Genomic DNA, 224,533 nt, shown 5'->3' with positions numbered 1-224,533 from the left:
CTCCCCGCTGGCGGCCGATTCCGGTCTTCCTTGCGTGGAAGACAACCCCCTCGCGGGAGTTGCGGCAGCCGCGCTGGGCGTCAACGAGGCCTTCCTTCATGTGCGTGGCGACCTTCCGGACGCGGGCCATCGCGCCGTCGGCATCTCGCTCTGGGACCCGCTCGCGGTCGCTGACTGGCGAGCCGAGGCACATCGCGGGCCGACCTTGCGGTATCTGCCGAGTTCGCTCTGGCTTGTCGGCCTCGGGCATCTCGGCCAAGCGTATGGATGGGTGCTGGGGATGCTGCCCTACCCCGACGAGGGGCGGCCGCATCTGGTACTTCAAGACTTCGACAAGGCCGCGAGGTCCAACCTCAGTACTTGCATGCTGCTGATGGCGGACGACCTTGGAAAACGCAAGGTGCGGCTCGTTGCTCAACGCCTGGAGGCGGCGGGCTTTACCACGGACCTCGTCGAGCGTCGATTCGGTTCGAACCATCACCGCATGACCGGCGAGCCGACGACGGCACTGTTCGGCGTCGACAACGTCACCGCGCGCCGCGACCTGGATTCAGCGGGCTTTGCGATGGTCGTCGAAGCCGGCTTGGGCAGCGGCCATCGAGACTTCCGCAACATACGACTGCACACGTTCCCTGGGCCTCGCCGACCGTCCGAGATTTGGACGGCTGATGCTGCGGCCCAGGCTTCAGTAGAGCTGAACGACGTCTACAAGAAGCTCGCGCTGGAGCGCGACGACCAATGCGGCATGACGCTTCTTGCGTCGCGAGCGGTGGCCACGCCGTTTGTCGGGGCGCTTGCCGGCGCGCTAGTGCTGGCGGAGGTCGTCCGTCCGCTGCATGGCGGGGGCGTGCACTCGACGCTCGACCTTCCGATGAAAAACCTGCGTTACCGCACCGGCCCCGAAGCGGTCGAGTGCCGGGGTCTGCTGACACCATATGTTCAGGCGAAGTACTCGTGCTTGGTCGCTGCCAACACTAACGTCGTGAACGGCGCCGAGGAGTCATTGTCATGAGCAGTAGGAGATATCACCGTCGCAACCGCAACACTCTCGGGTCCGTCGTCGACGACTCGGTACACATTGCGGCTCGGTTCGGACCGGTGGGAGCATTGGTCACTGGCGCCGTGGGCTTTGCCGTCTTCTACGCGGCTCTTCCCATTACGTTAATGGCATGGACTGACGCGAACAAAGCGAAGATGACTGGTCCTACCGCCGCGGTATTCGCGAATCTTGTCGACCAAGTGATGTGGCAACGCTTCATCGGTCCTTGCCAGTGGGTTGGAGTCGCCATCCTTTTGGCATGTTGGGCTATCGCCGCCTGGAAGACGTTCTATGGCGACGGATTGACCGACGATGAACTTGCGGGTGCAACATGGATGGCAAAGATTGTTGCGCGACTGCTGCGGTGAACATGCAAGGCGCTAGACCGAGCGCTCAGGACCGGCGCGCCAATGGGTTCCGGCGAGCAGGAGGACTCTGCCGCTGTCTCGTTAGAGCGAACACTCAGTACTTTGACGGTTAGGTGCCTTTTGACGTTGTCTTACGTCTGCGCGATTCGGCTACAGCTCGCGTCAACTCTGCTTCAAGCTCGTGGAGGGCGGAACGCACCAGCAAGTACTGGTCACGCGTGGCCCCGAGCCGCAGCTCTTGTACGAGTTTCTTTGCCTTCAGTGACACGACACGTTTCGTGAGTGTCGGAGCACGGTCGGCCAATGCCTGTGCGTCCGCGAAGAATTTCGCGACTGGCGTCGTTACTTTCTTCCGAGGACCTGTGGTCACGCATCCCTCGCTGGAAAGCCGAACCACTCTGGACATGCTTGATGCGCTAGCTCTAGGTCATGGAGCGATGGAAAATGCCGAAGCAGAGCTAGTGCTTCACGGCGCACGCCATCGGGCACTCCTGGCAGCGCTTTGCAGTCTTGAAGCTGCTGGAGGAAGCGTCGTGTCTGCAAGACGGCTGTCGTCCTCTCCGTGGGTAGCGTCATAACTCAACTCCAACTCAGCCGCCGCGCGCGCGGGAACTCGTGTCGCGGCAACTCGTCTCGAAGGAAGCAATCAAGCCACCAGGGATATACCGCATCGGGAATGGCTGGCACAAATGGTCGGTCGAGGTGGGTCTGCAATTGCTCGAATGTCACCCTCGCTTCAACAGGCAGCTCGCTAGTTCGGCAGTACTTAACTCCTGCACACTCGTAAATCGTGGGCCTCACTGGCATAGGAGGTTCCGGGAGTCCTTGCCGTCCAAAAGCTTCTTGCGCGCAAATCCAACTCACTAGCTGCCAGCCGCTCGTCCCCCGAGAGCTTGCGGTTTGAGCTACACGAGTCGGGCGACGCAAGTCGCCAAACGAAACGAAGTCGACGACGCTCTGTGTACTCCAATCGGTGACGGTCAGCTCGCAGCAGTCCGTTGGAAACCATGCCGAGGCGTCACACGTTTGCAGCACAGCATCAATGCAGCGCGCTAAGAATGCCCTTGTTGGCTCGGCCCATCTTGGGTATCCATGCAAGAGCGCGCGGTTCATCGGTCGATGGCGTGTGTCAAACAGCGACACCCAGTAGTCAGACACCTCTCCGTGGTTGGCTGATGAGGCAATCAGACCTCGAAGCGCTCGTACGGTCCCATATCGTGTGTCGCGACACACCAATTTCAAGGTCAACATGCTGGGTCCCAGCGGTTAGATGGCGCGATTCGCGCGACGCCGTCTGAGGGCGGGCTGCAGAGTTCCATCTCTTGCATCCAAAGAGTCAGCACATCCGGTGTGAACGTGGAAACCTAGTTGTTCCTCCATGCTGTGCCGCGCCTTGATGCCGCTCTTGGTGCTCATGGACTTTTTCCTCTTCCGCAAACGCAAGTACCCGGAATCCCTGTCGAACGACGAGAGGGGAAGCGTACTGCCTGAGCCCAGATTGTGACTCAAACACGGCTGACTTAAAAGCAGCATGCATCGAGACTGGTGCGTGACTTCACCAGCGGCAACTAAAAAATACAAAGCGGAAAGCGCGCGCGCTCTCTTGGCCGTCAACGTACTCCGTATGCGGAACAACAAGGGTTGGAGCCAAGAGGCGTTGGCGTTTGAGGCCGGCCTGCATCGCACGTTTATCGCTCACGTCGAGCGCCAAGCACGCAACATTTCCATTGACAACGTCGAACGGATTGCCACCGCTCTGGGGGTGCCAATCGCGGACCTCCTAAGCCCACTCTGCGGAGACGCATGAGTGGCGAGGCACACCTCGCAAAGGGCGATTGATAGCCGGGTTGGCGTAATGCTTCGCCTACGAACCTGAATCGGCTCTACCCACGAAAACAGCCGAGACCGGTGCTGGCAGGGGCAAAAAAAGGGGGGTGGGGTGTCGCTACCAACAAAAAGTCACTCACTTGAATCCGTCACTCACTCACATTCAAGCCACTATCAACGGTTTCTGGTAGCCATAATCGTTCTGACCCGGCCCGCGCCGCCGCATCGTCACTTGACGCTGCGGTACTTCGCCACGTCGAGCGCCGACACCGGCGCACCGCGATTGCCCCAACTGGTGCGCACGTGGCTCAGCAGCTGAGCCACGTCGTCATTGCTCAACACGGTGGCGTAGGGCGGCATGCCGAACGGCCGCGGGTTGCCCGCGGTGCTCGGCGGAAACCCGCCCTCCAGCACCATGTGGACCAGGTTCGCCGGCGTGCGCAGCGTGACCGCGCGGCTGCCGGCCAGTGCCGGGTAGATGCCCGCCACGCCCTCGCCCTGCTCGCCATGGCATTGCACGCAGTGCTGGGCGTACAGCTTGGCGCCGGGCGTGCTCGAGTCGGCCGGTGCGGCGCCGGTGGCGCTCGTCCGGGACGTCGTCGACGCGGGGCGCTGCGGCAGTGCCTTCAGGTAGGCGGCCATCGCCTGCAGGTCCGCGTCGTTCAGGTGCTGAGTGCTCCCGGCCACGACCTCGCGCATCGGGCCCATCACCGCGCCACGTGCCGAGACGCCGGACTTGAGCAACTCGACGATGTGGGCCAGGTCCCAGTCGGCCACGCCGGCTTCGTCGGGCGAATCGAGCGCCGGCGCGTACCAGTTCTGCACCGGGATCAGGCCGCCGGCCAGGTCGAGCGTGCTGGTGGTCGCGCCGAGCGCGTTCCGGCTGGCGTGGCACGCGTTGCAGTGACCGAGGCCCTCGACGAGGTAGGCGCCACGCTGCACCGGTGTCGTGCCCGCCGCGTCGTTCGCGGACATCGGTTCGGCCGCGCGAAAGTAGAGCGCGCGCCAGACGGCGAGCGCCGCCTGCTGGTCGAACGGGAACGGCAGCTCGTGTGCCTTGTTCGCCTGCACGACCGGCGGCAGGCTCTTCAGGTACGCGTGGATCGCGTCCGAATCGGCGCGCGTCACGCGCGTGTAGTTCGGGTACGGGAACGCCGGGTAGAGGAGGCGCCCGTCGCGCGAGCGGCCGTTGTGCAGCGCGCGCCAGAACTCGTCCGGGGACCATCCGCCGATGCCGGTGGCTCCGTCGGGCGTCAGGTTGGGCGCATAGATGGTGCCGAACGGCGTCGGCACGCCGCGCCCGCCGGCATACGCGGCGCCGCCGGGTACGGTGTGGCAGCCCATGCAGTTGCCGGCTCGCGCCAGGTAGGCGCCGCGTGCGACGAGTTCGGCGCTGGCGGGAGCCGACACGGCGCTGCCCAGCGGCGACTCGCCGCGCACGTTCAGCCAGGCGACCAGCCCGGCGGCGAGCGCACCGAGCACGACTACCGCGAGCGCGGCGCGGATCAAGAGCCGGCTCACTTCGCGGGCCCGTCGGGGACGCCGCCGCACGGCATCGGCAGCGGCTCGGGCAATTGCGTCGCGGGCTTGGCGTTCGACGCCACGCGCTGCGCGCCCAGCCATTGCGACAACGCGCTGATGTCGGCCGGCGCCAGGCGCTGCGCGATCTGCGCCATGCAGTCCGGCGCGTTCGCGTGCCGGGTGCCGGTGCGCCACGCGCCGAGTTGCGCGTTCAGGTAGTCGCGCGGCATGCCGATCAGCGCCGGCACCGCAGGCGCGACGCCCATCAGCGCGCTGCCGTGGCACTGCACGCAGGCGGGGATCTTCAGCGCCGCGTCGCCGCGCAGCACCAGCGCCTCGCCGCGGCTCAGCGCATCGACGCTGCCGGTCGCCGCCTGCGCGGGCGGGTAGGGAATTTCCAGGTTCGCGAAGTGCTCGGCAATCTCGCGGAGGTAGGCGTCGGACAGCGGCGCGAGCAGGTTCGTCATCAGCGCGTACTGACGCCGGCCATCACGAAAGCTCACGAGCTGGTTGTACAGATAGCCCGCCGGCTTGCCGGCGATGCGCGGGTAGTAGCCGTCGCTCGCCGCGCGGCCCTGCGGCCCGTGGCAGCCGGTGCAGGCCTGCACGCGCTGCGCCATCGTGTCCTCGACCTTCGGTGCGGCGCAGGCCAGGGTGGCCGCGGCGCACATCGTCGCCGCGGCGCATCGTGCGCGCCAGCCGGCCCTCAGATTCAATTCCGCCATGGGGAGGTTGTATCAAAGTTCCGCGGCAGCCCCGGGCGATGCGTGGCGTGCCTCGTGCAAGCGCAGGTCGGGCAGGCGTGCGACGAACCACAGCGACAGCAGCGAGATCGCCGCGCTCAACCACATCACGCGCTGGAACGCCGTGTCGCTGGCGGGCGCGCCATGGCCGCCGCGCGAGGCGTCGATCAGCTGTCCCAGGCCTTCGGCATCGAGCCCCTGGACGCCGGCGGGCAGGTGTTCGCGCAGCAGCAGCAACGCCACCGAGCTCAGCACCGCGATGCCGATCGCGCCACCCAGCAGGCGGAAGAACGACGTCAGCGCCGTGACCGTGCCGAGCTGGTCGCGCGGCACCGACTGCTGCGCCGTGATCAGCGTGGTCGGCATCTGCAGCCCCATGCCGGCGCCCAGCAGCACCAGCGCCGCGGTCGCGGCCCATCCGCCGGCCGACGCGAAGCCCGAAGCCGCCAGTGCGACCGGCACCAGCATCACGCCGAGGCGCTGCATCGGCAGCACGCGCCCGGTGCGCGAGAGCCAGCGGCCGCTCGCGAACGCGGCGGCGGGAATCGCGAGCGTCAGCGGCAGCAGCCGCAGTGCCGCATCGGCTGCGCTGTAGCCGGCCACCAGCTGCAGGCGCAACGGCACCAGCACCGACATCGCGATGAAGTTGAAGAAGCAGATGAACAGCAGCGCGCAGCACGCCACCACCGTGCGGTTCGCGAACAGTGCCATCGGCACGATCGCCTGCGGGTGACGGCGCTGCTGCGCGACGAACACCACCAACAGCGCCACCGCGATCGCCCAGCCGATCAGGTTCCACGCGTCGGACCAGGCCGTGCCCTGGCCGACTCGGGTGATCGGGATCAGCATCGCGGTCAGGCCGGTCAGCAGCAGCAGCGCGCCGACGCCGTCGATGCGCGCCCGGCGCGGCGTGACCGGCAGGGCCTTCAGCGAGCGGTGCACCAGCACCAGCGCGACCAGCCCCACCGGCAGGTTGATCCAGAAGATCCAGGGCCACGACAGGTACTCGGTGAGCACGCCGCCGATGACCGGCCCCAGCATGCTCGCGACCGCCCAGACGATGCTGACGTAGCTCTGGTAGCGGCCGCGTTCGCGCAGCGGCACCACGTCCGCGATCACCGACTGCGCGGTGGCGATCAGCCCGCCGCCGCCGATGCCCTGCACCACGCGCGCGAGCACGAGCTGCGGCAGCGTCTGGGCGAGCGCGCAGGCGATCGAGGCGGTCAGGAAGATCAGGATCGCGATCGTCATCACGCGGCGCCGCCCGACCAGGTCGCTGAGCCGGCCGTACAGCGGCGTGACGACGGTGCATGCGATCAGGTAGCCCGAGATCACCCACGCCATCCACTCGAAACCGCCGAGCTGCCGCGCGATCGTCGGGACCGCGACGCTGACGATGGTCTGGTCGAGCGCCGCCAGCAGGATGGTCATCATCACCGCGGCGGTCGCGGCGCGGAACTGGCTCGGGGTCAGCGGGGTGTGGGCAGCACTCAATGCGGGCGGGTCGACGGCGGGGGGGTGCCGAGCATGCCTCAAAGCGCGCGGGCGTGCTGCCGCGCCGCCCGCGCGACCCTCAAGCCTCCGCGGGCGGGTAGCCGGCGAGTTCCGATGCCCGGGGAACGCCGGCCTCGCGCAGCCCGCGCGCCACGCCGTCGCGGTCGGCGGCGCTGCGGTTTTGGCTCACCTTCCACTTGCCGACCAGCGCGCCCAGTTCGATCTCGATGCCGACGATCGCGCGCAGCATCGACGTGACGTAGTCGTCGGGCGCGTCGGTGACCGCCCACGGTTGTTCGCGCGCGGCCTCGTGGCGATCGGTCAGGCGCGTCACGAAGGCGCGCAGCCACGGCGCGTCGTCGACCGCGCGCAGCCGGCCGCGCCCCTGCACGATCACGTAGTTCCAGGTCGGCACGACCTTGCCGTGCTCGGCCTTGCTCGGGTAGAAGCCCGGCGAGATGTAGGCCTGCGGACCCTGGAACACGACCAGCGAATCGCGATCGGTGCGCGCGTCGCGCCACACCGGGTTCGCGCGCGCGACGTGCGCGCGCAGGATGCCGGGGCCCCCGGCCGGGTCGGCATCGAGCACGAACGGCACCGTGTTCGCGGCCAGCTCGCCCGCCGCGTCCTGCGTCACCAGCAGGCCGAGCGGATGCTCGCGAAGCAGGGCGTGCAGCACCTCGGGGCGCTTCTCTTCGAAATGGGGGGGCAGGTACATGGCGGGTCGTATGAAGGGAACGCGAGGCCGGTCAGTCTCGCATCACGGACGCGCCTTTTCACGCGCGATCCAGTCGTCGATCTGCTGCTCGAGCGCGCCCAGCGGCATCGCGCCATTGTCGAGCACGGCCATGTGGAAGCGCCGGATGTCGAAGCGCGCGCCGAGCGTGGCGCGCGCGCGGTCGCGCAGCTCGACGATCTTCAGCTGCCCGATCATGTAGCTGAGCACCTGGGCCGGCCAGACGTAATAGCGGTCGACCTGCGGCTCGATGAACTCACGGGCCATGCCGGTGCGCTCGGTCATCCAGTCGATCGCCTGCGTGCGCTGCCAGCCGAACGCGTGGATGCCGGTGTCGATGACCAGCCGCGCCGCGCGCAGGCTTTGCCATTGCAGGTGGCCGAAGCGGGTGTACGGCGTCTTGTACAGGCCGAGTTCCGGGCCCAGCGTCTCGGCGTACAGCGCCCAGCCTTCGCCGTACGCGGTGTAGCCGCCGCCACGGCGGAACCGCGGCAGGTCCGTGAGCTCGCGCGCCCGAGCCGTCTGCAGGTGGTGGCCGGGCACAGCCTCGTGCGCGAACAGCGTCTCCATGTTCCAGATCGGCCGCTGCGCGATCGCGACGACGTTGGCGTTGAACCACCCGGCTCCGCTGCCGTCGCGCGGCGGGCCGGAGTAGTTCTCGGACTTGCCGATGCCCTCGTGCGCCGGGATCGCGCGCACGCCGTAGGGGGTGCGCGGCAGCTCGGCGAACAGCTTGGGCAGCTCGGGGTCGACGCGCTTGGCGATGTCGCGGTAGCCGGCCAGCAGCGCCTCGGGGTCGGTGTAGAAGAAGCGCGGATCGGTGTTGAGGAAGTGGACGAACTCCGCGAAGCTGCCCGCGAAGCCGGCGGCCCGCATCTGCGCCTCCATCTCCCCACGCAGTCGCGCGACTTCACGCAGCCCGATCGCATGCACCTGCGCTGCACCCAGGTCGGTAGTGGTGTGCTGGCGGACGAGGTAGTCATACGCGGCCGCGCCGTTCGGGCGCGTGCTCATCGCGCCGTTCTCGCGGGTGTGCGGCAGGTACTCGTCGACGATGAACGTGCGCAGGCGGCGCATCGCCGGGTACACGTGGGCGCGCAGCGCCGCGGCGCCGTCGGCGGCCAACGCGGTGCGCGTGTCGGGCGGGATGCCCATTCCCAGCCGCGTGAACGGCTCGTACAGCGGGCTGCGGGTCACGTCGTCCGGCAACTGGCCGTCGATCTGCGCCGGCACCTGCTGCATCGACGCCCGCGCCGCCACCCACCCCATCGCAATGCCGTCGCGCAGGCGGGCGATGACCTGGTCGACCCGGCTCGGGAACTGCGCCAGCCGGGCCAGCATGTTGCGCACGTCGGCCTCGGTGGCGACCGGGCTGACGCGCAGCAGGCTGGCGAGGTCGTTGTGCAGGCCGCCTTCTCCGTCGAGCACCACCGTGTTCAGGCCGGCGAATTTTTCGCCGTCGAGCCACTCTTGCGTGCCCTGGACCATGATGTCGCGCGAGACGCGGTCGGCCGGCGCGAGCTGCTCGCGGTCGATGCCGCGCAGCGTCGCGAGACGCTCGCGGGCATGGGCGTAGCGCTTCTCGTCGGCGGCGCGCGAGCGGTCGGTGAGCTGTGCGCCGTGGCGGTGGTCGCCGGTGTAGGTGGCGCGCTCGGGGTCGTCGCGCATCTCCCATTCCCACTCGGAGTCGAACAGCGCGTGCAGCCGCTGCGTCGCCTGCGGGTCGGTCCCGGCGTGGGCCGGGCCGGCGGCGCCGATGAGCAGGCACATCGCCAGCAGCAGGGAACGCATCACGGTCATCGTCGTTGCGCCTGTCGTTCAGGCCGAGCCGGAAATCACCCCGCCGCCGAGGCACACCTCGCCGTCGTACAGCACGGCCGACTGGCCCGGGGTGACGGCCCACTGCGGCTGATCGAAGCGCAGGTCGAACCCGCCGGGGCCGGCCGCGGTGAACGTGCACGCCGCGTCCTGCTGCCGGTAGCGGGTCTTCGCGGCGAGTGCGTCGGCGCGCGGTGCGTGGCCGGCGATCCAGCTGGTGTCGTCGGCGCTCAGGCGCTGGGCCAGCAGCCACGGGTGGTCGTGGCCCTGCACGATGTAGAGCGTGTTGGCGGCCATGTCCTTGCGGGCGACGAACCAGGGGTCGTGGTCTCCCCCGCCCCGCGGGGCACTTCGCTCCTTCAGCCCGCCGATGCCGATGCCCTTGCGCTGGCCGAGCGTGTAGAAGCTCAGTCCCACGTGCTCGCCGATCGTGCGGCCGCGGTCGTCCTTGATCGGGCCGGGCGTGTTCGCGAGATAGCGGTTCAGGAATTCGCGGAACGGCCGTTCGCCGATGAAGCAGATGCCGGTCGAGTCCTTCTTCTTCGCATTCGGCAGGCCGATCTCGGCGGCGATGCGGCGCACCTCGGTCTTCGGCAGTTCGCCGACCGGGAACAGCGTCTTCGCCAGCTGCGCCTGCGTGAGCCGGTGCAGGAAGTAGCTCTGGTCCTTCAGCGGATCCAGACCCTTGAGCAGTTGGAACTCGCCCGCTTTCTCGCGGACGCGGGCGTAATGCCCCGTCGCGATCTTCTCGGCGCCCAGGCGCATCGCGTGGTCGAGGAAGGCCTTGAACTTGATCTCGGCGTTGCACAGCACGTCGGGGTTCGGCGTGCGGCCGGCCTCGTACTCGCGCAGGAACTCGGCGAACACGCGGTCCTTGTAGTCGGCCGCGAAGTTGACGTGCTCGATCTCGATGCCGAGCACGTCGGCCACGGCGGCGGCGTCGACGAAGTCGATGTTCGACGAGCAGTATTCGCTGTCGTCATCGTCCTCCCAGTTCTTCATGAAGATGCCGATGACCTCGTGGCCCTGCTGCTTGAGCAGGTGCGCGGTGACGGCCGAATCGACGCCGCCCGACAGGCCGACGACGACACGCTGGGGTTTCATGGGCCGCGATTTTAGGTGTCGCTCCGGCGACGCGTGCCGCCGAGGGCTTGGTCGTAAGATTGACACGCCTGTCGAAAGACGGGCACACGTCTTCAGGGCGGGGTGAAATTCCCCACCGGCGGTATGCGGCGCAAGCCGCGAGCCCGCGAGCGCTCTTCACCTCTCCGGTGAAGAGGTCAGCAGATTCGGTGAGATGCCGAAGCCGACGGTCAGAGTCCGGATGAAAGAAGATGTGCTCATGCAGTGCGCCTGCGCCGTCCGCGACTCCGTCTGGAGCCGCGGTTTTTTGCCGAGCTTCGCTCGGCGAAAAGCCCCGGCGTGGGTGCACCGCGTTTGCGCGCCCTGGAATGTTTTTTGTGAGCGACACAAGGAGCGTTTCAACCATGTCTCAACTCTCTGCTTCCACTCGCCCCCTGCCGCCTCGACTGAGGATCGCGCTGGATGCCATCCGCCACGGCCGCGCCGTGGTCCTGCTCGACGACGACGACCGCGAGAACGAGGGCGACCTGATCGTCGCCGCCGAACGGATCACCGTGCCGATGATGGCCACGATGATCCGCGAGTGCTCGGGCATCGTCTGCCTGTGCATGGGCGATGCCGAACTGCAGCGCCTGGCCTTGCCGCCGATGGTCGCGAACAACGGCAGCCGCTACGGCACCGCGTTCACGGTCTCGATCGAGGCGCGCGACGGCGTGACGACCGGCGTCAGCGCCGCCGACCGCGTCACGACGATCCGCACCGCGATCGCCCCTGGCGCGCAAGCGTCCGATCTCGTCAGCCCCGGGCACGTGTTCCCGCTGCGCGCCGCGCCCGGCGGCGTGCTCGAACGCCGCGGTCACACCGAAGGCGCCGTCGAACTGGCGCGCCTGGCCGGGCTGCAACCGGCCGCGGTGCTGTGCGAACTGATGAACGAAGACGGCAGCATGATGCGCGGCGACGAACTCGTCGCGTTCTCGCGCCGGCATGGCTATCCGATGTTGACGATCGCGGAGCTGGTCGCGTACCGGCGCGAGATCGAGGACACGCCGGTCAGCGCTTGATCTCGGGGTCGTAGACCGTCCGGTCGGTGGTGATCGCGTCGAGCGGGAGCCGCCGGCCGGCCAGGTAGTCCTCGACGCAGCCCAGCACGTGAGGGCTGCGGTGGCGCGCGCGGCTCGCGCGCAATTGGTCGAGCGTCATCCAGACGGTGCGGACGATGCCGTCGTCGAGGCGGCGCGCGGGGTCGGGCGCGCCGACGCGGCCGCCGAAGGCGAAGCGGACGAAGGTCACGTCCTCGTCGCGCGCCGGGCGCTTGAAGCGCGACAGGTAGATGCCGATCAGGCGGTCGGGCGTGAACACGCAGCCCGTCTCCTCCAGCACCTCGCGGATCACGCCCTCCTGGGGCGACTCTTCGGGATCGAGGTGGCCGGCCGGATTGTTGAGCTTCAAACCCTCGGGCGTGTGCTCCTCGACCAACAGGAACTGCGGCGTGTCGCCGACGCGTCGCTCGATGATCGCAGCCACGGTGACACTCGGTTTCCAGCGGTCGGCCATGCGGCGATCTTAGCCACGCCGGAGACTTGTGTAAGCTCCGCCAAAATCCAGAAGTCCAAGCGCCTGAGGAGGCACCCATGTTGATAGGAGTTCCGCTGGAGACGGCGGTCGGTGAAACGCGCGTGGCCGTGACGCCCGAAACGGCGAAGAAGCTGGTCGCGCAGGGCCACACGATCCGGGTGCAGTCGGGCGCCGGCGTCGCCGCCAGCGTGACCGACGCCGCCTACGAGGCCGCCGGCGCCGAGATCACCGACGCCAGTGGCGCGTTCGGCTGCGATCTGGTGCTGAAGGTGCGTGCGCCGCTGCACAGCGAGCTGTCGCAGATGAAGACCGGCGCCAACCTGGTCGGCATGCTGAACCCGTTCGACAGCGACGGCCTGCACCGGCTGGCCGGCGCCGGCATCACCAGCTTCGCGCTCGAGGCCGCGCCGCGCACCACGCGGGCGCAGAGCATGGACGTGCTGTCGAGCCAGGCCAACATCGCCGGCTACAAGGCCGTGATGATCGCGGCCGACAAGTACCAGCGCTTCTTCCCGATGCTGATGACCGCGGCCGGCACCGTGAAGGCCGCGCGCGTCGTGATCCTGGGCGTCGGCGTGGCCGGGCTGCAGGCGATTGCGACCGCCAAGCGCCTGGGCGCCGTGATCGAGGCCAGCGACGTGCGCCCGTCGGTGAAGGAGCAGGTCGAGTCGCTCGGTGGCAAGTTTATCGAGGTGTCGTACGACACGCCGGAGGAGAAGGAAGCCGCCGAAGGCGTCGGCGGCTACGCCAAGCCGATGCCGCCGAGCTGGCTCGCGCGCCAGCAGGTGGAGGTCGCCAAGCGCGTGGCCGCGGCCGACATCGTGATCAGCACCGCGCTGATCCCGGGCCGCGCGGCGCCGACGCTGATCACCGAGGACATGGTCAAGTCGATGAAGCCGGGTTCGGTGATCGTCGACATCGCCGCTGGCAAGGGCCCCGACCTGGCCGGTGGCCTGACCGGCGGCAACTGCCCGCTCAGCGAGGCCGACAAGACGGTGGTCAAGCACGGCGTCACGATCGTCGGCGAGACCAACCTGCCCGCGCTGGTGGCGGCCGACGCGAGCGCGCTGTACGCGCGCAACGTGCTCGACTTCCTCAAGCTCGTGCTGCCCAAGGACGGCGGCTTCGTCGTGCCGATGGACGACGACATCGTCGCCGCCTGCCTGATGACCCAGGCCGGTGAAGTGAAGCGGAAATAGGAAAGCGGACCATGGAACACGAAATCGTTTCCCACACGATCACCAACCTGATCATCTTCGTGCTCGCGATCTACGTCGGCTACCACGTCGTCTGGACCGTCACGCCCGCGCTGCACACGCCGTTGATGGCGGTCACCAACGCGATCTCGGCGATCGTGATCGTCGGCGCGATGCTCGCCGCGGCGCTCACCGAAGGCGGCGTCGGCAAGGTCTTCGGCGTGCTCGCGGTCGCGCTCGCCGCGGTCAACGTGTTCGGCGGCTTCCTGGTGACGCGGCGAATGCTGGAGATGTTCAAGAAGAAGGACAAGAAGGTCGTCGTGAAGGAGGGCTCCAAGTGAGCATGAACCTCGTCACGCTGATGTATTTGATCGCCAGCGTCTGCTTCATCCAGGCCCTCAAAGGCCTGAGCCACCCGACCACCTCGATCCGCGGCAACGTCTTCGGCATGACCGGCATGGCGATCGCGGTCGTGACGACCGCGGCGCTGATCTTCAAGCTTGCCGGCGAGGCCGGGCACAGCGGTGTGGCCGGCCTGGCCTGGGTACTGGTCGGCCTGCTCGCCGGTGGCGCGCTCGGCGCCTACATGGCGCAGAAGGTCGAGATGACCAAGATGCCCGAGCTGGTCGCGTTCATGCACAGCATGATCGGCATGGCCGCGGTGTTCATCGCGATCTCGGCAGTGGCCGAGCCGCACGCGTTCGCGATCGTCGCCAAGGCGCTCGACCCGATCCCGGCCGGCAACCGCCTCGAGCTCGCGCTCGGCGCGGCGATCGGCGCGATCACCTTCAGCGGCTCGGTGATCGCCTTCGGCAAGCTCAGCGGCAAGTACAAGTTCCGCCTGTTCCAGGGCGCGCCGGTGCAGTTCCCGGGCCAGCACATCCTGAACCTGGTGCTGGGCCTGGCGCTGCTGTTCTTCATCTACGGCTTCGTCGACAGCCAGAGCTGGACCGACTTCATCGTGCTGCTGGCGATCGCGTTCGTGCTGGGCGTGCTGATCATCATCCCGATCGGCGGCGCCGACATGCCGGTGGTCGTCTCGATGCTCAACAGCTACTCCGGCTGGGCGGCGGCCGGCATCGGCTTCTCGCTGAACAACGCGATGCTGATCATCGCCGGCTCGCTGGTGGGCAGCTCGGGCGCGATCCTGAGCTACATCATGTGCAAGGCGATGAACCGCTCGTTCTTCAACGTGATCCTCGGCGGCTTCGGCGGCGAGGCGGCGACGGCCGGCGGCGGCAAGGCCGAGCAGCGCCCGGTCAAGAGCGGCAGCGCCGACGACGCGGCCTTCGTGCTCGGCAACGCCGAGACGGTGGTGATCGTGCCGGGTTACGGCCTGGCGGTCGCGCGCGCGCAGCATGCGGTGAAGGAACTCGCGGCCAAGCTGACCGAGAAGGGCATCACGGTGAAGTACGCGATCCACCCGGTCGCCGGCCGCATGCCGGGCCACATGAACGTGCTGCTGGCCGAGGCCGAGGTGCCGTACGACCAGGTCTTCGAGATGGAGGACATCAACGGCGAGTTCGGCCAGGCCGACGTGGCGATCATCCTCGGCGCCAACGACGTCGTGAACCCGGCCGCGCACACCAAGGGCAGCCCGATCTACGGCATGCCGATCCTGGAGGCCTACAAGGCCAAGACCATCATCGTCAACAAGCGCTCGATGGCCGCGGGCTACGCCGGCCTGGACAACGAGCTGTTCTACATGGACAAGACGATGATGGTGTTCGGCGACGCGAAGAAGGTCGTCGAGGACATGGTCAAGGCGATCGAGTAACGCCGGTTTAACCGGCCAGCACGGTGGCCACCTCGGCCGCCGAGCGCACGCCCAGCTTGGCGTAGACGCGGGCGCGGTGAACCTCCACCGTGCGCACCGAGACGTGTAGTTCGTCGGCGATCACCTTGTTGAGTTTGCCGGCGGCGACGCGGTGCATCACCTCGGCCTCGCGTTCGGTCAGGCTCGCCAGCCGCGCACTGCGCTCGGCGCTGCGGGCGTCGGTCGCGTGCATCGCGGTGTCGACCGCCAGGGCCTGTTCGATGCGGTCGGCCAGCGCGTTGTCGCTGTACGGCTTCTCGAGAAAATCGAAGGCGCCGTTCTTCAGCGCCTCGACTGCCATCGGGATGTCGCCGTGTCCGCTCAGGAACAGCACCGGGTTGCGCAGGCGCCGCGCGACCAGCTCGTCGAACACGCGCAGGCCCGACATCGGCTCCATCCGCACGTCGAGCACGAACACGCCGGCCAGCGGCCGCGGCGTCGCGTCGACGGCCGCGAGCAGTTCCGCACCGCCGGCGAAGCTGCGCACCGCGAGGCCGCGCGAGCCGAGCAGGAAGGCGAGCGCATCGCGCACCGCGGCCTCGTCGTCGACGAGGTAGACCTGGCCGCGCGACACCGCACTCATGCCAGGGCCTTTGCGCCCGGTGCGGGCTCGGTCATCGGCAGATCCACCGGCAGCGTCATCGAGAACCACGCGCCGCCGCCCGGCGCCTCGGTGGCGTCGAACGCGCCGTGGTGCGCCTCGACGATCGAGCGGCAGATCGCCAGGCCCATGCCCATGCCTTCGACCTTGGTCGAGTAGAAGGGCGCGCACAGCGCCTCGATGCGACGACCCTGCAGGCCGGGGCCGTTGTCGCGCACATCGATGCGCACGAATCGGCGATCCGGCGTCTGCAACGTGCAGGCCTCGATGCGGCGCGGGCGTTCCGGATCGACGGGCTGGGCCGCGAGCGCATCGACCGCATTGCGCACCAGGTTGATCACGACCTGCTCGATCAGCACCGCATCCGCGACGGCCGGCGCGAGCTCCGGCTGCAAGGTCAGCGTGATCTGCACCTGCTGGCGCGCGATCTCGCGCCGCAGCAGGTCGACCCCGCCCTGCACGATGGCGTTCAACGAGCAGGTCTCGAGCTGCGGCTCGCGCCGCGTCAGGAACTGGCGGATCCGCTGCACGATGCGCCCGGCGTGCGCGGCCTGTTCGCCCAGCCGCTGCAGGGCACGCAACACGGTGGGGTCGACGGGCGCTGCCTCGGGCGCGGCCCGCTGCAGCGAGTTCATCACGCCGGCGTTGTAGCTCGAGATCGCGCTGAGCGGCTGGTTCAGCTCGTGGGCGAGCGTCGAGGCGATCTCGCCCAGCATCGTCAGGCGCGCGTGGTGCGCCATCGTGTCGGTCTGGCGGCGCTCGCGCTCCTCGAGCCGCTTGCGTTCGGTGATCTCGAGCACCGAACCCATCCAGCCGATGTGCCGGCCGCTGGCGTCGACCAGCGGCGCCTCGAACAGGATGATGTCGATCGGGCGCCCGTCGCGGTGCCGCCAGCGCGCCTCGTAGCCGCCGCGCGGCGCGTCGCCGGCCATGTTGCGGCGGTGGCGCTGCATCGACTCGTCCAGCGCGTCGGGCGGCCAGTAGGGCATCGGCGGGCGCAGGCCGTTCAGCTCGTCGGCGCCGTAACCCACCATGTCGGCGAACGCGCGGTTGACGTACAGGATGCGCCCGTCGAGGTCGCGGGCGCGCAGGCCGACGGTCAGCGAATCCTCCATCGCGCCGCGCCACGCCGCCTCGGTGCGCCAGGCCGCTTCGGCGCGCGACACGTCGTGCACCTGGCGCCGCAGCAGCGCCGTGATCGCGCCGATCAGCACCAGGAAGCCGGCGACCATCGCCACCGGCAGGCTGCGGTACCACGGCGTGACGCGGTCGCGCGCGATCAGCTCGAGGTAGGCATCGCTCAGCGTCGGCTCCAGGCTGGTGCGGTGGAACTGCCGGTCGCCGAGGTCGCGGTTGTCGGTGGTCGAGGCGATCACGTCGCCGAAGCTGTCGACCAGGCGCACGTCGTACTTGCGGGCCAGCCACCACGGCACGTTCTGGCGCAGCATGTCGGTCGGCGAGTAGCGCGCCACCAGCGCGCCGCCGGAGGCCAGCGGCACCCGCAGGTGCGCGCTCAGGCCGGTCGCGACCAGGCTCGGCAGATCGGGCCGCGGCGCCAGATCCGGCACATGCGCGACGATGCGGTTGCCGGCGTCGAGCCAAGTCAGAGCGACCCAGAACCGGCGCAGGCCCTGCTGCACCTCGGGTGCGGCTGCGAAGGCGGCGGGCGAGAGTTGCCGCGCTTCCAGCGCCGCGGCGAACGCGGCCAGCAGCGCACTCTCGTGCTCGATGCGGGCGCTCACCTGCGCTTGCAGCGACAGTGCATCCGAGATCAGCTCGGTGCGCTGGCGCTCGAGCTCGGCGTGTTCGTCCGCGCGCAGCCACAGCAGCACCGCGGCGACGAACGCCAGCGAAATCAGCAGCGGCAGCGCCCACAGTCCGCGCCGCAGCGCCGGGCGCGGCGGCAGCGCCAGCAGCGGCCGCGGCGGCGCGGTGACGAGGCGGTGCGAGGACATGGCCGGAAGTCTAGGACGTGCCCTGCGCCAGGTGCCGCGCGCGCCGCCGAAATGTGGAACTCCACAATGTCGCGACCCCGGCTCCGGCTCGCAGAATCGCGGCGCAGATTTCCATTCCAAGACCGGAGACAAGCTGATGAGCCACCCTTCACGCCGCCTCGTGCTCGGCGCCGCCGCCGCGACCGCCGCCTCCCTCGCGCTGCCCGCCGTCGTGCGCGCGCAGGCGCCGATCGTCATCAAGTTCAGCCACGTCGTCGCGCCCGACACACCCAAGGGCAACGGCGCGCTGAAGTTCAAGGAGCTCGCCGAGTCGCGTACCGGCGGCAAGGTCAAGGTCGAGGTCTACCCGAACAGCCAGCTCTACAAGGACAAGGAGGAGATGGAGGCGCTGCAGCTCGGATCGGTGCAGATGCTCGCGCCCTCGCTCGCCAAGTTCGGCCCGCTCGGGGTGAAGGAATTCGAGGTGTTCGACCTGCCCTTCATCTTCAAGGACGAGGCCGCGTTCCGCGCCGTGACCGACGGGCCGGTCGGTGCCGGCCTGTTCAAGAAGCTCGAGCCCAAGGGCATCAAGGGCCTGGCGTACTGGGACAACGGCTTCCACATCATGTCGGCCAACAGGCCGCTGCACAAGGTCGCCGACTTCAAGGGCCTGAAGATGCGCATCCAGTCGAGCAAGGTGCTCGACGCCGAGATGCGCGCGCTCGGCGCGATCCCGCAGGTCATGGCGTTCAGCGAGCTGTACCAGGCGCTGCAGTCGGGCGTGGTCGACGGTTGCGAAGGCGTGCCGTCGAACTTCTACACCCAGAAGACCTACGAGGTGCAGAAGCACACGACGATCTCGAACCACGGCCACCTGGCCTATGCCGTGATCGTCAACAAGAAGTTCTGGGAGGGTCTGCCCGCCGACATCCGCACCACGCTCGAAGGCGCGCTCAAGGAGGCGACCGCGTTCGCCAACCAGATGGCGTCGAAGGAGAACGTCGAGGACCTCGAGAAGATGCGCGCCAGCGGCAAGACCACGATCTACACGCTGACGCCGGAAGAGAGCAACGAGTGGAAGAAGGCGCTGATGCCGGTCCACAAGGAGATGGAAGCGCGCCTGGGCAAGGCGACGATCGACGCCGTCTACGCGGCGTCGGGTTTCGTCGCGCCGAAGTGACCGCGTCGTGGTCCTGCGTGCCCTCGATCACCTGGAGGAATGGCTGATCACCTTCCTGATGGGTGCGGCCACCCTCGTGATCTTCCTCGCGGTGCTGCACCGCTTCGCCTCCGGCGTGCCGGTCATCCAGGACTACACCATCCGGATGAACGTCAGCTGGGCGCAGGAACTGTGCATCTACATGTTCGTCTGGATGGCCAAGTTCGGGGCGGCGTACGGCGTGCGGCACGGCACGCACGTCGGCGTCGACGTGGTGGTGCGGGCGCTGCCGAAGAGCAAGGCGCGCTACCTGATCATGTTCGGGCTGCTGGCGGGCGCGCTGTTCACCGGCATCGTCGGCACGCTGGGCGCGCGCTTCGTCTGGGAGAACGGCTTCCACTACGCGCTGCTGCACAACTGGCTGGGCATGGACGTGGGCGATCTGCCCGAGGGGCCGACCTCGCCGGACCTCGAAGTGCCGACCTGGATCCCGTACTCGTGCGTGCCGCTGGGCTCGTACCTGATGTGCTTCCGCTTCCTGCAGGTCGCCTGGGCGTTCTGGAAGACCGGTGAAGTGCCGCACGCCGACCACGGCGTGAAGGGCGTCGACGAGGCAGAGCTCGACGTGCTCGTCGCGACCGGCCCCACGTCGGCCGCCGCGCAAGGGAGCGACAAGCGATGAACACGCTCATCATCTTCGTGCTGCTGCTGGCGCTGATGCTGACCGGCATGCCGATCAGCATCTCGCTCGGCCTGACGGTGCTGACCTTCCTGTTCACGCTGACGCAGGTGCCGATCGAATCGGTCGCGCTGAAGCTGTTCACCGGGATCGAGAAGTTCGAGGTCATGGCGATCCCGTTCTTCATCCTCGCCGGCAACTTCCTGACGCATGGCGGGGTCGCCAAGCGGATGATCAACTTCTGCACCTCGATGATCGGCCACTGGTACGGCGGCATGGGGCTGGCGGGCGTGATGGCCTGCGCGCTGTTCGCGGCGATCTCGGGCTCGTCGGTCGCCACCGTCGTCGCGGTCGGCTCGATCATGCTGCCGGCGATGGTGAAGGCCGGCTACCCCAAGCGCTTCGGCGCCGGCGTGATCACGACCTCGGGGGCGTTGGGCATCCTGTTTCCGCCGTCGATCAACCTGGTGATGTACGCGATCGCCACCGCCGGCATGAATGCGACCGGGCCGAACGGCGAGCCGGTCAGCTCGGCCTCGGTCGGCCAGCTGTTCCTGGCCGGCGTGGTGCCCGGGCTGTGCCTGTCCTTCCTGCTCGGCGTCACGACCTGGTGGCGCGCCAAGAAGTTCGACTACCCGCGCATGCCGAAGGCGACCTGGGGCGAGCGCTGGCGCGCCTTCCGCGAGAGCATGTGGGGGCTGCTGCTGATCGTCGTCGTGATCGGCGGCATCTACAGCGGCATGTTCACGCCGACCGAGGCGGCGGCGATGGCGGCGGTCTACGCCTTCTTCATCTCGGTGTTCGTCTACAAGGACCTGAAGCTCAGCGAAGTGCCGAAGTCGCTGCTCGGCGCCGCGGCGATGAGCTCGATGCTGCTCTACATCATCACGAACGCGGTACTGTTCAGCTTCCTGATGACCAGCGAGCAGATCCCGCAGGCGATGGCGGCCTGGATGACGAGCCAGGGTTTCGGCCTCGTCGTGTTCCTGCTACTCGTCAACGTGATCCTGCTGGCCGCGGGCAATTTCATGGACCCGGCGGCGATCGTGCTGATCATGGCGCCGATCCTGTTCCCGGTGGCGGTCAAGCTCGGCGTCGACCCGGTGCACTTCGGCATCCTGATGGCGGTCAACATGGAGGTCGGTCTGTGCCACCCGCCGGTCGGGCTGAACCTGTACGTCGCCTCGGGCATCACCAAGATGGGCATCACCGAGCTGACGGTCGCGGTCGGGCCGTGGCTGCTGACGATGATTGCGTTCCTGGTGCTGGTGACCTACTGGCCGACGCTGTCCCTGTGGTTGCCGCACCTGATGATGAGGTGAGCGGCGCGGCCGCGGGCGCTACGGCTCCTCGTCGGCGGTGATCGACAGCGCCACCCGCTGGGCGCCGCCGCGCACCGCGCAGGTCGCGTTCAGGCGCAGCGGCCGGCCCACCGGCACGGTGCGCGCCAGGCGCAGGTCGAGCGAATCGGGGCCGTCGCCCGGGGTGCTCGCGCTGCGCTCCCACTCAAGTGCGCCGTCCACCAGCACGCGCAACGCGTGGGTCGCGCCGGGGCGCGCCGCCGGGTTCGCGGCCACCAGCCGCACGTAGATCTCGAAGCGGCGCTCGCGTGCGGCGTCGGCCGGGATGTCGAGCTTGACGACGTCTCGGTGGCCGGCGTCGGCCGACCAGTGCTCGGGCCGGCGCTCGGCGTCCGCCTTCGACGCGGACAGGGGCGGGCGGGCGCGGCTCAATGCATCTTGTCGCGCGGCGGCTTGCGGAACGACTTCGGGGTGTAGACGTTGCCGTCCCAGTTGCCGCGGTTGCGCGCGCGCTCGATCGCCTCGGCCGCGGCCTCGCGCGCGCGCTGCGCATCGCGCCGGGCCGCGCGCCAGTTCCAGACCCACAGCCCGAAGCGCCGAACCGGCAGCCAGGCCCGGCGCATTGCCATGTCGAAGCGGTAGCGCCGCGGCGCGCTGAGCACCAGGCGCAGCATCAGCACGGCGCAGACGGCCAGGACGATCGCGGCGAGGATTCCTTCGAACATGACGTGGGCGGCAGAACGGCAGGTCAGGCCATTATCGAACGGCGGGCGCGCGACCGGATGTCAAGGTTTTCGCGCGGCGAGGCCATCTTGTACTACGCTCGCCGAAGCTTTGCGTTGCCGGGGAGAAGCGACATGCCGACACCGACCCTCCTTCGCCATGTCATCGCGACCGCGCTGGCGATGTCCGCCTGCCTCGCCGCGACGGCACAGCCGATCGATGCGGACACGCTCAAGCGCTACGCCGGCAGCTACGCCGTCGACTGCGGCCGGCCGGGCACGCCGCGGCTGCAAGTGCAGGCCGGTGCGCTCGCCGTCGAACAGGGCAACCAGCGCATGACCGGTCGCAACGCCATGAGCGCGTACAGCTATTTCGGCAACAGCCCGCCGCCCAAGGATTTCCAGGTCGCGCTGATCAGCGAGGTCCGCGGTGGCCAGCAGCTGACTTTCATGGTCTATGCCGACCGTGCGGGCCCGTACATCCGGATCGAGGCGGATCCCAAGATCGCCGCCGCACTCGGCCGGGCGCTGACGTCGCCGAAGTACCGGCGTTGCGAAGCCGCGGCCCGGCCGCCCGCCCCGGCGCTGCCCGGACCCGCCGCGCTGCCGTCGCAGCGTGCCGCGCCGGCACCGGGCGCAGTGCCCGCACTCGGCAGCCTCGCCGCCGATCCGGCGTTCAAGCGCGCCTACCTGCGAGCGCTGGGGCCGCGCGCCGGTGAGCGCTGGCTGGCGCGTCTCGAGGGCCCGGCGCCGGAGACGCGGGAACTGCGCGTCGGGGGCGTTCCCTACGTCGTCATCGCGATCTGCAAGGCACACGACTGCTACGACCACAACGCGGTCTTCCTCTATTCCGCGGCGCAGCAGCAGGTGATCGGCCTCGTTCAGCAGAAGGGGGCGAAACGCTGGTCGGGTCGCCTGCCCCGACGCAGGCGGGGCAATTCGAGCGCCTCTGGCAATCGGAGTGGCGCCAGAAGTGAGGACGGGTCACCGGCCGCGTCGCGCCCGCCACGCGTCGAGGCGGGCCGGGCCGCGCCCCGGCGACAGGTAAGTGGGCGCCACGCTGTCCAGCGACGCCGGCGTGATGCCCAGCGCCGCCAGCCCCGGCAACTGGCCGGTGGCGACGTTCGGCACCTGCATCGACGCGAGGTTGTCGCGCGACATCAGCGGCTCGCCCGGCAGCAGTTCCATCGCCAGGGCCTGCAGCCGACCCAGTGCCGCCGGCAGGCCGATCACCGGGCGCGGATGGCCCGACCAACGGCCCGCCGCTTCGACGAGCTGCTGCAGCGTGTACACCTGCGGCCCTGCACACTCGTAAGTCGAGCCGATCGTCGCATCGTCGACCAGCGCCCGGGCGATCGCGCCGGCCACGTCGCCCACCCACACCGGCTGGAAGCGTGCCTGCGCGCCCGCCAGCGGCATCACCGGGAACACCGACTGCAGCCGCGCGAACAGGTTCAGGAAGTGGTCGTGCGCGCCGAAGATCACCGACGGGCGCAGCACGGTCAGATCGAGTCCGGCGGCGCGCAGCACCGCCTCGCCGGCGGTCTTCGAGCGCAGGTAGCGGCTCGGCGCGTTCGGCCCGACGCCGAGCGCGCTGACATGCACCACGCGCCGCACGCCCGCGGCGGCGCAGGCCCGCACGAGCTTGCGTGGCAGTTCCACATGGGTGCGTTCGAACGCCGCGTCGCTGCCGTGCAGGATCGCGACGAGGTTGACGACCGCGTCGCGGCCGCGCAGCAGCGCGGTCAGCTGCGCCTCGTCGTGCACGTCCGCCGCGCTGAGCCGCACGGTCGGCAGCGATTGCAGGTGCTTGGCGCGCTCCGGATGCCTGCTGGGCACGAGCAGGTCGGCGGCCGCACCGCCGCAGCGCTCGACCAGAGCGCTGCACAGCTGCCGGCCGACGAAACCGGTGCCGCCGAGCAGAAGGATTCGATCGTTCATCTCACGCCTTCGAAGTACCGTCGGATGATGCCTGCGGAAGCCGGCCCGATGTGCGGGACAATCACCCCTTCACTCACTCGAACTGTCCCATGACCGGAAACGATCAACCGAACCTGCCCCAAGGCTATGTGCAACTCACCGAAGGCCGCATCCGCACCACGGACCTGGTCTATGGCAAGTCCTCCAATGGCTGGAGCGAACCGCATGCGTTCGTCGTCGGCAGCGCCGTCGGCGCGGACGGCACCCGCGTGGCCCGTCGCGTGCCGGCGGAAAGCAAGACCCGCACGCGCAACTGACGCGCCGGCGGCGGTGCGCGGCGACCGGCGCGCACCCGGAACGCGGGGTTGACCAGGAACCCCGCGTTCGCGACCATCGGTTCACATTTGAACTCGTGGCGCGAACCGATGAACACCCCCATGCCCTCTCGACGCGCGTCGGCCGACGACCAGCGCATCCGCTCGTGGCTCGTGCTGCGCAATGAACTCGCCGAGATGCATGCGCGGCTGGAATATTTGAAGCTGCTGCTGCGCCTGCGCGCGAAGCGCTGAGCAGCCCTACATCACCGCCCCCAGCGCCCACGGCACGAACTCGTTCTGGCCGTAGCCGTGGACCTCGCTCTTGGTCTTTGCGCCGGACGCGGTGCGCAGCATCAGCTGGAAGATGCGTTCGCCCATCTCGTCGATGCTGGCGCTGCCGTCGATCACCTCGCCGCAGTTGATGTCGATGTCGTCTTCCTGCTTGACCCACAGCGCGGTGTTCGTGCTGAGCTTGAGCGACGGTGACGGTGCGCAGCCGTAGGCGGAGCCGCGGCCGGTGGTGAAGCAGATCAGGTTCGCGCCGCCCGCCACCTGGCCGGTCGCGCTCACCGGGTCGTAGCCGGGCGTGTCCATGAAGACCAGGCCCTTGGTCGTGACCGGCTGCGCGTACTCGAACACGTCGGTCAGGTTGGTGGTGCCGCTCTTCGCGATCGCGCCGAGGCTCTTCTCGAGGATGGTCGTCAGGCCGCCGGCCTTGTTGCCGGCCGACGGGTTGTTGTCCATCTCCTGGTCGTTGCGCGAGGTGTATTGCTCCCACCACTTGATGCGCGCGATCAGCTTGTCGGCGATGGCCGGGGTGACCGCGCGGCGCGTCAGCAGGTGCTCGCCGCCGTAGATCTCGGGCGTCTCCGACAGGATCGCGGTGCCGCCGTGCCGCACCAGCCGGTCCACCGCGGCGCCGAGCGCCGGGTTCGCGCTGATGCCCGAGTAGCCGTCGCTGCCACCGCACTGCAGCCCGACCGTGATGTGCGCGGCGCTGACCGGCTCGCGCTGCACGCGGTTGGCTTCTTCGAGCAGCCACTGCACCAGCTCGATGCCGTGCGCCACCGTCTTCGCGGTGCCGCCGGTCTCCTGGATGTTGAAGGTGTGGAACTGGGTGCCGGTCGCGAGGCTCTCCTGCTCCATCAGGCCCGAGATCTGGTTGGTCTCGCAGCCCAGGCCGACGACCAGGATCGCGGCGAAGTTCGCATGTTTCGCGTAGCCGCCGAGCGTGCGCCGCAGGATCTGCAGCGGTTCGCCGGCGCTGTCGGTCGCGCAGCCGGCGCCGTGGGTCAGCGCGATCACGCCGTCGACGTTCGGGTACTTGGCGAGCGCCTCGGGGTGGATGTCGCGCCGGAAGTGGTCGGCGATCGCGCGTGCGACCGTCGCCGAGCAGTTCACCGAGGTCAGCACGCCGATGTAGTTGCGCGTCGCGATGCGGCCGTCGGCGCGCCGGATGCCCATGAAGGTGGCCGGTGTGTCGACATACGCGGTCGAGTGCGTGCCGGTGCTGGCCGCGTAGTCGCGCGCGAAGCTGCTGAATTCGAGGTTGTGCGTGTGCACGTGCTGGCCGGCCGCGATCGGCTGCTTCGCGGTGCCGATGATCTGGTTGTAGCGCCGCACCGGCGCGCCGGCCGCGATCGCGCGCACCGCGATCTTGTGGCCCGGCGGCACCAGGCCGATCACGGTGACGCCCTCGCTCGCCAGCACCGTGCCGCCGACGAGCTGCTGCCGTGCGATCACGACGTCGTCGGCCGGGTGGATGCGGATGATCGAGGGGTCGCTCATGGCCGGTCCTAGTTGTCGATCAGCGCCGGGTCCCAGGCGTGGACGGTCTGGTCCTGCTGGCCCAGGCCCTCGATGCCGAGCTTCATCGTGTCGCCGGCCTTCAGGTACCACGGGCTGGGCTTCTGGCCCATGCCGACGCCTGGCGGCGTGCCGGTGCTGATCAGGTCGCCGGGCATCAGCGTCATGAAGCGGCTGATGTAGCTCACGAGATGCGCCACGCCGAAGACCATCGTCTTGGTGCTGCCGTTCTGCACCTTCTTGCCGTTGACTTCGAGCCACATCGACAGCGCCTGCGGATCGGGCACCTCGTCGGCCGTGACCATCCACGGGCCGACCGGGCCGAAGGTGTCGCAGCCCTTGCCCTTGTCCCAGGTGCCGCCGCGCTCGATCTGGTATTCGCGCTCGGAGATGTCGTTGACGACGCAATAGCCGGCCACGTACTTCAGCGCGTCGGCCTCGCTGACGTAGCGCGCCTTGGTGCCGATGACGACGCCGAGCTCCACCTCCCAGTCGGTCTTGACCGAGCCCTTCGGGATCACGACCGGGTCGTTCGGCCCCATCAGTGCGCTGATCTGCTTGGTGAACAGCACCGGCTCGGCCGGCACCGGCAGGTTCGATTCGGCAGCGTGGTCGGCATAGTTCAGGCCGACGCAGATGAACTTCTGCATGCCCGACCACGGCACCGCGATGCGGCCCGGGTTGCTCACCTCGGGCAGCGACGCGAGGTTGATCTCGCGCAGGCGCTGCAGGCCGTGCGGCGTCAGCGTGTGGGCGGTGATGTCCACGAGTTCGCTGGACAGGTCGCGCACCACGCCCTGGGCGTCGACCGCCGCGGGCTTCTCCGCGCCCTTGGCGCCGTATCGCATCAGTTTCATTTTCGCTTCCTTGTGAGTGATCAGTTGGACCAGCCGCCGTCGATGATCTGCGCGGTGCCGGTGGTGAAGCCGGATTCGTCCGACGCCAGGTACACCGCCAGCGCGGCGATCTCCGCGGTCGTGCCCACGCGCCCCATCGGCTGGCGCGCCACGAACCAGGCCTCGGCCTGTTCGAGCGTCTGGTTGGTCGATTTTGCAAGTGCGGCCATCCGCTCGCGCAGCGACGGCGATTCGACCGTGCCCGGGCAGATCGCGTTGCAGCGCACACCGCGGGTGATGAAGTCGGCGGCGATCGACTTCGTCATGCCGATGACGGCCGCCTTGGTCGCGCCATAGACGAACCGGTTCGGCGCGCCCTTGATGCTGCCGGCCACCGACGCCACGTTGATGATCGAGCCGTTGCCGTTGCCCGTGGCGGCGGATTCGAGCATCGCCGGCAGGAACGCGCGGGTCATGCGGTACATCGCCCGCACGTTCAGGTCGAACGAGAACTCGAAGGCCTTCTCGTCGCAGTCGAGGATCGTGCCGGCATGCACGTAGCCGGCACCGTTGAACAGGATCTGCACCGCGCCGGCGGCCTGCGCCGCCGCGGTCACCGCGTTGGCGTCGGTCACGTCGAGCAGGCGGGTCTGGCAGCCGGTCGCCCTCGCGAGGTCGGCGAGCAGCGCCTCGTTGATGTCGGTGGCGATCACGCGTGCACCTTCGCGCACGAAGGCCTCGGCAGTGGCACGGCCGATGCCCTGGCCGGCGGCGGTCACGAAGGCGGTCTTGCCCTGGAGTCGTTGGGTCATGTCTGCGAGCTTTCGGGTTGATTCATCGGGAAAGGATCAGGCCGCCCTGCGCACCGCGCGGCGGCGCGGCGCGGGCGGCTTGAGGCGCGCGCGGGCGTCGACCGGCTTGGCGCTGGCGATGCTGGCGGTGTAGCGGTCGTGCGAGTTCTGCAAGTGCGTGGCCATCGCGCTGCGCGCGGCCTCGGGCGAGCGGCTGGCGATCGCGTCGATCACCGCGAGGTGCTCGTCGATCGCGGCGCGCCAGCTGCGCTCGGTCTCGAAGTGGCTGATCAGCTGCTCGGCCAGCGGGTTGTGGCGCTCGTCGTGCAGCTCGCCGACGATGCGCACCAGCACCGAGTTCTCGGACGCCTCGGCAATGCGGGCGTGGAACAGCCGGTCGCCCTGCCAGGCGAGCAGGCCGCTGTCGAGCTCCTGCTGCATCAACGCGACGGCGTTGCGCAGCCCGGCGATCTGCGCCTTCTTCATGTGCTGCGCGGCGTGCGCGGCCAGGCCGCTCTCGATGACCTGGCGGGCGCGGATGGTCTCGAGCGGTCCCTCCGCGCCGACGTGATGGGTGCGCGGCGCGTCGTCCGGCGGCAGCACGTAGATGCCCGAGCCCATCCGCACCTCGACCAGCCCCTCGACCTCCAGCGCGATCAGCGCCTCGCGCACCGAGGGGCGCGACACACCGAGCTGCAGCGCCAGGTCGCGCTCGGGCGGCAGGCGCGAGCCGACCGCGTATTCGCCGCGCTCGAGCAGGCCGCGCAGCTGGTCGGCGATCTGGCGGTAGAGGCGGCGGGGTTCGATGGTCTGGATCGGCATGACGGCGACAGGTGAGGGCGTTCCGCGGTCAAGTGGCCTGACCAATTTCGGTAAAGAATAGTGGATGCTGCCGGATCGGGTCAACATCGGGTTTCCCCGGCCCTGTACCTGCGGTCCCCGGGGACCGAACAACGCTGCCGGCGCGCCAGCTCGCAGCCATCAGAATTCCACGCATGGAACAACCCGAGCCGCCACCGCATTCCTCCCCCTTGTCGAGCAGCGCCCCGCGCGCGCCCGTCACGCGCCGCAGTCGCTGGCTCGGCAGCCTCGTCGCGCTGCTCGCGCTCGGTGCGATCGGGTGGTGGGCCTGGCACCTGACGCACCCGGCGACGCCCGCTGGCGCGGCGGGCGCGTCGGCCCCCGGCGGCGGCGCTCCCGGCGCACGGGGCCCGGGTGGCGGCCGCGGCGGTCCCCCGAGCACGGTCGGCGTCGCGGTCGCGAAGCGCGCCGACATCCCCGTGATCATCGAGGCGCTGGGCACGGTGCTGCCGGTCGCCAGCGTCACGGTCCAGCCGCAGGTCTCCGGCGTGTTGACCCAGGTCCTGTTCAAGGAAGGTCAGATGGTGCGCAAGGGCGAGCTGCTCGCGACGATCGCGCCGGAGCCGTTCGAGATGGCGCTGCAACAGGCCACCGGCGCGCGCCTGCGCGACGAGGCGCAGCTGCAGGCCGCGCAGGTCACGCTGCAGCGCTACCAGACGCTGCTCGCGCAGGACTCGATCGCGCGCCAGGACGTCGACACCCAGGCCGCGCTGGTCAAGCAGCTGCAGGGCACCGTGACGATCGACCGGGCCAACGAGGGCACCGCCCGGCTCAACCTCGGCTACACCCGCATCGTCGCGCCGATCTCGGGCCGCGTCGGCCTGCGACCGGTCGATGCCGGCAATTCGATCAGCACCAATACCACCGGCGGCGTCGCGCTGATCACGCAGGTCGCGCCGATCGACGTCGAGTTCGCGATCCCGCAGGACCGCGTGCCCGAGATCCAGGCGCGGACCGGCGGCGGCGCGACGCTCGCGGTCGCCGCGTGGGACCGCTCGCGCACGCGCGCGCTCGACACCGGCGCGTTCTCGACGCTCGACAACCAGATCGACACCACCACCGGCACCGTGAAGGCCAAGGCGCGCTTCGCCAACGCGCAAGGCACGCTGTTCCCGAACCAGTTCGTCAACGCGCGGCTGCTGTTGCGCACGATCGAAGGCGCGATCGTCGTGCCGGTGACGGCGCTGCGCCACGGCCCGAGCGGCGACTTCGTCTACGTGATCAACGAGGACCGCACGGTCACGCTGCGCAACGTGACCCGCGGCGAGGCCGGCGTGGACAACGTCGCGATCACCGCCGGGCTCGCGCTCGGCGAGCAGGTCGTGACCGAAGGGGGCGACCGGCTGAAGGATGGTGCGCGCGTGCAGACGGCGGTCGACCGGCCGGCCGGCGCGGCATCGGGTGCAGCGTCCGGCGCGCGCGGGCGCCGCGGCGGCGCGGCCAGCGGTGCGTCGGGCGCGTACGGCGACGGCGCGTCGCCGTCGGCCTCGGGCGCCCGCCGGCGCGACCGCGCGGCGAGCGCCACGCAATGACGGGCGCCGGCGCGGCGGGGGCGCACGCATGAGCCCGTCCCGCCCGTTCATCGAGCGGCCGGTCGCGACCTCGCTGCTGATGCTGGCGATCGTGCTGGCCGGCCTGGTGGGGTTCCGCTTCCTGCCACTCTCGGCGCTGCCGCAGGTCGATTACCCGACGATCCAGGTCCAGACGATCTACCCCGGCGCCAGCCCGGAGGTGATGAGCAACACCGTCACCGCGCCGCTGGAGCGCCAGTTCGGGCAGATGTCGGGGCTGGACCGCATGGCCTCCACGAGCGCGGCCGGCGTCTCGATCGTCACGCTGCAATTCACGCTCGGCATGACGCTGGACGTGGCCGAGCAGGAGGTGCAGGCCGCGATCAACGCCGGCGGCTCGCTGCTGCCGGCCGACCTGCCGGCGCCGCCGGTCTATGCCAAGGTCAACCCGGCCGATGCGCCGGTGCTGACGCTCGCGATCACCTCCGACACGCTGCCGCTCACCGAGGTGCAGAACCTCGTCAACACGCGGCTCGCGCAGAAGGTCAGCCAGGTCAGCGGCGTGGGCCTGGTGTCGCTCAGCGGCGGGCAGCGGCCGGCGGTGCGCATCCAGGCGGACACGCAATCGCTGTCGTCGTACGGCATCGGCCTGGACACGCTGCGCACCGCCATCAGCGCCGCCAACTCCAACGCCGCGAAGGGCAGCTTCGACGGCCCGAAGCGCGCCTACACGATCAACGCGAACGACCAGCTGCTGACCGTCGACGACTACAAGAACCTGATCGTCAGCTACAAGAACGGCGCGCCGATCCGCCTGATCGACGTGGCGCGGGTCGTCGAGAGCGCCGAGAACAACCAGCTCGGCGCGTGGGCCGGGACGGCGACTCCCGACGGCCCGACGCTGACCCCCGCGATCATCATGAACGTGCAGCGCCAGCCCGGCGCGAACGTGATCGCCACCGTCGACGCGATCAAGAAGCAGCTGCCCGTGCTGCAGGCCGGGCTGCCGGCGGCGCTGAAGATCGAGGTGCTGTCGGACCGCACCACCGGCATCCGCGCGTCGGTAGAGCACGTGCAGATGGAGCTGATCCTCGCGGTGGTGCTGGTCGTGCTGGTGATCTTCGCGTTCCTCGGCAGCCTGCGCGCGACGGTGATCGCCAGCATCGCGGTGCCGATCTCGCTGGTCGGCAGCTTCGGAGTGATGTACCTGCTCGGCTACAGCCTGAACAACCTGAGCCTGATGTCGCTGACGATCGCGACCGGCTTCGTCGTCGACGACGCGATCGTGATGATCGAGAACATCGCCCGCTACATCGAGGATGGCGAGCACCCGATGGCCGCCGCGTTGAAGGGCGCGACGCAGATCGGCTTCACGATCATCTCGCTGACGGTCTCGCTGATCGCGGTGCTGATCCCGCTGCTGTTCATGGGCGACGTGGTGGGCCGCCTGTTCCGCGAGTTCGCGGTGACGCTGGCGATCACGATCCTGATCTCGGCCGTGGTCTCGCTCACGCTGGTGCCGATGATGTCGGCGCGCTGGTTGAAGCCGAAGGCCGAGCCCGAGAGCCCCAAACCGCCGTCGCGCACGCAGCGGTTCTTCGGCGACGTGATGCACCGCTACGACCGCTCGCTGGTGTGGGTGATCGACCACCAGGCGATCACGCTGCTGGTGGCGCTCGCCACCTTCGTGCTGACCGCGCTGCTGTACCTGTGGATCCCGAAGGGCCTGTTCCCGACCCAGGACACCGGCCAGCTGCAGGGCCGCATCCAGGCCGCGCAGGACGTGTCGTACGCGCGCATGGCGCAGCTGCAGCAAGACGCGGCCCGCGCGATCCTCGAGGACCCGGACGTCGAGAACCTGAGCTCGTTCGTCGGCGTCGACGCCGCCAACAACACGATGCTGCACGCCGGCAGCCTGCTGATCAACCTGAAGCCCGGCCACGGCGACCAGCAGGCCACGATGGACCGGCTGCGCGAGCGCGTCGCCAAGGTCGCCGGCGTGACGCTCGCGCTGCAGCCGACGCAAGACCTGACGATCGACGCCGAGACCGGCCCGACCCAGTACCGCGTCTCGCTCGAAGGCGTCGACAGCGCGACCATCACGCAGTGGATGAACAAGCTGGTCGCGCGCCTGCACGACGTGCCGCAGGTGCGCAACGTCAGCAGCGACGCCGGCGCGCAGGGCCTGGCCGCGTACATCGAGGTGAACCGCGACACCGCGTCGCGCCTGGGCGTGACCGCAAGCGCGGTCGACGACGCGCTGTACAGCGCGTTCGGCCAGCGCATCGTCTCGACGATCTTCACCGAGACCAACCAGTACCGCGTGATCCTCGAGGCGCGCCCGGGGCTGGTCGAGAACGTGCCCGACCTGGGCCGCCTGAACCTGATCACCGGCGGCGGCACGGCCACGCCGCTGTCGGCGTTCGCGACCGTCACCGAGCGCCAGGCGCCGCTGCAGATCACGCACGTCGCGCAGTATCCGGCGAGCACGTTGAACTTCGACACCGCGGGCGGCGTGGCGCTCGGTGCCGCGGTCGACGCGATCCGCCAGGCCGCGAAGGACATCGGCCTGCCGCCGAACGTGACGATGACCTTCCTCGGCGCCTCGGGCGCGTACGAGAAGTCGCTGTCGAACCAGCTGTGGCTGATCCTGGCCGCGGTGATCTGCGTCTACATCGTGCTCGGCGTGCTGTACGAGAGCTACGTGCATCCGCTGACGATCCTCTCGACGCTGCCATCGGCCGGCGTCGGTGCGCTGCTCGCGCTGATGCTGACCGGCAACGACCTCGGCGTGATCGGCATCATCGGCATCATCCTGCTGATCGGCATCGTCAAGAAGAACGCGATCATGATGATCGACTTCGCGATCGACGCCGAGCGCACCGAAGGCAAGAGCCCGCGTGACGCGATCCACCAGGCGGCGCTGTTGCGCCTGCGGCCGATCTTGATGACGACGCTGGCGGCGCTGTTCGCCGCGGTGCCGCTGATGCTGAGCTGGGGCGATGGGGCGGAGCTGCGTCGTCCCTTGGGGTTGGCGATCTTCGGCGGGTTGATCGTGAGCCAGTTGCTGACGCTGTTCACGACGCCGGTGATCTATCTCGGATTCGATCGGTTGGGTCGGCGGTTTCGCGGTTCGCGTCCCGGTGGCGATCCGGTGACGGAGACTGTGCAGTGAGTCGCGCGTCGCGGCGGGCGGCACCCGACAGGGGCTCATTCGGTGGCGGTCGCCACTGCGTGGCGACTGCGTTGCGGTGCTCGCTTCGGGGCCGTCCTCGCCAACTCACTGCGCTCACTCCGTTCGCTCCGTTCAGACAGGCGCTCGGAAGTCAGACAACGAGCGCGCTGCGCGCGCCGGCCCCGAAGCTGCGCTCCTCACCGCCACCCAAATCGCCCCTGCCGGGTGCCGCCTGCCGCGACCCTCACCACCTGAGCACTTTCGCCGAAGAGCTCCGACGCTTGCAGCAAAGGCGCAGCGCACCCGAACGCGCCTTTGCCGCTCAAACCACGACAGGCGGCAACGCATGAACCTGTCGGCCCCCTTCGTCCGCCGCCCCATCGGCACCGTCCTGCTGACGATCGGAATCGCGCTCGCCGGCATCGGCGCGTTCTTCGCGCTGCCGGTCTCGCCACTGCCGCAGGTCGACTTCCCGGTGATCTCGGTCAGCGCCAGCATCCCCGGCGCGAGTCCGGACACCATGGCGACGAGCGTGGCGACGCCGTTGGAACGCCACCTCGGCACGATTGCCGGCGTCAACGAGATCACTTCGTCGAGCGGTACCGGCTCGACCCGGGTGACGCTGCAGTTCGACCTGAGCCGCAACATCGACGGCGCCGCGCGCGAGGTGCAGGCTGCGATCAACGCGAGCCGGGTCGACCTGCCCGCCACGTTGCGCAGCAATCCGACCTACCGCAAGGTGAACCCGGCGGCGGCGCCGGTGATCATCCTGGCGCTCACGTCGAAGACCAAGACGCCGGGGCAGATCTACGAGTCGGTCTCCAACATCGTGAGCCAGCGGCTGTCGCAGGTCGACGGCGTGGGCGACGTGGAGATCGGCGGCGGCTCGCTGCCGGCGGTGCGGATCGAGTTGAACCCGTTCGCGCTGAACAAGGTCGGCATCAGCACCGAAGACGTGCGCGCCGCGATCCAGGCCAGCAACGCGAACCGGCCGAAGGGCATCGTCCAGGGTGACGACCGCCGGCTGCAGATCTACACCCAGACGCCGGCGCTGCGCGCGAGCGACTACGCGCCGATGGTGATCGCGTGGCGCAACGGTGCGGCGGTGCGGCTGCAGGATGTGGCGCAGGTCGTCGACGGCGTCGAGGACACCCGCACCCTCGGTCTGTTCAACGGCGAGCCGGCGATCATCGTCCTGGTCACGCGGCAGCCGTCGGCCAACGTGATCGAGACCGTCGACGCGGTGCGCGCGCTGCTGCCCGAACTGCAGGCCGACCTGCCGGCCGACGTGACGCTGCAGGTCGCCACCGACAGCACCAATTCGATCCGCGCCTCGTTGCACGAGGTCGAACTCACGCTGGTGATCTCGGTGCTGCTGGTCGTGCTCGTGGTCAGCCTGTTCCTGCGCAGCGTGCGCGCCACCATCGTGCCGGCGGTCGCGACGGTGGTCGCGCTGCTCGGCACCTTCGGGGTCATGTACCTGCTCGGCTTCTCGCTCAACAACCTGAGCCTGATGGCGCTGACGGTGGCGACCGGCTTCGTCGTCGACGACGCGATCGTCGTGCTCGAGAACACCAGCCGCCACATCGAGGCCGGCATGTCGCGCATGCAGGCCGCACTGCTCGGCGCCAAGGAGGTCGGCTTCACGGTGCTGTCGATCAGCGTGTCACTGGTGGCGGTGTTCATCCCGCTGCTGTTCATGGGCGGTCAGCAGGGGCGGCTGTTCAAGGAGTTCGCGGTCACGCTGTCGGCCGCGGTGCTGATCTCGCTGGTGATCTCGCTGACCACCACGCCGATGATGTGCGCGTGGCTGCTGAAGCCGGGCGGCGCGCAGGCCAAGCCACCGGGGCGCGTGGCACGCGTCGCGGAGCGCGGCTACCAGTGGGTGTGGCGGCGCTACGAGGCCAGCCTCGATTGGGCGCTGGCCAGCAAGGCGCTGGTGATGTTCATCCTGCTGGCGGTGATCGGCCTGAACGTCTACCTGTTCGCGGTCGCCCCCAAGGGCTTCTTCCCGCAGCAGGACACCGGCCAGCTCAACGGTGGCCTGCGCGCCGACCAGAGCATCTCGACCAAGGCGATGGGCGAGAAGCTGCGCCAGGTCGTCGACATCGTGCGCAAGGACCCGGCTGTCGCCACCGTCGTCGGCTTCACCGGCGGGGGCCGCGCCGGCGGCGGCTTCATGTTCGTCAACCTGAAGCCGCTCGGGCGCGGCGCGGGCCAGCGCACCGACACCGGCCTCGCGGTGATCGCGCGGCTGCGCCCGCAACTCGCGCGCGTCACCGGCCTGTCGATCTTCCTGAACCCGGTGCAGGACGTGCGTTCCGGCGGCCGTTCCAGCAATTCGACCTACCAGTACACGCTCAAGAGCGACAACAACCAGGCCCTGAAGACCTGGGCGGCGCGGCTCAACGACGAGATGAAGCTGCAGCCGGTGCTGACCGATGTCGACACCGACCAGCAGGAGAACGGCGTGCAGACGGTCGTGAAGGTCGACCGCGACGCCGCCAAGCGCCTGGGCGTCAGCTCGAACGCGATCGACTCGGCGCTCTACAACGCGTTCGGCCAGCGCCAGGTCGCGACGATCTACACCGAGCTGAACCAGTACCACGTGGTCATGGAATGGGCGCCCGGCTACACCACCAGCCCGAACGCGCTGGCCGACATCTACGTCCCCGCCACGCGCCTGGTCAGCAGCGGCGGGCAGACCGTCGCGGTCGAGAGCACGGCGGCGCCGAGCACCGCGACGAGCGGCACGTCCTCGTCGGCCGCCCCCGCGGTCTCGGCCAATCCGGGCGTCAAGGGCGCGTCGACCGGCAGCGTGCTGGCGAACAGCGTGACCAACCTCGTGCCGCTCGCGACCATCGCCTCGTTCGCCGAGGAGTCGACCGCGACCTCGGTCAACCACCAGGACACCGAACTCGCCACGACGATCTCGTTCAACCTCGCCCCCGGCGCGACGCTCGACCAGGCCCGCGACGCGATCAAGACCGCCGAGGCCAACATCGGCCTGCCGACCAGCGTGCGCGGCGACTTCGCCGGCAGCGCCGCGAGCGCGCAGCAGTCGAACAGCCAGCAGACGCTGCTGATCGTCGCCGCGATCGTCGTGATCTACCTCGTGCTCGGCATCCTGTACGAAAGCCTGGTGCACCCGGTCACGGTGCTCAGCACGTTGCCGTCGGCCGGCGTCGGCGCGGTGCTGGCATTGCTGATGTTCAGGATGGAGTTCTCGATCATGGCGTTGATCGGCGTGTTCCTGCTGATCGGCATCGTCAAGAAGAACGCGATCCTGATCATCGATTTCGCGCTCGAGGCCGAGCGCGCACGCGGTCTGAGCCCGCACGAGGCGGTGCGCGAGGCCTGCCTGCTGCGCTTCCGCCCGATCCTGATGACGACGTTGGCCGCGGCGCTCGGCGCATTGCCGCTCGCGATCGGCTTCGGCGAAGGCTCGGAGCTGCGCCAGCCGCTCGGCATCGCGATCATCGGCGGGCTGATCGCCAGCCAGGTGCTGACGCTGCTGACCACGCCGGTCGTCTACCTGCTGCTCGACAAGCTGCGCCGCCGCGGCGCCGACGAACGCCACCTCAGTCGCGGCATCGACCCGACGCCGACCCCTGCGAACGCCCCATGAAGACACCCCTGCTCGTGCTCACCGCGACGGCCGCCGCGCTGCTGGCGGCCTGCGCCTCCCCCCCGTACCGGGCGCCCGAGGTCACGACGCCCGCGGCCTTCAAGGAGGCGCCGGCCGCCGACGCCGGCTGGTTCCCGGCCGCGCCGGCCGACACGCTGGACCGCGGCCCGTGGTGGGAGCTGTTCGGCGACGCCGAGCTGAGCCGGCTGACCGCGCAGGTCGAGGTCTCGAATCAGAACGTCGCCGCCGCGGTGGCCGCGTACGCGCAGGCGCAGGCGCTGGTGGCGCAGGCGCGCGCGTCGCTGTTCCCGCAGATCACGCTCGACGGCAGCGCGCAGCGCAGCGGCGGGCGCGGCGCGAGCAGCACCGGCAATGACTTCCGGCTCGGTGTCGGCGCGAGCTGGGCGCCGGACGTGTGGGGGTCGCTGCGCCTGGCCGCGCAGGGCGCGCAGGCGAGCGTGCAGGCGAGCGCTGCCGACCTGGCCGCGGCGCGCCTGTCGGCGCAGGGCGAACTGGCGACCAACTACTTCTCGCTGCGCGACGCCGACACCGAGCTCGAGCTGCTGCGGCGCACGGTCACGGCCTACCAGCGCGCCGTGACGATCACGCAGAACCGCTACACCGCCGGCATCGCACCGCGCACCGACCTGCTGCAGGCCCAGACGCAACTCGCGAACGCGCAGGCCGATCTCGCCAGCCTGACCAGCACCCGCGCGCAACTCGAGCACGCGATCGCGGTGCTGATCGGCAAGGCGCCGGCCGAACTCTCGATCGCGCCGACGACCTGGAACATGACCGTGCCGGCGGTGCCGCTGGTCGTGCCGTCGGAGCTGCTGCAGCGCCGGCCCGACATCGCCTCGGCCGAGCGTGCCGTCGCGGTCGCCAACGCGAACATCGGCATCCAGCGGTCGGCCTACTTCCCGAGCTTCGGCCTGAGCGCGTCGCTCGGCAACTCGACCAGCCGCATCGGCGACCTGTTCAATGCCTCGACCACGCTGTGGTCGGTCGGCCTGTCGGTCGCGCAGACGCTGTTCGATGCCGGCGCGACTCGCGCGAAGGTCGAGGGTGCCGAGGCCGCCCGCGACGCGGCCGTGGCCCGCTACCGCCAGACCGTGCTGACGGCGTTCCAGGCGGTCGAGGACCAGCTCTCGGTCACGCGCGCGCTCGCCGAGCAGGCGGGCCTGCGCAAGGCCGCGTCCGAAGCCGCCGACCTGACCGAGCAACAACTCCTCAACCGCTACCAGGCCGGCCAGGTGAGCTACACCGAGGTCGTCACGGCGCAGGCGTCGGCGTTGAACGCGCGTCGCACGCTGGCGCAACTGGCGGCGAGCCGCCAGGCCTCGGCGATCGCACTGATCCAGGCGCTCGGTGGCGGCTGGCATGCGCCGGCCTTGAACTAGAGCCCCAGCGCGGCCTTCATCCGCTGCGCGGTCATGGGCAGGCGCTGCTGCGGCCAGGCGTTCACCGCGGCGATCATGCGCGCGTTGCGTGGCGCCGTGCGGCCGAGCGATTCGGCGAGCCGCACGACCTCGCCGCACAGCGCGTCGATCTCGGTGGCGCGGCCGGCCACCAGGTCGTCGGCCATGCTCGAACGGGCCTTCGGATCGATGCGCAGCATGCGCGCGGCGATCAGCTTGAACAGCGGCGTCGGCAGCTGCAGCAGCAGCGGGATGCGGTGTGCCGGCAGCGCACCGACCTGGGCCGGCGCGATGCCGGCCTGCTTCAGCAGGCCGAGCGCCTCGGTCTGCAACGCGGCCAGGCACAGGCGGTAGCCGCGGTCCATCAGCTGTGCGCGCAGCGGCAAGCCCGAGAGCGCGTTGACCGGGTTGTTCAAGTTCAGCAGCAGCTTGCCCCACTGCACCGCGCGCAAGTCGGCATGCAGTTGCAGCGGCAGGCCGGCACGGGCGAAGTCGGCCGCGACCGCGCGCAGCGCGGGGTCGTCCTGGGCCGCGAGCGTGCCGGTGGTGCCGCGGTGGTAGTGGCCCGGGCCGATCTCGGCGACGTTGTAGGGCACCATGCCCGCCAGCCAGCGCAGCGACGGCGCGGCGCCGCGGCCGACGAGCGCGTTCGACAACCCGTTCTGCATCGACACCACCGGCGTGCCGGCGGGCAGCGCAGCGGCCAGCGTGGCGGCGGCCTCCGCGGTCGCGCCGCTCTTCACCGCGAGCAGCACAAGCCGGGGCAGGATGCCGGTGGGCATGCGTTCATGCAATTGCAGCGCGGCCGCGTCGATGTGCCGGCTGCCGCCATCGAGATCGGAGACGGTCAGCCCGTGGGTGCGCAACGCGTCGAGCACCCGCGGCCGCCCGACGAGGATCACCGGCACGCCGGCCGCCTGCAGGCAGCCGCCCAGGTAGCAGCCGATCGTGCCGGCCCCCATCACGAGAACGGGTGCGGCGGCGTGGGGGTCGGTCATGGAGGCATGCTAACCAGCGCGTGCCCCGGGGCAAGACCCTAGGCCGGGTGCCACGGTGCTCGGTCAGAATTCCCCGCTGTTTCTCGGAGCCCTCGATGGAAAAGACCTGGTTGAAGCAGTACCCCGCCGGCGTGCCGGCCGAGATCGACGTCGAGCAGTACGGCTCGCTGGTCGCCCTGTTGGACGAGAGCTTCAAGAAGTACGCCGGCCGCATGGCGTACAAGTTCATGGGCAAGACGATCACCTTCGCGCAGGTCGACGACGCCTCGCGCGCGCTGGCCGCCTACCTGCAGGCGCAGGGACTGGCGAAGGGCGACCGCGTCGCGATCATGATGCCCAACGTGCCGCAGTACCCGGTCGCGGTCGCCGCGGTGCTGCGCGCCGGCTATGTCGTCGTCAACGTCAATCCGCTGTACACGCCGCGCGAGCTCGAGCACCAGCTGAAGGACTCCGGCGCGAAGCTGATCATCATGGTCGAGAACTTCGCCACCACGCTGCAGCAGGTGCTGGCCGCGGTGCCGACCCAGAAGATCGTGATCACCGCGCTCGGCGACATGCTCGGCTTCCCGAAGTCCGCCATCGTCAATTACGTGGTGCGCAAGGTGAAGAAGATGGTGCCGGCCTACAGCCTGCCCGGCGCGGTGCGCTTCAACGCCGCGATCTCGCAGGGTCGCGGCAAGTCCTTCAAGCCCGCCACCGTGGGCCCCGACGACATCGCGGTGCTGCAGTACACCGGCGGCACCACCGGCGTCAGCAAGGGCGCCGTGCTGCTGCATCGCAACCTGGTCGCCAACATCCTGCAGGCCGAGGCCTGGTACCAGCCGGCGCTGAAGAAGATCCCGGCCGGCCAGCAGATCGTGACGATCTGCGCGCTGCCGATCTATCACATCTTCGGTTTCAACACGAACATGATGCTGGCGATGCGCATGGGCGGCGCCAACATCCTGATCGCCAACCCGCGCGACCTGCCGAGCGTGTTCAAGGAGCTGAAGGGCGAGACCTTCCACAGCTTCCCGGCCGTCAACACGCTGTTCCAGGCGATGGCGCACCACCCCGAATTCAGCAGCGTCGACTGGAGCGGGCTGGTGATCTCGGTCGGCGGCGGCATGGCGGTGCAAAGCGCCACCGCGAAGCTCTGGCTCGAGAAGACCGGCTGCCCGATCGTCGAGGGCTATGGCCTGTCCGAGACCTCGCCGTCGGCCACCTGCAACCCGGTCGACAGCACCGCCTACAGCGGCAACATCGGCCTGCCGATGCCGAATACCGAACTGAAGCTGCTCGACGACGACGGCAACGAGGTGCCGCTGGGCACGCCGGGCGAGATCGCGATCAAGGGCCCGCAGGTGATGGCCGGCTACTGGCAGCGCCCCGACGAGACCGCCAAGGTGATGACGCCCGACGGCTTCTTCCGCAGCGGCGATATCGGCGTGGTCGACGAGCGCGGCTACTTCAAGATCGTCGACCGCAAGAAGGACATGATCCTGGTCAGCGGCTTCAACGTCTACCCGAACGAGGTCGAGGACGTGGTCACGCAGATGCCGGGCATCCTCGAATGCGCGGCGGTCGGCATCCCGGACGCCAAGGCCGGCGAGGCTGTCAAGCTGGTGATCGTGCGCAGCAATCCGGCGGTCACCGAGGCCGACGTGCGCGCCTACTGCGAGGCCAACCTCACCGGGTACAAGCGACCCAAGGTCGTCGAGTTCCGCAACGAGCTGCCGAAGACGAACGTCGGCAAGATCCTGCGCCGGGAGTTGCGCGACAAGGCGTGACAGTGACGCCTGTCACGCATCGTGCCGCCGTGGCAACGCGGCCCGGCACTGCGGCACGCCTTTGTAGCGATGGTGCTGATACATTCGCGCTGATCGCCCGGCCCCCGCAGGCCGGGCGCGCGGCGTCAATGGGACATCACAGGTGATCTGGGCCAAGACCGAAGCAGGGCGAACGGAAATCCAGGCGCGTGCGCTCGTGAAGGAGCGCGCGCAGCGCAACCTGCTGCTTGTCATCGATGGCGTCAAGACCGAGGAAATGCTGCTGGCCAACCTGGCCGGCATCAGCGCCGACGATTTTGCCGCGCTGCAGTCGCTCGGGTTGATCGTGCCGATCGCGCCGCCGGTGGGCCGCTCGGGCGCGGCGCCGGCCCATCGACCGGGCGCTGCCGCGGCGCCCGCCGCGCCGGCCGAACCGGTGGTGCTTGACTACGCGCAGTTCACTGCGGCGCTGACGCAGATGATCTCGAAAGAACTCGGCCTGCGCGGCTTCGTGCTGACGCTGGCGGTCGAGAAGGCCGGCACGATCGAGGAACTGCAGGCCGTCGCGCAGCGCACGTTGGCGCAGATCGCCGAGCGCAAGGGCGAAGCGGTCGCTGCCGCCGCGCGGCGCACGTTGTACGGCGGCTGAGCGGCACCCGACCTGCCGCCGATGTCGCGCCTGCCGATCGCCATCGTCAGCGCGATGCACGACGAACTGCGCGCATTGCTGCCGCTGTTGCGCGACCCCCAGCCGGTGCGGCTCGCCGGGCGCGACTTCCATCAAGGCACGGTCCACGGCCAGCCGGTCGTGCTGGTGCTGTCCGGCATCGGCAAGGTGGCCGCCACCACGACCGCGGCGCTGCTGCTGCACGAGTTCCAGGCCACCGAGCTGGTCTTCACCGGCGTGGCGGGCGGCTTGCGGCGCGGCGTGAAGGTCGGCGATGTCGTTGTCGCCGAGCAGCTGCTGCAGCACGATATGGACGCCTCGCCGCTGTTCCCGCGCTTCGAGGTGCCGCTGACCGGCCGCTCGCGCTTCGATGTCCACGCCGGGCTGGCCGATGCGCTGGCGGCAGCGTCGCAGCGCTGCATCGACGATGCCGCCGCGTTGATCGGCAGCGCGCACCTGTTGAGCTTCGCCATCGAGACGCCGCTGGTGCACCGGGGGCTGGTCGTCAGCGGCGATCGCTTCGTCCCCAGCGTCGCGGCGAGCGACGCGCTGCGCCAGGTGCTGCCGGACGCGCTCGCCGTCGAGATGGAAGGCGCGGCGGTCGCGCAGGTCTGCGCCGATTTCGGCCGGCCGTTCGCGGTGCTGCGCACGATCTCCGACCGCGCCGACGACAGCGCGCACGTCGACTTCACGCGCTTCATCGATGAGGTCGCGAGCGTCTACACGCGCGCGATCGTCGAGGACTGGCTCCAGCACCGCGTCCGCGCGTAAAGTCGGCGTGTGAATGCGATCCGACCGCTGTGGCGCGCACTGCGCGCGCTGCTGCTCGCGCTGGCGGCGCTGTGGTTCTTCCTCGAGGAATTCGGCTGGCACCCGCTGGCGACGTGGCTCGGCCGCTTCGCGCGCTGGGGCCCGTGGCAGCGCATGGAGAGGCGCATCGCCGCGTTGCCGCCGCGCCCGGCGCTGGTGCTGTTCCTCGTCCCGGTGCTGGCGCTGCTGCCGGTCAAGGTGCTGGCGCTGCAGCTGCTCGGCGCCGGCCAGCCACTGCTCGGCCTCGTCGTCATCCTGGCCGCCAAGCTGGTGGGCACGGCGATCGGCGGACGCCTGTTCGTGCTGCTGCGGCCCCAGCTGATGACGCTGCGCTGGTTCGCCCGCACCATGGCGCGATGGCGTTACCTGCGCCGTCGGGTGCGCCATGCGTTGCTCGCGTCGGCCGCATGGCAGGGACTGCGCCAGATGGCCGGGCGCTGGCGCAGTCGTTGGCGCTCGCTGCGGCGCCGTGCGGAGGCGGGCATGCGCGAGCGCTGAGGCACACTCGGCGCATGCCGCCTCGCCTGTTCATCGATCACCCGCTGCCGCCGATCGGCAGCACGTTCGCACTGCCTCCCGGTCCGGCGCGTCATGTGCAGGTGCTGCGGCTGCAGCCCGGCGCGGCGCTGACGTTGTTCGACGGCGCCGGCGGCGAGCACGCTGCCAGCGTCGTGCAGATGGGGCGCAGCGAGGTCACGGTCCAGCTCGGCGCGCATGCCGATGTCGATCGCGAGTTGACGCGGCCGATCACGCTCGCGCTCGGCATGCCGGCGAACGAGCGGATGGACACCGTGATCGAGAAGGCGACCGAACTCGGCGCAGTGTCAGTCCAGCCCCTGTTGTGCGAACGCTCGGTGCTGCGGCTTGCGGGCGAGCGCGCACAGAAGAAAGTCGCGCACTGGCAGGGCGTGGCGCTGGCCGCGAGCGAGCAGAGCGGGCGCACGCGCGTCCTGCAGGTCGCGCCGGTGCGGTCGCTCGGCGAGTGGTTGCGCGAGCTGCCGGCGCCGGACGAGCGGACGCGCTGGCTGCTGAGCTTCGACGGGGCCACGCCGTTGGCATCGATGCCGCTGCCGGCCGGCGGCGTGATCTCGTTGAGCGGGCCCGAAGGAGGCCTGTCGCCGGCCGAGGAAGCGCTGGCGCGCGCCGCCGGCTTCCTGCCGGTCTCGCTCGGCGCGCGCGTGCTGCGGGCCGACACCGCGCCGCTCGCACTGCTCGCCCACCTCTCGATCGGCGCCCCATGAACCCTCGACTGCTGCTGCTCACGTTCTGCCAGGGTCTCTTCCTCACCAACAACGTCACCTTCATCGCGATCAACGGCCTGGTCGGCCTCGCGCTCGCACCGACCGCGTGGATGGCGACCTTGCCGATCACCGGCTACGTCGCGGGCGGTGCGTTGTGTGCGGGGCTCGTGGCGCGCCACCAGCGTGCGTGGGGACGCCGGCGCGCATTCCAGGCCGGGCTCGTCGTGGCGATGCTGTCGAGCGCGCTGTGCGCGTACGCGGCGGTCTCGCACCAGTTCTGGCTGCTGGTCGCGGCGACGCTGATGGCCGGCTACTACAACGCCAATGCCGGGCTCTACCGCTTCGCGGCGACCGAGATCGTCGCGCCGGCATTCAAGGAGCGCGCGATCTCGTGGGTGCTCGCCGGCGGCATCCTCGGCGCCGTCGCGGGCCCGAACCTCGCGAGCGTGACGCGCGACGCGCTGCCGGTGCCCTTCGCCGGTGCGTATGCCGCGCTGGTGGTGGTCGCCCTGCTCGCGCTGCTGACCATCTCGTTCATCGAGTTCCCGCCCTTGCCGAAACCGAGTGCCGCGGCTCCCGGCCGGCCGCTGCGCGAGATCGCCCGCCAGCCGGTGTTCATCGTTGCCGTCACGGCGTGCGCACTGGGCTACGGCGTGATGAACCTGCTGATGGCCGCCACGCCGATCGCGATGGCCGCGTGCTCGCACCCTTTCGGCAACACCGCCCTGGTGCTCGAATGGCATGTGCTGGGCATGTTCGTGCCGAGCTTCTTCACCGGCTCGCTGATCAAACGTGTCGGTTGCCTGCCGGTGATGGCGGCGGGCGTCGCGCTGAACGTCCTGTGCATCGCGATCGCGCTGGCCGGCGTCGACCTGATGCACTTCACGGTCGCCTTGCTGACCTTGGGCGTCGGCTGGAACTTCCTGTTCATCGGTGGCACCACCTTGTTCACGCAAGCCTATCGGCCCGAAGAGAAGACGACCGCGCAGGCGGCGATGGACACGCTGATCTTCACGACGATGACGCTGACCTCGTTCAGCTCTGGCGCGCTGGTGACGACCAGCGGCTGGACGCTGCTCAACCTCGGCTCGATCGTGCCGGTCGCGATCGCCGGCTTGGCGATCGCCTGGCTTGCGCTGCAGCGCCGGGGTGCCCAGAATCAGGTGTCAACCTGAGGAGTGCTGCAATGAGCTTGCTTGATTCGGTGATCGGCGCCCTGGCGAACGCGCAACCCGGAGCCCAGCCCCTCTCGCCCGGCGCCACGCAGGGCACCGCGGGCTCGGTCCTGTTGAGCACGGTGATCGCGATGCTGGCCAACGGCCAGCAGTCGCAGGGCGCGGGCATCGGCGGGCTGGGCGACCTGATCGGCCGCTTCACGCAGGGCGGCATGGGCGACGTGATCGGCTCGTGGATCGGCCACGGCCAGAACGCGCCGATCTCGGGCGACCAGCTGTCGAACGTGCTCGGCGCCGACACGATCGGCCAGATCGCCGCGCAGCTGGGCCTGTCGCATGGCGAGGCCGCCAGCCAGTTGTCGCAGATGCTGCCCGAGGTCGTGAACCGGCTGACGCCGGAAGGTCAGGCGCCCGGCGAGGGCCTCGGCGACGACATGGGCGCGCTGCTCGGTCAGCTGACGGCGCGGCGCTAGACCTTGCTGCGGGCCGAACCCGCCACCAGGTCGAAGCGGAACAGCCGGCATTCGATCGGCCCGTTCCACATCGGCACGCGGCGCGATTCCTTCAGCCGCATCGCGCTCGGCAGCTTCATGTCCGGGCTGAGCACGTAGGCGGTCCAGCCGGCAGGGTGCTGCGTGTAGGCGCGCTTCCAGTGGGCCGAGAGGCGCGGGAAGAAGTCGCTCGGCGTGTCTCTGTCTTCCGCCGACGCGCGCGCGGCCTTGCCGCCGACCTCGATGCGCTCGCCGTACGGCGGGTTGATCACCAGCGTGCCCGGCAGCCCGGACGGCAGCTCGGGGGCAGGGCGCTCCAGCGCGTCGCCGCCGTTGAACGTGATCGCGTCCGCCACGCCCGCGCGCTCGGCGTTGCGCCGCGCGAAATCGACCATGCGGAACGACACGTCGCTCGCGAAGATCGGCACCGCGCTCGCATGGATGCGCGCCGTGGCAAAGCTGCGCAGGCGCTGCAGCTCGGCGCGTTGTTCGTCGCCGATGAACGGCAGCAGCCGCTCGAACGCGAAGCGCCGCTTCAGCCCGGGGGCGATCCCGCAGGCGATCTGCGCGGCCTCGATCGCGATCGTGCCCGAGCCGCAGCACGGGTCGTGCAGCGCACCGCCGGCTTCCTTTGTGCCGCGCCAGCCGGCGGCGGCGAGCATCGCGGCGGCCAGCGTCTCCTTCAGCGGCGCGTCGCCCTTGTCCTCGCGCCAGCCGCGCTTGAACAGGGACTCGCCCGAGCTGTCGACATAGATCGTCGCTTCGAGCTCGCCGAGGTGCAGCACGATCTGCAGATCGGGGTGGCGGGTGTCGACGCTCGGGCGTTCGCCGGTCGCATCGCGCAGCAGATCGCAGACGGCATCCTTCACCCGCAGCGCCGCGAAGTTCAGGCTCTTCAGCGGCGATCGGTGTGCGGTGGTGTCGACACGCAGCGTGTGCTGTGGCGTGATCCACTGCGTCCAATCGACGCTGTGCGCGAGTTCGTAAATGTCGTTCTCGACCCGGTACGAGCCGTGCGCCACCTCGATCAGCACGCGCTGCGCCAGCCGGCTTTCGAGGTTCAGCGTCATCACCTCCAGCGGGTCGCCTTCGAGCGCGACGCCGCCGCGCGCCTGATGCACGCGCGCCTTCGGCAGGATGCGTTCGATCTCTTCGGTGAGCAGCGCCTCGACGCCGGCAGCGCAGGGCAGGAACAGCGGCAACGGCATCACATCGCCTTGCGCAGTTGCGTCGGCGCGATCTTCAGCGCGTCGCGGTACTTCGCGACCGTGCGCCGCGCGACCTGGATGCCCTGCTCGTCGAGCATCTGCGAGATCTGGCTGTCGGACAGCGGTTTGGCCGGGTTCTCGGCCGCGACGATCTGCTTGATCAGCGCGCGCACCGCGGTGCTCGACGCATTGCCGCCGGCCTCGGTGTTCAGCGACGACCCGAAGAAGTATTTCAGCTCGAAGGTGCCGAACGGCGTGTTCATGTACTTCGCGGTCGTCACGCGCGAGATCGTCGATTCGTGCAGGCCGAGCTCGTCGGCGATCTCGCGCAGCACCAGCGGCTTCATCGCGATCGCGCCGTGGGTGAAGAAGTTCTTCTGCCGTTCGACGATCGCCTGCGAGACGCGCTGGATCGTGTCGAAGCGCTGCAGGATGTTCTTCATGAACCAGCGCGCTTCCTGCAGCCGCGAGTTCAACCCGGCGCCGGCGCCGTTCAGGGCGTCGGGCGCGCTGCGCGAGCCGGGGCCGCGCTGGGCGCGGATCGCGTTGGCGTAGAGGTCGTTGATGCGCAGCTTGGGCATCACGTCGGGGTTGAGCGTGACCTTCCAGCCGCGGCCGGCCTTCTGCACGATCACGTCCGGGATGATGATGTTCGCCTCGGCGCGCGCGAACTGGCGGCCGGGCTTGGGTTCGAGCGCGACGATCAGGCCCTGCGCCTCGCGCAGCATGTCCTCGTCGGCGCCGGTGACGGCGCAGAGCTTCTTCAGGTCGCGCCGCGCGAGCAACTCGAGGTGGGACTTGCAGACGATGATCGCGACCATCTGCGCCTCGCTGCGCGGCAGCAGGCGCAGTTGCAGCGTCAGGCATTCGGCCAGGTCACGCGCGCCGACGCCGGTCGGCTCCATGCTCTGCAGGTAGCGCAGCCCGCATTGCAGGCGTTCCAGCAGTTCCTCGCGCTGCTCGGCGTCGTCGCCGGCGAGCTGTGCGGCGATGTCTTCGAGCGGGTCGTCGAGGTAGCCGTCGTCGTTCAGCGACTCGATCAGCACCATCACCGCGGCGGCGTCGGTCGCCGACAGGCGCAGGCTGGAGAGCTGTTCGCGCAGGTGATCCTGCAGACTCGGGATCGCGGTGTCGCGGTCGGCACCGTCGAAGTCGTCGCCGTCGGGGCTGGCGCTGCTCTTGCCGGGGGTCTCGCGGATGCCGTCGAAGTCTTCACGCTCGGTGCCGTTCTCCCAGTCGTCGCGCTCGGTGGCGCCGAACTCGGCGGCGTCGAGCGGTGCGGCGGCTTCGTCGTTCGCGCCGACACCGTCGCCGCCGGTCTCGGCAGCGCGCTCGGTCTCGCGCTCGCCGACCCGCTCGGCCAGCGTCGTGCGCTCGACCAGCGGCTCGAACGCCGGCCCTTCATCGCCGTCGGTCTCGAGGAACGGGTTCTGCTCCAGCATCTGCTCGACTTCCTGGTGGAGTTCGAGCGTCGAGAGCTGCAGCAATCGGATCGATTGCTGGAGTTGTGGCGTCAGCGCGAGATGCTGCGACAGCCTAAATTGAAGGGTCGGCTTCACGCGCGGCGACCTCGCACAGGCGCGAGGGGGCCCGGCGCCGGGCCGCTCCCAAGCAGGCCCGCATCCCCTCGGGGGATCGGCCGGCGCACTCGACGGACGAGGGGCTCCATGTCACATTCGGAAGTGTTCGCCGAGGTAGACCTTGCGGACATCCGCGTTGTCGACGATCTCGGTCGGCGTGCCCTCGGCCAGCACACGTCCCTCGCTGATGATGTAGGCGCGGTCGCAGATGCCCAGCGTCTCGCGCACGTTGTGGTCGGTGATCAGCACGCCGATGCCGCGGCTCTTCAGGAAGCCGATGATCCGCTGGATCTCGATCACCGCGATCGGGTCGACGCCGGCGAACGGCTCGTCGAGCAGGATGAAGCGCGGCTGGGTCGCCAGCGCCCGCGCGATCTCGACGCGGCGGCGCTCGCCGCCCGACAACGCCGGCGCCGGCGAGGCGCGCAGCTTGTCGATCGACAGATCGTGCAGCAGCCCGTTGAGCAGTTCGTCGATCACGGCCGGCTTCAGTGCCTTGCCGGCCGCATCGACCTGCAGTTCGAGCACCGCGCGCACGTTCTCCTCGACGGTCAGCTTGCGGAAGATCGAGGCCTCCTGCGGCAGGTACGACAGGCCGAGCCGCGAGCGCCGGTGGATCGGCAGCCGCTCGACCCGCTCGCCCTCGATCGTGATCTCGCCGGCGTCGGCCCGGACCAGGCCGACGATCATGTAGAAGCTCGTCGTCTTGCCCGCGCCGTTCGGCCCGAGCAGCCCGACGACCTCGCCGCTGCGCACGGACAGGTGCACGTCCTTGACGACGGTGCGCGCGCCGTAGGACTTGCGCAGGCCGGAGGCTTCGAGCCGGTGCTCGCGCGTGGCGGTCGGGTCCAGGCCGGAGACAGTCAACGCTTGTCCTTCCCGGCCGATGCGGGTGCGGGCGCGGAGGCGCCGAGCGCGGGGCTCGTCTTCAGCGGCGCCGAAGCGGCCATCGCGGCGGCGGCTTCGATCTCGGCGGCGGCCTCGGTGCCCTGGCGCGGCGTGATCACCGAGGTGATGCGGCCGTTCGGGTTCGCGGCGGTCGGCTTGGCGCCGCCGGTGACCGTGGTCTTCTCGGTCGTCGCGTCGTAGGTGATCAGGTTGCCGGCGATCTCGCTGGCCGGCGTGGCGCCGCGCAGCTGGCGCAGTTGCGCGCCGTTGACGAAACGCACCACGTTGGTCCGGCCGTCGAACTCGAGGCGCTCGGCCTCGCCTTCCCAGTATTCGTCGACGCCGTCGCGTTTCTGGCGGAACGTGGCCGGCTTGCTCGAGCTGCCCAGCGCCACCGCGGTGTAGTAGCCGCTCGGCAGCTCGCGCACCTCGACGCGGCCGGCGCGAATCACCATCGTCCCCTGGCTGATCACGACGTTGCCGTCGTAGGTGACGACCTGCTGGCGGGTGTCGATCAGGCCCTCGCGGTCGGCGGCGATGTTGATCTTCTGCAGCCGGTCACTCCGCTCGGCCTGCGCCACCGGCGCCCCCAGCAGCAACGCGGCCAGGCACGACAGGCCAGCTGCGGATCGGCGGATCGAAGGGGGGAGGCGGGAGTGGGTCATAAAAGGCATGAAACTTGCAGGCCATTCTAGCCGACGTGGTTTCATACCCGGCGCGCCGAGCGCCCGGGTCGATCCGACGGATCGGGGGCGGGGCGCGAGAAATGTCGCACTTGAAGCCCTGGCTGGCGCCAGGGCTCAACAGCGTATCAGCTGCTCAGGCATTCCTTCATGAACGCCTTGCGCTCGTCGCCCTTCGCGGCCTTGGCCTTCGGGTCGGCATTGCAGGCCTTCATCTTTTCCTGCTGGGTCGCCTTCTTGGCCGACAGGCAGGTCTTCATGAATGCCTTGCGCTCGTCGCCTTTCTTGTCGCCGGCGTCCTTGTTGCACTCGGCCATCTTGGTCTGCTGCTTGCCCATCGGCGCGCTGGCACCCTTGGCCATGTCGGGCGCTTCCTTGTGGGTGGTCGCGAAGGCCGAGGTCGAGAGGCAGGCCACGGACAGGGCCAGAACGGTCATCAGGTGTTTCATCGGGGCTCCTCAGGAGTCTGTTGAAGTGGGGCAGGGTGCCGGCGGACATTGAAGCATGGGGCCGATGTGCCAGCAAGGGCACAACGCCGCCGGCTGTCTCGCGGTGGACACGAGCGCGTGCCGCTGCGCTCGCTTACAGGATGCGCCGCGGATGGGCGAGCGCTTCGTGCGCGACGTGCAGGCGTCGGACCAGCACGCGGATGAACGCCTCGTCGAACAGGTGCTTGCAGCCCGGGCTCACCTGCACCAGCGTGTCGGGGGTGAACGAGATCGTCGTCGCCGGCTCGCTGACCAGCACGTCGGTGCTGTGCCGCTTGAGTTCGGGGTTCGGCGCGAGGTAGGCCATCTCGCCCACCGAGGTGCCCGGCCCCAGCTTCGCGACCCGCTTGCCGTCGCGAAACACCTCGACCTCGCCTTGCGCGAGGATGTGAAAGCTGTTGCCTTCCTCGCCCTTGCGGTACAGCGCGTGGCCGAAATGGAAGCGCTGCCACTTCGCGCGATGCACCACCTCCCACAGCTCCACGTCGCCGAAGCTCGAGAAGAAGTCGAGCGTGCGCAGCAGGTTGAAGCGCTCGGAATCGAGCACGCCCTGCAGCTGCCCGCGCGGCACCTGCTGGTTGGTGATCAGCGCCGACAGCGCCTGCGCGAACTCCTCCCAGTTGGCATAGCGCTGCTCCGGCTGCTTCGCCAGCGCGCGCTGGATCGTCGCATCCAGCGCCGGGCTCACGCCGTCGCGCAGCGAGGCCAGCGAGGCCGGCTTGACGTGGTAGATCTGGTGCATCATGGCCGACTGCACCTGCGCATCGAACGGCGGCCGCCCGGCGATCAGCTGGTAGAGCACGGCGCCAAGCGAGTACATGTCGGCACGGCAGTCCAGCGCGCTGCCGTCGAGCTGCTCGGGCGACATGTAGGCCAGCGAGCCGACGCGGTAGATCTGGGTCGTGTCGGCCGACAGGTTCAACACGCTGCCGAAGTCGCTGATCTTCACGTCCGTGACGGCGCCGTTGGTCAGCACCGCCAGCAGGTTGGCCGGCTTCACGTCGCGGTGGATCAGGCCCTGGCGGTACACGTAGCCGAGCGCCATCGCGCACTTGAAGCCGATCTCGACGACCAGCTCCAGCGCGATCAGGTTGTCGGGCCGGCCGAACGGCCGCAGCGTGCTGCCGGGCACGTACTCCATCACCAGGTAGGGCGCGACCGGGTCGGGCACGGCGTCGAAGATCTGCACCACGTTCGGGTGGTTCAGGCGCCCGACCAGGGCCGCCTCGGCTGCGAAGAAGCGCTCGGAATAGCGCTCGGCCGTGGCGTCGCCGCTGGCATTCGGGCGCACCCGCTTGATCGCCACGTCGATGCCCTTGAACGCGTCGTGGCACAGGAACACCTCCGCGGTCGCGCCTTCGCCCAGGCGCCGCAGCACCCGGTACTTGCCGATGTGGCTGGGCAGCGCGGGTTCGTCCGTCGGGCTGGCGGAGAAAGGCGTCGGAACGGTTTTCATGAGGCGGTCGGCAGGGCGCATCTTCGCATCGGCGCGGGGTCCGCGCTCGGCCGAACTGGCGGGCAATGTGCAACCAATCCCGCCACGTCGCCCCCCGTAGAATCGTTGGATGATCCAAGCCAAGCAGGACCTCCTCGACGCGCTCGGCGCCGCGATGGCCGAGGTCGCGCCCGGCGGCACGCTCGCCCCGGCCTTCGAATCCCCCAAGCAGGCCGCGCACGGCGACCTTGCCTGCACCGCGGCGATGCCGCTCGCCAAGGCGCTGAAGAAGAACCCGCGCGAGGTCGCGGCCGCACTCGTCGACGCGCTGAAACGCCAGCCGGCCGTGCAGCGCTGGGTCGATGCGCTCGAGATCGCCGGTCCCGGCTTCATCAACCTGCGCCTGAAGGCCGCGGCCAAGCAGGCGATCGTCGCCGAGATCACCGCCGCCGGCGATGGGTTCGGCCGCCAGCCGGCGAAGGCCGACAAGGTGCTGGTCGAGTTCGTCTCGGCCAACCCGACCGGCCCGCTGCACCTCGGCCACGCGCGCCAGGCGGCGCTCGGCGACGCGATCTGCAACCTGTTCGAGACCCAGGGCTGGCAGGTCAGCCGCGAGTTCTACTACAACGACGCCGGCGTGCAGATCGCGACGCTCGCGAACTCGGTGCAAGCGCGCCTGCGCGGCTTCAAGCCGGGCGACCCGCAGTGGCCCGAGTCGGCCTACAACGGCGAGTACATCGCCGACATCGCCGCCGATTTCCTCGCGAAGAAGACCGTGACCGCCGACGACCGCGCGTACACCGCCTCGGGAGACGTCGACGACCTCGACGGCATCCGCCAGTTCGCCGTCGCCTACCTGCGCCACGAACAGGACCTGGACCTGCAGGCCTTCGGCGTGCGCTTCGACCATTACTTCCTCGAGTCCAGCCTGTATTCGAGCGGCCGGGTCGACGACGCAGTGCAGCGCCTGATCGCCGCCGGCAAGACCTTCGAGGAAGGCGGCGCGCTCTGGCTGCGCACCACCGAGTACGGCGACGACAAGGACCGCGTGATGCGCAAGTCCGACCAGACCTACACCTACTTCGTGCCCGACGTCGCCTACCACCTGCACAAGCACGAGCGCGGCTACACGAAGGCGATCAACATCCAGGGCGGCGACCACCACGGCACCGTCGCCCGGGTGCGCGCCGGCGTGCAGGCTGCGGACCGCGGCGTGCCGGCCGGCTACCCCGAGTACGTGCTGCACAAGATGGTCACGGTGATGAAGGGCGGCGAGGAGGTCAAGATCTCCAAGCGCGCCGGCAGCTACGTGACGCTGCGCGACCTGATCGACTGGACCAGCCGCGACGCGGTGCGCTTCTTCCTGCTCAGCCGCAAGGCGGACAGCGAGTTCACGTTCGACGTCGACCTGGCTTTGAAGCAGAACGACGAGAACCCGGTGTTCTACGTGCAGTACGCGCATGCGCGGATCTGCTCGGTGATCCGCAACTACGTCGAGCAACGTGGCGCGCTCGACGCGACGCCCGACCTGTCGCTCCTCTCGGCCCCGACCGAGGCAGCGCTGATGCTCAAGCTCGCCGAGTTCCCGGCGATGCTGGCGAACGCCGCCGCCGGCCTCGCGCCGCACGACCTGACCTTCTACCTGCGCGACGTGGCCGGCGCGTTCCACAGCTACTACGCCGCCGAACGCGTGCTGGTCGACGACGCGGCGCTGGCGCGGGCACGCATCGCGTTGCTGATCGCGACGCGCCAGGTCATCCGCAATGCGCTCGCGGTGCTCGGGGTCGACGCGCCCGAGCGCATGGACCGCGACGCCGAATCCCGAGACAAGCTGGAAACCGCATGAGCAGCAAGCATCCTTCCCGCCCACTTGGCGGCTTCGACAGGCAACGTGGCGGCTTCGCCGTGGGGTTGATCATCGGCCTGCTGATCGGCCTGGCGCTGGCACTCGGCGTGGCGCTGTACGTCACCAAGGTGCCGATCCCGTTCGTCAACAAGGTGCCGCAGCGCACCGCCGACCAGGACGCGGCCGAGACCCAGAAGAACAAGAACTGGGACCCGAACAGCCCGCTCTACGGCAAGAACCCGGCCAAGCCGAACAACGCGGCCAGCGGCACCGTGGCGCCGCTGCCGTCGGTGGCCACGCCGCAGCCGGGTGCGCTGCCCGCGCCGGCGGTCACCGGCAGCGTCACGCCGCCGCCTGCTGCCCGTGCGTCCGCGCCCGCCGGCCGAGCCTCGGCGCCGGCCAGCACCCGCGACCCGGCCGCGATCCTGGCCGACAAGGCGCCGCCGCCCGCGCCGAAGATCACGACCACGGCCCCGGCGGCGTCCGGTGCGTCCGGCGGCGCCGACCCGTTCACCTACTACGTCCAGGCCGGTGCGTATGGCCGGCCGGAAGATGCCGAACAGCAACGCGCCAAGCTGGCGATGCTCGGCATGGAGGGTCGCCTGACCGAGCGCGAGCAGGCCGGCCGCACCGTCTATCGCGTGCGCGTCGGCCCTTTCGAGCGCAAGGGCGACGCCGAGGCCACGAAGGCCAAGCTGGGCGATGCGGGCGTCGAGGCGGCGCTGGTGCGGGTCCAGCGTTGAACATGCTCGGTCCCGGGCCTGAACTTTGCTGATCCCTCCGGGTCCGTCGTCCACTCTTCCACCATCGGCACCTCCCATGAAACGTCGCGTCTTCTCGACCTCCCTGCTCGGCGCCGGCGCCGCAGCGCTGGCCTGGCCCGCGCTCGCGCCCGCCCAGGGCGGCCCGGTGGAGGGCCAGCACTACGTGCGGCTCAGCCAGCCCGTGGCCGTGTTCGCCGAGGCCGGCAAGATCGAGGTGATCGACTTCTTCCGCTACGGCTGCCCGCACTGCTACGCCTTCGAGCCCACGCTCGACGCCTGGTCCAAGCAACTGCCGGCCGACGTGGCGTTCCGGCGCGTGCCGGCGGCGTTCGGCATCGCCGGCTTCGTGCCGCACCAGCGCATCTTCTATGCGCTGGACAGTCTCGGACTGCTCGCCACCATGCACCGCCGCGTGTTCTATGCGATCCACGCCGACCGGATGCGGCTCGACCAGCCCGCGGAGATCTCCGCGTTCATGACCAAGAGCGGCGTCGACGCGGCCAGGTTCATGGAGGCCTACGATTCGTTCGCGATCCAGGCCAAGCTGCGCCAGGCCGACCAGCTGGTGAGCGGCTACAAGATCGACGGCGTGCCGGCGCTCGGCATCCAGGGCCGGTTCTTCACCTCGGGCACGCTCGCCGGCGACAACCCACGGGCGCTCACGGTCACCGATTTCCTGGTGCAGCGGCTGCGCAAGACGAGCTGATCGCCGTCGCGCGCGCGGCCGCGCCGGTCAGTTCAAGCGGGCGAGCGCTTCCAGTACGCTGCATCGCCGTAGCTGTGCTTCAGGAAATCGATCCACAGCCGCACCCGCAGCGCCAGGTGCTTGGCGTGCGGGAACACCGCGTAGATGCCGTTCGGCGGCGCGGCGAACGCGTCGAGCACGCTGACGAGTTCGCCGCTCGCGACCTCCTGCGCCACCTCCCAGGCCGAGCGCCAGGCCAACCCGAGCCCGGCCGAGCACCAGGCGTGCAGCACCTGGCCGTCGGTGCAGTCGAGGCGCCCGGTCGGGCGCAGGTGGATGACTTCGCCGTCGACCTGGAACGCCCAGCCACGCGTCTGGCTGGCGTCGCTGCTGAGCGCCAGGCACTCGTGGCGCGCCAGGTCGCCGGGGTGCATCGGCGTGCCGGCGCGCTTCAGGTAGGCGGGCGTGGCGACGCACAGCCGCCGGTTGTCGGCGAGCCGCACGCTGACCAGGCTGCTGTCGGGCAGATCGCCGACGCGCACCGCGCAGTCGAAGCTCTCGTTGACGATGTCGACGACGCGGTCCGACAGGTTCAGCGACAGGCTGACCTCCGGGTGCAGCGCCAGGAAGCGCGGCACCAGCGGCGCGACATGGCGCCGCCCGAAGCCAGCCGGCGAGGTGATCCGCAGGTGCCCGCTGGCCTTCACGCCGCCGGCGCTGACGCTGGCCTCGGCGTTCGCCCAGTCGGCGAGCAGGCGCTGGCAGTCCTCGAGGAAGGCACTGCCTTCGTGCGTCAGGCTGATCCGCCGCGTCGTGCGCACCAGCAACTTGACCCCGAGCCGCGCTTCCAGCGCGTCGATGCGGCGCCCGATCACTGCGGGCGCGACGCCTTCGGCGGCGGCGGCGGCGGTCAGGCTGCCTCGGGTCGCGACGGCGGCGAACGACTCGATCTGCTTCAGCTTGTCCACGATTCAGTGCAATTTAGTCATCAATCCAGCGATCGCATCGTACTTAATGCCGGTTGGGTTATCGAATAAATTTCCTGGATGGACAAAGCTGCCCCCGTCATCCGTCCCCGCGCGGTGCTCTTCGACGCCTACGGCACGCTGTTCGATGTCTACAGCGTCTCGCTGCTGGCCGAGCAGCTGTTCCCTGGCTTCGGTGAACGCCTGTCCGTGCTGTGGCGCGACAAGCAGATCGACTACACCCGCCTGACCTCGATGAGCGGCCAATACAAGCCGTTCTGGGAGCTGACCCGCGCCGGCCTGCGCTTCGCGGCGCTGCGCCTGGGCCTGGCGTTGACGCCGGTCGCCGAGGACCGGCTGATGAACCAGTACCGCCACCTCAGCAGCTTCCCCGAGAACCGCGAGGTGCTGGCCGAGCTGAAGGCGCGCGGTATCCCGGCCGGCATCCTGAGCAACGGCGACCCCGAGATGCTCGGTGTCGCGGTCAAGAGTGCCGGTTTCTCCGGCCTGCTCGCGCACGTGATCAGCGTCCACGCGCTGAAGAAGTTCAAGACCGACCCGGCCACGTATGCCCTCGGCACGCAGGCGCTGAACCTGCCCGCGCGGGAGATCCTGTTCGTGTCGAGCAACGGCTGGGACGCGATCGGCGCGACCTGGGCCGGGTACACGACACTCTGGGTCAACCGCTTCGACCTGCCGCTGGAGCAGCTCGACACGAACCCCACGCGCATCGGCACCAGCCTGCGCGACGTCCTTTCCTTTTTCGATCCACCAACCGCTGCATGACCATGACTGATCGCACCACGCTTCACGGCCTCCAAGTCGCCACCACGCTGCACCGCTTCGTCGAGGAGCAGGTGCTGCCCGGCACCGGCATCGACGCCGCCGCCTTCTGGCAGGGCTTCGACGCGATCGTCAGCGACCTCGCGCCGAAGAACGCCGCGCTGCTCGTCGAGCGCGACCGGCTGCAGACCGAGCTCGACCACTGGCACAAGAAGCACCCCGGGCCGATCAAGAACCCGGCCAAATACCAGGCCTTCCTGACCAAGATCGGCTACCTGGTGCCGGTGCCGCCGGTCGTCAAGGCGACGACGAAGAACGTCGACGCCGAACTGGCGCTGCAGGCCGGCCCGCAACTCGTCGTGCCGATCACCAATGCCCGCTACGCGCTCAACGCCGCCAACGCGCGCTGGGGCTCGCTGTACGACGCGCTGTACGGCACCGACGCGATCGCCGAGGCCGATGGCGCCGAGAAGGGCACGGGCTACAACCCGGTGCGTGGCGCGAAGGTGATCAATTACGCACGCCATGTGCTCGACCGCACCGCACCGCTCAAGAAGGGCTCGCACGTCGACTCGACCGGCTACAAGGTCGAAGGCGGCGCGCTCGTCGTCACGCTCGCGAACGGCACGACGACGGGACTCGCCAAGCCCGTGCAATTCATCGGCCACCAGGGCGATGCGGCCGCGCCGTCCGGCGTGCTGCTGCAGCACAACGGCCTGCACCTGGACCTGCGCATCGACCGCTCGACCGCGATCGGCAAGAGCGACCCGGCCGGCGTGGCCGACCTGGTGCTCGAATCGGCGCTCTCGACCATCCTCGACCTGGAGGACTCGGTGGCGGTCGTGGATGCCGACGACAAGGTCCAGGCCTACGGCAACTGGCTCGGCATCCTGAAGGGCACGCTGACCGAAAAGGTGAGCAAGGGCGGCAGGACCTTCACGCGCGGCCTGAATGCCGACCGCGTCTATGTCGGCGCCAACGGTGAACCCGTCCGCTTGCACGGCCGCTCGCTGCTGTTCCTGCGCAATGTCGGCCACCTGATGACGAACCCGGCGATCCTGTGGGGCGCGGACGGCCGGGAAATTCCCGAAGGCATCATGGACGCCGTCATCACGACGACGATCGCGCTGCACGACCTGCAGCGCCACGGCAAGGACGGCATCGTCAACTCGCGCAAGGGCTCGGTCTACATCGTCAAGCCCAAGATGCACGGCCCGGCCGAGGTGGCATTCGCGAGCGAACTTTTCGGCCGCGTCGAGCGACTCCTCGGGCTGCCGAAGGCGACCGTCAAGCTCGGCATCATGGACGAGGAGCGCCGCACCAGCGTCAACCTGAAGGCCTGCATCGCCGCCGCGGCCGACCGCGTCGCGTTCATCAACACCGGCTTCCTCGACCGCACCGGCGACGAGATGCACACCGCCATGCAGGCCGGCCCGATGCTGCGCAAGGGCGACATGAAGGGCAGCGCCTGGATCGCCGCGTACGAGCGCAACAACGTGCTGGTCGGCCTGCAATGCGGCCTGCGCGGCAAGGCGCAGATCGGCAAGGGCATGTGGGCGATGCCCGACCTGATGGCCGCGATGCTCGAGCAGAAGATCGCGCACCCGCGCTCGGGCGCCAACACCGCCTGGGTGCCGAGCCCGACCGCCGCGACGCTGCACGCGCTGCACTACCACCAGGTCGACGTGGCCGCGGTGCAGAAGTCGCTCGAGAAGACCGATGCGGCTGCCGTGGCGCCCGCGATCCTCGAAGGCCTGCTGACCGTGCCGGTCGTCAAGAAGGCCAAGTGGACCGACGCCGAGCGCCAGCAGGAGCTCGACAACAACGCGCAGGGCATCCTCGGCTACGTGGTGCGCTGGATCGACCAGGGCGTGGGCTGCTCCAAGGTGCCCGACATCCACAACATCGGCTTGATGGAAGACCGCGCGACGCTGCGCATCAGCAGCCAGCACATGGCGAACTGGCTGCTGCACGGCGTGGTGAGCAAGAAGGAGGTCAACGCCACGCTCAAGCGCATGGCCAAGATCGTCGACCGGCAGAACGCCGGCGACCCGCTCTACCAGCCGATGGCCGGCCGCTTCAAGGAATCGGCCGCCTACCAGGCCGCGCACGATCTGGTGTTCAAGGGCCTGGTGCAGCCGAGCGGCTACACCGAGCCACTTCTGCACGCCTGGCGGCTGAAGGTCAAGGCGTTGTGAGCCGGCGCGGGCGCTGCGGCGCCCGCGAGGGGTAGAGTCGCGCGCTGCGCCCACCGGCGCGTCGACACGACCCGCGGTTGACCGACCGCTGCAGGAGCCCCGCTTGAGATTGCCCGCCTTCACCCTGAGCCTCGCAGCCGCCGCGCTGCTCGTCGCGTGCGCCGGCACGCCCTCGGCCTTCCGCCCGGCCGCGCCCACCAGCGGCGTCGACCTGGCGGCGATCGATCCCGGCGTCCGCCCGCAGGACGACTTCTACGCCCATGCGAACGGCCGCTGGCTCAAGGCCACGACCTTCCCGCCCGACAAGGCCTACATCGGCGCCGCCGAGCAGATCCACGACACCACGCAGCAGCACCTGCGCACCTTGGTCGAGGAGGCCCAGCGCCGCCCCGCCGATGCCGACGCACGCAAGATCGGCGAGCTCTACGCCAGCTTCATGGACGAGGCGACGGTCGAGCAACGCGGCCTCGCGCCGCTGCGCGGGGAGCTCGCGGCCATCGATGCCGTCACCGATGGCCGCGGGCTCGCGGCACTGATGGCGCGGCTCGGCGCGATCGGCGTCGGCATGCCGATCGGCATGTACGTCGGCCAGGACGACCGCGACGCGACGCGCTACGTGCCCTCGCTGGTGCAGGCCGGCCTCGGCCTGCCCAACCGCGACTACTACCTGAACCTGGACGACGCGAAGTTCGCCGCGGTGCGCGGCAAGTACGTCGAGTACCTCACGACCCTGCTGACCCTCGGCGGGCAGGACGCGGCCGGCGCCGCCGCCGGCGCCAGGGCGATCCTCGCGCTCGAGACCGAACTGGCCCGCGCGCAATGGAGCGCGGTCGAGAACCGCGACCCGGTCAAGGCCTACAACCGCGTCGCGCTGGCCGACCTGGCCGCGCTCGCGCCGGGCCTGGACGCGCCGGCCTACCTGGCTGCCGCCGGCCTCGCCGGCCGCACGCCCGATGTGCTGGTGCGCCAGCCCAGCTACCTGACCGGCCTGGGCCGGCTGGTCGCGGCGACGCCGCTGCCGACCTGGAAGGTCTACGCGCGGGCCAAGCTGCTCGGCGCCTATTCGCCGTACCTGGCCCGCGCGTTCGTCGACAACCGCTTTGCCTTCGCCGGCACCGTGCTGAGCGGCACGACCGAGAACCGTCCGCGCTGGAAGCGCGGCATCGCGCTGGTCGACGAGTCGATCGGCGAGGGCCTGGGCCGCGCCTACGTGGCCCGCTACTTCCCGCCGGCCAGCAAGGCGCGCATGGACGCGATGGTCGACAACCTGCGCGCCGCCTACCGCGAGAGCATCGTCACGCTCGACTGGATGGGCCCGGCCACGCGCGCACAGGCGCTGGCCAAGCTGGCCAAGTTCAACACCAAGATCGGTTATCCGGCGCGCTGGATCGACTACGCGACGCTCGAGATCCGCCGCGACGACCTGGTCGGCAACGTGATGCGCGCGCGCCGCTTCGAGGACACGCGCCAGCTCGCCAAGCTCGGCCAGCCGATCGACCGCGGCGAGTGGCAGATGAACCCGCAGACGGTGAACGCCTACTACGACGCCTCGATGAACGAGATCGTCTTTCCCGCGGCGTACCTGCAGAAGCCCAACTTCGATCCCGACGCCGACGACGCCGCCAACTACGGCGCGATCGGCAGCGTGATCGGTCACGAGATCAGCCACGGCTTCGACGACGAGGGCGCGCAGTACGACGGCGACGGCAACCTGCGAGACTGGTGGACCGACGCCGACAAGACCCGCTTCGCCGCGAAGACCAAGGCGCTGGTCGCGCAGTACGACGCGTTCGTCGCGGTGCCGCCGGCCTACCACGTGAACGGCGAGCTGACGCTCGGCGAGAACATCGCCGACAACTCCGGCCTCGCGATCGCGTGGAAGGCGTGGCAGCGTTCGCTGAACGGCAAACCGGCGCCGGTGATCGACGGGCTGACCGGCGCGCAGCGCTTCTTCTACGGCTTCGCGCAGGCCTGGCGCGGCAAGGCGCGCGACGACGCGCTGCTCGCGCTGATCAAGTCCGACCCGCACTCGCCCGACGAGTTTCGCGTGCTCGGCACGCTGCGCAACCACCCGGCCTTCGACGCCACGTTCGGCCTGAGCCCGGGCGACGGCATGTACCTGCCGCCCACCGAGCGGGTCTCCATCTGGTGACCGACACCGACCCGCATCCGCACTCGCGCGCCGGCCTCGAACGGCGCTTCGGCCCGCGCTACCGCTGGCGCGTGCTGCTGACGGTGATGATCGGCACGATGGCGTCGATCATGGCGTCGACCATCGTCAACGTCGCGGTGCCCGACATGAGCCGCGTGTTCCACCTCGGGCAGGAGCGCGCACAGTGGCTGTCCGCCGGTTTCATGGCGGCGATGACGCTGTCGATGCTGACCACGCCGTGGCTGCTGCAGCGCTTCGGCTATCGCCACACCTACTACGGCGTCGTGTCGCTGCTGCTGGCCGGCGGCGTGATCGGGGGCCTGAGCCCGTGGTTCGAGCTGGTGCTGGCGATGCGCGTGGCCGAGGGCCTGGCGGCGGGCGTGCTGCAGCCGATCCCGGCGATCGTCGTGATGCACGCCTTCGGCCGCGCCGAACAGGGCAAGGCGATGGGCATCTTCGGCTTCGGCGTCGTGCTCGCGCCGGCGATCGGGCCGAGCGTCGGCGGCGTGCTGGTGGAGTGGTTCGGCTGGCGCTCGATCTTCTTCGTCGTCGCACCGTTCTGCCTGGTCGCACTGCCGCTCGCGCGCCGCTACCTGCCGATCAGCGCGCCCGGCGGCGCGCCGGTGGACCGGGGTGGTGCGCGGCTCGACGTGGTCGGCCTCGGGCTGATGGCGATCGCCGTGCTCGCCCTGCTCAACGGCATGGTGCAGCTGCATGGCGCCGGCACCGCCACCGGCTGGGCACTGCTCGCGTGCAGCGCCACCGCGCTGATCGGCTTCATCGCGCACCAGCGCCGCGGCGCGCAGCCGCTGATGGCGCTCGGGCTGTTCGCGCACCGCAACTTCGCGTTGGGTGGTGTCGTCGCGTTCATCTACGGCATGGCGCTGTTCGGCTCGACCTACCTCGTGCCGGTGTTCATGCAGATCGCGCTGCAACTGCCGCCGAGCCAGGCCGGCGCCGCGCTGCTGCCGGCCGGGATCGTGCTCGCGCTGACGATCCCGTTCGCCGGCCGGCTCACCGACCGCTTGCCGTTCGGCCGCATCGTCGCCTTCGGCCTGTCGCTGCTCGCGGCCTCGTTCCTGCTGATGGTCACCGTCGGCCCGGCGAGCTCGCTGTGGTGGATCGTCGCGTGGGCGGTGGTCGGGCGCATCGGCCTGGGCTTCGTGCTGCCCTCGCTCAACGTCGGCGCGATGCGCGGCCTGCCGGACACGCTGATCTCGCAGGGCGCGAGCACGATCAACTTCATGCGCCAGCTCGGCGGCGCGGTCGGCATCAGCCTGGTCGGCATCGTGCTCGAATGGCGGCTGCAGGCCCAGCCCGGCGCCGCGGTGCGGGCCTTCCACGAGACCTTCGTGCTGGTCGGCTTCATCACCGCGTGCGCGGTGATCGCGGCCTTGCGCATGGGCGTGCCGGAACCGGCCGCGACGCCGCCCGCCTCCTAGAATCCCACCGCTTTACCCGGTCCTTCTCGCGCGCCCATGAATCTCGGCATCGACTCCCTTCCCGCCGCGTGCGACGTGCTCGTCATCGGTGCCGGCCCTGCGGGCGGCAGCGCGGCACTGGTGCTGGCCCGCGCCGGGCTCGACGTGATGCTGGTCGACCAGCACGCGTTCCCGCGCGACAAGGTCTGCGGCGACGGCCTGATCCCGGACGCCCACCACGCGCTGCACAAGCTGGGCCTGCTCGACGAGGTGATGGCGCAGGCGCAGGCCAGCGGCTTCGTCGGCTGCATCGGGCCGCGCGGCGGCCGCATCGACGTGCCGGGCGTGCTGGCGGTGCTGCCGCGCAAGCAGCTCGACCTGATCGTCTGCCGCGCCGCCGCGGCGGCCGGCGCGCGCATGTTCGCGCCGGTGCGCTTCACCGCGCCGATCGAGGAGAACGGCGTCGTCGTCGGTGCGCAGCTCCACCACGGCGACGTCACGCGCGATGTGCGCGCCCGCTGGGTGCTGCTGGCCACCGGCGCGGTGCCGCAGGCGTTGATCGCCGCGGGCATGTCGAGCCGGCACACGCCGAGCGGTGTCGCACTGCGCGGCTACGTGAAGAACGACGCGATGGTCGGTCGCATCACTGCACTCGAGGTCGTCTGGCACCGCGCGCTGACGCCGGGCTACGGCTGGATCTTCCCGTGCCGCGACGGGGTGTTCAACATCGGCGTGGGCATCGCCGACAGCCACAGCGAGCACAAGGGCGGCAAGCTGACCAAGCAGGAGGTCAATCTGCGCCAGGTCATGAGCGATTTCCAGTCCGCCTACGAACCGGCGCGCGCGCTGATGCGGGGCGGCACGCTGCTCGGGCCGATGAAGGGCGCCCCGCTGCGCTGCACGCTCGAAGGCGCGCGCTACACGCGGCCCGGCCTGCTGGTCGTCGGCGAGGCGGCCGGCAGCACCTACTCGTTCACCGGCGAGGGCATCGGCAAGGCCTTCGAAACCGGCATCCACGCGGCCGAGGCGGTGCTGGCGGGCGGCATGCGGCGCGAGGCCGCGGTGCGCGCCGACTACGAGGCCCGCCTGCTGGCGCTGAAGCCGCGCTTCGACCTGTACCAGCGCGCCAACGTCGTCAACCGCCACCCCTGGCTCGCCGACCTGCTGATCTGGCGCGCGAAGCGCAGCCCGCGCATCGTCCGGCGCATGAGCGGCGTGCTGAACGAGACCAGCAACCCCGGCAACCTGGTCAGCGTGAAAGGTATCGCGCGGCTGTTCCTCGATCGACGCTGAGCGACCCGACACCATGTGCCAGCTCCTCGGCATGAACGCCAACACGCCGACCGACGTGATGTTCAGCTTCACCGGATTCGCCACGCGCGCCGAGGAGTACAAGGACGGCTTCGGGATCGCGTTCTTCGAGGGTGCGGGCGTGCGGCTGATGGTCGACGCGCAGAGCGCGCGCGAATCGCCGGTGGCCGAGATGGTGCGGCGCTTCCCGATCCGCAGCGAGAACATCATCGCCCACATCCGCAAGGCGACGCAGGGGCAGGTGACGCTGGCGAACACGCATCCGTTCGTGCGCGAGCTGTGGGGCCGCTACTGGGTGTTCGCACACAACGGCGACCTGAAGGGCTTCGCGCCGCGGCTGCACGGCGCGTTCCGGCCGGTCGGCGAGACCGACAGCGAGCGCGCGTTCTGCTGGCTCATGCAGGAGCTGGCGAAGGCGCATGCCACCGTGCCGCCGATCGCCGAGCTCACCGCGACGCTGCGCGAACTCGCGCCGATCCCGGCCGCGCACGGCACCTTCAACTTCATGCTGAGCAACGGCCAAGCCCTGTGGGCGCACTGCTCGACGCACCTGCACCACCTGGTGCGCCAGCACCCGTTCACGCGCGCCTCGCTGCAGGACGACGACGTGACGGTCGACTTCGCCGAGCACACGTCGGCGCGCGACCGGGTCGCGGTGATCGTGACCGAGCCGTTGACGCGCGACGAAGCCTGGACCGCGTTCGCGCCGGGTGAACTGCGCGTGTTCGTCGACGGCACACCGCAGCCGGTGTGAGGCGCGGGAAACCGGTTCCGGAGGACGCAGCGGGGGTGAATTGGGGCAAACTGTACGGTTACCGAAAGCCGTGCCCCCGCGTTCTGCCGCATGCCCACCGCCTTGATCGCCGATGACGAAGAGGCGCCGCGCGCCCAGTTGGTCGCGGCGTTGGGCAGCGCCTGGCCGGCGTTGCAGGTGGTCGCGGAATGCGTCAACGGTGTCGACGCGTGGGACGCCTACCTCGAGCACGAGCCGGCGGTGTGCTTTCTCGATGTGCGCATGCCCGGCCTGACCGGCATCGAGGTCGCGCAGCGCATCGGCCCGCACGCCCGCGTGGTGTTCGTGACCGCCCGCGGCGACCATGCGCTGGCCGCCTTCGAAGCCGGCGATGTCGACCATGTCGTCAAGCCGATCGACCCGCGTCGACTGGCCCTGACGATCGAGCGCGTGCAAACGCATCTGGCCGCGCCCGACCGTGCCGCCGACGATCGGCAGCACTTGCTGGCGCAGCTCGTCGGCCAGGTCCGCAAGCCGGCCCCGCTGGATGCGATCCAGGCCGGCTCCGGCAAGGAGACGCAGTGGGTGCCGGTCGAGCGGGTGGCCTACTTCGAGGCCGACAGCCGCTACACGCGCGTCGTCTGCAGCGGGCCCGACGGCGACGCCGAATGGGCGATCCGCACGCCGCTGAAGGAATTGAGCGCGGAGCTCGATCCCGCGGTGTTCTGGCAGATCCACCGATCCGTCATCGTTCAGCACCGGCTGGTCGCGGGCGTCGAGCGCGGTCCCGGCAGCATGCTGCTGAGCTTGCGCGGTCGCAGCGAGAAACTGCCGGTCGCGCGACACTTCCAGTCCCTGTTCCGCGACCGGTGAGCCGGCCGCGGCCCGAACCAACCCCCCGAGCCGAGACCCCAACCGACCCATGACGACCCCCGCCACGCCGGTGCCGCGCTTCGACACCTTCTACCGCCACGACGAACTCACCCGCCTGCTGTTCGACTATGCCGATGCCCACCCCGGGCTGGTCTCGGTCGCATCGATCGGCAAGAGCTACGAAGGCCGCGACATCTGGGTCGCGACCGTCACCAACACCGCCACCGGCCCCGACACCGACAAGCCGGCGTTCTGGGCCGACGGCAACATTCACGCCGCCGAGCTGACCGCCAGCACCGCGGTGCTGTACTACCTGCACCAGCTCGTCACCGGCTTCGGCAGCGACGACCAGGTCACGCACCTGCTCGACACCCGCGTCGTCTACCTGTGCCCGCGGCTGAACCCGGACGGCGCCGAACTCGCGCTCGGCGACAAGCCGCGCCACATCCGCTCGAGCACGCGCCGCTACCCGTACGACGAGGACCATGTCGAGGGCCTGACGGTCGAGGACATCGACGGCGACGGCCGGGTGCTGTTCATGCGCATCCCCGACCCGCACGGCGGCTACAAGAAGTGCGATCGCGACGCGCGCCTGATGGTGCCGCGCCGGCCCGGCGAGTTCGGCGGCGAGTACTACCGGCTGATGCCCGAGGGCTCGCTGACCAACTACGACGGCCTGACGATCCAGGTCAACAAGGACCCGGAAGGCCTGGACCTGAACCGCAACTTCCCGGCCTTCTGGCGCCAGGAGTTCGAGCAGGCCGGCGCCGGCGACTACCCGACCAGCGAGCCCGAGGTCAAGGCGATGGTCGACTTCGTGCTCGCGCACCCGAACATCGGCGCGGCGATCAGTTATCACACGCACAGCGGCGTGATCCTGCGGCCGATGGGCACACAGAGCGACGACGACATGATCCCGGAGGACCTGTGGTCGATCAAGCGCTTCAGTGCGCTCGGCACCGAGCTGACCGGCTACCCGGCGGTGAGCATCTGGCACGACTTCAAGTACCACCCGAAGGAGACGATCGGCGGCACCCAGGACTGGCTGTACGAGCACCTCGGCGCGCTGTTCTGGGTGGTCGAGCTGTGGGGCCCGAACAAGGCCGCCGGCATCACCGACTACAAGTGGATCGACTGGTACCGCGACCATCCGGTCGAGGACGACCTGAAGCTGCTGAAGTGGAGCGACGAGCAGTGCCGCGGCGATGCCCACCCCGACTGGCGCCCGTTCATGCACCCGCAGCTCGGCGCGGTCGAGATCGGCGGCTGGGACAAGATGAACTACTGGCGCAACCCGCCACCCCAGCTGCGCGAGCGCGAGGTCGCGCGCTTCCCGGCGTGGATGAACCAGATCGCGCTGAGCCTGCCCAAGCTCGAATTGCTGCGCACCGAAGTGCGTGCGCTCGGGCCGGATACCTGGCGCATCCGCTTCGCGGTCGGCAACGCTGGCTGGCTGCCCGCCGCGGTGACGAAGCGGGCGCTGGCGCGCAAGGTCGTGCGCGGTGTGATCTTCGAGATCCACCTGCCGACCCACCACCCGGAGGTCGCGCTGATCGGCGGCAAGCCGCGCGTCGAGGGGCCGCACCTGGAGGGCCACGCCCCGAAGGCATCGCTGCAGGCCTTCCTGCCGAACCGCGAGGTCACCGGCGACCGGGCCGTGGTTGAGTGGGTCGTGCGGGCACCGAAGGGCACGCGCCTCGCGTTGACGGCGCAGGCCGAGCGTGCCGGCGTCGTGCGCACCGAGGTTCGCCTGGACTGAGGCGGCGGGCCACCCGTCGCCGCGCTGTGCTTCAATCGCGCATCGAGTCAGGAGCATCCACGCATGAATCCCATCAAGTTGGTCGCGATCGTGCTGATCGTCGCCGGTGTCCTGGGGCTGGCCTACGGCAGCTTCAGCTACACCAAGGACACCACGGTCGTGAAGCTCGGGCCGCTCGAGGTCTCGGCCAAGCAGAAGGAGACCGTCAACGTGCCGATCTGGGCCGGTGTCGGCGCGATCGTCGTCGGCGGGCTGCTGCTGGTGCTGGGCGGCAAGCGCGGCTGAAGGCGGCGTCGTGCGATGAAGGCCCGCCTGCTTCCTGCGCTCGTCGCCGCGGCCATCGGCCTGCCTGCGGCCCACGCGGCCGACATCTACCGCTGGGTCGACGACGCCGGCAAGACCCACCTGTCGGACACCGTGCCCGAGAGGTATCGGAGTCGCGCGACCCGGGTCGACTCGGACGCGTACGAATTGAGCCCGGCGCAGCGGGCGATCGCCGAGGCGCGCGCCCGCCAGGCGGGCCGTGCGGCGGCGGCCTCCGCCGCCTCGTCGCCGGCGCCCGCGATCAGCCTCGGCGGTGCGCCCGCTGCCTCGATCGGCGCGGCGTCGCGCGCGGCCGCGAACGATGCACGCGACTGCGCAGGCTGGCAGAGGCGCTACATCGAGAGCCAGGAATGCTTCGCCCCCTACAAGCTCGTCAACGGCGGCATCAAGCCGGAGGCGTTCCAGCGCTGCACCGAAGTGCCCGATCCGGCCACCGCGTGCGGCGCGCCGCGCACGCCTTGAGCGCCGCGCCGACGCGCTAAGCTCGCACCCCGTTTTCTTCACGCGCAGGAGCTGTCGGCATGGACCCCCAGAATCTTCGGATCGTTCCGGTCTTCTCGATGGACGATCAGGCCTGGATGCGGCGCTCGTCGGTCGCGATGCCGAAGTTCTGGCAGGGCCATAGCGTCGCACCGCTGGTCGGCGACGTGCTGCGCATCGGCGGCCGGCAGTTCGCCGTGCAGGGCCGCGTCTGGGAGCACGACGGCACCGCGCCGGTGCTGCGGCTGTTCCTGAGCAGCGGCCACGCCGAGAGCGACACCGTCTTCGGCTGATCGGCCGGTCGGCGCCCGCCATGACCCCGGTGCCTGCGCAGGAGCTGGTGCTGCGCGATGCGGTCACGTCCGATGTCCCGTGCCTCAGCGTGCTGGCGTCGCAGGTGTTCCTCGACACCTATGCGACCGAGGGCATCACACCGTGGTTCGCCCGCGAGCTCGAGGAGCACCTCGGCGTCGCGGCGGTCGCCGCCTGGCTCGCAGCCGCCGACGCGTGGGTCGTGCTGGCCGAGCGCGACGGCCGCCTGATCGGGTTCGCGCAATCGACGCGGCGCGTGACGCACGCGCTGCTGACGACGCCGGCGGCCCGCGCGTTCGAACTCGTCCGCCTCTACGTGCAGCGGCCCTTCCTGGGGCGCGGGATCGGCACCGCGCTGCTGCGCCGCTGCGAGGCGGAGGCCAAGTCCGACGGGGCATCGACGCTGTGGCTGACCGCCTGGGTCGGCAATGAGCGTGCGCGACGCTTCTACGCGGCCCGCGGCTACGTCGACCGAGGGGCCACGACCTACACCTTCGACGGCGAATCGTTCGAGAACCGGCTGTACGCGCGCCAGTGGCGCTGAGCCCGCCCGTCAGTCGTCGAGCTCGCTGCTCGACGCGCTGCGCGGCAGCACCGGCGCCTCGCTGAGCGCCTGGCGCCAGACCTTCTTCGGCAGGAAGGTGCGCAGCTGCTCGATCGCCTTGTCGATCAGCGCGGGATGCAGTTCGTGGCCGATGCCGGGGAGCACGTCGGCGGTCACGTCGGCGCCGAGCTCGACCAGCGTCTGCGCCGAGTCGACGGCGGCCGCCGCCGGGATGACCGGGTCGGCCAGGCCGTGCAGCAGGTGCACCGTGGTGTCCAGCGGGGCGTGCGCCGGCGCGCTGGCGTGGCGGCCGGCGAAGGCCAGCACGCGGCCGGCCAGCAGCGGCTCGGCCTGGACGGCCTCGAGCGCCATGATCGCGCCCTGCGAGAAGCCGGCCAGCGCGGTGCGCTCCCAGGCCATGCCGAAGCGCCCCTGCAGCGCCCGCACGGTCGCGACGAAGGCCGGCAACGCGGCCGCCACGCGCCCGGGTCGGTTCCGCTCGTCGACGCCGCGGACCGAGAACCACTGGTGGCCCGCGCCGCCGCCGGGCACCGCGTCGAACGGGTCGGGCGCGTTCAGGCACAGCACCGCGGCCTGCGGGTACTCCTGCACCAGGCGGCGCGCCAGCGGCACCATCGCGTCGGCGCTTGCGCCGACGCCGTGGAACAGCAGGTACAGCAGCTCGGGGTCGCCCGACTCGGGCAGGTGGGCGAGGGCGGAGGTGGTCATGGCACGCGGCGGTCGTGATGTCGTTGACGCCAGTGGAACACGACTGGGCGGGGCGCTCCGGCGGCCTGGCGAAATGCCGCAGAATCGGGCCGCCCCGAACGACCCTGGAGACCGCGTGGAGCTTTCGATCAACGGCCAGACCCGCACGCTCCCGGACGCCGCGGTCGATCCGGCCATGCCGCTGCTGTGGGCGCTGCGCGATGTGCTCGGCCTGACCGGCACCAAGTTCGGCTGCGGCGTGTCCGCCTGCGGGGCCTGCACCGTGCAGGTCGACGGCCAGGCGGTGCGCAGCTGCGTCACGCCGCTGTCCGGCGTGGCCGGCAAGCGCATCGTGACGATCGAGGCGCTCGGCAGCGCAGCGGCGCCGCACCCGCTCCAGACGGCCTGGATCGAACACCAGGTGCCGCAGTGCGGCTACTGCCAGAGCGGCATGCTGATGGCGGCCGCGGCGCTGCTGGCGTCCAAGCCGAACCCGAGCGACGCCGAGATCGACGCCGCGATCACCAACATCTGCCGCTGCGGCACCTACCCGCGCATCCGCGCCGCGATCCGCAGCGCCGCGGCCGCGCTGCGCCCGCCCATCGCGACGAAGCTCGCGCGCGCCAAGCCATGAAGCGCCGCACGCTGCTGCTGAGCGGCCTGGGCGCGGCCGGCGCACTGGTGGTCGGCTGGGGTGTGCTGCCGCCGCGCGGCCGCCTCGGCAGCGCGGATTCCTTGCCGGTCGTGCCGGGCGAGGTCGGCCTGAACGGCTGGATCAAGGTCGCCGAAGACGGCACGGTCGTGCTGGCGATGCACCGCAGCGAGATGGGTCAGGGCGTGCACACCGCGCTGGCGATGCTGGTCGCCGAGGAGCTCGACATCTCGCTGGCGAAATTGCGCCTGCAGCAGGCCGGGCCGGACGCGCTGTACGGCAACGTCGCCGGGTTCGTCGCGTCGCTGCCGTTCCACCCGGCCGACACGGAGGCGGGCCACGAGACGACGATGGTGAAGTCCGGCCAGTGGATCGTCGCGAAGCTCGCCCGCGAGCTCGGCATCAACATGACCGGCGGCTCGTCGACCGTCGCCGACGCGTGGGACGTGCTGCGCCTGGCGGCCGCGACCGCGCGCGCGCAGCTGCTCGGCGCCGCATCGCTGGCGTGGAAGCTGCCGGTCGCGGAACTCGGCGTGAAGAACGGCGTGGTCAGCCACGCGTCGGGGCCGCAGGGCCACTACGGGCTGTTCGCGAAGGCCGCGGCCGCGACGCCGCCGGGCGACGTGGTGCTGAAGGCGCCGAAGGACTGGACGCTGATCGGCACCGCGGCGCCGCGCATCGACCTTGCCGCCAAGGTCGACGGCAGCGCGCAGTTCGGCATCGACGTGCGCCTGCCGGGGCAGCTCTACGCCGTCGTGCGCCACAGCCCGATGCTGGGTGGCGCGCCCGGCGCGGTGCGGGTCGAGGCGTCGATGGCGCTGCCCGGCGTGGAGCGGGTCGTGCGCCTCGGCCCGGTCGCCGGCTCGACCGCGGCGCTCGCGGTCGTCGGTCGCACCTACTGGCACGCGCAGCGCGGTGCGCAGGCCTTGCAAGTCGAGTGGCAGGCGCCGCCGGCCGGCACGGTGTCGAGTGCGGCGATCGCCGAGTCGCTGGCGCGCACCGCGCGCAGCGCGGCGGCCACCGGCGGCGGCACGACGTTCCACAGCCGCGGCGACGTGACGGTCGCGGCGGGCGCCGCGGCGCGGCAGGTCGAGCAGCTCTACAGCGCGCCGTACCTCGCCCATGCGCCGATGGAGCCGATCAATTGCACCGCGCGCGTCGCCGACGGGAAGGTCGAGGTCTGGGTGCCGACCCAGGTGCCGGGCGCGGCGCGGGCGCTGGCGGCCCGCGTGGCCGGCGTCGCGCCGGACGCGGTCACCGTGCACGTGACCTACCTCGGCGGCGGCTTCGGCCGGCGGCTCGATGTCGATGTCGTCGGCCAGGCCGTGCGCGTCGCGATGGAGACCGGCGGGCGCCCGGTGCAGCTCGTCTGGCCGCGCGAAGAGGACTTGACCCACGATTTCTACCGCCCCGCCGGCGTCGCGCTGCTGCAGGCCAGCCTCGACGCCACCGGCATGCCCACCGCGCTGCGCATCACCAGCGCCGGCGACGCGATCACGCCGCGCTGGATGGAACGCAGCCTGCCCGCGCTCGCTGGCCCGATCGACATGCCGGACAAGACCGCGGCCGAGGGCCTGATCGACCTCCCGTACGGCATCCCGAACCAGCGCATGGCGCACGTCGCCACGCACAGCGGCGTGCCGGTCGGCTTCTGGCGTTCGGTCGGCCATTCGCACAACGCGTTCTTCTCCGAGGGCTTCATCGACGAGCTCGCGCACGAGGCCAGGCAGGACCCGGTCGCGTTCCGCCTCGCGTTGCTCGCGGCGGCGCCGCGCCATGCCGCGGTGCTGCGGCTGGCGGCCGAGAAGGCCGGCTGGGGGCAGCCGCTGCCGGCGGGCGTGGCGCGGGGCGTGGCGCTGCACGACAGCTTCAACAGCATCGTCGCGCAGGTGGTCGAGGTGTCGATGGACGGCGGCCGGCCGCGCGTGCGGCGGGTCGTCTGCGCCGCCGATGTCGGCACGGTGGTGAACCCGGGCATCGTCGCGCAGCAGATGGAGAGCGGCATCCTGTTCGGGCTGAGCGCGGCGCTGTACGGCCGCATCGACATCGACGCCAGCGTCGTGCGCCAGACCAACTTCCCGACCTACCCGGTCGTGCGGCTGGCCGAGACGCCGCGCATCGAGACCCACCTGGTGCCGAGCACGCGGTCGCCGGGCGGGGTCGGCGAGCCGGGCACGCCGCCGATCGCGCCGGCGGTCGCGAACGCGATGTTCGTGCTGACCGGCCGGCGCGTGCGCTCGCTGCCGCTGGTGGCGTGAGCGCGGCGGCGCGCTCAGAATGACGCCTCGTTCCCCTGTCGATCGCTCCCGAGACCTCCATGACGCCCGAAGCCCCCCTCCTGACCAGCCAGGTCATCGTGCAGGTCTGCCTGTTCCTGATCGCCGCGATCGCGATGGCCGGCGGCGCACTGCAGTTCGTGCTGGGCCAGCCCGACACCTCGCCGCGGCTGGACAACGTCCACCGCTTCATGGCGGGCGTGTACTTCTCGACCGGCCTGATCAGTCTGTGGGCCGCGCTGACCGTGCGCCAGCAGGGCACGCTGGTCTACCTCCTCGCCCTGGGCGTGCTGCTGGCGGGGGTCGGCCGGCTGGTCTCGATCGCGAAGGTCGGGCTGCCGAAGCCGGCGCCGGTCTGGCTCGGCTACCTGATCCCCGAACTGGTGCTGCCGTTCGTGCTGGCCATCGCCCACCATCGCACCGGCTGAAGCGCCGCACGACCGCATGCACCCCTTCGACACCGCCACGCTGCTCGAACCGCTGTCGGACGGCCATTTCCGCGGCCACACCAGCCCGGCCTACGCGAACATGGTCGGCCCGTTCGGCGGCGTGACCGCGGCCTGCGTGCTGCAGGCCGCCCTGCAGCACCCGGCGCGCCAGGGCGATCCGGTCGCGCTGACGGTCAACTTCGCGGCGGCGCTGGCCGATGGCGACTTCGAGCTCGTCGCGCGGCCGCTGCGCACCAACCGCTCGACCCAGCACTGGTCGGTCGAGCTGTCGCAGGGCGGCGAGATCGCGGCCAGCGGCAGCGCGGTGTTCGCGCTGCGCCGCGAGACCTGGTCGGCCCCCGAGGCGGCGCCGCCGGCCGACATCCCGCCGCCCGACGCGCTGGTGCGCTCGCCCGTGTTCGGCCGGCCCGCCTGGACGCGCCACTACGACATGCGCTTCGTGCGCGGCCCGATGCCCGAGGTGTTCGACGCCGCGCACCAGGCCGACTCGCACAGCGAGGTCTGGACGCGCGACGAGCCGCCGCGTCCGCTCGACTTCGTCTCGCTCGCGGCGCTGTGCGACAGCTTCTTCCCGCGCATCTTCGTGCGCCGGCGCGAGCTCGCGCCGATCGGCACGGTGTCGCTGACGACTTACTTCCACGCCGACGCGGCGCTGCTCGCCGCGCAGGGCGCGCGGCACGTGCTCGGCACCGCCCGCGCGCTGAACTTCCGCAACGGCTACTTCGATCAGAGCGCCGAGGTCTGGGGCGACGATCGCCAGCTGCTCGCGAGCAGCCACCAGATCGTCTACTACCGGGCCTGAACGCGGCGCGCCGGCACCAGCGCGGCCAGCGTGCGGCGCAGCTTGTTGGCGTCGATCGGCTTGGTCAGGAAATCGTTCATGCCGGCGTCGAGCGCCTCGGCGCGCTCGGACACCAGCGCGGCCGCCGTCAGCGCGACGATCGGCAGCGCCTCCGGCGCGTAGTGGCGGCGCAGTTCGCGCGCCGCCTCGTGTCCGCCCATCACCGGCATCTGCACGTCCATCAGGACCACGTCGAACGGCCGGCCCTGGCCTGCCGCCGCGTGCACCGCGGCGATCGCGGCGCGGCCGTCGTGGGCCTGCTCGACGTGCACGCCCCAGTGCTCGAGCATCGCGACCGCGATCATCATGTTGACGGGGTTGTCCTCGGCCATCAGCACGCGCGCGTCGGCGAGGTCGGCGATCTCGCTCGCCTCGGTGCTCGCCGAGCGCTGCACCGGCGCGCTGCTCGGCAGCGGCAGGTCGGCCCAGAAGGTGCTGCCGTGCCCGGGCGTGCTCTCCATGCCGACCGCCCCGCCCATCAGCTGCGCCAGCTCGCGGCAGATCGACAGGCCCAGGCCGGTGCCGCCGTAGCGCCGCGTGGTCGACGAATCGCCCTGCGAGAACGGCGTGAACAGCCGCGCCTGCGTTTCGTCGGGCACGCCCGGCCCGGTGTCGGAGACCGCCAGCCGCACCGCGCCGTCCGGGCGCAGCGTCGCCGCGATGCGCACGTGGCCACGCTCGGTGAACTTGAGCGCATTGGTGATGAAGTTCGACAGGATCTGCCGCACCCGCAGCGGGTCGCCGCGCACGGTGGCGGGGAGCCGTTCGTCGATGTCGAGCAGCAGCGCCAGTCCCTTGACCGCGGCCAGCGCGTCGTAGGCGTGGTGCACGGCCTTCAGCGCATCGCGCAGGTCGAACGGCGTGTCCTCGAGCGCGAACTTGCCGGCCTCGATCTTCGAGACATCGAGGATGTCGGACATGATCCCGCCCAGGCTCTCGGCGCTGTCGACGATCTGCGCCAGGTACTGCTGGCGCCGGGCCTCCGGCAGGTCGGGCTGCATCGCCAGGCGGGCGAGCCCGAGCAGCCCGTTCAGCGGCGTGCGGATCTCGTGGCTGGTGTTGGCGAGGAACGCGCTCTTGGCGCGGCTCGCGGCCTCGGCCGCGTCGCGCGCTGCGGCGAGCGCGGCATCGAGGCGGCGCCGCTCGGTCACGTCCTCGGCGATCCAGATCGTGCCGCCGTTGACCGGGTCGTTGCGGTCGACCACCTGAGCCAGCAGGCGGCACCAGAAGCGGCTGCCGTCGCGCCGGCTGACGCGGCGCTCGATCTCGAACGGCTTGCCGGTCGAAAGCAGCGGCCCGGCCAGCTCGCTGATCTCGCGGTGGTCGCGGTCGGTGGACCAGACCACCGAGCCGGGCTCGCCCGGCAGCGTGCCGGCGGGCCAGCCGAACATGCGCTCGAAGTACGGATTGGCCTGCACGAAGCGGCCGGCGCGCGTGAACGCGATGCCGATCGAGGCGCGTTCGAGGATCGCGGCGTGCTGCAGCCGGGTGCGCTCGCTGTCGGTCACGTCGCGCGCGTTGACGACCAGGTAGTCGCGCCGGTCCATCTCGAAACGCCCGGCGCCGAGCAGCATCGACACGTGCGCGCCCGACTTGGCGACGAACACCGCCGGCAGGTCGAGCACGGTGCCGTCACGCTCCACTCGCGCGAGCAGGTTCGCGGCCTGCGCCGGATCGGCCCACAGGCCGAGCTCGGCGCCGGTGCGTCCGACCACCTCGTCGGCGGCGAAGCCGGTGACGCGGCAGAACGCCGGGTTGACCAGCGTGTAGCGACCGGTCTCCATCTCGGCCAGCGCGATGCAGTCGGGACTGGTCGCGAACAGCTGCGACAGCATCGCCTCGCTGCGCCGCAGCGCGCCCTCGGCGGCCTTGCGCGCGGTGATGTCGAAGAAGATCGACAGGTTGGCCGGCCCGCTGACGGTGTCGACCCGGACCGCGGTCGCCTGCACGCTAAGCGGCCGTCCGTCGACGGCGCGCAGCTGGAAGTCCGCCACCGCCAGGCCGTCGCCGAGCGGCATCGACTCCAGCTGTGCGAGCCGTTCGAGCACACGCTCCCGTTGCGTGCCCGGCGGGAAGAGCGTCACGATGCCGATGCCGTTCATCGCCGCGGCGTTCGCAAAGCCGAACAGCCGCGCCGCCGCTTCGTTGGCATCGAAGATCGTGCCGCGCCGATGCAGGAACAGCGGCGACGGCGAGCGCGTGAACAGCTCGCGATAGCGGGTCTCGCTCGCCGCGACGGCGCGCTGCGCGAGCACTTCTTCGGTCACGTCGCGGGCGACGCCCCAGTAGCCGCTGAACGCGCCGGCGGCGTCGAACTTGGGCTCGCCGCTGATGCTCACCGTGCGCCATTGGCCGTTCGGCTCGCGGCAGCGCGCGAGCACCGCACTGAACGCGCGGTGTGCTTCCAGGTCGGCGCGGTGTGCGTCGAGCTGCTCGTCGGTCAGGCCCATGCGCTGCGGATCCCACGGCGGCTGGAGGCTGGCGCCGGTCTCGACGGCGTCGGCCGCCACCTTGGCGACCCGCGTGAACTGGAACTGCCGGTCCTGCTCCCAGTACCAGTCGGCGGCGACGCGCAGCAGCCCGCGGAAACGCTGCTCGCGTTCATGGGCCGCGCGCAGGTAGTGGTCGAGGACGCGGGCGATCAGCACCCCGCCGATGGAGCTGCTCACCACCATCAGGCTCTGGTACAGCAGCGCCGCCGGCAGCGGCGTGGGCGTGCCCGCCGCGTCGGGCGTCAACCCGTTCATCTCGAGCCAGGCGAGCAGCAGCACCTGGGCCAGCGCGAACGCACCGAGCGCCGGGCCCGACCAGGCGCCGAGCACCGCGCCGGTCGCCAACACCACCAGCAGGCAGAAACTCATCACCGGGCTGCGCAGGCCTTCGCCGAGCGAGAAGCTGACCGCACTGCTCAGCGCGATCGCCAGCAGCGCGACCGCCCACATCGCGGTGCGGATCGGGAAGTTCCGCTGCGCGCTCAGGCGCGCCAGCACGGCACAGAACAGCGCGAAGCAGGCCAGTGAGGCGACCACGCCGAGCTGCCGCGACGGCGTCAGCGCCGAGGGCAGCAGGCCGAGGATGGCGGCGCTCACCGTCGTCGCCGCCGCCGTCGAGCCGAAGTAGAACCGACCGATGATCCGCGCGGCGGAGTCGGGCAGTTGAACGTCGGCCGCGAGGAAAGTCATCGTGCGTGGGACATCGAAACTCGGCGCATGGTACGAGTTCAAGCTGTCTTGCGTCGTGCGAAGTGACCGCAATGAGTCAATTTGGCTCATGCAGACGGCCGCCGCATGCGGCAGCGCAGTCTCAGGACGGCGCCGGTCGCGCGGCGTTCAGCTCGGCGCGCGCCGCCTGCGCGGCCACCCGAGCCGCCTCCGCAAAGTTGTCGCCCCGGCTCGCGTACAGCACGGCCCGCGACGAGCTGACGATGATCGGTGCGCCGGGGCGCCAGCCGGCGCGCACCGTCGCGGCCGCGTCGCCGCCCTGCGCGCCGATGCCCGGAATCAGCAGCGGCAGCGTCGGGGCGAGCTCGCGCACCCGTTCGATCTCGGCCGGGAAGGTCGCACCGACCACCAGGGCCAGCTGACCCGAGCGGTTCCAGGGTCCGGCCGCCAGACGCGCGATGTGTTCGAACAGCTTGTCGCCGTTCGGCAGCGTCTGCGCCTGCAGGTCCGAGCCGCCGGCGTTCGAGGTGCGGCACAGCAGGATCGCGCCCTTGCCGTCGTAGGCCAGGTAGGGTTCGATCGAGTCGAAACCCATGAACGGCGACAGCGTGACGGCGTCGGCCTGGTAGCGCTCGAACACCTCGCAGGCGTACTGCTCGGCGGTGCTGCCGATGTCGCCGCGCTTGGCGTCGAGGATCACCGGCACCTCGGGCGCCACCTGGTGGATGTGCGCGATCAGCCGCTCGAGCTGCTCTTCGGCGCGGTGGGCGGCGAAGTAGGCGATCTGCGGCTTGAACGCGATCACCAGGTCGCGGGTCGCGTCGACGATGGTCGCGCAGAAGTCGAAGATGCGGCTCGGGTCGTCCTTCCACGACCCGGGGAACTTCGCGGGGTCGGGGTCCAGGCCGACGCAGAGCATCGAGTCGTTGGCGGCTTCGGCGCGGGCGAGCTGGGCAGTGAAGTTCATCACGCTCACCCGATCCGCTTGGCCAGTTCGACCGCTCGGCCGGTGTAGCTGCCCGGTGTCATCGCGAGCAGGCGCTCGCGTTCGGCGGGCGGGATCTCGAGCGTCGCGATGAACGCGGCGATCGCCTCGCGGGTGATGGCCTTGCCGCGCGTCAGCTCCTTGAGCCGCTCGTACGGGTTCGGCAGGTTGTAGCGCCGCATCACGGTCTGCACCGGCTCGGCCAGCACCTCCCAGGCGTGATCGAGGTCGTCGGCGAGCGCGGCTTCGTTGATCTCCAGCTTGTCCAGCCCGCGCAGCAGCGAGTCCAGGCCCAGCAACGAATAGCCGAGCGCCACGCCCATGTTGCGCAGCACCGTGCTGTCGGTCAGGTCGCGCTGCCAGCGGCTGACCGGCAGCTTCTGGCTCAGGTGGGTGAGCAGCGCGTTGGCCAGGCCGAAGTTGCCCTCCGCGTTCTCGAAGTCGATCGGGTTGACCTTGTGCGGCATCGTCGACGAGCCGATCTCGCCGGCCTTGGTGCGCTGCTTGAAGTAGCCCAGGCTGACGTAGCCCCAGACGTCGCGCGACCAGTCGATCAGGATCGTGTCGGTGCGCGTGACCGCGTCGAAAAGCTCGGCCATGCAGTCGTGCGGCTCGATCTGGATCGTGTACGGGTTGAACGTGAGGCCGAGCTGCTGCTCGATCACGCGGCGCGCGAACGCCTCCCAGTCGAAATCGGGATAGGCCGCGAGGTGGGCGTTGTAGTTGCCGACCGCGCCGTTCATCTTCGCGAGCAGCTTCACGTCGGCGATCCGGGTGCGGGCGTGCGCCAGCCGCGCGACCACGTTCGCGATCTCCTTGCCGACGGTGGTCGGGCTCGCGGTCTGGCCGTGGGTGCGGCTGAGCATCGGCACCGCGGCGAGGTTGTGCGCCATTGTCGTCAGCTTCGCGATCACCTTGTCGAGCGCCGGCAGCAGCACCTCGTCGCGGGCGGCGCGCAGCATCAGGCCGTGGCTGGTGTTGTTGATGTCCTCGCTGGTGCAGGCGAAGTGCACGAACTCGCCGGCAGCGCGCAGCTCGGCCATCGATTCGAAGCGTGCCTTCAGCCAGTATTCGACCGCCTTCACATCGTGGTTGGTGGTGCGCTCGATGTCCTTGATCGCCTGCGCGTCGCCTTCGGAGAAGCGCAGCACCAGTCCGCGCAGCAGGCCGCGCGCGGCCTCCGAAAGCGGCTTGAACTCGGCGAAGCCGGCGTCCGACAAGGCGATGAACCACTCGACCTCGACTTGCACGCGCCGGTGCATCAGCCCGAATTCGGACAGCAGCGGGCGCAGCGCGGCCACCTTGGCGGCATAACGGCCGTCGAGCGGCGACAGGGCGGAGAGGGCGGACAGGTTCATGGCGGTTGGCGCGGGTCGCGCGCGGGTCGGCGGCGTATCGGTGCCAGATTGTAGAAGTGCACACATTCGGCACGTCGCGGCCGTGTCCTCTGGCTCCAGCGGCGGCGCTGGGTACCGATAACCGGGTTGAATCCGTCCGCACTCCATCCATGACCCCGACCGTCCAGCACGAACTCATCGCCTCGATGCAGCACAGTACGGCGGGCTGGTTGCTGTTCGACCCGCGCGACCGGCTCGCCGCGGCCAACGAGTGTGGCCGCGCGGCGCTCGGCATCGGGCCGGACGAGCACCCGACCTGGGAGCAGATGATGCGCAACTGCCACCAGCGCCGGCGCGGCCTGATGATCAACACCGACGACATCGATCGGTGGCTCGTCCGCGTCCGCCGGGCGTACCGCCGCCTGCCGGTGCGCAGCTTCGAGTCCGACCTGACCGATGGACGCTGGATGTGGGTGACCGAGACGACCCGCCCCGACGGCTGGGTGTTCGTGGTGCTGGTCGACATCACGCCGCTGAAGCTCAACGAGGCGACGCTGCGCCGCGCCCGCGACGACGCGCTGATCGCGGCGATGACCGACCCGCTGACCAGCCTCTACAACCGCCGCTACATCTTCCGCCGGCTCGACGACCTGCTGTGTACGACGCAGAAGATGCGCATCCCGCTCGCGGTCGCGATGCTCGACCTCGATCACTTCAAGCGCGTCAACGACGTGCACGGCCACGCGGTCGGCGACGGCGTGCTGCAGCACTTCGCGCAGCAGATGCGCAAGCACCTGCGCCCGCTCGACGCCGTCGGCCGAATCGGGGGCGAGGAGTTCCTGATGCTGCTGCCGAACGCCGACGTGACCAGTGCGTTGCCGGTTCTGGAGCGCCTGCGCGCGCGCCTCGACGACATGCAGGCGCCGCCGCCGCTGCCCTACACGTTCTCGGCCGGTGTCGCCGCCGCGTTGCCGGGCGATGGCGTCGCCGATGTGGTGCGGCGCGCCGACGATGCGCTCTACGCGGCCAAGACCGGCGGGCGCAACCAGCTCGTCGTCGCGGCCTGCCCGGCCTGAGTGCCGGCCATGCGCTTCAGCGCGCCGCGGCCTCGCGGAACCGCGCGATGCGTTCGGCGTCGGCCGGGTGGCTGGCGAGCGCGATGCCCAGGTCGACGCCTTGGCGCCCGCGCGCCGCGCCACGCTGCGCCGCCAGCCGTTCGAACAGCTCGACCATCACCGCCGGTGAAACCCCGGCGGCGCGCAGCAGCGCGATCGCGTCGCGATCGGCCTCGCGCTCGAAATCGCGCGAGTACCCGGACTGCCCGAGCAGCGCCGGAGCCGCGGCCAGCACGCTGCTGAAGTCGCCGATCGCGATCCCGGTGGCCGTGCCGATCAGCGTCGCCTGCACCAGCAGGCGCATGCCGTGGCGACGCTGCACATGGCCGAACTCGTGGCCGAGCACGCCGATCAGCACGTCGTCGCGCCCTTCCAGCAGCGCCAGCATCTCGTCGGTGACGACGATCGTGCCGCCCGGCAGCGCGAACGCGTTCGGGCCGAGCGGCGAGGGTGCATCGGGCCCGCTCGAGCGGCCGGCGCGAAACAGCAGTTCGTGCCGCGCGCCAGGGCCTGCACCCGGCGGATGGGCGCGCGCGAGCGCCTGCGCGAACGCAACGCGCAACGCGAGCTGGCGGGCTTCGGGCACCCGGCTCGGCGCCAGCAAGGTGCCGTCGATCGAGCGCAGCGCGGCGTCGCCGATCGTGCGGTCGATCGACACCGGCAGCAGCACGAGCACCGAGCGCGCGAGCGACGGCACGCCCCACAGGTAGCCTGCTGCGGCCAGCGCGAGCAGCAGCACGACCGCCACACCGGTCGCACGCCAGCTCTGCTGCGCCCGGACCACTGCCGATTCGCCGAGGCCGCTGGCGCGCGCCCAGGCGTCCCACGCGCCGGCGTCCAGCGCGTGGACCGCGCCGCCGTCGTCGAAGTGGGCGACGCGTGCGCCATGCCGGGTGCGCTCCGGCCAGCGCACGGCGGCCAGCGGCACGCGCCGCGCGGCGCCGTCGTCGCCGTCGATCTGCAGTGCCGCGCCGTCGATGCGCAGCGTGACGCGCCGCGCCCGCGCGGAGCTGCCGTCGAACAGGTCGGCGGCCAGCGCCGGCAGGGGCGCGCCGGCGTTCACAGGCCGATGTCGATCCCGAACAGGTCGCCGGCGGCATCGCCCGCCGCGTCGTCCGCGCGCCGGCGCAGCCGGTCGGCGAGTTCGTCCGGCGGCAGCAAGGTCTGCACGCTCATCGCCTCGAGCCGCAGGCGCGTCATCGCGACCTTGGCGAACGGCAGGTAGAGCCCGAGCGTTACCAGCACCAGCAGCCAGTTCTTCAGCGTCAGCCGCAACAGCGGCCAGAACAGCAGCCGGCTGTCGAACTCGACCAGCGGCCCGCGCGTGCGGCCCCAGACGAGGTTTTGCAGCCGCGAGGTCAGGTACGGGGAGATGACCAGGATCATCGCGGCGTACGCGCTGATGAACAGCAGCGTCATCGCGATGATCGCCGCCACCGACGCGCGGTTGCCGTTGCCGCCGAACACCAGCGCCAGCGCGCCGAACCCGCCGACGACCGCGGCGACCGCGCCGGCCAGCAGCGAGACGACCAGCACGACGCCGATCGTCTTCAGCGCGAGCCCGTAGAACGAGCCGGCGCCGGTGTCCAGGGTGGTGCGGGCCTGGCCGAGCGCGTAGTGGTCGTGCTGGTACTTCTTCAGGCGCCAGAAGAACAGCGGGAACAGGGCGAGCGCCGCCAGGAACGCCAGCCCCGCGACGCGATCGCCGGTGCGCGCGGACCGGCCGTCGAGGATCACGCCGATCAGCGAGATCGCGCCCGGCACGAACAGCGGCAGCATCGCGAGGTAGGCGCCGCGCAGGTCGCCGTCGAAGCGGAAGCGCAGGCCGCGCCAACTGGTGTTGGCCAGCCGGAACTGCATCGACGCGCGGAACAGCGCCGGCCACAGCGCCGCGACGATCAGGAACGCGATCAGTCCGGCCGTCGGCGAGACCCGGCCCGCCACCGAATACAGCAGCACCATCGCGCCGACCAGCAAGAAGCCGCGCAGCATGCGTTTCGGGTCGCCGTGGAAGTCGAGCGCGTGACCGCCGACCGAGGTGTTGCCGTAGAAGTAGCGCAGCCGCCGCACCTTGGCCCACGGGTAGTAGAGGCCGAGCGTCACCAGCGTGAGCAGCAGGTTGACGATCCAGATCCGGAAGTATTCGCTGCCCGAGCCGCTGAACGCGATCTCGAGCGGGTGCCGCGGCCCGGTGAGCGGCAGCGGTGCCGAGGCGGCGGCAGGGGAACCGAACCGCATCGACTCGAGCGGCATCGGAATGGTGTCTTCCATCGTGAACCTCCCTCCCCGTGCCTGTCTGGGTGCAGTTGGGGTGCCGCAAATCTAGCATCCGGCGCCGTCATCGGGCCAACCCCGTTGCGTCCGCGGAACGGCTCTTGCTTAATCGCGATCGCGGCGCGCGCCGCATCAACCCACGAGGAGATCCGTCCATGCAGCCTTCCCGTCGTCTCGCCCTGGCCCTTGCCGCGGCCACTCTGGCCGCGCTTTCCAGCGCCGGTGCGTTCGCGCAAGCCAAGATCAAGGTCGCCGCGATCTACACCGTGCCGGTCGAGCAACAGTGGGTCAGCCGCATCGACAAGGCGCTGAAGGCCGCGGTCGCGCGTGGCGAGATCGAGTACGTGTTCAGCGAGAACGTCACGAACGCCGACTACGAGCGTGTGATGCGCGGCTACGCCGAGGGCGGCAACACGCTGATCGTCGGCGAGGCGTTCGCGGTCGAGGCGGCGGCGCGCAAGGTCGCGAAGGACTACCCGAAGGTCAGCTTCCTGCTCGGCTCCAGCGGCAAGCCGCAGGCGCCCAACTTCGGCGTGTTCGACAACTTCATCCAGGAGCCGGCATACCTGAGCGGCATGATCGCCGGCGGCATGACCAAGAGCGGCAAGATCGGCATGGTCGGCGGCTACCCGATCCCCGAGGTCAACCGCCTGATGAACGCGTTCATGGCCGGCGCGAAGGAGACCAATCCGAAGGTCGAGTTCATGGTCAGCTTCATCAACAGCTGGTTCGACCCGCCGAAGGCCAAGGAAGCCGCGTTCGCGATGATCGACAAGGGCGCGGACGTGATGTATGCCGAGCGCTTCGGCGTCAGCGATGCCGCGAAGGAGAAGGGCAAGCTCGCGATCGGCAACGTCATCAACACGCAGGACAAGTACCCCGACACCGTGGTCGCCTCGGCGCTGTGGAACATGGAGCCGACGATCGACCTGGCGATCAAGTCCGTCAAGGCCGGCAAGTTCGAGGCCAGGGAGTACGGCGAGTACTCGATGATGAAGCACAAGGGCAGCGAGCTCAGCGCCCTCGGCACGTTCGCGAAGAAGGTGCCGGCCGACGTGGTCGCGAAGATGGAGGCGAAGCAGAAGGCGATCCTGGCCGGCAGCTTCACGGTGCCGGTCGACGACAGCCAGCCGAAGCCGACCGCGAAGTGACCGCGCCGGCCGGCTCAGGTCACCGCGGCCCAGACGAGGATGGCGAGCATCGCCAGCCCCATCGCGACTGGGTAGGCCGCGCCCAGCACCGCCAGCCGCAGCAGGCGCGGCCAGCGGCGGCCGCCGTAGATGCGGCCGAGCGCGAACCAGGTGTGCAGCGGCACCGCGACCAGGGCCACCGCTTTCAGCAGGCCGATCCCTGGCAGCGCAAGCACCATCGCGAGGAACCAGAACGCCTGCAGGTGCAGGGCGGCCACCAGGTGCTCGGTGTAGCGGCGCTGCCGGTTCGGATACAGCACGGCCAGACACAGCGCGAGCAGCGGCAGCACCGCGAACATCGCGACGCCGAGGTTCGAGACGAAGCGGTCGCCGAAGCGGTCGAGCTCGCGCTGGAAGCCGGCCGCGTCGAGGTTCACGCGCTGCTCGATGCGCCGGCACAGCCCGGCCGGCAGGCGCTCGCAAATGAACCGGCCGTCCTTCATCTCGAGGCGGCCGGGCCCGATGTCGAGCGCGAAGGCACCGGCGCGCGGGTCGAAGCCGTCGCCCTTGGCGATCGCCACCGCGTCCGGGTCGAGGCTCGACGCGACGCGCAGCATCAGCAGCACGGCGACGCTGATCGTCAGGTACAGCCGCAGCGGCAGTACGTAGTGCTTGCGCCGGCCGGCGAGGTACTGGCGCGTCAGCTCGCCGGGCCGCAGCACCAGCAGCTTGAGGCTGCGCCACAGCGCGCCTTCGGTCGACAGGTACGCGCCGCCGAACTGCTGCGCGAACTCGAGCAGCGTCGGCGGCTTGATGGCCGTGCCCTGGCCGCACGCCGGGCAGAACCGCGGCCGGTCCGCACCGAACGCTTCGCCGCAGTTCAGGCAGGCGGCCGTTGGCGGGGCGTCGGTAGCGGGGGAATCACGCATGGCGCCGCAGTCTAGAGCCTCCACGCCCGCCGCCGCGCCGGTCGAGGTGCTGCGCCTCGAGGCGATCACCAAGCGCTTCGGCAGCCTCGTCGCCAACGACGCGATCTCGCTGACGCTGGCGCGCGGCGAGGTGCTGGCGCTGCTCGGCGAGAACGGCGCCGGCAAGAGCACGCTGGTGTCGATCCTGTTCGGCCATTACGTCGCCGACGCGGGCCGGATCGAGGCCTTCGGCCAGCCGCTGCCGCCGGGCAACCCCAGGGCGGCGCTGGCGGCCGGCATCGGCATGGTGCACCAGCACTTCACGCTGGCCGACAACCTCAGCGTGCTCGACAACGTGATGCTCGGCACCGAGCCGCTGTGGCAGCCGTTCTCGCGGCGCGCGGCGGCGCGGGCCGCGCTGCTCGAGACGGCGCAGCGCTTCGGGTTGCAGGTCGAGCCGGACGCGCGGGTCGTCGACCTGTCGGTCGGCGAGCGCCAGCGGGTGGAGATTCTCAAGGCGCTGGTGTCCTTTGGAACGAGAAGGGGCGCGAAGATCCTGATCCTCGACGAACCGACCGCGGTGCTGACGCCGCCCGAGGTCGTCACGCTGTTCGCGACGCTGGAGCAACTCGTCGCGCAGGGCCTGGGCGTGATCTTCATCAGCCACAAGCTCGACGAGGTGCTGCGCGTGTCGCACCGGGTCGCGGTGCTGCGCGGCGGCAAGCTGGTGGCGACCGTGGCGGCGAAGGACGCGAGCAAGGCCTCGCTGGCGGCGCTGATGGTCGGACGCGAGGTGGCGCCGGCGACGCGCACGCCGCGCGCGGCCGGCGCCGTGGTGTGTGCGCTGCGCGGCGTCGGCGTGGCCGGCGCGGGCCACGGCGCGCGGCTCGAAGGCGTCGACCTCGACTTGCGCGCCGGCGAGATCGTCGCGATCGCCGGTGTCGCGGGCAACGGCCAGCAGGCGCTCGCCGAACTGCTGTTCGGCATGCTCGCGGCCAGCGCCGGCACGTTGACTTTCGACGGCCAGCCACTGCCGGCCCAACCGCAGGCCCGGGTGCGGGCCGGCGTTGCGCGTATCCCGGAAGACCGCCACGCGGTTGGTGTCGTCGGCGACCTGCCGATCTGGGAGAACGCGGTGCTCGAGCGCTATGCGACGCCGAGCTTCGCGCGCTTCGGCGTGACCAAGCGCGCCGCGGCGCAGGCGCATGCGCGCAAGGTGATCGAGCGCTTCGATGTGCGCGGCACCGAGTCGGCCGGCCTGGGGACGCCGACGCGGTCGCTGTCGGGCGGGAACATGCAGAAGCTGATTCTCGGGCGCGCGCTGCTCGGCGATCCGGGCGCTGCGATCGGCCCGCGCCTGATCGTCGCCGACCAGCCGACCTGGGGGCTGGACATCGGCGCGGTCGCCTTCGTGCACCAGCAGCTGCTCGACGCCTGCGCGCGGGGCGCCGCGGTGCTGCTGATTTCGGAAGATCTCGATGAGATCCTCGCCATCGCCGACCGCGTGGCGGTGATCCATGCCGGCCGCCTGACGGCCGCGAAGCCGGTCGCCGAGTGGACGCTCGAATCGATCGGTCTCGCGATGGCGGGCGCGCAGGCGAACGACCAGGCGAACGACCAGGCGCACGCCCATGCGCCTTGAACGCCGCGTCCGCCCGTCGCGTGCGCTGCAGGCCGGCGCGCCCTTCATCGCGGTCGCCTTCACGTTGCTGGTCACGTCGGCGCTGGTCGCGTGGGCCGGCGCGCCGGTCGGCCGCGCGTACGCGCTGCTGCTCGACGGCGGCTTCGGCTCGCGCTTCGCGTGGAGCGAGACGCTGACGCGCGCGACGCCGCTGATCCTGACCGGCCTGGCGGCCGCGGTTGCGTTCAGGGCGCGCCTGTTCAACATCGGCGCCGAGGGCCAGCTGTATGCCGGCGCGCTCGCTGCGGTCGCGGTCGGCGGCCTGCACGGCGGCACCGGGTACGCATGGAGCCCGTGGTTGCTGTTCCCGCTGATGATGCTGGCCGCGGCCGTCGCCGGCGCACTGCTGCTGCTCGGCCCGGCGCTGCTGAAGAGCCGGCTCGGCGTCGACGAGGTCGTGACGACGCTGCTGCTGAACTTCATCGTGCTGCTGTTCGTCTCGATGATGCTCGACGGCCCGATGAAGGACCCGACCGCGATGGGCTGGCCGCAGAGCGTCGCGCTGCAGGAGTCGATGCAGCTCGGCAAGCTGATCGAGCGCACCCGCGTGCACACCGGGCTGCTCTGGGCGCTGGTGCTGGCAGTCGCGCTGTGGGCGCTGCTGCGCTTCACGACCACCGGGTTCGAGATCCGGGCCGTCGGCTTCAATGCGCGCGCCGCGGCGTTCGCGGGCATGCCGGTGGCGTGGGTCAACGTGAAGGTCGCGCTGCTGTCCGGTGCGCTGGCCGGGCTGGCCGGCGCGATCGAGGTCGCGGGCCGCACCGGCTACGTCACGCTCGACATGTCGCCGGGCTACGGTTACAGCGGCATCGTGATCGCGATGCTGGCGGGGCTGAGCCCGCTCGGCGTCATCGCGGCGTCGGTGTTCGTCGCCGGCATCCTGGTGGGGGCCGACAGCATGAGCCGCGCCGTCAACGTGCCGACCTACATCGCCGACGTGATCGTCTCGGTCTCGCTGCTGAGCATGCTGGTCGCCACGCTCGCGGCCCAATACCGCGTCGTGCGCGCAAGGAGCGCCCATGCTCGCTGAGATCGCCGAACTGCTTCTGAGCGCGCCGTTCTGGGTCGCAGTGCTGCGCATCGCGACGCCGCTGATCCTCGGCACGCTCGGCGTGCTGCTGTGCGAGCGTGCCGGCGTGCTGAACCTGGGCATCGAAGGGATCATGGTCGCCGGCGCGTTCGCCGGCTGGCTCACGGTCTACCAGGGCGGCGGCCTGTGGGTGGGCGTGGCCGTGGCTGCGTTGGTCGGTGCATTGTTCGGGCTGCTGCACGGGTTCCTGACGGTGACGCTGTCGCTGTCGCAGCATGTCTCGGGGCTGGGCATCACGCTGTTCGCGACTAGCCTGGCGAGCTACGCCTACCGCGTCAGCTTCCCGAAGGTCGAGAGCCCGCCGACGATCCAGCCGTTCGCGGCGATGGAGGGGCTGCCGGTCCCGGTGCTGAGCGGCCAGACGCCGCTGACGCTGCTCGCGCTCGTGCTGGTGCCGGCGATCGGGTGGCTGCTGTACCGCACGCCGCTCGGCCTGGCGCTGCGCACCGTCGGCGAGAACCCGGCGGCCGCCGAAGGACAGGGGCTGAACGTCGCGGCGCTGCGCCTCGGCGCGCTGGCCGCGGGCTCGGCGCTGATGGGCGTGGCCGGTGCGTTCCTGACGCTGGCGGCGTTCAACGCCTTCTACTTCAACATGGTCAACGGGCGCGGCTGGGTCTGCGTCGCGCTGGTCGTGTTCGCGTCGTGGCGGCCCGGCAAGGCGCTGCTCGGCGCGCTGCTATTCGCGGTGTTCGACGCGCTGCAGCTGCGCCTGCAGCAGTCCGGTACCGGTCTGTTCGGCTGGGCGGTGCCGTACCAGGTCTACCTGATGCTGCCGTACCTGCTGTCGATCGCCGCGCTGGTGCTGGTGGCGCGCCGCGCGGCGTATCCGCAGGCGTTGATGAAGCCCTATCGCAAGGGCGAACGCTGACGAATCACTTGAAGGGGTTCGCGGTCGCGAACCACAGGCCGATGCCGGTCGCGATGATGAACGCGCCGTCGAGCACGCCGACCAGCAGGAACACCTTGTTCTGCAGCGTCTCCATGAGTTCCGGCTGGCGCGCCGAGGCCTCGAGGTACTTGCTGCCGAGCAGGCCGACGCCGAGGCACGAGCCGATCGCGCCGAGACCGATCATGTGGCTGACGCCGAGCGGGAGGAGGTTGATGCCGTCCATGTGAACTCCGGGGGTTGAGAAGGTGCGTTGAGGGCATCTTCCCGCCGGGCGATCATTGGGGCCATGACCTCTCAGGTCATGGCCGCGCGCGGCTCAGATCCGCAGTGCGGTCGCGAGCCGGTCGATGCGGCGCTTGAGCACGTCGATCCAGCCGGGCTCGGCGTTGGTGCGGTCCTGCGCGGCGATCACCAGCACCGCCATCACGGCGACCAGGGTCGTGCCGAACAGCCACAGCGCAGTGCCGAGCACGAAGTCGATCGACACCGTGCGGCTCCACGGCCGGGCGATGCCGAGGAAGGCGCAGTACAGCCACAGGCAGTTGGACAGCGCGACCGGCACCGCGACCCGCAGGAAGTCACGCGGCTTCCAGCGCGCGACGCGCCGGCCGCGGGCCAAACCGGGGAAGGTGTAGCGGTGCAGCACGAAGGCGTTGATCGTCAGCACCACCACCAGCACCAGCTTGCCCTGCAGCTTGGGATTGCCGCTCAGGTAGGTCGGATCGGCTCCCAGGCCGAGCAGGATCATGGCGCCGCCGGTGACGTACAGCACCATCAGCGCGATCGTGATCAGGCGCATGACGTAGGGATTGGGCGGCGCGATGCGCACGCGGTCATCGGCCAAGCGGCGCAGCAGCCGGATGTCGGTGGCGACGATCGCCCCGAGTGCCAGGCTGGTGCCAAGCAGGTGGGCGAACAGGAGAAGCAGCTTGAACACGGGGGCGGGGCGGGTGCCTGGGGCCTAGACTCGGAGTCGATTCTCCATTTTCGACCTCCTGGCCGGTTGCTTGAGGTGGCGTGTGTTTCCGGACGTTTGTGGAAAGATTGGCAGATGCAAGAACACCAGCCCCTTCTATTCCGCGGTGCGTCGCTCGTCGATGGCCGGGTCGACCAGGACGTGCTGGTGCGGGCCGGTCGCATCGCGGCGATCGGCACCGCCCTTGCCGCGCCGGCCGACGCGCGGGTGATCGAGGCCGGCGGCGGGTTGCTCGCGCCGCCGTTCGTCGACCCGCACTTCCACATGGATGCGACGCTCAGCTACGGCCTGCCGCGCGTCAACGCCAGCGGCACCCTGCTCGAAGGCATCGCGCTGTGGGGCGAACTGAAGCCCGAGCTGACGCAACAGGCGCTGGTCGACCGCGCGCTGCAGTACTGCGACTGGGCAGTGGCCAAGGGGCTGCTGGCGATCCGCACCCATGTCGACGTCTGCGACGATCGGCTGCTCGCGGTGGAGGCGCTGCTGCAGGTCAGGAAGACGGTGGCGCCGTACCTCGACCTGCAGCTCGTCGCGTTCCCGCAGGATGGCGTGCTGCGCTCGCCGACCGCGCTCGCCAACCTGAAGCGCGCGCTCGACCTCGGCGTCGACGTGGTGGGCGGCATCCCGCATTTCGAGCGCACGATGGCCGATGGCGCCGAAAGCGTGCGCCTGCTGTGCGAGCTGGCCGCCGAGCGTGGCCTGCGGGTCGACATGCATTGCGACGAGAGCGACGATCCGCTGTCGCGCCATGTCGAGACGCTCGCGTTCCACACCCATCGCCTGGGGTTGCACGGCCGGGTCACCGGCTCGCACCTGACCTCGATGCACTCGATGGACAACTACTATGTGAGCAAACTGCTGCCGCTGATGCGCGAGGCGCAGTTGCATGCCATCGCGAACCCGCTGATCAACATCACGCTGCAGGGCCGGCACGACACCTACCCCAAGCGCCGCGGCATGACGCGCGTCCCGGAACTCATGGCGGCCGGCATCAACGTCGCGTTCGGCCACGATTGCGTGATGGACCCGTGGTATTCGCTCGGTTCGGGGGACATGCTCGAGGTCGCGCAGATGGGGCTGCACGTGGCGCAGATGACCTCGCAAGCCGGCATGCGCGCGTGCTTCGACGCGGTGACGGTCAACGCCGCGCGCGTGCTCGGGCTCGAGGGCTACGGCCTCGACGTCGGCTGCCACGCCGACTTCGTGCTGCTGCAGGCGCGCGACCCGGTCGAGGCGATCCGCCTGCGCGCGCAACGCCTGCAGGTGGTGCGGCGCGGTCGGGTGGTCGCGCAGACGCCGGCGGCCACCGCGGCGCTGCACTTGCCGGGACGGCCGCAAAGTGTGGACTGGACGCTACGTCGCTGAGGCGGTGCGCACGAGGGGCGCCGCTAAAATGGGCCAGAGCCACCAGTGTGGCCACAGGGACGGCTCTCCATGAAACTCATTGGTTCTCTCACCAGTCCGTACGTGCGCAAGGTGCGCATCGTGATGGCCGAGAAAAAACTCGACTACCAGCACGAGCTCGAGGACGTGTGGGCCAATGACAAGATCATGAAGTCCAACCCGCTGGGCAAGGTGCCCTGCCTGGTGCTGCCGGGCGGCGAGGCGATCTTCGATTCGCGCGTGATCGTCGAGTACCTGGACACCCGCTCGCCGGTCAGCCGGCTGATCCCCGAGGGCAGCCGCGAGCGGATCGAGGTGCGCACCTGGGAGGCGCTGGCCGACGGCATCCTCGATGCCGCGATCCTGGCCCGGCTGGAACAGACCTGGGCCGGCCGCACCGACGCGCAGCGCAGCCCGGCCTGGATCGAGCGGCAGATGCACAAGATCGATGTGTCGCTGGACGCGGTCAGCACCGGCCTGGCGGACAAGCCGTGGTGCACGGGCATCCACCTGTCGCTGGCCGACATCGCGGTCGGGTGCGCGCTCGACTACATGAGCTTTCGCTTCCCGCAGGTCGCCTGGCGCGAGAAGCACGCCAACCTCGCGAAGCTCGCCGACAAGCTCGCCACGCGCGCCAGCTTCGCCGACACCCGGCCGCCGGGCACCTGAGCGTTCAGTCCGGTCCGCTGGCGGCCGGACGCGGACGAAGGTCCAGGTGCAGCTTGCGGTAGATCGCACGCAGCGTCAGGCCGATCTGTTGCGGCGTCATCTGCGCGCTGCGTGCGACCTCGGCCATCGAGGCGCCGGCGCCGATGGCGTGCAGCAGCTTCAATTCGGGCTCGAGCAGCGGGTGTGCACCAGTGCGCAACTGCATCGTCAGCAGCTGCGCGACGCGTGCATCCATCGACGACTCGCCGGCGAGCATCCGCTGCATCCGCAGCAACAGGTCGGGCCCGACATGGCCGGAGAGCGCATAGCCGTCGGCGCCGTGCCGCAGCGTGTGCATCAGGTGCGGATCGCGCAGCGATGGCGTCAGCGCCAGCACGTGCGAGCGACGGGGCCGCAGCTCGTCGAGCAGGTTGACCAGCGGGCCGTCGGGCAGGCGCACGTCGGCGACGATCAGGTCGGGCAGGCGCCGGGCGAGCGCCGTGCGGGCCGCGGCGAGCGAGTCGACCGCGTCGCTGACCGCCATCGTGGCGTCGCTGTCGGCGAGGCGGCTGATCTCGGCGCGCGCCGTCGCGTCGAGGACGATGAGAAGAATGTTGGACATGAACGCTCGTCGCGTGAATCGAGGAGCGAATTGTTCCGAACCGGCCCGTATTGCGCATCCCGCGGGTCGTGTGCGTGCGCAGCCGACGCCGCGTGTCGGAAGGGCGCTGACACGCTGTGAACTGCGGACACATTCGTGCGCCGGCGGCGCGGCGGCCCCCGGGCGCGTCAGCGCGCGGCCGCGACTCCGAAGCTCGAGGCCTGCGCCTGCGGCCAGTAGATCCTGAACACCTGCTGCGACATCTCGCCGCGCAGCAGTTCGCCGGGCTGCACGAACGGCATCAGCGTCGCGAGCAGCTTCACGCTCTGCTCGGCGGTGCGGCGCACGATGTGCGAAGCGGTGATCTGGCTCGGGTCCGCGAGGCCGGCGGCCTGCACCAGTTCCTTCAACGCCATCAACGTGTTCTGGTGGAAGTGATAGACCCGCTCGGCCTTGGTCGGCACCACGAGGGCCCGCGCGCGCTGCTCGTCCTGCGTCGCGACGCCGGTCGGGCAATGGCCGGTGTGGCAGCTCTGCGCCTGGATGCAGCCGAGCGAGAACATGAAGCCGCGCGCCGAGTTGCACCAGTCGGCTCCGAGCGCGAGCATGCGCGCGATGTCGAACGCGCTGACGACCTTGCCGGCGCAACCGATCTTGATCTTGCTGCGCAGGTTCAACCCGACCAGCGTGTTGTGCACCAGCAGCAGGCCCTCCTGCAGCGGCGCGCCGACATGGTCCGTGAACTCCAGCGGTGCCGCACCGGTGCCGCCTTCGGCGCCGTCGACGACGATGAAGTCCGGCGTGATGCCGGTCTCGAGCATCGCCTTGGCGATCGCGAACCACTCCCACGGGTGGCCGATGCACAGCTTGAAGCCGGTCGGCTTGCCGCCCGACAGGGTGCGCAGCTTGTCGATGAACTGCATCATCTCGATCGGCGTCGAGAACGCCGCGTGGCTGGCCGGCGAGACGCAATCGATCCAAGCCGGCACGCCGCGCGCCGCGGCGATCTCGGGCGTGACCTTCGGCCCCGGCAGCACGCCGCCGTGGCCCGGCTTCGCGCCCTGGCTGAGCTTGAGCTCGATCATCTTCACCTGCGGCTGGCAGGCGTTGGCGGCGAAGCGCTCTTCGCTGAACGCGCCGCCGTCGTCGCGGCAGCCGAAGTAGCCCGAACCGATCTCCCAGATCAGGTCGCCGCCGTTCTCGCGGTGGTAGCGGCTGATCGAGCCCTCGCCGGTGTCGTGCGCGAAGTTGCCGCGCTTGGCGCCGGCGTTGAGCGCCAGGATCGCGTTCGCGCTGAGCGCGCCGAAGCTCATCGCCGAGATGTTGAAGATGCTGGCGCTGTACGGCTGCGCGCGCGCCGCGCCGATCGTGATGCGGAAGTCGTGCGACGCGAGCGTGGTCGGCTGCAGCGAGTGGTTGATCCACTCGTAGCCGACCGCACCGACGTCCATCTGCGTGCCGAACGGCCGCTTGTCGGCCTCGCCCTTCGCGCGCTGGTAGACCAGCGAACGCTGCTGGCGCGAGAACGGCGCGGCCTCGTTGTCGCCCTCGATGAAGTACTGCCGCATCTCGGGCCGGATGAACTCGAGCAGGAAGCGCAGGTGGCCGATCACCGGGTAGTTGCGCAGCACCGAATGGCGCGTCTGGCGCGTGTCACGCACGCCCAGTCCGACGAGCAGCGTGAAGGCCAGCGCCGGCGCCCCGCCGACGCCGAAGCCGACCCACGTGAAGGCGCACAGCAGCGCGCCGACGGCGCACAGCAACCACACCGCATACCGCACCGGCACGTGCCGGTCGAGCTGCTTGAGCCAATCGAACATGAGCGTTCACCCCGCGTCTTTGGCGCGATGGTAGGGCCGCGCCGCGGCGGTGTTCGGTGCGGGAATGCCCGAATACCGGTGCAGACGCGGGCATCGCCGGGCGCGCAACCGACGCTGCGCGATGGTCAGGGCGGCCGCAGCGCGCGCCTGGCCGCGGACAGCACCTCGCGGCTCAGCCCGTCGACCAGGCGCGCGGCCGAGCGTGCGTGCTGCCAATGCAGCGGCGTGTCGAGCGGCGTGCCGGGTACGAGTTCGACCAGCCGGCCGGCCGCCAGGTGCGACGCGATCAGCGCCTGCGGTTGCAGCCCCCAGCCCATGCCGCCCAGCGCCGCGACGACGAAGGCCTGCGGCGAGGGCAGGCCATGGCGCGGCAGGTCGACGTGCCGATGGCACTGTCGTCGCGCCCAGCGCGCCTGCAGTTCGTCCTTGGCGTTGAAGACCAGGCTAGGCGCCTGCGCCAGACTGGACGCCCCGACGCCGCCCGGGAAGTGACGGGCCACGAACGCGGGGCTTGCGACCGCCAGGTAGCGCAGCGCGCCGAGCGGGCGGCTGTTGCAACCCGCCGCGGGCCGGGCGGTGGCGGTCACCGCCGCCAGCACCGAGCCGCTGCGCAGCCACTCGGCGGTGTGGTCCTGGTCGTCGACCGCCACGTCGACGAGCACGTGCGCGTCGGCGGCGAACGCCGCGAGGGCCGGCGCGAACCAGGTCGCCAGGCTGTCGGCGTTGACCGCCAGCGGCAGCCGCACGCGCGCGATGCCGTCCCGGGCCAGCGCCGGGGTCGTGCCCTGCAGTTCCTGCTCGAGCAGCCGCACGCGATCGACGTGCTGGCACAGCCGGCGCCCGGTCTCCGTGGCGCGACACGGCTGCTCGCGCACCACCAGCGGGCAACCGATGCGCTCCTCGAGCAGGCGGATGCGCTGCGACACCGCCGAGGGCGTCACGTGGAGTGCGAGCGCAGCCCGCTCGAAGCTGCCCTCGCGGATGACGGCCGCCAGGGCGGCCAGCGCGGCGTAGTCCAGCATCGGTTCAGTTTCACTTCATTCAACGTAGAAAGCTTAGTTTGCCTACGGCACGTCGGGCTGGCAAGCTGACCGCATGACGCCGACCCTGAGCACCGCGATCGCCTTCCCTGTCTTCTTCCACGGGCTGGTGTTGAGCCTGGGGCTGATCGTCGCGATCGGTGCGCAGAATGCCTTCGTGCTGCGCCAGGGGCTGCGGCGCGAGCATGTCGGCACGGTCGTGCTGTTCTGCGCGGTCGCCGACGCGGTGCTGATCGCGGCCGGGGTGCTGGGCATGGCGCAGGCGCTCGGGGAGAGCCCGCGGCTGGCGCAGGCGCTGGCGCTGGCCGGGGCGGCCTTCCTCGCGTGCTACGGCTGGCAGGCGCTCCGGCGCGCGCGGCACGCCGGCAGCCTCCAGGCGGCCCCCGGCGGCAGCGGGCTTCGCCGTGGCGCGGCGATCGCCCAGGCGGCGGCATTCACGCTGCTCAACCCGCACGTCTATCTCGACACGGTGCTGCTGGTGGGCAGCATCGGCGCGCAGCAGCCGGCGGCGCTGCGCGGCTGGTTCATCGCCGGCGCGGCGGGCGCGAGCCTGCTGTGGTTCGTGCTGCTGGGCTTCGGCGCCCGTCGGCTGGCGCCCTGGTTCGCGCGACCACGGGCCTGGCAGGTGCTCGACGCGCTGATCGGCGGGACGATGTGCCTGTTGGCGGCGCTGCTGGTTCGGCACGCGCTGCCGGGCAGTTGACGAACCGCCGCGCCGATGCCGTTCAGGTCGCCGGCGGTGTCGGCGCGTTCGCCGCGGTCGGCGGCGCCGGCTCGGCCGCACTGATCAGCATCGTCGGCGGGCTGCTGAGCTTGATCTGGGCGTCGTGCAGGCGCTTCAGCACATCGAACAGCAACGCGCTGCGCACCCGCGCCACGCTGCGCGGCGAGTTGACGTAGCCGGTCGCGTTGAACATCAGCTGGCCGTGGTCGACGCCGTCCAGCAGCACCGCAGGCCCGGGGGTCTCGAGCACGTCGTGGTTCGCATCGTAGGCCTGCAGCAGCTGCTCGCGCACGGTCTCGGCGTCGCTGCCGAGCGGCACCGGCAGCTTGATCTGCACCAGGCCGAGGGGGTCGGCCAGCGTGACGTTGCGGACGATCTTGGTGATGAACTCGGAGTTCGGCACGATCACCGTCGAGCGGTCGCCCATCTGGATCTCGGTGGCGCGCACATTGATGCGCCGGATGTCGCCTTCGACACCGCCCAGCGACACCCAGTCGCCGACCTTCACCGGCCGTTCCGCGAGCAGGATCAGGCCCGAGACGAAGTTCTGCACCACCGCCTGCAGGCCGAAGCCGATGCCGACCGAGAGTGCGCTGGCGACCCATGCGATGCGCTCCAGCCCGACCCCCATCGCCGACATCGCCAGCGCGATCGCGATCACCACGCCGGCGTAGCCGAACAGCGAGGTCGTCGAGGCGCTCATGCCCGCATCGAGCGAGGTGGTCGGCAAGTAGCGCGTGGCGAGCCAGTGACGCAGCACCCGCACCACGCCCAGGCCGACGACGAGCACCAGCAGCGCCTGCAGTACCGCGCCCGGCAGCAGCTTGAACTCGCCGATCGCGATGCCCTGCTGCCACTGCCCGCTGCGCCGCAGGAGCTCGGCCGGGCTCTCGCCGAACGGCGCGACCAGCAGCATCAGCGCGACCAGCAGCACCGCCAGCCGCAGCGCGCCCGACGCCAGCACCGCGATCTGCGCCGCGGGCTTGGACGTCACCGGCAGCCTGGCCTTGTGCTCGGCGGCCTCGTCCGCGGCGGCAGGCTCGGTCGCCAGCCACGCCATCAGCAGGTCGTCGATCAGCGCGGCGAGCAGGTAGGCCGCGCCGAGCACGATGCCGGCCCACACGACCTGGCGCACCGCGAAGCTGCCGAACGCGACATAGCCCGCCAGCAGGCACACGACCGCGGTCGCGAGCACCAGCCAGTTCAGGCCGCCGAGCACCGCGAGCCAGACCGGGCGACCGCGCGCGCCTTCCTTCGCGAGCTCATGGCGCCAGACGCGTTCGCCATGCATCAACCCGAGCCCGACCGTCAGCCCGACCGTCAGCGCGACGATGCAGTTGATCGCCACCGTCGTCGACAGGCTCGCATTCGCCATCACCGCGATGCGCTCGGCCGACCAGGTCGCGACGCTGACGAACGTGATCAGCGCCGGGAAGTGGCGCAGGCTCGTGGCGACCGCGTCCGGCAGCGGCAGCAGCCGCCAGCTCGGCCGGCGCGCGCAGATCAGCGCGGTTGCCAAGCCATACATGAAGCCGGCGACCCAGAACAGCGCGATGAACACGCCCAGGTCGGTGGCCTGGGCCTCGGCGAGCGTGCCGTTCCAGTCGAACGCCGCGAACACGGCCGCTCCCACCAGGCCGAACGCGAGCGTCCACTGGGCGACCACCAGCGTCGCATACAGCGATCGCCGCAGGCGCCCGGGCGGCGTGTGCCCGGTCAGCCAGCGCACCAGCGCACTGCGGCCCCAGGCCAGCGCCCACACCAGCGCCGCCGCGACCACCGGCAGCGCCAGCCACACCGCCATCGGCGCGGCGCGCGCCGCGTCCACCAGCGGGCTCGCGACCTTGCGCACCCGCGCCAGGTCGTTCGGAAGGTCGTCCCGCCAGTCCGACCAGAACGGCCCGGCCAGGATCGAGTTGGTGCGCGTGCCCAGCTGCGCCTGGAACTGCGCGCGCCGCAGCGTCGACAGCTGCGCCGCGAGTTGCTGGCTCTCGACGGTCAGCAGCCGGGCGAGCTTGACCTGGCCGTCCAGCGTGCCGCGGCTCTTGGCGATCAGCGCGCGCTGCGCGGCGACGTCGGCGTCCTCCTTGGCGCCGGCCGCCGGCGCGCCGAGTTCGGCCACGCGTGCATCCACGCTCGCCAGCTGCGGTGCCAGCAGGTCGGCGATGTCCGAGGCCTGCTGCTGCGCCGCCTGGGCCGCGCTGCGCAGCTGGCGCAATTCGGCGTCGCCCGGCGGCTCGGCCCGGGCGAGGGCGCGCTGCGAGGCGTCGATCTGCAGGCGGATGCGGTCGAGCGAGGCGTCGATGTCGCCGCCCGGTGCCGCCGGCGCCTGTGCCGCCGCCACGGCCGCGAACAGCCAGAGCAGCAGCGGCGCGACAAGGCGAAGAAGAATCCGATCGACGATGAATCGCATGCGCGGCGGCAACCCGAGCGCGGCGCCGGGCCGCGAAGCGCCTCGTTATACTCGCCCCCACAGCGCCGATTTGTTCCGAATTGCGGGCGCTTTAAAAATGCCGCTAAAGAGGGACGCCCGACCCGGTGTCCGCCTCCGCAGCGGTCCGGGTCTTTTGCTTTCTTGGGGTGTCATGAGTTCGATCGGCGACGTTCAGCCGCAGTTTCTCCACTTCGCGCCACCGCTGCCGCTGCGCAGCGGCGCACAGTTGCGCGACTACACGCTCGCGTACGAGACCTACGGCACGCTGAACGCGGCGCGCAGCAACGCCGTGCTTGTGTGCCACGCGCTGAACGCGAGCCACCACGTCGCCGGCACCTACGCCGGGCAACCCCGGAGCGAGGGCTGGTGGGACAACCTGGTCGGCCCCGGCAAGCCGCTGGACACCGACCGCTTCTTCGTGATCGGGGTCAACAACCCCGGCTCGTGCTTCGGCTCGACCGGGCCGATGCAGACCAACCCCGACACCGGCCGCGTCTACGGCGCCGATTTCCCGGTCGTCACGGTCGAGGACTGGGTCGACGCGCAGGCCCGACTGCTCGATGCGCTCGGCATCACGCAGCTGGCCGCGGTGCTCGGCGGCAGCCTGGGCGGCATGCAGGCGCTGAGCTGGTCGCTGCGCCACCCGGACCGGCTGCGCCACTGCATCGCGGTGGCGACGGCGCCGAACCTGTCGGCGCAGAACATCGCGTTCAACGAGGTCGCGCGACGGGCGATCGTCACCGACCCCGAATTCCACGGCGGGCACTTCTACGAACACGGCACGCTGCCGCGGCGCGGGCTGCGGGTGGCGCGGATGATCGGGCACATCACGTATCTCTCCGACGACGCGATGGAGGCCAAGTTCGGTCGAAGGTTTCGAGGCGCCGGAACTCCGCCCGTCGAGGGCCGCGCCGGCGCACCCAACTACAGCACCCAGGACGTCGAGTTCGAGATCGAGAGCTACCTGCGCCACCAGGGCGACAAGTTCAGCGAGTACTTCGACGCCAACACCTACCTGCTGATCACCCGCGCGCTCGACTACTTCGACCCGGCCCGCGAGTTCGGCGGCGACCTGACGGCCGCGTTCGCGCCGGCGCGCTGCAAGTTCCAGCTCGTCAGCTTCACGACCGACTGGCGCTTCGCACCGGCGCGCTCGCGCGAGATCGTCAAGGCGCTGGTCGACCACAAGCGCGACGTGAGCTACGCCGAGATCGACGCGCCGCACGGTCACGACGCCTTCCTGCTCGACGACCCGCGCTACCACGGCGTGCTGCGCGCGTGCTTCGACAACATCGCGAAGGAGTTCGGACCGAGCCGAGCGCCGGGCCGTCCCAAGCCGGCGAGCGCCCCCTCGGGGGGCAGGAGCGAAGCGACGTGGGGGCCCCATGTCTGATCGCAAGGACATGGAACTGATCGCCGAGCTGGTGCCGAAGGGCTCGCACGTGCTCGACCTGGGCTGCGGCAACGGCGAGTTCCTGGCGCTGCTGCGCGACACCCGCGGCTGCACCGGCTACGGCATCGAGATCGACGATGCGAACGTGCTCGCCTGCACCCAGCGCGGCGTCAACGTGATCCAGCTCAACCTCGAGGAAGGCCTGGCCCTCTTCGAGGACCAGAGCTTCGATGTGGTGCTGCAGATCGAGACGCTGCAGCACCTGCGCAACACCGAGAAGATGCTGCGCGAGACCGCGCGCGTCGGCCGCATCGGCATCGTCAGCTTCCCGAACTTCGCGCACTGGCCGAACCGGCTGCAGGTCGCGGCCGGCCGCATGCCGGTCACGCGCGTGCTGCCCTACCAGTGGTACGACACACCCAACATCCGCGTCGGCACCTTCGCCGACTTCGAGGTGCTGGCGCGCAAGGACGGGCTGCGCATCCTGGACGCCTTCGGCATCCAGGCCGGCGCCGCGGTGCGGCGCTGGCCGAACCTGCGCGCCAGCGTGGCGGTGTTCAAGTTCGACCGCGGCTGAGCACGCTCAGAACGGGATCAGTTCGCCGTTGACGACCCACGGCGTGCCGAAGCGGTCGATGCACATGCCCCAGGTCTTGGCCCAGAACGCCGGCTGCATCGGCATCGTGACCTGGCCGCCGGCGGCCAGCGCGGCGAAGACGGTCTGGGCCTGCGCGACCGAGTCGTAGTCGACCGCGATCGACACGCCCTTGATGCCTTCGTACGGCACATGGGCCGGCGCGTCGCCGGCGTAGAGCATGCCGCCGCCCGGCAGCACGAGACGCGCGTGCAGGATGCGGTTCGCGAACTCCTTGGGCATCTGCTCGGCCATCGGCGAATCGGCGCCGCTCATCAGCACTTCGAGTCGGCCGCCGAGGGCCTTTTCGTAGAAGCGCATGGCGTCGGCGCAGGTGCCGTCGAAGGCGAGGTAGGCGATGGCTTGGGTCATGGCAACTCCTGGAGGATGGATCGATGGGCGGGCCGCCAGGCCCGACACCCTCACGACGGTCGGGCGGCGCGCCGATCGACATCGAGCGCCTCGATTTTCGACCCGCCGTCACAAACCGGCGCCCTCGACCGTCTGGTGGTCAGAACGGCCGCGGTCTGCGCGGCCGAACCCCGGCGCGCACCCATGAAGATCAGCAAGTCCTACACGCTCGTCGAGTTCCTCGCCTGGACGCGGCGCAAGATCTACGTCCTGCTGCTCCTGGCGCTGGTGCCGGTCATGCTGTACGAGCTTCTCGGCCTGAAGTGGATCTCGGCGCCGTGGTCGGTGGCGGTGCTGCTGGGCACGGCCACGTCGTTCATCGTCGGCTTCCGCAACGCGCAGACGTACAACCGCACGCTGGAGGCGCAGCAGGTCTGGAGCGCCATCGCCGGCACCAGCCGGTACTGGGGCCTGATCGCCCGCGACTTCCCGACGACTCCGGGGAACTCGGCCGTGCTGGTCCGGCGCCACCTGGCCTGGCTGACCGCGTTGCGCCATCACCTGCGCGGCCGACGGGTCTGGGAGGCGGTGAGCAGCCCGTCGAACGCCGAATACAGGCGCCGCTTCTATCGGGTGCCCGAGCACGCGACTTCACTCGATGCCGAACTGCAGCCGTACCTGACGCCGGCGGAGTGCGCGCAGTTGGCGCCGGTCAAGGGCAAGGCGACCCGGCTGCTGGGCCTGCAGAGCGAGGCGATCCGCGCGCTCTACGCGAAGCAGGAACTCGTCGTGCTGCACCACACCGAGATGCAGAAGACGTTGAAGGAGTTGCTGGACCAGCAAGGCAAGGTCGAGCGGATCAAGAACTTCCCGTACCCGCGCCAGTACGCCACCATCAACAACTTCTTCGTCTGGTGCTTCGCGGCGCTGCTGCCGTTCTGCATGGTGCGCGAGTTCGACCGCCTGAACGACATCGGCGGAATCTTCGCCGGCCAGATGGTCTGGCTGACCGTGCCGTTCAGCATGCTGATCTCGTGGATGTACATCTCGCTCGACCAGGTCGGCGAGAGCACCGAGAATCCGTTCGAGGGCGGCGCGAACGACGTGCCGATCTCGCAGATCTGCCGTCTCGTCGAGATCGAGCTGCGCGAGATGCTGGGCGAGACCGATTTGCCGCCCCCGCTGACGCCCGAGAACCAGATCATCCTGTAGCCTGCGCGAAGCCCATGGACGCCGCCACCCGCACCTTCGACCGCCTGCGCCCGCGCCTGCAGGGCATCGCCTACCGCATGCTCGGCTCGACCGGCGAGGCCGAGGAGGTGGTGCAGGACGCCTGGCTGCGCTGGCACGAGGCCGATCGGGCGACGATCGCCAACGCCGAGGCCTGGCTGGTCACGATCGCCACGCGCCTGGCGATCGACCGGCTGCGCGCCGCCAAGGTGCAGCGCGAGCACTATGTCGGCTCCTGGCTGCCCGAGCCGCAGCTGGCCGATTCGCCGCACTCGCCCGAACAGGTGCTGGAGCGCGCCGACGATCTCTCGGTCGCGTTCCTGACCTTGCTCGAACGCCTGGCGCCCGAGGCGCGCGCCGCGTTCCTGATGCGCGAGGTGTTCGACGCCGACTACGACGAGCTCGCCCAGACCATCGGCAAGAGCGAGGCCGCGTGCCGCCAGATGGTCAGCCGCGCGAAGGCGCAGCTGCGCGAGGCCCGGCCGCGCTATACGGTCGCGCCCGAAGCACACCAGCGCGTGATGCGCCGCTTCGCCGACGCGCTTGCGCAGGGCGACTTCGCGTCGATGAAGGCGATGCTGGTCGAGGACGCGGAGCTGATCGGCGACGGCGGCGGCAAGGTGCCGAGCTTCGGCAAGGTGCTGCTCGGCGGGCCGCGCATCGCGCAGCTGTTCTATGCGGCCAACCTGCGCTTCAAGGCGGGGCTGCGGATCGAGCTGGCGGTGATCAACGGCCAGTGGGGCGTGTTGCGCTTCATCGATGGCGTGCTCGAATCGGCACAGTCGTACGAGACCGACGGTGAGCGCATCGTGCGCATCCACGTGCAGCGCAACCCGGACAAGCTGGCGCGCATCGCCGCCGCGCTCGGGCCGGTCTGACCCGGCGTTGTCACAACCCGCGCGGCTCGCGCGTCTTCAGGGCATGTGTTCAACCACCTGAAGCGAGCCGCACCATGACCCCACGCATCAACTACGCCGAACAGTCGTCGGAGTACTTCAAGAAATTCGCCGCGTTCAGCACCGCGCTGAACGGCAGCTCGATCGAGGCCGGCACCCGCCACCTGGTCGAGATCCGCGCCTCACAGCTCAACGGCTGCGGGCTGTGCGTCGACATGCACATCAAGCAGGCCACGATCCACGGCGAGCGCCCGCTGCGCCTGCACCACCTGGCGATCTGGCGCGAGTCGCCGCTGTTCGCGCCGCGCGAGCGCGCCTGCCTGGCGTGGACCGAAGTGCTGACGAAGATCCCCGAGCACGGCGTGCCCGACGAGCTGTACGAGCGCGTGCGCACCCAGCTGTCGGAGAAGGAGGTCTCGGACCTGACCTTCATCGTGATGTCGATCAACGCCTGGAACCGCGCCAACGTCGCGTTCAAGACCGTGCCGGGCGCGTTCGACGCCGCCTACGGTCTCGACAAGGCCCGTCTCAACTGAACCCGGAGCGCAGCACCATGAAGATCGTCGTCATCGGCGGGAGCGGCCTGATCGGCGCCAAGCTCGTCAGCCGGCTGCGCGGGCGCGGCCACGAGGTCGTCGCGGCCTCGCCGCAATCGGGCGTGGACACGCTCACCGGCCGCGGCCTGGCGCAGGCCCTCGCGGGCGCGCAGGTCGTCGTCGACGTCGCGAACTCGCCGTCGTTCGAGGACGCGGCCGTGCTCGCGTTCTTCGAGACGTCGGGACGCCACCTGCTCGCGGCCGAGGCGGCGGCGGGGGTGAAGCACCACGTCGCGCTCTCGGTCGTCGGCACCGAGCGGCTGCAGCAGAGCGGCTACTTCCGCGCCAAGGCGGCGCAGGAGCGCCTGATCCGGGCCGCGAGCGTGCCCTACACGATCGTGCACTCGACCCAGTTCTTCGAGTTCGTCGGCGGCATCGCGCAAGCGGGCACCGCGGCCGACGGTCGAACGGTGCACCTGTCGCCGGCGAGCTTCCAGCCGATCGCGTCCGACGACATCGCCGCAGCGATGGCTGACGTGGCGCTCGGCGCGCCGCTGAACGGCACGCTCGAGGTCGCCGGGCCGGAACGGCTGCGGCTGTCCGAGCTGGTGCAGGCCTACCTGGCCGCGAAGAAGGACCCGCGCATCGTGGTCGCCGACGAGCGCGCGCGCTACTTCGGCGCCGAGCTGGACGATGCGACCCTGCTGCCCGGCCCGAACCCGCGCCTCGGCGCGACGCGCTTCGAGGAGTGGCTGGCCGGTCAGCTCGTCCCGGCCTGAGCGTCGCGCGCGGCCGATGCCGCGCGCCAGGCCAGCGGCAGGGCCACCAGCGACACGACGAGGCCGAGCACCGCCGCCGCGGTCCAGCCGCCGGCCTGCACGCAGGCGGCCATCGTCGGCGGGCCGAGCAGCGAGCCGCTCGCGCCGCACTGCGCGAGCAGGCCGTTGGCGCGCACCATCTGGCCGGGCGCGGTCGCCAGCCGCGGCAGCAGCGCGAAGCCCAGGCTCGCGAACACGCCGCCGGCCATGTTGAGCGCGATCGCCAGCGCGATCGCGACGGTCGCGGACGGGGCCGGCGTGAACACGCCGAACAGCAGCAGCGGCGGCAGGCCGAGCGACACGATCGCGGGCCAGCGCAGGCTGACGCCGTGACGCAACAGCCAGGCCGCCGCCGCGCTGCCGGCGATCGCGCTGACCGAGGCGATCGCGGTCCACTGTCCGGCCGCCTGTGCGCCCAGCCCTGCTTCGCGCACCAGCAGCGTCGGCAACAGCCCGAGCACGCCGACCTGGAACAGTGCGAACAGCCCGAACGCGAGCGTCAGGCACCACAGCGGTGGCGTCAGCCGCGCGGCCGGCGCGTTGGTGGGCGTGTCCGCGTGCTCGGGCACGCCGGCGCGCCACAACACCGCCCACAGCAGCGCGCCGACCGCGCCGCCGGCGGCCATCGCGGTACGCCAGTCCCACGCCGTCGCGACGCTCGCGCTCGCCGAGGCGCCGAGCGCCAGGCCGACCGGCACGAACGTGCTCCACAGCGTCAGCGCGAGCCCCTGCACGCGCGGGCCGGCTGCGCCGGCATGGTGGGCGATCAGCACCGGCGCGCTGACGATCACGCCGAGGTAGCCGGCCGCTTCGAGCAGCCGCCAGCCGAGCAGGCCGGTCGCGCCGTGGGCCGAGGCAGCGCCCAGGCCGGCGAGCGCGAGGCACGCGACGCCGGCGCGCAGCGTGCGCCGCAGCCCGAGCCGGTGCGCGAACAGGCCAGCGACGGTGCCGAGCGCCGCGCCGCCGATCTCGATCAGCGAGATCGCGATCGCGACCGTGGTCAGGCTCAGGCCGAGCGCCGTCGCGATCAGCGGCGCGAGCGCCGACATCTTGCCGAGCTGGGCCGCTGCCAGCAGGCCGCACAAGTACAGCAGCCCGACCAGCGGCCAGGGCGAACGCGCGGCGGTCATCGCATAGGCCCCGCGGCGCTACCATCGCCGGCACGATGTCCACGGTTCTCCGGATCAGCAGCGGCGACGAGCGTGCGCTCGGCCGCTCGCTGCGCACCTGGCGCGCGCTGCGCCGCATCAAGCAGCTGCACGCGGCGGCGTTGCTCGGCGTCTCGCAGGCCACGGTGTCGCGCTGGGAGAACGGCCAGAGCCCGCCCGCGCCGGACGAGGCGGAGCGGCTGCGCGTGCTGATGGCGGCCCGGCTCGACAGCGCCGCCGACCGCGTGCTCGCGCGGCTGGTGGGCCAGTCGGCGGTGCCGGTTCACTTGATCTGCGACCTGACCCACCGCCTGCTCGCGGCGTCGCCGGCGCGCGAGGCGCAGTTCAAGGTGCCGACCAGCCAGCTGATGGGCAGCTCGCTGTGGCGCTACGCCAGCGAGGACATCGTCGCCGCCGAGGGCCGCCTCGCCGAGCACGGCTGGTTCGGTCCGACCCCGCCTGCGATCGAGTTCCACACCCGCGCCCGCGACAGCGACGACCTCGCGATCCTCGCCTGCGACATGCGCTGGGTGCGCTTCCAGCTCTCGGACGGCAGCTTCGCGCGGCTGGTCGAAACGGTGCGGCCGCAGCCGCTTCACGCCGCCGCGCCGGCGAGCCAGTCGGCCAGCGCGGTCATCGAGTCGCACTGACGGAAGCGCGGATCGCCGAGCGGCGCCGCGGCCTCCTCGTGCGCCCACACCAGCGGGTACGGGATCAGCACCGCGAAGCAGCCGGCCTCGAGCGCGGGCAGGATGTCCGAGCGCACCGAGTTGCCGGCCATCAGCGCGTGCTCGGGCCGAACGCCGTGGCGCGCGAACGCGCGGCGGTAGGTCTCGGCGCTCTTCTCGCTGACGATCTCCACGCCGGAGAAGAAACGGCCCAGGCCCGAGGCCGCGAGCTTGCTCTCCTGGTGGAACATGTCGCCCTTGGTGATCAGCACCAGCGGCGCGATCTCCGCGAGCCGCTCCAGCGCCTCGGTCACGCCGGGCAGTGGCTCCATCGGGTGGCGCATCAGGTCGCGGCCGGCCGCCAGGATCTCCGCCAGCACGGTGCCGGGCGCCTGCGCGTCGCTCAGCTGCAGGGCCGTTTCCAGCATCGACAGCGTGAAGCCCTTCGCGCCGTAGCCGTAGGTGCCCAGGTTGCGCCGCTCGACGGCGGCCAGCGCGTCCTCGACCGTTGCCGCATCGGCCCACGGCGCGAGCAGCGCGTTGAAGCGCTCATGGGTGAGCCGGAACAGGGTTTCGTTGTGCCAGAGCGTGTCGTCCGCATCCAGGCCGATGATCTTCGGGGGCGTCATGGGCGTCAGCTTAAGGGCAGTGCACCGCGCCGGATCGACGCGGCGCTGAATCAAATATTCAGGCCGGCTGCCGCAGCCCGCGCAGGTAGGCGTCGAACACCTGCGGGCCGACCTGCAGCAGGTCGAAGCCGTCGCGGTCGAGCATCCAGTTCTGCAGCAGGCCGTCGAACAGCGCGAACAGCCCCAGCGCGGCGCTGCGCACGCGCGTGCCCTTGGGCAGTTCGCCGCTTCGCAGCGCGCGCTTGAGGGCGCGTTCGATGTCGGCCAGGCACTCCTGGCGCATCCCCAGGTGGCGCTCGCGCACCGCGTTCATCTCGCCGACGTACTCGACCTTGTGGGTCGCGATGTCGAACACGCGGCGCAGCTGCGGGTCGCGCACGACCCGGCGCAGGGTCTCGACGAAGCCGTCGCGCACCTGGACCAGCGAGGCGTCGGGGCCGCAGAAGCCGCCGCAGGCGTCGGCCTCCTCGAGCGGCAGCGTGGCGCGGTCCATCATCGCGTTGAAGAGATCGGCCTTGTCCTCGAAGTGCCAGTAGATCGCGCCGCGGGTCAGCCCGGCGGCCTTCGCGATCTCCGCCAGCGACGTGCCCGACACGCCGCGCGCCTCGAACACGAGCTCGGCCGTGTCCAGGATGTGGCTGCGGGTGGCTTGGGCCTCTTCTTTCGTGCGGCGGACCATGAGGTGGTGAAGATTTGATGCGGCGCCTTGCGTCGCTTACATACATTCAACGATGTATGTATACTAACCTCGATCGACCCCGGGGCGTGTGTTCTTTTCACATTGAGGCATTAGCATGTCGCCCTCCAGCCCCGCTGGCTCGATTCTTGAATCGCCTTTTGCGGTTCCCCACGATCGATCGACACATATCCGACGGCGCGCCGATGCGCCCACCAGACTGAAGGGTTCTGCATGTCCGCGTTGAAGAACATCCCGGCCGCCTCGGCCGTCGTGCTGGCCATTTCGCTCCTCGCGGCGTGCGGGCAGAAGCCCGAGGGTGCGGGCGGCCCGCCCGGCGGCGGCATGCCGCCGGCCGAAGTCGGCGTGATCACGGTCGCGACGCAGTCGATCGGCCTGGCGACCGAACTGCCGGGGCGGCTCGAGGCCTCGCGCGTCGCGCAGGTGCGGGCGCGTGCCGCCGGCATCCTGCAAAAGCGCCTGTTCACCGAAGGCAGCGACGTGAAGGCCGGGCAGGTGCTATTCACGATCGACGCCGCGCCGTACCAGGCGACCGCCGCCAGCGCGCGCGCCGCGCTGGCCCGCGCCGAGGCCAACCTGACGCAGGCCACCGCGCTCGCCGAGCGCTACAAGCCGCTGATGGAAGCCAACGCGATCAGCAAGCAGGAATACATCAACGCCGTCGCCGCGCAGAAGACCGCGCAGGCCGACGTGGCCAGCGGCCGCGCCACCGTGCAGACGGCGCAGATCAACCTCGGCTACGCGACCGTCACCGCGCCGATCTCCGGCCGCATCGGCCGGGCGCTCGTCACCGAGGGCGCGCTGGTCGGCCAGGGCGAGGTCACCCCGCTGGCGACGATCCAGCAGATCAACCCGATGTACGTCAACTTCACGCAGAGCACGACCGACGTGCTGCGCCTGCGCCGTGCGGTCGAGAGCGGCAAGTTCAAGCGCTCCGGCACCGACGGCGCCGTGGTGCGCGTGCTGCTCGAGGACGGCAGCGACTACGGCCAAGCCGGCAAGCTGCTGTTCTCCGACCTCTCGGTCGACCCGACCACCGGCCAGATCACGCTGCGCGCGCAGGTGCCCAACCCGACCGGGCTGCTGCTGCCGGGCATGTACGTGCGCGTGCGGCTCGAGGAGGCGCAGGCCGAGGCCGGCATCGTCGTGCCGCAGCAGGCGGTCACGCGCGGCACCAGCGGCGACACCGTGATGGTCGTGGGTGCCGACGGCAAGGTCGCGCCGCGGCCGGTCAAGGTCGGTGCCGCGGTCAACGGCCAGTGGGTCGTGCTCGACGGCCTGAAGGCCGGCGAGCAGGTGATGGTCGACGGCTTCCAGAAATTGCGCGGCAATGCGCCGGTCAAGCCGGTGCCATGGCATCCGGCGGCCTCCGGCGCGGCACCGGCCGGCGCCGCAGCCGCGTCGGCCGCACCGGCATCCGCCGCCAGCGCACCCGCCGCCGCGGCGTCGAAGTAAGAAGGGGCACGGCACATGGCCCAGTTCTTCATCGATCGCCCGATCTTCGCGTGGGTGATCGCGCTGTTCATCATCGTGCTCGGCGGCACCGCGATCACGCAGCTGCCGATCGCGCAGTACCCGTCGGTCGCGCCGCCGTCGATCGTCATCAACACCGCCTACCCGGGCGCCTCGGCGCAGACGCTGGAGGACAGCGTCATCAGCGTCATCGAGCGCGAGATGAACGGCTCGCCGGGCCTGCTTTACATGGAGTCGGTCAGCCAGGCCGACGGCACCGGCTCGATCACGCTCAGCTTCGAAGCCGGCACCAGCCCCGATCTGGCGCAGGTGGACGTGCAGAACCGCCTGTCGCGCGCCACGCCGCGGCTGCCGCTGGCGGTCACGCAGCAGGGCGTGCGGGTCGACAAGTCGCGCTCGAACTTCCTGCTGTTCACGATCCTGTCGAGCGACGATCCGAGCATCGACCCGATCGCGCTCGGCGACTACGCCTCGCGCAACGTGCTGCCCGAATTGCAGCGCCTGCCCGGCGTCGGCCAGGCCCAGCTGTTCGGCACCGAGCGCGCGATGCGCATCTGGATCGACCCGCAGAAGCTGGTCGGCTTCAACCTGTCGACCGCCAACGTCACCGCGGCCATCCAGCAGCAGAACGCGCAGGTCTCGTCGGGCACGATCGGTGACTTGCCGAACGTGCCGGGCCAGTCGATCTTCGCGACCGTGGTCGTGAAGGGCCAGCTCAGCTCGATCGCGCAGTTCGGCGAGATCGTGCTGCGCGCGAACGCCGACGGCTCGACGGTCAAGCTGAAGGACGTCGCCCGCATCGAGCTCGGCGGCCAGAGCTACGCGACCTCGGCGCGCCTGAACGGCAAGCCGTCCACCGGCATCGGCGTGCAGCTCTCGCCGACCGGCAATGCGCTGCAGACCGCCAAGCTCGTGAAGGCGCGCATGGAGGAACTGCAGAAGTACTTCCCGGCCGGCGTCAAGTACACGATCCCGTACGACAGCTCGCGCTTCGTCAAGATCTCGATCAGCCAGGTCGCCGAGACGCTGGTCGAGGCGGTCGTGCTGGTGTTCCTGGTGATGTACCTGTTCCTGCAGAACATCCGCTACACGATCATCCCGACGATCGTCGTGCCGGTGGCGCTGCTCGGCACCTTCGGCGTGCTGCTCGCGCTCGGCTTCTCGATCAACGTGCTGACGATGTTCGGCATGGTGCTGGTGATCGGCATCGTGGTGGACGACGCGATCGTGGTCGTCGAGAACGTCGAACGCATCATGAGCGAGGAGGGCCTGCCGCCGAAGGAGGCCACGCGCAAGGCGATGGGCCAGATCTACGGCGCCATCATCGGCGTGACCGTGGTGCTGATCTCGGTGTTCGTGCCGCTCGCGTTCTTCAGCGGCTCGGTCGGCAACATCTACCGCCAGTTCTCGGCGGTGATGGTGGCGTCGATCGCGTTCTCGGCGTTCATGGCGCTGTCGCTGACGCCGGCGCTGTGCGCGACGCTGCTGAAGCCGGTCGAGGCCGGCTCGCACCTGGAGAAGAAAGGCTTCTTCGGCTGGTTCAACCGCGGCTTCAAGTCGACCGCCAAGGGCTACGAGGGCTGGGTCGCGCGCATCCTGAAGCGCGCCGGGCGCTTCATGATCATCTACGCCGCGATCGCGGTCGCGGTCGGCCTGCTGTTCGTGCGCCTGCCGACGTCCTTCCTGCCGAACGAGGACCAGGGCTACATCATCGCCAACGTGCAGCTGCCGCCGGGCGCGACCCAGGCGCGCACGCTGGAGGCGATGAAGCAGGCCGAGAACTTCTTCCTGAAGCAGCCCGAGACCCAGAACATGGTCAGCGTGCTCGGCTTCAGCTTCTCGGGCACCGGCCAGAACGCTGGCCTCGCGTTCGTGCCGCTGAAGGACTGGAGCGAGCGCCACGGCGCCGAGCATTCGGCGCAGGCGCTGGCCGGACGCGGCTTCGGTGCGCTGATGGGCGTGCGCGATGCGTTCATCTTCGCGCTCAGCCCGCCGCCGATCCCTGAACTGGGCAACGCGACCGGCTTCACCTTCCGCCTGCAGGACCGCGGCGGCAACGGCCACGCGGCGCTCGTCGCCGCGCGCAACCAGTTGCTCGGCATGGCCGGGCAGAGCAAGATCCTCGCGGGCGTGCGACCCGACGGCCTGGAGGACGCCCCCCAGCTGCAGCTGGACATCGATCGCGACAAGGCCAATGCGCTCGGCGTCGACTTCAGTTCGATCAACACCGCGCTGTCGACCTCGCTCGGCTCGTCGTACATCAACGACTTCCCGAACAACGGCCGCCTGCAGCGCGTGGTCGTGCAGGCCGACGCGCCCGAGCGGATGCAGCCGGACGACCTGCTGCGCATCAACGCGCTGAACAGCAAGGGTCAGCCGGTGCCGCTGTCCGCGTTCGTCTCGACCCGCTGGATCAACGGCCCGGTGCAGACCGTGCGCTACAACGGCTACCCGACGATGCGGATCTCCGGCGACGCGGCGCCCGGCCAGTCCACCGGCCAGGCCATGCGCGAGATGGAGCGGCTCGCTGCGCAGCTGCCCGCCGGCTTCGGCTTCGAGTGGACCGGCCAGTCGCGCGAGGAGCGCCTCGCCGGCTCGCAGGCCTATCTGCTGTACGGCTTCGCGATCCTGGCGGTGTTCCTGTGCCTGGCCGCGCTGTACGAGAGCTGGACGATCCCGCTCGCGGTGATCATGGTGGTGCCGCTGGGCGTGCTCGGCGTGGTGCTGGCGACGATGTTCCGCGGCCTGTCGAACGACGTGTACTTCCAGGTCGGGCTGATCACGATCATCGGCCTGGCGGCGAAGAACGCGATCCTGATCATCGAGTTCGCGAAAGACCTGGAGGCCGAGGGCAAGAGCCCGATGGAAGCCGCGCTCGCCGCCGCGCACCTGCGCTTCCGCCCGATCATCATGACCTCGCTCGCGTTCATCCTCGGCACGCTGCCGCTGGCGATCGCCAGCGGCGCCGGCTCGGCCAGCCAGCGCGCGATCGGCACCGCGGTGATCGGCGGGATGATCACCGCCGTCGCGCTCGCGGTGTTGTTCGTGCCGGCCTTCTTCGTGGTCGTGCGCGCGGTCTTCAAGAAGAGCAAGGTCAAGCCGCACCGCGGTGCGCCGCTCGGCCACGACACGCCACCGGCGCCGGCGCAGGAGGGCGCATGATGAAACACCCACACCTTCAACGCGCAGGTCTGCTCTGCGCGCTCGCCCTGGCCCTGCTGTCGGCCGGCTGCATGAGCTTCATCCCGGCCTACGAGCGCCCTGCCGCGCCGGTCGCACCGATCTACGCGCCCGAGCTGACGCCGGCCGGTGCGCCGGGCGTGCCGGCCGCGGCCGACATCGAGTGGCAGCGCTTCTTCGCCGACCCGCGGCTGAAGCGCCTGATCGAACTCGCGCTGCAGAACAACCGCGACCTGCGCGTCGCGATCCTGAACATCGAGCAGGCGCGCGCGACCTACCAGGTGCGCCGCGCGGACCAGTTGCCGACGCTCGGCGCCGGCGTCTCGGCCGCGCGCGAGGCCGGCACCAACGGCGGGCTCGTCAACGTCTACGCGGCCGGCCTGCAGGTCACCGGCTACGAGCTCGACTTCTTCGGCCGCGTGCGCAGCCTGAGCCAGGCCGCGCTGTCGCAATACCTCGCCACCGAGGAGGCCCGCAAGACCACGCAGATCGCGCTCGTCGCCGGCGTCGCGACCACCTACATCGGCATGCTGGCCGACGAGGAACTGCTGCGCGTCACGCGCGAGGCGCTGAAGACCCGCGAGGATTCGTTCCGCCTGACCAAGCTGCGCTTCGACAACGGCGCGTCGAGCGAGATCGACCTGCGCCAGGCCGAGCAGCTGCTCGAGACCGCCAAGGCGACGCTCGCGCAGACGCAGCGCCAGCGTGCGCTCGACGAGAACGCGCTGGTGCTGCTGGTGGGTCAGCCGCTGCCGGCCGATCTGCCGGCGCCGCTGCCGCTCGCGCAGCAGCAGGGCGTGACCGATCTGCCCGCGGGCCTGCCGTCCGACCTGCTGACGCGCCGGCCCGACGTGCTCGCCGCCGAGCAGCAACTGCTGGCCGCCAACGCCAACATCGGCGCGGCGCGCGCGGCATTCTTTCCGCGCATCTCGCTGACCGCGAACGCCGGCAGTGCGAGCACCGAGCTGTCGGGCCTGTTCAAGGGTGGCAGCTGGGCGCTGACCGGCAGCGCGAGCCTGCTGCAGCCGATCTTCGACGCCGGGCGCAACCAGGCGAACCTGCAGATCTCGAAGGTCAACAAGGACATCGCGATCGCGCAGTACGAGAAGGCGATCCAGACCGCGTTCCGCGAGGTCTCCGATTCGCTCGCCGGCCGCGCCACGCTCGGTGAGCAGCTGCGCGCGCAGGCCGCGGTCGCGAACGCGGCGCAGGTCGGCTACAACCTCGCCGACCTGCGCTACCGCAACGGCGTGGCCAGCTACTTCGACCTGCTCGACGCGCAGCGCACGCTGTTCGCGGCGCAGCAGGCGACGGTGCAGGTGCAGTCGGCGCAGGCGCAGAACCTGGTCACGCTCTACAAGGTGCTCGGCGGCGGCTGGACCGAACCGTCCCGGCCCAACTGACCATGCGCCCGGCGACGCACCGCGCCCAACTGGTCGGGCTGCTCGCCGAGGCGGCCGAGATCGAGCACTGCCTGATGTGCACGTATCTCTATGCCGCGTTCTCGCTGAAGCAGTCGGTCGACGAGGACCTGCAGCCGCACGAGCTCGAGGCGGTACAGCGCTGGCGCCGCGAGATCATCGCGATCGCGACCGACGAGATGCTGCACCTCGTGCTCGCCAACAACCTCGCGATCGCGGTCGGCGCACGCCCGCACTACCGGCGCTTCAACTTCCCGATCGCGCCGGGGCTGTTCCCGGCGGACGTGGCGGTCGAGCTGGCGCCGCTGGACGCGGCCACGCTCGACCACTTCGTCTACCTCGAACGCCCCGCCGACGTGGCCGAACGCGACGGCGCGCGCTACGAGAAGACGCCCTACGAGCGCCACGCGCCCGCTGGCCGGCTCATGCAGGTGGCGGACGACTATGCGACCGTCGGCGAGTTGTACGAGGCGATCGCGCAGAGCTGCGACCTGATCGCCGGCCACCTCGGTGAGCCGGCACTGTTCATCGGCCCGCGCGACTCGCAGCTCGGCCCGGCCGACTTCCGGCTGCCCGGCATCATGACGATCGGCAGCCTGGCCGAAGCGCACGAGGCGCTCGAATTCATCCGCCACCAGGGCGAAGGCTCGCGCGACGAGAAGGCCGGCTCGCACTACGCGCGCTTTCGCGCGATCCGCCGCGAGTGGGAGGCGCTGACGCGCGCGCGGCCGGGCTTCGTGCCGGCGCGTGCGGCGGCGCGCAACCCGGTGCTGCGCGATCCGGTGGACCCGGCCACGCGGGTGCAGGTCGTCGCCGAGCCGGCGGCGACGCTGCTCGACGCCGGCAACGTCTGCTACGAGCTCATGCTGCGGCTGCTGACCGCGCTGTCCGACGTGGTGCCCAGCGGCCCCGCGGCGATCGCGCGCCGCCAGGCGATCTGCGACCAGACGCTGGCGCTGATGCACACGCTGGCCGAGGTCGGCGCGCTGCTGAGCGGGCTGCCGGCGAACCCCGGGCGCCACCCGGGCGCGAATGCCGGGCTGACGTTCACCGCCTCGCGCACCGTGCTCGCGTTCCTGTCGCCCGAGACCGCGACGCTGCTGCTGGCAGAGCGTTTCGGCTGCGTCGCCGACCGGTTCGCGACGCTCGCGGCCCAGTTGCCGTCGCTGGCCGGCCATGCAAAGACCCTGCAGCGCTTCTCCGACCACTGGTCGGCGGAACATGATCGCCGCTGGCCTGGAGGCGCTGTGCCGCCGGCCGAGCCCGCAGCGAAGGAGAACCCGATGGACGCCACACCGGCCGCCGCGCCCGCCCCCAAGGCCCCCGACGAGGCGCGCGGCCGCGACGTGCTGCTGCGCTTCGACACGCAGCGCTGCATCCACGCGCGGATGTGCGTGCTCGGCGAGCCCGAGGTGTTCCTCGCGAACACGCCGGGAGACTGGTTGTTCCCCGACAAGGCCACGCCGGAGCGGATCGCGATCGTCGCCGCCAACTGTCCATCCGGCGCGATCACCTACGACCGGCTCGACGGCGGCCCGAACGAGGCCGCGCCGCGCGTCAACGCGCTGCGCGTGCGAGAGAACGGCCCGCTCGCGGTGATGGCCGAGATGCACCTGGTCGGCCACGAGAACGCCACCGGGTCCACGTTCCGTGCGACGCTGTGCCGCTGCGGCGCGTCCGCCAACAAGCCGTTCTGCGACGGCTCGCACAACGCGGCGGGCTTCAAGGCGAGCGGCGAGCCGGCGACGCGCGAGTCGCAGCCGCTCGCGGTGCGCAACGGCCCGCTCGAGGTCACGCCCACGCGCAACGGCCCGCTCGAGGTGAAGGGCAACCTCGAAATCTGCTCGGGCACCGGTCGCACGGTCGACCGCGTCACCACCACCTGGCTGTGCCGCTGCGGCCAGTCGCAGAACAAGCCGTTCTGCGACGGCTCGCACGGCCGCACTGGCTTCGTCGCCGACGGCGCCTGAGCGCGTCCCCATCCCTTAACGGAGTCCCAAACCATGCGCCACCATCCTCTCGGCCGCACCGGCCTGTTCGTGTCCGAGCTCTGCCTGGGCACCATGACCTTCGGCGGCAGCGACGGCATCTGGGGCAAGATCGGCGACCTGCAGCAGGCCGATGCCGAACGCCTGGTCGGCGCCGCGCTCGATGCCGGCATCAACTTCATCGACACCGCGGACGTGTATTCGGGCGGCGTCTCCGAGCAGATCACCGGCCAGGCACTGAAGAACCTGAAGGTCGTGCGCGACAGCGTCGTCGTCGCGACCAAGGTGTTCGGCGAGACCGGGCCGGGGCCGAACATGCGCGGCGCCTCGCGCGGCCACATCGCCGACGGCATCAAGGCGAGCCTGAAGCGGCTGCAGCTCGACCACATCGACCTGTACCAGATCCACGGCTTCGACCCGGCCACGCCGATCGAGGAAACGGTGCGCGCGCTCGACCAGCTGGTGCGGCATGGCCACGTGCGTTACGTCGGCGTCTCGAACTGGGCGGCGTGGCAGATCGTCAAGGCGCTGGGCATCGCCGAGCGCCACGGCCTGGCGCGCTTCGAGTCGCTGCAGGCGTACTACACGGTGGCCGGGCGCGACCTGGAGCGCGAGCTGGTGCCGATGCTCGAGAGTGAAGGCGTCGGCCTGATGGTCTGGAGCCCGCTGGCCGGCGGGCTGCTCAGCGGCAAGTACGGCCGCGACCAGCAAGGCGAGGCCGGCAGCCGGCGCACGCAGTTCGACTTCCCGCCGGTGAATCGCGAGCGCGCGTGGGACTGCGTCGACGCGATGCGCGTCATCGCCGACGCGAAGGGCGTCTCAGTTGCGCAGATCGCGCTGGCGTGGCTGCTGCAGCAGCCGCAAGTGACCAGCGTGATCGTCGGCGCCAAGCGGCCCGACCAGCTGGCCGACAACATCGCCGCGACGCGCGTGGCGCTGTCGACCGACGAGCTGGCCGCCATCGACGCCGTCAGCGCGCTGCCGGCCGAGTACCCGGGCTGGATGCTGGAGCGCCAGGGCGGCGCGCGGCGCCAGCAGCTCGCCGGCACGCCGCCCGGCAGCAGCCGCTGACCGGTGACGCGGCTCAGCGCGTCGATGAAAGCGCCGCGAACTCCGGCGTGGCCTTGGTCTTCCAGGCCGCGATCGCGACCGCCATCTCGTCGGTGTCGAAGATCGCGCTCTGCAGCAGCGTCATCTGCGCCAGGCTCGCGGCTGTGCCGTGATCGCGGGCGTGGTTCAGCGCCAGCTTGCTGCCGGTGATCGCCAGGGGTGACTTGGCGGCGATGGCGCGTGCGAGCGTCATCGCGTGGGCGAGCGCTGCGTCGGCATCCGGCAGCACCGCGTTGACCAGGCCGACCGCGAGCGCGCGCTCGGCGCCGACCCGGTCGCCGGTGTAGGCCATCTCGCGCGCCATGCCGGGCGGCACGATCTTGGCCAGGCGCTGCAGCACGCCCAGGTCGGCCATCATGCCGATGTGGATCTCCTGCACCGTGAAGAACGCGTCGGCGCTGCAGACGCGGATGTCGCAGGCGGTCGCTAGGTCGAGCGCGCCGCCGACGCAGCCGCCCTGGACCGCGCAGACGACCGGGAAGCGTGCCTCGTCGATCGCGCTGAAGCAGTCGATCAGTTCGCGCAGCGTCTCCTGGAACGCCAGCCGCGCCCGCGCGGTGGCGGTGACGAACATCGCGTCGTCGGCGCCGAACACGTCCAGCGCCATGCCGGCGCAGAAGTGCTTGCCGGTCGACGAGATCACCAGCACGCGCGTGTCGCCGGTGGTCTGCAGCCCGCGCACCGCGTCGCGCAGCAGCGGGAAGAACGGCGGCGCCATCGTGTTCAGGCGTTCCGGGCGGTTCAATTGCAGGTGGGCGATGCCGTTGTCGACGGCCAGCGAAAAGAAGTCGTTGCTCATGGTGTTCCTGTGGATGCGGCGCGCGAAACCGGCAGCCTACACTGCCGCCCATGCCGATGCCGACGACCCTGACCACGGCCGATGGCCTGACCCTTCGCACCTGCGAGTGGCCGGCCACCGACGCGCGCAGCACGGTGCTGATCGTGCACGGCCTCGGCGAGCACGCCGGCCGCTATGCGCACGTCGCGGCGCAGCTGGTGAATCACGGCCATCATGTCGTCGCCTACGACCACCGCGGGCACGGCGACAGCGACGGCCCGCGCGGCCGGCTGCACCACCCCGACGACCTGCTGCGCGATCTGGCGCGCGTGATCGACGCGGTGCGCGCGGCGCGCCCGGGCCCGCTGGTGCTGCTCGGGCACAGCATGGGCGGCGCAATCGCGGCGCGCATGGTCGCGGCCGGGCTCGAACCGAAGCCGCCGCGGTGGCACCGTGCGGTCGATGCGCTGGTGCTGTCGTCGCCGGCGCTGGACATCGGCCTCGGCGGCGCGCAGCAGGCGCTGCTGGCCGTGCTCCGCCGCCTGGCGCCGAACTTCGCGATCGGCAACGGTCTGGAGCCGGACTGGGTCTCGCGCGACCCGGCCGTGGTGGCGGCCTACATCGACGACCCGCTGGTGCATGACCGTGTATCGGCGAAGCTGGTGAGCTTCATGGCCGACGCCGGCGCGTTCGTGCGCGCGCATGCGGCGCAGTGGCGCCTGCCGACCCTGCTGCTTTACGCCGGCGCCGACCGCTGCGTCGTGCCCGCCGGCAGTGCCGCGTTCGCGGCGGCGGCGCCCGCATCGGTCGTCACGGTGCGGGCTTTCCCCGCGCTGTACCACGAACTGTTCAACGAGCCCGAGCAGGCCGAGGTGTTGGCCGCGCTGACGGCGTGGCTGGGCACGGCGCCCTACACTGGCCACTGACCGTTGAGGAGAACGACGCCATGAACGCACGCGACCCCCTGCTGCCCGTGCAGCCCGACGAAGCCGACGCCATCGCCCAGTACGCGAGCCGGATGTGGGACGAGGAGATCGTCCCGAAGATCACCGACTACATCGCGATCCCGGCCAAGAGCCCGATGTTCGATGCCGACTGGGCCGCGAACGGCCACATCGAGAAGGTGATACGCGACGCCGCGGCCTGGGTCGAGAGCAAGAACGTGGCGGGGCTGAAGCTCGAGGTGGTGCGCATCGAAGGCCGCACGCCGGTGATCTTCTTCGAGGTGCCGGCCACCAAGGCCGGCAGCACCGACACGATCTGCCTGTACGGCCACCTCGACAAGCAACCCGAGTTCAACGGCTGGCGCAACGACCTGGGTCCGTGGACGCCCAAATACGAGAACGGCCTGCTCTATGGCCGCGGTGGCGCCGACGACGGCTACGCGGTCTATGCCTCGCTCACCGCGATCATGGCGCTCGACAAGCAGGGCATCCCGCGGCCGCGCTGCGTCGGCATCATCGAGAGCTGCGAGGAAAGCGGCTCGTTCGACCTGCCGGCCTACATCGACGCGCTCAAGCCGCGCCTCGGCAACGTCAGCCTGGTCGTCTGCCTCGACAGCGGCGCCGGCAACTACGACCAGCTCTGGCTCACCACCAACCTGCGCGGCATGGTCAGCGGCGTGCTGAAGGTCGAGATCCTGACCGAAGGGGTGCACTCGGGCGATTCCAGCGGGCTGGTGCCGTCGAGCTTCCGCATCCTGCGCCAGGTGCTCGACCGGCTCGAAGACAGCAAGACGGGCGACCTGCTGCCGCAAAGCTTCCACTGCGAGATCCCGGCCGACCGCATCGAACAGACCCGCACGACCGCGGCGATCCTCGGCGACGGGGTCTGGAAGCGCTTCCCGTGGGCCTGCGGCGCCGACGGCACGGTCGCGCTGCCGACCACGACCGACCCGACCCAGGCGCTGCTGAACCGCACCTGGAAGCCGACGCTGAGCGTGACCGGCGCCGACGGCTTCCCGGAACTGAAGAATGCCGGCAACGTGCTGCGCCCCTACACCGCTTTCAAGCTCAGCCTGCGCCTGCCGCCGCTGATCGACGGCAACGAGGCCGCGCTGAAGCTGAAGGCGCTGCTCGAGGACAACGCGCCGTACAACGCCAAGGTCACGTTCTCGCCCGATGGCCGCGCCGGCGCGTTCGGCGCGACCGGCTGGAACGCCCCCAGCCTCGCGCCGTGGCTCGAGAGCGCGCTGAACACGGCCTCGCAGGCGCACTACGGCGCGCCGTGCGGCTACATCGGGCAGGGCGGCACGATCCCGTTGATGAGCATGCTGCAGAAGAGCTTCCCGGCCGCCCAGATGATGGTCTGCGGGGTGCTCGGCCCGAAGAGCAACGCGCACGGCCCGAACGAGTTCCTGCACGTGCCCTACGGCAAGAAGCTCACCGCGGCCGTTGCGCAGGTGATGGCCGCCTGCCCCTGAGCGACGGCCCGGCCGCGTCGCCCGGGCTCAGCCGCTGCGGCTGCGCCGCAGCACCAGCAGCGCGAAGCACGCGGCACTGGCGGCGAGCGCGAACAACGCCAGCGGCTGGGCCAGTTCATGCAGCGCGTCGAGCGCGTCGGCGGCGAACCACCGCGGCGCCTCGGCCATCCAGGCGATCGCCGCCTCGGCGCTGCCGCGGGGCGTCGGCGGCTTGCCGTGCAGCATCGCTAGGCCGGCCTGACGGCCGAGCGCGCTGAGCGTGTCGCCGACGATCGTGATGCCGTACAGCGTCGCCAGCAGCTTGTGACCGAGCGCCAGCACCAGCGCCAGCACCGGCATGCCCCAGCGCTTGAGCCAGGCCGAGGCGGCCATCGTCGCGAGCAGCAGCGGCATCAGCCAGAACAGCGCCAGCAGCACGCCGAGCAGGCCGCGCAGCAGGCCGGTGAGGCCGACGGCGAGCAGCGTCCCCCACGGCAGCGCCAGCGCCTGCGCGCTGCCGAACACCTTCCAGAGCAGCGCGAAGCCGATCGCGTAGCTGAACGCGGCCCCGATCGCGAGCGCCAGCAGCGGCACCACGACCAGGTGCATCAGCAGCGGCGCCGCGACGCTGGCGCTGTGACTCGTCGGCAGGGACAGCCAGAACTCGATCGAGCGGTCCTGGCGGTCGCGCCGCGCCAGCCCCGGCGTCTGGAAGAGCAGCGCGATCGCGGTGATGCCGAGCACCAGCGCCGGCACGCCGAACATCGCCGCGAGCATCATGCCGACCGCCGGCAGCGGGCCGAGCTCGCCGGGGCCGAACTCGACTGTGCCGAACGGCACGACGAGCAGCAGGATCAGCGGCGGCGCGAGCATCAGCGCGAGCCAGCCGCGGTGGTGCTGCATCCATTCGCGCAGCAGCAGGGTGTTGAAGCGGGAGGTGGTGGTCATGGTTTGAGCGGCGGCCATTCAGCCCACCGTCCGGTTCATTTCGGGAGCGCGGGTGAGGGCGACGAACAGGTCGACCAGGCTGGGCTGGAAGCGCTGGCCCAGCGCCGCCACGTCGGCCGGCGGCGGCCCGTCGAACAGCGCCGCGGCCTGGCCCTGCTGGCGGTAGCGCAGCAGCGGGTGCGCCGCGGCCACGCGGTCGGCCGCGGCGGCGTCGTGGCTCAGGCCGACGAAGCGCTGGTCCATGTCGACCAGGCTGGTCGCGAGCACGACGCGGCCTTCGTTGAGCATGATCACGTCGCTGAGCAGCGGCTGGATTTCCTCGACCTGGTGCGTGGAGATCAGCACGCTGCGCTCGCCGTCGCACCACTCGTCGACCAGCATCTCGTAGAACGACTTGCGCGACAGGATGTCCAGGCCGAGCGTCGGCTCGTCCAGCACCATCACGCGCGCGTCGACCGCGGCGATGAGCGCCAGATGCACCTGCACCACCATGCCCTTCGACAGCGTCTTGACCTTGTCGCGCGGGCCGATGCTGGTGCGCTTGAGCAGCGCCCGCGCGCGCTCGGCCGAGAAGCGCGGGTGCAGCCCGCTCATCAGCGTGATCAGCTGGTCGACGCGGGCCCAGCGCGGCAGCACCGCGACGTCCGGGATGTAGCACAGCGACTCCAGCATCGCGACGCGCTCGCGCTGCGGCGCCAGGCCGAGCACGCGCAGCTCGCCGCTGCACGGCACCAGGCCGACCAGCGCCTTCATCAGCGAGGTCTTGCCGGCGCCGTTGTGGCCGAGCAGGCCGACGACGCGGCCGGGCGGGATGGCGAAGTCGATGTGGTCCACGGCGGTCTTGCTGCCGTATTTCACCGTCAGGCCGCGGGCTTCGATCAGGGGCGTGGTCATCAGGGTGTCCAGTTCAGTTCGTCGGGGCCGATGCCGAGCTGGCGCAAGCGCGCCCGCAGCAGCGGCCATTCTTCGTTCAGAAAGCGTTCGCGCTCGGCGCTGCGCAGCCGCGAGCGCGCGCCGGTCTGCACGTACATGCCGACGCCGCGCCGGCTTTCGACCAGGCCGTCGTCGACCAGCATCTGCAGCGCGCGGCCGACCGTCAGCGGGTTGATCAGGTAGCGGCTCGCCAGCGCGCGCACCGAGGGCATCGCTTCGCCCTCGGGCGGGTCGCCGGCCAGCAGCTGGCCGGTCAGGCGGTCCGCCAGCTGCCGGTAGATCGGCGCGGTCTCGTTCCAGGTGTGCATGTCGTCCGTTCAGTGTGTTACTGATGTAGGACACTGTAGCGGCGGCCCGAGCCCCGCGCCCGTGCTTTGCGACAGGCTGCAGCAGCGGCCGACGAACCGCAATGGCGGCGCCGTTCAGGCGGGCAACTTCAGCAGCCTGCGCGCCAGCGCCTCGGCGACCTCGATCCCGTCGACCCCGGCCGACATGATCCCGCCGGCGTAGCCTGCGCCCTCACCGGCCGGGTACAGGCCCTGTACGTTCAGGCTCTGGAAATCGCGCCCGCGCGTGATCCGCAGCGGCGACGAGGTGCGGGTCTCGACGCCGGTGAGCATCGCGTCGGGCATCGAGAAGCCGCGGATCTGGCGCTCGAACGCCGGGAGCGCCTCGCGGATCGCGTCGATCGCGTAGCCGGGCAGCGCGGCGTGCCCGGGCGCGCCGAGGTCGGTCGGCTTCACGCCGGGCTTGTACGACGGCAGCACGCTGCCGAACGCCGTCGATCGCGTGCCCTGGAGGAAATCGCCGACGAGTTGGCCGGGCGCCTCGTAGTTGCCGCCGCCGAGCTCGAACGCGCGCGATTCCCAGAAGCGCTGGAACGCGATGCCGTCGAGCGGATTCACCGGGCCGTCGGCGTGCCCGTCCTGCCGGTAGTCCTGCGGCGCGATGCCGACGACGATGCCGGCGTTCGCGTTGCGCTCGTTGCGCGAATACTGGCTCATGCCGTTCGTGACGACGCGGCCCGGCTCGGACGTGGCCGCCACCACCGTGCCGCCGGGGCACATGCAGAAGCTGTAGACCGAGCGGCCATTCTGCGCGTGGTGGACCAGTTTGTAGTCGGCCGCGCCGAGGATCGGGTGGCCGGCGTTCGGCCCGAAGCGCGCACGGTCGATGATCGACTGCGGGTGCTCAATGCGAAAGCCGATCGAGAACGGCTTCGGTTCCATGAACACGCCGCGCGCGTGCAGCATCTCGAAGGTGTCGCGGGCGCTGTGCCCGAGCGCGAGCACGACGTGCTCGGCGGCGATCTGCTCGCCGTCGTTCAGCGTGACGCCACGCACCGCGCCGCCCTCGATCAGCACATCGGTCACGCGCTGCCCGAAGCGGATCTCGCCGCCCAGCGCCTCGATCTCCGCGCGCATCTTCTCGACCATGCCGACCAGCCGGAACGTGCCGATGTGCGGCTTCGCGACGAACAGGATCTCCTCCGGCGCGCCCGCCTTGACGAACTCGGCCAGCACCTTGCGCGTCAGGTGGCGCGGGTCGCTGATCTGGCTCCACAGCTTGCCGTCGGAGAAGGTGCCCGCGCCACCCTCGCCGAACTGCACGTTCGACTCCGGATTCAGCACGTTCCTGCGCCACAGGCCCCAGGTGTCCTGGGTGCGCTCGCGCACGGCCTTGCCGCGTTCGAGGACGATCGGCCGCAGGCCCATCTGCGCCAGGATCAGTGCCGCGAAGATGCCGCAGGGGCCGAAGCCGATCACGACCGGGCGCGGCTCGCGCGGCCAGTCGAGCGGCGCGTGGCCGACGAAGTGGTAGGCCGTGTCCGGCGTCGGCCGGATGTGCGGCTGGCCGGCCAGCCTGGCGAGCACGACGGCCTCGTCGCGCACCTCGCAATCGACGGTGTAGATCAGCACGATCGCGGCCTTCTTGCGCGCGTCGTAGCTGCGCTTGAAGACGGTGAACGCGGTCAGCGCGTCGTCGGCGATGCCGAGCCGCGCGACGATCGCCGGACGCAGGGCGTCGTCGGCGTGGCCGAGCGGCAGGCGCAGTTCGGTGATGCGCAGCACGTCAGGGGGCGAGGGTCGTCAGCATGAGCCCGCTATTGTCGCCGTGCCATGAAAAAGGCCGCCCGCAGGCGGCCTGTGTCGCGTGGTGCGCGCGGCGGCGATCAGCTCGCGTCGCGGGCGAACTTCGCCTTGACGCGCTGCGCGAACGTCGCCGAGGCGGCGTGCTGGTTGGCTTGGCGGGTCAACGAGGCCACGTCGTCGTAGTCGGTGCGTTGCAGCGTGCCGGCGCGGGCGGCTTGCAGCACCTCGTCCTTCACCTCGCTGCGGGCCAGCGTCGAGGTCTCCAGGACCTGCGTGCCGAACGGGTTGTAGGTGCGGTTCGCGTCGGGGCCGACCAGCGCCTTGCGGGCCTGCTTGGCCTGCGCCAGCTCGACGGCGACTTGCTGGCGCGTCACGGTCGACGCGACGGCTTGCGGGCGGTACGAACCGACGTCGTAGTCGGTGCGGCGCAGCGTGCCGTTGGCGATGGCTTGCTGGGTCTCGGCGTTGACCTGCGCGCGGGTGATCGGCGCTTCGCCGGCAAACGCCAGCGAGCTGATCAACGAGACGGCGACGGTGGCGGCATAGAGGAACTTGCTGTTCATGGTGATGACTTTCGATCCAATGTGATTGACGTTCCGGGCAGGGCGGCGGTTGTTGTTCGGTGCCGTCTTGTCCAACCTCGGTGAGGTCTTCCTCATCGATGGGATGAACTGTAGGCATTGCCGAAGCATCAATAAACAGCGTATGGTTCAATTGCGCATTGCTGAAATAGAAACAAAGCCGGGAGTTGCACATGGACCGACTGCATTCCATGCGGGTGTTCTCGCGGGTCGTCGACGAAGGCAGCTTCGCCCGGGCCGCCCGTGAGCTGAACCTGTCGCCCGCGGTCGTGACGCGGCTTGTCGCCGACCTCGAGGAGCACCTGGGCTCGCGGCTGATCAACCGCACGACGCGCCGCCTGTCGCTCACGGACACCGGCGAGCTCTACCTCGAACGCGTCCGCCACATCCTGACGGAAGTGGAAGAGGCCGAGGCGCTGGCGACGGCCGCCACCGCCGAGCCGCGCGGCCACCTGCGCGTGCTGTGCCCGCCGGCCTTCGCGGTGCACCAGATCGCCAAGCACCTGCCGAAGTTCCGCGCGCTCTACCCGCGCGTCTCGATCGAGCTGTCGGTGCCGGGGCCGGTCGAGACGGTCGACGAGAACTTCGACGTCAGCATCCTCACCGAAGGCCGGCGCCCGCTGGATGGCAACTTCATCGCGCGGCGGCTGGCGCGTTCGGAAGTCGTGCTCTGCGCGTCCCCCGAATACCTGGACAAGCGCGGCCGGCCGCAGCACCCCAAGGACCTGGAGAGCCACGAATCGATGGTGCCGCCGTTCCTGCGCGAACTGGTACTGGAAACCGGCGCCGGCGGCGACGACGAGCCGCCCGGCGAGTCCTACACGCTGGTGCCCAAGCGTTCCGGGCTCAGCACCATCCACACCGACACCATGTACGCAGCGGCGCTGGCCGGCCTGGGCATCACCGGGCTGCCGTCGTTCGTCGCCGAGGATGCGCTGCTCGAGAACGCGCTGGAGCGCGTGCTGCCGCAATGGCACCTGTTCACGACCACGCTCTACGCCGGCATGCCGACCCGCAAGCACGTGCCGGCGCGCACCCGCGTGTTCGTCGACTTCCTGGTCAAGACCTTCGGGGGCGAGGAGCGCGACCCGTGGCTGATCGCCGCCGGCTGCGAGACCCAGTCGCGGCCGAAGAAGGGCGCGCCGGTGCAGGCGTCGCTGGAGTTGACCGCATGAGCAGCTCTCGGTTTCTGACCCTGGCCCTGGCGGCCGCGCTCGGCTGCGCGATGGCGCGTGTCGAAGCCGCGCCGCCGAACAAGTGCGTGGTGAACGGGACGGTCACCTATCAGCAGGGGCCTTGTGCCTCGGGCCAGATTCGCAAGCAGCCGACGCTCGAAGAACTCAACGCCGCGGAGAAACAGCGGCGTGCCGCGGCCGTGGCGACGAAGATCGAGCAGGCACCGCCGGTCCCATCACCGGCGCCGGCGGTCGCGGTCAGGGCCGGCGACTTCCGCTGCGACGGCCGGCAGTACTGCTCGCAGATGAAGTCGTGCGCCGAGGCGAAGTACTTCCTGCTCAGCTGCTCGGGCGTGAAGATGGACGGCGACCACAACGGCGTCCCGTGCGAGAAGCAGTGGTGCGCACGTTGACCCGCGCCGGCTAGTAGAACCCTTCGACCCGCTCTGCCCCCATCAGCGGTTCCAGCAGGCGCGACAGCGGCCGCAACGCGTTGTAGCGCGACGCGACCTTGTGCGCGTAGTTGAAGAAGCGCGGCAGGTCGGTGCTGTAGTTCGGCTTGGCGTCGCGGTGCTTCAGGCGGCAGAAGATGCCGAGCACCTTGAGATGGCGCTGCAAGCCCATCCACTCGACCTGACGCCAGAACTCGCCGAAGTCGTCGGGCAGTTCGAGGCCGGCCTTGCGCGCTGCCTGCCAGTAGCGCACCGCCCAGTCGATCTCGAGTTCCTCGTCCCACGAAATGAACGCGTCGCGCAGCAGGCTCGCGAGGTCGTAGCTGATCGGGCCGCGCACCGCGTCCTGGAAGTCGAGGATCCCGGGATTGTTCTCGGCCGTGACCATCAGGTTGCGCGGCATGAAGTCGCGGTGCACCGCGACGGTGGGTTGCGCGAGTGCGCTGGCGACCAGCGCGTCGCAGGCGGCGGCCCAGGTCCGCTGCTCGTCGGCGGTCCAGGTGACGCCGCACTCGCGGGTCACGCACCAGTCGGGGAACAGCTGCAGCTCGCGGCGCAGCAGCGCGTCGTCGTACGGCGGCAGCGCGCTCGCGTCGGCGCGGGTCTGCCACTGGACGAGCGCGCGGATCGCGTCGCGCATCAGGCTCTCGCGCCGCGCGGCGTCGTCGCGCGCGACCGCCTCGTTGAGCGCGTTCAGGTAAAGCGTGCTGCCGAGGTCGGTGAGCAGCAGGAAGCCGTGGTCGGCATCCTGTTCGAGGACGCTCGGTGCATGAAGCCCGGCACGCTCGAGCAGTGCGGCGATCGCGACGAACGGCCGCACGTCCTCCTGCGGCGGCGGGGCGTCCATGACGATGAAGCTCGCGCCACGACCGTCGATCCGGAGGTAGCGCCGGAAGCTGGCGTCGCTCGAGGCGGCGCGCAGCGTCCCCGTATCGAGGCCGTGCGCTGGCGCGATGCGCGCCAGCCAGGCGTCGAAGGCCGAGTGGCGGGCAGCATCGGGCCACGCAACGGCGGTGGCGGACGCGGGGGAAGTCGGGGTGCTCAATCGGTGGTGTCGCTGGAGGGCTCGTGGATAATCGATTCTACAAACCACACTGCCCCGGGCAGCCTGGGTGACGGCACCCCGCCATCACTGCGGCGCGCCACGGCCGGCGACTCCCCAACGCTCTCGATCGTCACTCCTTGGTGCTGCACTCCCGACCCTGCCTCGCGCGCCCGCTCCTGACGCCACTCGCGGCCGCGCTGGCTGCGGCGCTCGCGGCGCCGGTGTGCGCGCAGGACCGGGGTCCGGACGAGCCGATCGAGCTGCGCGCCTCGCCCGCGCTGCAGCCGCCGGTACGCGGCGAAGCCGCCAACCGGCTGCCGATCATCCTGAACGCGCAGTCGGTGAGCGGCAGCCCCGATCTCGACGCGGTCGCCGAGGGGAACGTCGAGTTCCGCCGCAGTGGCACGGTGATCCGCGCCGACAAGCTGCGCTACGAGCAGGTCGACGACCTCGCGACCGCGCTCGGCCACGTGCGCATCAGCCGCGACGGCAATGTCTACAGCGGCCCCGAGCTGCAGCTGAAGGTGCAGCGCTTCGAGGGCTTCTTCCGCAACCCGACCTACTACTTCGCGCGCACCGGCGCGGGCGGCACGGCGCAGCGCATCGACTTCCTCGACGAGCAGCGCGCGACCGCGACCGCCGCGACCTACACGAGTTGTCCCGCCGATGACACCGGCAGCGGCAACGGCCCGGCGTGGCTGCTGACCACCGACAAGGTGCACCTCGATTTCGCCACCAACGAGGGCATCGCCGAGGGCGGCGTGCTGCGCTTCTATGGCGTGCCGATCCTGGCGGCGCCGCGCCTGAGCTTTCCGCTCACCGACGACCGCAAGTCGGGTTGGCTGCCGCCGAGCATGGGGCTGGATTCGAAGAGCGGTTTCCAGTTCTCGATGCCGTACTACTGGAACATCGCGCCGAACCGCGATGCGACGATCACGCCGGCAATCAGCACGCGGCGCGGGCCGTCGGTGGAAACCGAGTTCCGCTACCTCGAGCCGAACTACGCCGGCGAGGTCAAGCTCAACCTGATGCCGAACGACCGCGTCAACGGCAAGGAGCGTTATGCGCTGGCGGCCGCACACGACAGCGACTTCGGCAACGGCCTGCGCCTGCAGATGCGCGCGCTGCGCGTCTCGGACGACGACTACTGGAAGGACTTCCCACGCGACGTCTCCTCGAGCCTGACGCCGCGCCTGCTGCCGTCCGATTTCCAGGTCAGCCGCCCGTTCGGCGACTGGACCACCTACGCCCGGGTGCAGAAGTGGCAGGTGCTGCAGACGGTCGACCCGACCACGCGCATCGAGGCGCCGTACGAGCGGGCTCCGCAGCTCGGCGCGCGCTACGGCGGGCGCTTCGGGCCGGGATTCCAAGTCGGCTTCGAGACCGAGTTCAACCGCTTCACCGACCCCACCAACGCGTCGCTCGTGCCGCGCCCCACCGGCAACCGCGTGCATGCACTGGGCAGCGTCGCGTGGCCGTACGTCACGCCGGGCTGGACGCTGACGCCGAAGATCGCGTTCAACGCCGCGTCGTACGCCGTCGACCAGCCGCCCGGCGCCTCGACCGGCGCGGCGAACGGCTCGCGCGTCATCCCGACCGTGAGCCTGGACAGCGCCTGGGTGTTCGAGCGCGACACCCGCTTCTTCGGCAAGGCGATGCGCCAGACGCTGGAGCCGCGCCTGCTGTACGTCAACACGCCGTACCGGGACCAGAGCGGGCTGCCGAACTTCGACGCCTACGCGAAGGATTTCAACTTCGATTCGATCTTCACCGAGAGTGCGTTCTCGGGCGTCGATCGCGTCTCGGACGCGCACCAGGTCACCGCCGGCGTGACGACCCGCTTCATCGACCCGGACACCGGCGCCGAGCGCCTGCGCCTGGGCCTGGCGCAGCGCTACCTGCTGCGCGACCAGTTCGTCACGCCCGACGGCAAGCCGCTGACCCAGCGCTTCTCCGACCTGCTGCTGCTGGGCTCGACGACGGTGATCCCGTCGTGGTCGCTCGACGCCTCGGTGCAGTACAGCCCCGACAGCAACCGCGTCTCGCGCTCGGTGGTCGGCGCCCGCTACTCGCCGGGGCCCTACCGCACGATCAGCGCGACCTACCGGCTGACCCGCGGCCTCAGCGAGCAGGTCGAGCTCGGCTGGCAGTGGCCGCTCTATGGCCCGACGCCGGATGCCTCGCGGCCGCGCTCGACCGACGGCAGCGGCTGCCAGGGCAGCTGGTATGGTGTCGGGCGCGTCAACTACAGCACGCTGGAGCGCCGGCTGGTCGATGCGGTGGTCGGCGTCGAGTACGACGCGGGCTGCTGGATCGGCCGCGTCGTCGCGACGCGCCAGTCCACTGGCCTGTCCGAAGCCACGACCCGATTGCTGTTCCAGCTGGAACTCGTCGGCCTGTCCCGACTCGGAAGCAACCCGCTCCAGGTCTTGAAGGACAATATCCCCGGTTACAAGCTGCTGCGCGAAGGCCGTGCGGTGGCGCCAGCGTCGAGTGCCTATGACTGAATTCCCGTTCTTCCGCCGCGCTGCCCTGCGCACCGCGAGCGTGCTCGCGCTGTGCTTGGCCGTGCCGCTCGCGCCCGCGCAGACCCGATCGTCGTCTGCGCCGAGCATGGCCGACTACATCGTCGCCGTCGTCAACCAGGAGCTGGTCACCAACGGCGAGCTGCAAGCCCGGCTGGCGCGGATCCGCGAAGAGGCGGCGCGCGCCAACCAGACCCTGCCGCCGCCGGCCGAGCTGCGCAAGCAGGTGCTCGATGCGCTGATCGACGAACGCGTGCAGGTCACCAACGCCCGCGAGACCGGTCCGAAGATCGACGAGGCCGAGGTCGACCGCGCGGTCGCCAACGTCGCGGTGCAGAACCAGATGACGATGCCGCAATTGCGCGCGCGGTTGCAGCAGCAGGGGATGGCGTACAGCACATTCCGCAACAACGTGCGCGACCAGCTGGCGGTCGAGCGCGTGCGCGAGCGGGAGGTCAACCAGCGCATCCGGATCACCGACAGCGATGTCGACGCGCTGATCGAGCAGCGCCGCGCCGCCAGCGGCAACGGCGTCCAGTTGAACCTGGCGCAGATCCTGGTCACGGTGCCGGAGAACGCGAGCGCGGAGGTGGTCGCGCAGCGCCGCGCGCGTGCCGAGGCGGCGCTCGCGCGGGTGCGCGGCGGGGAGGATTTCATCGCGGTCGCGCGCGAAATCTCCGAGGACGGCAACAAGGCACAGGGCGGCGTGATCGGCCTGCGCCAGGCCGATCGCCTGCCGGACGTGTTCGTCGAGGCGGTGCGCGGGCTGAAGTCGGGCGAGATCGCGCCGACGTTGCTGAAGAGCGGCGCCGGCTTCCACGTGCTGAAGGTGATCACGCGCCAGGAAGGCGCGGCGTTCTCGGTGCAGCAGACGCATGCGCGCCACATCCTGCTGCGCGTCTCGCCGCAGTTGTCGGCCGAGGCCGCGGGCCGGCGCCTGGCCGAGTTCAAGCGCCAGATCGTCGCGGGCACCAAGTCATTCGAGCAGCTGGCACGCGAGAACTCCGAGGACGGCTCGGCGCAGATCGGCGGCGACCTGGGTTGGACTTCGCCCGGCACCTTCGTGCCCGAGTTCGAGGAGACGATGAACGCCCTCCCGATCAACGGCATTTCCGAGCCGGTGCTCTCGCGCTTCGGCGTGCACCTGATCCAGGTGCTGGAGCGGCGCGAAGTGCTGCTCGATGCGAAGCAGCAGCGCGAGCAGGCGCGCAACGTGCTGCGCGAGCAGAAGTTCGAAGCCGCCTACCTCGACTGGGTGCGCGACCTGCGCGGCCGCGCCTACATCGAGATGCGCGAAGCGCCGCAGTGAGCACTTGAAACACATCGCGCGGAAGCGCTTCGGGCAGCATTTTCTGACCGATGGCGCGATCATCGACGCGATCGTCGATGTGATCGATCCGCAGCCCGGCGAGGTCCTGGTCGAGATCGGGCCAGGCCTGGGCGCGATGACCGATCCGCTGGTCGCGCGCTGCAAAGCGCTGACCGTCATCGAACTGGACCGCGACCTGGCCGCGCGCCTGCGCCGCCGCCCCGAGCTCACGGTGATCGAGTCCGACGTGTTGCAGGTCGACTTCGCCGCGCTGGCCGAGCAGCACGGCCAGGCGCTGCGCGTGGTCGGCAACCTGCCGTACAACATCTCGACGCCGATCCTGTTCCACCTGCTCGGCGTGACCGACCGCGTGGTCGATCAGCACTTCATGCTGCAGAAGGAAGTCGTGGACCGGATGGCCGCCGAGCCGGGCGGCAAGGACTACGGGCGCCTGAGCGTGATGCTGCAGTGGCGCTACGCGATCGAATCGGTGCTGGACGTGCCGCCCGAGTCGTTCGACCCGCCGCCGCGGGTCGATTCGGCGATCGTGCGGATGCGCCCGCTGCGGCCCGCCGCGCCGGTCGACGCGGCGCTGCTCGAGGAACTGGTGCGGGTCGCGTTCTCGCAGCGTCGCAAGGTGTTGCGCAACACGCTCGGCCGCTGGCTCGACGAGCGTGGGTATGCCGGCGACTTCGCCCTGCAGCGGCGGGCCGAGGAGGTGCCGGTGGCGGAATACCTCGCGCTCGCGGCCGCGCTGGCGGCGCAATAGCAAAGCCCCGCGCGGCGCGAGCCGGGCGGGGCAGCGATTTCAGACGCCGGATGCGGCCTGTGCCGCCTGTCCGGCGACGCGGCTCACGCCGCGTTCAGCCACATCGCGGTATCGAACGCGCTGCTCATCATCGGCATGTTCATGCCGAAGGTGCTGTTGGCGGCGCTCTTGGCGGCCGGCTTGGCGGGCTTGTCTGCCACGGCGGGGGTCACTTCGGTAGCCCGCTCCCAAGACGCGAGGTCTTGTGAGCGGGCTACTGAAAAGAATAGAAGCACCTGAACGGTATTTTTCGCTCCGCCCAGAAGTCCGCCGCGTCGCGGAACACGTCGAGCAGTTGCTCGCGCGCCTCGCGGTCGAAGCGCGGGTTGTCCGGCAACTGCTCCAGCACCACCACGAAGCCAGGCTGCGCGCCGGACTTGTGAACCAGGTCGGTCATGCAGTCGTAGAGCGCGTCCAGGTTCTTGCCGAAGTGCGCCGGAAACATGAAGGCCTGGGCGATGCCTTCGAGGACGTCCTGCTTGGACTGGGCCGCGGTCAGGTTCGCATAGAGGAAATGCTGCTCGGCGCCTTGCGCCGCCTGCATCAGATCTTCGACGCGAAACGCGCGGATCGATTGAACAATGTTCGGACGGACTGTCTGCAACAGCATGGTCACGTTCCTCCTCGTGTCAAAAAACAAAAACGTTGCGGCCGGTCACTGCACGATGCGTCGGAACGACGTGTAGTGGTCGGCGGTATAGAAACAGACGTCGGGGCGCGTCGCCGGCACGCCGCCGCAGACGATGCGCCGCGCGCCTCGGTCCCGCGCCCCCGGGGTCTCGACCGTGTACTCGTGGTAGTAGCCGCGTGGCTTGCCCGGCAGCGCCCGCTCACGGTTAGCGAACACTGCGCCGTCCTTGCGATGCGGAAAGGGCCCCCCAGCGTGGATCAACCGGTGGGTCGCCTGCGCCTCGGCCGGCAACCTTGCCAACGCCACCGCAGACACCGTCTCCGGCCGTGAGCCCCTGGCCTGAACCGAACCGGCCATCAGGACCGCGCCTGCCAATGTGACCAACAGCCCCGTCTTGTGCAGGGCTTGCCACCACGGTGGCCGACCGGAGAGAAACACGGGAAATCCCTGAATTCAGAAGCCGCGATGTTACCGAATCGGGCCGGAAACCTCAAGCGCCTGCCTCAAAATGGGGCAATCGCGGCCCCGGCTTTGTGGGCGCTCACTCTGCTTTTCGGCTATTTCCAGCCGTTATGGTGGGCGAAATTCGTCCACCGTCAACTGGACGTTCGCCCTGAAAAGGCGTGCTGACAAAGCCTTCGGGTTTTCCCGGTCATTGGCTGAAGGGTGTTTTTCGGCTCAGCGCGCGGCGTTCGCGTCCGCGACGGTCAGCGCGGTCATGTTGATGATCCGGCGCACCGTGGCCGACGGCGTCAGGATGTGCACCGGCTGGGCCGCGCCCAGCAGCACCGGACCGATCGCGATGCCGCCGCCGGCGGCGGTCTTCAGCAGGTTGTAGCTGATGTTGGCGGCGTCGATGTTCGGCAGCACCAGCAGGTTGGCTTCGCCGGTCAGCCCGCTGTTCGGCATGATGGTCTTGCGGTAGGCGCCGTCCAGCGCGGTGTCGCCGTGCATCTCGCCGTCGACCTCCAGCCAGGGCGCCTGCTGCTGCAGCAACGCGAGCGTCTCGCGCATCTTCACGGCCGACGGCTGGTTGCTCGAGCCGTAGTTGCTGTGCGAGAGCAGGGCCGCCTTCGGCTGCAGGCCGAAGCGCATCATTTCCTCGGCTGCCATCACGGTGATCTCGGCCAGCTGCTCGGCGGTCGGGTCGTAGTTGACGTGGGTGTCGACCAGCATCACCTGCCGGCCCGGCAGCACCAGGCCGTTCATGCAGGCGTAGGTCTTGGAGCCCTCGCGCTTGCCGATCACCTGGTCGATGTAGTGCAGGTGCAGCGCGGTCGTGCCCCAGGTGCCGCAGAGCATGCCGTCGACCTCGCCGGTCTTGAGCAGCATCGCGCCGATCAGCGTCAGGCGCCGGCGCATCTCGATCTTGGCGAGCTGCGCGGTCACGCCCTTGCGCTCGGTCATGCGGTGATACGTCTGCCAGTAGTCGCGGAAGCGGTGGTCGTTCTCGGTGTTGACCAGGTCGTAGTCGGTGCCGGCTGTCAGTCGCAGGCCGAACTTCTCGATGCGCTGCGCGATCACCTCGGGGCGACCGATCAGCGTGGGCCGCGCCAGGTTCTCGTCGACGACGACCTGCACCGCGCGCAGCACGCGTTCCTCTTCGCCCTCGGCATAGGCCACGCGCTTGTGCGCCGCGCGCTTGGCCATCGTGAAGATCGGCTTCATCGTCGTGCCGGAGGCGTAGACGAAGGTCTGCAGCTTTTCGCGGTAGGCGTCCATGTCCTCGATCGGGCGCGCGGCCACGCCCGAGTCGGCCGCGGCCTTGGCGACGGCCGGCGCGATCTTCATCATCAGGCGCGGGTCGAACGGCTTCGGAATCAGGTTCTCGGGCCCGAAGCTCAGCGACGCGCCTGCATAGGCCGCCGCGACCACCTCGTTCTGCTCGGCCTGCGCGAGCTCGGCGATCGCGTGGACCGCCGCGATCTCCATCTCGATCGTGATCGTGGTCGCGCCGCAATCGAGCGCGCCGCGGAAGATGTACGGGAAGCACAGGACGTTGTTGACCTGGTTCGGGTAGTCGCTGCGGCCGGTGGCGATCAGCGCGTCGCTGCGCACCTCCAGGACCTCCTCGGGGAGGATCTCGGGCGTCGGGTTCGCGAGCGCGAAGATCATCGGGTTCGGCGCCATCGTCGCGACCATCTGCTTCTTCAGCACGCCGCCGGCGGACAGGCCGAGGAAGATGTCCGCGCCCTTGATCACGTCGGCCAGCGAGCGCGCATCGGTCTTCTGCGCGAACTGGACCTTGTCCTCGTCCATCAGTTCGGTGCGGCCCTCGTAGACCACGCCGGCCAGGTCGGTGACCCAGATGTTCTCGCGCGGCAGGCCGAGCTTCATCAGCAGGCCCAGGCAGGCCAGCGCCGCGGCGCCGGCGCCCGAGGTCACGAGCTTGACCTGGTCGATGCGCTTTCCGGCGACCTTCAGCGCGTTCAACAGCCCGGCGCCGACGACGATCGCGGTGCCGTGCTGGTCGTCGTGGAAGACCGGAATCTTCATGCGCGCACGCAGCTGGCGCTCGACATAGAAGCAATCGGGCGCCTTGATGTCCTCGAGGTTGATGCCGCCGAAGGTCGGCTCCAGCGCGGCGATGTGGTCGACCAGCTTGTCGAGGTCGTTCTCGGCGATCTCGATGTCGAACACGTCGATGCCGGCGAACTTCTTGAACAGCACGCCCTTGCCTTCCATCACCGGCTTGCTCGCGAGCGGGCCGATGTTGCCCAGGCCGAGCACCGCGGTGCCGTTGGTGATCACCGCGACCAGGTTGCCGCGCGAGGTGTATTTGAACGCCGCGGCCGGGTCGGCCACGATCTCCTCGCACGCGAACGCCACGCCGGGCGAATACGCCAGGGCCAGATCACGCTGGTTCACCATCTGCTTGGTCGCATGGATGGCCACCTTGCCGGGCGTCGGGAACTGGTGATAGTCGAGCGCGTCGCGGCGGAGTTCGGCGGCCTTCTGTTCGGCGTTGGTGGACATGCGGTTGTCTCGGTGATGGTTGTCGGAGCCGCAGCGCATGCCAAGCACGCACGCCGCGGGCCGATGATTGTAGAAGTCGGGCGCGTCGCGCGGCGCCGCCGCGGGCCACGCGGATAATGCCGATGCCGCATGTGCGCAGGTTCGCGCCGCATGCCGGCCTCCCCTCCACCCACCGACCCATCGATGTCCCTCGGCGAGTTCGACCTGATCGCGAAGTACTTCACCCGCACCGTCACGCGCGCGGCGCTCGGCGTCGGCGACGACTGTGCGCTGTTCGCGACCTCGCCGGGCATGCAGCTCGCGGTGTCGAGCGACATGCTGGTCGAAGGCCGCCATTTCCTGCCGACCGTCGACCCCGAACGCCTCGGCCACAAGGCGCTCGCGGTGAACCTGAGCGATCTGGCGGCCTGCGGCGCGAAGCCGCTCGCGTTCACGCTCGCGCTGGCGATGCCGCGGGTCGACGAGCGCTTCCTCGAAGGCTTCGCACGCGGCCTGCTCGCGCTGGCGGACGCGCACGGCTGCGAGCTGATCGGCGGCGACACCACGCAAGGCCCGCTGAACCTGTGCATCACGGTGTTCGGCGAGGTGCCGCAAGGCCAGGCGCTGCTGCGCTCGGGCGCGCAGGCGGGCGACGACCTGTACGTGAGCGGCACGCTGGGCGATGCGCGGCTCGCGCTCGAGGCGTTCCGCGGCACCGTGGCGCTCGTCGGGGATGCGTTCGAGCGCGTGCGCGTCGCGATGGAGCGACCGCAGCCGCGCGTCGCGCTCGGCCTGGCGCTGCGCGGCATCGCGACCAGCGCGATCGACGTCTCCGACGGCCTGCTCGGCGATCTGGCGCACGTGCTGCGCCGCTCGGCGCTCGGCGCCGAGGTGAACGTCGACGCGCTGCCGCGCAGCGCGGAGCTGGGCGCGCTGCCGCGCGCGTTGCAGCGCACCTGCACGCTGGCAGGCGGCGACGACTACGAGCTGGTCTTCACCGCGCCGCCGGCGCGCGCCGCGCAGGTCGAGGCCGCGGCGCGGGCCGCGCAGGTCCGCGTCACGCGCATCGGTCGCGTCGTCGCCGAGGGCAGGCTGCGCCTGCTCGACGACGTCGGTGCGAGCGTGCCGAACACGTTCGGCTCCTTCGACCACTTCAAGGCATGAGCGATCCGACGCCCTCGCTCAATCCGCCGCTCCCCATCGCGGCGCGCAAGCCGACCTGGCGCTTCCTGCTCGCGCACCCGGCGCATGCGATCGCGCTGGGCTTCGGCAGCGGGCTGTCGCCGGTCGCGCCGGGCACGGTCGGCACGCTGTGGGCGTGGGTCGCGTTCCTGGTCCTGCAGCCGCACATGACCGACCTGCGCTGGGCGCTGCTGATCGGCGTCGGCAGCCTGGTCGGCTGGTGGGCCTGCACGGTGACGGCGCGCCATCTCGCGGTCGCCGACCCCGGTGCGATCGTCTGGGACGAGGTGCTCGCGTTCTGGCTCGTGCTGTGGCTGGTGATGCCGGCCGGCCTGTGGGCGCAGGCGGTCGCCTTCCTGCTGTTTCGCGCGTTCGACGCGGCCAAGCCCGGCCCGGTGGCCTGGGCCGACAAGCTGTTCAAGCTGAAGCGCGGCATGCCGATCGGCTGGGCGCAGGGCTTCGGCATCCTGCTCGACGACTTCGTCGCGGCGCTGTGCGCGCTGTTCGTGATCGCGCTGTGGAGGTTCGTGTGAAGGATGTCGAGCCGCTGGTGCTCGCGCTCGCCGACGCGCTGCGCCGGCGCGGGTTGAAGCTCGCGACCGCCGAGTCGTGCACCGGCGGGATGATCGCCGCCGCCTGCACCGCGGTCGCCGGGTCGAGCGACTGGTTCGAGCGCGGCTTCGTGACCTACTCGAACCAAGCCAAGGTCGAGGCGATCGGCGTCGATGCCGCGCTCGTCGCCGCGCACGGCGCGGTCAGCCGCGAGGTGGCGCTGGCAATGGCGGAGGGCGCGCTCGCGCACTCGGGGGCGCAGCTGGCCGTCGCGGTCACCGGCATCGCCGGGCCGACCGGCGGCACGCCCACCAAACCGGTCGGCACGGTCTGGCTGGCCACCGCCCGCGCGGGCGAGGCCACGCGCGCCGAGCTGCTGCAACTCCACGGCGACCGCGCGGCGATTCGCGCGGAAACGGTGCGCCAGGCGTTGCAACGGCTGATCGACCGCGCGAACGGCGCCGGCTGACGGCGATGGCGATCCTCGTCGCGGCCGGGTTCGACGCTGCCGACTGGGCGGCGTGGTGGCCACTGCTCGAGGCGGCACTGCCGGGCGAGCGCCTGCTGCGCGACCTTCACGGCGTATCGCCCGACCAGATCGACGTCGCGCTCGTCGCGAACCCGCCGGTCGGCAGCCTGCGCGGACTGCCGAACCTGCGGCTGATCCAGTCGCTGTGGGCCGGCGTCGACCGCCTGCTCGACGACGCCAGCGTGCCGGCCGACGTGCCGCTCGCCCGGATGGTCGACCCGGCGATGAACGAGACGATGGCGCAGACCGCGCTGTGGGCCGTCGCGAGCCTGCAGCGCGGCTTCTTCGACTACGCGGCGCAGCAGCGTGCCGGCGTGTGGCGGCAACATGCGCTGCGGCGTGCCGACGAGTTCGCGGTCGCGGTGCTCGGCGCTGGCCAGATGGGACGCGCGGCGGCGCGGCGGCTGACCGAGCAGGGCCATCCGGTCGATGTCTGGAGCCGCGACGCCGGCCCGCTCGAGGCGGTGCTCGCGCAGGCCGACGCGGTCGTCAACCTGCTGCCGCTGACGCCCGCGACGCGTGGGCTGTTCGATGCGCGGACCTTCGCACAGATGCGGCGCGGCGCGAGCCTCGTGAACCTCGCGCGCGGCGCGCACGTCGTCGAGGGCGACCTGCTCGCCGCGCTCGCCAGCGGCCATCTGCGCCACGCGGTGCTCGACGTGTTCGCGACCGAGCCGCTGTCGGCCGGCCACCCGTTCTGGTCGCATCGGTCGATCACGGTGCTGCCGCATGTCGCGGCACCGACCGACCCTCGAAGCGCCGCGCTGATCGCCGCGCGCAATGTCGCCGCGCTGCGCCGCGGCGAGCCGCTGCAGAACCTCGTCGACCGCACCCGCGGCTACTGAGATCAGGCCTGCAGCGCGAGCCGCTGCACCACGACCCGCCCGCGCGCGCCGGCAGGCACCGCGGAGGTGTGCTGCAGCAGCAACAGCACCAGGCGGCGCAGGCCGTCCCACGGGTCCTGCGGCCAGTCGGGGTGCTTGAGGCCCTTGACCAGGCCGTCGCAGATCTGCGCCGCGTCGAGCAGGTGCGCGACCGTGTGATCGGTCAGCATCGGCACGACGCGTTCGAACAGGCGCTCCTTCGCGCCCCAGACGCGGCCTTCGCGCAGCGCCATCGGCAGCGGCTTGCCGGCGGCCACCGCGTCCTTCACGCGCTTGAGGGCGCGGATGTCCTCGGTCAGCGTCCAGTGCACCAGCACGGCGGCCTCGCCCTCGGCATGGAGCCCGTCGAGCATGCGCAGCGCGCGCGCGACCTGGCCGGCCAGCACCGCCTCGCCGAGCTTGAACACGTCGTAGCGGGCCACGTTCAGCACCGCCGATTCGATCTGCTCGAAGCCCAGTTCGCCGGCCGGGTAGAGCAGCCCGAGCTTCTGGATCTCCTGGTGCGCGGCGAGCAGGTTGCCTTCGATGCGGTCGGCGAAGAACGCCAGCGTGCGCTGCCCGTCCTCGCCGCCGACGACCCGCTGGCCCTGCTGCGCGAGGCGCTGCGCGATCCACTGCGGCAGCGCCTTGCGGTCGATCGGGTCGACGCGCACGGTGACGCCGGCGCCGTCCAGCGCGGTGAACCACGCGCTGCCCTGCTGGGTGCGGTCCAGCTTGGGCAGTTGCACCAGCGTGACCACGTCGTCGCCGAGCGAATCGCAGTAGCGTTGCAGCGCCTCCGATCCCTCCTTGCCCGGCTTGCCGGACGGGATGCGGATCTCGATCAGCTGGCGCTCCGAAAACAGGCTCATCGCCATCGACGCGCCGAGCAGCCCGCTCCAGTCGAAGTGCGCGCCGGCGACGGTGTGCACCTGGCGCTCGCTGCAACCGCTCGCGCGTGCCGCGGCGCGGATCGCGTCGCCGGCTTCCTGCGCCAGCAACGGTTCGTCGCCCCACACGGTGTAGATCGGTCGCAGGCCCTTCTGCAGGTGCGCGGCCAACTGATCGGCGCGGATCTGCATCAGTAGGTCTGGACGGAGGCCAGGCGCCGCATCACCTGCGACACGATGTCGGTCTGCATCGCGCGGTACAGGAAGTTCTCTTCCTGCTCCTTCGCGAGCGCGGCGCTCTCGGTGTAGCTGAGGTCGCGGTTCTGCAGGATCTCGGTCTCGGGGATCAGCTCGCGCCCGTTGACGCTGCGCAGGCGGAATCGGAAGCGCTCGCGCAGCTGGAACTCCGTGACCTGCCCGACCGCGCCGCTGGCGACGACGACCTTCTCGCGCACGTCCTCGATCGCCTCGAGCACGACCTGCGCCTGCGCGATGCCCTCGACGACCAGCGTGGTCGTGCTCGCGTTGATGTTCATGCGCAGCTCGTCGGCCAGCGGCGAGCGGCGCGGGAAGTTCGCCAGCTGGATGGTGCGGAACTTCAGCTCCGGCGCGCGCCGCAACTCGAAGCCGCAACCCGCCAGCGGCAGCAGCGCCGCGAGCAACAGATGGCGGCGGGTGGCGCGCGTCATCGGATCAGACAACGATGTTGACCAGACGACCTGGCACGATGATGACCTTCTTCGCGCGCTTGCCCTCGGCGAACTTGATGAAGTCCGGGCTGTGCGTCGCCGCATGCTCGATCGTGTGCTTGCCGGCATCGGCCGCGACGCGGATCGACCCGCGCAGCTTGCCGTTGACCTGGAGCATCAGCTCGATCTCGCTCTGCTGCAGCGCCGCGTCGTCGACGCTCGGCCAGGGCGTGTCGAGCAGGTCGCCGAGGGCGTCCTTGAAGCCGAGTTCGCCCCACAACGCGTAGGTGATGTGCGGCGTCGCCGGGTACAGCACCCGCAGCAGCACGCTCAGGCCCTCGCGCAGCGCGGCGGCGTCGGCGGGCGCCTCGGTGGGCTTGGCGCCTTCGAGCGCGTTGAGCAGCTTCATCGCACCGGAGGCGACGGTGTTGTACTGCAGCCGGTCGTAGTCGTGGCTGATCTGGCGCAGCAGCAGGTGGACCTCGCGGCGCAGTTCCTTGCCGGCGTCGCTCAGGCCGGTGAAGTCGCTGCCGGCCGCGCGGACCGCGTCGGCATGCCGGACGCCGAAGTTCCACAGCCGGCGCAGGTAGCGGTACGAGCCTTCCGCGCCCGAGTCGGACCAGGCCGCGCTCTGGTCCGGCGGACCGGCGAACATCGTGAACAGGCGCGCGGTGTCGGCGCCGAACTTCGCGATGATGTCGCGCGGCTCGACCACGTTGTTCTTCGACTTCGACATCTTCTCGATGCCGCCGAGCTGCACCGGTTGGCCGTCGGCGTTCAACGTCGCGCCGGTCGGGTGACCCTTGTCGTCGACCTGCACCGTCACCTCGCTCGGGTAGAACCACAGGCGTTTGCCGTCGCTGCCTTCCTCGCGGTAGAACGACTCGTTCAGCAGCATGCCCTGGGTGAACAGCTTCGTGAACGGCTCGCCGTGGTCGACCAGCCCGAGGTCGCGCATCGCCTTGGTCCAGAAGCGCGCGTACAGCAGGTGCAGCACCGCGTGCTCGATGCCGCCGATGTACTGGTCCATCGGCGTCCAGTAGGCGTTGCGCGCGTCGACCATCGCGTCATGGCTGTCCGGGCAGGTGTAGCGCATGAAGTACCAGGCCGAGTCGACGAAGGTGTCCATCGTGTCGGTCTCGCGCCGCGCCGGCTGGCCGCAGGTCGGGCAATCGACGTTCAGGAACTTCTCGCTCTTGTTCAGCGGGTTGCCGGAGCCGTCGGGGATCAGGTCTTCCGGCAGAACGACCGGCAGGTCCTTCTCGGGCACCGGCACCACGCCGCACTTGGCGCAGTGGATGATCGGGATCGGCGTGCCCCAGTAGCGCTGGCGGCTGATGCCCCAGTCGCGCAGGCGCCAGGTCGTCTTCTTGCCGCCCAGGCCCTTGTGGTGCAGCGCGCTGGCCACCGTGTCGATCGCGACCTGGTAGGGCAGGCCGCTGTAGATGTCGGAGTTGATCGTCACGGCGCGTTCGCCGCTGGTGTCCTTCAGGCCGTACCATTCCTGCCAGTGGTCGTAGGTGAAGTGCGGCTCGCCGTCGACGTGGATCACCTGCAGGATGTCGATGCCGTACTTCTTCGCGAACGCGAAGTCGCGCTCGTCGTGCGCCGGGACGCCCATCACGGCGCCGTCGCCGTAGCCCATCAGCACGTAGTTGCCGATCCACACCGGGATCGCCTCGTGGGTCAGCGGGTGCTCGACGACCAGGCCGGTTGCGATGCCCTTCTTCTCCTGGGTGGCCAGTTCGGCCTCGGTCGTGCCGCCGGCCTTGCACGCCTCGATGAACGCGGCGATCGCCGGGTTGCCTGCGGCGGCGTGCAGCGCCAGCGGGTGCTCGGGCGCGACGGCGCAGAAGGTCACGCCCATGATCGTGTCGGCGCGGGTCGTGAAGACCCACATCCTGCCGTCGCCGATCAATTGGCCGGCGGCGCCCGCGATCTTGTGCGTGAACGCGAAGCGCACGCCCTCGCTCTTGCCGATCCAGTGCTCCTGCATCAGCCGCACGCGCTCGGGCCAGCCGTGCAGGTAGCCGGGCGCCGCCGGATCGGCGACGTTGGCGAGCAGCTCGTCGGCGTACTGCGTGATCGCGAGGTAGTAGCCGGGGATCTCGCGCTTCTCGACGAGTGCGCCGCTGCGCCAGCCGCGGCCGTTCTCGACCTGCTCGTTCGCGAGCACGGTCTGGTCGACCGGGTCCCAGTTGACGACCTGCGTCTTGCGGTAGGCGATGCCCTTCTCGAGCATCTTCAGGAAGAACCACTGGTTCCACCGGTAGTACTCGGGGTCGCAGGTCGCGATCTCGCGGGTCCAGTCGAACGCGAGGCCGAGCGGCGCGAACTGCGCCTTCATCTCGGCGATGTTGCTGCGCGTCCAGGCCGCGGGCGGGACGTTGTTCGCGATTGCCGCGTTCTCCGCCGGCAGGCCGAAGGCGTCCCAGCCCATCGGCATCAGCACGTTCATGCCCTTCATGCGCAGCTGGCGCGTGAGCATGTCGTTGATCGTGTAGTTGCGCACGTGGCCCATGTGCAGCTTGCCGCTGGGGTAGGGCAGCATCGAGCAGGCGTAGAACTTCGGGCGGTTCGGGTCCTCGACGACGCGGTACGCATCGGCGGCGGTCCACGCCGCCTGTGCGGAACGCTCGATCTCGTCGGGTTTGAAGTCGGGAGTCATGAAGTTGCGCCACCGGGCGCCTGAAACGATTGAGGACGATTATAGGAACGGGGGTGTGGCGCGGCCCGGTCGGGGCCGGGTGAACTCACCCCTGCGGGGGCGCCCGCAGACCGCTCCGATGGCGGATGGCCGTGGCGGCCAGCGCGCGGGACGATGCGCTCGACCAACCCGGAGCGCCGCACCATGTCCGCCCTGTCACGCCGCCAACTGCTCGTCTCGCTCCTGTCCGCCGGGCTGGTGGCCCCGCGTGGCGCACTCGCTGCACCGGCGCTGCCGCTGCTCGGCGTCTGGAGCGACGCGCTCGACCCTGCCGCCTACCTGGTCAGCGAAAAGTACGACGGCGTGCGCGGCGTGTGGGACGGCACGACGCTGCGCTCGCGCACCGGCCGCCGGTTCGCCGCGCCGCCGGCGTTCACCGCGGGCTGGCCGAGCACGCCGCTGGACGGCGAACTCTGGCTGGGCCGCGGGCGCTTCGAGGAGCTCTCGGGCATCGTGCGCCGCGAGCGTCCCGCGGCCGACGCCTGGCGCGGCGTGCGTTACCTGGTGTTCGAATGCCCCGACGCGCGCGGCGATTTCGCCGAGCGGGCCCGCGCGATCCGGGCGTTGGTGCAGCGCAGCGGCTCGCCGCACCTCGTCGCGGTCGAGCAGTCGTTCGTCGGCGACCGCGCGGCGCTGCAACGGCGACTGGCCGACGTGCTCGCGCAGGGCGGAGAAGGGCTGGCACTGCATCGCGCGGACGCGCCCTATGTCATCGGCCGCAGCGACGCCCTCGTGAAGCTCAAGCCCAGCCTCGACGCCGAAGCGACGGTCGTCGGCCACCACGCCGGGCGCGGCAAGTACGCGGGCCACCTCGGCGCGCTCGACATGCGCACGCCCGAGGGCCGGCGTTTCCTGCTCGGCAGCGGGCTGACCGATGCGTTGCGCCGCGATCCGCCGCCGATCGGCAGCGTCGTCACGTACCGCTACCGCGAGCTCACCAGCCGCGGGCTGCCGCGCTTCGCCACCTATTGGCGCCTGCACGCGGCGCCCTGACGCGCGGCGCCGCATCGTCCACACTACGACCGATGAACCTGTCCACCGCCGACCGCGTGATCGCCGAAACCCGCGCCTGGGTCCAGCGCGCCGTCGTCGGCCTGAACCTGTGCCCGTTTGCGAAAGCGCCGCTGGTGAAGGAGCAGGTCCGCTTCGTCGTCTGCGAGACCGACGATCCGCGCACGCTGCTCGACGCGCTGATCGCGCAGATGCGGGAACTGGCGGCGGCCGACCCGGCCGTCGTCGAGACGACGTTGCTGATCCACCCGAACGTGCTGCGCGATTTCGCCGACTTCAACGATTTTCTCGACGCCGCCGATGCCGCGCTCGACGACCTGGGCCTGGACGGCGTGCTGCAGGTCGCCAGCTTCCACCCCGACTATCGGTTCGCGGATGCCCCCGCGGACGACATCGGCAACGCCACCAACCGCTCGCCCCATCCCACGCTGCACCTGCTGCGCGAGGCGAGCATCGAGCGCGCCGTCGCCGCCATCCCGGCGCCCGAGGCCATCTACGAGGCGAATATCGCGACGCTGGAGGCGCTCGGCACCGACGGCTGGGCACAACTGCAGGCGCAGTGCCGCGCCGACGCGCAGCGCTGACGTTCAACCCGTCGCGACGATCGCGGCGAGTTGCCGCAAGCCCGCGTCGGCCTCGCTCGTGAAGGGCGTGCCGCAGCTGATGCGCATGAAGTGATCGAAGCGCCGCGAGTTCGAGAACAGCGTGCCCGGGGCGATGCGGATGCCTTGTGCGAGCGCAGCCTCGAACACCGCGTCCGCCGAGCGCTGCCCGGGCAACTCGACCCACAGCAGCATGCTGCCCGCCGGCACGCTCAGCCGCGTGCCGGCGGGAAAGTGCGCGGCGATCGCGTCGGCCATCTGTTCGCGCTGGTGCTGCAGCGCCCGGCGCAGGCGCGTCAGGTGCCGATCGTGCGCGCTCGACCCGATGAACTCGGCCATCGCGATCTGCGACAGCGCCTCGTTGGCGCGGCTCTGCGCGTACTTGAGCATCTCGATCCGCGCCTGCCAGCGGCCGCCAGTCATCCAGCCCAGCCGCATGCCCGGCGCGATCGTCTTGCGCAGCGACGCGCAGTGGATCACATGGCCGCTGCGGTCGAAGCTCTTCAGCGCCCGCAGCGGCACGTCGTCGGCGTGGAAGGCGCTGTAGGTGTCGTCCTCGATCAGCGGCAACGCGTGCTGCTCGCACAGTGCCACCAGACGTTCCTTGGCGGCGTCCGGCATCGTGCAGCTCAGCGGGTTCTGCAGGTTCGGCACGACGACCACCGCCTTGATGCCAGCCGGTTCGCGCAAGGCGCGTTCGAGCGCGTCGACCGAGAGGCCGGTGCTCGGACTGGTCGGGATCTCGAGCGCGCGCAGGCCCAGGCTTTCGAGCACCTGCAGCAGCCCGTAGTACGTGGGTGACTCGACCGCGACCGTGTCACCGGGCTGCGCGACGGCGCGCAGCGCGACGTTGAGCGCCTCGATGCAGCCGTGGGTCACGACGATCTGCTCGGGCGCGAGCTGCATGCCGGCGTCGAGCGAGCGGCGGGCCAGCGCAGCGCGCAACCCGGCATCCCCGTTCGGCGCAATCGGGCGCACCAGCAGGCCCGGGTCGCGGCGCAGCGCGCGCATCGCGGCGCGCTGCAGGTCGGCACCTGGATATGCCTCGGGCGACGCGTAGGTGGCGGCGAAGTCGACCCGTACCGGATGACGCTCGCTCATCGCGACATAGCGCGACACGCGGTCGTGGATGCCGACGTACTGGGCCGCGTCAGGCACGTGCCGCAGGTCCGGCTCGTCCAGCGGCGGGATCGCGGCGCGCCGGCGTCGCAGCACGAAGTAGCCGGAGCGCGGCCGCGCCTCGAGCAGGCCCTCGGCCTCGAGGCTGCGGCAGGCCTGCAGCGCTGTCGACAGGCTGACGCGGTGCAGCCGCGTCAGCGCCCGCACCGAGGGCATCGCGTCGCCTGGCGCGAGCGCGCCAGTGCGGATCGCGCCGCGGTAGTGGCGGGCGATGCGGGCGTAGAGCGGGGTGGTGGCGGGCGAATCCATCAGAGGTGGATGATGCCGTGCTGCGCGCGGGCTGGGCAGTACAGATCGACGCCGCGGCGAAGCGGTCTGTGCCTGTCGCCGCCGCTGCGTGCCGCGTATTCTGGCGGCATGCTGCAATTCAACGACATCGAACTCGCCGCCGCCCGCCTCCAGGGCGTCGCCCACCGCACGCCGGTGTTGACCTCGCGCACGCTCGACGCGCTGCTCGGTGTTCAGGTCTTCATGAAGGCCGAGAACCTGCAGCGCATGGGCGCGTTCAAGTTCCGCGGCGGCTACAACGCGGTGAATGCGCTGAGCGATGCGCAGCGCGCCCACGGCGTGGTCGCGTTCTCGTCCGGCAACCACGCGCAGGCCGTCGCGCTCGCGGCGCGCCTGCACGGCTGCCAGGCGACCATCGTGATGCCGCACGACGCGCCGGCGCTCAAGCTCGCGGCGACGCGTGGCTACGGCGCCGAGGTGGTGATCTACGACCGGTACAAGGAGGACAGGGCGGCGATCGCGAAGCGGCTCGTCGAGGAGCGCGGCGCGACGTTGATACCGCCGTTCGACTACCTGCCGGTGATGGCAGGGCAGGGCACCGCGGCGCTGGAGCTGATCGAGGACGTGGGTACGCTCGACGCGCTGATCGTCTGCGCGGGCGGAGGCGGCTTCCTGTCGGGCTGTGCGGTCGCCGCGAAGCATCTGTTGCCGGCGATCGAGATGTTCGGCGCCGAACCGGAGCGCGGCAACGACATGCAGCAGTCGCTGCGCGCCGGGCGCATCGTCAGCATCGAGGTGCCGCGCACGATCTGCGATGGCCAGCAGACGCAGGCGGTCGGCGCGCATCCCTTCGAGGTGATCCGCGCCCACGTGACCGACGTGCTGACCGCCAGCGATCCGGCCGTCGTCGACGCGATGCGCTTCGCGTTCGAGCGCATGAAGGTCGTGCTCGAGCCGTCCGGCGCCTGCGCGCTGGCGGCGCTGATGGTGAACGCCGAGCGCTTCCGCGGCCGGCGCGTCGGCATCACGCTGTCGGGCGGGAACGTGGGGCTGGACCGGTTCGCCGCGCTCGTGTCCGGCGCCGAGAAGGTCGACTGACCCTCACCCGCTGCCGGCCGCGGCGTCGAATCCGTCGAGCACATTGACGGTGTTGATGCCGACCTCGGCGACCGCGTAGCCGCCCTCGAACACGAACACGGTGGGCAGGTTCGCGGCCGCGATGTCTCGGCCGACCTGCAGGTAGTCGTCGCTGCGCAGCAGAAAGCCGGAGATCGGGTCGCCCTCGAAGGTGTCGACGCCGAGTGAGACGACCAGCGCCTCGGCGCCCGCACGTGCGATCGCATCGAGCCCGGCGTGAAGCGCCTCGCGCCAGCGCGCGAAGCCGGTGCCGCGCGGCAGCGGCAGGTTCAGGTTGAAGCCTTCGCCGGCCCCGATGCCGCGCTCGTCGGCGTGGCCGAGGAAGAATGGGTACTCGGTGCGCGGGTCGCCGTGGATCGAGACGGTCGTCACGTCGGCGCGGCCGTAGAAGATCGCCTGCGTGCCGTTGCCGTGGTGGTAGTCGACGTCCAGCACGGCCACGCGCGCCGCGCCCGCGTCACGCAACGCCTGGGCTGCGAGCGCCGCGTTGTTGAGGAAACAGTAGCCGCCGAAGAAGTCCGCCCCGGCGTGGTGGCCGGGCGGACGCGACAGCGCAAACGCGCTGCGCGCCTCACCGCTCCCGACGACGCGTGCGGCGGCGATCGCGCAGGCCGCGCCCGCGCGCGCGGCGGCCCAGCTGCCGGCCGTCAGCGGCGTCCCGGCGTCGAACGAGAACAGGCCCAGGCGGGCGGCGAAGTTGTCGGGCAGCACATCGAAGCGCATGCCGGGCGCCGGCCAGACCGAGGGCAGCGCGTCGCGCTCGGCATTGCTCGGGTCGAGCGCCACCCAGTCGTCCCACGCGCGCTCGAGGAAGTGCAGGTAGCGCGGCGCGTGAATGCGCGCGAGCGCGGCGTCGAGTTCGCCATCGTTCAACGCCGGTGTCTGCAACGGACCGGCACCACGCCGCTGCAGTTCGGCGAGCACGTGATCGAGCCGCTGCGCGGTCTCGTGGCAAGGCACGAGCCGGCCGCGGAACATTTCCTCGCGGCCTTGATGAAGACGATGAAGCGGGTTGTGGATCGTCAGCATCGCGGCCCCCGATGACGGTCAGGGCTTGGCCGGCGCGGTCTCGGTGACGAACCCGATCCGGCTGAGCCCGGCCTTCTGCACCAGGCCGATCACCTCGGCCACGCGGCCGTACGGCACGCCCTGGTCGGCACGCAGCTGCACTTCGGTGCGTGGGTTGCGCCGTGCGGCCTCGCCGACGCGAGCGGCGAACGCCGCCGGCTCCATGGCGTCTTCGCCGAAGTACAGCCGCCCCTGAGGATCGAGCGCGACGCTGATGAACTGCGGCGCGTCGTTCGGCTGCGCGCCTTCGGCCTTCGGGAGGTCGAGCTTGAGGCTCGAGCTCATCAGGGGGGCGGTGATCATGAAGATCACCAGCAGCACCAGCATCACGTCGATCAGCGGCGTCATGTTGATGTCGCTCATCGGCGACGGCCGGCTGCTGCGTTCGAGGCGACCGAAGGCCATCACGCCGCCGTGTTCGTCATCATCTCGCGCAAATCATGCGCGAAGCCTTCGAGCTCGGCCTCGCTGCTCGCGACCATCTTGCCGAAGATGTTGTAGGCCAGCACGGCCGGGATCGCGACGGCCAGGCCCGCGGCCGTCATCACCAGCGCTTCGCCGACCGGCCCGGACACGCGTTCGATCGACATCGAGCCCGCGGCCGAGATGCCGACCAGCGCGTGGTAGATGCCCCAGACCGTGCCGAACAGACCGATGAACGGCGCCGTGCTGCCGATCGAGGCGAGCAGCACCTGGCCGAACTGGAGTTGATCGAGCACGCGGTGCAGCGCATCGCGCAGGCGGCGGGTGAGTTGCGAATCGGTGTGGCCCTTTGCCTCGAGCGTGCCGTCCGGCGCGGCGGCGGTGGCAGCGCCAAGCAGCGGCAGCAGCGCGCGCTCGCGGTCGAATGCGATCAGTGCGTCACGCCCGGCGTCCAGCGTCGGTGCGGCCCAGAACGCGGGCACCGCGCGGTCGATGTCGCCGCGCACGCGGCGCAGCAGCCAGCCTTTCCAGAAGATCACGATCCAGGCGCTGATCGACATGATCAGCAGCAGCGCGGCGACGCCGCGCGTGACCGCGTCGCCCTGGTTCCAGAAGACCGCCAGGCCGCCCATCGTTCAGCGCAGGCCGAGCACGTCGTCCATGCCGAACAGGCCGCTGGCGCGGTCGGCGAGGAAGCGCGCAGCCCGCAGGCTGCCCTGCGCGTAGCCGGCGCGGCTGTTCGAGCGGTGGGTGATCTCGATGCGTTCGCCGGTGCCGGCGAACAGCACGGTGTGGTCGCCGACGATGTCGCCGCCGCGCACGGTCGCGAAACCGATCGACGACGGGTCGCGCTCGCCGGTGACGCCTTCGCGCGCGTAGACGGCGCAGTCCTTCAGGTCGCGCCCGAGCGCGCTGGCGATCACCTCGCCCATCTTCAGCGCGGTGCCGCTGGGGGCGTCGACCTTGTGACGGTGGTGGGCCTCGATGATCTCGATGTCGTAGCCGACGTTCAGCAGGCGGGCGGCCTGGTCGAGCAGCTTCATCATCACGTTGACGCCGACGTTCATGTTCGGCGCCATCATCACCGCGATGTGGCGCGCGTGCTCGGCGATCTGCGCCTTCTGCGCGTCGTCGAAGCCGGTCGTGCCGATCACCGCCTTCACGCCCAGCTCGCGGCAGACCGCGAGGTGCGCGAGCGTGCCTTCCGGGCGCGTGAAGTCGATGAGGACCTGCGCGTTGGCCAGGCCGGCACGCAGGTCGGCGGTGATCGTCGGGCCGCCTTGGCGGCCGAGGAAGGCGGTGGCGTCCTGTCCGAGCGCCGGGCTGCCAGCCACGTCGAGCGCGCCGCTCAAGATCAGGTCCGGTGCGGCGCTGATCGCCTCCATCAGCATGTGGCCCATGCGGCCCGAGGCGCCCGCCACCGCCACGCGCATCGGCACGACCGCGCCCGTCATGGCGTCGTCGGTTCGAGCGGCGGGTAGGTGCGGACCGGGCCGATCGGCTCGGCTTCCACCAGGGCCGGACGCGCCGGCGCGGGCAGCGCCTTCAGTTGCTCGGGCGTCAGTTCCAGCGGGGGCGCATTGCGCGACGTCTTGAAGGTGTCGATCGACGCGACGAATTCGCGCTCGGTCGGCAAGTCGCCGCCCGTGTCGATGCTCTTCAGCGCGTCCCCTTCGAACAGCACGACCACGCGACGCGCCTGCGGCTCGGCGCCCTGGCGCCGGATCGTGAAGACGTAGTCCCAGCGGTCGACATGGAACGCGTCGGTCAGCAGCGGCGAGCCCAGCACGTCGCGCACCTGGGCGCGGTTCATGCCGGGCTTGACGACGGCGGCCTGCTCGCTCGTGATCACGTTGCCCTGGACGACCTCCACCTTGTACGGCGTCACGACGCCCAGGAAGCGATCGGTCGAAGTGGGAAGCGACGGCAGGTATTGGCAACCGCTCAACGCCGCCGCCACGGCGATCGCGAGGCTGGGTCGAACAAAAGGCGATGACAGGGACATGGTGGCAACCCGGCGCGCCGTGGACGGCGGCCAACCTCGATATGATCGGTTCATTCTAGCGGCTGGCTTCCCGGCCCGGACCGCGCCGCTCGATGACTGCCACCCTCGCCATGACGCACGCCGACGAACTGAAGAACAGCGGCCTGAAGGCCACGCTGCCGCGCATCAAGGTGCTGGAGATGTTCCAGAAGACCTCGCAGCGCCACATGAGCGCCGAAGACGTCTTCAAGATGCTGCTGGCCGAGGGTGCCGACGTGGGGCTGGCGACCGTCTACCGGGTTCTGATGCAGTTCGAGCAGGCCGGCATCCTGTCTCGCAACCATTTCGAGACCGGCAAGGCGGTGTTCGAGCTCAACGAAGGCAAGCACCACGACCACCTGGTCTGCATGGACTGCGGCCGGGTCGAAGAGTTCTTCGACGCCGAGATCGAGAAGCGCCAGCGTGCCGTCGCGCAGGCGCGCGGGTTCGAGCTGCAGGAGCACGCACTCGCGCTGTACGCCACCTGCACGAAGAAGGCGTGTCCCCACAAGACCAAGTCGTGATCAAACCTATTCGGGTTTGAGCATGGCTTTCGCGTGGCGCTCGATGAACTCTTTGTAGGTGTCGATCCCGCGCAGTTGCAGGATCGTGTTGCGCACCGCGGCCTCGACCAGCACCGCGAGGTTGCGCCCGGCGTCGACCGCGATCACGGTCTTGCGCACCGGCACGTCGAGGATGTCCTCGTTCAGCGGCTCGTAGGGCAGGCGCTCGAACTCGCGGTCCATCGTCTCCTTGCGCACCAGGTGGACGATTAGCTTGAGCCGCATCTTCCGGCGCACCGCGGTCTCGCCGAAGATCGCCTTGATGTCGAGGAGGCCGATGCCGCGCACCTCGAGCAGGTTCAGCAGCAGGTCGGGGCAGCGGCCCTCGAGCCCGGTCTGCGAGACGCGGTACAGGTCGACCGCGTCATCGGCGACCAGGCCGTGGCCGCGAGAGATCAGCTCCAGCCCGAGCTCGCTCTTGCCCAGGCCCGATTCGCCGGTGATCAGCACGCCGACGCCGAGGATGTCCATGAACACGCCATGGCGCGTCGTGCGCTCGGCGAAATGCTGGCCCAGGTAGGCGCGGACCACGTCGATCACGTGACCGGCGGATTCGCTGGTCGCGAACAGCGGGATGTCGGCGCGGTCGCACATCGCGACCAGCTTGTCGGGGGCGGTGTCGCCGTCGGCGACGATCAGCACCGGCGGCTCGAGCGTCACGATGCGCGAGATCCGGCGCTCGGCCACGTCCGGCGAGTTGGTGTTCAGGTAGGCCACTTCGCGCCGGCCGACGATCTGGACGCGATACGGGTGGATGTAGTTCAGGTAGCCGACCAGGTCGGCGGCCGACTGCGCGTTGCGCACCGCGGCCTCGTCGAAACGGCGCTCCGGGTGGGCGTGCCCGGCGATCCACTCCCAGTGCAGGATCTCGCGGTGTTCCTCGAACAGCGCTTCCGCGCTGATGACCGTCGGCTTCATGGAGCCCCCGGCCCGGAATACCGGGCCACCCCCCGGGGGGGTGCGGGCCGGCTTGGGGCGGCCCGGCGCTCGGCCCGCGCGTCACCGACGGAGAAGCGCATTTGTCAGGCGACCGACTTCAACGGTTCCCAGTTCGCGATCAGCTGGTGCACGGTGGCCGCGTCGGCCTCGGTCTTCAGGCGTTCGCGCAGTTCGCGGTCGGAGAGCATCTCCGCGATCTCGGACAGGATCTCGAGATGGCGCTGCGTGGCGGCTTCCGGCACGAGCAGGAAGATCAGCAGCCCGACCGGCTGGTCGTCGGGGGCATCGAAGGGAATCGGTTGCTGCACGCGCAGCACCGCGGCGAGCGGGTTTTTCAGGCCCTTGATGCGCCCGTGCGGGATCGCCACCCCGTGGCCCAGGCCGGTCGAGCCGAGCCGCTCGCGGGCGAACAGGTTGTCGGTGACCGTGGCGCGCGCGATGGCGTGCTGGTTCTCGAACACCAGGCCGGCATGCTCGAAAGCGCGCTTCTTGCTGGTGGCGTCGACATCCACCAGCACGTTGCTGGCAGGGAGGATGGCAGCGAGGCGATTCATCGTGGGCACTGGCCTAAGGTTCGACTCCGATCGACACGCGACCGCAGGGGTAACGGGTCTCGAATTATGGAGCGCCTGCCGTGCACGCGTGCAGGATCGACATGACGCCCATGCACGATTTTGCATGTCCTGCTGCGCCGCAGCAACGGAAGATCACGCACTTGCGTGCAGGAAATCGCCGCGCGCAAGAAAAAGGCGGCCCGCAGGCCGCCCGATTCGGTGCGCAGGCTGTTCAGACCGGCGTCGCGTCGATCCGTTTCGGCGCCGCGTGGTGATGATCCTGGACCTTGTCCTTGTGGCGGCACACCTGACGATCCAGCTTGTCCATCAGCTGGTCGATCGCCGCGTAAAGATCCTCGCTGGACTGCTCGACGAAAATGTCCTTGCCCTTTACGTGGAGGGTGACTTCGGCCTTCTGGCGGCGTTCCTTCTCCTTCAGTTTCTCCACCGACAGCAGCACGTTGATGTCGACGACCTGGTCGAAGTGGCGCGTGACCCGGTCCAGCTTGGTGAGCACGTACTCTCGCAAAGCCGGGGTGACATCAAGGTGGTGACCGCTGATCGTCAGGTTCATGGGGGTTCCTTTCGCGGGGTGGGAGAGAGCGGGGAAGGGGGATGGAATCGTCAGGCGGGAACGGCGTAGGGAAGCCGTCGAACCCAGTGTGCACAGGTTCAGCGCCGCTGACAAGCGCATCCCGGGGATGCCGAAAAGGTCCGCTTTTCAAGGCCCCGAGCGGCAAGAATTTGTGTCCTGACGGGTGCGATAATCCAAGGCTACCGCCCGGAGATTGGCCTGGACTCCTCGCTCACTGCCGGTGAGCCGTCCGCTCCAGCGCTTGCCCGCCCGCCCGACGCGCCGGAGCCCCCATGCTCAATGTCTTCACGCTGGCCAACGGCCGGCTCGCCCAGCAAGAAATCGAAAGCCTGGATGCGCTCGCCGAGGCGCTGACCCAGGTGCGCCCCGTCTGGGTCGACCTGGACGCGCCGACCGAGGAAGAGAAGGGCTGGATCACGCAGCACTTCGGGCTGACGATTCCGGCCGACGCGGTCGACGACGACCTCGAGGAATCGGCCCGCTTCTACGAGGAAGACAACGGCGAGCTGCACATCCGCTCCGACTTCCTGATCGATGACGACGAAACGCCGCGCAACGTGCGGGTCGCGTTCATCCTGTTCAACAAGATCCTGTTTTCGATCCATGGCGAGGAGCTGCCCGTGTTCCGGCTGCTGCGGCTGCGGGCGCGGCGCATCCCGGCGCTGATCGAGGACGCGAAGGACGTGCTGCTCAAGCTCTACGACGCCGACGCCGAATACAGCGCCGACGCGCTGGAAGGCATCTACGACAGCCTGGAGAAGGTCAGCTCCAGCGTGCTGAAGCAGCAGCTCGACGACCAGGCGGCCGGTGAAGTGCTGAACGCGATAGCGCGCGAGGAAGACCTGAACGGCCGCATCCGCCGCAACGTGATGGACACGCGCCGCGCCGTCAGCTTCATGATGCGCAGCCGCATGCTGAACGCCGAGCAGTTCGAGGAGGCGCGCCAGATCATGCGCGACATCGACTCGCTCGACAGCCACAGCACCTTCCTGTTCGACAAGATCAACTTCCTGATGAACGCGACGGTCGGCTTCATCAACATCAACCAGAACAAGATCATCAAGATCTTCTCGGTCGCCAGCGTCGCGCTGCTGCCGCCGACGCTGATCGCCAGCATCTACGGCATGAACTTCAAGGCGATGCCCGAGCTCGACTGGTCGCTCGGTTATCCGTACGCGCTCGGGCTGATGGTGATGTCGGTCGCGGCGCCGCTGATCTACTTCCGCCGCAAGGGCTGGATGCGCTGATGGCCGGTCGCCGCGCTGCCAGCATCCGTGCGCTGACGCTCGACCTCGACGACACGCTCTGGCCGATCTGGCCCGCGATCGAGCGCGCCGAGCACGAATTGCACGGCTGGCTCGCGCAGCACGCCAGCGCAACGGCGCAGCGCTTCGACGTGGCCGCGCTGCGCGGCCTGCGCGAGACGATCGCCGCCGAGAACCCGCACTGGGGCCACGACTTCACGCGCATGCGCCACGCCAGCCTGGTGCGCGCGCTCACGCTCAGCGGCGACGACCCGGCGCATGCCGACGGCGCGTTCGCGGTGTTCTTCGCGGCGCGCAACCGGGTCGAGCTTTACGCGGACGCGTTGCCGGCGCTGCAGGCGCTGGCCGCACGCTGGCCGATCGCGGCCGTCACGAACGGCAATGCCGACCTGCAGGGCATCGGCCTGGCCGCGCACTTCACGACGACGGTCTCGGCGCGCGAGTTCGGCATCGGCAAGCCCGATCCGCGGATCTTCCACGAGGCCTGCCGGCGGCTCGAGGCGCAGCCGCACGAGGTGCTGCACATCGGCGACGACTGGGCGCTCGACGTGGTCGGCGCGCACGGCGCCGGGCTGCACAGCGCATGGGTGCGCCGCGAAGGCGACCCGACGATGCCGGCCGGCGCCGCGCAGGCGAGCTGCGTCGTGCGCGACCTGAACGAACTCGTCGCCTGGCTGGACGACTGAGCTTCAGTCGCGCACGAGCGTGAACTGCATGACGCTGGTGTTGCGGGTCGCGAAGGCGGCCTCGCAGTAGCCGAGGTAGAACTCCCAGATCCGCATGAAGCGGGTGTCGAAGCCGAGCCGGCGCACCGGCCCGTCGGCCGCGAGGAAGCTGGCGCGCCAGCGCTTCAGCGTCTCGGCGTAGTCGAGCCCGAAGTCCAGTTCGTTGACCACGCGCAAGCCGGCCGCGGCCGCGGCGGCGCGGAACGCCGACGGGCTCGGCAACAGGCCGCCGGGGAAGATGTACTGCTGGATGAAGTCGGTCGACTTCACGTAGCGCTCGAACAGGTCGTCACGGATCGTGATGCTCTGGATGCAGGCCTTGCCGCCGGGCTTGAGCTGTGCCTTCAGGGTCGCGAAGAAGCTGGGCCAGTACTCGCGCCCGACCGCCTCGAACATCTCGATCGATGCGATGGCGTCGAACGGGCCGTCGGTGATGTCGCGGTAGTCCTGGTAGCGCAGGTCGCCCGGCAGGCCGGCGTCGGCCAGGCGCTGCTGGCCCCACGCCAGTTGTTCGCGTGACAGCGTGACGCCGGTGACCGTGGCACCGAATTCGCGCGCCGCCGCCTCGGCCAGCGCGCCCCAGCCGCAGCCGATCTCGAGCACGCGGTCGCCCGGCCGCACGCCGCATTCGCGCAGCGCGCGCCGCACCTTGGCGTGCTGCGCGTGCACCAGGTCGCCGCTGCGGTCGCCCTCGAACCAGGCGCTGCTGTAGTTCATCGTCGGGTCCAGCCACAGGCGATAGAACGCGTTGCCGAGGTCGTAGTGGGCGTGGATGTTCTTCGCACTGCCGCGGCGCGAGTTGCGGTTGAACAGGTGCTTCGCGCGGTACAGCAGCGAGCCCCACCAGCTGCCGTAGATCACCGCTTCGACCTCGTCGCGGTTGGCGATGAACAGCGTCAGCAGCGCGGTCAGGTCCGGCGTGGTCCAGTCGCCGGCGATGAAGCTCTCGGCGAAGCCGATGTCGCCCGACTTGAGCGCCGCGGCGCAGGGCGACCAGTTGCGCAGCCGGATCGCGGCGCGCAGTCCGGCGTCGGTGCTGGTGCCGAAGCTGAGCGTGCTGCCGTCGGGGACCTGCACGGTCAGCGTGCCGTGCTTGAGATCGCGCAGCAACCGGAACACCGCGCGTGCGGCGGCCGGGGCCGAGTCGACCAGGTGAGGCGGGAGCAGGGTGCGGCTGGTGTCCATCGTCGATGTGCTCAGCGGGTCGTGAAGTTCGGCGGCGGTGCCGGCTTGCGGAAGAACGGCACGCGCTTGCGCCAGAGGCGCAGCGCCTGCCAGTGGATGCGGGCGATCACGCCGAGCGTCATCAGCGGCATGCCGAAGAACGCCGCCCGCGCCCGCGCCGCGGTCAGCGGGCGCAACTCGCCGCCCACGCTGGTGCGGATCAGCAGGCCGTGCCCGTCGTGGTGGTCGACGCAGGCGATCGTGCGCTCGGCGCTGCGCACGAAGCGGAAGCGGTAGTTCCCCGTCACCTCGCAGAACGGCGAGACGTGGAAGACCTTGGCCGCCTGCAGCTCGCGACCGAAGCCGACCTCCGGCCCGTCGAGCAGGTAGCAGTGGCGCTCGCCGAAGGTGTTGTTGACCTCGACGACGACCGCCGCGAGGCCGCCATCGGCGCGGTGGCAGTACCAGAAGCTGACCGGCTTGAAGGTGAAGCCGAGCACCCGCGGATAGCAGTGCAGCCAGACCTCGCCGTCGGCGTCGCGCGCGCCCTCGCGCGCCAGCAGCGCGTCCAGCCAGGCGAGGCTGTCGGCCCGGCCGTCGCCGTGGTCGCGGTCGAAGAAGCTGATCAGCCCGAAGCGGTTGCGCGCCAGCGCGTCCGACGGCGCCGCGCGCAGGCTGCGCATCGGCAGCATCAGGAAGTAGGTCGGGTAGGCGAACCGGTTCGGCACCGGGCGCTCGCGCGCGTGGCGCACCTCGCCGATGCCCAGCAGCGGGACCGCCGGCCGCACCTCGGTCATGCGGCCTCCCGCAGCGCGTGCGGCGCAGCCCAGGCCTGGCGCAGGCCGGCGACGACGGCCTGGCCGGACATCAGGCCGTCCTCATGGAATCCGTAGCGCGTCCACGCGCCGCAAAACCAGGTGTTGCGCTCGCCCTGCAACTCGCCGACGCGCTGCTGCGCCCGGATCGCCGCGGCATCGAACACCGGGTGGGCGTAGTCGAACTCCGCGTGCACGAGTTCGGCGCGCGGCTCGCGCACCGGGTTCAGCGAGACCACGACCGGCGTCGTGAACGGCAGCGGCTGCAGCCGGTTCAGGAGGTAGTGCAGGCAGACGGACGCCTGCTCCGGCGCATGGGTCGCGGCGCGCTCGTAGTTCCACGCCGCCCAGGCGCTGCGGCGGCTCGGCAGCAGCGCGGTGTCGGTGTGCAGCAGCGCGCGGTTGCGCTGGTAGCGGATCGCGCCGAGCACCGCGGCCTCGGCCTCGCTCGGGTCGGCCAGCAGCGCCAGGGACTGGTCGCTGTGGCTGGCGAGCACGACGTCGTCGAAACGCTCGGTGCCGTCGCGCGAGGTGACCTGCACCGCGCCCTCGACCCGCCGCACGCTGCGCACCGGCGTGGCCAGGCGTGCATCGGGGACCGCGCGCAGCATCTTCTCGACGTAGGTCCGCGCGCCGCCGCGCACCGTGTACCACTGCGGCCGGTTCGCGACCTGCAGCAGCCCGTGGTTGTGGCAGAAGCGCAGCATCGTCGCGACCGGGAAGCGCAGCATCTGGTCGACCGGGCAGGACCAGATGCAGCCGATCATCGGCAGGAAATACCACTCGCGGAACTCGCGGCCGAAGCGGTGTTCGTCGAGGAAGTCACCGATGGCCTGTTCGCCGGCGAGCGCGTCGCGCGCCGCCAGAGCGGTGGCCAGCCGGTTGAAGCGCAGCAGGTCGGCCAGCATGCGCCAGAACCCCGGCCGCAGCAGGTTGCTGCGCTGCGCGAAGACGGTGTTCAGGTCGCAGCCGCTCCACTCCAGGTCGCGCGTTGTCCCGTGTCCGGGGACCTGCACCGAGAACGACATCTCCGACTTGGCGATCGGCACGCCCAGTTCGTCGAACAGGCGCAGCAGCTGCGGGTACGTGCGCTCGTTCAGCACCAGGAAGCCGGTATCGACCCCGTGCGTGACGCCGTCCAGCGTCAGGTCGACCGTGTGGGTGTGACCCCCGAAGTAGTCGCCGGCCTCGAACAGCGTGACGCGGGCCTCGCCGGCCAGCGCATGCGCGACCGACAACCCGGAGATGCCCGATCCGATGACAGCGACGCGGCGCATCGCGGCTCAGGCGGCGGGGCCGCGAACGGCCGCCGCACGTGGAAGAGTGTTGCGAAGCGCCCCCAGGGGAATCAGGGAGGGAGGAGGGAGGAGATCAACCGCCCGGGGATTGCAACCGGATCGAACCGGCGGCTTCGCAACGAAAACAGGGTGCCCGGCACCGGCCGCAGCGCCACGCCGCGGCATGCTCGTTATGAAACGACCGGCCCGGCCGAGTTCCCTCGTCTCGAAGGTAAAGAAATGCGGCCGGTCGGCAGGATCGTCGTGGGGCATGGGATCGCGGTGTGACTGGCTGGTATTAAATATAACCGAGTAGTCGCATATACGCGCGGGCGGCAATTCCGGATGCGCCGGGATATGCCGGCCGCACGGGGACGCCGCATCAGGGTCACGACCGGCGGACTAGAATCGCGCGCACTATGAAGGCCCAAGCGATGATCTACCCCGAACTCTTCAAGCAGCTCGAAGCGGTGCGCTGGAACATGGACAAGGACATCCCCTGGGACCAGTTCGACGCCAGCCGCCTGACCGAAGAGCAGGCGCAGACGATCAAGATGAACGCGATCACCGAGTGGGCGGCGCTGCCGGCCACCGAGATGTTTCTGCGCGACAACAAGGGCGACGCCGACTTCTGCGGCTTCATGAGTGTCTGGTTCTTCGAGGAGCAGAAGCACTCGCTGGTGCTGATGGAGTACCTGCGCCGCTTCCGCCCCGATCTGGTCCCGACCGAGGCGGAGCTGGAGGAAGTGCGCTTCGAGTTCGACCCTGCGCCGGCGCTGGAGACGCTGATGCTGCACTTCTGCGGCGAGATCCGCCTGAACCACTGGTACCGCCGCGCGGCCGAGTGGCACAGCGAGCCGGTCATCCAGGCGATCTACGAAACCCTGGCACGCGACGAGGCCCGCCACGGCGGCGCCTACCTGCGCTACATGAAGCGCGCGTTGCAGAACTTCGGCGACGAGGCGCGGGCCGCGTTCGCCAAGGTCGGCGTGCTGATGGCCAGCGCGCGCCGCACCGCGCAGGCGCTGCACCCGACCAATCTGCACGTCAACGCCAGCCTGTTCCCGCGCGACACGGTGCAGAGCCGGCTGCCGGACCCCGAGTGGCTCGAGCAGTGGCTCGACAAGCAGATCCAGTTCGACGCGGTCTGGGAGACGCGCGTGGTCGAGCGCATCCTGCACAACATGAGCCTGCTGATGGAACGCAGCTTCGCGAGCGTCCAGGAGCTCAACCGCTTCCGCAAGGAAGTGACCGCGCGCGTGGCAGCCGCCGCGCTGGGCGCCACGCCAGGGACGCAGCCGGTCTGAGCGGGCCGGCCATGCGCGCCGCGTCTGCGTTCCTCGACAAGCTCTGCACCCGCGCTGAACTCGCCGTGCGGGTCGCGGCCCTGCCGCAGCCGGTGGTGTTCACCAACGGCGTGTTCGACATCCTGCACCGTGGCCACGTCAGCTACCTCGCGCAGGCACGCGCACTGGGCGCGAGTCTGGTGATCGGGCTGAACAGCGACGCCTCGGCACGAGGGCTCGGCAAGGGGCCGGACCGCCCGCTGAACAGCGAGCTCGACCGCGCCTGCGTGCTGGCTGCGCTGGAGAGCGTCAGCCTCGTCACGCTGTTCGACGAGGCGACGCCGGTCGAGTTGCTGGAACTCGTGCGGCCGCAGCTGTATGTGAAGGGCGGCGACTACGACATCGAGACGCTCGAGGAGACGAAGCGCGTGCGCCGCTGGGGCGGGCAGGCGCTGGCGCTGCCATTCGTCGAGGGGTACTCGACGACCGCGCTGGTCCAGCGCATCCGCAGCTGAACCGGTTCAGCGCTCGACCGCGTCCGGCGCGCTCACGCGGATGCCGAGCCGCTCGCGCACTCGCTGTGCCGGGAATGCGATGTCCCGCTCGACCCAGTGCAGGAAGCGCAGCGCCTCGGGCGAGCGTTCCTTCGCCAGGTGCGCGAGCAGCGCGTCGTCGCTGAAATACGGCGTCGCCGGTCGCCCGAACTCGCGCCAGCCGGCCGGGTAGCTCAGGGCGAGCGCGCCGTTCGACGCGGTCATGCCAACGATCGCGCGCACGTCGGCGGCGCGCACCCAGCGGCGGTGGTCGGCGTCCTCCGTCACGTCGACCGGGATGCCGCGGAACGCGAAGTGGCGGCCCTGCACCGGTTTCAGCGCCCGGGCGCGTGCCTGGTGGCGCAGGTCGCTGGCCAGGTCGAGCAGTGGCTTGGCCAGCGCGACGCCGAACAGCGGCGCGACCGCGACCATCGGTACCAGCCCACCGATGCGCCACACCGCCCACGCCATCGCCACGCACAGCGCAAGCCGCCACGCGATGCGGAAGGCAGCCGTCTGCATCATCGCTGCGCTTCGGCACGTGGCCTGCCGAGCCACAGCGCCAGCGCGGCGCAACCGGCACCGGCGATCGCGCCGGTCGCGTGCGCGAGCGGTGCGACGGCGATGTCGAGCCCGACCGGATGCCGCAGCGTCGGCCCCCACGGCGATTCGCTGGCGATCTTCACGCACAGGCCGGCCAGCACCGCGCCGCCGACGAGCCGCTGCGCGCGCGTGCCGTGGGCGAGCAACCACACGGTCACGGCCGCGACGCCACCGTGCAGCACGCCGGACAGGCCGCCGTAATGCGTCAGGTCGGGCCGCAGCAGCAGGCCGACATGGGTCAACGGCCAGGCGGCGAGCCACGCCCACGCGACCCGTGCGGGGACCTGCGCGATGACGCCGAACGCTGCCGCCACCGCGAGCCCGACCAGGTTGATGACCAGATGCTGCGCGCTGTAGTGCACGCCGACCGCGCTGAACGCGCGCCACGGCTCATGCCAGGCCAGCGCCGGCTGCCAGTCGATCGAGGTGAGGGGAAGCGCCGCACCGGCGATGGCGACGACGCCGAGCAGCGCCGCCACCGCCAGCCAGGCGCGGGCGCCGCGGGTCATGGTGCCGGCGGCGGGATCCCGTCGGGCGCGTAAAAGACGGTGTGCCACAGCGCCAGCACCGCGTCGCGCGGTGCGGCCAGCGCGTCGGGGTCGACCTGCGTGGGCTGCTCGTCGAGGCGCGCGGTGTGCTGCGCGCGGCGCAGCTCACGGTAGGCGTCTGCGGCGCGGCTGCCGATGTGGTCGGGCAGCAGGCCGGCTTCCTGTGATCGTTGCAGCAGCGCGATGTTGCCGACATCGTCGAGCAGGCCAGGATGCGCCGAGCCATGTGCAAGCACCAGGTACTGCACCGCGAACTCCACGTCGACCATGCCGCCCGGGCTGTGCTTGACGTCGAAGCGGTCGGCGCGCACCGGGTGGGCGTCGCGCAGCTTGGTGCGCATTGCGCGCACCTCCGTGCGCAACGCGGCCGCATCGCGCGGCGCGCACAGCACCGTGCGGCGCACGTCCTCGAATTGCGGCTCCAGCGCGCGCCAGCCGGCGCACCAGCGGGCCCGGGTCAGCGCCTGATGCTCCCAGGTCCACGCGGTGTTGCTGCCGCGCCCGGCCTGGTAGCGCGCGAACGACGCGATCGACGTGACGAGCAGCCCGGAGTTGCCGTTGGGCCGCAGCGCCGTGTCGATGTCGAACAGTTCGCCGGCCGCGGTGCGCAGCGTCAGCCAGTTGATGACCTTGCGCACGAACGCGCCATAGACCTCGGTGGCCTTGTCCGGGTCCGGCTCGTCGGCGTCGTCGTACAGGAACACCACGTCCAGGTCGCTGCCGTAGCCCAGCTCCTTGCCGCCCAGCTTGCCGTAGGCAACGACCGCGAGGCGAGGGGCGTCGCGATGCGCCTGCTTCAGGTGCGACCACGCCCAGCGCAGCGCGATGTCGAGCGTGGCGTCGGCCAGCGCGGAGAGATCGTCGGCCACCTGCTCCACGGTGATGTGGCCCTCGACGTCGCGCACCAGCGTGCGGAACACCTCCGCGTGGTGGGCGCGGCGCAGCGTGTCGAGCAGCGACTCTTCGTGTGCCTCGCCCGAACGCGTCCAGGCCTCGTGGCGTGCGTCCAGTTCGGCCGTGAATTGCGTCGCGTCGAAGCGGCCGTGCAGCAGGCGCTCATCGGCGAGTTCGTCGATCACGCCGGGGTGCAGCATCAGGTAGCGCATCGGCCAGCGGGCCAGGCCCAGCAGGCGCAGCAGCCGGGTCTGCACCTCGGGTCGCTCGACCAGCATCGCCAGGTAGCTCTCGCGCCGCAGCAGCGGCTCGATCCAGTCGACGAAGCGGGTCGCGGCATCCATCGTGCACTCGCCGTCGCGGGCGGCATGGCCGGCGCGCTTGATCAGCCGCGCCAGCCTCAGCTTGCTCTCGTCGCGCAGCATGCGGATCTTCGGCTGCTCGCGCAGCGGCCGCACGCGCGCCGCCAGTTCAGGCGGCAACTGATCGAGGAACGCGTCGCTGTCGACCGGCAGCGGCGGCGCGCCACAGGTGCCGTTGCGGCAACTGCCGGTCTTGACGGCCGGCGCGCGGCCGTCGTGCAGCAGCGCGTCGAATTCGAGCGCGACGAACTCGCGCGTCGCACCCAGCAGATCGAGCAGGTCGCAGGCCGCGGTGCCGCCGGACGGGCCGTGTTCGCGGCTGCTGAAGCCCAGGCTCTGCGCGATCCAGGCCAGGTCGGCGTCCACGGTCGGCAGCAGGTGGGTCTGCTGGTCGTCGAGGTACTGGATCCGGTGTTCGATGCGCCGCAGGAATTCGTAGGCTTCGGCCAGCCGGTTGGCACTGGCCGGCTTCATCAGGCCGCCGGCCGTGAGCTTGGTCAGCGCCTTCAGCGTGGAACGGGTGCGGATCTCGGGGAACTGACCGCCGCGCACGACCAGCAGCAACTGCACGATGAATTCGATCTCGCGGATGCCGCCGCGCGAGAGCTTGACGTCGTTGGCGCGTTCGGGACGTCCGGCGGCGCGGCGCTGCGCTTCCTCGCGGACCTTGGCGTGCAGCTGGCGCAGACCTTCGAACACGCCGTAGTCGAGGTAGCGCCGGTAGACGAAGGAGGTGACCAGGCCGCGCAGCGCGACCGCGCGGCCGTTCTTGACGCTCGCCATCGGCGCGACCACGCGGCTCTTCAGCCAGGCGAAACGCTCCCACTCGCGGCCCTGCACCTGCAGGTACTCCTCCAGCATCGCCAGACTCACGCACGGCGGACCAGAGTTGCCGTTCGGGCGCAGCGCCAGGTCGACGCGGAACACGAAACCGTCTTCGGTCGTCTCGCCGATCAGCGTGTACAGGCTCTTGCAGACGTGCGAGAAGTATTCGTGCGCGCTGATCGACTGCGCGCCGTCGGTCTGGCCGTCTTCCTCGTAGACATAGATCAGGTCGATGTCGGACGAGACGTTCAGCTCGCGCGCGCCGAGCTTGCCCATGCCGACGACCCAGAAGTCGATGCGCTCGCCGGCGGCGTTGCGCGGCGTGCCGTAGCGCGCCTCGTGGTCGAGCCGGGCCTGTGCGAGGGCGCGGTCGAGCGTGCACTCGGCGAGCTCGGTCATCGCGAGGGTCACGTCCTGCATCGGCGCCGCCTGCTCGACATCGAGCACCGCCAGGCGCTCGAGCACCAGCTGGCGTGTCACGCGCATCGCGCTGGCGAGGCCGCGGCCCTCGTGCTGGAGGCGCTCGATCAGGGCGTCGATGTGCTCGCGCGTCGGCAGGCCCGGCGGGAGCAGCGGCAGTTCGGCGGCGTAGCGACGCCGGATGCGCTGCACGAAGCGGCTGTGATCGGCCAATGCCGAGACGGGCGCGTTCGCGATGACCGGTTCGAGAGGGCGGGAACCCATGAGTGCTGCGACGTGTCTGTGCTAGATTGAGTTGTCAGCGGCGCGCGCCGACAGACCCGCTGGCGGCATGCCGCCCACCCCTGAATCGCCCCACCCGTGGCTGGCGCACCGATGTCTTCATGCCTTTGATCCCGCCTGCCACGTCGCCCTCCGTCATCGACCGTGGCCCGCCGCGCTTCACGGCGCTGCGCTGGGTTGCACGCGTGTTGCTGGGCCTGATCTTTATTGCGTGGAGCTTATTGCTGATCGCGTGGCTGACACTCCACTGGGGGATTCTGCCCCACATCCAGCAGTGGCGTGAGCCGATCGAAACGCGGGCCAGTGCGGCACTCGGGGTTCCCGTGAAGATTGGCCAGATCGAGGTGCGCTCGGCCGGCTGGGTGCCGTCGTTCGAGCTGCGCGAGGTGGTGCTGCTCGACGCGAAGCAGCAGCCCGCGCTGCGCCTGCCGCGCGTGTTCGCCGCGATCTCGCCACGCTCGCTGCTGTCGTTCGAACTGCGCTTCGAGCAGTTGCTGATCGATGGCGCGCAGCTCGAGGCGCGGCGCGATCCGACCGGCCGCATCTTCGTCGCCGGGCTCGACTTCAGCGGCCCGGAGGTCGGCAACGGCAGCGCCACGTCCGACTGGTTCTTCGCGCAGCACGAGTTCGTGATCCGAGGCGGTGCGATCCGCTGGACCGACGAGTTGCGCGGCGCCCCGCCGCTGGCCCTCACCGATGTCCAACTCGTCGTGCGCAACGGCCTGCGCCAGCACGAGCTGCGGCTGGACGCCACGCCGCCGCCCGACTGGGGCGAGCGCTTCACCGCGACCGGCCGCTTCAGCCAGCCGCTGCTGGCGCGCCGCGGCGACTGGCGGCGCTGGAACGGCACCGTCTACGCGAACCTGCCGCGCGCCGACGTGCGCGAGCTGCGCCGCCACGCGACGCTGCCGTTCGAGCTCGGCGAAGGCGTCGGCGCGTTGCGTGGCTGGGTCGATCTGAAGGCCGGCGAGCCGGTTGCCGCAACCGTCGACCTGGCGCTGCGCGCGGTCACGTTGCAGCTCGCGCCGGAGGTCGAGCCGCTCGTCGTCGAGGAGGTCGAGGGTCGCCTGGTCGGGCAGCGCACCGAGGAGGGCGTCAGCGTCGCGCTGCAGCACTTCACGTTCGAGACCGGCGACAACATCCGCTGGCCGCAGGGCGACATGACGCTCGCCTGGCGGCAGCGCGCCGGGCAGCCGTCCACCGGGGGCGAGTTCACGGCCCAGCGCCTCGACCTGGCGCTGATGGCGCAGGTCGCGACGCGGGTGCCGCTCGGCGCACCGGTGCGCAAGCTGCTCGCCGAGTTGAACCCGCGCGGCCTGGTCGCCGATCTCTCGACCACCTGGGACGGCCCGTTCGATGCGCCGCGCCATTACCGCGCCAAGGCCCGCGTCAACGGCCTGGCGCTGACCGCGCGGCCGGCCGAAGAGCCGCGTGGCGTCGGACGCCCGGGCCTGCGCGGCGCGACTGTGCAGCTCGACGCGACCGAAGCCGGCGGCAGCGCGCGCGTCGCGATCAACGGCGGTGCGCTCGACCTGCCGGGGGTGTTCGAGGACCCGCTGCTGGTGCTGGACCAGTTGAGCGCGCAAGTGCTGTGGAAGATCGAGCCGACGCCGGTGCCGGGCATCGCGCCGCAACTCACGGTGCAGGTCAGGGAGGCGCGCTTCGCGAACGCCGATGCGAGCGGCGACCTGGCCGGCACCTGGAGCACCGGCGCCCCGACCGCGCGCGGCGGACGCTTCCCGGGCCGGCTGGAACTGGACGCCCGGCTCGCCAACGGCACGGCCGCACGCGTCTACCGCTACCTGCCGCTCGGGCTGCCGAAGGGCACGCGCGACTACCTTCAGCACGCGGTGCAGGGCGGGCGCATCGCGAGCGCCACCTTCCGCGTCAAGGGCGACCTGAACGAGTTCCCTTTCCTCAACGTCAAGAACCCCAAGGACGGCGAGTTCCACATCGCCGGCAAGATCGAGGACGGCGCCTACGCCTTCATCCCGAGCACGCCCGCGCAGGGCGCCGCGCCCGCGGTCGAATCGCCGTGGCCGGCGTTGACCCGGACGAGCGTCGATCTGATCGTCGACCGCGGCACGCTCGAGCTGCGCAACGGCCGCACCCAGATCGCCAACGTCGACTTCCCGAAGGTCCAGGCGACGATCCGCCACCTCGAGGCCGACCCGGTGTTGAGCCTCGACGCGAGCGGCCGCGGCCCGCTCGGCGAAATGCTGCGCGTCGTCAACACCACGCCGGTCGGCGGCTGGATCGGCAAGGCGCTCGCCGGCGGCACCGGCACCGGCGCGGCCGATCTGACGCTCGGGTTGACGATCCCGCTGCTGCGGGTCAACGCGAGCACGGTGAAGGGCAGCGTAGGGCTGGGCGGCAACGATGTGCGCCTCACGCCCGACAGCCCGCTGCTCGGCGCCGCCAAGGGCCGGGTCGACTTCACCGAGAAGGGCGTGAACGTCGTCGGCGCCAGCGCCCGGCTGTACGGCGGCGACGCCACGTTCGACGGTGGCACGCAGCCGGATGGCTCGGTCCGCTTCAGCGGCACCGGCACCGTCAACGCCGACGGGCTGCGGCGCGCCGTCGAGCTCGGCGCGCTGTCTCGCGCCGCCGGCGCGCTCACCGGGCAGGCGAGCTACCGCGCGAGCCTCGGCTTCGTGCGCGGCCAGCCCGAGCTGAACATCACCAGCAACCTGGTCGGCCTGGCGATCAACCTGCCGGCGCCACTGGCCAAGGCGGCGGAAACGCCCCTCGCGCTGCGCCTGTCGAGCACGCCCGAGGTCACGGCACCCGGCCAGCCGGCGCAGCGCGACACGCTGCGCTTCGAGCTCGGCAACCTGGTGCAGGCGCAGTATCAGCGGGACCTCACCGGCGACCAGCCGCGCGTGCTGCGCGGTGGCATCGGCGTGCTCGAGCCGGCGCCGCAGCCGGCGACCGGCGTCGCCGCCAGCATCAACCTGCCGCGCCTGGCGACCGACGAATGGGAAAGCGCCGCCGATCGCCTGTTCGGCGCCCCCGAGGCCCGCGACGCCGCGACGCCCTCGGCCTACGTGCCCGACACGATCGGCCTGCGCGTGCAGGAGCTGGTGGCCGGGCCGCGGCGGCTGACGCGCGTGTCCGCCGGGCTGTCGCAGCAGGGCGGCGTCTGGCGCGCGAACGTCGATGCTGAACAGCTCAATGGCTACGTCGAATACCGGCTGCCGGTGCGCCGCGCCGGAGCGGCCGTGGCGGGTGGGCGGGTGTACGCGCGGCTGTCGCGGCTGTCGCTGCCGAAGGGCGACGACGAGCAGGTCGAGAGCCTGCTCGACCAGCAGCCGGCGACGATGCCGGCGCTCGACCTGGTGATCGACGACTTCGAACTGCGCGGCAAGAAGCTCGGCCGCATCGAGGTGGAGGCCGTCAACCGCGCGGGCGGTACGGGCCGCGACTGGCAGCTGTCGAAGTTCAACATCACGACGCCCGAGGCCCAGTTCGTCGCCACCGGCCACTGGTCGGCGGCCGGGCCGGGTGGCGCGCGCGGCGGTGCCGAGCGGCGCGCGGTGATGGACTTCAAGCTGCAGATCGCCGACAGCGGCGCGCTGCTCGACCGCCTCGGCACCAAGGGCGCGGTGCGCGGCGGCAAGGGGCAGCTGTCGGGCCAGATCGGCTGGAGCGGCTCGCCATTCGCGCTCGACTACCCGACGCTGGGCGGCCAGATCAACGTCGCGGTCGAGTCGGGCCAGTTCCTGAAGGTCGATCCGGGCGCGGCGCGGCTGCTGGGGGTGCTGAGCCTGCAGTCGCTGCCGCGCCGCCTGTCGCTCGACTTCCGCGACCTGTTCCAGGAAGGCTTCGCCTTCGACAGCATCACCGGCGACGTCAAGATCGGCCTCGGCGTCGCGGTGACCAACAACCTGCGCATGCGCGGCGTGCAGGCGCTGGTGCTGATGGAAGGCCACGCGGACATCGAACGCGAGACGCAGGACCTGCGCGTCATCGTCGTGCCCGAGCTGAACGCCGGCACCGCGGCGCTCGCCTACGCGGTGATCAACCCGGCCATCGGGCTGGGCGCATTCCTCGCACAGGCGCTGCTGAAGAAGCCGCTCACTGCGGCGAGCACGCGCGAATTCCACATCAGCGGGCCGTGGGCCGATCCGAAGGTCGAGCGCGTCGACCGCAAGCTGGGCGATGATGTGCCCTCGGCCGAGGCCGCTGCCTCGGCACCGGAGAAGAAATGAAGATCGCTGCCTTGCAGATGGTGTCGACCACCCGGGTCGACGAAAACCTCGCGACGGCCCAGCGCCTGATCGCGCAGGCCGCACGCGACGGCGCCGAGCTGGTCGCGCTGCCCGAGTACTTCTGCCTGATGGGCCGCACCGATCGCGACAAGCTCGGCGTCGCCGAAGCGCCCGACGGCGGGCCGATCCAGTCCATGCTGGCGGCGGCTGCGCGCGAACACGGCGTGTGGGTGATCGGCGGCACGCTGCCGATCCGCACCGACGACCCCGAGCGTGTGCTGAACTCGAACTGCGTCTACGCGCCCGACGGCACGCTCGCCGCCCGCTACGACAAGATCCACCTGTTCAAGTACGACAACGGCCGCGAGCGCTACGACGAGGGCTGCGCGATCCGCGCCGGCAGCGTGCCGACGACGGTGCAGGCGGCCGGATTGCGGGTCGGCTTGAGCGTCTGCTACGACCTGCGTTTTCCCGAGCTGTACCGGGAAATGATGCACCCGCCGTGCGACCTGATCTCGGTGCCCGCCGCGTTCACGCACACGACAGGCCTCGCGCACTGGGAACTGCTGCTGCGTGCACGGGCCGTCGAGAACCAGTGCTACGTGGTCGCCGCCGCGCAAGGCGGCACGCACGAGAACGGCCGACGCACCTTCGGGCACAGCCTGGTCGTCGATCCGTGGGGCGAGGTGCTTGCGATGCTGCCGGAGGGCGAGGGCGTGGTGCTGGCCGAGGTCGAATGCGAGCGCATCGCGTCGGTGCGGATGCAGTTGCCGGCGTTGGAGCATCGGCGCGGCGTCTGAGAAGTTGCATTCGACGGTTGGTGCGAGCAAAGCGCGCTGCGCGGGCGGCCACGAGCCCTGTGCCGCGGGAGCTTTTCCCAAGAAGGGCCCTTGCTGCGACGCGCTGAAGCTCAAGCAAGCTCTGCATTGATCGCCGCCAGCGCGGCCGACCCGGGGCACAGCTGCGCATCGCCCAGACGGTTCAACGGTTCGTCGACCGTGTTCAGGTGCTCGTGCAGGTCCTGCGCCGACGCGTTGACGTAGAGCAGCCCGGTCAGGATCTCACCGCGCGATTCGTGCGTCGCGATGTGGCTCATCGCCGCGAGCCGGTCGCCGGCGTCGTAGCCGGCGGCGAGCTTGCGCAGGCGCAGCACGCTGCCGTCGTGCTGCTGCACCTCGATCACCTCGCCGGGCGCGTACATCAGCTGAATCGCGTCACGGCTGGGCATGAAGTCGAGCCGGTTCACCGCCTCGTTGTGCGCGCGCACGTAGTCGTAGCTCTTGGTGCTGCCGGCGTGGTTGTTGAACGCGACGCACGGGCTGATCACGTCGATCAGCGCGGCGCCGTGGTGGCGCATCGCGCCCTTGATCAGCGGGATCAGCTGTTCCTTGTCGCCGGAAAAGCTCCGCGCCACGTAGCTCGCACCGAGCTGCAGCGCGAGCGCGACGAGGTCGATCGCGGAGTCGGTGTTGACGACGCCCTTCTTGCTCTTGCTGCCCTGGTCGGCAGTGGCCGAGAACTGACCCTTGGTCAGGCCGTAGACGCCGTTGTTCTCGACGATGTAGGTCAGGTTGACGCCGCGCCGCATCGCATGCGCGAACTGGCCGAGGCCGATCGACGCCGAGTCGCCGTCGCCGCTGACGCCGAGGTACAGCAGCTCGCGGTTCGCAAGGTTCGCGCCGGTCGCGACCGACGGCATGCGGCCGTGCACGGTGTTGAAGCCGTGCGAGGCGCCGAGAAAATAGTCCGGCGTCTTCGACGAGCAGCCGATGCCCGACAGCTTGGCGACGCGGTGCGGCTCGATGTCCAGCTCCCAGCACGCCTGCACCAGCGCGGCCGAGATCGAATCGTGGCCGCAGCCGGCGCACAGCGTGCTGATCTTGCCTTCGTAGTCGCGCCGCGTGAAGCCAAGCGCATTTCTCTGCAGCGTCGGGTGGTGGAGCTTTGGTTTGGCGAGGTAGGTCATGTGCTTGTACGTGCCAGGGTGGAGCGCGCCGCGAGCGTCGGGTGGCTGGCTGCGCTCATGTCCTCCGTCCGGGGCTGCGCCCCGGCCTCCCCCTTTACTTCGCTCCGCCAGCCACCCGACGCTCGCGGCCAGTCACCCGCGTTGCTCTTTGGGGTGGGGTGGAGGTGGTGGTGGATCGGGCGGGCGGGGTGTTCTGCGGAGCGAAGTAAAGGAGGAGGCGCCGGCCGCAGGCCGGCGACGGGGGACATGAGCGGCGCAGAACACCCCGCTCGTCCGATCTCGCGCCGACCGTTCATGCCGCCTGCCCCTTCTTGATCGGCTCGACGTTGTGAGACCGGATGTGCTTCGCGATCGCGTCGGTGATGAAGCGGGCGGTGATCGGCGTGCCGTCGTAGTGGAGGATGGGCACCAGCCGCGCCGGGTTGATCTCGTGCTCGGTGACGATCAGCGTGCGCAGCTGGGCGTCGCGGTTCTGCTCGACAACGAACACCGTCTCGTGGGCCGCGATGAACTGGTCGAGCGCGTCGCTGAACGGGAACGCACGCACACGCAGCACGTCGACATGAACGCCCTGCGCCTGCAGCACGTCGAAGGCCTCGTTCATCGCCGGGCTCGTCGAGCCGAAGTGGATCACGCCGAACTTCGTCGGCCGGGCGGCGTCGCGCCGGATCGGCTGCGGCACCAGCGTCTTGGCGGTCTCGAACTTGGTCAGCAGGCGCTGCACGTTGTAGAGGTAGTCGGGCCCGGTCTCGGAGTAGCGGGCGTAGGCGTCGCGCGTGGTGCCGCGGGTGAAGTACGCGCCCTTGTCGGGGTGCGTGCCGGGGTAGGTGCGGTAGGGGATGCCGTCGCCGTCGACATCCAGGTAGCGGCCGAAGTCCCTGCCCGCATCGAGTTCCTCGGCGGTCATCACCTTGCCGCGGTCCATTTGCCTGCTGTCGTCCCATTCGAGCGGGTCGCACAGGCGGTGGTTCATGCCGATGTCGAGGTCGGTCATCAGGAACACCGGCGTCTGCAGCCGGTCGGCCAGGTCGAGGCACGCTGCGCCGAACTCGAAGCACTCCTTCGGGTCCTCGGGGAACAGCAGCACGTGCTTGGTGTCGCCGTGCGAGGCATAGGCGCAGCTGATGATGTCCGCCTGCTGGGTGCGCGTGGGCATGCCGGTGCTCGGGCCGCCGCGCTGCACGTTGATGATCGTGACCGGGATCTCGGCGAAGTAGGCCAGGCCGATGAACTCGGTCATCAGCGACACGCCGGGCCCCGACGTGCAAGTGAACGCGCGCGCCCCGTTCCAGCCGGCGCCCGTGACGATGCCGATCGACGCGATCTCGTCCTCGGCCTGCACGATCGCGAACTTGTTCTTGCCGGTGGCCTTGTCGACCCGCAGCTTGCTGCAGTACTTCTGGAAGCCCTCGGCAACCGACGAGCTCGGCGTGATCGGGTACCAGGCGCACACCGTCGCGCCGCCGTACACGCAGCCGAGCGCGGCGGCGGCATTGCCTTCCATGAAGATGCGGTGGCCCACCGCGTCGCGGCGCTCGATCTTCAGCCCGAGCGCGTCGTCGAAGTATTCGCGGCCGTGGTGCAGACCCATCATGAACGCGTCGAGGTTCGGCTGGATCAGCTTGGCCTTGCCCTTGTACTGCTCGCCGAGCAGCGTGGCGATCACCTCGGGCTCGATGCCGAGCATGGCCGACAGCACGCCGACGTAGACGATGTTCTTCAGCAGCTGGCGCTCGCGCGGGTCGTTGTAGCGGGTGGCGCACAGGTCGGCCAGCGGCACGCCGAGCACGTGGATGTCGTCGCGGAACTTGGCCGACGGCATCGGCTTGCTGCTGTCGTAGAGCAGGTAGCCGCCGGGCTCGATCTCGGCGACGTCCTTGTCCCAGGTCTGCGGGTTCATCGCGACCATCAGGTCGACGCCGCCGCGCCGGCCGAGGTAGCCGCGCTCGTTGACGCGCACCTCGTACCAGGTCGGCAGGCCCTGGATGTTGCTCGGGAAGATGTTGCGCGGGCTCACCGGCACGCCCATGCGCAGCAGGCTGCGCGCGAACAGCTCGTTGGCCGATGCGGAGCCCGAGCCGTTGACGTTCGCGAACTTGACGACGAAATCGTTGACGGCGGTGATGCGGGGTTTGGCGGTCGTCGGCATCTCAGAGGGCCCTCGTGGTCGACGTGTTCTTGTCGCGGCAGCCGCGCCCGGCCTGCGTCAGGTCGATCAGGAATTTCTGCATGTCCCAGGCGCCGGTGGGGCAGCGCTCGGCGCACAGGCCGCAGTGCAGGCACACGTCCTCGTCCTTCACCATCACGCGACCGGTCTTCAGGTCGCCCGACACGTAGAGCGCCTGGTCGGGGTGGCGTGCCGGCGCGCGCAGGCGGGTGCGCAGGTCGGCCTCGTCGCCGTTGGCGGTGAAGGTGATGCAGTCGGTCGGGCAGATGTCGACGCAGGCGTCGCACTCGATGCACTGGCCGGTGTTGAACACGGTCTGCACGTCGCAGTTCAGGCAGCGCTGCGCTTCCTTCCACGCCGCCTGCACGTCGAAGCCGAGCTCGACCTCGACCTTGATGTTGCGCAGCGCCGCGTTGACGTCGCGCCACGGCACCTTGTGGCGCAGGTCCGGCGAGACGGCGTTGTCGTAGCTCCACTCGTGGATGCCCATCTTCTGCGACACCAGCGTGACGCCGGGCGCCGGGCGCTTCGCGACGTCCTCGCCATGCAGGAACTTGTCGATCGAGATCGCGGCGGCATGGCCCTGCGCGACGGCCCAGATGATGTTCTTCGGGCCGAGCGCGGCATCGCCGCCGAAGAACACGTTCGGCCGGCTCGACTGCAGCGTCACGTCGTTCAGCACCGGCATGCCCCATTCGTTGAAATCGATGCCGGCGTCGCGCTCGATCCACGGGAACGCGTTCTCCTGGCCGACCGCGACCAGCACCTCGTCGCACTCGACCACCTGCGGCGGCGCGCCGGTCGAGACCAGACGGCGGCGGCCGGAAGCGTCGCGCTCGGCGCGCACCTTGTCGAAGCTCATGCCGGTGAGGCGTCCGGCGCCGTCGTGCAGGAACGCGATCGGCACCAGGCAGTCGAGGATCGGGATCGCCTCGTGCGCGGCATCTTCCTTTTCCCACGGCGAGGCCTTCATCTCGTCGAATGGCGAACGCACGATCACCTTGACGTCGTCGCCGCCCAGGCGCTTGGCGCTGCGGCAGCAGTCCATCGCCGTGTTGCCGCCGCCGAGCACGATCACGCGCTTCGCGATCGACGTGACATGCCCGAACGAGACCGACGCGAGCCAGTCGATGCCGATGTGGATGTGCTTCGCGGCCTCGTCCCGGCCCGGGATCTTCAGGTCGCGCCCGCGCGGCGCGCCCGAGCCGATGAAGACGGCGTCGTAGTTCTCCGCCAGCAGCGCCTTCAGCGACTCGATCCGCGTGCCGCCGCGGAACTCGACGCCCAGCTTCAGCACGTAGCCGGTCTCCTCGTCGATCACTTCCTCCGGCAGCCGGAAGCGCGGGATCTGCGAGCGGATCATGCCGCCGGCTTTCGTGTCGCCGTCGAACACCGTGACCGCGTAGCCGAGCGGCGCCAGGTCGCGTGCCACGGTCAGCGCCGCCGGCCCCGCGCCGACGCAGGCGATGCGCTTGCCGTTCATCACCTGCGGCGCGCGCGGGAAGCGGTCGCTGATGTCGTCGTCCTTGAAGTCGGCGGTGACGCGCTTCAGGCGGCAGATCGCCACCGGCTCCGGCTTCTCGGCCTGCGCCTCCTCGACGCGGCCGCGCCGGCAGGCGGGCTCGCACGGCCGGTCGCAGGTGCGGCCGAGGATGCCGGGGAACACGTTCGAAGCCCAGTTGACCATGTAGGCATCGGTGTAGCGGCCCGCCGCGATCAGGCGGATGTACTCGGGGACGGGAGTGTGGGCCGGGCAAGCCCACTGGCAGTCGACCACCTTGTGGAAGTAGTCGGGTGCGTGGATGTCGGTCGCTTGCAAGCAGTCTCTTTCCGCGCGCTCGATTCCGGCAGGGGCCCGGGGCCGACGCGCTGTGGCGCATCTGTGCGGTGAGCCGATCCTAGGACGCGTCCCGCTCCCTGTCAGCGGGGGTTTGCGCCAGTGCGCGGGGCAGGGTCAGGCGAGCATGTCGGCCCAGATCGAGCGCGCCCAGCTGAACGCGAGCGAGGCTTCGAGTTCGTTCGGCGCCGCAGACAGGCCGCCCGAACCGGCGACCGGCCTGAAGGTCTTCTCGCCGGCCACGTAGGCGTGCACGCTGGCGACGTGGACCGCGCGCTTGTCGTCGACGAAGCTGTAGCAGGTGTTCGTCAGCATCGGCGCCGGATCGAGTTCCCAGCCCGCCAGCTCGGCGACGATCGCCGCCGCGGTCACCTTGGCATGGCTGTTGGCCATGTGGCCGCTCTTGGGCATCAGCGAGGCGATCTGGATCGCGTCGCCGATCACGTGGATGTGCTTCGCCGCGGTCGATTCGAAGTTGATCCAGTCGACATTGCACCAGCGCCCGTTGGAGTTGGCCAGGCCGGTCTGCACCGCGATCGCGCCGGCACGCATCGGCGGCAGCACGTTCAGCACGTCGGCGCGCACGTCGTCCTGGATCTCGAACTTGACCGTGTTCGTCGCCACGTCGACCGCAGTCGCCTTGCTCTGCGGCCGGTACTCGACGATGCCCTTGTACGACTCGGCCCAGGCCTTCTTGAACAACGGGCCCTTGCTGGTCACGTCCTCGTTGGCGTCGAGGATCAGCACCTTCGCGCGCGGCTTGGCCGCCTTGAAGTAGGCCGCGACCATCGACGCGCGCTCGTAGGGGCCGGGCGGGCAGCGGTACGGCGCCTCGGGGATCGCGATCGCGAACACGCCGCCGTCCGGCATCGCCTCGAGCTGGCGGCGCAGCGCCACCGTCTCCGGCCCGGCCTTCCAGGCCTGCAGGATGCGGCCGTCGCGCTGCGCGGCCCGCAGGCCGGCAACCTCGTCGAACATCATCTCGACACCGGGCGACAGCACCAGCTTGTCGTAGCGGATCGTCGCGCCCGAGGCGAGCACAGCGACGCGCTGGGTCGGGTCGATGCGGGCGACCGTGTCGCGCACCACGCGCACGCCGTGGGTCGCGCCGAGCCGGTCGTACGGCCGCGTGATGTCGGTCAGCGCGTGGTGGCCCGAGACGACCAGGTTCGACAGCGGGCAGGAGACGAACGCGGAGTCCGGCTCGATCATCACCACGTCGATCGTGTGCTGCGACAGCAGCCGCACGTACTTGGCCGCGGTGGCGCCTCCATACCCGCCGCCGACGACGAGCACGCGCGCGCGCTCGGGCGTGCCGACGGCACCCGGCCGCGGGGTCGCGGCGCAGCCGGCCAGGCCCAGGCCGGCGGCTCCGGCCAGGGCCAGCACGGACCGCCGGGTCGGCGCCGCGCTCATCGCTTCACCTCCGCGACCGGGTTCGCGAAGTAGGCCGCCAGCAGCACGATCTGCGCGTCGCTGTAGCCCTTGGCGAGCTGCGGCATCAGCGTGCCGGGGCGGGTGCCGTTCTTGAACGCGGTCATCTGCTCGATCAGGTAGGTCGCGGGCTTGCCCGCCAGCGCGGCCATCGCCGAGCCCGGCGGCACGTGGCCATCGGTGCCGTGGCACTGCGCGCAGGTCGCGGCCAGGCTGCGGGCGCGCAGCGCGAGCGCGTCCTGTGCGTGCGCGCACGAAGCGGCTGCGAGCAGCGCGGCGGCGGCGACGAGGGCGAGCGGGCTGGGTGTCATCGGTGCACCTCCAGAGTCGGCAACGGACGTAGTGTCACGCAAGCGCCGTCAGAGCGTTGCGGCGCTGCGAAAACCGAACAGGCCGACCAGCAGCACGGTCGGGAACTGGCGGATCGCACGGTTGTATTCGGTCACCGCTTCGTCGAACTGGCGGCGCGCGAACGCCAGCGTTGCATCGGTCGCCTGCAGCTGCGCGTTCAGGTTCGCGAGTTCGCTGCCCGGCGCGCTCTGCACCGGCAGACGCGCCCGCGCCTCGGCGAGGATCTCGTTGGCCAGGCGCAGGCTGGTGATCGCGCCGACGGTGCCCGGCCGCACCCGCGCGTTCGCGCACGCCGCCTCCACCTGCCCGCAGGCGGCCCGCAGCCCATCGAGGCGCGGGCCGGCGTTGGTCAACAGCGGCGCCAGTGTGTCGAGCAGCGCCAGCAACAGCGCGTGGCGCTGGCGAAACTGCTCGTCCACCGGCACGAACAGCCGCACGATCGTGCCGCGCAGGCGCACCAGGCGGTTGTAGGCGCCGACGGCCCAGAACACCAGCAGGGCCGCGACCGCCCAGCCGACGATTTCGGATGTGCTCATGCGAGGGACTCTACGTCAGTGCGTGAATGCTTCGATGCGCGACGAAGCTTCGACCTGCCGGGACCGGCGATCATTGCGGCCCTGTCTCGCACGCCCCTCGTTCCATGTCCGATGCCACCACGCCCACGTTCCTGGCCCTCGTCGCCGCGGTGTTCGCGCTCGGCGGCTTCGTCAAGGGCGTCGTCGGCCTCGGGCTGCCGACGATCGCGATGGGCCTGCTCAGCGTGCTGATGCTGCCGGCGCAGGCGGCGGCGCTGCTGGTCGTGCCGTCGCTGGTGACCAACCTGTGGCAGATCGGCGGGCCGGGGCTGGCGGCGCTGCTGCGCCGCCTGGCCGGCATGCTGCTCGGCGTGTGCGCCGGTGTGGCGCTGGGCGCGGGCTGGATCGCCGGCGGCGGAGCCGGCGCGCGCGGTGCGGCGTTCGCGAGCCTCGGGCTTGGCGCCGCGTTGATCGTCTACGCCACGCTCGGCCTGCTGCACTGGCGCGCGCGTGTGCGCCCGGCCCACGAGCCGTGGCTCGGGCCGCTGGTCGGCGTCGCCACCGGGCTGGTCACCGCGGCCACCGGCGTGTTCGTGATCCCGGCGGTGCCCTACCTGCAGGCGCTCGGGCTCGAGAAGGACGCGCTGGTGCGCGCGCTGGGCGTGTCGTTCCTGGTCTCGACGATCGCCCTCGGGGTGAGCCTGGGCCACGGCGGCGCGCTGCCGGCCGCGTCGCTGCTCGCGTCGGCACTCGCGGTGCTGCCGGCGCTGTTGGGCATGGGTGCCGGCCAGTGGCTGCGCGGGCGGGTCCGACCGGAGACCTTCAAGACCGTGTTCTTCGTCGGCCTGCTGCTGCTCGGCGCGTACCTGGCGCTGCGTGCGGTGCTGCGCCTCGCCTGAGCCTGGCCGAGAATTCCGCGATGGCCGACGCCCCCGAACCCCGCTTCGCGAAGGTCGCCGCGATGATCGGCGACCCGACGCGCGCGCGCATGCTGTCGGCGCTGATGGGCGGCGAATACCTCGCCGCGGGCGAGCTCGCCGCAGCCGCCGGCGTCGGCGCGGCCACCGCGAGCACGCACATCGCGAAGCTGCTCGACGCCGAGCTGGTGGTCGTGCGCATCCAGGGCCGGCACCGCTATGTGAGGCTCGCCGGCGAGGAGGTCGCGCACGTGCTGGAGGCGCTGTCCTTCGTCGCCGAGCGCAGCGCCCACGTCGACAAGTGGGAGCGCGGCGCGTACAAGCCGCTGAAGGCAGCGCGCACCTGCTATCGGCACATCGCCGGCGAACTGGGCGTCGCGCTGTTCGAAGGCCTGCTCGCGCGCGGCACAGTCGCGGCCGAACGCGGGCAGCACGCCGGGCAGTTCGCGCTCAGCGCCGCCGGCCGCGCCGACCTGGCCGAACTCGGCATCGCGGCGCCGCCCGATGCGACCCCTTCGCGCCGGTTCGCGCACGCGTGCTTCGACTGGTCCGAGCGTCGCGATCACCTTGCGGGCAGTCTCGCGGTGACGCTGCTCGATCACGGGCTGGCGCAGGGCTGGGTGCGGCGCACCCGGGGCTCGCGGGCCCTGCAGCTGACGCCGCCGGGCGCGCAGGCGCTCGCGCGCTGGCTCGGGCCGCCGGCCTGAGCGCTAAGCCGGTGCGCGCTCCCGCACCCAGCGCGCGTGGCCGTCGCGGCGCAGCACGCAGGCCGGGCACTCGCCGCAACCGTAGCCCCAGGCGTGGCGGTGCGCGCGGTCACCGAGGTAGCACGTGTGGGTGTGCTCGATCGTGAGGTCGACCAGCGCATCGCCGCCGAGCTGCTCGGCGAGCGCCCAGGTCTGCGCCTTGTCCAGCCACATCAGCGGGGTTTCGATCGCCATCGGCGCGTCCAGGCCGAGGCTGATCGCGACCTGCAGCGCGCGCAGCGTGTTGTCGCGGCAGTCGGGGTAGCCGGAGTAGTCGGTCTCGCACATGCCGCCGACCAGCACGCTCGCACCGCGTCGATAGGCGACCGCTGCGGCGAAGTTGAAGAACAGCAGATTGCGGCCGGGCACGAAGGTGTTGGGCAGGCCCTTCGCGGTCATCTCGATGGCGCGCGTGTCGGTCAGCGCGGTGTCCGAGAGCTGACCGAGCAGCGCCAGGTCGAGCAGGTGGTCGTCGCCGAGCCGCGCGGCCCAGTGCTGGAACGCGGCGACGAGCGCGCCGCGCACTTCGCGCCGCGCGTCGAGCTCGATGCGGTGACGCTGGCCGTAGTCGAAGCCGATGGTCTCGACATGCGCATAGCGCGTCAGCGCCCACGCCAGGCAGGCGGTCGAATCCTGCCCGCCCGAAAAAAGGACCAGCGCACGGCGCGGGTCGACCGCCGCGACCATCGCCGTCAGCCGCGCAGCTCGCCGTGCCCGAGCACGATCCACTTCAGCGAGGTCAGCCCTTCCAGCCCGACCGGTCCGCGGGCGTGGAACTTGTCGGTGCTGATGCCGATCTCGGCGCCGAGGCCGTACTCGAAGCCGTCGGCGAAGCGGGTCGATGTGTTGACCATCACGCTGGCCGAATCGACCTCGCGCAGGAAGCGCTGTGCATGGGTGTGGGTGTCGGTCAGGATCGCGTCCGTGTGGTGCGAGCCGTAGCGGTTGATGTGCGCGATGGCGGCGTCGAGCCCGTCGACAACCTTGACGCTGATGATCGGCGCGAGGTACTCCTCGCTCCAGTCCTGCTCGCTGGCCGGCGCGAGCGTGGCGCCCGGCACGGCGCGCAGCAGCGCGAGCGCGGCGGCATCGCCGCGCATCTCGACGCCCTTGGCCGCGAACAGCGCGCCGATGCGCGGCAGGAACGCCGTTGCGATCGCCGCGTGCACCAGCAGCGATTCGGCGGCGTTGCAGGGGCTGTATTTCTGCGTCTTCGCGTTGTCGGTCACGCGCAGCGCCATCTCGAGGTCGGCGCTGGCGTCGACGTACACATGGCAGTTGCCGTCCAGGTGCTTGATCACCGGCACCTTGGCCTCGCGCGAGATGCGCTCGATCAGCCCCTTGCCGCCGCGCGGGATGATCACGTCGACCGCGTCGGGCGAGCCGATCAGGTGCCCGACGGCCGCGCGGTCGGTGGTCTGCACCAGCTGCACCGCGTCGGGCGGCAGGCCGGCATCGACCAGCGCCGCCTGCACGATCCTCCACAGCGCGAGGTTCGAATGGATCGCCTCCGAGCCGCCGCGCAGGATCGCCGCGTTGCCGCTCTTGATGGCCAGCGACGCGGCCTCGATCGTCACGTTGGGCCGGCTCTCGTAGATCATGCCGAACACGCCGAGCGGCACGCGCATGCGGCCGACCTGGATGCCGCTCGGCCGCTGCGCCAGGCCGCTGACCTCGCCGATCGGGTCGGCCATCGCGGCGATCTGTTCGCAGCCCTGGGCGACGGTCTCGATCACCTTCGGCGTGAGCTTCAGGCGGTCGACCAGCGGCGCGGCCAGGCCGGCCTGCTGGGCGGCGGCGATGTCGAGCGCGTTCGCGGTGCCCAATTCGTCGGGCGCGGCGCGCAGGCGCCGGGCCAGCGCCAGCAACGCGGCATTCTTCGCGGCGGTCGGTGCCGCGGCCATGTGCGCGCTCGCGGCGCGCGCCGCCGCGCCCATGTGGGCGATGACGGCTTGCAGGTCGGTCGAGGTCATGCCCGATTGTCTCAAACCGGGCGCGCGCCTGTGCGCTGCGTCAGTCGACGCTGTCGTTCGCGCGCAGCCGCACGCACTGCGGGTGCAACTGCCAGCGCGACGCGCGGCACACCTGCTGCATGCAGCGGTACAGCGCGAACTCGGTGCGACCGCTGCAGGCGGCGCGCGGGCTCGCGTTCTCGCCGCGGACGGCCTGGCGCGACGCCGGGGTGCGCGGCGCCGGGGGCGGGTTGTTGTGGCGCGGCGCTGTGGCGGTCGGGTTGCGCTCGGTCATGCGCTCCGGATCGAGTTCGGTGATCGCCGGCGATGGGGGTTGCTGCGGCGGCGGGGCGGTCGACGACGGAGCCGGCGTCGCCGCCAGCGTGGCGGCTTCGCTGGCGGGTGGAGCGGCCGGTGTCGTCGCGGCCGGCAGGCTCGCGCTCGAGTTCGCGACGGCCACCGGCGCCGATGCAGCGGCCGTGTCGGCACCCGCTGCCAGGGCTGCCGTGGCGCTGGCCGCAGGACCCGCCGATGTCTCTGCCGAGGTCGCCGTGGTCGCAGCGGGGGGTACGGTGGTCGTCGTCACGGGCGGCGTCGGATCGACGCGGGTGGGTGCCGGCGCGGTGGCGAGCGGTCGCTCGACCGCGATCTCCGGCGCCATGTTCCAGCCGCCGCTGACCAGACCGAGCACGCCGATCGCGAGCACCGTCAGACCGGCCGCCAGCGCGAACTTGTACCGGCGCGCCCGATTCGGTGCGCGCGACAGGGCCGGCGCGACCCATGGCGCGCGGTCGACTGCCGCGAATTCCGTGTCGGCGAAGGCGGGTGCCTCGACCGGGCGCCTGGCCGCGGGCGCGTCCGGCGGCAGCGACGACGGCGTCGGCTGCACCGACGGGGGCAATGCGGGCGAGGAGGGCCGCGTCGCCGTGGTCTCGCCGAGGCTCGCCGTGTCACCGGCGCGCGCAAGCGCCTCGCCTCCGGTGCTTCGTGGCGCCGGCGCCGGCGCGGGTGCCGGGCTGCCGAACGGATCGAACACCGGCTCGGCGCGCTGCCGCGCGGGCGGCGGGGCGTTGTCGTCCAGCCAGGCGCGAAACTGCGCGGCGCTGGTCGGCCAGTCCGCGGGCAGGGGCGACAGCGCGGCATCCAGGCTGCGCAGCAGGCCGGCGCTGTAGCGCGGGCGCTGCGCCGGCTCGAAGGTCTGCGCGATCAGCTCCACCAGTGCCTGCGGCCGCGCCGGATCGGCGGCCGGCGGCGGCAAGGTGCCGGTGATGCAGAACCGGGTCACCTCGGCCAGCGCGCGCAGGTCGGCGAGCGCGCCGTGCGCCGGCGAGTGCGCCGCGCGCGTACCGGGCTGCGGGCCGAGCGGCGTCTCGATCGTCGCCATCAGCGTCTCGACCAGGTCGCTGCCGATCTCGCGGCCGGCGGCACCGGGCCCGAGCAACAGCGGTCGGTCGTCGGCGAGCAGCATGATGTTGCCGGGCGAGACGCCGCCGTGCGAGCGGCCGCCCTGGTGGATCGCCTCGAGCGCGCCGAGCAGGTCCTCCAGCAGGCTGCGCAGCGAGGCCTCGTCCGGTGCCTCGGGCATGTCGCGGCGGATGTCGACCAGCCGCCTGCCCGAGTAGTAAGGCATCACGCGGTAGGCGGTGCCGTTGGCCTCGAACAGCTGGTTGACGCGCACCAGCGCCGGGTGGTCGCAGTGCGCGAGCAGGCGTGCCTCGTCGACGAACGCGCGCAGGCCGCGCGCGATCACGTCCTCGTGCCACTCGTCGGTGGCGTGCAGCCGCAGCGCGGCGTCCCGATGCACCAGCCGCGACGGCAGGTACTCCTGGACCGCCACCGCGAGCGCGAGCGCATGGTCGGTCGCGAGGTAGACGGCACTGCTCGCGCTGCGTGCGATCAGCCGCTGCACCTCGAACGGACCCAGCCGCGTGCCCGGGGGCAGCCCGGGATCGGCCAGTCCGGAGGCAGGGTGCAAAGGCGGCAGGTGGCGGTCGTTCATCGGCGGAGTCGGGGGCATGTGCGCGCCGCAGCTTAGCGCCGCGGATCCGTGGAGATGTTCCGATATGTTGGCCGGGGCCCGACCTGCACAACCCGGGCGCTACATCTTCGAACGCGTTCGTGGCCCGGGCGGGCAGCATGAGGCATGCGCGATTTTGAGGAATCCACGCTCTGGCGTGTGAGTGAATTCGAGCGCGTCCGCGAATTGAACGGTGGCAGCGGCTTCGCCGGCCTGAGTCGTCCGACCGTGCTGCCGACGACCCTGATGGCCGAATTGCGCCGGCTGGACGCCGATGGCGGCAGCACCGACCTGCTCGAGGTCGTGGCCGCCTGCGTGCGGCACCGCGAGCCGGCGCTGCTGCTGTTCGACTACGAAGGGCTGGTCTGGCCGGTCACGGTGTTCCCGCAGCAGCAGCTCTACCACTCGCCGCGCGATTTCGCCGACGCGGCCACGGACGCGCTGGCCCAGCTCCGCCTGATCGGTACCGAACCGCCGGGCGTGCGACCGCCAGGCCACTGGATGCACGAGCGCGTCGCGCAGACCGCGCACTACCGCGTGCTCGCGCCGCTGTTGTGGCAACTGGCGCTGGCGGGCCCGCGCGCCACGCTGTTGGCCGAGATCTCGGGCACCGCGGCCTACCGCGCGTTGCGCGACCCGGCGGACGACGGCGTGGCGCTCAGCGGTGCGCTGCGCCCCGCGGCGCAGCGGCTGCGCCGCGAGACGGTGGCGCTGCGCGACATCGCCGGCTGGCCCGGCATGAGCGTGGAGCGGGCGAGCCGGCTGGTCAACGGGCTGTACCTCGGCGCGTCGCTGCTCGCCACGCGCGCCCACCCGGCGGCGCGCCCGGAGCCGCGCCCACTCTGGCGCGGCAAGCCGCGGCGCTGAACGCGCGCGTCAGCCCAGCTCGTGGACGCGGTGGCAGGCCACCTGCTGGCCGCCGCCCAGGTCCTGCAGCACTGGCACCTCGACGCGGCAGCGCTCGACGGCGTAAGGGCAGCGCTTGTGGAAGGCGCAGCCGCTCGGTGGGTTCAGCGGCGACGGCAGCTCGCCGCTCAGCACCTGGCGCTGCTGGCGCGCGGCCTTGTCGATGCGCGGCGTGCTGGCGAGCAGCGCGCGCGTGTACGGGTGCCGCGGCGTCGCGAACAGCGTCGTCTTGGGCGCCTGCTCGACGACCTTGCCGAGGTACATCACCAGCACCTCGTCGGCGATCAGCTCGACGACCGCGAGGTTGTGCGAGATGAACACGTAGGCGACGCGGGTCTCGTCCTGCAGGTCCATCAGCAGGTTCAGCACCTGCGCCTGGATCGACACATCGAGCGCCGAGACCGGCTCGTCCAGCACGACCAGGCTCGGCTGCAGCATCAGCGCGCGCGCGATCGCGATGCGCTGGCGCTGGCCACCGGAGAACATGTGCGGGTAGCGCGCGTCGTGCTCGGGCCGCAGGCCGACGCGGGCCATCATCGCGCGCGCCTTGTCGCGCCGCTCGGCCTTGCCGTCAGTGGTGTTGATGACCAGAGGCTCCTCGAGCGCGAGGCCGATCTTCTTGCGCGGGTTCAGGCTCGCGAACGGGTTCTGGAACACCATCTGGACCTGCTGGCGCAGGACCTTCTTCGTCGCCGCGTCGGCGTGGGTCACGTCGGCGCGCGCGCCGCCGCCGGTGCCGATCAGCAGCGCCCCGCCGGTCGGCGGCTCGATCATCGTGAGCTGCCGCGCCAGCGTGCTCTTGCCGCAGCCCGACTCGCCGACGACCGCGAGCGTGCGCCCCGCGGCCAGCGTGAACGAGACGCCGTCGAGCGCACGCACCAGCGCCTTCGGCTTCATGAAGCCGGTGGACACCGGGTAGTGCTTGCTGAGCTCGCGCGCCTCGAGAACCGTGGTGTCGTCGGTCATGCCGGGACCCCCGTCGTCGGCTGCAGCGGATAGAAGCAGCGCGCCTGCGCGCCCGGCGCGCCGTACAGTGCCGGCGGCTCGGTGCGGCACCGGTCCTTGACGTACGCGCAGCGCGGCGCCAGCAGGCAGCCGGCGGGTCGGTCGAACGCGCCCGGCACCATGCCGCCCATCGAGCGCAGGCGGCGCTGGCCGATGTTGTGCTCGGGCAGCGCCGACAGCAGCGCCTCGGTGTACGGGTGGCGCGGCGCCTCGAAGATTTGCGGCACCGCGGCGGTCTCGACGACCTGGCCGGCGTACATCACCAGCACGCGCTGCGCTACCTCGGCGACGACGCCGAGGTCATGCGTGATCAGCACCAGCGCCATACCGCGCTCGCGCTGCAGCTTGAGCAGCAGCGCCAGCATCTGGGCCTGGATCGTCACGTCGAGCGCGGTGGTCGGCTCGTCGGCGATCAGCAGGCGCGGGTTGCAGGCGATCGCCATCGCCACCATCACGCGCTGGCTCATGCCGCCGCTCAGCTGGTGCGGGTAGGCGTCGAGGCGGCGCTCGGCGTCGGGGATGTCGACATCGCGCAGCAGCTGCAGCGCGCGCGCCCGCAGCGCCTTGCCCGACCCGCCTTCGTGGATGCGCAGCGTCTCGATCAGCTGAAACGCGACCGTGAAGCACGGGTTCAGGCTGGTCATCGGGTCCTGGAAGATCATCGCGATGTCGCGGCCGAGCATCTGGCGGCGGTCCTTCTCGCGCATCGTCAGCAAGTCTCGGCCGTCGAACGACAGGCGCGTCGCGCCGACCTTGCCCGGCTCGTCGATCAGCCCCATCAGCGCCAGCGCGGTCACGCTCTTGCCCGAGCCCGATTCGCCGACGATGCCGACGACCTCGCCGGCGTTCACCGTGAGGCTGACGCCGTCGACCGCCTTGAACGCGCCGAAAGAGACACCGAGGTTCTCGACCTCCAGCAGCGGAGCGCTCATCGCTTCAACCTCGGGTCGAGCGCGTCGCGCAGGCCGTCGCCCATCAGGTTGAACGCGAGCACCGAGACCAGGATCGCCAGGCCCGGCAGGGTCACGACCCACCATGCGCTCTGGATGAACTCGAGCGCGCTGGCGAGCATCGAGCCCCACTCCGGCGTCGGCGGCTGCGCGCCCAGGCCGAGGAAACCGAGCGCGGCGGCATCGAGGATCGCGGTCGAGAAGCCGAGCGTGGCCTGCACGATCAGCGGCGCCGCGCAGTTCGGCAGCACCGTGTCGAACATCAGCCGGGCGCGGCTCGCGCCGGCGATGCGCGATGCGTTGACGTAGTCCTTCGCGAGTTCGCCGATCACCGCGGCGCGGGTCAGGCGCACGAAGTGCGGCAGCATCACGATCGCGATCGCGTACATCGCGTTCATCAGCCCCGGCCCGAGGATCGCGACGACCGCCACCGCGAGCAGCAGGCTCGGCAGCGCGAGCATGATGTCCATCAGCCGCATGATGGTGAACTCGACGCCGCCGCGGAAGAAGCCGGCGAGCAGCCCGAGCAGCGCGCCCAGGCTCAGCGACAGGCTCACGGACACCAGCCCGATCAGCAGCGACAGCCGCGTGCCGTGGATCAGCCGCGAGAGCAGGTCGCGCCCGACCGGGTCGGTGCCGAGCAGGAACACGTGGCCACCGATCGGCTGGGTCGACGGCGGCTTGAGCACCGCGTCGGTGAACTGTTCCTTCGGCGAGTAGGGCGCGATCACGTCGGCCAGCAGCGCGCACAGCAGCAGCGCGACGATCACCGCCAGGCCGACGATGGCGCCGCGGTTGCGGCGGAAGTCGCGCCAGAGTTCGGCGAATGGAGACGGGGGTGCTTGATTGAGGACGGCGCTCATGCTGCTGCTGTCTTGTTGGAGCGCTTCGCGTCGCGGCAGGCGGCACCCGGCAGGGGCTCATTCGGTGGCGGTCGCCGCTGCGCGTCGACTGCGTTGCGGTGCTCGCTCCGGGGCCTCGTCGCCAACTCACTTCGCGACCTGCGGTCGCTGCGTTCAAACATGCGCTCCGAAGTCAGTTGACGAAGCGCGCTGCGCGCGCGGGCCCCGAAGCTGCGCTCCTCACCGCCACCCAAATCGCCCCTGCCGGGTGCCGCCTGCCGCGACAACCACCACCTGAGCTTTGCGTTAGAAGAGCTACCACGTGTGGTGCAAAGGCGCGGGCGGGTGCGCTGCGCCGCGCCTGGGAGGCGTCGAGCAGCGCAGGGCGTGTGGCCGCGCGCGCAGCGCGCTTCGTAATCTGACCTCCGAGCGCCTGTTTGAACGGAGCGAACGAAGTGAGCGCAGTGAGTTGGCGAGGAGGCCACGCGCCCGAGCAGCGCAGAGCAGTCATCGCGCAGCGATGACCGCCTCCGTGGCGCGGCGCAGCGCACCCGCCCGCGCCTTTGCCGCTCCGACATATGCAAGGAGTCAGTCATGCCGGTCAGTGATGCCGAATCCGCGGATTGATCACGCCATACAGCACATCGACGATCAGGTTGACCCCAATGATCACGCTCGCACTCATCAGCAGCCCGCCCTGAACCGCAGGGTAGTCGCGCCGCCCGATCGCCTCGACCAGCCACTTGCCGATGCCGGGCCACGAGAAGATCGTCTCGGTCAGGATCGCGCCGGCCAGCAGCGTGCCGACCTGCAGGCCGATCGTCGTGATCACCGGGATCAGCGCGTTGCGCAGCGCGTGGATGCCGACGATGCGGAAGGTCGACGCACCCTTCGCGCGTGCGGTGCGCACGTAGTCCTCGCGCAGCACCTCGAGCATGCTGGAGCGCGTCATGCGCGCGATCACCGCGAGCGGGATCGTGCCGAGCGCGATCGCCGGCAGGATCAGGTGCGAGACGGCGCTCTTGAACGCGCCCTTGTCGCTGGAAAGCAGCGAGTCGATCAGCATGAAGCCGGTCACCGGCGGAATGTCGAACTGGATCGCGATGCGCCCCGAGACCGGCGTCCAGCCGAGCCAGACCGAGAAGGTCAGGATCAGCAGCAGCCCCCACCAGAAGATCGGCATCGAGAAGCCGGTCAGCGAGGCGCCCATCACCGAGTAGTCCCACACGGTGTTGCGCTTGATCGCCGCGATGATGCCGGCGGGCAGGCCGATCAGCAGCGCCAGCAGCATTGCGCAGACCGAAAGCTCGATCGTCGCCGGGAAGCGCGCGATGAACTCGCGGAACACCGATTCGTGCGTGATGGTCGACAGGCCCAGGTCGCCGTGCAGCGCCTTCCAGACGTAGTCGGCGTACTGCACCGGCAGCGGCCGGTCGAGGCCGAACTCGTGCAGGAGCCGCGTGTAGCGCGCCGGGTCCATTCCGCGCTCGCCCGACAGCGCCTCGACCGGGTCGCCGGGCAGCAGCCGGATCAGCGAGAACACCAGCAAGGTGATGCCGATGAAGGTCGGCAGCACCAGGCCGAGGCGCTTGAGGACGAAGGTGAACAAGGGGAATCGCCCTCAGCGCAGCGTGCTCACTTGTCGGCCAGGTCGACCTTGTTGAAGTAGTGGTGCGCGGTCGCGTCCATCTTGTAGCCGATCACTTCCTTGCGGATCGGGTCGAAGCGCACCGAGTGGGCGATCGTGATCCACGGCGCTTCTTCCTTCGCGATCACCTGCGCCTTCTCGTACAGCGCGGCGCGGTCGGCCTGCTTGGTCGCGAGCTTGGCCTTCTGAATCAGGTCCTCGAAGTCCTTGTTGCACCAGCGCGCGACGTTGCCGCCGCCCTTGACGGCCGAGCAGCCGAGCAGCGGCACGAAGAAGTTGTCCGGGTCGCCGTTGTCGCCCGACCAGCCGAACATCATCGACTGCTGCTCGCCGGTCTTGCTGCGCTTGCGGTACTCGCCCCACTCGTAGGTGATCAGCTTGGCCTTGATGCCGACCTTCTCCCAGTCCGACTGGATCAGCTCGGCCATGCGCTTGCCGTCCGGGTTGTACGGGCGCGTGACCGGCAGGTACCAGAGGTCGACCTCGGTGCCGGCCGGCACACCGGCCTGCGCGAGCAGCGCCTTGGCCTTGACCGGGTCGTAGGCGTAGTCGACGACCTTGTCGTTGTAGCTCCACAGCGTCGGCGGGATCGGGTTCTTGGCGACGGCGCCGGCGCCCTGGAACACCGCGTCGAGGATGCCCTTCTTGTTGACGGCCATGTTCAGCGCCTGGCGCACCAGCTTGTTGTCGAACGGCTTCTTCTCGACGTTGAACGCGATGTAGCCGACGTTCAAGCCGTTCTTCTGCACCAGGTTGATGTTCGGGTCGTTCTTCATGAGCGCGACGTCGGCCGGCTTCGGGAAGGCCATCGCGTGGCACTCGCCGGTCTTGAGCTTCGCGTAGCGCACCGAGGCATCGGTGGTGATCGCGTAGACCAGGTTGTCGATCTTCGGGCGGCCGCCCCAGTACGCGTCGAAGGCCTTGTAGCGCACGACCGCGTCCTTCTGGTACGAGACGAAGGTGAACGGGCCGGTGCCGATCGGCTCGCGATCGATCACGTCGGGCGTGCCGGCGGCCTTCATCTTGTCGAAGTACTCGGCCGACAGGATCGAGTTGAAGTCCATCGCCATGTTGGCCATGAACGGCGCCTCCGGCTTCTTCAACACGAACTTGACCGTCATCGCGTCGACCTTCTCGACCTTGTCGACGATGTTCTTCATGTCCATGTCGTCGAAGTACGCGTAGGTCACGCCCGGCGTGGTCTTCGGGATCGCCGGGTCGGCCATGCGGTTGAACGAGAACAGCACGTCGTCGGCGTTGAAGTCGCGGGTCGGCGTGAACTTGGCGCTCGAATGGAACTTGACGCCCTTGCGCAGCTTGAAGGTGTAGGACAGGCCGTCGGGTGCGGCAGTCCAGCTCTCGGCCAGGCCCGGCACGATGTTGGTCGTGCCGGTGTCGAACTCGACCAGGCGGTTGAACATCGGCACCGAAACCGCGTCGAAGGTCGTGCCGGTCGTGTAGTACTGCGGGTTGAAGCCCTCGGGGCTGCCCTCGGAGCAGTACACGAGGGTCTTGGCCGCGAAGGCCGCGCCGGTACCGGCGAGCAGCACGCCAGCTGCGAGCGTGGAGAGAGTGAAGCCGCGGAGTGTCATGGGGTGGTTCCGGAAGATGGGGGCGACGAGCGCTCCTCGTGGGAGCGGGCTGAATGATAGGCGGGGCGATTTGCGCACCATGCTGGTGTTCCCCCTAGCAATCCGCCGGCCAGGCTCAGCGCTGCAGCCACCCCAGCACGACCAGCCAGCCCGGCGCGACGGCGACGAACGCGAGCGTCGAGAACACCGTCGCGGCCGTCACCTCGCCCTCGAGCGTGCGGTAGCGCTGCGCGAAGATCAGCGCGTTGCTGCCGATCGGCAACGCGGCCATCATCACGATCACCGTCAGCGGCAGGCCGTTCAGGTGGAAGCCCCAGTGCGCGATCAGCAGCACCACCGCGGGCAGCACCAGCAGCTTCAGCGCCGACAGTCCCAGCGCCGCCCGGGCCGCGCCCTGCACGCCGTAATACGCGAGCGACATGCCGATCAGCACCAGGCACAGCGGCACCACCGCCTGACCGAGCGTGGCCAGGATCTCGTCGGCCACGGTCGGGATCGGCAAGCCGAGCGCGTTCCAGGTCAGCCCGATCAACACCGGCAGCACGACCGGGTGGATGACGGTGTTGCGCGCGGTGCCGAGCAGCGTCTTCGCCAGATGCGGGGCCTCGCCGCCGAGCACGCGCTGCGCCTTCGCCAGATCGAGCTCGACCAGCGCCGTCGACAGCGTCAGCAGCACCAGCGCGTGCAGGCTGACGATCGCGAGGTGGATCTGCAGCCCGCGCTCGCCGAACAGCGCCGCCGCCATCGGGATGCCGACCTGCACGGTGTTGCCGAACGCGGCGGTAATCGCGCGCACCGCCGGCGCGGCCGGCGGCAGCGTGCCGGCGCGGTTGCGCCGCTTGATCACGACATACACGCCGAGCAGCATCAGCACCAGCGGCACGAACACCGCGATCAGCGTGTCCCAGGGCATCGCGTGGAAGTCGATCCGCGCGGTGGTGCGGAACAGCAGCGCCGGCACGAAGATGTAGTACGCGGCGTTCGCCAGCACGCGCGCCGGATCGGCCTGCGCGCCGCTTTCGGCGTCCGCCGGGCTGAGCCAGCGCAGCTTGCCGACGATCCAGCCGATCGCCACGATCACGAAGATCGCGAGCAACTTGAAGAACACGAGGGACGACATGCTGGCGAGTATCCGCGACGCCCTGCGCCCGCTCGGCTAAGCTGCGGCCCCTCGTCCATTGCCCCGAATTTCCCCCTTGACCTCCCCGCCTCCACGCCGGCCCGGCCCGGTCGCGCGGCTGTCGCGCGCCGCCGTTGCGCTGGTGATCGCCGGCCTCGTGGCGCTGACCCTCGCGCAGCGCCTGAGCCCTGTCAGCCCCTGGTGGCTGGAACTCACCCGCTACGCACCGTACCCGCTGTGGCTCGCACTCGCCGGCGTGGCGGTGCTGCTGTCGCTCGCGTGCGGCCGCCGCTGGATCCTGGCCAGCCTGGGCACGCTCGTGCTGGTGGCGACGCTGACGATGGGCTGGGTCTGGAACCCGGCACCGGCCGCGGGCGTGCCGGCCCTGCGGGTGATGACCTACAACATCAAGGCGTACCGGGCCGGCCTGCAGCCCGAGGGGTTCGGCCGCCTCGCCGCCGAGATCGCCCGCCACGACCCGGACATCGTGCTCGCGCAGGACGCCCATCCCCTGGCGGCGCCGCGCGTCGCCGACGATGCCGCGCTGTTCGGCGCGCGCGAGCGCCACCGCGTCGGTCAATACGTGATCGCGAGCCGTTACCCGCTGCGCGATTGCCGGGCCGGACGGCTCGAGGTGCGCGGCGACGACGTCGGCACGCTCCAGTGCACGGTGCGGGTCGACGGTGTCGACGTGGACCTCGTCACGGTCCACTTCGATTCACCCCGTAGCGGCCTGAACGCCGCGCGGCGCGAGGGACTCGACGGCGCCGACGAATGGCGACGCAACTATCAGGACCGCCTCGACCAGGCGCGCCTGCTCGCCCGGCAACTCGGCCCGGCGCAGCGCCCGCGCATCGTCGCCGGCGACCTGAACGCGCCCGAGGCATCGCCGGTCGTGCAGACGCTGCTCGCGACCGGCCTGCGCGACGCGCACTCGGCCGCCGGGCGCGGCTACGGGTTCACCTACGGTCAGGCGCTGCGGATCGGCCGCTCGTTCCTGCGCATCGACCACATCCTGGTCAGCGAGGGCATCGAGGTGGCGGCCTGCACGGTCGGCGGCGGCGAGGCGTCCGAACACCGGCCGGTGATCGCCGAGTTGCGCCTGCCGCGGCCGTAGCGCGCCGGTTCAGCCCAGCTCGGCGCGGCGCGGCATGTCGGCGCCGCGGCGCGAACAGGTGATCGCCGCGGCGCGCGCGGCGAATTGCAGCGCCGCGCGCAGGCTGTCGGCCGGCAGCGCCTGCAGCCCTGCGCGCGTCAGCGCGCCGTGCTCGGCGAGCCAGCAGATCAGCGCGGCCTGGAAGGTGTCGCCGGCACCGACCGTGTCGACCACCTCCACCGGCACCGGCGCCGCCTCGACCCGTGCGCCGCCGGCCCAGCCGACCGCGCCTTCGCCACCGCGCGTCACGACGACCAGGCGCACGCCGGCGGCGAGCGCGCGCGCCGCGAACGCGTCGATGCCGGTGCCGGGCAGCAGCAGCCCGAGGTCCTCGTCGCTGATCTTCAGCAGGTCGGTGCGCGGCAGCATCCAGTCGAGCTGGTCGCGCCAGCGGGCGAGGTCGGGCTCGACATTGAGCCGGATGTTCGGGTCGTATGCGATCAGCGCGCCGCGGGCGCGCTCGCGCTCGACCAGCGCACGCTGGGTCGACGCGACCGGCTCGACCACCGTCGCGTAGGAACCGAGGTGGACCAGTGCGACGCCGCCCGCCACCGCGGCGAGGTGGCCGGCGGTGACGTTGCGGTCGGCCGCGCCTTCGCCATAGAACGCGTAGTTCGGCACGCCGTGCGCATCGAGCCCGATCAGGCTGAGCGTCGTCGGGTCGTCGGTGCGGGCGACGGCGCGGGTGTCCACGCCCTCGGCCACCAGCGCCCGCATCAGGCGCTCGCCGGCGAAGCCGGTCGAGATCGCGGTGAACAGGGCGGCCGGCTGGCCGAGGCGGGCCAGCCCGACCGCGAGGTTGAACGGCGAACCGCCGACGCGCGCATCCAGCGTCATGCCGGTGGGGGTGTCCGCGCCCTGGAAGACGTCGAACAACGCCTCGCCGCAAATCATCAGCATGGGTGTGTCTCCGAGTGAATTCGGGCGTCAGCTTCGCGCGCCGCGCCGACATCTGCCATTCGGGTTTTCCATTAATAAATCAAGTTGATTTATTAAAAGAGAGTACCGACAATGAAGCTACACCGATCCCAGAAACACCCCTCAGGAGACCCGCCATGACCTCGACCGCCATTTCCTTCTCGCGCCCCGCCCTTAGCCTGCTCGCGCTCGCTGCCGCGTGCACGCTCGCCAGCGCCGCCGACCAGCCGGTGATCGGCTTGATCACCAAGACCGACACCAACCCGTTCTTCGTCAAGATGAAGGAGGGCGCGCAGGCGGCGGCCACCGCCAAGGGCGCGAAGCTGCTGACCGCCGCGGGCAAGGTCGACGGCGACAACGCCGGGCAGGTCACGGCGATCGAGAACATGATCGCCGGCGGCGCCAAGACGATCATGATCACGCCGAACGACTCGAAGGCGATCGTGCCGGCGATCAAGAAGGCGCAGGCGCAGGGCGTGATGTTTATCGCGCTGGACAGCCCGGCCGACCCGATGGAGGCGACCGACGCGCTGTTCGCGACCGACAACTACAAGGCCGGCCAGCTGATCGGTCAGTACGCCAAGGCCGCCGTTCTTGCCAACTTCGCCGGCAAGCCGGCGAAGATCGCCACGCTGGACCTCTTCCCCGGCCACCCGGTCGGCGCGCAGCGCCACAACGGCTTCATGGCCGGCTACGGCCTGAAGGCGCCCGACGCCAAGAGCAACGAGCTCGGCAAGAGCGCCGAGATCGTCTGCATGGCCGACAGCTTCGGCGACCAGGCCAAGGGCCAGACCGCGATGGAGAACTGCCTCCAGAAGAACCCGGACATCAACGTCGTCTACACGATCAACGAGCCGGCCGCGGCCGGTGCCTACCAGGCGCTGAAGGCGGCGGGCAAGGAGAAGGGCGTCGTGATCGTCTCGGTCGACGGCGGCTGCGCCGGCGTCAAGAACGTCAAGGCCGGCGTGATCGCCGCGACTTCGCAGCAGTACCCGCTGAAGATGGCCTCGATGGGCGTCGAGGCCGGCATCGAGTACGCGAAGGCCGGCAAGAAGGTCAAGGGCTACACCGACACCGGCGTGACCCTGATCACCGACAAGCCGATGGCCGGCGTCGACGGCAAGGACACCAAGGTCGGCACCGATCTCTGCTGGGGCAACAAGTAAGCGGCGCCCGCCCGTCAACCCCACGGAGCCGCCCCCATGAGTGATTCCAAGACCTCGAAGTTGCCGCCCATCGCCACGCTCGGCCCGCTGATCGCGCTGCTGCTGGCGGTGATCTTCTTCTCGACGCAGAGCGACCGCTTCCTGTCGGTGCAGAACTTCTCGCTGATCCTGCAGCAGGTGATGGTGGTCGGCACGATCGCGATCGGCCAGACGCTGATCATCCTGACCGCGGGCATCGACCTGTCCTGCGGCATGGTGATGGCGCTGGGCGGGATCGTGATGACCAAGCTCGCGGTCGGCGCGGGCATGAACGCCTACCTCGCGATCGTCTGCGGGCTGCTGGCGTGCATGGCCTTCGGGCTGCTGAACGGGCTGCTGGTCACGCGCATCAAGCTGCCGCCGTTCATCGTCACGCTCGGCACGATGAACATCGCGTTCGCGATCACGCAGCTGTACTCGGGCGCGCAGACCATCACCGACCTGCCGCCGGCGATGACCTTCTTCGGCAATACCGTCTCGCTCGGAAGTGCCGCGGTCAACTACGGCACGATCTTCATGCTGATGATGTACGCGTTCATGTGGTGGGGCCTGCGTGACACGCAGCCTGGCCGCCATGTCTACGCGGTCGGCAACAACCCGGAAGCGACCCGCCTGACCGGCATCGCGACCGACCGCGTGTTGCTCGGCGTCTACGTGCTGGCCGGCCTGTTCTACGGCATCGCGGCGCTGCTGTCGGTGGCGCGCACCGGCGTCGGCGACCCGAACGCCGGGCAGACCGAGAACCTCGACGCGATCACCGCGGTCGTGCTCGGCGGCACCAGCCTGTTCGGCGGGCGCGGCATCATCCTCGGCTCGCTGCTCGGTGCGGTGATCGTCGGCGTGTTCCGCAACGGCCTCACGCTGATGGGCGTGTCCTCGGTCTACCAGGTGCTGATCACCGGCGTCCTCGTGATCCTGGCCGTCACCACCGACCAACTTTCACGCAAGGGAGCACGTTGATGAGCACCCCGAACAAGTCTTCCCCACTGGTGATGGAAGCCCGCGGCCTGGTGAAGCGTTACGGCCAGGTCACTGCACTCGACGGCGCCGACTTCGAACTGCGCGCCGGCGAGATCCTCGCGGTGATCGGCGACAACGGCGCCGGCAAGTCCTCGCTGATCAAGGCGCTGTCGGGCGCGACGATTCCCGACGAAGGGGAGATCAAGCTCGACGGCAAGGTGATCCACTTCAAGAGCCCCGCCGACGCGCGCCGCGAAGGCATCGAGACGGTCTACCAGGATCTGGCGGTCGCGCCGGCGATGTCGATCTCCGAGAACCTGTTTCTCGGCCGCGAGATCATCAAGAGCGGCTTCGTCGCGAAGCTGCTGCGCATCATCGACAAGAAGAAGATGCTGGAGGAAAGCGTCGCGCGCATGAACGACCTGAAGGTCGGCATCCGCTCGATGACGCAGGCGGTCGAGACGCTGTCCGGCGGGCAGCGACAATGCGTCGCCGTGTCGCGCGCAGCCGCGTTCGCGCAGCACGTGGTGATCCTCGACGAGCCGACCGCAGCGCTCGGCGTCAAGGAAGGCAACATGGTGCTGGAGCTGATCCGCCGCGTCCGCGACAAGGGCCTGCCCGTCATCCTGATCAGCCACAACATGCCGCATGTCTTCGAGATCGCCGACCGCATCCACATCGCCCGCCTGGGCAAGCGCGCCTGCATCGTCAACCCCAAGACGATCAGCATGAGCGACACCGTCGCGGTGATGACCGGCGCGAAGCGCGCAGACGAGCTGCCGGCCGAGTGCCTGGCGTGATGAGCGCTGCCGGCGCCGAGAGCAGGTTGCGGCCTCGGGGGTCCAACCATGTCGGCATGCGCCAGTTCAACGAGCGCGTCGTGCTGCAGGCGATCCGGCTGCACGGCAGCGTGCCGAAGGCCGAGATCGCGCGGTTGACGCGCCTGACCGCGCAGACGGTGCAGGTCATCATCGCGCGGCTCGAGGCCGACGGCCTCGTCACCAAGCTCGAGCCGGTGCGCGGCAAGGTTGGCCAGCCCTCGGTGCCGATGGCGCTGAACCCCGACGGCGCGTTCTCGATCGGCATCAAGATCGGGCGGCGCAGCATGGACATGCTGCTGCTCGACTTCACCGGCCAGGTGCGCGAGCGGCTGTCGCTCGACTACGAATTCCCCGACCCCGACACGCTGTTCGCCGAGATCGAGGCGCGCCTGCGCCACCTCACACTGAGCCTGCCGGTCAAGCTGCGCGGGCGGCTGCACGGGGTGGGCGTCGCCGCGCCGCTGTCGCTCGAAGGCTGGCACGACGTGCTCGGCATCGACCGCGCACAGGCCGCCAAGTGGGCGGGCATCGACATGCGCGAGCGCATCGCCGCGATGACCGAGCTGCCGGTCGGATTCGTCAAGGACACCGCTGCCGCCTGCGTCGCCGAGCTGGTGTCCGGGCGCGGCCGCAACATCCGCAGCTTCCTCTACGTGTTCTTCGACACCTTCATCGGCGGCGGCCTGGTGATCGACAGCCAGCTGCGCGCCGGGCCGAGCGGCAACGCCGGGGCCGTCGGCTCGCTGCCGCTCGGCCTGGCCACCGCCGGACGTGCGCACGCGCCGGACCAGCTGCTGAGCCACGCGTCGCTGGTCAACCTCGAAGCCCGCTTCGCCGCCGCCGCGCTCGACGTGAACGCCGTGATCGATGCCCGCGCGATGCACAAGCCCTGGTGGCCGCACACCGAGCGCTGGCTGCGCGACGCGGCGCCGGCTGTCGCGCTGGCCGCCAACAGCGCGGCCTGCCTGCTAGACCTCGACGGCGTGATCGTCGACGGTTCGTTCAGTCGCGAGCTGCTGCGCGCGACGCTGACCGCGATCAACCACGCCCTCGACCAGTACAGCTGGGAGGGCGTCGCGCGCCCGCAGGTGTTCGAGGGGACGATCGGTTCCGATGCGCGCGCGATGGGCGGCGCGCTGTTGCCGCTCTATGCCAACTTCGCGCCGGACCGCGAGTTGTTCCTGAAGCTCGGCGCGTGACCCGCAGCGTCGGCGCGGCGCCGGCACAATGACCGCTCACCTGGAGAGTTGCCCATGAACCTCATCACCACGCCGACCGCGCCGATCGCCGGCCAGCGCCCCGGAACCTCGGGCCTGCGCAAGAAGGTCGAGGTGTTCAAGCAGCCCGGCTACCTGGAGAACTTCGTGCAGTCCATCTTCTACGCGCTCGAAGGCTTCCAGGGCCAGACGCTGGTCGTCGGCGGCGATGGCCGCTTCCACAACGACGTGGCGATCCAGACGATCGTGCGCATGGCCGCGGCCAACGGCTTCGGCCGCGTGCTGGTCGGCCAGCGCGGCATCCTGTCCACGCCGGCGGCCAGCTGCGTGATCCGCAAGCATGCGGCGTTCGGCGGCATCATCCTGTCGGCCAGCCACAACCCCGGCGGCCCGGACGGCGACTTCGGCATCAAGTACAACACCGGCAACGGCGGTCCCGCGCCCGAGAAGATCACCGAGGCGATCTACGCCAACACCCAGCGCATCGCGCGCTACCTGACGACCGACACGCCCGATGTCGACCTCGGCACGCAGGGCAGCAGCCAGGTCGGCGCGATGCAGGTCGTCGTGATCGATTCGGTCGCCGACCATGCCGACCTGCTCGCGTCGCTGTTCGACTTCGAGCGCATCGGCGCGCTGTTGCGCGGCGGGGCGTTCCGCCTCTGCTTCGATGCGATGCATGCGGTCACTGGCCCCTACGCGCACGAGATCTTCATCAGGCGCCTCGGTGCACCGGCCGCCAGCGTGATCAACGGCGTGCCGCTGCCCGACTTCGGTGGCGGCCACCCGGACCCGAACCCCACATATGCCGAAGACCTGATCAAGGTCATGTTTGCCAGCGACGCTCCTGATTTCGGCGCCGCGAGCGACGGCGACGGCGACCGCAACATGATCGTCGGCCGCCGCTTCATCGTGACGCCGAGCGACAGCCTCGCGGTGCTGGCCGCGAACGCGCACTTCGTGCCCGGCTACGCGGCCGGGCTGAAGGGCGTCGCACGCTCGATGCCGACCAGCGCCGCGGTCGACCGTGTCGCCGAGAAGCTCGGCATCCGCTGCTACGAGACGCCGACCGGCTGGAAGTTCTTCGGCAACCTGCTCGATGCCGGCCAGGTCACGCTGTGCGGCGAGGAAAGCGCCGGCACCGGCAGCGACCACGTGCGCGAGAAAGACGGCGTCTGGGCCGTGCTGTTCTGGCTCAACATCCTGGCGGTGCGTGGCGAGTCGGTCGAGACGATCCTGCGCGACCACTGGCGCACCTACGGCCGCAACTACTACTCGCGCCACGACTACGAAGGTGTGGACAGCGCGGCGGCGAACGGCCTGGTCGCGCACCTGCGCGAGTCGCTCGCGACGCTGCCCGGCCAGGTCATCGACGGCGCGACGATCGCGAGCGCCGACGACTTCTCGTACACCGACCCGGTCGATGGCTCGGTCAGCAGCGCGCAGGGCATCCGCATAGGGCTGGCCGACGGCTCGCGGATCGTGTTCCGGCTGTCCGGCACCGGCACCGAGGGCGCGACACTGCGGGTCTACCTCGAACGCTTCGAGCCCGACCCGGCGCAGCACGCGGTCGAGACCCAGAAGGCGCTGGCGCCGCTGATTGCGCTGGCCGACCGGCTGGCCGGCATCAAGGCGCGCACCGGGCGCGACGCGCCGACCGTGATCACCTGATCGCGCGCGGCGCCGCTCAGCGGCGCCCGAACATCATCTGCCGCGCCAGCGCCGATTTCGCCGGGCCGAGCAGTTGCAGCGCCGCGAGGCCGAGCCCGCGCGCCGCGCCGGCGCCGGGCAGCTTCCAGGTGAAGCTGCGGGCGAGGAAATCGGTCGCGGCGATCATCGCCCAGCGGTCCGGGCCGCGCTGCCATTCGAGGCGGCGCAGCACCGCGTCGACATCCGGGTTGCGCGCCAGCGCATGCACCAGCTCGAACGCGTCGCGCAGCCCGAGGTTCAGGCCCTGGCCGGCGACCGGGTGCAGTGTCTGCGCGGCGTTGCCGATGCGCACCGTGCGGCCCTCGGTCAATGTGCGTTCGGCGCTCAGGCCGAGCGCGAAGTCCTTCAGCGGCGTGACCGACGCGATCCGGCCCGCGGCCGGGTGGAAGATGCTGTTGAGCACGGTCACGCGCTGCGCCGCGTCGAGCTCGCGCACCGGGTCGTCGTCGGTCGGCACGCACCAGACCAGGCCGGCACCGCCGGCCTTCAGCGGCAGCAGCGCGGCGGGGCCGTGGCGCGTGAAGCGTTCGAACGCGACGCCCTTGGCCCGCGTCGCGTCGTCCTCGAACGTCACCTGGCCGACCCACGCGGTCTGGCGGTAGTCGTGCCGGATCGACGGGCGCTCGGTCGCGCGCACCAGCTGCCGCGACGGATCGGTGGTGAACACGCCGCCCTCGGCGACGATCGCCAGGTCGAAGCGCTCGGCGATGCCGGCATCGACCTCGACCCCATGCTCCAGGTTCTTCAGCGCCGCGACCGGCTGGCCGAAGCGGCTGTGCAGGCGCTTCGGCGCCGCGGCCTCGGCTGCCAGCCAGGCCTGCTGCAGGGGTGCCACGATGCTGCCGTAGCTCAGCACCGCGCCGAGCAGCGGCACCGCCTCGTCGACCGCGCGGATGCGCAGCTCGGGCTCGCCCAGCAGATCGGCCAGCCGGCCCGGCAGCGGCAGCATCGACGGCGGCTGCTGCGACACGTGGACCTCGAGGATTGGCTGCGCCAGCTCGGCGCGCCAGGCACCGAGCCGCTCGAGCAGCTGCACGCTGCCGAGCGACAGCGCCAGCGTGCGCGGGTCGCCGGACACGTCCTTGTCGACCGGGCGTGCGTCGAACAGCGTCACCTGCGAATCGGGCAGCGCGCGCGCCGCTTGCAGCGCGAGCGCCAGGCCGACCGGGCCGGCGCCGATGACCGCGATGTGGAGCGCTGTGACGGGTGGGGTTTCAGGCATGCGGACTCACCCGTTGCAGGGGGTTGAAAAAGGAGGCTCCGGCGTATTATTCGCCGCACCCGGATCCCCGGGGGTTCTGGAGGAGCGATCTGCCATGGCGCTGATGGATTTCATCAAGAAACAGTTCATCGACATCATCGAGTGGATGGAGACGGGGGACGGCACGCTCGCGTGGCGCTACCCCATGGAGGACCGCGAAATCCAGAACGGCGGCTCGCTGACGGTGCGCGAGTCGCAGATGGCCGTGTTCGTCAACGAGGGCAAGATCGCCGACGCGTTCGGCCCCGGCCGCTACACGCTGACGACCGCGACCTTGCCGATCCTGACTTACCTGAAGAACTGGGACAAGCTCTTCAAGAGCCCGTTCAAGAGCGACGTCTATTTCTTCAGCACGCGCCAGCAGGTCGACCAGCGCTGGGGCACGACCCAGCCGGTGACCATCCGCGACAAGGACTTCGGCGCCGTGCGGCTGCGCGCGTTCGGCAACTACAGCTACCGGATCGCCGATCCTAAGCTGTTCCACACCGAGATTTCCGGCACGCGCGATACCTACACCGTGGCCGACCTCGACGGCCAACTGCGCGGGCTGATGCTGCAGCACATCTCGGATGCGGTGGCCTCCAGCGGCGTCGCGTTCCTCGACCTCGCGGCCAACCAGGTCGAGTTCGCGAAGGCGCTGCTCGACGCGACCGCGCCGTCGTTCGCCGCGCTCGGCCTCAAGCTCGAGAGCGTGACGATGCAGAGTGTCTCGCTGCCCGAGGAGCTGCAGAAGATCCTCGACCAGAAGATCGGCATGGGCATGGTCGGCGGCGACATGGGCAAGTTCATGCAGTACCAGACCGCGCAGGCGATCCCGAAGTTCGCCGAGGGGGCGGCCAACGGCGGCGGCGTGGTCGGCGACGCGATGGGCCTGGGCGCCGGGGTCGCGCTCGGCCAGGTGATGGCCCAGCAGCTCGGCCAGGGCCTGAGCGCGAATGCGCCCGGGGCGCCGGCTGCGGCCGCCGGTGCTGCCGCGGCGGTGGGCGTGAAGCCCGAGGACGTGATGGCCACGCTCGAGAAACTCGGCGAACTCAAGACCAAGGGCATCCTGACCCAGGACGAGTTCGACGCGAAGAAGGCGGAGCTGCTGAAGAAGCTCGTCTGACCTGGCCAGCGCCCACTTGGCCACCGAACCGTCCCCGCAGCGCGCCTACCGCGCGGCGTGTCCCAACTGCGGCGCGCCGGTCGAGTTTCGATCGGCGGCGTCGGCGTTCGCCGTCTGCAGCTTCTGCAAGAGCACGGTCGTGCGCGAGGGCGACGCGCTGCGCAAGATCGGCGAGAGCGCCGAGGTCTTCGACGACTTCTCGCCGCTGCAGCTGGGCGCCGCCGGCACCTACCAGGGCGCGGCGTTCACGCTGGTCGGCCGACTGCAGTACCGCTACAGCGACGGCACGTGGAACGAATGGCACGTGCTGTTCGACAGCGGCAAGTCCGGCTGGCTGAGCGAGGACAACGGCCGCTACGTGATCGCGTTCGACGCGCCGCTGGCCGCCCCGGCGCCGGCGGCGGGCAGCCTGCGCGCCGGCGCACCGGTGCAGGTGGAAGGGCAGGCGTGGTCGGTCGCGTCGATCACGAGCGCCACGCTGCTGGCCGCGCAGGGCGAGCTGCCGCGCCGGCCGAACGGGGCCGGCAGCTTCGTCGTCGCCGACCTGCGCAACACCCGCGGCGAGGTCGGCACGCTCGACTACAGCGAACGCGACGCTCCCGGCTGGTCGATCGGCCGCTCGGTCGCGTTGAGCGAGCTCGCGCTGACCGGGCTCGCGGACGCGACCGAGAAGACGCTGAAGGGCAAGACCGTCGAATGCCCGAGCTGCGGCACCGCGCTCGAGATCAAGCTCGCGACGACCCAATCGATCGTCTGCACCCAGTGCCATGCGGTGGTCGACGTGTCGAAAGGCGTCGGCGGCGCGCTGCAGCATTACGCGCAGGCCAACGGCAGCGAGCCGCAGATCCCGCTCGGCAGCACCGGCACGCTCGCGCTCGGCAAGGCGGTGCTGCCGTGGCAGGTGGTCGGCTACGCCGAGCGCTGCGAGGTCGACCAGGGCGAAGGCGATGAGCAGACCTTCTGGCGCGAGTACCTGCTGTACCACCGCACCGAAGGCTTCGCGTTCCTGGTCGACGCGCAGGACGGCTGGAGCTGGACCGCGCCGCTGACCGGCGTGCCGTCCGGAAGCGGGCAGGTCGTGAGTTACCAGGGCGCGACCTACCGCAAGCTCTACGACTACACCGGCATGGTCACCTACGTGCTGGGCGAGTTCTACTGGCAGGTCACGCGCAACCAGCGCACGTTCAACAGCGACTACCAGGGCACCGGCAGTGCCGGCGCCAAGCGCCTGAACCGCGAGCAGACCGGCGACGGTGCGACGCAGGAGGTGGTCTGGTCGGGCGGCGAGACGCTGTCGGCCGAGACGGTGCTGAAGGCCTTCCGCCTCGCGCCCGACAAGAGCGCCGCGCTGCAGCGCGATGCGTTGCCGACGTCGCTGAACGGTGCGTCGCTGCTCGCCAAGATCTTCTTCTGGGCCTTCGTCGTGATCGTCGTGCTGATGCTGTTCCGTTGCAGCCGCGGGGGGAGGTCGTCCAATTGCGACGAGGTGCGCAGCACCTTCGGCGCGGCCTCGTCCGAGTACCAGAACTGCCTGAACAGCAACCGCAGCGGCGGCGGCTACTACGGCGGAACCGGCGGTTCGTTCGGCGGCTTCTCCAGCGGCGGCGGCCACAAGTAGGTTCACATGTTTCGACAGGAGGTTCGCGATGAACGGAATTGAATGGCTGAAGCCCGGCGTGGTCGCCGGCTCGATCCTCTACGCGCTGATCGGCGTGGCGATCTTCTGGATCTGCTTCGTGATCGTCGACAAGCTCACGCCCTACGACCTGTGGAGCGAGATCGTCGAGAAGAAGAACGTCGCGCTGGCCATCGTCGTCGGCGCGATGTGCATCGCGATCGGGCTGATCGTCGCGGCCGCGGTCCACGGGTGAATCCAGCGCCGCGCCCGGCCGAGGTCGCGCTACTCGCGTCGGTCTTCGTCGTCGCGGCCTGCGGGCTGGTCTACGAGCTCGCGGCCGGCACGCTGGCGAGCTACCTGCTGGGCGACTCGATCCTGCAGTTCTCGACCGTGATCGGCGCCTACCTGTTCGCGATGGGCGTCGGTTCGTACCTGTCGCGCTTCTTCGAGCGGCAGCTGGTCGCGCACTTCCTGCGCATCGAACTGCTGGTCGGTCTCGTCGGTGGGCTGATGCCGGTGGCGCTGTTCGCGCTGCAGTCGCTCGCGAGCAGCTCGTTCCGCTTCGCGCTGTACGCGCTGGTGCTGCTGGTGGGCATCCTGGTCGGGCTGGAGATCCCGCTGGTGATGCGCATCCTGCGGCGCCACCAGCACGGCGGCATCGGCAAGCTCGTCTCGCAGGTGCTGACCTTCGACTACCTGGGCGCGCTCGCGGTCGCGGTCGCGTTCCCGCTGCTGCTGGTGCCGCACCTCGGGCTGATCCGCACCGGCGCGCTGTTCGGTTTGATGAACGCGGCGGTGGCAGTCTGGGCGCTGCTGCTGTTCCGCGGCGAGCTGCGCCGCTTGGGCGCGCACGCGCTCGCGTGCGCCGCGACGATCGCCGCGCTGCTCGCCGCATTCGCCGCGGCCGACCACGTGACCACTTGGGCCGAGGACCGCTTCTATGCCGACACCGTGCTGTTCAGCGAATCGACCCCGTACCAGCGCGTCGTCGTCACCGCCAGCCCGCAGGGCGTGCGCCTCTTCCTGAACGGCAACCTGCAGTTCCACTCGCGCGACGAGTACCGGTATCACGAGGCGCTGGTCCACCCGGCGATGGCGGCACACGGGGCGCCGAAACAGGTGCTGGTGCTCGGTGGCGGCGACGGCATGGCGGCGCGCGAGATCCTCAAGTACCCGAGCGTCGAACGCGTCACGCTGGTCGAGCTCGATCCGCGCATGACGCAGCTGTTCTCGATCCAGCCGCTGCTGCGCCAGTTGAACCGCGATGCGTTGCTGTCGCCGAAGGTGCACATCGTCAACGCCGATGCGTTCGGCTGGCTCGAGCAGGACGCGGGTCGCTACGACGTGATCGTGGTCGACTTCCCCGACCCCACCAACTTCTCGATCGGCAAGCTCTACACCTCGAGCTTCTACCGCCTGCTCGACCAGCACCTCACGGCGAGCGGCTACGCGGTCGTGCAGACGACTTCGCCGCTGATCGCGCGCAAGAGCTTCTGGACCGTCGCGACCACGCTGGAGGCCGCGGGCCTCGCGACCACGCCGTACCACGCGCACGTGCCGAGCTTCGGCGAATGGGGCTTCATCCTCGCGAGCCGCCGGCCGTTCCGGATGCCGACCGCGCTGCCCGCCGGCCTGCGCTTCCTGTCGCCAGCCGACCTGCCGACGCTGTTCAACTTCCCGCTCGACATGGCGCGCGTGCCGACCGAGGTGAACCGACTCTCCAACCAGGTGCTGGTGCAAACCTTCGAAGAGGAATGGGGCAAGGTGCACCAGTGACGTCGCCCGCGACGATCCGCCGCCGCACGCTGCTGGCGGGCGCCGCGCTCGCGCCGCTGGCGGCCTGCACGCGCGATGCGCCGGCCACCTACGGCGGCGGCTGGATCGGCGCGAGCGCGGAGCGCGGGCACCGTGTGCGCGATCGGGACGCGCTGCTGCGCGCCGCACCGGCCGTGCAGCGCCGCGTCGGCGCGATCGTGGTCGGCGCCGGCGTGTCGGGCCTGGCCGCCGCACGCGCGCTGGCGCGTGCCGGTATCGACGACGTCCATGTGTTCGACCTCGAAGACGCGGCCGGCGGCAACAGCCGCGGCCACGCGATCGCCGGCATGCGTTGCCCGCTGGGAGCCCATTACCTGCCGGTGCCCGGCGAGCACGCGGTCGAGGTGATCGACCTGCTCGAAGCACTCGGCGTGCGGCGCACCGAGCAGGGCCGGGCGGTCTACGACGAACGGATGCTGTGCCACAGCCCGCAGGAGCGGCTGCACATCGAAGGCTTCTGGCACGACGGGCTGCTGCCGCCGGTCGAGGCGCTGCCGCCGGCGCAACGCGCCGACACGCTCGCGCAATACCGCCGGTTCGGTGCGGCGGTCGACGCGGCCGGCGCCGACGGCGCGTTCGCGATGCCGACCGCGCGCAGCACCTGGAGCGCGCAACTCGGCGCGCTCGACGCCGTCACCTTCGCGGCGTGGCTCGACGCGCAGGGCCTGAACGCGCCAGCGCTGCGCTGGTACCTCGACTACTGCTGCCGCGACGACTACGGCGCCGGCGCCGCGCAGGTCTCGGCCTGGGCCGGGCTGCACTACTTCGCGAGCCGGCACGGCTTCCACGCGCCCGGTGACGCGGCGGAGGAGCGCGATGGCGTGCTGACCTGGCCGGAGGGCAACGCCTGGCTCGCGCGGCAACTCGCGCAGCCGCTGCGGGACCGGCTGCACACTGGTTGCGTCGCGCTGCGGGCCACCGAGGCGCGCGACGCGGTCGATGTCGATCTGTGGAACGTGGCCGCGCAGCGCAGCGAGCGCTGGCAGGCCGCGCATGTTGTGATGGCGGTGCCGTTGTTCGTTGCGCAGCGGCTGCTCGCCGCGCCGCCGGCCGCGTTGACGGCGGCCGCTGCGGTGCCGCATGCGCCGTGGCTGGTTTCGAACCTGCACCTGGGCGAACCGCTGGACGAGCGGCCCGGCGCGCCGCTGTCCTGGGACAACGTGGTCTACGACCCGGCGCGGGCCGAGCCCACACTCGGCTACGTCGACGCGATGCACCAGAGCACGCGCAGCCTGCCGGGCCCGACCGTGCTGACGGCGTATTGGGCGCTCGGCGGCGATTCGCCCGCGCAACTGGCGGCGGCGCGCGCGCGGCTGCTGGAGCAGCCGTGGTCGACCTGGGCCGGCGCCGTCGTCGCCGACCTGGCGCGCGTCCACCCCGACCTGCCCGGCAAGCTGAAGCAGATCGACCTGATGCGCTACGGCCATGCGATGAGCGTGCCGGTGCCCGGCGTGCGCAGCAGCGCGGCGCTGCGCGCGCTGGCCGTGCCGCAGCGCCGCGTGCACTTCGCGCACACCGACCTGTCGGGCTACTCGGTGTTCGAGGAGGCGATGTACCAGGGCGCGCGCGCGGCCGCCCAGGTCGTCCGGCGCGACGCCGGCGCGTGAGCGGGCAGTCGTTCAGTCGTCCAGCGGTGCCGGCCGCGTGCGGCGGTCCATGCCGGACTGGGTGTAGAAGTCGCGCTTGGCCGCGAACATGCGGTCGTCGGCGCGCGACACCATCGCCTCGAGCCGCTCGCCGGCCCGCGCGGTCGCGCAGCCCATCGCCAGGCTGAGCACCGCGCCGGGGTAGTACTGGTTGTTCAGGTCCACCAGCGACTGGATGCGCTCGATCATCGCGGTGCCGGCGCGCTCGTCCTCGCCCGGCATCAGCAGCACGAACTCGTCGCCGCCGATGCGCGCGGCGCAGGCGGGCTTGTCCGCCAGCTTGCCGAGCACCTCGCCGGCGCGGCGCAGCAGCGCGTCGCCGGCGGCGTGGCCGGCCTGGTCGTTGGTCGCCTTCAGCCGGTTCAGGTCGATCGCGACGATCGTCACTGGCCACGGGCCCTTGCGTTCCACGCGGTGCAGTTCGTCCTCGAAGTACGCGCGGTTGCGCAGCTGCGTCAGCACGTCGTGCTTGCCCAGGTATTCGAGGTAGGCCTCGGCCTTCTTGCGCGCGGTGATGTCGATCAGCGCGACCTGCACCAGGCGCCAGTCGTGCTCCGCGCCGGGCAGCACCGAGAACTGCAGCAGCACGTTGATCAGCTCGCCGTCGAGCCGGTAGTTGATGACCTCGCGGTGCTGCATCAGCTTGCCGTGCCACAGGTCGATCAGCTGCTCGGCGAACGGCGTGTGCATCTCGTCGCGGAACACCCGGTCGATGTTGCGCAGCAGCGTGTCCTTGTCGGGCGCGTGGAACATCTCGAGCGTGCGACGGTTCACGTCGATCACGCGGATCTCCTGCATGCAGCGGGTCACGAACTCCGGGTGCACCTGCGTGAACACGCGAAAGTCCTCGATGCCGCGGGCACGCAGGTCGTCGAGCAGGCGCTTGATGGCGCTGAAGTCCTCGACCCACAGCGAGACCGGCGAATCCTCGAACAGGCCGCGCGCGTAGCGCTCCGACTGCGCCACGCGCACCTCGGCCCGGCTGCGCTCGGTGACGTCCTCGATCGCGACCAACACGCGCGACCAGTCGTCGGCATGGCCGGGCAGTACGCTGCCGTTGACGAGGATGTCCAGGCGCTGCCCGTCCAGGGTGTAGTTGACGGTCTGGCTGGCGAACGCGAGCTTGCCGTCCCACAACGCGACCAGCTCTTCGATGTGCGTCTCCAGCATCGCATCGCGGAACACCCGGTCGAGGTTGGCCACCAGCTGCGCGGTGTCGGCGGCGCCGAACAGCGTCAGCGTGCGGCGATTGACCTTCAGCACCTTCAGGCAGCGGCTGCACTCGGCCACGCGCGTGCGGTCGGCGTTCAGGTGCGCGCGCAGGTCGGTCACGCCGACGGCGCGCCAGGTCGCGAACAGCTCGTGCAAGGCACTGTAGTCCTCGAGCCAGAGCGACACGGGCGCGAGCTCGAACATCTCCTCGTAGTCGGTGGTCATGCGGCGTCGCGCATCAGCGCCTCGATCTCGCCGGCCTCGACCGGCACGCCGCGGCTGATCAGCTCGCAGCCGGTGTCCGTGACGACCGCATCGTCCTCGATGCGGATGCCGATGTGCCAGAAGCGTTCCGGCACGCCGAGCGCCGGGCGCACGTACAGCCCGGGCTCCAGCGTCACGACCATGCCTGCTTCGAGCACGCGCGACGGCTTGGCGTGGATGGTGCGGCCGGCGCCATCGAGCCGCTCGACCGGCGCCTCGCCGAGCGAGAGGTACTCGCCCACGTCGTGCACGTCGCGGCCCAGCCAGTGGCCGGTGCCGTGCATGTAGAACTGGCGGTAGGCGGTCGCGGCGATCGCATCGTCGACGCCGCCGACCGCGTCGCGGTCGAGCAGCCCCGAATCGAGCATGCCTTGCGTGAGCACGCGCACCGCGGCGTGGTGCGCGTCGAGGTGGCGCGCGCCGGGACGGGTGACGGCCGCCGCGGCCCGCTGCGCAGCGAGCACGATGTCGTAGAGCTCGCGCTGCGCCGGCGTGAAGCGGCCATCGGCCGGGAAGGTGCGGGTGATGTCGCTCGCGTAGCCGTCGAGCTCGCAGCCGGCGTCGATCAGGCACAGCTCGCCGGCGCGCAACTCGGCGTCGCTGGCGGCGTAGTGCAGCACGCAGGCGTTCGCGCCGGCCGCGACGATGGACGGGTACGCCGGGCTCTGCGCGCCGCGGCGCCGGAACTCGTGCAGCAGCTCGGCCTCGATCTCGTACTCGCGCACCGTGCCGTCCGGCGCGGCGCGGAAGCGTGCGGCCGAGAAGCGCATCGCGCGGGCGTGCGCGTCGGCGCTGATCTGCGCGGCGCGGCGCATCGTCGCGAGTTCGGCGGCGTCCTTGCGCACGCGCATCTCGGCGAGCAGCGGCGCGAGGTCGCGCACCGCGGCCGGCGCCTCGACCCCGCTGCGCGCGCGCGACCGCAGCGTCGCGAGCCAGCCGTCGATGCGCGGCGCCACGCCCGCGCCGGGCTGGAACGGGAACCAGACCGCCGGCGCACCGGCGAGCCACTCGAGCATGAAGGCGTCGAGCGTCTCGATGTCGAACGCGCTGTCCACGCCGAGCGCGGCGGGCGCCGCGTCGACGCCGAGCCGCACGCCTTCCCAGATCTCCATCTCGGGGTTCTTCGCGCGGCAGCCGATCGCGCACGCGCCGCTGGCGTTCAGCACCAGCCAGGCGCCGGGCTCGTCGAAGCCGGTCAGGTGGTGAAACGAGCTGTCGTGGCGGTACGGGTGGTCGTTGTCGCTGTTGCGGTTGCGCTCGGGCGCGGTCGGGATGACGGCGACGCCGCCGCCGGCCGCGCGCAAGGCCGCCGCGAGTCGCGCGCGCCGCGCGGGGTAGACGGAGGAATCCATGCCCGAACTGTAGCCGGGCCACGCCGCGTCAGCGGCAGCGTGGTGCATCGGCTAACCTCGCCGCACTCTCGACACGAACATCGGAACACACCATGCAATACCGACGACTGGGCCGCAGCGGCCTGCAGGTCAGCGAACTCTCGCTCGGCTCCTGGGTCACGTACCACAACCAGGTGGACACGGCCGCCGCGACCGAGATGCTGGCCGCCGCGATGGACGGCGGCGTCAACTTCTTCGACAACGCCGAGGTCTACGCCAATGGCGAGAGCGAGCGCGTGATGGGCGCCGCGTTCAGGGCGCTGAAGTGGCCGCGTCTGAACTACCTGGTCTCCACCAAGTTCTTTTGGGGGCTGGCGACCGAGGGCGCCGGCATCAACCGCAAGAACACGCTGAACCGCAAGTACCTGATGCAGGCCATCGACGGCTCGCTGCAGCGCATGGGTCTGGACCACATCGACCTGGTCTACTGCCACCGCCCCGACCCGGCCACGCCGATCGACGAGACGGTGCGCGCGATGAGCGACATGATCACGCAGGGCAAGGCGCTCTACTGGGGCACCAGCGAATGGAGCGCCGGCGAGATCCGCGCCGCGTGGGACATCGCCGACCGCCATCACTTGCACAAGCCCGTGGTGGAGCAGCCGCAGTACCACCTGTTCCACCGCCAGCGGGTCGAGAAGGAATACTCGCGGCTCTACGATGACATCGGCCTGGGCCTGACGACCTGGAGCCCGCTGGCCAGCGGCCTGCTCACCGGCAAGTACAAGGACGGCATCCCGCCCGGCAGCCGCGGCGCGCTCGAGAACATGGGCTACCTCGCGAAGAGCCTGACCGACGCGAAGAAGCTCGCCGCCGTCGAGCAGCTGGCGCCGATCGCGGCGGAGCTGGGCTGCAGCGTCGCGCAGCTGGCGATCGCGTGGGCCGCGAAGAACCCGCGTGTCAGCACCGTGATCACCGGCGCGTCGAAGCTGTCGCAGCTGCAAGCGAACCTGGGCGCGGTCGACGTGATCGCGAAGCTGACGCCCGAGGTGATGGCGCGGATCGACGCGATCAGCGCACCGATCGCGCAATGAACGCCGCGCGCCCGCTCAGGGGCGCTTGAACACGCGCCACGCGTACCAGGCGCCGGTGCCCAGCAGCGCGACGACGCCTAGCCGGCGCGCGCTGCGCAGGCTGCGGCGCAGGCCGAACGCCGGCGCCAGCCCGCCGACCAGCGCGGCGGCGGTGCGGTAGCGGCGCAGCAGCCCCAGCCCCAACGCGAGCCAGCCGGCGGTGTTCGCCGGCAGCTGGTTCGCGCCGAACAGCGCCTGCCCGACGCCGCCGGGCAGCGCCGAGCGCAGCAAGTGCGGCACGCTCGCGGCCTGGCGCACGCGGCCCAGATCGCTGCGCAGCATGCTGCGCTCGAAGGCGATGCGGGTGAGCAGCAACTGCTTGCGGGCGTCGCGGTCCATCATCGTCATCACGCGGTCCTCAACGCCGCTCGGGCGCCGCGCTGGACGGCTCCGGAGCGGCCTCGCCGCGCATGAACGCGGCATCGTTGCGCAACTCGGTCAGCGTGTCGGCCAGCAGCGGCGGGTGACCCCGCAACCGCTCGCGCAGCCACAGCAGCACGGCGACGCCGGCCACGAGGTACACCAGCGCGATCCAGCCGAGCACCGCGTAGCCCAGCGTCGACCACAGCGCAAGGGCGATCCAGGCCGAGAGCGCCAGCGCCGCGCCGGCCAGCAGCAGCGCCGCGGCGAACGCAGCGACCAGCGTGAACACCAGCCGCGCGCGCGCTTCGCCGAGCTCGATGCTGGCCAGCTCGAGCCGGCTCTGCAGCATGCCGAACAGGCCGCCGCCGAGGCGCGTCAACGCCTCCAGCAGGCCTGGGTCGTCACGGCTCATTCGCGAGTCTCGGGAGCCAGATCAGCGACGGCCGATCAGCAGCCCGATCACGACGCCGACGCTGGCGGCAGCGACGATCGAGCGCCACGGGTTCTCGTGCACGTAGTCGTCGGTCGCGGTGGCGGCGGCCTTGCCCTTCTGCACGGCGGCGGACTGGGCGTCGTCGATCTTGGCGCGCAGCGCCTTCAGCTGCTGCATGGCCTTGGCGCGCAGCTCGGCGGCGCGTTCGCCGGTGCTGTTGGCGGCCTGGGTGAGCATGTCCTCGGCGCCGCTGATGGCGTCGTTGACGGCGGTCTGGGCGGCGTCCGAAATCTCGGCGGCGGTGGCTTTGGCGTTCATCGGGGGGTTCCTTCGTTCATGGCGCACACATCGACGGCCAGCCGCTGCGCTCGGTGCGGCCAGCCCGGGAGAAGGGTCCCAACGATCAGCAATCCTCGTGCCGCGCTCTCGTGTGATCCGGGGCGGCTGCTCCTGCAGCCATCATAGTGCGCGAATCAGCGATTCAACGTGTCCAACTGCGCCGGCGTGCCGACGTTCTCCCAGGCGCCGGTGTAGACCTCGGCCGTGATGCGCCGCTGGCGCATGCCGTCGAACAGCAGCGGCGCGAGCGCGACCTTGGTGCCGGGCACGACGCCGGCCACCAGCGCGCCGCGCATCAGTGCGAAGTTGGCATAGGTCCAGGTGCGGCCGTCAGGCCCCGGGCCATCGGCCAGGCCGTACCCGTCGGCGTCGAGGCCGAAGTCACCGCGAGGATGGAACGGCGGGTTCGGGACGAGCCAGAGGTGCGCCTGCGCGCTGCCCGCGGCGAAGCGCTCGACCGCCGCGGCGTCGAAGCCGAAGTCCGGCGCATGGATGTCGCCGGAGACGACCCAGAACGGCTCGTCCGCGTGGTCGACCAGCAGCGGCAGCGCCGTCGCGATGCCGCCGGCGGTCTCCAGCGCGCCGCCGAAGTCGCGGCCTTCCATCGAATACCGCAGCGCCACGCCGAAGCGCGCGCCGTCGCCGAGCGCCGCGACGATCTGGTCCTCCAGCCACGCGGTGTTGACGACGATCTCGCGCACGCCGGCTCGCGCCAGCGCCTCGATGTGCCACTCGATCAACGGTTTGCCGCGCACCGGCAGCAGCGGTTTCGGCGTGTGGTCGGTCAGCGGCCGCATGCGCTGGCCGCGGCCGGCCGCCAGGATGATGGCCTTCATGACGACCCCTCGCGACCGCGTTCGAGCGCATGGCGTTCGACCCGGCCCGGCGCGAACGCGGCCAGCAGCGCTTCGAGCAGCGCGTGCGCGCGCGCCGAGTTGTCGCCGCCAAGGTTGCAGACGTAGACATCCAGCGTCACGCCGCCGATCTCGGGCCAGGTGTGGACGGCGAGGTGCGATTCGGCCAGCAGCACCACCCCGGTGATGCCCACCGGCGCACCGGCCCGCACGCCGGGCGCCGGCGCGAAGCGGTGGAACAGTTCGGCGACCGGCTGCAGGCCCGCTGCGTGCACGGCGTCGACGCACAGGCGGCGCAGCGCGTCGGGCTCGGTCATCGGCGCGCGGGCGACGGGGCAGTCGCGCAGGTCGGCGGTCAGGTGCAGTCCGTGCATCGCGCGGATTATCCGGGGCCCGCCGGGCGGGCGGCGCGCGCCCCGGGGCCCGCCGACGGCCGCCCCTAAAATGGCGGGCTTTCCGCCCACCCGCAACGGACCCGCATGGCCACCCACTCCAACACCACCAACGCGACCCTGATGGCCAACTCGATCCGCGCGCTCGCGATGGACGCGGTGCAGCAGGCCAATTCCGGCCACCCCGGGGCCCCGATGGGCATGGCCGACATGGCCGTCGCGCTGTGGGGCCGCCACCTGCGCCACAACCCCGGCAACCCGCAGTGGGCCAACCGCGACCGCTTCGTGCTCAGCAATGGCCATGCGTCGATGATCCTGTACGCGCTGCTGCACCTCACCGGCTACGACCTGCCGATGAGCGAGCTGCGCAATTTCCGCCAGCTGCACAGCAAGACGCCGGGCCACCCCGAGCACGGCCTGACGCCGGGCGTCGAGACCACGACCGGCCCGCTCGGCCAGGGCATCGCGAACGCGGTCGGCATGGCGCTGGCCGAGAAGCTGCTGGCGAAGGAATTCAACCGCGATGGCCACGCCATCGTCGACCACCACACCTACGTGTTCCTGGGCGACGGCTGCATGATGGAAGGCATCAGCCACGAGGCGGCCGCGCTGGCCGCGGCGTGGAAGCTCGGCAAGCTGATCGCGCTGTACGACGACAACGGCATCTCGATCGACGGCCAGGTCAAGCCCTGGTTCGTCGACAACACGCCCGAGCGCTTCCGTGCCTACGGCTGGAACGTGATCGCCGATGTCGACGGCCACGACGCCGACGCGATCGACGCGGCGATCCGGCAGGCGATCGCCCAGGGCGGCGGCACCGGGCCCGGCGGCGGCAGGCCGACGCTGATCTGCTGCAAGACCGTGATCGGCCAGGGCTCGCCGAATCGGGCCGGCACGGCCAAGGCCCACGGCGAGGCGCTCGGCGCCGACGAGATCAAGCTGACCCGCGAGGCGATCGGCTGGACCAGCGAGCCCTTCGTGATCCCCGAGGAGTCGTACTCGCTGTGGGATGCGCGCCAGCAGGGCCTGGCCGACGAGACGGCCTGGGTCGACGCGTTCGCCGCCTACGCCAAGGCCTACCCCGAACTCGCGGTCGAGTTCGCGCGCCGCATGGACAACGAGCTGCCGAAGAACTGGTCGCAGACGGTGGTCGACGCCGCCGTCGCCGCGCAGACCAAGGCCGAGACCGTCGCCAGCCGCAAGGCCAGCCAGCTCGCGCTCGAGGCCTTCACGAAGGCGCTGCCCGAGCTGATCGGCGGCAGCGCCGACCTGACCGGCTCGAACCTGACCAACACCAGCAGCACCGCGCCGTTCCGCCTCGAGGCCGACGGCAGCTCGAACGGCGGGCGCCATATCAACTACGGCGTGCGCGAATTCGGCATGGCCGCGGTGATGAACGGCATCGCGCTGCACGGCGGGCTGATCCCGTACGGCGGCACCTTCCTCACCTTCAGCGACTACAGCCGCAACGCGATCCGCATGGCCGCGCTGATGAAGCAGCGCGTCATCCACGTCTTCACGCACGACAGCATCGGCCTCGGCGAGGACGGGCCGACCCACCAGTCGATCGAGCACGCCGCGTCGCTGCGGCTGATCCCGGGGCTGGACGTCTGGCGCCCGTGCGACACCGCCGAGACCGTGATCGCCTGGGCCTGTGCGATCGAGAACACCGGCCGCCCGAGCGCGCTGCTGCTGTCGCGCCAGAACCTGCCGTACGCGCCGAAGAAGTCGCTCGACGGCATCTCCAAAGGTGGCTACGTGCTGGCCGAGCCGAGCGAGGTCGGCCTGAACAAGAAGGCGCAGGCGGTGATCATCGCGACCGGCTCGGAAGTGCAGCTCGCGCTGCATGCGCAGCAGGAGCTCGCCAAGCGCGAGAACGGCGGCATCGCCGTCACGGTGGTCTCGATGCCGTCGACCACGGTGTTCGACCGCCAGACCGAGGCCTACAAGACCAGCGTGCTGCCCAAGGGCGTGCCGCGGATCGCGGTTGAGATGGGCGTGACCGGCGGCTGGTGGAAGTACGGCTGCGCGGCCGTCGTCGGCATCGACACCTACGGCGAATCGGCGCCGGCCCCGGTGCTGTTCAAGCACTTCGGCTTCACGACCGAGAATGTCGTGGCCACGGTCCGTCAGGCGCTCGGCAAGCGCTGAAGCGCGACTCGGCTCGCGATCGAATTTTTCCCCGACGCACCCGCGTCCTTTCCCTGTAGAAGTCGACTGAGACAACGACCATGACCCCGAGCCGATACGCCGCCCCGATCCGTGCCACCCTGGCACTCCTCGCCACCGCCGCCGCGCTGGCCTGCGCGCCCGTTGCGGCGCAAACGTTGACCGCGATCAAGGTCGAGCCCGCCACCGCGCGCGTCGGCCAGCCGGTCACGCTGACGGCGCAGTTCGACATCAGCAAGGGCCTGAACTGCAATGTGCGTGTGCGCTTCGGCGACGGCGTGCAGGACGACTTCAAGGTCAACCAGGAGAAGGACGCGACGATGGCGATGACGCACGTCTACCAGAAGCCGGGCAACTACACCGTCGATGTCGAGCCGCGCCGCGCATTGCCGCTGCTGGGATGCCTGGGCGAGCAACTGCATGCCAAGGTCGCCGTGGCGGCGGCTGCACCCGCCGCCGCACCGGCCAAGGCTGCGGCACCGCAGCGTTGCCCGGACGGCTGGACGCTGGTCGCCAAGAGCGTCAACAAGAAGACCGGCGCGTTCCAGTGCAGCGCCAAGCCGAACGCCGCCGCGCCGGCGACGCGCCCGGTCTGCCCGGGCGAGTTGACCTACGTGGAGAATCTGAAGAAAGGCCAGATCGGCTGCCGTCCCTGACCGCCGCCGGCGCCATGCCCCGCTTTCCGAACCCTGAGTCCTCCAAGGAGATTTTCAAATGACCATCAAGATCGGCATCAACGGCTTCGGCCGCATCGGGCGCATGGTGTTCCGCGCCGCCATCCAGAACTTCGAGGAGATCGAGGTTGTCGGCATCAACGACCTGCTCGAGCCCGAGTATCTGGCCTACATGCTGCAGTACGACTCGGTGCATGGCCGTTTCAAGGGCACGATCGCGGTCGACGGCAACACCCTGATCGTCAACGGCAAGAAGATCCGCCTGACGCAGGAACGCGACCCCGCGAACCTGAAGTGGGCCGACGTCGGCGCGGACATCGTCGTCGAGGCCACCGGCCTGTTCCTGACCAAGGAGACCGGCCAGAAGCACATCGATGCGGGCGCGAAGAAGGTGATCATGTCGGCGCCATCGAAGGACGACACGCCGATGTTCGTCTTCGGCGTCAACGACAAGACCTACGCCGGTCAGACGATCATCTCGAACGCCTCGTGCACGACCAACTGCCTGGCGCCGGTCGCGAAGGTGCTGCACGACAAGTGGGGCATCAAGCGCGGCCTGATGACCACCGTGCACGCCACCACCGCGACGCAGAAGACCGTCGACGGCCCGTCGAACAAGGACTGGCGCGGCGGCCGCGGCATCCTCGAGAACATCATCCCGTCGTCGACCGGTGCGGCCAAGGCCGTCGGTGTCGTGATCCCGGAGCTGAACAAGAAGCTGACCGGCATGTCGTTCCGCGTGCCGACCTCCGACGTCTCGGTGATCGACCTGACCGTCGAGCTGGTCAAGGAGGCGAGCTACAAGGAGATCTGCGCCGAGATGAAGGCGCAGTCCCAGGGTGCGATGAAGGGCGTGCTCGGCTACACCGAGGACAAGGTCGTCTCGACCGACTTCCGCGGCGAGTCGATGACCTCGGTGTTCGACGCCGAGGCCGGCATCGCGCTCGACGGCACCTTCGTCAAGGTCGTGTCCTGGTACGACAACGAGTGGGGCTACTCGAACAAGGTGCTCGAGATGGTGCGCGTCGTCGCCAAGTAAGCGGCAGCAGCAACGAGAAGGGCGCCCGAGGGCGCCCTTCTTCATGGCCGATCGAACCGCTTTCGCTCAGCGCCAGTGCCGCCCGCCGCGCCAGCCGCCAACGTAGCCGATGCCGAAGCTGATCGACGGCGCGCCGTAGTAGTACGGCGCGGCAGGGTAGTAATAGACCGGCGGCGGCAGCGGGTCGTAGTAGACCGGCTGCGGCGGCGCGGGCTCGGCGCTCGCCACCGGCGTGTCGTAGGTCGGCACCGGGGTCGACATCACCGGCGCGGGAACCGCGTTGCCGTTCACATCGGCCGGCTGCACGCTGACCGCCAGCCGCTGCCCCGGGTCGCGCGCCAGTCGCGTGCTGTAGCGCTGGCCGGCGTATTCGTACATCACGTCGTAGCCGACCACGCGGTTCTCGTAGCGCGTGGCGGTCTGGCAGCGCCGCACCGGCACCGCGGTGGCGGGCTGGCCATCGGCCTCGATCTGGTTGCCGATCACCGATCCGGCGACGGCGCCGATCCCGGTGGCGGCCGCGCGCCCGAAGCCGCCGCCGACCGTGTGGCCGAGCAGCCCGCCGGCGATGGCGCCGACCACCGCGCCGGCGCCGCTGGGCGCGGGTTGCACGATTTGCTGCGAGTCGCTGCAGCTCTGCCGCTGCACCGGGACGGTGGCGGTGACGGGCGTCGACGAGACGACGGTGGCGTACTCGGCCGCAAAGGCCGCGGGTGCGGCGCATGCCGCACCGACCGCGGCGGCGGCCAGCAGTGGGTGAAGGGCTTGGCGCATGGTCTGGCTCCTGAGTGGATCGAGGGGTTGGCAGCCCCGGCGATCAAAGCATACGCGCTGGCCTGAATGCATTCGCGTGCGCGGCGTAAAGAAGCGTTGCCATGAGGGCGCCCGCGTGAGTTGTTGACAAAACTTTTCGGCCGGTCACCGAGCGGAAATTCACCTCCTGCGACGCCCGGGCCCAATCGTGGACCCGCTGCCGGGAGCGGGCGGCTTCGTGTGAAACCAAACTCCAAAGGACGTGTGACGTGAAGAATTCAAAGTGGTGGCCGTGGGTCGGTGTGGTGGCGTTGGGCGCCCTGCTGGCCGGTTGTGGCGGCAGCGGCGGCGACTCGTCGGGCAACGCTTCCCTGCGCGTGGCGAACGCGACGCTGACCCACGCGTCGCTCGACCTGCTGGTGAACGCGTCGTCGTCCGCTGCCACCGCGGTCGCCAGCGACACCACCAGCGCGTACGTCACGCCGGCGAGCGGCAGCGTCACACTGCAGCTCAACGACGCCGGCTCGAGCACCGCACTGGCCACCACCGTGCCGACGCTGACGGGCGGCAATCACTACACGCTGCTGGCCTATGAGTCGGGCGGCGCGGTCAAGACCGTGGTGCTGAACGAGGACTACACGCTGCCCACGTCGGGCGCCGCTCAGCTGCGCGTCTACGACGCCGCGCCCGAAGCCGGTGCGATCGACATCTACGTGACCGATCCGTCGACCGACCTCGCGACCGTCTCGGCCCCGACCGTGAGCCTGGGCAGCACCACCGGCAACCAGACTACCTCGTTGCTGACCTACAGCCCCGGCACGTACCGCGTGCGCGTCACCGCCGCCGGCAGCAAGACCGACTTGCGCGCGGACATCCCGAACGTCGTGCTCGAAAGCCAGCAGATCGCCACGGTCGCGCTGACGCCGACCGTCGGCGGCTCGCTGATGAACGGCTCCACGCTGATCCAGCAAGGCACCTACAGCGCCGCGCGCAACACCAACACGCGGGTGCGTCTGGCGGGCGCGGTGGCCAACGGCGTCACCGTCGCGGCCTCGACCGGCAGCACGCCGATCGACAGCGGCGTGTCGCCGACCTTCGGCTTCGCCTACACGCTGGTGCCGGCAGGCAGCGCGCTGAACATCACCGTCGGCGGCCAGTCCGTCGGTGCCCCGGCGACCGCGTTGGCCGCGGGTGCCGACGTGACGCTGCTGGTCTACCAGGACGGCGGCGCCGCGGTCGCGAGCCTGATCGCCGACGACAACCGTGCCCCGACCGACGCCACCACCGTGAAGCTGCGCATGCTCAACGGCGTGACCGGCGGGCCGGGCGCGCTGACCCTGACCGCCAACAACACGCCGGTCGGCGTCGCGACCCAGCCCGGCGCCGCCTCGGGCTACGCCAGCATCGCCGGCAGCACGAACGCGACGGCCTTCGGACTCGTTTCGTCGAGCGTCAACATCCCGGCGCCGACGCCCAGTACCAGCCCGCTGACGGCGAACAAGGTCTATTCGGTGCTCGTCGGCGGGACCGCCGCGGCGCCGCAACTGCTGATTCGCTAGGGCGCGAAAACACGGGCGAAAGCGTGCGTTTTGCGCGGTTTGGGGGTGGACGGCTGCCTCTACACTCGGGACGTAATTCCCAGGTGACCTGTTCATGAAGACGCTTTCCCGCCGTCGCCCCGCTTGGGCCGTTTCCCTTTTGGCGCTCGTGTGCGTCTGCGCGTCCGCGCTGCCCGGTGCGGGCACCGAACGGGGGCCGAAGCCGCGTGGGTCCGCTGCCCGCACGGTCGTCGACGCGCCCGAGAGCGAGGCCCGCGTCATCGTCAAGTACAAGCGGGATGCGGTGCTGATGCGCGCCGCCTCAGCTGCGAACGCGCCGGCGCAGCACGCCCAGGTCTTGTCGGCGCGGCTCGGCTTGACCCTCACCGACGGCCGCACGATCGGCTCGGACATGCAGGTGCTGAAGGCCCGTGGCCTCGGCTCCAAGGCGCTGGCCGACCGGCTGGCCGCGCAGGACGATGTCGAGTTCGCCGTTGTCGATGGCCGCAAGCACGCGCTCGCGGTCCCGAACGATCCGCTGTACGCGGCCAGCGCGTCGACCAATCCCACCGTCGGCCAGTGGTACCTGCGCCCGCCGACCAGCGCGACGATCGTCGACGCGACCAGCGTCGTCTCGGCGATCAATGCCGAAGGGGCCTGGGCCATCACGAACGGCAAGCGCCGGGTGGTGGTCGCGGTGCTCGACACCGGGGTGCGCCTCGATCACCCCGATCTGGCGCCCAAGCTGCGGCCCGGCTACGACTTCATCGGCAACGTGCCGACCGCGAACGACGGCAGTGGCCGCGACAGCGACCCGAGCGATCCTGGCGATGGCGTGACCTCAGCCGATGTGGGGGTGATCAGCGGCTGCACCACCGCCGAGATCGGCTCGAGCACCTGGCACGGTACGCAGACCGCCGGCCTGATCGGCGCGGCCACCAACAACGGCATCGGCATGGCCGGCGCCGGCCGCGACGTGATGCTGCTGCCGGTGCGCGTGCTCGGCAAGTGCGGCGGCTTCGACTCGGACATCCAGGCCGCGATGCTGTGGGCCGCGGGCCTGAGCAGCACGCCGACGGCGAACCCGTACCCCGCCAAGGTCATCAACCTCAGCCTCGGCTCCACCGGCGTGTGCAGTGATTCGTACCGCCAGGTGATACAGCAGCTGAACGCGGCCGGGGTGGTGGTCGTGGTGGCCGCGGGCAACGAGGGGGTGGCCGTCGGGACGCCGGCCAATTGTCCTGGCGCCATTGCCGTTGCGGGCGTCCGTCATGCCGGGACCAAGGTCGGCTATTCCGACCTCGGACCCGAGGTCGCGATCGCGGCGCCGGCCGGCAACTGCGTGAACCTGAGCGGCAACTGCCTGTTTCCGCTGCTGACCACCAGCAACAGCGGCGACATCGCCCCGGTGGCCGGCGAAGCCGGTGCGATCTACACCGACACCGGCGCGAACGCGTCGCTCGGAACCAGTTTCTCGGCGCCCCTGGTCTCGGGCACGGTCGGGCTGATGCTGTCAGCGAACCCGACGCTGACGCCGGCGCAGGTGCTTGAAAAGCTGAAGGCGACCGCACGGCCGTTCCCGGCCACGGGCGCTGGCCCCGGCGTGACGGCCTGCACCGCGCCGACCAGCGTTGCGCAGGGCAGCGAGTGCTATTGCACCACCAGCACCTGCGGCGCCGGCCTGCTCGACGCCGGTGCGGCGGTCGCCAACGCGGCGATCCTGAATGCGAACATCGACACCGCCACCACCAGCGTCGGCCTCGCGACGCCGATCGCGGTCGATGGCGGCAGTTCGAGCGCCGCGGCCGGCCGCACGGTGATCGGCTACGCGTGGAGCGTCGTCTCCGGCACCGACGTCGCCGCGTTGACCAGCGCCAACAACGCCGCGAGCGCAACGCTGCAGTTCAGTGCCTACGGCAGCGCGACCGTGCAGCTGACCGTGACCGATGACGCCGGCGCGACGGACACGACCCAGGTGGTGCTGACGGCGCCGTCTCCCGTCATCACGCCGCCCGCGTCGAGCGGCGATGGCGGCGGCGGGGGCGGCGCGCTGCAACTGGGCTGGTTGTTCGCGTGGCTCGTCGGCGTGGGCGCGACCGCGCTCGTCACGCCCCGACGATCGCGGCGCTGAGCGCGACGCTCAGGCGCCGGTTGTTCGCGCGCAGGCGGCGAACGACTTGCCGCTCGCGGCCAGTTGGAGCTTCGCAGCCTGCGCGGCAAGCGCGGGGTTGGCACCGTCCACGCGCAGCCAGAAGCGCCCGACCGCCGGAGCGAGTTCGACGACCCGGGCGGTGCGGATGCCTTGCTGGCTGAACTGCTCGAGGGCCTGCGCGGCCGCGTCGGGATTGTCGAAGCGGCCGAGCGACAGGCCCGGCGCGAGCGTCGCGCTGTCACGGATCTCTTCGTAGGGCAGGCGGCGGCGCTTGAGTTCGTCTTCCTTCTTCGTCATCGCGTCGCGGCCCGCATAACGGCCCATGTAGACCATCCAGCTGCCCGGCTGGGTCGTCTTCACGGTCGAAACGCTGCCCGCCGGCAACGCGGCCTGGGCAGCAGTGCGCGCGGCGTCGAATTCGGCTTCGGCGAACGGACCCGCCTCGAGGCAGGCGGCGGCCGCACCGACGCTGGCGGCACTGGCGGTACCCGGCGGCAGCACGCGAATGATCTCGGGGCGCACCTGGCGCTGCAGGCGCTCCGGCTCGCGCTCGCTGCCGGGTCGCCAACCGACGGCCTCGAGCCAGCCCTGCGACCAGCCGAAGAAGAGCAGGTTGGCCAGCAGCAGCAATCCGACGATCACGCGCAGCATCGCCGTCGCCTCACTGCGGTGCCGGCCGCACGCTGACTTCGCCGCTGGCGATGCAGCTGATCGCGCCGTCCGCGCCCTGCACCTGCAGCGCGCCGTCCGGCGCGACGCCGCGCGCGGTGCCCTCCGGCAGCTCCTTCAGCGTCGTCGTGACGGCGCGCCCGACCAGGATGTCGCGTGCCGCGAAACGTGCGGCGAACGCGGCGAAGCCGTCGCGCTCGAACTGCTGCAGCGCCAGCACCAGCGGCCGGGCGACGCTCGCGAGCACTGCGGGGGCCGTGACGGCCGCGTCGAGCTCCTGCAACGACGCGAAGCCGGTGCTGGCCGCGCCCGCAGCGAACGGCAGCACGTTCAGGCCGATGCCGATGACCGCGCGCCGCGGCCCGCCGCCGGCGGCGATGCTCTCGATCAGCACGCCGCCGAGCTTGCGGCCGTGGTCGCTGTCCATCAGCCAGAGGTCGTTCGGCCACTTCAGGCCGAAGCGAGGCGGGGCGCTCGGGGTCGGCTCGAGCGCCTCGCACAGCGCCACGCCGACGGCGAGCGACAGGCCCGACCAGTCCGCGCGCGCGATCGGCAGCGCCAGCGAAAACGTCAGCGAGGCGCCCGCCGCGGACTGCCACTCGCGACCCTGGCGTCCGCGCCCGCTGGTCTGCTGCTCGGCGACCAGCAGGCAGGGATGCAGATCGACGGCGCGGCGCCCGAACGCTGCGCTCTCGACACTGCGTCGAACCTGGACGTCACCGTCGGTCTCGCCGCTCTGGCCGCGCCGGGGCGGTACCGCGCGGCCGCGCTCGAGCAACACGCTGTTGGTCGAGCTGGTCCGCGGCAGGACCTCGATGCTGATGTCCGGCAACAGCGGGACCAGCTGCTCCCACAGGGCTTCGGCCTCCCAGCGGATCGGTTGGTCCGGCATCGCGGGTCAGCGGCTCATCCGCGCTTCTTCGGCGCGAGCATCGTGCCGCGGCAGCCCTTCGTGCCGCAGCGGCACTCGAACTGCTTCTTGAGCTTCTTGGTGTACGGCTCGTCGATGATCAGGCCGTAGTCGTAGAACAGTTCGGTGTCGGGCGGGATCGAACGCAAGGCCTTGATGAAGATGCGGCCGTCGATCTCGTCGGCCTCGCAGTTCGGCGTGCACGCGTGGTTGATCCAGCGCGCGGCGTTGCCGCCGTACTTGGCGTCGATCACGTGCTTGTCGTCGACGTGGAAGTAGAACGTGTGGTCCGGGTCCTTCGGGTCGTGCGGGTGGCGGCGCAGCGCCTCCTTCCAGCTGATGACCTCGCCGATGTACTCGATCAGCACCTCGCCCTTCTTGAGCTTCACGGTGCTGAACACGCCCTTGCCGTGCACGCCGGACTTGCGCACCTGGATGCGCTTGCCTGCCTTCTTCGGCGCGGTCGTCGATTCGGGGGTGCTGGCGGCGCTGTCTTGCGTCATCGGATTCTTTATGTACATTGAAATCATGGGTGCGCGCGTGTGTGTGCGTGTACGTGTGCGTACACGTGCGTGCATGCGCGCGAGAAGCCCGGATTGTATTGATGCGTGGGGCGAGCCCCGCGCGAACCGAGAAGAAACATGACCAAGTCACTGATCATTGCCGAGAAGCCCTCCGTCGCCCAGGACATCGTGCGCGCCCTCACGCCCACGGCCGGCAAGTTCGACAAGCACGACGAATACTTCGAGAGCGAGGGCTACCTGGTCACGTCCGCGGTCGGCCACCTGCTGGAGATCAAGGCGCCGGAGGAGTTCGACGTGAAGCGCGGCAAGTGGAGCTTCGCGAACCTGCCGGTGATCCCGCCGCACTTCGACCTGAACCCGATCGACAAGAGCAAGGGGCGCCTGGGCGCGATCGTCAAGCTCGTCAAGCGCAAGGACGTGAGCGAGCTGATCAACGCCTGCGACGCGGGCCGCGAGGGCGAGCTGATCTTCCGGCTGATCCAGCAGCACAGCAAGAGCAAGCACCCGGTGCGGCGCCTCTGGCTGCAGAGCATGACGCCGGCGGCGATCCGCGACGGCTTCGAGCACCTGCGCAGCGACAAGCAGATGCTGCCGCTGGCCGACGCCGCGCGCTGCCGCAGCGAGGCCGACTGGCTGGTCGGCATCAACGGCACCCGCGCGATGACGGCGTTCAACTCGCGCGACGGCGGCTTCTTCCTGACGACGGTGGGCCGGGTGCAGACGCCCACGCTGTCGATCATGGTCGAGCGCGAGGAGAAGATCCGCAAGCACGTCTCGCGCGACTACTGGGAGCTCAAGGCCACCTTCGCGGCGCAGGCCGGCGAGTACGAGGGCAAGTGGTTCGACCCGAAGTGGAAGAAGAACCCCGACGACCCCGAGCAGCGCGCCGACCGCCTCTGGAACGAGCGTGACGCCAAGGCGATCGCCGACGCCGCGCGCGGCCAGCCAGCCAGCGTGACCGAGGAGGCCAAGCCCAGCACGCAGAGCTCGCCCGGCCTGTACGACCTGACGACGCTGCAGCGCGAGGCCAACTCGCGCCTCGGCTTCTCGGCCAAGACCACGCTGTCAATCGCGCAGGCGCTGTACGAGAAGCACAAGGTCCTGACCTACCCGCGGACCGACAGCAAGCACCTGCCGGAGGACTATGTCGACGTCGTCAAGCAGACGATGAAGATGATCTCGACCGAGGACATGCCGGGCCCGCTGCGCGCGCTGTCGGTGCATGCGAAGACGGCGATCAAGGAAGGCTACGTCAAGCCGAACAAGAAGATCTTCGACAACGCCAAGGTCTCCGACCACTTCGCGATCATCCCGACGCTGCAGGCGCCGAAGAGCCTGTCCGAGATCGAGGCCAAGCTGTACGACATGGTCGTCAAGCGCTTCATGGCGGTGTTCTTCCCGCCGGCCGAATTCATGGTCACGACGCGCATCTCCACCGTCAAGGTGCAGGACAAGGAACACAAGTTCCAGACCAACGGCAAGGTGATGGTCAAGCCGGGCTGGCTCGCCGTCTACGGCCGCGAGGCGCAGGAAGACGACGCCAATCTCGTCGCCGTGGCACCCGGCGAGATCGTGCGCACCGAGGACGTGGCGGTCAACGCACTGAAGACCAAGCCGCCGGCGCGCTACACCGAGGCGACGCTGCTGAGCGCGATGGAAGGCGCGGGCAAGCTGATCGACGACGACGAACTGCGCGAGGCGATGCAGGAGAAGGGCCTGGGTACGCCAGCCACGCGCGCCGCCATCATCGAAGGGCTGATCTACGAGAAGTACATCCACCGCGACGGCCGTGACCTGGTGCCCGGCGCCAAGGCGTTCCAGCTGATGACGCTGCTGCGCGGCCTGGGCGTCGAGGAGCTGACCCAGCCCGAGCTGACGGGCAACTGGGAATTCAAGCTCGCCGAGATGGAGAAGGGCCGGCTCGAACGCGAGGCCTTCATGGCCGAGATCGCCGGCATGGCCGAGCGCATCGTCAAGAAGGCCAAGGAATACGACCGCGACACCATTCCCGGCGACTACGCGACGCTCAAGGCGCCGTGCCCGAACTGCGGCGGCGTCGTCAAGGAGAACTACCGCCGCTTCGCCTGCACCGGCATCCCGGGCAAGACCGAGGGCTGCGGCTTCTCGATCAGCAAGATCCCGGGCAGCCGCGCGTTCGAGCTCGACGAGGTCGAGACCTTCCTGACGGCGAAGAAGATCGGCCCGCTCGAAGGCTTCCGGTCCAAGGCCGGCTGGCCGTTCACCGCCGAGCTCAAGCTCGCGTTCGACGACGAGATCAAGAACTGGAAGCTGGAGTTCGACTTCGGCGAGGACGCGAAAAAGGACGGCGAATCCGGCGAGCCGATCGACTTCTCCGCGCAGGAATCACTGGGCGCCTGCCCGAAGGACCAGGGCCGGGTGTTCGAGCACGGCAGCAGCTACGTGTGCGAGCACGCGGTCGGTGCCCACGTCACCTGCGACTTCAAGAGCGGCAAGATCATCCTGCAGCAGCCGGTCGCGCGCGAGCAGATGAGCAAGCTGCTCGAGACCGGCAAGACCGACCTGCTCGAGGGCTTCGTCTCGAACAAGACGCGCCGGAAGTTCAAGGCGCGCCTCGCCTACGACAAGAAGGAAGGCAAGGTCACGTTCGAGTTCGAGCCGCGTGCGCCGCGCGTGCCGGCAGCCGCGAAGAAGGCTGCGGCGAAGAAGACGGCCGCGTGACGTCGACATGAGCGCGACATGACCGCGGGCTGGCCCTGCCTGTCGGTGCACGGCCAGATGCCGTGGCTGGCGGTCAGCGTGCAGCCGAACGCGAAGCGTACCGCGGCCGACGGGCTGCACGACGGCACGCTGCGCGTGCGCCTGGGCGCGCCGCCGGTCGACGGCAAGGCCAATCAGCTGCTGATCGACTGGCTCGCCGGCGAGCTCGGCCTGCCGAAGCGGGCGGTCACGCTGGTGCGCGGCGACACCTCGCGGCGCAAGTGGCTGGCGATCGATGCGCCGCTCGGGCGCATCGAGGCCTGGCTCGCCGCGAACGTCACGGCAGGCACATCACCGACGCCGTCGCCACCAGTTCGTTGAACAACGCCATCGAGACCT

At 70.4% G+C, this 224,533-nt stretch carries 204 protein-coding genes, 1 pseudogene and 2 riboswitches (2 of these 207 only partly in view); of the genes and pseudogenes, 106 read left to right on the top strand and 99 right to left on the bottom strand.

Features of this window, described 5'->3' with window-relative positions:
• Both ASC76_RS13900 and ASC76_RS25375 read left to right on the top strand, forming a co-directional pair.
• Positions 1–1,012 carry the 3' portion of a ThiF family adenylyltransferase gene (locus ASC76_RS13900; protein WP_200947133.1) on the top strand. The gene continues 389 nt to the left of window position 1, outside the view, so the window shows 1,012 of its 1,401 coding nt (coding positions 390–1,401); the start codon falls outside the window, past its left edge; its stop codon occupies positions 1,010–1,012.
• A 110-nt stretch (positions 1,013–1,122) separates the two neighbouring features.
• Positions 1,123–1,407, top strand: a complete 285-nt coding sequence (locus ASC76_RS25375; RefSeq protein ID WP_157615619.1) for a hypothetical protein — start codon at positions 1,123–1,125, stop codon at positions 1,405–1,407.
• Between the two features lie 366 nt (positions 1,408–1,773).
• Here the strand turns inward: ASC76_RS25375 and ASC76_RS26610 are convergent, their stop codons facing one another.
• Positions 1,774–1,983, bottom strand: a complete 210-nt coding sequence (locus ASC76_RS26610; RefSeq protein ID WP_082549107.1) for a BPSL0761 family protein — start codon at positions 1,981–1,983, stop codon at positions 1,774–1,776.
• Between the two features lie 955 nt (positions 1,984–2,938).
• Between ASC76_RS26610 and ASC76_RS24730 the strand changes: the two genes are divergently transcribed.
• The gene (locus ASC76_RS24730; RefSeq protein WP_082549106.1) at positions 2,939–3,214 is read left to right on the top strand and encodes a helix-turn-helix domain-containing protein; all 276 of its coding nucleotides are present in this window, start codon (positions 2,939–2,941) and stop codon (positions 3,212–3,214) included.
• Between the two features lie 248 nt (positions 3,215–3,462).
• Here the strand turns inward: ASC76_RS24730 and ASC76_RS13895 are convergent, their stop codons facing one another.
• The 6 genes from ASC76_RS13895 to mnmA form a co-directional block, all read right to left on the bottom strand.
• Positions 3,463–4,755 carry a cytochrome c gene (locus ASC76_RS13895; RefSeq protein WP_056466733.1) on the bottom strand — a complete coding sequence of 431 codons (1,293 nt, stop codon included), beginning with the start codon at positions 4,753–4,755 and terminating at the stop codon, positions 3,463–3,465.
• A complete protein-coding gene (locus tag ASC76_RS13890; RefSeq protein ID WP_056466730.1) occupies positions 4,752–5,480 on the bottom strand; it encodes a c-type cytochrome in 729 nt (242 codons plus the stop codon). Before ASC76_RS13890 ends, ASC76_RS13895 begins: the two co-directional genes overlap by 4 nt.
• A gap of 12 nt (positions 5,481–5,492) precedes the next feature.
• The gene (locus ASC76_RS13885; RefSeq protein WP_235580430.1) at positions 5,493–6,992 is read right to left on the bottom strand and encodes an MDR family MFS transporter; all 1,500 of its coding nucleotides are present in this window, start codon (positions 6,990–6,992) and stop codon (positions 5,493–5,495) included.
• A 79-nt stretch (positions 6,993–7,071) separates the two neighbouring features.
• Positions 7,072–7,710 (bottom strand): FMN-binding negative transcriptional regulator, encoded by a 639-nt coding sequence (locus ASC76_RS13880; protein WP_056466727.1) that lies wholly within the window; start codon positions 7,708–7,710, stop codon positions 7,072–7,074.
• A 42-nt stretch (positions 7,711–7,752) separates the two neighbouring features.
• On the bottom strand, positions 7,753–9,519 hold the full coding sequence (locus ASC76_RS13875; protein WP_082549193.1) for a DUF885 family protein: 1,767 nt from the start codon (positions 9,517–9,519) through the stop codon (positions 7,753–7,755).
• A 27-nt stretch (positions 9,520–9,546) separates the two neighbouring features.
• A complete protein-coding gene (mnmA, locus tag ASC76_RS13870) occupies positions 9,547–10,650 on the bottom strand; it encodes a tRNA 2-thiouridine(34) synthase MnmA (protein ID WP_056466721.1) in 1,104 nt (367 codons plus the stop codon).
• An 84-nt stretch (positions 10,651–10,734) separates the two neighbouring features.
• A riboswitch (FMN riboswitch) is annotated at positions 10,735–10,886 on the top strand.
• 147 nt (positions 10,887–11,033) lie between these two features.
• Here mnmA and ribB point away from each other — a divergent pair.
• Positions 11,034–11,690, top strand: a complete 657-nt coding sequence (gene ribB / locus ASC76_RS13865) for a 3,4-dihydroxy-2-butanone-4-phosphate synthase (protein WP_056466718.1) — start codon at positions 11,034–11,036, stop codon at positions 11,688–11,690.
• Here the strand turns inward: ribB and ASC76_RS13860 are convergent.
• The gene (locus ASC76_RS13860) at positions 11,680–12,183 is read right to left on the bottom strand and encodes an NUDIX hydrolase (protein WP_056466715.1); all 504 of its coding nucleotides are present in this window, start codon (positions 12,181–12,183) and stop codon (positions 11,680–11,682) included. The genes ribB and ASC76_RS13860 overlap by 11 nt on opposite strands.
• 77 nt (positions 12,184–12,260) lie before the next feature.
• Between ASC76_RS13860 and ASC76_RS13855 the strand changes: the two genes are divergently transcribed.
• Genes ASC76_RS13855 through ASC76_RS13845 form a run of 3 tightly spaced genes read left to right on the top strand, consistent with a single transcriptional unit; the run spans position 12,261 to position 15,177 of the window.
• The gene (locus tag ASC76_RS13855) at positions 12,261–13,403 is read left to right on the top strand and encodes a Re/Si-specific NAD(P)(+) transhydrogenase subunit alpha (protein ID WP_056466712.1); all 1,143 of its coding nucleotides are present in this window, start codon (positions 12,261–12,263) and stop codon (positions 13,401–13,403) included.
• 11 nt (positions 13,404–13,414) lie between these two features.
• Positions 13,415–13,741 (top strand): NAD(P) transhydrogenase subunit alpha, encoded by a 327-nt coding sequence (locus ASC76_RS13850; RefSeq protein WP_056466709.1) that lies wholly within the window; start codon positions 13,415–13,417, stop codon positions 13,739–13,741.
• On the top strand, positions 13,738–15,177 hold the full coding sequence (locus ASC76_RS13845) for an NAD(P)(+) transhydrogenase (Re/Si-specific) subunit beta (RefSeq protein WP_056466705.1): 1,440 nt from the start codon (positions 13,738–13,740) through the stop codon (positions 15,175–15,177). Before ASC76_RS13850 ends, ASC76_RS13845 begins: the two co-directional genes overlap by 4 nt.
• Positions 15,178–15,184: 7 nt before the next feature.
• Here the strand turns inward: ASC76_RS13845 and ASC76_RS13840 are convergent, their stop codons facing one another.
• Together ASC76_RS13840 and ASC76_RS13835 are read right to left on the bottom strand one after the other, a co-directional pair.
• Complete coding sequence (locus ASC76_RS13840; protein ID WP_056466702.1) at positions 15,185–15,799, bottom strand: response regulator transcription factor; 615 nt, start codon at positions 15,797–15,799, stop codon at positions 15,185–15,187.
• On the bottom strand, positions 15,796–17,772 hold the full coding sequence (locus ASC76_RS13835; RefSeq protein WP_056466700.1) for a sensor histidine kinase: 1,977 nt from the start codon (positions 17,770–17,772) through the stop codon (positions 15,796–15,798). Before ASC76_RS13835 ends, ASC76_RS13840 begins: the two co-directional genes overlap by 4 nt.
• A gap of 136 nt (positions 17,773–17,908) precedes the next feature.
• Here ASC76_RS13835 and ASC76_RS13830 point away from each other — a divergent pair, with 136 nt between their 5' ends.
• Genes ASC76_RS13830 through ASC76_RS13820 form a run of 3 tightly spaced genes read left to right on the top strand, consistent with a single transcriptional unit; the run spans position 17,909 to position 20,911 of the window.
• Positions 17,909–18,931, top strand: coding sequence for a TRAP transporter substrate-binding protein (locus ASC76_RS13830; protein ID WP_082549192.1), 1,023 nt, complete (start codon positions 17,909–17,911; stop codon positions 18,929–18,931).
• A 13-nt stretch (positions 18,932–18,944) separates the two neighbouring features.
• Positions 18,945–19,592, top strand: a complete 648-nt coding sequence (locus ASC76_RS13825; protein ID WP_200947163.1) for a TRAP transporter small permease — start codon at positions 18,945–18,947, stop codon at positions 19,590–19,592.
• A complete protein-coding gene (locus ASC76_RS13820; protein WP_056466698.1) occupies positions 19,589–20,911 on the top strand; it encodes a TRAP transporter large permease in 1,323 nt (440 codons plus the stop codon). The genes ASC76_RS13825 and ASC76_RS13820 overlap by 4 nt, the downstream gene beginning before the upstream one ends.
• 18 nt (positions 20,912–20,929) lie before the next feature.
• Here the strand turns inward: ASC76_RS13820 and ASC76_RS25370 are convergent, their stop codons facing one another.
• A complete protein-coding gene (locus ASC76_RS25370; protein ID WP_235580429.1) occupies positions 20,930–21,322 on the bottom strand; it encodes a hypothetical protein in 393 nt (130 codons plus the stop codon).
• Positions 21,319–21,615, bottom strand: coding sequence for a hypothetical protein (locus ASC76_RS25365; protein ID WP_056466696.1), 297 nt, complete (start codon positions 21,613–21,615; stop codon positions 21,319–21,321). The genes ASC76_RS25370 and ASC76_RS25365 overlap by 4 nt, the downstream gene beginning before the upstream one ends.
• A 57-nt stretch (positions 21,616–21,672) precedes the next feature.
• Between ASC76_RS25365 and ASC76_RS26605 the strand changes: the two are divergent.
• Positions 21,673–22,494: pseudogene (locus tag ASC76_RS26605) on the top strand (Ivy family c-type lysozyme inhibitor); the annotation flags it as partial.
• 102 nt (positions 22,495–22,596) lie between these two features.
• Here ASC76_RS26605 and ASC76_RS13805 read toward each other — a convergent pair.
• Positions 22,597–23,553, bottom strand: coding sequence for a complex I NDUFA9 subunit family protein (locus tag ASC76_RS13805; protein ID WP_056466693.1), 957 nt, complete (start codon positions 23,551–23,553; stop codon positions 22,597–22,599).
• Between the two features lie 89 nt (positions 23,554–23,642).
• Between ASC76_RS13805 and ASC76_RS13800 the strand changes: the two genes are divergently transcribed.
• Both ASC76_RS13800 and ASC76_RS25735 read left to right on the top strand, forming a co-directional pair.
• On the top strand, positions 23,643–23,849 hold the full coding sequence (locus ASC76_RS13800) for a hypothetical protein (RefSeq protein ID WP_056466691.1): 207 nt from the start codon (positions 23,643–23,645) through the stop codon (positions 23,847–23,849).
• Between the two features lie 108 nt (positions 23,850–23,957).
• A complete protein-coding gene (locus tag ASC76_RS25735) occupies positions 23,958–24,101 on the top strand; it encodes a hypothetical protein (protein ID WP_162247119.1) in 144 nt (47 codons plus the stop codon).
• Positions 24,102–24,107: 6 nt separating this feature from the next.
• Here the strand turns inward: ASC76_RS25735 and ASC76_RS13795 are convergent, their stop codons facing one another.
• The 4 genes from ASC76_RS13795 to ASC76_RS13780 are packed head-to-tail and all read right to left on the bottom strand — an operon-like array spanning position 24,108 to position 28,104.
• The gene (locus tag ASC76_RS13795; protein ID WP_056466688.1) at positions 24,108–25,637 is read right to left on the bottom strand and encodes a UxaA family hydrolase; all 1,530 of its coding nucleotides are present in this window, start codon (positions 25,635–25,637) and stop codon (positions 24,108–24,110) included.
• Positions 25,638–25,645: 8 nt separating this feature from the next.
• A complete protein-coding gene (locus ASC76_RS13790) occupies positions 25,646–26,512 on the bottom strand; it encodes a fumarylacetoacetate hydrolase family protein (protein WP_056466684.1) in 867 nt (288 codons plus the stop codon).
• 20 nt (positions 26,513–26,532) lie between these two features.
• Complete coding sequence (locus ASC76_RS13785; protein ID WP_056466680.1) at positions 26,533–27,303, bottom strand: SDR family oxidoreductase; 771 nt, start codon at positions 27,301–27,303, stop codon at positions 26,533–26,535.
• Positions 27,304–27,339: 36 nt separating this feature from the next.
• Positions 27,340–28,104: a FadR/GntR family transcriptional regulator gene (locus ASC76_RS13780; RefSeq protein WP_056466677.1), complete on the bottom strand. Its 765-nt coding sequence runs from the start codon at positions 28,102–28,104 to the stop codon at positions 27,340–27,342.
• A 173-nt stretch (positions 28,105–28,277) separates the two neighbouring features.
• On the opposite strand from ASC76_RS13780, the gene ASC76_RS13775 reads away from it, so the two are divergent.
• The 4 genes from ASC76_RS13775 (at position 28,278) to ASC76_RS13760 (ending at position 37,857) form a co-directional block, all read left to right on the top strand.
• Positions 28,278–29,675, top strand: a complete 1,398-nt coding sequence (locus ASC76_RS13775) for an efflux RND transporter periplasmic adaptor subunit (protein WP_056466674.1) — start codon at positions 28,278–28,280, stop codon at positions 29,673–29,675.
• Between the two features lie 28 nt (positions 29,676–29,703).
• On the top strand, positions 29,704–32,829 hold the full coding sequence (locus ASC76_RS13770) for an efflux RND transporter permease subunit (protein WP_056466673.1): 3,126 nt from the start codon (positions 29,704–29,706) through the stop codon (positions 32,827–32,829).
• Positions 32,830–33,175: 346 nt separating this feature from the next.
• Positions 33,176–36,457, top strand: coding sequence for an efflux RND transporter permease subunit (locus ASC76_RS13765; protein WP_056466670.1), 3,282 nt, complete (start codon positions 33,176–33,178; stop codon positions 36,455–36,457).
• A complete protein-coding gene (locus tag ASC76_RS13760; RefSeq protein WP_056466667.1) occupies positions 36,454–37,857 on the top strand; it encodes an efflux transporter outer membrane subunit in 1,404 nt (467 codons plus the stop codon). Before ASC76_RS13765 ends, ASC76_RS13760 begins: the two co-directional genes overlap by 4 nt.
• Here ASC76_RS13760 and ASC76_RS13755 read toward each other — a convergent pair.
• On the bottom strand, positions 37,854–38,873 hold the full coding sequence (locus ASC76_RS13755) for a 2-dehydropantoate 2-reductase (RefSeq protein ID WP_056466664.1): 1,020 nt from the start codon (positions 38,871–38,873) through the stop codon (positions 37,854–37,856). The two genes, ASC76_RS13760 and ASC76_RS13755, sit on opposite strands and share 4 nt — an antisense overlap.
• A gap of 95 nt (positions 38,874–38,968) precedes the next feature.
• Here ASC76_RS13755 and ASC76_RS13750 point away from each other — a divergent pair, with 95 nt between their 5' ends.
• The 7 genes from ASC76_RS13750 to ASC76_RS13720 all read left to right on the top strand — a co-directional run bounded on the left by ASC76_RS13750 (position 38,969) and on the right by ASC76_RS13720 (position 44,987).
• A complete protein-coding gene (locus ASC76_RS13750; protein ID WP_056466662.1) occupies positions 38,969–40,642 on the top strand; it encodes a long-chain-fatty-acid--CoA ligase in 1,674 nt (557 codons plus the stop codon).
• A gap of 142 nt (positions 40,643–40,784) precedes the next feature.
• Positions 40,785–41,270 carry a hypothetical protein gene (locus ASC76_RS13745; protein WP_056466659.1) on the top strand — a complete coding sequence of 162 codons (486 nt, stop codon included), beginning with the start codon at positions 40,785–40,787 and terminating at the stop codon, positions 41,268–41,270.
• Positions 41,271–41,291: 21 nt separating this feature from the next.
• Entirely contained in the window at positions 41,292–42,059 is a 768-nt protein-coding gene (locus tag ASC76_RS13740) for a 5'-methylthioadenosine/adenosylhomocysteine nucleosidase (protein WP_056466658.1), read from the top strand.
• 9 nt (positions 42,060–42,068) lie between these two features.
• The gene (locus ASC76_RS13735) at positions 42,069–42,596 is read left to right on the top strand and encodes a hypothetical protein (protein ID WP_056466655.1); all 528 of its coding nucleotides are present in this window, start codon (positions 42,069–42,071) and stop codon (positions 42,594–42,596) included.
• Positions 42,597–42,610: 14 nt separating this feature from the next.
• Entirely contained in the window at positions 42,611–43,339 is a 729-nt protein-coding gene (locus ASC76_RS13730; RefSeq protein ID WP_056466652.1) for a 16S rRNA (uracil(1498)-N(3))-methyltransferase, read from the top strand.
• Positions 43,336–44,514 (top strand): MFS transporter, encoded by a 1,179-nt coding sequence (locus tag ASC76_RS13725; RefSeq protein WP_056466649.1) that lies wholly within the window; start codon positions 43,336–43,338, stop codon positions 44,512–44,514. Before ASC76_RS13730 ends, ASC76_RS13725 begins: the two co-directional genes overlap by 4 nt.
• Before the next feature lie 11 nt (positions 44,515–44,525).
• On the top strand, positions 44,526–44,987 hold the full coding sequence (locus ASC76_RS13720; protein ID WP_056466646.1) for a YidB family protein: 462 nt from the start codon (positions 44,526–44,528) through the stop codon (positions 44,985–44,987).
• Here the strand turns inward: ASC76_RS13720 and ASC76_RS13715 are convergent.
• The 6 genes from ASC76_RS13715 to ASC76_RS13690 form a co-directional block, all read right to left on the bottom strand.
• Positions 44,984–46,213 (bottom strand): class I SAM-dependent RNA methyltransferase, encoded by a 1,230-nt coding sequence (locus ASC76_RS13715; protein ID WP_056466643.1) that lies wholly within the window; start codon positions 46,211–46,213, stop codon positions 44,984–44,986. The two genes, ASC76_RS13720 and ASC76_RS13715, sit on opposite strands and share 4 nt — an antisense overlap.
• Positions 46,213–47,772, bottom strand: coding sequence for an RNA polymerase factor sigma-54 (locus tag ASC76_RS13710; RefSeq protein ID WP_056466640.1), 1,560 nt, complete (start codon positions 47,770–47,772; stop codon positions 46,213–46,215). Before ASC76_RS13710 ends, ASC76_RS13715 begins: the two co-directional genes overlap by 1 nt.
• 111 nt (positions 47,773–47,883) lie before the next feature.
• Complete coding sequence (gene lptB / locus ASC76_RS13705; protein ID WP_235580428.1) at positions 47,884–48,660, bottom strand: LPS export ABC transporter ATP-binding protein; 777 nt, start codon at positions 48,658–48,660, stop codon at positions 47,884–47,886.
• Positions 48,657–49,346 (bottom strand): lipopolysaccharide transport periplasmic protein LptA, encoded by a 690-nt coding sequence (gene lptA, locus ASC76_RS13700; protein WP_082549098.1) that lies wholly within the window; start codon positions 49,344–49,346, stop codon positions 48,657–48,659. The genes lptB and lptA overlap by 4 nt, the downstream gene beginning before the upstream one ends.
• A 146-nt stretch (positions 49,347–49,492) precedes the next feature.
• Positions 49,493–49,813: a PsiF family protein gene (locus ASC76_RS13695; RefSeq protein ID WP_056466634.1), complete on the bottom strand. Its 321-nt coding sequence runs from the start codon at positions 49,811–49,813 to the stop codon at positions 49,493–49,495.
• 133 nt (positions 49,814–49,946) lie between these two features.
• Positions 49,947–51,308: a serine/threonine-protein kinase gene (locus ASC76_RS13690; RefSeq protein WP_056467438.1), complete on the bottom strand. Its 1,362-nt coding sequence runs from the start codon at positions 51,306–51,308 to the stop codon at positions 49,947–49,949.
• Between the two features lie 109 nt (positions 51,309–51,417).
• Between ASC76_RS13690 and argS the strand changes: the two genes are divergently transcribed.
• The 3 genes from argS (at position 51,418) to ASC76_RS13675 (ending at position 54,603) form a co-directional block, all read left to right on the top strand.
• Positions 51,418–53,133, top strand: a complete 1,716-nt coding sequence (argS, locus tag ASC76_RS13685; protein WP_056466631.1) for an arginine--tRNA ligase — start codon at positions 51,418–51,420, stop codon at positions 53,131–53,133.
• The gene (locus tag ASC76_RS13680) at positions 53,130–53,876 is read left to right on the top strand and encodes an SPOR domain-containing protein (RefSeq protein ID WP_056466628.1); all 747 of its coding nucleotides are present in this window, start codon (positions 53,130–53,132) and stop codon (positions 53,874–53,876) included. The genes argS and ASC76_RS13680 overlap by 4 nt, the downstream gene beginning before the upstream one ends.
• 76 nt (positions 53,877–53,952) lie before the next feature.
• A complete protein-coding gene (locus ASC76_RS13675; protein WP_056466625.1) occupies positions 53,953–54,603 on the top strand; it encodes a thiol:disulfide interchange protein DsbA/DsbL in 651 nt (216 codons plus the stop codon).
• A 32-nt stretch (positions 54,604–54,635) separates the two neighbouring features.
• On the opposite strand, the gene ASC76_RS13670 is transcribed toward ASC76_RS13675, so the two are convergent.
• The gene (locus tag ASC76_RS13670; RefSeq protein WP_056466619.1) at positions 54,636–55,550 is read right to left on the bottom strand and encodes a LysR family transcriptional regulator; all 915 of its coding nucleotides are present in this window, start codon (positions 55,548–55,550) and stop codon (positions 54,636–54,638) included.
• A 78-nt stretch (positions 55,551–55,628) separates the two neighbouring features.
• On the opposite strand from ASC76_RS13670, the gene ASC76_RS13665 reads away from it, so the two are divergent.
• The 12 genes from ASC76_RS13665 (at position 55,629) to ASC76_RS13610 (ending at position 68,437) form a co-directional block, all read left to right on the top strand.
• Entirely contained in the window at positions 55,629–56,333 is a 705-nt protein-coding gene (locus tag ASC76_RS13665) for a haloacid dehalogenase type II (protein WP_056466616.1), read from the top strand.
• Between the two features lie 2 nt (positions 56,334–56,335).
• On the top strand, positions 56,336–58,528 hold the full coding sequence (locus ASC76_RS13660; protein ID WP_056466614.1) for a malate synthase G: 2,193 nt from the start codon (positions 56,336–56,338) through the stop codon (positions 58,526–58,528).
• A gap of 103 nt (positions 58,529–58,631) precedes the next feature.
• Positions 58,632–60,680 carry a M13 family metallopeptidase gene (locus tag ASC76_RS13655; protein WP_082549097.1) on the top strand — a complete coding sequence of 683 codons (2,049 nt, stop codon included), beginning with the start codon at positions 58,632–58,634 and terminating at the stop codon, positions 60,678–60,680.
• Positions 60,677–62,122: an MFS transporter gene (locus ASC76_RS13650; RefSeq protein ID WP_056466608.1), complete on the top strand. Its 1,446-nt coding sequence runs from the start codon at positions 60,677–60,679 to the stop codon at positions 62,120–62,122. Before ASC76_RS13655 ends, ASC76_RS13650 begins: the two co-directional genes overlap by 4 nt.
• 36 nt (positions 62,123–62,158) lie before the next feature.
• On the top strand, positions 62,159–63,394 hold the full coding sequence (locus ASC76_RS13645; protein WP_056466605.1) for an NAD(P)/FAD-dependent oxidoreductase: 1,236 nt from the start codon (positions 62,159–62,161) through the stop codon (positions 63,392–63,394).
• 13 nt (positions 63,395–63,407) lie between these two features.
• Positions 63,408–64,166 (top strand): class II glutamine amidotransferase, encoded by a 759-nt coding sequence (locus ASC76_RS13640; RefSeq protein ID WP_056466602.1) that lies wholly within the window; start codon positions 63,408–63,410, stop codon positions 64,164–64,166.
• Positions 64,167–64,256: 90 nt separating this feature from the next.
• Complete coding sequence (locus ASC76_RS13635; RefSeq protein ID WP_056466599.1) at positions 64,257–65,018, top strand: LytTR family DNA-binding domain-containing protein; 762 nt, start codon at positions 64,257–64,259, stop codon at positions 65,016–65,018.
• Between the two features lie 49 nt (positions 65,019–65,067).
• Complete coding sequence (locus ASC76_RS13630; RefSeq protein ID WP_056466597.1) at positions 65,068–66,777, top strand: M14 family metallopeptidase; 1,710 nt, start codon at positions 65,068–65,070, stop codon at positions 66,775–66,777.
• A 63-nt stretch (positions 66,778–66,840) separates the two neighbouring features.
• Positions 66,841–67,062, top strand: a complete 222-nt coding sequence (locus ASC76_RS13625) for a hypothetical protein (RefSeq protein WP_056466594.1) — start codon at positions 66,841–66,843, stop codon at positions 67,060–67,062.
• Between the two features lie 15 nt (positions 67,063–67,077).
• Entirely contained in the window at positions 67,078–67,563 is a 486-nt protein-coding gene (locus tag ASC76_RS13620; protein ID WP_056466591.1) for a DUF4124 domain-containing protein, read from the top strand.
• 59 nt (positions 67,564–67,622) lie between these two features.
• Positions 67,623–67,874: a hypothetical protein gene (locus ASC76_RS13615; RefSeq protein ID WP_056466588.1), complete on the top strand. Its 252-nt coding sequence runs from the start codon at positions 67,623–67,625 to the stop codon at positions 67,872–67,874.
• A gap of 20 nt (positions 67,875–67,894) precedes the next feature.
• Positions 67,895–68,437 (top strand): GNAT family N-acetyltransferase, encoded by a 543-nt coding sequence (locus ASC76_RS13610; protein ID WP_056466585.1) that lies wholly within the window; start codon positions 67,895–67,897, stop codon positions 68,435–68,437.
• Positions 68,438–68,446: 9 nt separating this feature from the next.
• Here ASC76_RS13610 and ypfH read toward each other — a convergent pair whose 3' ends face one another.
• Positions 68,447–69,166: an esterase gene (ypfH, locus tag ASC76_RS13605; RefSeq protein ID WP_056466582.1), complete on the bottom strand. Its 720-nt coding sequence runs from the start codon at positions 69,164–69,166 to the stop codon at positions 68,447–68,449.
• 115 nt (positions 69,167–69,281) lie between these two features.
• Here ypfH and ASC76_RS13600 point away from each other — a divergent pair, with 115 nt between their 5' ends.
• Genes ASC76_RS13600 through ASC76_RS13585 form a run of 4 tightly spaced genes read left to right on the top strand, consistent with a single transcriptional unit; the run spans position 69,282 to position 73,324 of the window.
• Positions 69,282–69,779: a (2Fe-2S)-binding protein gene (locus ASC76_RS13600; protein ID WP_305815987.1), complete on the top strand. Its 498-nt coding sequence runs from the start codon at positions 69,282–69,284 to the stop codon at positions 69,777–69,779.
• A complete protein-coding gene (locus ASC76_RS13595; protein ID WP_056466579.1) occupies positions 69,776–72,055 on the top strand; it encodes a xanthine dehydrogenase family protein molybdopterin-binding subunit in 2,280 nt (759 codons plus the stop codon). Before ASC76_RS13600 ends, ASC76_RS13595 begins: the two co-directional genes overlap by 4 nt.
• Positions 72,056–72,114: 59 nt before the next feature.
• Positions 72,115–72,501 carry a DUF4345 family protein gene (locus ASC76_RS13590; protein ID WP_056466576.1) on the top strand — a complete coding sequence of 129 codons (387 nt, stop codon included), beginning with the start codon at positions 72,115–72,117 and terminating at the stop codon, positions 72,499–72,501.
• 16 nt (positions 72,502–72,517) lie between these two features.
• Positions 72,518–73,324 carry an acyl-CoA thioesterase II gene (locus tag ASC76_RS13585; protein WP_056466573.1) on the top strand — a complete coding sequence of 269 codons (807 nt, stop codon included), beginning with the start codon at positions 72,518–72,520 and terminating at the stop codon, positions 73,322–73,324.
• On the opposite strand, the gene ASC76_RS13580 is transcribed toward ASC76_RS13585, so the two are convergent.
• The 3 genes from ASC76_RS13580 to purB form a co-directional block, all read right to left on the bottom strand.
• Complete coding sequence (locus ASC76_RS13580) at positions 73,312–76,545, bottom strand: PAS domain-containing hybrid sensor histidine kinase/response regulator (RefSeq protein ID WP_056466570.1); 3,234 nt, start codon at positions 76,543–76,545, stop codon at positions 73,312–73,314. The genes ASC76_RS13585 and ASC76_RS13580 overlap by 13 nt on opposite strands.
• A gap of 121 nt (positions 76,546–76,666) precedes the next feature.
• Complete coding sequence (gene pyrF / locus ASC76_RS13575) at positions 76,667–77,491, bottom strand: orotidine-5'-phosphate decarboxylase (protein ID WP_056467432.1); 825 nt, start codon at positions 77,489–77,491, stop codon at positions 76,667–76,669.
• 5 nt (positions 77,492–77,496) lie between these two features.
• Positions 77,497–78,867: an adenylosuccinate lyase gene (gene purB, locus ASC76_RS13570; protein WP_056466568.1), complete on the bottom strand. Its 1,371-nt coding sequence runs from the start codon at positions 78,865–78,867 to the stop codon at positions 77,497–77,499.
• Between the two features lie 149 nt (positions 78,868–79,016).
• Here purB and ASC76_RS13565 point away from each other — a divergent pair, with 149 nt between their 5' ends.
• Positions 79,017–79,922, top strand: a complete 906-nt coding sequence (locus tag ASC76_RS13565; protein ID WP_056466566.1) for a sensor domain-containing diguanylate cyclase — start codon at positions 79,017–79,019, stop codon at positions 79,920–79,922.
• 16 nt (positions 79,923–79,938) lie between these two features.
• Here the strand turns inward: ASC76_RS13565 and ASC76_RS13560 are convergent, their stop codons facing one another.
• Complete coding sequence (locus ASC76_RS13560) at positions 79,939–81,024, bottom strand: M48 family metallopeptidase (protein WP_056466564.1); 1,086 nt, start codon at positions 81,022–81,024, stop codon at positions 79,939–79,941.
• Positions 81,021–82,232, bottom strand: a complete 1,212-nt coding sequence (locus ASC76_RS13555) for a YjgN family protein (RefSeq protein ID WP_056466562.1) — start codon at positions 82,230–82,232, stop codon at positions 81,021–81,023. The genes ASC76_RS13560 and ASC76_RS13555 overlap by 4 nt, the downstream gene beginning before the upstream one ends.
• A gap of 158 nt (positions 82,233–82,390) precedes the next feature.
• Here ASC76_RS13555 and ASC76_RS13550 point away from each other — a divergent pair, with 158 nt between their 5' ends.
• Positions 82,391–83,386: a BMP family protein gene (locus tag ASC76_RS13550; RefSeq protein WP_056466561.1), complete on the top strand. Its 996-nt coding sequence runs from the start codon at positions 82,391–82,393 to the stop codon at positions 83,384–83,386.
• Between the two features lie 14 nt (positions 83,387–83,400).
• Here the strand turns inward: ASC76_RS13550 and ASC76_RS13545 are convergent, their stop codons facing one another.
• Entirely contained in the window at positions 83,401–84,294 is an 894-nt protein-coding gene (locus ASC76_RS13545; RefSeq protein ID WP_056466558.1) for a DUF3667 domain-containing protein, read from the bottom strand.
• Here ASC76_RS13545 and ASC76_RS13540 point away from each other — a divergent pair.
• From ASC76_RS13540 to ASC76_RS13530, 3 genes are read left to right on the top strand one after another with little or no spacing between them, the layout of a single operon-like run.
• Complete coding sequence (locus ASC76_RS13540) at positions 84,293–85,915, top strand: ABC transporter ATP-binding protein (RefSeq protein WP_056466555.1); 1,623 nt, start codon at positions 84,293–84,295, stop codon at positions 85,913–85,915. The genes ASC76_RS13545 and ASC76_RS13540 overlap by 2 nt on opposite strands.
• Positions 85,905–86,984: an ABC transporter permease gene (locus tag ASC76_RS13535; protein ID WP_056466553.1), complete on the top strand. Its 1,080-nt coding sequence runs from the start codon at positions 85,905–85,907 to the stop codon at positions 86,982–86,984. The genes ASC76_RS13540 and ASC76_RS13535 overlap by 11 nt, the downstream gene beginning before the upstream one ends.
• A complete protein-coding gene (locus ASC76_RS13530) occupies positions 86,974–87,912 on the top strand; it encodes an ABC transporter permease (RefSeq protein WP_056466550.1) in 939 nt (312 codons plus the stop codon). The genes ASC76_RS13535 and ASC76_RS13530 overlap by 11 nt, the downstream gene beginning before the upstream one ends.
• Before the next feature lie 4 nt (positions 87,913–87,916).
• Here ASC76_RS13530 and atpE read toward each other — a convergent pair whose 3' ends face one another.
• Positions 87,917–88,156, bottom strand: a complete 240-nt coding sequence (gene atpE, locus ASC76_RS13525) for a F0F1 ATP synthase subunit C (RefSeq protein WP_056466547.1) — start codon at positions 88,154–88,156, stop codon at positions 87,917–87,919.
• Between the two features lie 93 nt (positions 88,157–88,249).
• On the bottom strand, positions 88,250–88,870 hold the full coding sequence (locus ASC76_RS13520; RefSeq protein WP_056466544.1) for a hypothetical protein: 621 nt from the start codon (positions 88,868–88,870) through the stop codon (positions 88,250–88,252).
• 114 nt (positions 88,871–88,984) lie between these two features.
• Between ASC76_RS13520 and ASC76_RS13515 the strand changes: the two genes are divergently transcribed.
• Together ASC76_RS13515 and ASC76_RS13510 are read left to right on the top strand one after the other, a co-directional pair.
• On the top strand, positions 88,985–90,274 hold the full coding sequence (locus tag ASC76_RS13515) for an amidohydrolase family protein (protein ID WP_056466542.1): 1,290 nt from the start codon (positions 88,985–88,987) through the stop codon (positions 90,272–90,274).
• A gap of 69 nt (positions 90,275–90,343) precedes the next feature.
• Entirely contained in the window at positions 90,344–90,961 is a 618-nt protein-coding gene (locus ASC76_RS13510; protein ID WP_056466539.1) for a glutathione S-transferase family protein, read from the top strand.
• A 4-nt stretch (positions 90,962–90,965) separates the two neighbouring features.
• On the opposite strand, the gene ASC76_RS13505 is transcribed toward ASC76_RS13510, so the two are convergent.
• The 3 genes from ASC76_RS13505 to ASC76_RS13495 form a co-directional block, all read right to left on the bottom strand.
• Positions 90,966–91,562, bottom strand: a complete 597-nt coding sequence (locus ASC76_RS13505; RefSeq protein WP_056466536.1) for a response regulator transcription factor — start codon at positions 91,560–91,562, stop codon at positions 90,966–90,968.
• A gap of 167 nt (positions 91,563–91,729) precedes the next feature.
• Positions 91,730–93,361 (bottom strand): FMN-binding glutamate synthase family protein, encoded by a 1,632-nt coding sequence (locus ASC76_RS13500; protein ID WP_056466534.1) that lies wholly within the window; start codon positions 93,359–93,361, stop codon positions 91,730–91,732.
• A gap of 125 nt (positions 93,362–93,486) precedes the next feature.
• On the bottom strand, positions 93,487–94,383 hold the full coding sequence (locus tag ASC76_RS13495; RefSeq protein ID WP_056466531.1) for a LysR family transcriptional regulator ArgP: 897 nt from the start codon (positions 94,381–94,383) through the stop codon (positions 93,487–93,489).
• Positions 94,384–94,456: 73 nt separating this feature from the next.
• Here ASC76_RS13495 and ASC76_RS13490 point away from each other — a divergent pair, with 73 nt between their 5' ends.
• Positions 94,457–95,104 (top strand): LysE/ArgO family amino acid transporter, encoded by a 648-nt coding sequence (locus tag ASC76_RS13490; protein ID WP_056466528.1) that lies wholly within the window; start codon positions 94,457–94,459, stop codon positions 95,102–95,104.
• Between the two features lie 22 nt (positions 95,105–95,126).
• On the opposite strand, the gene ASC76_RS13485 is transcribed toward ASC76_RS13490, so the two are convergent.
• Positions 95,127–97,538: a DUF3772 domain-containing protein gene (locus tag ASC76_RS13485; protein ID WP_056466525.1), complete on the bottom strand. Its 2,412-nt coding sequence runs from the start codon at positions 97,536–97,538 to the stop codon at positions 95,127–95,129.
• Between the two features lie 52 nt (positions 97,539–97,590).
• Positions 97,591–97,666: riboswitch (SAM riboswitch) on the top strand.
• Between the two features lie 44 nt (positions 97,667–97,710).
• Between ASC76_RS13485 and ASC76_RS13480 the strand changes: the two genes are divergently transcribed.
• Together ASC76_RS13480 and metW are read left to right on the top strand one after the other, a co-directional pair.
• Complete coding sequence (locus tag ASC76_RS13480) at positions 97,711–98,952, top strand: homoserine O-acetyltransferase (protein ID WP_082549092.1); 1,242 nt, start codon at positions 97,711–97,713, stop codon at positions 98,950–98,952.
• A complete protein-coding gene (gene metW, locus ASC76_RS13475; protein ID WP_056466523.1) occupies positions 98,945–99,529 on the top strand; it encodes a methionine biosynthesis protein MetW in 585 nt (194 codons plus the stop codon). Before ASC76_RS13480 ends, metW begins: the two co-directional genes overlap by 8 nt.
• A gap of 6 nt (positions 99,530–99,535) precedes the next feature.
• Here metW and ASC76_RS13470 read toward each other — a convergent pair whose 3' ends face one another.
• On the bottom strand, positions 99,536–99,958 hold the full coding sequence (locus ASC76_RS13470; protein WP_056466520.1) for a VOC family protein: 423 nt from the start codon (positions 99,956–99,958) through the stop codon (positions 99,536–99,538).
• A gap of 183 nt (positions 99,959–100,141) precedes the next feature.
• On the opposite strand from ASC76_RS13470, the gene ASC76_RS13465 reads away from it, so the two are divergent.
• From ASC76_RS13465 to ASC76_RS13450, 4 genes are all read left to right on the top strand, one after another.
• Positions 100,142–101,149: a bestrophin family protein gene (locus ASC76_RS13465; RefSeq protein WP_056466518.1), complete on the top strand. Its 1,008-nt coding sequence runs from the start codon at positions 100,142–100,144 to the stop codon at positions 101,147–101,149.
• Positions 101,150–101,163: 14 nt separating this feature from the next.
• Positions 101,164–102,045, top strand: a complete 882-nt coding sequence (locus ASC76_RS13460) for an RNA polymerase sigma-70 factor (RefSeq protein ID WP_056466515.1) — start codon at positions 101,164–101,166, stop codon at positions 102,043–102,045.
• Between the two features lie 74 nt (positions 102,046–102,119).
• Positions 102,120–102,599: a carboxymuconolactone decarboxylase family protein gene (locus ASC76_RS13455; protein WP_056466511.1), complete on the top strand. Its 480-nt coding sequence runs from the start codon at positions 102,120–102,122 to the stop codon at positions 102,597–102,599.
• Between the two features lie 17 nt (positions 102,600–102,616).
• Positions 102,617–103,378, top strand: a complete 762-nt coding sequence (locus tag ASC76_RS13450; RefSeq protein ID WP_056466508.1) for an SDR family oxidoreductase — start codon at positions 102,617–102,619, stop codon at positions 103,376–103,378.
• Here the strand turns inward: ASC76_RS13450 and ASC76_RS13445 are convergent.
• The gene (locus ASC76_RS13445; RefSeq protein ID WP_056466505.1) at positions 103,360–104,547 is read right to left on the bottom strand and encodes an MFS transporter; all 1,188 of its coding nucleotides are present in this window, start codon (positions 104,545–104,547) and stop codon (positions 103,360–103,362) included. The two genes, ASC76_RS13450 and ASC76_RS13445, sit on opposite strands and share 19 nt — an antisense overlap.
• Before the next feature lie 35 nt (positions 104,548–104,582).
• On the opposite strand from ASC76_RS13445, the gene ASC76_RS13440 reads away from it, so the two are divergent.
• Positions 104,583–105,215 (top strand): helix-turn-helix transcriptional regulator, encoded by a 633-nt coding sequence (locus tag ASC76_RS13440; protein WP_082549091.1) that lies wholly within the window; start codon positions 104,583–104,585, stop codon positions 105,213–105,215.
• Here ASC76_RS13440 and ASC76_RS13435 read toward each other — a convergent pair.
• Both ASC76_RS13435 and ASC76_RS13430 read right to left on the bottom strand, forming a co-directional pair.
• On the bottom strand, positions 105,161–105,862 hold the full coding sequence (locus tag ASC76_RS13435) for an HAD family hydrolase (protein WP_056466502.1): 702 nt from the start codon (positions 105,860–105,862) through the stop codon (positions 105,161–105,163). The two genes, ASC76_RS13440 and ASC76_RS13435, sit on opposite strands and share 55 nt — an antisense overlap.
• Before the next feature lie 58 nt (positions 105,863–105,920).
• On the bottom strand, positions 105,921–106,541 hold the full coding sequence (locus ASC76_RS13430; RefSeq protein ID WP_056466499.1) for a TetR family transcriptional regulator: 621 nt from the start codon (positions 106,539–106,541) through the stop codon (positions 105,921–105,923).
• A gap of 231 nt (positions 106,542–106,772) precedes the next feature.
• Here ASC76_RS13430 and ASC76_RS13425 point away from each other — a divergent pair, with 231 nt between their 5' ends.
• From ASC76_RS13425 to ASC76_RS13405, 5 genes are read left to right on the top strand one after another with little or no spacing between them, the layout of a single operon-like run.
• Positions 106,773–108,014, top strand: coding sequence for an efflux RND transporter periplasmic adaptor subunit (locus tag ASC76_RS13425; protein ID WP_056466497.1), 1,242 nt, complete (start codon positions 106,773–106,775; stop codon positions 108,012–108,014).
• A gap of 15 nt (positions 108,015–108,029) precedes the next feature.
• On the top strand, positions 108,030–111,194 hold the full coding sequence (locus tag ASC76_RS13420) for an efflux RND transporter permease subunit (RefSeq protein WP_056466494.1): 3,165 nt from the start codon (positions 108,030–108,032) through the stop codon (positions 111,192–111,194).
• Positions 111,194–112,615 carry an efflux transporter outer membrane subunit gene (locus tag ASC76_RS13415; RefSeq protein ID WP_157615613.1) on the top strand — a complete coding sequence of 474 codons (1,422 nt, stop codon included), beginning with the start codon at positions 111,194–111,196 and terminating at the stop codon, positions 112,613–112,615. The genes ASC76_RS13420 and ASC76_RS13415 overlap by 1 nt, the downstream gene beginning before the upstream one ends.
• Positions 112,616–112,617: 2 nt before the next feature.
• Positions 112,618–114,603 carry a ferritin-like domain-containing protein gene (locus ASC76_RS24720; protein WP_082549089.1) on the top strand — a complete coding sequence of 662 codons (1,986 nt, stop codon included), beginning with the start codon at positions 112,618–112,620 and terminating at the stop codon, positions 114,601–114,603.
• A gap of 33 nt (positions 114,604–114,636) precedes the next feature.
• Complete coding sequence (locus tag ASC76_RS13405) at positions 114,637–115,692, top strand: aldo/keto reductase (RefSeq protein ID WP_056466487.1); 1,056 nt, start codon at positions 114,637–114,639, stop codon at positions 115,690–115,692.
• Between the two features lie 13 nt (positions 115,693–115,705).
• Here ASC76_RS13405 and ASC76_RS13400 read toward each other — a convergent pair whose 3' ends face one another.
• Positions 115,706–116,530, bottom strand: coding sequence for an enoyl-CoA hydratase-related protein (locus ASC76_RS13400; protein WP_056466484.1), 825 nt, complete (start codon positions 116,528–116,530; stop codon positions 115,706–115,708).
• A 50-nt stretch (positions 116,531–116,580) separates the two neighbouring features.
• On the opposite strand from ASC76_RS13400, the gene ASC76_RS13395 reads away from it, so the two are divergent.
• Together ASC76_RS13395 and ASC76_RS13390 are read left to right on the top strand one after the other, a co-directional pair.
• Positions 116,581–117,435, top strand: a complete 855-nt coding sequence (locus ASC76_RS13395; protein ID WP_056466481.1) for an alpha/beta hydrolase — start codon at positions 116,581–116,583, stop codon at positions 117,433–117,435.
• 20 nt (positions 117,436–117,455) lie between these two features.
• The gene (locus tag ASC76_RS13390; RefSeq protein ID WP_056466478.1) at positions 117,456–118,931 is read left to right on the top strand and encodes a M20 family metallopeptidase; all 1,476 of its coding nucleotides are present in this window, start codon (positions 117,456–117,458) and stop codon (positions 118,929–118,931) included.
• A gap of 27 nt (positions 118,932–118,958) precedes the next feature.
• Here ASC76_RS13390 and ASC76_RS13385 read toward each other — a convergent pair whose 3' ends face one another.
• The 5 genes from ASC76_RS13385 to ASC76_RS13365 all read right to left on the bottom strand — a co-directional run bounded on the left by ASC76_RS13385 (position 118,959) and on the right by ASC76_RS13365 (position 123,447).
• The gene (locus ASC76_RS13385) at positions 118,959–119,858 is read right to left on the bottom strand and encodes a hypothetical protein (protein WP_157615610.1); all 900 of its coding nucleotides are present in this window, start codon (positions 119,856–119,858) and stop codon (positions 118,959–118,961) included.
• 18 nt (positions 119,859–119,876) lie between these two features.
• The gene (locus tag ASC76_RS13380) at positions 119,877–120,752 is read right to left on the bottom strand and encodes an ABC transporter ATP-binding protein (RefSeq protein WP_056466472.1); all 876 of its coding nucleotides are present in this window, start codon (positions 120,750–120,752) and stop codon (positions 119,877–119,879) included.
• Complete coding sequence (locus ASC76_RS13375; protein WP_056466469.1) at positions 120,752–121,099, bottom strand: GntR family transcriptional regulator; 348 nt, start codon at positions 121,097–121,099, stop codon at positions 120,752–120,754. The genes ASC76_RS13380 and ASC76_RS13375 overlap by 1 nt, the downstream gene beginning before the upstream one ends.
• Positions 121,100–121,213: 114 nt before the next feature.
• The gene (locus tag ASC76_RS13370; protein ID WP_056466466.1) at positions 121,214–122,863 is read right to left on the bottom strand and encodes an NAD(P)/FAD-dependent oxidoreductase; all 1,650 of its coding nucleotides are present in this window, start codon (positions 122,861–122,863) and stop codon (positions 121,214–121,216) included.
• Positions 122,864–122,964: 101 nt separating this feature from the next.
• Positions 122,965–123,447: a DUF4148 domain-containing protein gene (locus ASC76_RS13365; RefSeq protein WP_056466463.1), complete on the bottom strand. Its 483-nt coding sequence runs from the start codon at positions 123,445–123,447 to the stop codon at positions 122,965–122,967.
• A 191-nt stretch (positions 123,448–123,638) separates the two neighbouring features.
• On the opposite strand from ASC76_RS13365, the gene ASC76_RS13360 reads away from it, so the two are divergent.
• Together ASC76_RS13360 and ASC76_RS13355 are read left to right on the top strand one after the other, a co-directional pair.
• The gene (locus tag ASC76_RS13360) at positions 123,639–124,640 is read left to right on the top strand and encodes a LysR family transcriptional regulator (RefSeq protein ID WP_056466460.1); all 1,002 of its coding nucleotides are present in this window, start codon (positions 123,639–123,641) and stop codon (positions 124,638–124,640) included.
• The gene (locus tag ASC76_RS13355) at positions 124,637–125,053 is read left to right on the top strand and encodes an excalibur calcium-binding domain-containing protein (protein ID WP_056466457.1); all 417 of its coding nucleotides are present in this window, start codon (positions 124,637–124,639) and stop codon (positions 125,051–125,053) included. Before ASC76_RS13360 ends, ASC76_RS13355 begins: the two co-directional genes overlap by 4 nt.
• A gap of 10 nt (positions 125,054–125,063) precedes the next feature.
• Here ASC76_RS13355 and ASC76_RS13350 read toward each other — a convergent pair whose 3' ends face one another.
• Positions 125,064–126,137, bottom strand: a complete 1,074-nt coding sequence (locus tag ASC76_RS13350) for an aminoglycoside phosphotransferase family protein (protein WP_157615608.1) — start codon at positions 126,135–126,137, stop codon at positions 125,064–125,066.
• 140 nt (positions 126,138–126,277) lie between these two features.
• Between ASC76_RS13350 and ASC76_RS13345 the strand changes: the two genes are divergently transcribed.
• From ASC76_RS13345 to rsmA, 3 genes are read left to right on the top strand one after another with little or no spacing between them, the layout of a single operon-like run.
• The gene (locus ASC76_RS13345) at positions 126,278–128,644 is read left to right on the top strand and encodes an LPS-assembly protein LptD (RefSeq protein ID WP_235580427.1); all 2,367 of its coding nucleotides are present in this window, start codon (positions 126,278–126,280) and stop codon (positions 128,642–128,644) included.
• Complete coding sequence (locus tag ASC76_RS13340) at positions 128,637–129,971, top strand: peptidylprolyl isomerase (RefSeq protein WP_056466455.1); 1,335 nt, start codon at positions 128,637–128,639, stop codon at positions 129,969–129,971. Before ASC76_RS13345 ends, ASC76_RS13340 begins: the two co-directional genes overlap by 8 nt.
• A gap of 4 nt (positions 129,972–129,975) precedes the next feature.
• On the top strand, positions 129,976–130,740 hold the full coding sequence (gene rsmA / locus ASC76_RS13335) for a 16S rRNA (adenine(1518)-N(6)/adenine(1519)-N(6))-dimethyltransferase RsmA (RefSeq protein WP_056466451.1): 765 nt from the start codon (positions 129,976–129,978) through the stop codon (positions 130,738–130,740).
• Positions 130,741–130,993: 253 nt separating this feature from the next.
• Here the strand turns inward: rsmA and ASC76_RS13330 are convergent, their stop codons facing one another.
• The 3 genes from ASC76_RS13330 to ASC76_RS13320 form a co-directional block, all read right to left on the bottom strand.
• The gene (locus ASC76_RS13330; protein ID WP_082549086.1) at positions 130,994–131,389 is read right to left on the bottom strand and encodes a barstar family protein; all 396 of its coding nucleotides are present in this window, start codon (positions 131,387–131,389) and stop codon (positions 130,994–130,996) included.
• A gap of 45 nt (positions 131,390–131,434) precedes the next feature.
• A complete protein-coding gene (locus tag ASC76_RS13325) occupies positions 131,435–131,767 on the bottom strand; it encodes a ribonuclease domain-containing protein (protein WP_082549187.1) in 333 nt (110 codons plus the stop codon).
• Between the two features lie 321 nt (positions 131,768–132,088).
• Positions 132,089–134,386, bottom strand: a complete 2,298-nt coding sequence (locus tag ASC76_RS13320) for an NADP-dependent malic enzyme (RefSeq protein ID WP_056467418.1) — start codon at positions 134,384–134,386, stop codon at positions 132,089–132,091.
• A gap of 183 nt (positions 134,387–134,569) precedes the next feature.
• Here ASC76_RS13320 and thiL point away from each other — a divergent pair, with 183 nt between their 5' ends.
• Genes thiL through ASC76_RS13300 form a run of 4 tightly spaced genes read left to right on the top strand, consistent with a single transcriptional unit; the run spans position 134,570 to position 137,473 of the window.
• Positions 134,570–135,529, top strand: a complete 960-nt coding sequence (thiL, locus tag ASC76_RS13315) for a thiamine-phosphate kinase (protein WP_056466446.1) — start codon at positions 134,570–134,572, stop codon at positions 135,527–135,529.
• Positions 135,526–136,080 (top strand): phosphatidylglycerophosphatase A, encoded by a 555-nt coding sequence (locus ASC76_RS13310; RefSeq protein ID WP_056466443.1) that lies wholly within the window; start codon positions 135,526–135,528, stop codon positions 136,078–136,080. Before thiL ends, ASC76_RS13310 begins: the two co-directional genes overlap by 4 nt.
• Positions 136,077–136,568 carry a CinA family protein gene (locus tag ASC76_RS13305; RefSeq protein ID WP_235580426.1) on the top strand — a complete coding sequence of 164 codons (492 nt, stop codon included), beginning with the start codon at positions 136,077–136,079 and terminating at the stop codon, positions 136,566–136,568. Before ASC76_RS13310 ends, ASC76_RS13305 begins: the two co-directional genes overlap by 4 nt.
• A gap of 5 nt (positions 136,569–136,573) precedes the next feature.
• Complete coding sequence (locus ASC76_RS13300) at positions 136,574–137,473, top strand: glyoxylate/hydroxypyruvate reductase A (RefSeq protein ID WP_056466437.1); 900 nt, start codon at positions 136,574–136,576, stop codon at positions 137,471–137,473.
• A gap of 2 nt (positions 137,474–137,475) precedes the next feature.
• Here ASC76_RS13300 and holA read toward each other — a convergent pair whose 3' ends face one another.
• The 3 genes from holA to leuS are packed head-to-tail and all read right to left on the bottom strand — an operon-like array spanning position 137,476 to position 141,738.
• The gene (holA, locus tag ASC76_RS13295) at positions 137,476–138,573 is read right to left on the bottom strand and encodes a DNA polymerase III subunit delta (RefSeq protein WP_056466434.1); all 1,098 of its coding nucleotides are present in this window, start codon (positions 138,571–138,573) and stop codon (positions 137,476–137,478) included.
• Entirely contained in the window at positions 138,573–139,070 is a 498-nt protein-coding gene (gene lptE / locus ASC76_RS13290) for an LPS assembly lipoprotein LptE (RefSeq protein WP_056466430.1), read from the bottom strand. The genes holA and lptE overlap by 1 nt, the downstream gene beginning before the upstream one ends.
• Positions 139,071–139,074: 4 nt before the next feature.
• Positions 139,075–141,738 (bottom strand): leucine--tRNA ligase, encoded by a 2,664-nt coding sequence (gene leuS, locus ASC76_RS13285; RefSeq protein WP_056466427.1) that lies wholly within the window; start codon positions 141,736–141,738, stop codon positions 139,075–139,077.
• A gap of 183 nt (positions 141,739–141,921) precedes the next feature.
• Here leuS and ASC76_RS13280 point away from each other — a divergent pair, with 183 nt between their 5' ends.
• Together ASC76_RS13280 and ASC76_RS13275 are read left to right on the top strand one after the other, a co-directional pair.
• Positions 141,922–142,770, top strand: coding sequence for a DNA ligase (locus ASC76_RS13280; protein WP_056467415.1), 849 nt, complete (start codon positions 141,922–141,924; stop codon positions 142,768–142,770).
• Positions 142,771–142,802: 32 nt separating this feature from the next.
• Positions 142,803–143,372: a DUF1415 domain-containing protein gene (locus ASC76_RS13275; protein WP_056466424.1), complete on the top strand. Its 570-nt coding sequence runs from the start codon at positions 142,803–142,805 to the stop codon at positions 143,370–143,372.
• 3 nt (positions 143,373–143,375) lie between these two features.
• On the opposite strand, the gene ASC76_RS13270 is transcribed toward ASC76_RS13275, so the two are convergent.
• A complete protein-coding gene (locus tag ASC76_RS13270) occupies positions 143,376–144,818 on the bottom strand; it encodes a PLP-dependent aminotransferase family protein (protein WP_056466421.1) in 1,443 nt (480 codons plus the stop codon).
• Positions 144,819–144,926: 108 nt separating this feature from the next.
• Here ASC76_RS13270 and ASC76_RS13265 point away from each other — a divergent pair, with 108 nt between their 5' ends.
• Positions 144,927–145,895, top strand: a complete 969-nt coding sequence (locus ASC76_RS13265) for a threo-3-hydroxy-L-aspartate ammonia-lyase (RefSeq protein WP_056466418.1) — start codon at positions 144,927–144,929, stop codon at positions 145,893–145,895.
• 3 nt (positions 145,896–145,898) lie between these two features.
• On the opposite strand, the gene ASC76_RS13260 is transcribed toward ASC76_RS13265, so the two are convergent.
• The 5 genes from ASC76_RS13260 to ASC76_RS13240 are packed head-to-tail and all read right to left on the bottom strand — an operon-like array spanning position 145,899 to position 149,430.
• Positions 145,899–146,963 (bottom strand): histone deacetylase family protein, encoded by a 1,065-nt coding sequence (locus ASC76_RS13260; protein WP_056466415.1) that lies wholly within the window; start codon positions 146,961–146,963, stop codon positions 145,899–145,901.
• Between the two features lie 18 nt (positions 146,964–146,981).
• Complete coding sequence (locus tag ASC76_RS13255) at positions 146,982–147,407, bottom strand: biopolymer transporter ExbD (RefSeq protein WP_056466412.1); 426 nt, start codon at positions 147,405–147,407, stop codon at positions 146,982–146,984.
• Entirely contained in the window at positions 147,407–148,057 is a 651-nt protein-coding gene (locus ASC76_RS13250; protein WP_056466409.1) for a MotA/TolQ/ExbB proton channel family protein, read from the bottom strand. The genes ASC76_RS13255 and ASC76_RS13250 overlap by 1 nt, the downstream gene beginning before the upstream one ends.
• Positions 148,058–148,060: 3 nt before the next feature.
• Positions 148,061–148,879, bottom strand: coding sequence for a 4-hydroxy-tetrahydrodipicolinate reductase (dapB, locus tag ASC76_RS13245; protein WP_056466405.1), 819 nt, complete (start codon positions 148,877–148,879; stop codon positions 148,061–148,063).
• On the bottom strand, positions 148,876–149,430 hold the full coding sequence (locus ASC76_RS13240; protein ID WP_056466403.1) for an outer membrane protein assembly factor BamE: 555 nt from the start codon (positions 149,428–149,430) through the stop codon (positions 148,876–148,878). The genes dapB and ASC76_RS13240 overlap by 4 nt, the downstream gene beginning before the upstream one ends.
• A gap of 110 nt (positions 149,431–149,540) precedes the next feature.
• On the opposite strand from ASC76_RS13240, the gene fur reads away from it, so the two are divergent.
• Positions 149,541–149,972 carry a ferric iron uptake transcriptional regulator gene (fur, locus tag ASC76_RS13235; protein ID WP_056466400.1) on the top strand — a complete coding sequence of 144 codons (432 nt, stop codon included), beginning with the start codon at positions 149,541–149,543 and terminating at the stop codon, positions 149,970–149,972.
• Positions 149,973–149,978: 6 nt separating this feature from the next.
• On the opposite strand, the gene hprK is transcribed toward fur, so the two are convergent.
• The 3 genes from hprK to hpf form a co-directional block, all read right to left on the bottom strand.
• Positions 149,979–150,929, bottom strand: a complete 951-nt coding sequence (gene hprK, locus ASC76_RS13230; RefSeq protein ID WP_056466397.1) for an HPr(Ser) kinase/phosphatase — start codon at positions 150,927–150,929, stop codon at positions 149,979–149,981.
• Between the two features lie 104 nt (positions 150,930–151,033).
• Positions 151,034–151,504: a PTS sugar transporter subunit IIA gene (locus ASC76_RS13225; RefSeq protein WP_056466395.1), complete on the bottom strand. Its 471-nt coding sequence runs from the start codon at positions 151,502–151,504 to the stop codon at positions 151,034–151,036.
• A 232-nt stretch (positions 151,505–151,736) separates the two neighbouring features.
• Positions 151,737–152,078, bottom strand: coding sequence for a ribosome hibernation-promoting factor, HPF/YfiA family (gene hpf, locus ASC76_RS13220; protein ID WP_056466391.1), 342 nt, complete (start codon positions 152,076–152,078; stop codon positions 151,737–151,739).
• 293 nt (positions 152,079–152,371) lie between these two features.
• Between hpf and corA the strand changes: the two genes are divergently transcribed.
• Positions 152,372–153,346, top strand: coding sequence for a magnesium/cobalt transporter CorA (gene corA / locus ASC76_RS13215; protein ID WP_056466388.1), 975 nt, complete (start codon positions 152,372–152,374; stop codon positions 153,344–153,346).
• Positions 153,346–154,050, top strand: a complete 705-nt coding sequence (locus ASC76_RS13210; protein WP_056466386.1) for an HAD family hydrolase — start codon at positions 153,346–153,348, stop codon at positions 154,048–154,050. Before corA ends, ASC76_RS13210 begins: the two co-directional genes overlap by 1 nt.
• Positions 154,051–154,053: 3 nt before the next feature.
• Here the strand turns inward: ASC76_RS13210 and ASC76_RS13205 are convergent, their stop codons facing one another.
• Genes ASC76_RS13205 through ASC76_RS13195 form a run of 3 tightly spaced genes read right to left on the bottom strand, consistent with a single transcriptional unit; the run spans position 154,054 to position 157,345 of the window.
• Positions 154,054–155,274, bottom strand: coding sequence for a cyclopropane-fatty-acyl-phospholipid synthase family protein (locus ASC76_RS13205; RefSeq protein ID WP_056466383.1), 1,221 nt, complete (start codon positions 155,272–155,274; stop codon positions 154,054–154,056).
• A gap of 11 nt (positions 155,275–155,285) precedes the next feature.
• On the bottom strand, positions 155,286–156,050 hold the full coding sequence (locus ASC76_RS13200) for a DUF1365 domain-containing protein (protein WP_056466380.1): 765 nt from the start codon (positions 156,048–156,050) through the stop codon (positions 155,286–155,288).
• Positions 156,047–157,345, bottom strand: a complete 1,299-nt coding sequence (locus ASC76_RS13195) for an NAD(P)/FAD-dependent oxidoreductase (RefSeq protein ID WP_056466376.1) — start codon at positions 157,343–157,345, stop codon at positions 156,047–156,049. The genes ASC76_RS13200 and ASC76_RS13195 overlap by 4 nt, the downstream gene beginning before the upstream one ends.
• A gap of 434 nt (positions 157,346–157,779) precedes the next feature.
• Between ASC76_RS13195 and ASC76_RS13190 the strand changes: the two genes are divergently transcribed.
• Both ASC76_RS13190 and rfaE2 read left to right on the top strand, forming a co-directional pair.
• On the top strand, positions 157,780–158,652 hold the full coding sequence (locus tag ASC76_RS13190) for a hypothetical protein (RefSeq protein WP_056467412.1): 873 nt from the start codon (positions 157,780–157,782) through the stop codon (positions 158,650–158,652).
• A gap of 11 nt (positions 158,653–158,663) precedes the next feature.
• Positions 158,664–159,146 (top strand): D-glycero-beta-D-manno-heptose 1-phosphate adenylyltransferase, encoded by a 483-nt coding sequence (gene rfaE2, locus ASC76_RS13185; RefSeq protein WP_056466373.1) that lies wholly within the window; start codon positions 158,664–158,666, stop codon positions 159,144–159,146.
• Positions 159,147–159,152: 6 nt separating this feature from the next.
• Here rfaE2 and ASC76_RS13180 read toward each other — a convergent pair whose 3' ends face one another.
• From ASC76_RS13180 to glnE, 3 genes are read right to left on the bottom strand one after another with little or no spacing between them, the layout of a single operon-like run.
• Positions 159,153–159,689: a hypothetical protein gene (locus ASC76_RS13180; RefSeq protein WP_056466370.1), complete on the bottom strand. Its 537-nt coding sequence runs from the start codon at positions 159,687–159,689 to the stop codon at positions 159,153–159,155.
• Positions 159,686–160,276 (bottom strand): rhombosortase, encoded by a 591-nt coding sequence (rrtA, locus tag ASC76_RS13175; RefSeq protein ID WP_056466366.1) that lies wholly within the window; start codon positions 160,274–160,276, stop codon positions 159,686–159,688. The genes ASC76_RS13180 and rrtA overlap by 4 nt, the downstream gene beginning before the upstream one ends.
• Entirely contained in the window at positions 160,273–163,080 is a 2,808-nt protein-coding gene (glnE, locus tag ASC76_RS13170) for a bifunctional [glutamate--ammonia ligase]-adenylyl-L-tyrosine phosphorylase/[glutamate--ammonia-ligase] adenylyltransferase (RefSeq protein ID WP_056466364.1), read from the bottom strand. The genes rrtA and glnE overlap by 4 nt, the downstream gene beginning before the upstream one ends.
• A gap of 119 nt (positions 163,081–163,199) precedes the next feature.
• Between glnE and ASC76_RS13165 the strand changes: the two genes are divergently transcribed.
• Positions 163,200–167,309 (top strand): YhdP family protein, encoded by a 4,110-nt coding sequence (locus tag ASC76_RS13165; protein ID WP_082549083.1) that lies wholly within the window; start codon positions 163,200–163,202, stop codon positions 167,307–167,309.
• Entirely contained in the window at positions 167,306–168,109 is an 804-nt protein-coding gene (locus tag ASC76_RS13160; RefSeq protein WP_056466357.1) for a carbon-nitrogen hydrolase family protein, read from the top strand. The genes ASC76_RS13165 and ASC76_RS13160 overlap by 4 nt, the downstream gene beginning before the upstream one ends.
• A 110-nt stretch (positions 168,110–168,219) precedes the next feature.
• Here ASC76_RS13160 and ASC76_RS13155 read toward each other — a convergent pair whose 3' ends face one another.
• The 6 genes from ASC76_RS13155 to ASC76_RS13130 form a co-directional block, all read right to left on the bottom strand.
• Entirely contained in the window at positions 168,220–169,275 is a 1,056-nt protein-coding gene (locus ASC76_RS13155) for a 2-oxoacid:ferredoxin oxidoreductase subunit beta (protein ID WP_056466354.1), read from the bottom strand.
• 292 nt (positions 169,276–169,567) lie between these two features.
• Complete coding sequence (locus ASC76_RS13150; RefSeq protein ID WP_056466353.1) at positions 169,568–171,424, bottom strand: 2-oxoacid:acceptor oxidoreductase subunit alpha; 1,857 nt, start codon at positions 171,422–171,424, stop codon at positions 169,568–169,570.
• A gap of 1 nt (position 171,425) precedes the next feature.
• On the bottom strand, positions 171,426–173,261 hold the full coding sequence (locus tag ASC76_RS13145) for an FAD-dependent oxidoreductase (protein ID WP_056466350.1): 1,836 nt from the start codon (positions 173,259–173,261) through the stop codon (positions 171,426–171,428).
• Between the two features lie 135 nt (positions 173,262–173,396).
• Complete coding sequence (locus ASC76_RS13140; RefSeq protein WP_056466347.1) at positions 173,397–174,695, bottom strand: NAD(P)/FAD-dependent oxidoreductase; 1,299 nt, start codon at positions 174,693–174,695, stop codon at positions 173,397–173,399.
• The gene (locus tag ASC76_RS13135; protein ID WP_056466344.1) at positions 174,692–175,024 is read right to left on the bottom strand and encodes a c-type cytochrome; all 333 of its coding nucleotides are present in this window, start codon (positions 175,022–175,024) and stop codon (positions 174,692–174,694) included. The genes ASC76_RS13140 and ASC76_RS13135 overlap by 4 nt, the downstream gene beginning before the upstream one ends.
• A 48-nt stretch (positions 175,025–175,072) precedes the next feature.
• Positions 175,073–175,600, bottom strand: a complete 528-nt coding sequence (locus ASC76_RS13130; RefSeq protein ID WP_056466341.1) for a LemA family protein — start codon at positions 175,598–175,600, stop codon at positions 175,073–175,075.
• A gap of 104 nt (positions 175,601–175,704) precedes the next feature.
• On the opposite strand from ASC76_RS13130, the gene ASC76_RS13125 reads away from it, so the two are divergent.
• A complete protein-coding gene (locus tag ASC76_RS13125) occupies positions 175,705–176,478 on the top strand; it encodes a sulfite exporter TauE/SafE family protein (RefSeq protein WP_056466338.1) in 774 nt (257 codons plus the stop codon).
• Positions 176,479–176,498: 20 nt separating this feature from the next.
• On the top strand, positions 176,499–177,203 hold the full coding sequence (locus tag ASC76_RS13120) for a helix-turn-helix transcriptional regulator (RefSeq protein ID WP_056466335.1): 705 nt from the start codon (positions 176,499–176,501) through the stop codon (positions 177,201–177,203).
• A 3-nt stretch (positions 177,204–177,206) separates the two neighbouring features.
• Here the strand turns inward: ASC76_RS13120 and queC are convergent, their stop codons facing one another.
• The 3 genes from queC to ASC76_RS13105 are packed head-to-tail and all read right to left on the bottom strand — an operon-like array spanning position 177,207 to position 181,193.
• Complete coding sequence (gene queC, locus ASC76_RS13115; RefSeq protein WP_056466332.1) at positions 177,207–177,929, bottom strand: 7-cyano-7-deazaguanine synthase QueC; 723 nt, start codon at positions 177,927–177,929, stop codon at positions 177,207–177,209.
• 5 nt (positions 177,930–177,934) lie between these two features.
• The gene (locus ASC76_RS13110; RefSeq protein ID WP_056466329.1) at positions 177,935–179,215 is read right to left on the bottom strand and encodes a glutamate-5-semialdehyde dehydrogenase; all 1,281 of its coding nucleotides are present in this window, start codon (positions 179,213–179,215) and stop codon (positions 177,935–177,937) included.
• A gap of 40 nt (positions 179,216–179,255) precedes the next feature.
• Complete coding sequence (locus ASC76_RS13105) at positions 179,256–181,193, bottom strand: hypothetical protein (protein ID WP_056466327.1); 1,938 nt, start codon at positions 181,191–181,193, stop codon at positions 179,256–179,258.
• 144 nt (positions 181,194–181,337) lie between these two features.
• Here ASC76_RS13105 and ASC76_RS13100 point away from each other — a divergent pair, with 144 nt between their 5' ends.
• On the top strand, positions 181,338–182,078 hold the full coding sequence (locus tag ASC76_RS13100) for a hypothetical protein (protein ID WP_056466324.1): 741 nt from the start codon (positions 181,338–181,340) through the stop codon (positions 182,076–182,078).
• A 9-nt stretch (positions 182,079–182,087) separates the two neighbouring features.
• Here ASC76_RS13100 and ASC76_RS13095 read toward each other — a convergent pair whose 3' ends face one another.
• From ASC76_RS13095 to ASC76_RS13070, 6 genes are all read right to left on the bottom strand, one after another.
• A complete protein-coding gene (locus ASC76_RS13095) occupies positions 182,088–183,083 on the bottom strand; it encodes a dipeptide ABC transporter ATP-binding protein (RefSeq protein ID WP_056466321.1) in 996 nt (331 codons plus the stop codon).
• Positions 183,080–184,054, bottom strand: a complete 975-nt coding sequence (locus ASC76_RS13090) for an ABC transporter ATP-binding protein (protein ID WP_056466317.1) — start codon at positions 184,052–184,054, stop codon at positions 183,080–183,082. Before ASC76_RS13090 ends, ASC76_RS13095 begins: the two co-directional genes overlap by 4 nt.
• Positions 184,051–184,935 (bottom strand): ABC transporter permease subunit, encoded by an 885-nt coding sequence (locus tag ASC76_RS13085; protein WP_056466314.1) that lies wholly within the window; start codon positions 184,933–184,935, stop codon positions 184,051–184,053. The genes ASC76_RS13090 and ASC76_RS13085 overlap by 4 nt, the downstream gene beginning before the upstream one ends.
• 580 nt (positions 184,936–185,515) lie before the next feature.
• Entirely contained in the window at positions 185,516–186,523 is a 1,008-nt protein-coding gene (locus ASC76_RS13080) for an ABC transporter permease subunit (RefSeq protein ID WP_056466311.1), read from the bottom strand.
• Between the two features lie 26 nt (positions 186,524–186,549).
• Positions 186,550–188,154, bottom strand: coding sequence for an ABC transporter substrate-binding protein (locus ASC76_RS13075; protein ID WP_056466308.1), 1,605 nt, complete (start codon positions 188,152–188,154; stop codon positions 186,550–186,552).
• Between the two features lie 115 nt (positions 188,155–188,269).
• Entirely contained in the window at positions 188,270–189,274 is a 1,005-nt protein-coding gene (locus tag ASC76_RS13070; RefSeq protein ID WP_056466306.1) for an AEC family transporter, read from the bottom strand.
• A gap of 76 nt (positions 189,275–189,350) precedes the next feature.
• On the opposite strand from ASC76_RS13070, the gene ASC76_RS13065 reads away from it, so the two are divergent.
• Positions 189,351–190,391, top strand: coding sequence for an endonuclease/exonuclease/phosphatase family protein (locus ASC76_RS13065; protein WP_056466303.1), 1,041 nt, complete (start codon positions 189,351–189,353; stop codon positions 190,389–190,391).
• 9 nt (positions 190,392–190,400) lie between these two features.
• Here the strand turns inward: ASC76_RS13065 and ASC76_RS13060 are convergent, their stop codons facing one another.
• On the bottom strand, positions 190,401–191,330 hold the full coding sequence (locus ASC76_RS13060) for a carbohydrate kinase (protein WP_056466301.1): 930 nt from the start codon (positions 191,328–191,330) through the stop codon (positions 190,401–190,403).
• A 155-nt stretch (positions 191,331–191,485) separates the two neighbouring features.
• On the opposite strand from ASC76_RS13060, the gene ASC76_RS13055 reads away from it, so the two are divergent.
• Genes ASC76_RS13055 through ASC76_RS13035 form a run of 5 tightly spaced genes read left to right on the top strand, consistent with a single transcriptional unit; the run spans position 191,486 to position 197,222 of the window.
• The gene (locus ASC76_RS13055) at positions 191,486–192,514 is read left to right on the top strand and encodes a sugar ABC transporter substrate-binding protein (RefSeq protein WP_056466298.1); all 1,029 of its coding nucleotides are present in this window, start codon (positions 191,486–191,488) and stop codon (positions 192,512–192,514) included.
• A gap of 36 nt (positions 192,515–192,550) precedes the next feature.
• The gene (locus ASC76_RS13050; protein ID WP_056466295.1) at positions 192,551–193,513 is read left to right on the top strand and encodes an ABC transporter permease; all 963 of its coding nucleotides are present in this window, start codon (positions 192,551–192,553) and stop codon (positions 193,511–193,513) included.
• Entirely contained in the window at positions 193,513–194,313 is an 801-nt protein-coding gene (locus ASC76_RS13045) for an ATP-binding cassette domain-containing protein (protein WP_056466292.1), read from the top strand. Before ASC76_RS13050 ends, ASC76_RS13045 begins: the two co-directional genes overlap by 1 nt.
• A 56-nt stretch (positions 194,314–194,369) precedes the next feature.
• The gene (locus tag ASC76_RS13040; RefSeq protein WP_235580425.1) at positions 194,370–195,533 is read left to right on the top strand and encodes an ROK family transcriptional regulator; all 1,164 of its coding nucleotides are present in this window, start codon (positions 194,370–194,372) and stop codon (positions 195,531–195,533) included.
• 54 nt (positions 195,534–195,587) lie between these two features.
• Complete coding sequence (locus tag ASC76_RS13035; protein ID WP_056466288.1) at positions 195,588–197,222, top strand: alpha-D-glucose phosphate-specific phosphoglucomutase; 1,635 nt, start codon at positions 195,588–195,590, stop codon at positions 197,220–197,222.
• Between the two features lie 16 nt (positions 197,223–197,238).
• Here ASC76_RS13035 and ASC76_RS13030 read toward each other — a convergent pair whose 3' ends face one another.
• Positions 197,239–198,483, bottom strand: coding sequence for an FAD-dependent monooxygenase (locus ASC76_RS13030; RefSeq protein WP_056466285.1), 1,245 nt, complete (start codon positions 198,481–198,483; stop codon positions 197,239–197,241).
• A gap of 94 nt (positions 198,484–198,577) precedes the next feature.
• Here ASC76_RS13030 and ASC76_RS13025 point away from each other — a divergent pair, with 94 nt between their 5' ends.
• From ASC76_RS13025 to ASC76_RS13005, 5 genes are read left to right on the top strand one after another with little or no spacing between them, the layout of a single operon-like run.
• Complete coding sequence (locus ASC76_RS13025) at positions 198,578–199,627, top strand: SPFH domain-containing protein (RefSeq protein WP_056466281.1); 1,050 nt, start codon at positions 198,578–198,580, stop codon at positions 199,625–199,627.
• Between the two features lie 16 nt (positions 199,628–199,643).
• The gene (locus ASC76_RS13020; RefSeq protein WP_056466278.1) at positions 199,644–201,245 is read left to right on the top strand and encodes a DUF4178 domain-containing protein; all 1,602 of its coding nucleotides are present in this window, start codon (positions 199,644–199,646) and stop codon (positions 201,243–201,245) included.
• Between the two features lie 28 nt (positions 201,246–201,273).
• Positions 201,274–201,498, top strand: a complete 225-nt coding sequence (locus ASC76_RS13015; RefSeq protein WP_056466275.1) for a DUF350 domain-containing protein — start codon at positions 201,274–201,276, stop codon at positions 201,496–201,498.
• On the top strand, positions 201,453–203,021 hold the full coding sequence (locus ASC76_RS13010; RefSeq protein WP_371262118.1) for a polyamine aminopropyltransferase: 1,569 nt from the start codon (positions 201,453–201,455) through the stop codon (positions 203,019–203,021). The genes ASC76_RS13015 and ASC76_RS13010 overlap by 46 nt, the downstream gene beginning before the upstream one ends.
• Positions 203,018–204,667, top strand: a complete 1,650-nt coding sequence (locus ASC76_RS13005) for an FAD-dependent oxidoreductase (protein ID WP_371262117.1) — start codon at positions 203,018–203,020, stop codon at positions 204,665–204,667. Before ASC76_RS13010 ends, ASC76_RS13005 begins: the two co-directional genes overlap by 4 nt.
• A gap of 12 nt (positions 204,668–204,679) precedes the next feature.
• On the opposite strand, the gene ASC76_RS13000 is transcribed toward ASC76_RS13005, so the two are convergent.
• Both ASC76_RS13000 and ASC76_RS12995 read right to left on the bottom strand, forming a co-directional pair.
• On the bottom strand, positions 204,680–206,143 hold the full coding sequence (locus ASC76_RS13000; RefSeq protein WP_235580424.1) for a sensor domain-containing diguanylate cyclase: 1,464 nt from the start codon (positions 206,141–206,143) through the stop codon (positions 204,680–204,682).
• Entirely contained in the window at positions 206,140–207,534 is a 1,395-nt protein-coding gene (locus ASC76_RS12995; RefSeq protein WP_056467404.1) for an aminopeptidase P N-terminal domain-containing protein, read from the bottom strand. Before ASC76_RS12995 ends, ASC76_RS13000 begins: the two co-directional genes overlap by 4 nt.
• Before the next feature lie 92 nt (positions 207,535–207,626).
• Between ASC76_RS12995 and ASC76_RS12990 the strand changes: the two genes are divergently transcribed.
• A complete protein-coding gene (locus ASC76_RS12990) occupies positions 207,627–208,607 on the top strand; it encodes an aldo/keto reductase (protein WP_056466265.1) in 981 nt (326 codons plus the stop codon).
• A gap of 15 nt (positions 208,608–208,622) precedes the next feature.
• On the opposite strand, the gene ASC76_RS12985 is transcribed toward ASC76_RS12990, so the two are convergent.
• From ASC76_RS12985 to speD, 5 genes are all read right to left on the bottom strand, one after another.
• On the bottom strand, positions 208,623–208,994 hold the full coding sequence (locus tag ASC76_RS12985) for a hypothetical protein (RefSeq protein ID WP_056466261.1): 372 nt from the start codon (positions 208,992–208,994) through the stop codon (positions 208,623–208,625).
• Positions 208,995–209,004: 10 nt separating this feature from the next.
• On the bottom strand, positions 209,005–209,421 hold the full coding sequence (locus ASC76_RS12980; protein ID WP_056466258.1) for a phage holin family protein: 417 nt from the start codon (positions 209,419–209,421) through the stop codon (positions 209,005–209,007).
• A gap of 21 nt (positions 209,422–209,442) precedes the next feature.
• The gene (locus ASC76_RS12975; protein ID WP_056466254.1) at positions 209,443–209,760 is read right to left on the bottom strand and encodes a YqjD family protein; all 318 of its coding nucleotides are present in this window, start codon (positions 209,758–209,760) and stop codon (positions 209,443–209,445) included.
• Positions 209,761–209,915: 155 nt separating this feature from the next.
• The gene (gene murU / locus ASC76_RS12970; protein ID WP_056466251.1) at positions 209,916–210,617 is read right to left on the bottom strand and encodes an N-acetylmuramate alpha-1-phosphate uridylyltransferase MurU; all 702 of its coding nucleotides are present in this window, start codon (positions 210,615–210,617) and stop codon (positions 209,916–209,918) included.
• On the bottom strand, positions 210,614–211,009 hold the full coding sequence (gene speD, locus ASC76_RS12965) for an adenosylmethionine decarboxylase (RefSeq protein ID WP_056466248.1): 396 nt from the start codon (positions 211,007–211,009) through the stop codon (positions 210,614–210,616). The genes murU and speD overlap by 4 nt, the downstream gene beginning before the upstream one ends.
• 105 nt (positions 211,010–211,114) lie before the next feature.
• Between speD and tkt the strand changes: the two genes are divergently transcribed.
• The 3 genes from tkt (at position 211,115) to gap (ending at position 214,909) form a co-directional block, all read left to right on the top strand.
• Positions 211,115–213,178, top strand: coding sequence for a transketolase (tkt, locus tag ASC76_RS12960; protein WP_056466245.1), 2,064 nt, complete (start codon positions 211,115–211,117; stop codon positions 213,176–213,178).
• Positions 213,179–213,258: 80 nt separating this feature from the next.
• Entirely contained in the window at positions 213,259–213,852 is a 594-nt protein-coding gene (locus ASC76_RS12955; RefSeq protein WP_056466242.1) for a PKD domain-containing protein, read from the top strand.
• A 58-nt stretch (positions 213,853–213,910) separates the two neighbouring features.
• Entirely contained in the window at positions 213,911–214,909 is a 999-nt protein-coding gene (gene gap / locus ASC76_RS12950; RefSeq protein WP_056466239.1) for a type I glyceraldehyde-3-phosphate dehydrogenase, read from the top strand.
• A gap of 66 nt (positions 214,910–214,975) precedes the next feature.
• On the opposite strand, the gene ASC76_RS12945 is transcribed toward gap, so the two are convergent.
• Positions 214,976–215,683, bottom strand: a complete 708-nt coding sequence (locus ASC76_RS12945; RefSeq protein ID WP_056466236.1) for a glycine zipper 2TM domain-containing protein — start codon at positions 215,681–215,683, stop codon at positions 214,976–214,978.
• Positions 215,684–215,931: 248 nt separating this feature from the next.
• On the opposite strand from ASC76_RS12945, the gene ASC76_RS12940 reads away from it, so the two are divergent.
• Together ASC76_RS12940 and ASC76_RS12935 are read left to right on the top strand one after the other, a co-directional pair.
• Positions 215,932–217,221, top strand: a complete 1,290-nt coding sequence (locus tag ASC76_RS12940; protein WP_082549081.1) for a DUF4397 domain-containing protein — start codon at positions 215,932–215,934, stop codon at positions 217,219–217,221.
• A 94-nt stretch (positions 217,222–217,315) separates the two neighbouring features.
• Complete coding sequence (locus tag ASC76_RS12935) at positions 217,316–219,331, top strand: S8 family serine peptidase (RefSeq protein WP_082549079.1); 2,016 nt, start codon at positions 217,316–217,318, stop codon at positions 219,329–219,331.
• 9 nt (positions 219,332–219,340) lie between these two features.
• On the opposite strand, the gene ASC76_RS12930 is transcribed toward ASC76_RS12935, so the two are convergent.
• From ASC76_RS12930 to ASC76_RS12920, 3 genes are read right to left on the bottom strand one after another with little or no spacing between them, the layout of a single operon-like run.
• Complete coding sequence (locus ASC76_RS12930) at positions 219,341–220,003, bottom strand: hypothetical protein (RefSeq protein ID WP_056466227.1); 663 nt, start codon at positions 220,001–220,003, stop codon at positions 219,341–219,343.
• Between the two features lie 10 nt (positions 220,004–220,013).
• Positions 220,014–220,913 carry a biotin--[acetyl-CoA-carboxylase] ligase gene (locus ASC76_RS12925; RefSeq protein ID WP_056466224.1) on the bottom strand — a complete coding sequence of 300 codons (900 nt, stop codon included), beginning with the start codon at positions 220,911–220,913 and terminating at the stop codon, positions 220,014–220,016.
• A 14-nt stretch (positions 220,914–220,927) separates the two neighbouring features.
• Positions 220,928–221,434: an SET domain-containing protein gene (locus ASC76_RS12920; protein WP_056466220.1), complete on the bottom strand. Its 507-nt coding sequence runs from the start codon at positions 221,432–221,434 to the stop codon at positions 220,928–220,930.
• Positions 221,435–221,572: 138 nt separating this feature from the next.
• On the opposite strand from ASC76_RS12920, the gene ASC76_RS12915 reads away from it, so the two are divergent.
• Positions 221,573–224,155 carry a DNA topoisomerase III gene (locus ASC76_RS12915; protein WP_056466217.1) on the top strand — a complete coding sequence of 861 codons (2,583 nt, stop codon included), beginning with the start codon at positions 221,573–221,575 and terminating at the stop codon, positions 224,153–224,155.
• An 18-nt stretch (positions 224,156–224,173) separates the two neighbouring features.
• Positions 224,174–224,515, top strand: a complete 342-nt coding sequence (locus tag ASC76_RS12910; RefSeq protein WP_056466214.1) for a DUF167 domain-containing protein — start codon at positions 224,174–224,176, stop codon at positions 224,513–224,515.
• Here the strand turns inward: ASC76_RS12910 and ASC76_RS12905 are convergent.
• Positions 224,472–224,533, bottom strand: partial view of a BLUF domain-containing protein gene (locus ASC76_RS12905; protein WP_056466211.1) — the final stretch only. Its footprint extends 364 nt past the window's final position; 62 of the gene's 426 nt are visible here — the last part of the coding sequence; the start codon falls outside the window, past its right edge; the stop codon is at positions 224,472–224,474. The genes ASC76_RS12910 and ASC76_RS12905 overlap by 44 nt on opposite strands.

Origin of the sequence: Rhizobacter sp. Root404 (genome assembly GCF_001425865.1) — a bacterium.
GTDB lineage: Bacteria > Pseudomonadota > Gammaproteobacteria > Burkholderiales > Burkholderiaceae_C > LMDS01.
Note: the sequence above shows the minus strand (reverse complement) of the source record. Positions and strands in the feature narration are given on the sequence as shown.

Coding starts and splice junctions, on each gene's coding strand:
- ASC76_RS13620 (WP_056466591.1), top strand. CDS start 67,078: ATGAAGGCCCGCCTGCTTCCTGCGCTCGTCGCCGCGGCCATCGGCCTG.
- ASC76_RS13830 (WP_082549192.1), top strand. CDS start 17,909: ATGAGCCACCCTTCACGCCGCCTCGTGCTCGGCGCCGCCGCCGCGACC.
- ASC76_RS13380 (WP_056466472.1), bottom strand. CDS start 120,752: ATGACCACGCCCCTGATCGAAGCCCGCGGCCTGACGGTGAAATACGGC.
- ASC76_RS13225 (WP_056466395.1), bottom strand. CDS start 151,504: ATGAATCGCCTCGCTGCCATCCTCCCTGCCAGCAACGTGCTGGTGGAT.
- ASC76_RS13205 (WP_056466383.1), bottom strand. CDS start 155,274: ATGGACACCAGCCGCACCCTGCTCCCGCCTCACCTGGTCGACTCGGCC.
- ASC76_RS12995 (WP_056467404.1), bottom strand. CDS start 207,534: ATGGATTCCTCCGTCTACCCCGCGCGGCGCGCGCGACTCGCGGCGGCC.
- ASC76_RS13840 (WP_056466702.1), bottom strand. CDS start 15,799: ATGAGTGCGGTGTCGCGCGGCCAGGTCTACCTCGTCGACGACGAGGCC.
- ASC76_RS13110 (WP_056466329.1), bottom strand. CDS start 179,215: ATGACCTCGACCGACCTGCAAGCCGTCATCGCCCACATGGGCGCGGCG.
- gap (WP_056466239.1), top strand. CDS start 213,911: ATGACCATCAAGATCGGCATCAACGGCTTCGGCCGCATCGGGCGCATG.
- ASC76_RS13860 (WP_056466715.1), bottom strand. CDS start 12,183: ATGGCCGACCGCTGGAAACCGAGTGTCACCGTGGCTGCGATCATCGAG.
- ASC76_RS13320 (WP_056467418.1), bottom strand. CDS start 134,386: ATGTCCACCAACGCCGAACAGAAGGCCGCCGAACTCCGCCGCGACGCG.
- ASC76_RS13180 (WP_056466370.1), bottom strand. CDS start 159,689: ATGATGCAGACGGCTGCCTTCCGCATCGCGTGGCGGCTTGCGCTGTGC.
- ASC76_RS13130 (WP_056466341.1), bottom strand. CDS start 175,600: ATGAGCACATCCGAAATCGTCGGCTGGGCGGTCGCGGCCCTGCTGGTG.
- ASC76_RS13850 (WP_056466709.1), top strand. CDS start 13,415: ATGGAACACGAAATCGTTTCCCACACGATCACCAACCTGATCATCTTC.
- dapB (WP_056466405.1), bottom strand. CDS start 148,879: ATGACGGGCGCGGTCGTGCCGATGCGCGTGGCGGTGGCGGGCGCCTCG.
- ASC76_RS13440 (WP_082549091.1), top strand. CDS start 104,583: ATGTCCACGGTTCTCCGGATCAGCAGCGGCGACGAGCGTGCGCTCGGC.
- speD (WP_056466248.1), bottom strand. CDS start 211,009: ATGCACGGACTGCACCTGACCGCCGACCTGCGCGACTGCCCCGTCGCC.
- ASC76_RS13155 (WP_056466354.1), bottom strand. CDS start 169,275: ATGACCTACCTCGCCAAACCAAAGCTCCACCACCCGACGCTGCAGAGA.
- ASC76_RS13580 (WP_056466570.1), bottom strand. CDS start 76,545: ATGACTTTCCTCGCGGCCGACGTTCAACTGCCCGACTCCGCCGCGCGG.
- ASC76_RS13635 (WP_056466599.1), top strand. CDS start 64,257: ATGCCCACCGCCTTGATCGCCGATGACGAAGAGGCGCCGCGCGCCCAG.
- ASC76_RS12955 (WP_056466242.1), top strand. CDS start 213,259: ATGACCCCGAGCCGATACGCCGCCCCGATCCGTGCCACCCTGGCACTC.
- thiL (WP_056466446.1), top strand. CDS start 134,570: ATGTCCCTCGGCGAGTTCGACCTGATCGCGAAGTACTTCACCCGCACC.
- ASC76_RS13880 (WP_056466727.1), bottom strand. CDS start 7,710: ATGTACCTGCCCCCCCATTTCGAAGAGAAGCGCCCCGAGGTGCTGCAC.
- ASC76_RS13045 (WP_056466292.1), top strand. CDS start 193,513: ATGAGCACCCCGAACAAGTCTTCCCCACTGGTGATGGAAGCCCGCGGC.
- ASC76_RS13055 (WP_056466298.1), top strand. CDS start 191,486: ATGACCTCGACCGCCATTTCCTTCTCGCGCCCCGCCCTTAGCCTGCTC.
- ASC76_RS25735 (WP_162247119.1), top strand. CDS start 23,958: ATGAACACCCCCATGCCCTCTCGACGCGCGTCGGCCGACGACCAGCGC.
- ASC76_RS13255 (WP_056466412.1), bottom strand. CDS start 147,407: ATGGCCTTCGGTCGCCTCGAACGCAGCAGCCGGCCGTCGCCGATGAGC.
- ASC76_RS13715 (WP_056466643.1), bottom strand. CDS start 46,213: ATGCCGTTGCCGCTGTTCCTGCCCTGCGCTGCCGGCGTCGAGGCGCTG.
- ASC76_RS26610 (WP_082549107.1), bottom strand. CDS start 1,983: ATGACGCTACCCACGGAGAGGACGACAGCCGTCTTGCAGACACGACGC.
- ASC76_RS13805 (WP_056466693.1), bottom strand. CDS start 23,553: ATGAACGATCGAATCCTTCTGCTCGGCGGCACCGGTTTCGTCGGCCGG.
- ASC76_RS13480 (WP_082549092.1), top strand. CDS start 97,711: ATGAGTTCGATCGGCGACGTTCAGCCGCAGTTTCTCCACTTCGCGCCA.
- ASC76_RS13135 (WP_056466344.1), bottom strand. CDS start 175,024: ATGACACCCAGCCCGCTCGCCCTCGTCGCCGCCGCCGCGCTGCTCGCA.
- ASC76_RS13390 (WP_056466478.1), top strand. CDS start 117,456: ATGAACGCACGCGACCCCCTGCTGCCCGTGCAGCCCGACGAAGCCGAC.
- ASC76_RS13360 (WP_056466460.1), top strand. CDS start 123,639: ATGGACCGACTGCATTCCATGCGGGTGTTCTCGCGGGTCGTCGACGAA.
- ASC76_RS13425 (WP_056466497.1), top strand. CDS start 106,773: ATGTCCGCGTTGAAGAACATCCCGGCCGCCTCGGCCGTCGTGCTGGCC.
- ASC76_RS13760 (WP_056466667.1), top strand. CDS start 36,454: ATGAAGACACCCCTGCTCGTGCTCACCGCGACGGCCGCCGCGCTGCTG.
- ASC76_RS13820 (WP_056466698.1), top strand. CDS start 19,589: ATGAACACGCTCATCATCTTCGTGCTGCTGCTGGCGCTGATGCTGACC.
- ASC76_RS13085 (WP_056466314.1), bottom strand. CDS start 184,935: ATGAGCGCCGTCCTCAATCAAGCACCCCCGTCTCCATTCGCCGAACTC.
- ASC76_RS13445 (WP_056466505.1), bottom strand. CDS start 104,547: ATGACCGCCGCGCGTTCGCCCTGGCCGCTGGTCGGGCTGCTGTACTTG.
- ASC76_RS13660 (WP_056466614.1), top strand. CDS start 56,336: ATGACTGATCGCACCACGCTTCACGGCCTCCAAGTCGCCACCACGCTG.
- ASC76_RS13190 (WP_056467412.1), top strand. CDS start 157,780: ATGATCTACCCCGAACTCTTCAAGCAGCTCGAAGCGGTGCGCTGGAAC.
- ASC76_RS13740 (WP_056466658.1), top strand. CDS start 41,292: ATGTCGCGCCTGCCGATCGCCATCGTCAGCGCGATGCACGACGAACTG.
- ASC76_RS13515 (WP_056466542.1), top strand. CDS start 88,985: ATGCAAGAACACCAGCCCCTTCTATTCCGCGGTGCGTCGCTCGTCGAT.
- ASC76_RS13585 (WP_056466573.1), top strand. CDS start 72,518: ATGCACCCCTTCGACACCGCCACGCTGCTCGAACCGCTGTCGGACGGC.
- ASC76_RS13855 (WP_056466712.1), top strand. CDS start 12,261: ATGTTGATAGGAGTTCCGCTGGAGACGGCGGTCGGTGAAACGCGCGTG.
- lptA (WP_082549098.1), bottom strand. CDS start 49,346: ATGACCCACTCCCGCCTCCCCCCTTCGATCCGCCGATCCGCAGCTGGC.
- ASC76_RS13500 (WP_056466534.1), bottom strand. CDS start 93,361: ATGTTCGATTGGCTCAAGCAGCTCGACCGGCACGTGCCGGTGCGGTAT.
- ASC76_RS13210 (WP_056466386.1), top strand. CDS start 153,346: ATGGCCGGTCGCCGCGCTGCCAGCATCCGTGCGCTGACGCTCGACCTC.
- ASC76_RS13675 (WP_056466625.1), top strand. CDS start 53,953: ATGAAACGTCGCGTCTTCTCGACCTCCCTGCTCGGCGCCGGCGCCGCA.
- ASC76_RS13125 (WP_056466338.1), top strand. CDS start 175,705: ATGTCCGATGCCACCACGCCCACGTTCCTGGCCCTCGTCGCCGCGGTG.
- argS (WP_056466631.1), top strand. CDS start 51,418: ATGATCCAAGCCAAGCAGGACCTCCTCGACGCGCTCGGCGCCGCGATG.
- ASC76_RS13835 (WP_056466700.1), bottom strand. CDS start 17,772: ATGTCCTCGCACCGCCTCGTCACCGCGCCGCCGCGGCCGCTGCTGGCG.
- queC (WP_056466332.1), bottom strand. CDS start 177,929: ATGGTCGCGGCGGTCGACCCGCGCCGTGCGCTGGTCCTTTTTTCGGGC.
- ASC76_RS13430 (WP_056466499.1), bottom strand. CDS start 106,541: ATGGTCCGCCGCACGAAAGAAGAGGCCCAAGCCACCCGCAGCCACATC.
- ASC76_RS13875 (WP_082549193.1), bottom strand. CDS start 9,519: ATGCGTTCCCTGCTGCTGGCGATGTGCCTGCTCATCGGCGCCGCCGGC.
- ASC76_RS13030 (WP_056466285.1), bottom strand. CDS start 198,483: ATGCCTGAAACCCCACCCGTCACAGCGCTCCACATCGCGGTCATCGGC.
- rrtA (WP_056466366.1), bottom strand. CDS start 160,276: ATGACCCGCGGCGCCCGCGCCTGGCTGGCGGTGGCGGCGCTGCTCGGC.
- ASC76_RS13890 (WP_056466730.1), bottom strand. CDS start 5,480: ATGGCGGAATTGAATCTGAGGGCCGGCTGGCGCGCACGATGCGCCGCG.
- corA (WP_056466388.1), top strand. CDS start 152,372: ATGCTCAATGTCTTCACGCTGGCCAACGGCCGGCTCGCCCAGCAAGAA.
- ASC76_RS13625 (WP_056466594.1), top strand. CDS start 66,841: ATGAATCCCATCAAGTTGGTCGCGATCGTGCTGATCGTCGCCGGTGTC.
- ASC76_RS13665 (WP_056466616.1), top strand. CDS start 55,629: ATGGACAAAGCTGCCCCCGTCATCCGTCCCCGCGCGGTGCTCTTCGAC.
- ASC76_RS13730 (WP_056466652.1), top strand. CDS start 42,611: ATGCCGCCTCGCCTGTTCATCGATCACCCGCTGCCGCCGATCGGCAGC.
- ASC76_RS13035 (WP_056466288.1), top strand. CDS start 195,588: ATGAACCTCATCACCACGCCGACCGCGCCGATCGCCGGCCAGCGCCCC.
- ASC76_RS13420 (WP_056466494.1), top strand. CDS start 108,030: ATGGCCCAGTTCTTCATCGATCGCCCGATCTTCGCGTGGGTGATCGCG.
- ASC76_RS12920 (WP_056466220.1), bottom strand. CDS start 221,434: ATGACGCAAGACAGCGCCGCCAGCACCCCCGAATCGACGACCGCGCCG.
- ASC76_RS13610 (WP_056466585.1), top strand. CDS start 67,895: ATGACCCCGGTGCCTGCGCAGGAGCTGGTGCTGCGCGATGCGGTCACG.
- ASC76_RS13465 (WP_056466518.1), top strand. CDS start 100,142: ATGAAGATCAGCAAGTCCTACACGCTCGTCGAGTTCCTCGCCTGGACG.
- ASC76_RS13725 (WP_056466649.1), top strand. CDS start 43,336: ATGAACCCTCGACTGCTGCTGCTCACGTTCTGCCAGGGTCTCTTCCTC.
- ASC76_RS13330 (WP_082549086.1), bottom strand. CDS start 131,389: ATGCTGTTGCAGACAGTCCGTCCGAACATTGTTCAATCGATCCGCGCG.
- ASC76_RS13455 (WP_056466511.1), top strand. CDS start 102,120: ATGACCCCACGCATCAACTACGCCGAACAGTCGTCGGAGTACTTCAAG.
- ASC76_RS13400 (WP_056466484.1), bottom strand. CDS start 116,530: ATGAGCAACGACTTCTTTTCGCTGGCCGTCGACAACGGCATCGCCCAC.
- ASC76_RS13200 (WP_056466380.1), bottom strand. CDS start 156,050: ATGACCGAGGTGCGGCCGGCGGTCCCGCTGCTGGGCATCGGCGAGGTG.
- ASC76_RS24730 (WP_082549106.1), top strand. CDS start 2,939: ATGCATCGAGACTGGTGCGTGACTTCACCAGCGGCAACTAAAAAATAC.
- ASC76_RS13165 (WP_082549083.1), top strand. CDS start 163,200: ATGCCTTTGATCCCGCCTGCCACGTCGCCCTCCGTCATCGACCGTGGC.
- ASC76_RS13640 (WP_056466602.1), top strand. CDS start 63,408: ATGTGCCAGCTCCTCGGCATGAACGCCAACACGCCGACCGACGTGATG.
- hpf (WP_056466391.1), bottom strand. CDS start 152,078: ATGAACCTGACGATCAGCGGTCACCACCTTGATGTCACCCCGGCTTTG.
- rfaE2 (WP_056466373.1), top strand. CDS start 158,664: ATGCGCGCCGCGTCTGCGTTCCTCGACAAGCTCTGCACCCGCGCTGAA.
- ASC76_RS13195 (WP_056466376.1), bottom strand. CDS start 157,345: ATGCGCCGCGTCGCTGTCATCGGATCGGGCATCTCCGGGTTGTCGGTC.
- ASC76_RS12990 (WP_056466265.1), top strand. CDS start 207,627: ATGCAATACCGACGACTGGGCCGCAGCGGCCTGCAGGTCAGCGAACTC.
- ASC76_RS13100 (WP_056466324.1), top strand. CDS start 181,338: ATGCGCGATTTTGAGGAATCCACGCTCTGGCGTGTGAGTGAATTCGAG.
- ASC76_RS12980 (WP_056466258.1), bottom strand. CDS start 209,421: ATGAGCCGTGACGACCCAGGCCTGCTGGAGGCGTTGACGCGCCTCGGC.
- ASC76_RS12935 (WP_082549079.1), top strand. CDS start 217,316: ATGAAGACGCTTTCCCGCCGTCGCCCCGCTTGGGCCGTTTCCCTTTTG.
- ASC76_RS13490 (WP_056466528.1), top strand. CDS start 94,457: ATGACGCCGACCCTGAGCACCGCGATCGCCTTCCCTGTCTTCTTCCAC.
- ASC76_RS13385 (WP_157615610.1), bottom strand. CDS start 119,858: ATGACCACCACCTCCCGCTTCAACACCCTGCTGCTGCGCGAATGGATG.
- pyrF (WP_056467432.1), bottom strand. CDS start 77,491: ATGAACTTCACTGCCCAGCTCGCCCGCGCCGAAGCCGCCAACGACTCG.
- murU (WP_056466251.1), bottom strand. CDS start 210,617: ATGAAGGCCATCATCCTGGCGGCCGGCCGCGGCCAGCGCATGCGGCCG.
- ASC76_RS13340 (WP_056466455.1), top strand. CDS start 128,637: ATGACTGAATTCCCGTTCTTCCGCCGCGCTGCCCTGCGCACCGCGAGC.
- ASC76_RS13375 (WP_056466469.1), bottom strand. CDS start 121,099: ATGCACACCTGGAACGAGACCGCGCCGATCTACCGGCAGCTGGCGGAC.
- ASC76_RS12985 (WP_056466261.1), bottom strand. CDS start 208,994: ATGACGATGATGGACCGCGACGCCCGCAAGCAGTTGCTGCTCACCCGC.
- ASC76_RS13355 (WP_056466457.1), top strand. CDS start 124,637: ATGAGCAGCTCTCGGTTTCTGACCCTGGCCCTGGCGGCCGCGCTCGGC.
- ASC76_RS13485 (WP_056466525.1), bottom strand. CDS start 97,538: ATGCGATTCATCGTCGATCGGATTCTTCTTCGCCTTGTCGCGCCGCTG.
- ASC76_RS13070 (WP_056466306.1), bottom strand. CDS start 189,274: ATGTCGTCCCTCGTGTTCTTCAAGTTGCTCGCGATCTTCGTGATCGTG.
- ASC76_RS13275 (WP_056466424.1), top strand. CDS start 142,803: ATGAACCTGTCCACCGCCGACCGCGTGATCGCCGAAACCCGCGCCTGG.
- ASC76_RS13540 (WP_056466555.1), top strand. CDS start 84,293: ATGGCGCCGCAGTCTAGAGCCTCCACGCCCGCCGCCGCGCCGGTCGAG.
- ASC76_RS13495 (WP_056466531.1), bottom strand. CDS start 94,383: ATGCTGGACTACGCCGCGCTGGCCGCCCTGGCGGCCGTCATCCGCGAG.
- ASC76_RS13775 (WP_056466674.1), top strand. CDS start 28,278: ATGGAACAACCCGAGCCGCCACCGCATTCCTCCCCCTTGTCGAGCAGC.
- ASC76_RS13075 (WP_056466308.1), bottom strand. CDS start 188,154: ATGACACTCCGCGGCTTCACTCTCTCCACGCTCGCAGCTGGCGTGCTG.
- ASC76_RS24720 (WP_082549089.1), top strand. CDS start 112,618: ATGCGCCCGGCGACGCACCGCGCCCAACTGGTCGGGCTGCTCGCCGAG.
- ASC76_RS13535 (WP_056466553.1), top strand. CDS start 85,905: ATGCGCCTTGAACGCCGCGTCCGCCCGTCGCGTGCGCTGCAGGCCGGC.
- ASC76_RS13780 (WP_056466677.1), bottom strand. CDS start 28,104: ATGCCGATCCAGACCATCGAACCCCGCCGCCTCTACCGCCAGATCGCC.
- ypfH (WP_056466582.1), bottom strand. CDS start 69,166: ATGACCACCTCCGCCCTCGCCCACCTGCCCGAGTCGGGCGACCCCGAG.
- ASC76_RS13645 (WP_056466605.1), top strand. CDS start 62,159: ATGAATCTCGGCATCGACTCCCTTCCCGCCGCGTGCGACGTGCTCGTC.
- ASC76_RS13015 (WP_056466275.1), top strand. CDS start 201,274: ATGAACGGAATTGAATGGCTGAAGCCCGGCGTGGTCGCCGGCTCGATC.
- ASC76_RS13505 (WP_056466536.1), bottom strand. CDS start 91,562: ATGTCCAACATTCTTCTCATCGTCCTCGACGCGACGGCGCGCGCCGAG.
- hprK (WP_056466397.1), bottom strand. CDS start 150,929: ATGAAGCCGACGGTCATCAGCGCGGAAGCGCTGTTCGAGGAACACCGC.
- ASC76_RS13395 (WP_056466481.1), top strand. CDS start 116,581: ATGCCGATGCCGACGACCCTGACCACGGCCGATGGCCTGACCCTTCGC.
- ASC76_RS13260 (WP_056466415.1), bottom strand. CDS start 146,963: ATGCTGACGATCCACAACCCGCTTCATCGTCTTCATCAAGGCCGCGAG.
- atpE (WP_056466547.1), bottom strand. CDS start 88,156: ATGGACGGCATCAACCTCCTCCCGCTCGGCGTCAGCCACATGATCGGT.
- ASC76_RS13595 (WP_056466579.1), top strand. CDS start 69,776: ATGAAGCGCCGCACGCTGCTGCTGAGCGGCCTGGGCGCGGCCGGCGCA.
- ASC76_RS13325 (WP_082549187.1), bottom strand. CDS start 131,767: ATGGCCGGTTCGGTTCAGGCCAGGGGCTCACGGCCGGAGACGGTGTCT.
- ASC76_RS13265 (WP_056466418.1), top strand. CDS start 144,927: ATGCTGCAATTCAACGACATCGAACTCGCCGCCGCCCGCCTCCAGGGC.
- ASC76_RS13150 (WP_056466353.1), bottom strand. CDS start 171,424: ATGCCGACGACCGCCAAACCCCGCATCACCGCCGTCAACGATTTCGTC.
- ASC76_RS13105 (WP_056466327.1), bottom strand. CDS start 181,193: ATGAACGACCGCCACCTGCCGCCTTTGCACCCTGCCTCCGGACTGGCC.
- holA (WP_056466434.1), bottom strand. CDS start 138,573: ATGCAGATCCGCGCCGATCAGTTGGCCGCGCACCTGCAGAAGGGCCTG.
- mnmA (WP_056466721.1), bottom strand. CDS start 10,650: ATGAAACCCCAGCGTGTCGTCGTCGGCCTGTCGGGCGGCGTCGATTCG.
- ASC76_RS13615 (WP_056466588.1), top strand. CDS start 67,623: ATGGACCCCCAGAATCTTCGGATCGTTCCGGTCTTCTCGATGGACGAT.
- ASC76_RS13765 (WP_056466670.1), top strand. CDS start 33,176: ATGAACCTGTCGGCCCCCTTCGTCCGCCGCCCCATCGGCACCGTCCTG.
- tkt (WP_056466245.1), top strand. CDS start 211,115: ATGGCCACCCACTCCAACACCACCAACGCGACCCTGATGGCCAACTCG.
- ASC76_RS13750 (WP_056466662.1), top strand. CDS start 38,969: ATGGAAAAGACCTGGTTGAAGCAGTACCCCGCCGGCGTGCCGGCCGAG.
- ASC76_RS13040 (WP_235580425.1), top strand. CDS start 194,370: ATGCGCCAGTTCAACGAGCGCGTCGTGCTGCAGGCGATCCGGCTGCAC.
- ASC76_RS12925 (WP_056466224.1), bottom strand. CDS start 220,913: ATGCCGGACCAACCGATCCGCTGGGAGGCCGAAGCCCTGTGGGAGCAG.
- ASC76_RS12915 (WP_056466217.1), top strand. CDS start 221,573: ATGACCAAGTCACTGATCATTGCCGAGAAGCCCTCCGTCGCCCAGGAC.
- glnE (WP_056466364.1), bottom strand. CDS start 163,080: ATGGGTTCCCGCCCTCTCGAACCGGTCATCGCGAACGCGCCCGTCTCG.
- ASC76_RS13435 (WP_056466502.1), bottom strand. CDS start 105,862: ATGACGCCCCCGAAGATCATCGGCCTGGATGCGGACGACACGCTCTGG.
- ASC76_RS12930 (WP_056466227.1), bottom strand. CDS start 220,003: ATGCTGCGCGTGATCGTCGGATTGCTGCTGCTGGCCAACCTGCTCTTC.
- ASC76_RS13310 (WP_056466443.1), top strand. CDS start 135,526: ATGAGCGATCCGACGCCCTCGCTCAATCCGCCGCTCCCCATCGCGGCG.
- ASC76_RS13565 (WP_056466566.1), top strand. CDS start 79,017: ATGACCCCGACCGTCCAGCACGAACTCATCGCCTCGATGCAGCACAGT.
- ASC76_RS13250 (WP_056466409.1), bottom strand. CDS start 148,057: ATGGGCGGCCTGGCGGTCTTCTGGAACCAGGGCGACGCGGTCACGCGC.
- ASC76_RS13690 (WP_056467438.1), bottom strand. CDS start 51,308: ATGAAAACCGTTCCGACGCCTTTCTCCGCCAGCCCGACGGACGAACCC.
- metW (WP_056466523.1), top strand. CDS start 98,945: ATGTCTGATCGCAAGGACATGGAACTGATCGCCGAGCTGGTGCCGAAG.
- lptE (WP_056466430.1), bottom strand. CDS start 139,070: ATGACGCGCGCCACCCGCCGCCATCTGTTGCTCGCGGCGCTGCTGCCG.
- ASC76_RS13160 (WP_056466357.1), top strand. CDS start 167,306: ATGAAGATCGCTGCCTTGCAGATGGTGTCGACCACCCGGGTCGACGAA.
- leuS (WP_056466427.1), bottom strand. CDS start 141,738: ATGACTCCCGACTTCAAACCCGACGAGATCGAGCGTTCCGCACAGGCG.
- ASC76_RS13405 (WP_056466487.1), top strand. CDS start 114,637: ATGCGCCACCATCCTCTCGGCCGCACCGGCCTGTTCGTGTCCGAGCTC.
- ASC76_RS13680 (WP_056466628.1), top strand. CDS start 53,130: ATGAGCAGCAAGCATCCTTCCCGCCCACTTGGCGGCTTCGACAGGCAA.
- ASC76_RS13510 (WP_056466539.1), top strand. CDS start 90,344: ATGAAACTCATTGGTTCTCTCACCAGTCCGTACGTGCGCAAGGTGCGC.
- ASC76_RS13530 (WP_056466550.1), top strand. CDS start 86,974: ATGCTCGCTGAGATCGCCGAACTGCTTCTGAGCGCGCCGTTCTGGGTC.
- ASC76_RS13790 (WP_056466684.1), bottom strand. CDS start 26,512: ATGAAACTGATGCGATACGGCGCCAAGGGCGCGGAGAAGCCCGCGGCG.
- ASC76_RS25365 (WP_056466696.1), bottom strand. CDS start 21,615: ATGTTCGAAGGAATCCTCGCCGCGATCGTCCTGGCCGTCTGCGCCGTG.
- ASC76_RS13720 (WP_056466646.1), top strand. CDS start 44,526: ATGAGCTTGCTTGATTCGGTGATCGGCGCCCTGGCGAACGCGCAACCC.
- ASC76_RS13590 (WP_056466576.1), top strand. CDS start 72,115: ATGACGCCCGAAGCCCCCCTCCTGACCAGCCAGGTCATCGTGCAGGTC.
- ASC76_RS13280 (WP_056467415.1), top strand. CDS start 141,922: ATGTCCGCCCTGTCACGCCGCCAACTGCTCGTCTCGCTCCTGTCCGCC.
- ASC76_RS13000 (WP_235580424.1), bottom strand. CDS start 206,143: ATGACCACCGACTACGAGGAGATGTTCGAGCTCGCGCCCGTGTCGCTC.
- ASC76_RS13140 (WP_056466347.1), bottom strand. CDS start 174,695: ATGAGCGCGGCGCCGACCCGGCGGTCCGTGCTGGCCCTGGCCGGAGCC.
- purB (WP_056466568.1), bottom strand. CDS start 78,867: ATGAACCTGTCCGCCCTCTCCGCCCTGTCGCCGCTCGACGGCCGTTAT.
- ASC76_RS13240 (WP_056466403.1), bottom strand. CDS start 149,430: ATGTCCCTGTCATCGCCTTTTGTTCGACCCAGCCTCGCGATCGCCGTG.
- ASC76_RS13090 (WP_056466317.1), bottom strand. CDS start 184,054: ATGAGCGCTCCGCTGCTGGAGGTCGAGAACCTCGGTGTCTCTTTCGGC.
- ASC76_RS13450 (WP_056466508.1), top strand. CDS start 102,617: ATGAAGATCGTCGTCATCGGCGGGAGCGGCCTGATCGGCGCCAAGCTC.
- ASC76_RS13470 (WP_056466520.1), bottom strand. CDS start 99,958: ATGACCCAAGCCATCGCCTACCTCGCCTTCGACGGCACCTGCGCCGAC.
- ASC76_RS13095 (WP_056466321.1), bottom strand. CDS start 183,083: ATGACCGACGACACCACGGTTCTCGAGGCGCGCGAGCTCAGCAAGCAC.
- ASC76_RS13755 (WP_056466664.1), bottom strand. CDS start 38,873: ATGACCGACCCCCACGCCGCCGCACCCGTTCTCGTGATGGGGGCCGGC.
- ASC76_RS13270 (WP_056466421.1), bottom strand. CDS start 144,818: ATGGATTCGCCCGCCACCACCCCGCTCTACGCCCGCATCGCCCGCCAC.
- ASC76_RS13060 (WP_056466301.1), bottom strand. CDS start 191,330: ATGCTGATGATTTGCGGCGAGGCGTTGTTCGACGTCTTCCAGGGCGCG.
- ASC76_RS12975 (WP_056466254.1), bottom strand. CDS start 209,760: ATGAACGCCAAAGCCACCGCCGCCGAGATTTCGGACGCCGCCCAGACC.
- ASC76_RS13555 (WP_056466562.1), bottom strand. CDS start 82,232: ATGGAAGACACCATTCCGATGCCGCTCGAGTCGATGCGGTTCGGTTCC.
- ribB (WP_056466718.1), top strand. CDS start 11,034: ATGTCTCAACTCTCTGCTTCCACTCGCCCCCTGCCGCCTCGACTGAGG.
- ASC76_RS13770 (WP_056466673.1), top strand. CDS start 29,704: ATGAGCCCGTCCCGCCCGTTCATCGAGCGGCCGGTCGCGACCTCGCTG.
- ASC76_RS13415 (WP_157615613.1), top strand. CDS start 111,194: ATGAAACACCCACACCTTCAACGCGCAGGTCTGCTCTGCGCGCTCGCC.
- ASC76_RS13795 (WP_056466688.1), bottom strand. CDS start 25,637: ATGAGCGACCCCTCGATCATCCGCATCCACCCGGCCGACGACGTCGTG.
- ASC76_RS12910 (WP_056466214.1), top strand. CDS start 224,174: ATGACCGCGGGCTGGCCCTGCCTGTCGGTGCACGGCCAGATGCCGTGG.
- ASC76_RS13800 (WP_056466691.1), top strand. CDS start 23,643: ATGACCGGAAACGATCAACCGAACCTGCCCCAAGGCTATGTGCAACTC.
- ASC76_RS13120 (WP_056466335.1), top strand. CDS start 176,499: ATGGCCGACGCCCCCGAACCCCGCTTCGCGAAGGTCGCCGCGATGATC.
- ASC76_RS13300 (WP_056466437.1), top strand. CDS start 136,574: ATGGCGATCCTCGTCGCGGCCGGGTTCGACGCTGCCGACTGGGCGGCG.
- ASC76_RS13050 (WP_056466295.1), top strand. CDS start 192,551: ATGAGTGATTCCAAGACCTCGAAGTTGCCGCCCATCGCCACGCTCGGC.
- ASC76_RS13025 (WP_056466281.1), top strand. CDS start 198,578: ATGGCGCTGATGGATTTCATCAAGAAACAGTTCATCGACATCATCGAG.
- ASC76_RS13460 (WP_056466515.1), top strand. CDS start 101,164: ATGGACGCCGCCACCCGCACCTTCGACCGCCTGCGCCCGCGCCTGCAG.
- ASC76_RS13550 (WP_056466561.1), top strand. CDS start 82,391: ATGCAGCCTTCCCGTCGTCTCGCCCTGGCCCTTGCCGCGGCCACTCTG.
- fur (WP_056466400.1), top strand. CDS start 149,541: ATGACGCACGCCGACGAACTGAAGAACAGCGGCCTGAAGGCCACGCTG.
- ASC76_RS13545 (WP_056466558.1), bottom strand. CDS start 84,294: ATGCGTGATTCCCCCGCTACCGACGCCCCGCCAACGGCCGCCTGCCTG.
- ASC76_RS13630 (WP_056466597.1), top strand. CDS start 65,068: ATGACGACCCCCGCCACGCCGGTGCCGCGCTTCGACACCTTCTACCGC.
- ASC76_RS13785 (WP_056466680.1), bottom strand. CDS start 27,303: ATGACCCAACGACTCCAGGGCAAGACCGCCTTCGTGACCGCCGCCGGC.
- ASC76_RS13695 (WP_056466634.1), bottom strand. CDS start 49,813: ATGAAACACCTGATGACCGTTCTGGCCCTGTCCGTGGCCTGCCTCTCG.
- ASC76_RS13365 (WP_056466463.1), bottom strand. CDS start 123,447: ATGAACAGCAAGTTCCTCTATGCCGCCACCGTCGCCGTCTCGTTGATC.
- ASC76_RS12945 (WP_056466236.1), bottom strand. CDS start 215,683: ATGCGCCAAGCCCTTCACCCACTGCTGGCCGCCGCCGCGGTCGGTGCG.